Source organism: Pseudomonas sp. NFACC45 (assembly GCF_900113505.1).
GTDB lineage: Bacteria > Pseudomonadota > Gammaproteobacteria > Pseudomonadales > Pseudomonadaceae > Aquipseudomonas > Aquipseudomonas tehranensis.
On the sequence record NZ_FOPO01000007.1, the window covers coordinates 137,663 to 337,666 of the forward strand.

Annotated in this window: 159 protein-coding genes, 1 other RNA gene and 2 pseudogenes; 81 read left to right on the plus strand and 81 right to left on the minus strand. The window is 61.0% G+C overall.

From position 1 onward, the window contains the following. Positions 1-673: 673 nt before the first annotated feature. From BM132_RS14820 to BM132_RS14835, 4 genes are all read right to left on the minus strand, one after another. Positions 674-1,252, minus strand: coding sequence for a BON domain-containing protein (locus tag BM132_RS14820; RefSeq protein WP_047228807.1), 579 nt, complete (start codon positions 1,250-1,252; stop codon positions 674-676). Then, positions 1,249-1,842, minus strand: coding sequence for a phosphoheptose isomerase (locus BM132_RS14825; RefSeq protein WP_007928463.1), 594 nt, complete (start codon positions 1,840-1,842; stop codon positions 1,249-1,251). Before BM132_RS14825 ends, BM132_RS14820 begins: the two co-directional genes overlap by 4 nt. A 111-nt stretch (positions 1,843-1,953) precedes the next feature. Beyond that, the gene (locus BM132_RS14830) at positions 1,954-2,316 is read right to left on the minus strand and encodes a YraN family protein (RefSeq protein ID WP_092393809.1); all 363 of its coding nucleotides are present in this window, start codon (positions 2,314-2,316) and stop codon (positions 1,954-1,956) included. Further along, positions 2,316-4,127 carry a penicillin-binding protein activator gene (locus BM132_RS14835; protein ID WP_092456256.1) on the minus strand — a complete coding sequence of 604 codons (1,812 nt, stop codon included), beginning with the start codon at positions 4,125-4,127 and terminating at the stop codon, positions 2,316-2,318. Before BM132_RS14835 ends, BM132_RS14830 begins: the two co-directional genes overlap by 1 nt. Positions 4,128-4,427: 300 nt before the next feature. Here BM132_RS14835 and rsmI point away from each other — a divergent pair, with 300 nt between their 5' ends. The 18 genes from rsmI to lpxC all read left to right on the plus strand — a co-directional run bounded on the left by rsmI (position 4,428) and on the right by lpxC (position 23,905). Beyond that, complete coding sequence (gene rsmI, locus BM132_RS14840; protein ID WP_092456259.1) at positions 4,428-5,333, plus strand: 16S rRNA (cytidine(1402)-2'-O)-methyltransferase; 906 nt, start codon at positions 4,428-4,430, stop codon at positions 5,331-5,333. Positions 5,334-5,407: 74 nt separating this feature from the next. Beyond that, an RNA gene (gene rnpB / locus BM132_RS14845) (RNase P RNA component class A) lies at positions 5,408-5,761 on the plus strand. Positions 5,762-6,069: 308 nt separating this feature from the next. Continuing rightward, positions 6,070-6,525, plus strand: a complete 456-nt coding sequence (gene mraZ, locus BM132_RS14850; RefSeq protein WP_003205355.1) for a division/cell wall cluster transcriptional repressor MraZ — start codon at positions 6,070-6,072, stop codon at positions 6,523-6,525. After that, positions 6,522-7,469: a 16S rRNA (cytosine(1402)-N(4))-methyltransferase RsmH gene (gene rsmH / locus BM132_RS14855; RefSeq protein ID WP_371264129.1), complete on the plus strand. Its 948-nt coding sequence runs from the start codon at positions 6,522-6,524 to the stop codon at positions 7,467-7,469. The genes mraZ and rsmH overlap by 4 nt, the downstream gene beginning before the upstream one ends. Next, positions 7,466-7,759, plus strand: coding sequence for a cell division protein FtsL (ftsL, locus tag BM132_RS14860; RefSeq protein ID WP_047228812.1), 294 nt, complete (start codon positions 7,466-7,468; stop codon positions 7,757-7,759). Before rsmH ends, ftsL begins: the two co-directional genes overlap by 4 nt. After that, the gene (locus tag BM132_RS14865; protein WP_177193299.1) at positions 7,759-9,498 is read left to right on the plus strand and encodes a peptidoglycan D,D-transpeptidase FtsI family protein; all 1,740 of its coding nucleotides are present in this window, start codon (positions 7,759-7,761) and stop codon (positions 9,496-9,498) included. Before ftsL ends, BM132_RS14865 begins: the two co-directional genes overlap by 1 nt. After that, entirely contained in the window at positions 9,498-10,961 is a 1,464-nt protein-coding gene (locus BM132_RS14870) for a UDP-N-acetylmuramoyl-L-alanyl-D-glutamate--2,6-diaminopimelate ligase (protein WP_092393797.1), read from the plus strand. Before BM132_RS14865 ends, BM132_RS14870 begins: the two co-directional genes overlap by 1 nt. Beyond that, entirely contained in the window at positions 10,954-12,321 is a 1,368-nt protein-coding gene (gene murF / locus BM132_RS14875) for a UDP-N-acetylmuramoyl-tripeptide--D-alanyl-D-alanine ligase (protein WP_092393793.1), read from the plus strand. Before BM132_RS14870 ends, murF begins: the two co-directional genes overlap by 8 nt. Continuing rightward, positions 12,321-13,403: a phospho-N-acetylmuramoyl-pentapeptide-transferase gene (mraY, locus tag BM132_RS14880; RefSeq protein ID WP_047228816.1), complete on the plus strand. Its 1,083-nt coding sequence runs from the start codon at positions 12,321-12,323 to the stop codon at positions 13,401-13,403. Before murF ends, mraY begins: the two co-directional genes overlap by 1 nt. Before the next feature lie 5 nt (positions 13,404-13,408). Beyond that, on the plus strand, positions 13,409-14,755 hold the full coding sequence (murD, locus tag BM132_RS14885; protein WP_092456262.1) for a UDP-N-acetylmuramoyl-L-alanine--D-glutamate ligase: 1,347 nt from the start codon (positions 13,409-13,411) through the stop codon (positions 14,753-14,755). Beyond that, positions 14,752-15,969 carry a putative lipid II flippase FtsW gene (gene ftsW / locus BM132_RS14890; RefSeq protein ID WP_047228818.1) on the plus strand — a complete coding sequence of 406 codons (1,218 nt, stop codon included), beginning with the start codon at positions 14,752-14,754 and terminating at the stop codon, positions 15,967-15,969. The genes murD and ftsW overlap by 4 nt, the downstream gene beginning before the upstream one ends. Continuing rightward, a complete protein-coding gene (murG, locus tag BM132_RS14895; protein ID WP_092456265.1) occupies positions 15,959-17,029 on the plus strand; it encodes an undecaprenyldiphospho-muramoylpentapeptide beta-N-acetylglucosaminyltransferase in 1,071 nt (356 codons plus the stop codon). Before ftsW ends, murG begins: the two co-directional genes overlap by 11 nt. Continuing rightward, positions 17,022-18,482 (plus strand): UDP-N-acetylmuramate--L-alanine ligase, encoded by a 1,461-nt coding sequence (gene murC, locus BM132_RS14900; protein WP_092393785.1) that lies wholly within the window; start codon positions 17,022-17,024, stop codon positions 18,480-18,482. The genes murG and murC overlap by 8 nt, the downstream gene beginning before the upstream one ends. After that, positions 18,479-19,444 (plus strand): D-alanine--D-alanine ligase, encoded by a 966-nt coding sequence (locus tag BM132_RS14905; protein WP_076383613.1) that lies wholly within the window; start codon positions 18,479-18,481, stop codon positions 19,442-19,444. Before murC ends, BM132_RS14905 begins: the two co-directional genes overlap by 4 nt. A 2-nt stretch (positions 19,445-19,446) precedes the next feature. Continuing rightward, positions 19,447-20,313, plus strand: a complete 867-nt coding sequence (locus tag BM132_RS14910) for a cell division protein FtsQ/DivIB (protein WP_047228822.1) — start codon at positions 19,447-19,449, stop codon at positions 20,311-20,313. 14 nt (positions 20,314-20,327) lie between these two features. Next, positions 20,328-21,587, plus strand: coding sequence for a cell division protein FtsA (gene ftsA, locus BM132_RS14915; protein ID WP_076383614.1), 1,260 nt, complete (start codon positions 20,328-20,330; stop codon positions 21,585-21,587). A 100-nt stretch (positions 21,588-21,687) separates the two neighbouring features. Then, on the plus strand, positions 21,688-22,881 hold the full coding sequence (gene ftsZ / locus BM132_RS14920) for a cell division protein FtsZ (protein ID WP_047228824.1): 1,194 nt from the start codon (positions 21,688-21,690) through the stop codon (positions 22,879-22,881). 112 nt (positions 22,882-22,993) lie between these two features. Next, entirely contained in the window at positions 22,994-23,905 is a 912-nt protein-coding gene (gene lpxC / locus BM132_RS14925; protein ID WP_030139673.1) for a UDP-3-O-acyl-N-acetylglucosamine deacetylase, read from the plus strand. A gap of 274 nt (positions 23,906-24,179) precedes the next feature. On the opposite strand, the gene BM132_RS14930 is transcribed toward lpxC, so the two are convergent. The 5 genes from BM132_RS14930 to BM132_RS14950 all read right to left on the minus strand — a co-directional run bounded on the left by BM132_RS14930 (position 24,180) and on the right by BM132_RS14950 (position 32,231). After that, on the minus strand, positions 24,180-25,676 hold the full coding sequence (locus tag BM132_RS14930; RefSeq protein ID WP_092456530.1) for a sensor domain-containing diguanylate cyclase: 1,497 nt from the start codon (positions 25,674-25,676) through the stop codon (positions 24,180-24,182). Between the two features lie 245 nt (positions 25,677-25,921). Beyond that, positions 25,922-27,250, minus strand: a complete 1,329-nt coding sequence (locus BM132_RS14935; RefSeq protein ID WP_371264133.1) for a heavy metal sensor histidine kinase — start codon at positions 27,248-27,250, stop codon at positions 25,922-25,924. A 35-nt stretch (positions 27,251-27,285) separates the two neighbouring features. Next, positions 27,286-27,957, minus strand: a complete 672-nt coding sequence (locus tag BM132_RS14940; RefSeq protein WP_092393782.1) for a heavy metal response regulator transcription factor — start codon at positions 27,955-27,957, stop codon at positions 27,286-27,288. Positions 27,958-27,966: 9 nt separating this feature from the next. Then, positions 27,967-31,077 carry a multidrug efflux RND transporter permease subunit gene (locus BM132_RS14945; RefSeq protein ID WP_092456269.1) on the minus strand — a complete coding sequence of 1,037 codons (3,111 nt, stop codon included), beginning with the start codon at positions 31,075-31,077 and terminating at the stop codon, positions 27,967-27,969. Next, positions 31,074-32,231 (minus strand): efflux RND transporter periplasmic adaptor subunit, encoded by a 1,158-nt coding sequence (locus BM132_RS14950; RefSeq protein ID WP_092456272.1) that lies wholly within the window; start codon positions 32,229-32,231, stop codon positions 31,074-31,076. Before BM132_RS14950 ends, BM132_RS14945 begins: the two co-directional genes overlap by 4 nt. A gap of 236 nt (positions 32,232-32,467) precedes the next feature. On the opposite strand from BM132_RS14950, the gene BM132_RS14955 reads away from it, so the two are divergent. After that, positions 32,468-32,722, plus strand: a complete 255-nt coding sequence (locus tag BM132_RS14955; protein ID WP_092456275.1) for a hypothetical protein — start codon at positions 32,468-32,470, stop codon at positions 32,720-32,722. Between the two features lie 27 nt (positions 32,723-32,749). Here BM132_RS14955 and BM132_RS14960 read toward each other — a convergent pair whose 3' ends face one another. Further along, positions 32,750-33,718: a LysR family transcriptional regulator gene (locus BM132_RS14960; protein ID WP_092456278.1), complete on the minus strand. Its 969-nt coding sequence runs from the start codon at positions 33,716-33,718 to the stop codon at positions 32,750-32,752. Positions 33,719-34,036: 318 nt separating this feature from the next. Between BM132_RS14960 and BM132_RS14965 the strand changes: the two genes are divergently transcribed. The 4 genes from BM132_RS14965 to BM132_RS14980 are packed head-to-tail and all read left to right on the plus strand — an operon-like array spanning position 34,037 to position 38,887. Next, a complete protein-coding gene (locus tag BM132_RS14965; protein ID WP_256244265.1) occupies positions 34,037-35,626 on the plus strand; it encodes an efflux transporter outer membrane subunit in 1,590 nt (529 codons plus the stop codon). 10 nt (positions 35,627-35,636) lie between these two features. Continuing rightward, positions 35,637-37,829 carry an FUSC family protein gene (locus tag BM132_RS14970; protein WP_092456281.1) on the plus strand — a complete coding sequence of 731 codons (2,193 nt, stop codon included), beginning with the start codon at positions 35,637-35,639 and terminating at the stop codon, positions 37,827-37,829. Then, complete coding sequence (locus BM132_RS14975) at positions 37,819-38,019, plus strand: DUF1656 domain-containing protein (protein WP_024617598.1); 201 nt, start codon at positions 37,819-37,821, stop codon at positions 38,017-38,019. Before BM132_RS14970 ends, BM132_RS14975 begins: the two co-directional genes overlap by 11 nt. Before the next feature lie 10 nt (positions 38,020-38,029). Then, a complete protein-coding gene (locus BM132_RS14980; RefSeq protein ID WP_092456284.1) occupies positions 38,030-38,887 on the plus strand; it encodes an efflux RND transporter periplasmic adaptor subunit in 858 nt (285 codons plus the stop codon). A 153-nt stretch (positions 38,888-39,040) separates the two neighbouring features. Here BM132_RS14980 and BM132_RS14985 read toward each other — a convergent pair whose 3' ends face one another. Both BM132_RS14985 and BM132_RS14990 read right to left on the minus strand, forming a co-directional pair. Next, positions 39,041-39,865: an SDR family oxidoreductase gene (locus BM132_RS14985; RefSeq protein WP_092393761.1), complete on the minus strand. Its 825-nt coding sequence runs from the start codon at positions 39,863-39,865 to the stop codon at positions 39,041-39,043. 30 nt (positions 39,866-39,895) lie between these two features. Next, positions 39,896-40,360 (minus strand): multidrug transporter, encoded by a 465-nt coding sequence (locus BM132_RS14990; protein WP_092393758.1) that lies wholly within the window; start codon positions 40,358-40,360, stop codon positions 39,896-39,898. Between the two features lie 173 nt (positions 40,361-40,533). Here BM132_RS14990 and BM132_RS14995 point away from each other — a divergent pair, with 173 nt between their 5' ends. After that, positions 40,534-43,251: an RHS repeat domain-containing protein gene (locus BM132_RS14995; RefSeq protein ID WP_092456287.1), complete on the plus strand. Its 2,718-nt coding sequence runs from the start codon at positions 40,534-40,536 to the stop codon at positions 43,249-43,251. A 75-nt stretch (positions 43,252-43,326) separates the two neighbouring features. On the opposite strand, the gene BM132_RS15000 is transcribed toward BM132_RS14995, so the two are convergent. From BM132_RS15000 to BM132_RS15055, 12 genes are all read right to left on the minus strand, one after another. After that, on the minus strand, positions 43,327-44,778 hold the full coding sequence (locus BM132_RS15000; protein WP_092393749.1) for a mannose-1-phosphate guanylyltransferase/mannose-6-phosphate isomerase: 1,452 nt from the start codon (positions 44,776-44,778) through the stop codon (positions 43,327-43,329). Between the two features lie 233 nt (positions 44,779-45,011). Further along, complete coding sequence (locus BM132_RS15005; RefSeq protein WP_092393746.1) at positions 45,012-45,677, minus strand: alginate O-acetyltransferase AlgF; 666 nt, start codon at positions 45,675-45,677, stop codon at positions 45,012-45,014. Positions 45,678-45,691: 14 nt separating this feature from the next. After that, on the minus strand, positions 45,692-46,867 hold the full coding sequence (locus BM132_RS15010) for an alginate O-acetyltransferase (RefSeq protein ID WP_092456290.1): 1,176 nt from the start codon (positions 46,865-46,867) through the stop codon (positions 45,692-45,694). A gap of 11 nt (positions 46,868-46,878) precedes the next feature. Further along, entirely contained in the window at positions 46,879-48,444 is a 1,566-nt protein-coding gene (locus BM132_RS15015; RefSeq protein ID WP_092393740.1) for an MBOAT family O-acyltransferase, read from the minus strand. Between the two features lie 220 nt (positions 48,445-48,664). Continuing rightward, a complete protein-coding gene (locus BM132_RS15020) occupies positions 48,665-49,789 on the minus strand; it encodes a mannuronate-specific alginate lyase (RefSeq protein ID WP_092456535.1) in 1,125 nt (374 codons plus the stop codon). Between the two features lie 23 nt (positions 49,790-49,812). After that, positions 49,813-51,264 (minus strand): alginate O-acetyltransferase, encoded by a 1,452-nt coding sequence (locus BM132_RS15025; protein WP_092456293.1) that lies wholly within the window; start codon positions 51,262-51,264, stop codon positions 49,813-49,815. Positions 51,265-51,275: 11 nt separating this feature from the next. Beyond that, a complete protein-coding gene (algG, locus tag BM132_RS15030) occupies positions 51,276-52,868 on the minus strand; it encodes a mannuronan 5-epimerase AlgG (RefSeq protein ID WP_092456296.1) in 1,593 nt (530 codons plus the stop codon). Between the two features lie 26 nt (positions 52,869-52,894). Next, on the minus strand, positions 52,895-54,379 hold the full coding sequence (locus BM132_RS15035; protein ID WP_092394885.1) for an alginate export family protein: 1,485 nt from the start codon (positions 54,377-54,379) through the stop codon (positions 52,895-52,897). A gap of 5 nt (positions 54,380-54,384) precedes the next feature. Next, positions 54,385-55,893 carry an alginate biosynthesis TPR repeat lipoprotein AlgK gene (gene algK, locus BM132_RS15040; RefSeq protein WP_092456300.1) on the minus strand — a complete coding sequence of 503 codons (1,509 nt, stop codon included), beginning with the start codon at positions 55,891-55,893 and terminating at the stop codon, positions 54,385-54,387. A 9-nt stretch (positions 55,894-55,902) separates the two neighbouring features. Further along, positions 55,903-57,072, minus strand: coding sequence for an alginate biosynthesis protein Alg44 (locus BM132_RS15045; RefSeq protein WP_092393728.1), 1,170 nt, complete (start codon positions 57,070-57,072; stop codon positions 55,903-55,905). Between the two features lie 35 nt (positions 57,073-57,107). After that, the gene (alg8, locus tag BM132_RS15050; protein ID WP_371264131.1) at positions 57,108-58,589 is read right to left on the minus strand and encodes a mannuronan synthase; all 1,482 of its coding nucleotides are present in this window, start codon (positions 58,587-58,589) and stop codon (positions 57,108-57,110) included. A 101-nt stretch (positions 58,590-58,690) separates the two neighbouring features. Then, a complete protein-coding gene (locus BM132_RS15055; protein WP_092456306.1) occupies positions 58,691-60,007 on the minus strand; it encodes a nucleotide sugar dehydrogenase in 1,317 nt (438 codons plus the stop codon). A 473-nt stretch (positions 60,008-60,480) separates the two neighbouring features. On the opposite strand from BM132_RS15055, the gene BM132_RS15060 reads away from it, so the two are divergent. Then, positions 60,481-60,669, plus strand: coding sequence for a hypothetical protein (locus BM132_RS15060; protein ID WP_092456309.1), 189 nt, complete (start codon positions 60,481-60,483; stop codon positions 60,667-60,669). Positions 60,670-60,819: 150 nt separating this feature from the next. On the opposite strand, the gene yaaA is transcribed toward BM132_RS15060, so the two are convergent. Next, positions 60,820-61,599: a peroxide stress protein YaaA gene (yaaA, locus tag BM132_RS15065; protein ID WP_092393716.1), complete on the minus strand. Its 780-nt coding sequence runs from the start codon at positions 61,597-61,599 to the stop codon at positions 60,820-60,822. Between the two features lie 346 nt (positions 61,600-61,945). Between yaaA and BM132_RS15070 the strand changes: the two genes are divergently transcribed. From BM132_RS15070 to BM132_RS15095, 6 genes are all read left to right on the plus strand, one after another. Further along, positions 61,946-63,070, plus strand: coding sequence for a polysaccharide deacetylase family protein (locus BM132_RS15070; protein WP_092456312.1), 1,125 nt, complete (start codon positions 61,946-61,948; stop codon positions 63,068-63,070). A 335-nt stretch (positions 63,071-63,405) separates the two neighbouring features. Continuing rightward, complete coding sequence (locus BM132_RS15075; RefSeq protein ID WP_047228849.1) at positions 63,406-64,800, plus strand: PhoH family protein; 1,395 nt, start codon at positions 63,406-63,408, stop codon at positions 64,798-64,800. Between the two features lie 247 nt (positions 64,801-65,047). After that, the gene (moaC, locus tag BM132_RS15080) at positions 65,048-65,521 is read left to right on the plus strand and encodes a cyclic pyranopterin monophosphate synthase MoaC (RefSeq protein WP_092456315.1); all 474 of its coding nucleotides are present in this window, start codon (positions 65,048-65,050) and stop codon (positions 65,519-65,521) included. Next, positions 65,518-65,760, plus strand: coding sequence for a MoaD/ThiS family protein (locus BM132_RS15085; RefSeq protein ID WP_092456318.1), 243 nt, complete (start codon positions 65,518-65,520; stop codon positions 65,758-65,760). Before moaC ends, BM132_RS15085 begins: the two co-directional genes overlap by 4 nt. A 3-nt stretch (positions 65,761-65,763) precedes the next feature. Beyond that, a complete protein-coding gene (gene moaE / locus BM132_RS15090; protein ID WP_092456321.1) occupies positions 65,764-66,216 on the plus strand; it encodes a molybdopterin synthase catalytic subunit MoaE in 453 nt (150 codons plus the stop codon). Between the two features lie 273 nt (positions 66,217-66,489). After that, a complete protein-coding gene (locus tag BM132_RS15095) occupies positions 66,490-67,266 on the plus strand; it encodes an ABC transporter substrate-binding protein (RefSeq protein ID WP_092456324.1) in 777 nt (258 codons plus the stop codon). 130 nt (positions 67,267-67,396) lie between these two features. Here BM132_RS15095 and BM132_RS15100 read toward each other — a convergent pair whose 3' ends face one another. The 5 genes from BM132_RS15100 to BM132_RS15120 form a co-directional block, all read right to left on the minus strand. Beyond that, positions 67,397-68,023 (minus strand): helix-turn-helix transcriptional regulator, encoded by a 627-nt coding sequence (locus BM132_RS15100; RefSeq protein WP_092393701.1) that lies wholly within the window; start codon positions 68,021-68,023, stop codon positions 67,397-67,399. Between the two features lie 88 nt (positions 68,024-68,111). Further along, positions 68,112-69,239: an NAD(P)/FAD-dependent oxidoreductase gene (locus BM132_RS15105; RefSeq protein ID WP_092456327.1), complete on the minus strand. Its 1,128-nt coding sequence runs from the start codon at positions 69,237-69,239 to the stop codon at positions 68,112-68,114. Between the two features lie 145 nt (positions 69,240-69,384). Next, positions 69,385-70,332: an ornithine cyclodeaminase family protein gene (locus BM132_RS15110; protein WP_092456329.1), complete on the minus strand. Its 948-nt coding sequence runs from the start codon at positions 70,330-70,332 to the stop codon at positions 69,385-69,387. Positions 70,333-70,457: 125 nt separating this feature from the next. Beyond that, positions 70,458-71,921, minus strand: a complete 1,464-nt coding sequence (gene rhlB / locus BM132_RS15115; RefSeq protein WP_092456332.1) for an ATP-dependent RNA helicase RhlB — start codon at positions 71,919-71,921, stop codon at positions 70,458-70,460. Positions 71,922-72,020: 99 nt separating this feature from the next. Beyond that, positions 72,021-72,677, minus strand: a complete 657-nt coding sequence (locus BM132_RS15120) for an alpha/beta hydrolase (RefSeq protein WP_092456335.1) — start codon at positions 72,675-72,677, stop codon at positions 72,021-72,023. Between the two features lie 472 nt (positions 72,678-73,149). On the opposite strand from BM132_RS15120, the gene BM132_RS15125 reads away from it, so the two are divergent. The 4 genes from BM132_RS15125 to BM132_RS15140 all read left to right on the plus strand — a co-directional run bounded on the left by BM132_RS15125 (position 73,150) and on the right by BM132_RS15140 (position 77,314). Next, complete coding sequence (locus BM132_RS15125) at positions 73,150-74,181, plus strand: amino acid ABC transporter substrate-binding protein (protein ID WP_092393685.1); 1,032 nt, start codon at positions 73,150-73,152, stop codon at positions 74,179-74,181. A gap of 65 nt (positions 74,182-74,246) precedes the next feature. Next, a complete protein-coding gene (locus BM132_RS15130; RefSeq protein WP_047228860.1) occupies positions 74,247-75,428 on the plus strand; it encodes an amino acid ABC transporter permease in 1,182 nt (393 codons plus the stop codon). A 12-nt stretch (positions 75,429-75,440) separates the two neighbouring features. Next, a complete protein-coding gene (locus BM132_RS15135) occupies positions 75,441-76,538 on the plus strand; it encodes an amino acid ABC transporter permease (protein WP_092393681.1) in 1,098 nt (365 codons plus the stop codon). 11 nt (positions 76,539-76,549) lie between these two features. Continuing rightward, on the plus strand, positions 76,550-77,314 hold the full coding sequence (locus BM132_RS15140; RefSeq protein WP_047228862.1) for an amino acid ABC transporter ATP-binding protein: 765 nt from the start codon (positions 76,550-76,552) through the stop codon (positions 77,312-77,314). Between the two features lie 58 nt (positions 77,315-77,372). Here BM132_RS15140 and BM132_RS15145 read toward each other — a convergent pair whose 3' ends face one another. Then, the gene (locus BM132_RS15145) at positions 77,373-77,861 is read right to left on the minus strand and encodes a type II toxin-antitoxin system MqsA family antitoxin (RefSeq protein ID WP_092393678.1); all 489 of its coding nucleotides are present in this window, start codon (positions 77,859-77,861) and stop codon (positions 77,373-77,375) included. Beyond that, positions 77,858-78,169: a type II toxin-antitoxin system MqsR family toxin gene (locus tag BM132_RS15150; protein ID WP_092456338.1), complete on the minus strand. Its 312-nt coding sequence runs from the start codon at positions 78,167-78,169 to the stop codon at positions 77,858-77,860. The genes BM132_RS15145 and BM132_RS15150 overlap by 4 nt, the downstream gene beginning before the upstream one ends. Positions 78,170-78,321: 152 nt before the next feature. Between BM132_RS15150 and BM132_RS28950 the strand changes: the two are divergent. The 5 genes and pseudogenes from BM132_RS28950 to BM132_RS15170 all read left to right on the plus strand — a co-directional run. Continuing rightward, positions 78,322-78,507, plus strand: a pseudogene (locus BM132_RS28950) (GntR family transcriptional regulator); the annotation flags it as partial. A 14-nt stretch (positions 78,508-78,521) separates the two neighbouring features. Then, entirely contained in the window at positions 78,522-79,826 is a 1,305-nt protein-coding gene (locus BM132_RS15155; protein WP_092456341.1) for a CynX/NimT family MFS transporter, read from the plus strand. Between the two features lie 85 nt (positions 79,827-79,911). Next, the gene (locus BM132_RS15160; protein ID WP_047228866.1) at positions 79,912-80,382 is read left to right on the plus strand and encodes a nuclear transport factor 2 family protein; all 471 of its coding nucleotides are present in this window, start codon (positions 79,912-79,914) and stop codon (positions 80,380-80,382) included. Between the two features lie 41 nt (positions 80,383-80,423). After that, positions 80,424-80,747 (plus strand): GIY-YIG nuclease family protein, encoded by a 324-nt coding sequence (locus BM132_RS15165; RefSeq protein ID WP_092456343.1) that lies wholly within the window; start codon positions 80,424-80,426, stop codon positions 80,745-80,747. 79 nt (positions 80,748-80,826) lie between these two features. Next, positions 80,827-81,759, plus strand: a complete 933-nt coding sequence (locus BM132_RS15170; RefSeq protein ID WP_092393663.1) for a glutathione S-transferase family protein — start codon at positions 80,827-80,829, stop codon at positions 81,757-81,759. Between the two features lie 86 nt (positions 81,760-81,845). Here the strand turns inward: BM132_RS15170 and BM132_RS15175 are convergent, their stop codons facing one another. The 3 genes from BM132_RS15175 to yejK all read right to left on the minus strand — a co-directional run bounded on the left by BM132_RS15175 (position 81,846) and on the right by yejK (position 83,661). After that, positions 81,846-82,121 carry a hypothetical protein gene (locus tag BM132_RS15175; RefSeq protein WP_092456346.1) on the minus strand — a complete coding sequence of 92 codons (276 nt, stop codon included), beginning with the start codon at positions 82,119-82,121 and terminating at the stop codon, positions 81,846-81,848. A gap of 179 nt (positions 82,122-82,300) precedes the next feature. Then, positions 82,301-82,657 (minus strand): glutaredoxin family protein, encoded by a 357-nt coding sequence (locus BM132_RS15180; protein ID WP_092456349.1) that lies wholly within the window; start codon positions 82,655-82,657, stop codon positions 82,301-82,303. After that, complete coding sequence (gene yejK / locus BM132_RS15185; protein ID WP_092393654.1) at positions 82,657-83,661, minus strand: nucleoid-associated protein YejK; 1,005 nt, start codon at positions 83,659-83,661, stop codon at positions 82,657-82,659. Before yejK ends, BM132_RS15180 begins: the two co-directional genes overlap by 1 nt. Positions 83,662-84,056: 395 nt before the next feature. On the opposite strand from yejK, the gene BM132_RS15190 reads away from it, so the two are divergent. Further along, complete coding sequence (locus BM132_RS15190) at positions 84,057-84,338, plus strand: HU family DNA-binding protein (protein WP_092393651.1); 282 nt, start codon at positions 84,057-84,059, stop codon at positions 84,336-84,338. A 264-nt stretch (positions 84,339-84,602) separates the two neighbouring features. Here the strand turns inward: BM132_RS15190 and rlmF are convergent, their stop codons facing one another. From rlmF to BM132_RS15220, 5 genes are all read right to left on the minus strand, one after another. Continuing rightward, a complete protein-coding gene (rlmF, locus tag BM132_RS15195) occupies positions 84,603-85,628 on the minus strand; it encodes a 23S rRNA (adenine(1618)-N(6))-methyltransferase RlmF (protein ID WP_092456351.1) in 1,026 nt (341 codons plus the stop codon). 264 nt (positions 85,629-85,892) lie between these two features. Then, complete coding sequence (locus tag BM132_RS15205) at positions 85,893-88,739, minus strand: valine--tRNA ligase (RefSeq protein WP_092393645.1); 2,847 nt, start codon at positions 88,737-88,739, stop codon at positions 85,893-85,895. A 243-nt stretch (positions 88,740-88,982) separates the two neighbouring features. Beyond that, positions 88,983-89,348 (minus strand): DNA polymerase III subunit chi, encoded by a 366-nt coding sequence (locus tag BM132_RS15210; protein WP_092456357.1) that lies wholly within the window; start codon positions 89,346-89,348, stop codon positions 88,983-88,985. Positions 89,349-89,355: 7 nt separating this feature from the next. Continuing rightward, the gene (locus tag BM132_RS15215) at positions 89,356-89,784 is read right to left on the minus strand and encodes a DNA polymerase III subunit chi (protein ID WP_047228876.1); all 429 of its coding nucleotides are present in this window, start codon (positions 89,782-89,784) and stop codon (positions 89,356-89,358) included. A gap of 60 nt (positions 89,785-89,844) precedes the next feature. Further along, positions 89,845-91,335, minus strand: coding sequence for a leucyl aminopeptidase (locus BM132_RS15220; RefSeq protein ID WP_092456360.1), 1,491 nt, complete (start codon positions 91,333-91,335; stop codon positions 89,845-89,847). 314 nt (positions 91,336-91,649) lie between these two features. On the opposite strand from BM132_RS15220, the gene lptF reads away from it, so the two are divergent. The 8 genes from lptF to pdxJ all read left to right on the plus strand — a co-directional run bounded on the left by lptF (position 91,650) and on the right by pdxJ (position 100,199). After that, complete coding sequence (lptF, locus tag BM132_RS15225) at positions 91,650-92,771, plus strand: LPS export ABC transporter permease LptF (protein ID WP_092393636.1); 1,122 nt, start codon at positions 91,650-91,652, stop codon at positions 92,769-92,771. After that, complete coding sequence (lptG, locus tag BM132_RS15230) at positions 92,764-93,825, plus strand: LPS export ABC transporter permease LptG (RefSeq protein ID WP_092393633.1); 1,062 nt, start codon at positions 92,764-92,766, stop codon at positions 93,823-93,825. The genes lptF and lptG overlap by 8 nt, the downstream gene beginning before the upstream one ends. Before the next feature lie 292 nt (positions 93,826-94,117). Next, entirely contained in the window at positions 94,118-95,917 is a 1,800-nt protein-coding gene (gene lepA / locus BM132_RS15235; RefSeq protein WP_058544099.1) for a translation elongation factor 4, read from the plus strand. A 5-nt stretch (positions 95,918-95,922) separates the two neighbouring features. After that, a complete protein-coding gene (lepB, locus tag BM132_RS15240) occupies positions 95,923-96,777 on the plus strand; it encodes a signal peptidase I (RefSeq protein ID WP_092456362.1) in 855 nt (284 codons plus the stop codon). Positions 96,778-96,961: 184 nt separating this feature from the next. Next, positions 96,962-97,651 carry a ribonuclease III gene (rnc, locus tag BM132_RS15245; RefSeq protein WP_047228882.1) on the plus strand — a complete coding sequence of 230 codons (690 nt, stop codon included), beginning with the start codon at positions 96,962-96,964 and terminating at the stop codon, positions 97,649-97,651. After that, on the plus strand, positions 97,644-98,546 hold the full coding sequence (gene era / locus BM132_RS15250; protein WP_047228883.1) for a GTPase Era: 903 nt from the start codon (positions 97,644-97,646) through the stop codon (positions 98,544-98,546). The genes rnc and era overlap by 8 nt, the downstream gene beginning before the upstream one ends. 170 nt (positions 98,547-98,716) lie before the next feature. Next, positions 98,717-99,406, plus strand: coding sequence for a DNA repair protein RecO (recO, locus tag BM132_RS15255; RefSeq protein WP_076383636.1), 690 nt, complete (start codon positions 98,717-98,719; stop codon positions 99,404-99,406). A gap of 49 nt (positions 99,407-99,455) precedes the next feature. After that, positions 99,456-100,199 (plus strand): pyridoxine 5'-phosphate synthase, encoded by a 744-nt coding sequence (gene pdxJ, locus BM132_RS15260; RefSeq protein ID WP_092456365.1) that lies wholly within the window; start codon positions 99,456-99,458, stop codon positions 100,197-100,199. 183 nt (positions 100,200-100,382) lie between these two features. Here the strand turns inward: pdxJ and mltF are convergent, their stop codons facing one another. Continuing rightward, the gene (gene mltF / locus BM132_RS15265) at positions 100,383-101,843 is read right to left on the minus strand and encodes a membrane-bound lytic murein transglycosylase MltF (RefSeq protein WP_092393621.1); all 1,461 of its coding nucleotides are present in this window, start codon (positions 101,841-101,843) and stop codon (positions 100,383-100,385) included. Between the two features lie 286 nt (positions 101,844-102,129). On the opposite strand from mltF, the gene purL reads away from it, so the two are divergent. Further along, entirely contained in the window at positions 102,130-106,026 is a 3,897-nt protein-coding gene (gene purL, locus BM132_RS15270) for a phosphoribosylformylglycinamidine synthase (RefSeq protein WP_092456368.1), read from the plus strand. A gap of 4 nt (positions 106,027-106,030) precedes the next feature. Continuing rightward, positions 106,031-106,342: a YqfO family protein gene (locus tag BM132_RS15275; RefSeq protein ID WP_092456371.1), complete on the plus strand. Its 312-nt coding sequence runs from the start codon at positions 106,031-106,033 to the stop codon at positions 106,340-106,342. A 237-nt stretch (positions 106,343-106,579) separates the two neighbouring features. On the opposite strand, the gene nagE is transcribed toward BM132_RS15275, so the two are convergent. From nagE to BM132_RS15300, 5 genes are read right to left on the minus strand one after another with little or no spacing between them, the layout of a single operon-like run. Continuing rightward, complete coding sequence (gene nagE, locus BM132_RS15280; protein ID WP_092456374.1) at positions 106,580-108,295, minus strand: N-acetylglucosamine-specific PTS transporter subunit IIBC; 1,716 nt, start codon at positions 108,293-108,295, stop codon at positions 106,580-106,582. Between the two features lie 33 nt (positions 108,296-108,328). Beyond that, complete coding sequence (ptsP, locus tag BM132_RS15285) at positions 108,329-110,842, minus strand: phosphoenolpyruvate--protein phosphotransferase (RefSeq protein WP_092456377.1); 2,514 nt, start codon at positions 110,840-110,842, stop codon at positions 108,329-108,331. A gap of 42 nt (positions 110,843-110,884) precedes the next feature. Beyond that, on the minus strand, positions 110,885-111,907 hold the full coding sequence (locus BM132_RS15290) for an SIS domain-containing protein (RefSeq protein ID WP_092456380.1): 1,023 nt from the start codon (positions 111,905-111,907) through the stop codon (positions 110,885-110,887). After that, the gene (gene nagA, locus BM132_RS15295; RefSeq protein ID WP_092456383.1) at positions 111,888-112,994 is read right to left on the minus strand and encodes an N-acetylglucosamine-6-phosphate deacetylase; all 1,107 of its coding nucleotides are present in this window, start codon (positions 112,992-112,994) and stop codon (positions 111,888-111,890) included. Before nagA ends, BM132_RS15290 begins: the two co-directional genes overlap by 20 nt. A gap of 17 nt (positions 112,995-113,011) precedes the next feature. After that, positions 113,012-113,743, minus strand: a complete 732-nt coding sequence (locus tag BM132_RS15300; RefSeq protein ID WP_092393602.1) for a GntR family transcriptional regulator — start codon at positions 113,741-113,743, stop codon at positions 113,012-113,014. A 679-nt stretch (positions 113,744-114,422) separates the two neighbouring features. On the opposite strand from BM132_RS15300, the gene BM132_RS15305 reads away from it, so the two are divergent. Then, positions 114,423-114,875, plus strand: coding sequence for a hypothetical protein (locus BM132_RS15305; RefSeq protein ID WP_092456386.1), 453 nt, complete (start codon positions 114,423-114,425; stop codon positions 114,873-114,875). A gap of 385 nt (positions 114,876-115,260) precedes the next feature. Next, positions 115,261-115,620, plus strand: a complete 360-nt coding sequence (locus BM132_RS15310) for a DUF6124 family protein (protein WP_092456389.1) — start codon at positions 115,261-115,263, stop codon at positions 115,618-115,620. 235 nt (positions 115,621-115,855) lie between these two features. Here BM132_RS15310 and BM132_RS15315 read toward each other — a convergent pair whose 3' ends face one another. Further along, positions 115,856-116,362, minus strand: a complete 507-nt coding sequence (locus BM132_RS15315; protein WP_092456392.1) for a L,D-transpeptidase family protein — start codon at positions 116,360-116,362, stop codon at positions 115,856-115,858. Between the two features lie 40 nt (positions 116,363-116,402). Further along, positions 116,403-116,954: an NUDIX hydrolase gene (locus BM132_RS15320; RefSeq protein ID WP_092456395.1), complete on the minus strand. Its 552-nt coding sequence runs from the start codon at positions 116,952-116,954 to the stop codon at positions 116,403-116,405. Positions 116,955-117,100: 146 nt separating this feature from the next. On the opposite strand from BM132_RS15320, the gene BM132_RS15325 reads away from it, so the two are divergent. From BM132_RS15325 to BM132_RS15335, 3 genes are read left to right on the plus strand one after another with little or no spacing between them, the layout of a single operon-like run. After that, positions 117,101-117,700, plus strand: a complete 600-nt coding sequence (locus tag BM132_RS15325) for a CoA pyrophosphatase (RefSeq protein ID WP_092393590.1) — start codon at positions 117,101-117,103, stop codon at positions 117,698-117,700. A 16-nt stretch (positions 117,701-117,716) separates the two neighbouring features. Then, positions 117,717-118,241, plus strand: coding sequence for a gamma carbonic anhydrase family protein (locus tag BM132_RS15330; protein WP_092456398.1), 525 nt, complete (start codon positions 117,717-117,719; stop codon positions 118,239-118,241). Continuing rightward, complete coding sequence (locus BM132_RS15335; protein ID WP_092456401.1) at positions 118,238-118,447, plus strand: DUF1289 domain-containing protein; 210 nt, start codon at positions 118,238-118,240, stop codon at positions 118,445-118,447. The genes BM132_RS15330 and BM132_RS15335 overlap by 4 nt, the downstream gene beginning before the upstream one ends. 186 nt (positions 118,448-118,633) lie before the next feature. Here the strand turns inward: BM132_RS15335 and BM132_RS15340 are convergent, their stop codons facing one another. Both BM132_RS15340 and BM132_RS15345 read right to left on the minus strand, forming a co-directional pair. Beyond that, positions 118,634-119,302: a Pr6Pr family membrane protein gene (locus BM132_RS15340; protein WP_092456404.1), complete on the minus strand. Its 669-nt coding sequence runs from the start codon at positions 119,300-119,302 to the stop codon at positions 118,634-118,636. A 3-nt stretch (positions 119,303-119,305) separates the two neighbouring features. Beyond that, on the minus strand, positions 119,306-119,536 hold the full coding sequence (locus BM132_RS15345) for a VF530 family protein (RefSeq protein WP_047228895.1): 231 nt from the start codon (positions 119,534-119,536) through the stop codon (positions 119,306-119,308). Positions 119,537-119,794: 258 nt separating this feature from the next. Between BM132_RS15345 and BM132_RS15350 the strand changes: the two genes are divergently transcribed. Both BM132_RS15350 and BM132_RS15355 read left to right on the plus strand, forming a co-directional pair. Further along, positions 119,795-121,177, plus strand: coding sequence for a carbohydrate porin (locus BM132_RS15350; RefSeq protein WP_092456408.1), 1,383 nt, complete (start codon positions 119,795-119,797; stop codon positions 121,175-121,177). 217 nt (positions 121,178-121,394) lie between these two features. Further along, positions 121,395-123,809, plus strand: coding sequence for a glucose/quinate/shikimate family membrane-bound PQQ-dependent dehydrogenase (locus BM132_RS15355; RefSeq protein WP_092456411.1), 2,415 nt, complete (start codon positions 121,395-121,397; stop codon positions 123,807-123,809). Positions 123,810-124,078: 269 nt separating this feature from the next. Here BM132_RS15355 and purT read toward each other — a convergent pair whose 3' ends face one another. The 4 genes from purT to BM132_RS15375 form a co-directional block, all read right to left on the minus strand. Continuing rightward, positions 124,079-125,260, minus strand: coding sequence for a formate-dependent phosphoribosylglycinamide formyltransferase (gene purT, locus BM132_RS15360; RefSeq protein ID WP_092456414.1), 1,182 nt, complete (start codon positions 125,258-125,260; stop codon positions 124,079-124,081). Between the two features lie 102 nt (positions 125,261-125,362). Further along, on the minus strand, positions 125,363-125,830 hold the full coding sequence (locus tag BM132_RS15365) for a preQ0 transporter (RefSeq protein ID WP_092393567.1): 468 nt from the start codon (positions 125,828-125,830) through the stop codon (positions 125,363-125,365). Between the two features lie 216 nt (positions 125,831-126,046). Beyond that, positions 126,047-126,832: a siderophore-interacting protein gene (locus tag BM132_RS15370; RefSeq protein WP_092456416.1), complete on the minus strand. Its 786-nt coding sequence runs from the start codon at positions 126,830-126,832 to the stop codon at positions 126,047-126,049. Beyond that, positions 126,829-127,392, minus strand: a complete 564-nt coding sequence (locus BM132_RS15375) for a PadR family transcriptional regulator (RefSeq protein ID WP_092456419.1) — start codon at positions 127,390-127,392, stop codon at positions 126,829-126,831. Before BM132_RS15375 ends, BM132_RS15370 begins: the two co-directional genes overlap by 4 nt. Positions 127,393-127,822: 430 nt before the next feature. Here BM132_RS15375 and BM132_RS15380 point away from each other — a divergent pair, with 430 nt between their 5' ends. From BM132_RS15380 to BM132_RS15400, 5 genes are all read left to right on the plus strand, one after another. After that, the gene (locus BM132_RS15380; protein WP_092393557.1) at positions 127,823-128,311 is read left to right on the plus strand and encodes a CS1 type fimbrial major subunit; all 489 of its coding nucleotides are present in this window, start codon (positions 127,823-127,825) and stop codon (positions 128,309-128,311) included. Positions 128,312-128,425: 114 nt separating this feature from the next. Continuing rightward, positions 128,426-130,948, plus strand: a complete 2,523-nt coding sequence (locus BM132_RS15385) for a TcfC E-set like domain-containing protein (RefSeq protein ID WP_092456422.1) — start codon at positions 128,426-128,428, stop codon at positions 130,946-130,948. Positions 130,949-131,053: 105 nt separating this feature from the next. Continuing rightward, positions 131,054-131,797 carry a molecular chaperone gene (locus BM132_RS15390; protein WP_177218179.1) on the plus strand — a complete coding sequence of 248 codons (744 nt, stop codon included), beginning with the start codon at positions 131,054-131,056 and terminating at the stop codon, positions 131,795-131,797. Between the two features lie 28 nt (positions 131,798-131,825). Further along, positions 131,826-132,308, plus strand: a complete 483-nt coding sequence (locus BM132_RS15395; protein ID WP_092456538.1) for a CS1 type fimbrial major subunit — start codon at positions 131,826-131,828, stop codon at positions 132,306-132,308. Positions 132,309-132,335: 27 nt separating this feature from the next. Beyond that, positions 132,336-133,604, plus strand: coding sequence for a hypothetical protein (locus tag BM132_RS15400; protein WP_371264132.1), 1,269 nt, complete (start codon positions 132,336-132,338; stop codon positions 133,602-133,604). 141 nt (positions 133,605-133,745) lie between these two features. Here the strand turns inward: BM132_RS15400 and BM132_RS15405 are convergent, their stop codons facing one another. Continuing rightward, positions 133,746-136,853 carry a transglycosylase domain-containing protein gene (locus BM132_RS15405; protein WP_092456427.1) on the minus strand — a complete coding sequence of 1,036 codons (3,108 nt, stop codon included), beginning with the start codon at positions 136,851-136,853 and terminating at the stop codon, positions 133,746-133,748. Between the two features lie 244 nt (positions 136,854-137,097). After that, positions 137,098-137,556, minus strand: coding sequence for an REP-associated tyrosine transposase (locus tag BM132_RS15410; protein WP_092456430.1), 459 nt, complete (start codon positions 137,554-137,556; stop codon positions 137,098-137,100). A 604-nt stretch (positions 137,557-138,160) separates the two neighbouring features. Here BM132_RS15410 and BM132_RS15415 point away from each other — a divergent pair. Continuing rightward, positions 138,161-139,582: an amino acid permease gene (locus tag BM132_RS15415; RefSeq protein ID WP_047230406.1), complete on the plus strand. Its 1,422-nt coding sequence runs from the start codon at positions 138,161-138,163 to the stop codon at positions 139,580-139,582. A gap of 108 nt (positions 139,583-139,690) precedes the next feature. On the opposite strand, the gene BM132_RS15420 is transcribed toward BM132_RS15415, so the two are convergent. From BM132_RS15420 to BM132_RS15445, 6 genes are all read right to left on the minus strand, one after another. Continuing rightward, positions 139,691-141,310, minus strand: coding sequence for an FMN-binding glutamate synthase family protein (locus BM132_RS15420; RefSeq protein ID WP_092456433.1), 1,620 nt, complete (start codon positions 141,308-141,310; stop codon positions 139,691-139,693). A gap of 262 nt (positions 141,311-141,572) precedes the next feature. Next, positions 141,573-142,979, minus strand: coding sequence for an ATP-binding protein (locus BM132_RS15425; protein ID WP_092456436.1), 1,407 nt, complete (start codon positions 142,977-142,979; stop codon positions 141,573-141,575). Beyond that, the gene (locus BM132_RS15430) at positions 142,972-144,777 is read right to left on the minus strand and encodes a DAHL domain-containing protein (RefSeq protein WP_092456439.1); all 1,806 of its coding nucleotides are present in this window, start codon (positions 144,775-144,777) and stop codon (positions 142,972-142,974) included. The genes BM132_RS15425 and BM132_RS15430 overlap by 8 nt, the downstream gene beginning before the upstream one ends. Next, complete coding sequence (locus BM132_RS15435) at positions 144,774-145,733, minus strand: cytochrome-c peroxidase (RefSeq protein ID WP_092456442.1); 960 nt, start codon at positions 145,731-145,733, stop codon at positions 144,774-144,776. The genes BM132_RS15430 and BM132_RS15435 overlap by 4 nt, the downstream gene beginning before the upstream one ends. 45 nt (positions 145,734-145,778) lie before the next feature. Continuing rightward, complete coding sequence (locus BM132_RS15440) at positions 145,779-147,653, minus strand: putative bifunctional diguanylate cyclase/phosphodiesterase (protein WP_092456445.1); 1,875 nt, start codon at positions 147,651-147,653, stop codon at positions 145,779-145,781. Between the two features lie 11 nt (positions 147,654-147,664). Continuing rightward, positions 147,665-149,941 carry a GGDEF/EAL domain-containing response regulator gene (locus BM132_RS15445; protein ID WP_092456448.1) on the minus strand — a complete coding sequence of 759 codons (2,277 nt, stop codon included), beginning with the start codon at positions 149,939-149,941 and terminating at the stop codon, positions 147,665-147,667. 229 nt (positions 149,942-150,170) lie between these two features. On the opposite strand from BM132_RS15445, the gene BM132_RS15450 reads away from it, so the two are divergent. From BM132_RS15450 to BM132_RS15465, 4 genes are all read left to right on the plus strand, one after another. Beyond that, positions 150,171-151,535: a response regulator c-di-GMP phosphodiesterase, NosR family gene (locus BM132_RS15450; RefSeq protein WP_092393514.1), complete on the plus strand. Its 1,365-nt coding sequence runs from the start codon at positions 150,171-150,173 to the stop codon at positions 151,533-151,535. 201 nt (positions 151,536-151,736) lie between these two features. Further along, the gene (locus BM132_RS15455; protein ID WP_092456451.1) at positions 151,737-152,153 is read left to right on the plus strand and encodes an NUDIX hydrolase; all 417 of its coding nucleotides are present in this window, start codon (positions 151,737-151,739) and stop codon (positions 152,151-152,153) included. 24 nt (positions 152,154-152,177) lie between these two features. Further along, positions 152,178-152,816 carry a LysE family translocator gene (locus BM132_RS15460; RefSeq protein WP_092456453.1) on the plus strand — a complete coding sequence of 213 codons (639 nt, stop codon included), beginning with the start codon at positions 152,178-152,180 and terminating at the stop codon, positions 152,814-152,816. Positions 152,817-152,818: 2 nt separating this feature from the next. Then, a complete protein-coding gene (locus BM132_RS15465) occupies positions 152,819-153,364 on the plus strand; it encodes a GNAT family N-acetyltransferase (protein WP_092456455.1) in 546 nt (181 codons plus the stop codon). A 4-nt stretch (positions 153,365-153,368) separates the two neighbouring features. Here BM132_RS15465 and BM132_RS15470 read toward each other — a convergent pair whose 3' ends face one another. Continuing rightward, complete coding sequence (locus tag BM132_RS15470; RefSeq protein WP_143092354.1) at positions 153,369-154,616, minus strand: hypothetical protein; 1,248 nt, start codon at positions 154,614-154,616, stop codon at positions 153,369-153,371. Between the two features lie 147 nt (positions 154,617-154,763). Further along, positions 154,764-155,681 (minus strand): transcriptional regulator MetR, encoded by a 918-nt coding sequence (gene metR / locus BM132_RS15475; RefSeq protein ID WP_092456541.1) that lies wholly within the window; start codon positions 155,679-155,681, stop codon positions 154,764-154,766. A gap of 107 nt (positions 155,682-155,788) precedes the next feature. Here metR and metE point away from each other — a divergent pair, with 107 nt between their 5' ends. Both metE and BM132_RS15485 read left to right on the plus strand, forming a co-directional pair. Next, positions 155,789-158,101 carry a 5-methyltetrahydropteroyltriglutamate--homocysteine S-methyltransferase gene (metE, locus tag BM132_RS15480; RefSeq protein ID WP_092456461.1) on the plus strand — a complete coding sequence of 771 codons (2,313 nt, stop codon included), beginning with the start codon at positions 155,789-155,791 and terminating at the stop codon, positions 158,099-158,101. Positions 158,102-158,330: 229 nt separating this feature from the next. Continuing rightward, entirely contained in the window at positions 158,331-159,350 is a 1,020-nt protein-coding gene (locus BM132_RS15485; RefSeq protein ID WP_092456464.1) for an alpha/beta fold hydrolase, read from the plus strand. Between the two features lie 126 nt (positions 159,351-159,476). Here BM132_RS15485 and BM132_RS15490 read toward each other — a convergent pair whose 3' ends face one another. Further along, positions 159,477-160,358: a LysR substrate-binding domain-containing protein gene (locus tag BM132_RS15490; RefSeq protein ID WP_092456467.1), complete on the minus strand. Its 882-nt coding sequence runs from the start codon at positions 160,356-160,358 to the stop codon at positions 159,477-159,479. A gap of 115 nt (positions 160,359-160,473) precedes the next feature. Between BM132_RS15490 and BM132_RS15495 the strand changes: the two genes are divergently transcribed. Both BM132_RS15495 and BM132_RS15500 read left to right on the plus strand, forming a co-directional pair. Then, entirely contained in the window at positions 160,474-162,111 is a 1,638-nt protein-coding gene (locus BM132_RS15495) for a 5-guanidino-2-oxopentanoate decarboxylase (protein WP_092456470.1), read from the plus strand. Beyond that, the gene (locus BM132_RS15500; protein WP_092456473.1) at positions 162,108-163,556 is read left to right on the plus strand and encodes an aldehyde dehydrogenase family protein; all 1,449 of its coding nucleotides are present in this window, start codon (positions 162,108-162,110) and stop codon (positions 163,554-163,556) included. Before BM132_RS15495 ends, BM132_RS15500 begins: the two co-directional genes overlap by 4 nt. 153 nt (positions 163,557-163,709) lie before the next feature. On the opposite strand, the gene BM132_RS15505 is transcribed toward BM132_RS15500, so the two are convergent. Continuing rightward, complete coding sequence (locus BM132_RS15505; protein ID WP_092393487.1) at positions 163,710-164,639, minus strand: AraC family transcriptional regulator; 930 nt, start codon at positions 164,637-164,639, stop codon at positions 163,710-163,712. Between the two features lie 326 nt (positions 164,640-164,965). On the opposite strand from BM132_RS15505, the gene BM132_RS15510 reads away from it, so the two are divergent. Both BM132_RS15510 and BM132_RS15515 read left to right on the plus strand, forming a co-directional pair. Beyond that, positions 164,966-165,319, plus strand: a complete 354-nt coding sequence (locus BM132_RS15510; protein WP_092393484.1) for a putative quinol monooxygenase — start codon at positions 164,966-164,968, stop codon at positions 165,317-165,319. 41 nt (positions 165,320-165,360) lie between these two features. Then, the gene (locus tag BM132_RS15515) at positions 165,361-165,606 is read left to right on the plus strand and encodes a hypothetical protein (RefSeq protein ID WP_092393481.1); all 246 of its coding nucleotides are present in this window, start codon (positions 165,361-165,363) and stop codon (positions 165,604-165,606) included. A 127-nt stretch (positions 165,607-165,733) separates the two neighbouring features. Here the strand turns inward: BM132_RS15515 and BM132_RS15520 are convergent, their stop codons facing one another. The 7 genes from BM132_RS15520 to BM132_RS15550 all read right to left on the minus strand — a co-directional run bounded on the left by BM132_RS15520 (position 165,734) and on the right by BM132_RS15550 (position 174,224). Further along, a complete protein-coding gene (locus tag BM132_RS15520) occupies positions 165,734-166,354 on the minus strand; it encodes a flavin reductase family protein (protein WP_092393478.1) in 621 nt (206 codons plus the stop codon). A 339-nt stretch (positions 166,355-166,693) separates the two neighbouring features. Beyond that, a complete protein-coding gene (locus tag BM132_RS15525; protein ID WP_092456476.1) occupies positions 166,694-167,065 on the minus strand; it encodes a heme utilization protein in 372 nt (123 codons plus the stop codon). Between the two features lie 302 nt (positions 167,066-167,367). Next, positions 167,368-168,687, minus strand: coding sequence for an MFS transporter (locus tag BM132_RS15530; protein WP_092456479.1), 1,320 nt, complete (start codon positions 168,685-168,687; stop codon positions 167,368-167,370). A gap of 298 nt (positions 168,688-168,985) precedes the next feature. Further along, entirely contained in the window at positions 168,986-170,134 is a 1,149-nt protein-coding gene (locus BM132_RS15535; RefSeq protein WP_092456482.1) for a CfaE/CblD family pilus tip adhesin, read from the minus strand. Beyond that, positions 170,131-172,818 (minus strand): TcfC E-set like domain-containing protein, encoded by a 2,688-nt coding sequence (locus tag BM132_RS15540; RefSeq protein WP_092456486.1) that lies wholly within the window; start codon positions 172,816-172,818, stop codon positions 170,131-170,133. The genes BM132_RS15535 and BM132_RS15540 overlap by 4 nt, the downstream gene beginning before the upstream one ends. A gap of 65 nt (positions 172,819-172,883) precedes the next feature. Then, on the minus strand, positions 172,884-173,381 hold the full coding sequence (locus BM132_RS15545) for a CS1 type fimbrial major subunit (protein ID WP_092393466.1): 498 nt from the start codon (positions 173,379-173,381) through the stop codon (positions 172,884-172,886). Between the two features lie 87 nt (positions 173,382-173,468). Next, positions 173,469-174,224: a fimbrial protein TcfA gene (locus BM132_RS15550; protein ID WP_092456489.1), complete on the minus strand. Its 756-nt coding sequence runs from the start codon at positions 174,222-174,224 to the stop codon at positions 173,469-173,471. A 334-nt stretch (positions 174,225-174,558) separates the two neighbouring features. On the opposite strand from BM132_RS15550, the gene BM132_RS15555 reads away from it, so the two are divergent. Further along, positions 174,559-174,888, plus strand: coding sequence for a hypothetical protein (locus BM132_RS15555; protein WP_143092355.1), 330 nt, complete (start codon positions 174,559-174,561; stop codon positions 174,886-174,888). Positions 174,889-175,006: 118 nt separating this feature from the next. Here the strand turns inward: BM132_RS15555 and BM132_RS15560 are convergent, their stop codons facing one another. The 6 genes from BM132_RS15560 to BM132_RS15585 all read right to left on the minus strand — a co-directional run bounded on the left by BM132_RS15560 (position 175,007) and on the right by BM132_RS15585 (position 190,228). Further along, on the minus strand, positions 175,007-176,347 hold the full coding sequence (locus tag BM132_RS15560; RefSeq protein WP_092456495.1) for a sigma-54-dependent transcriptional regulator: 1,341 nt from the start codon (positions 176,345-176,347) through the stop codon (positions 175,007-175,009). After that, positions 176,340-178,106: an ATP-binding protein gene (locus BM132_RS15565; protein WP_092456498.1), complete on the minus strand. Its 1,767-nt coding sequence runs from the start codon at positions 178,104-178,106 to the stop codon at positions 176,340-176,342. Before BM132_RS15565 ends, BM132_RS15560 begins: the two co-directional genes overlap by 8 nt. Before the next feature lie 78 nt (positions 178,107-178,184). Then, entirely contained in the window at positions 178,185-180,998 is a 2,814-nt protein-coding gene (locus BM132_RS15570) for an RHS repeat-associated core domain-containing protein (RefSeq protein ID WP_092456501.1), read from the minus strand. Positions 180,999-181,143: 145 nt separating this feature from the next. After that, positions 181,144-183,876 (minus strand): RHS repeat domain-containing protein, encoded by a 2,733-nt coding sequence (locus BM132_RS15575; protein ID WP_092456504.1) that lies wholly within the window; start codon positions 183,874-183,876, stop codon positions 181,144-181,146. Between the two features lie 34 nt (positions 183,877-183,910). Then, positions 183,911-188,392: a SpvB/TcaC N-terminal domain-containing protein gene (locus tag BM132_RS15580; RefSeq protein WP_092456507.1), complete on the minus strand. Its 4,482-nt coding sequence runs from the start codon at positions 188,390-188,392 to the stop codon at positions 183,911-183,913. A 312-nt stretch (positions 188,393-188,704) separates the two neighbouring features. Further along, on the minus strand, positions 188,705-190,228 hold the full coding sequence (locus BM132_RS15585; RefSeq protein ID WP_047227110.1) for a fumarate hydratase: 1,524 nt from the start codon (positions 190,226-190,228) through the stop codon (positions 188,705-188,707). 526 nt (positions 190,229-190,754) lie between these two features. Here BM132_RS15585 and BM132_RS15590 point away from each other — a divergent pair. From BM132_RS15590 to BM132_RS15600, 3 genes are read left to right on the plus strand one after another with little or no spacing between them, the layout of a single operon-like run. Next, positions 190,755-191,861 carry a GGDEF domain-containing protein gene (locus BM132_RS15590; RefSeq protein ID WP_092456544.1) on the plus strand — a complete coding sequence of 369 codons (1,107 nt, stop codon included), beginning with the start codon at positions 190,755-190,757 and terminating at the stop codon, positions 191,859-191,861. Further along, entirely contained in the window at positions 191,854-192,789 is a 936-nt protein-coding gene (locus BM132_RS15595; protein ID WP_092456510.1) for an iron-sulfur-binding ferredoxin reductase, read from the plus strand. The genes BM132_RS15590 and BM132_RS15595 overlap by 8 nt, the downstream gene beginning before the upstream one ends. Positions 192,790-192,817: 28 nt before the next feature. Continuing rightward, positions 192,818-193,567, plus strand: a complete 750-nt coding sequence (locus tag BM132_RS15600) for an enoyl-CoA hydratase-related protein (protein WP_092456513.1) — start codon at positions 192,818-192,820, stop codon at positions 193,565-193,567. Between the two features lie 344 nt (positions 193,568-193,911). On the opposite strand, the gene pyk is transcribed toward BM132_RS15600, so the two are convergent. Continuing rightward, complete coding sequence (gene pyk, locus BM132_RS15605; protein WP_092393429.1) at positions 193,912-195,363, minus strand: pyruvate kinase; 1,452 nt, start codon at positions 195,361-195,363, stop codon at positions 193,912-193,914. Between the two features lie 375 nt (positions 195,364-195,738). Between pyk and BM132_RS15615 the strand changes: the two genes are divergently transcribed. Continuing rightward, the gene (locus BM132_RS15615) at positions 195,739-196,113 is read left to right on the plus strand and encodes a tetratricopeptide repeat protein (RefSeq protein ID WP_092393426.1); all 375 of its coding nucleotides are present in this window, start codon (positions 195,739-195,741) and stop codon (positions 196,111-196,113) included. A 292-nt stretch (positions 196,114-196,405) separates the two neighbouring features. Then, positions 196,406-196,765 carry a PilZ domain-containing protein gene (locus tag BM132_RS15620; protein ID WP_092393423.1) on the plus strand — a complete coding sequence of 120 codons (360 nt, stop codon included), beginning with the start codon at positions 196,406-196,408 and terminating at the stop codon, positions 196,763-196,765. Between the two features lie 190 nt (positions 196,766-196,955). Here BM132_RS15620 and BM132_RS15625 read toward each other — a convergent pair whose 3' ends face one another. After that, positions 196,956-197,294, minus strand: a complete 339-nt coding sequence (locus BM132_RS15625) for a DUF6124 family protein (RefSeq protein WP_092456520.1) — start codon at positions 197,292-197,294, stop codon at positions 196,956-196,958. 473 nt (positions 197,295-197,767) lie between these two features. On the opposite strand from BM132_RS15625, the pseudogene BM132_RS28475 reads away from it, so the two are divergent. Continuing rightward, positions 197,768-200,004, plus strand: a pseudogene (locus tag BM132_RS28475) (hypothetical protein); the annotation flags it as partial.

Genomic DNA, 200,004 nt, shown 5'->3' on the forward strand with positions numbered 1-200,004 from the left:
GAGCAAGAGCAAGAGCAAGAGCAAGAGCAAGAGCAAGAGCAAGAGCGGGGTAGATGCCGTGATCTTAGCTGCACCACCGTTATCGCGAACAGGCTCGCCCCCCCATGGATTTGTGGGTGTTTACAGTATTTGCGAGCGACATAAAAACCTGTGGGAGCGAGCCTGCTCGCGATGACGCCGGCACATCCAACATCACTGCAAACTGCCCCTCCGCTTTCGCGAGCAAGCCCGCTCCCACAGGAGAAACGCGTTCGCTCCCGAGCAGGCCGGCTGTCAGGCCGCCTCGCTTTTGATTTTGATCTTGAGCGCCCCGTTAACCACGCTGGCCGAACGCAGGCATTGCGTAGTGGGCACCTCGGCATGGATGCCGAGGTAGCCGCGCTGGGCCATGGATGGCCCTTCGCGGCGGGCCCACGGAGCAATGCCGGAGTGAGGGCATGCCGAGCCTTAGCGAGGCACCTAGTGGTGGGGCATGAGCGTTTTGCTTACTTTTCGCCGGGCCGCGCAGGCTTCTCAAAAGTGAGCCGCTGTAAGAGCGGAACCGTCAGTGGCCGTTACCACAGCAACGGATATACACACCAACCATAAACAAAGCATAAAAAAACGGCACTTCCTCATCAGAAGAAGCGCCGTTCTTTCCAGCCGCATGCAGCATCAAGAACTGCGAGTAGCCTCAGTCGATGTACTCAAACAACTTAACGATTTTCTGCACCCCGGAAACCCCTTGCACCAAGTTGGTCGCCTGCGCAGCCTCCTGCTTGGTCAACAGCCCCAGCAGATAAACGATGCCATTCTCGGTTACAACCTTGATGCGCGAGCCGGGAATGCTGGCGTCGGTCAGCATCTGCGTCTTGATCTTGGTGGTCAGCCAGGCATCGTTCTGACGCGCCAGCAGCGAGGAAGGTGGCAGGACCTGCAGTTCGTTATGCACGGTCTTGACCCGCTGCACGGCGCTTGCAGCCTGCTCGGCCTTGGCCTTGAGGTCCGCGCGTGGGGTTTGGCCGGCCAGCAGCACGACACCGTTGAAGCTGGTGACGACGATATGCGAATTGTTGTCCAGGTCCGGGTCGGCCTTGGCGATGTTCACGCCGGCCTTGGTTTCGATCAGTGAATCGTCGATCTTGCTGCCGAAGGTGCGGGTGCCGCGGTCGTCTTCAATCGGCTTTTCCCGGCTGGCGTTAACCACCGATGTGCAGCCGCTGATGCCGAGGCACAGGGTCAGGGCCAGAAGGCCTAGGCGATTAGGGGTCATTCTTCACTCCCGAACAGTTGGCTGTCGATCAAGTCGCAAAGACAATGAATCGCCAGCAGATGGACTTCCTGAATGCGTGCAGTGACATTGGCCGGTACGCGAATCTCGACGTCCTCAGGCAACAGCAGTGACGCCATGCCGCCGCCATCGCGACCGGTCAATGCTACGACAATCATTTCGCGATCATGTGCGGCCTGGATCGCCTGAATAATATTGGCCGAGTTGCCGCTGGTGGAAATCGCCAGCAACACATCGCCGGGCTGGCCCAGGGCGCGGATCTGTTTGGAGAACACTTCGTTGTAGCTGTAGTCATTGGCGATCGAGGTGATCGTCGAGCTGTCGGTGGTCAATGCAATGGCCGGCAGGCTGGGGCGCTCGCGCTCGAAGCGGTTGAGCAGCTCCGATGAAAAATGCTGGGCATCGCCGGCAGAACCGCCATTGCCGCACGAAAGCATTTTGCCTTCGTTGAGCAGGGCGTTGACCATCACTTGGCTGGCTTGCTCGATGTGCGGTGCAAGTACGTCCATCGCCTGTTGCTTGGTGTCGATACTGGCCTGAAAAAGCTGGCGAATTCGCGATTGCATGTCCATCTGTGTGACCTTAAGTAGCGCGGCTTATCGGCACAAGCATGTGCGGCGCGCAAAGCAAAGAGCAAAAATTGGGTGAAGGTGTCCGGCTCGGCTCGTCATGGGTGTTGACGTTCAACTGTCGAAGGCATTCTGCAACCAGTTCAACTGATCGGCGTTGCTGTCGATGGCAACCACGTCGAAGCGGCAGGGATGATCGGCCCAGCGAGACTCGATTTGCAGGAAGTACTGCGCGGCGAAAACCAGCTTCTGGCGCTTGCGTGCATCGATGCTGTCGAGCGCGCCACCCCATTGAGTATTTTTTCTGTAGCGGACTTCGACGAATACTACTGTATCGCCATCAAGCATGACCAGATCAAGCTCGCCACGTTTACACAGCCAGTTTTGCGCCAGCAGCCGCAGGCCTTGTTGCTGAAGATGCGCGAGAGCCTGGCTCTCGGCATCCCGTCCGCTTTGCTGGCGTGATCGGTCAGGCATCAGCGCTGAGTGTCCGGCAGGCGCTGCACCTGACCGTTGACGAATTCGGCCCACGGCAGTTGACGTTGCACGCGCTGGGACGGCGACACTGCCAGGCTGCCCGAAAGACCTTCGATGCGGGTGTCTGGCAATGTTTTCAGCTGACCCAAGCGCGGAGCCAGACGATAGGCATCTGCCCCCATCGCGTACAGCCGACCCAGGCTACCACCGGCCTGGGGCCACTGGGCGGTGACCTGCTTGCGCAGCGGGTCGTTGGCATCGAGCAGCCACGGGGTTTCGCAGAAGCGCACGCCGCTCATGTCGTTGTACTGATTCTGGTCGCCACTGGCGCTGAACACATGCGAGGTGGCGTACACAGGCACGTCGCCGGCGTACTGGAAGTTCAGGGTCGGCTTGATCTGCTGGGCCTGTTGTGGTGTCGAGGCCAGGAACAGGAACTCGATGTCCTGACGGCGGGACGGCTGGGCCGCGACGGCGGTGTCGACTGTGCTTTGCAGGCGCTTGGCGCGACCTTCGCTCTGGCGCAGATGGAACATGTCGGCGATCTGCTGGGCCAGTTGTACGGGCTGATCGATGCGTTCGACAGCGATGATGGTGCCGCCATTGGCCTGCCAGTCCTCGCTGAAGGCTTTTAGGACGCGATCGCCCCATTCACCTTTTGGCACCATGACGGCGGCACGATGCAGACCGTCTGTACGGGCGCGACGCGACACTTCACGGGCTTCGTCTTCTGCGGCCAGGCCAAACTGGAACAGCTGTGCCGGGCCTTGCTCACCTTCGCTGTAATTGAGCGCGAGGGTCGTGATCGGCAGTTGCGGGCGGGTGCTGAGTTGCTTGACCAAGGGTTTTTCCAGCGGGCCGACCACCAGTTGCACGCCGTCGGCCTGTGCCTTGCGATAGAAATCATCCAGGGAGGTCAGGCGCGAGCTGTCATAAAACTGAATGCTTGGTGGGTTTTGCCCGGCCTGTTGGGCCTGATAGTGGGCAGCCATGAAACCTTCGCGCAGAGCTCTGGCGACGGAGGACAGCGGGCCATCCTGAGGCAGCAGCAAGGCGATCTTGCTCAGGGGCTGGCTCGCCAGTTCCTTGAGCTTGATCAGCGGCGTCGGCAGCTGGAGGGCGGCCGGGTGCTTGGGGTTCTGCTCGCGCCAGCTGTCGATAGCCGCCTGTTGCTGTTCCAGCGTACCGGCGGTTTTCACAGCCAGAGCCAAACTCAGCCAGCCCCCAAGATCGTCGGTGCTGGTCGGTTGCAGTTGATCGGTGGGCAGCGAGGCGATCAACGACCAGATCGCCTCGTGGTTTTTCGCCGCCGCTTCGTTTTCAAGCAGGGGCGCAATGAAGATCCGTTCCTTGGCGGCTGCCAGGGTCTGGCCGTCGGCCTCGAGGGCGCGGGCGTGGACGGTGCCGGTGCGGACCTGCTGCTCCACCGGTAGCTCGCTCAGGTGCTGCAGGCTCGGGTGGCTCAGGGCGCTCAGCGCTGCTTTGGGCTGGTTGCGCGTCATTGCCAGTTCGGCCGCCAGGGTGCTGGCGAAAATCTGCTGGCCGGGCTTGAGTTGCTCCATCGGCACCTGTTGCAGGATCTGCGCGGACTGACCGGCATTGCCCTGGCGGTAGGCCAGGTCTGCTGCGCTCAGGCGCAACAGGGCGGCTTGTTCCGGGGTTTTGCTTTGGGTGGCCTGTTCGAGCAGCTGCTCGATACTGGCATCCGGGGTCCGTGGAAGTTCGCCAAGGCTGGAGGAGGGCGAGCTGGCGCAGGCCGCCAGAAGGGCAGCGAGGCAGAGGGCGGAGAGCAGCCGCAGGCAAGCGATCATGTAAATGTTCCTGATACGAGATCAAATTAGCGTCGAATTGTACCCAAGCACTGGCCGGGGCGCGATGTTAGTGGCGTGAATCGATCAATTTAGGTATTTCAAAGAGTGCGGAGCAACACAAAAGACGGGTATTGACCTTCTGTGGCGAGGGAGCTTGCTCCCGCTGGGCTCTGTAGGAGCTGGCGCAGCCTGCGATTTTTTGATCTTTCGCTGGGGATTCAAGTGTCTGGGGAAAGATCGCAGCCTCGCTTCGCTCGTCAGCTCCTACCTGCGCAGCCGAGACGGCCGCTACACGCTACAATGGCGCTTTTTACCGATCATGAGGTGTGCGCTTTGACTGCTCCAGGTGCTTTGAATTCCGCTGCCGGCTCGCTTTATGTGGTGGCGACGCCCATCGGCAACCTGGACGATATCAGTGCCCGGGCGCTGAAAATCCTGCAGGAGGTCGCGCTCATTGCGGCCGAAGATACGCGCCACTCTCAACGCTTGTTGCAACATTTCGGCATTTCAACTCCGTTGGCGGCCTGTCATGAGCACAACGAGCGGGAAGAAGGCAGTCGTTTTATCACTCGCCTGTTGGCGGGCGATAACGTTGCGCTGATTTCCGACGCGGGTACACCGCTGATTTCCGACCCTGGCTATCACCTGGTACGCCAGGCTCGGGCGGCCGGCATCAATGTAGTGCCGGTGCCAGGGGCGTGCGCCTTGATCGCTGCCCTTTCGGCGGCGGGCCTGCCGTCGGACCGTTTCATTTTCGAAGGTTTTTTGCCCGCCAAGGCGGTGGGGCGACGGGCGCGCCTGGAGTCTATAAAGGAGGAGCCGCGTACGTTGATCTTTTATGAGGCGCCGCACCGCATCCTTGAATGCCTGCAAGACATGGAACTGGTGTTTGGTCCAGAGCGTCCGGCGCTGCTCGCCAGGGAGCTGACCAAAACCTTCGAAACTCTCAAGGGGTTGCCGTTGGCGCAGTTGCGCGCCTTCGTCGAAAGCGATAGCAACCAGCAGCGCGGTGAATGCGTTGTGCTGGTGGCGGGCTGGGCGGCGCCGGACAGTGAAGAGACCGTCAGCAGTGAAGCGATGCGCATCCTGGACCTGCTGCTCGAGGAGGTGCCCCTCAAGCGCGCCGCCGCCCTTGCGGCGCAGATTACCGGCGAGCGTAAGAACGTGCTGTATCAGGTCGCGCTGGAAAAACAGAAGGACCAGTGAAACCGGGGGGCGGGGCTGGCCAAGGGCTTTTAGCGCTTGTTCTTCGGGCGCTCTGCCGTTAACCTTCGCGGCGGAGAGTCGATCGGACAGTCGCTGCCCTCTATGAAAATTAGGGGGGGGAGGAAAGTCCGGGCTCCATAGGGCGAAGTGCCAGGTAATGCCTGGGAGGCGTGAGCCTACGGAAAGTGCCACAGAAAATAACCGCCTAAGCGCTTCGGCGCCGGTAAGGGTGAAAAGGTGCGGTAAGAGCGCACCGCACGGCTGGCAACAGTTCGTGGCTAGGTAAACCCCACTTGGAGCAAGACCAAATAGGGTCCCAAGGCGTGGCCCGCGCTGGGACCGGGTAGGTTGCTAAAGATGTCCAGTGATGGCCATCGTAGACGAATGACTGTTCAAGACAGAACCCGGCTTACAGATCGACTCTCCACCTTTTCCCCTCCTGCCAGAATCGCTGGCAGACGCAATTGCTAAGACCAAAAAAATCTTACTCTTAACAAATCACTTTAACTTTAGAGCGCAGCTTCCTGTGTTCGCTGAAGTTGTGGCGAAAAATCCTACGTCAGATTCCCATCGTCCCTCCAGATACGCTCCTAAATCTCCGATCTATAAGGCTTTTCCTTCAATCCGCGCCTTGACGGTGCGGTAGGCGCATTCCTATAGTGTGCGCAAGTGGCGGAAAGTGGCATGAAGTGGGTTTTTTGAGCGTAAAACGCAAAATTTTTGGAGAAACGCTGACGTGTTTCGCGGAGCTAACGCTATCAGTCTCGATGCAAAGGGCCGTCTCGCCATGCCGAGCCGGTACCGTGACGAGCTCGTTTCGCGTAGTTCCGGGCAGTTAATCGTCACGATCGACGCCGTTGACCCATGTTTGTGTGTCTACCCTCTTGATGAGTGGGAGATCATCGAAACCAAACTGCGCGCACTGCCTTCGCTGCGTGAAGAGAACCGCCGCCTGCAACGCTTGCTGATCGGTAACGCCGTCGATCTTGAACTCGACGGCAGCGGTCGTTTCCTGGTTCCGCCGCGCCTGCGCGAGTACGCCAAGCTGGACAAGCGCGCGATGCTGGTGGGCCAACTGAACAAGTTCCAGCTGTGGGACGAAGATGCCTGGAATGCGGTCTCTGCCGCTGACCTGGCTGCTATTCAACAACCGGGCGCCATGCCTGATGAACTGCGTGATTTGATCCTGTGACTATTGATAGCGGCTTTAACCACATCACCGTACTGCTTGACGAAGCCGTCGAGGCTCTCGCCGTACGTGCTGATGGCTGCTATCTGGATGGCACGTTCGGGCGTGGCGGGCATAGCCGGCTGATTCTCAGCAAGCTCGGCCCGGACGGCCGGCTGCTGGGGTTCGACAAGGATCCTCAAGCGATTGCCACCGGGCAAGCGCTAGCGGCCGAAGACGGCCGCTTTGTCGTTGTGCAGCGCAGCTTTGCGGAGCTGGGCTCAGAAGTGGCCCAGCGTGGCCTGGCCGGCAAGGTCAGTGGCGTCCTGCTCGACCTGGGGGTGTCTTCGCCGCAGTTGGACGACCCGGAGCGTGGCTTCAGTTTCCTCAATGATGGCCCGCTGGACATGCGCATGGATCCGTCCCGCGGCATCAGCGCCGCCGAATTCGTCAATACTGCCCCGGTGGAAGAAATCGCCCGTGTTTTCAAGGAATACGGCGAAGAGCGTTTTTCCGGCCGCATGGCCCGCGCCGTGGTCGAGCGTCGCGACACCAAACCATTCGAGCGTACCGGCGACCTGGCCGAAGTGCTGAAAGTCGCCAACCCGGCATGGGAAAAGGGCAAGAACCCGGCTACCCGTGCTTTCCAGGGTTTGCGCATCCACGTCAATAATGAATTGGGCGATCTGGAGGCCGGCCTTGAGGCGGCACTTGAAGCACTCGAGGTCGGCGGGCGACTGGTGGTGATCAGCTTCCATTCCCTGGAAGACCGAATCGTCAAACTGTTCATGCGCAAGCTCACCAAGGGTGAGGCCGATAACCTGCCGCGCAACCTGCCGGTGCGCTTCGAAGCCTTCGTGCCGAAAATCAAGATCCACGGCAAGGCCCAGTTCGCCTCCGAGGCCGAACTCAAGGCAAACCCGCGTGCCCGTAGCGCCGTCATGCGTGTTGCGGAGAAGTTGCGGTGAGCAAGCTCTTCGCCAAGCCCCTGCCCGGCGGCAGCTTTTTCATGCTGCTGCTGTTTATCGGCGTGCTCGTGTCGGCCATTGCCGTGTCCTACAGCGCGCACTGGAACCGGCAGTTGCTCAACACCCTTTACAGCGAACTGAGCGTGCGCGACAAGGCCCAGGCCGAGTGGGGCCGGTTGATCCTGGAACAGAGCACCTGGACTGCCCATAGCCGTATCGAAGTGCTGGCGACCGAGCAGTTGAAGATGCGCATTCCTGGCGCTGCCGAAGTACAGATGGTGGCGCCATGATGAAGCTCGAAGGGGCACTCTTTCCGTGGCGCTTCCGTCTGGTTCTGGGCCTGCTCGGGATCATGGTGGCGGCGATCGTCTGGCGCATCATCGATCTGCAAGTGGTCGACCGTGACTTCCTCAAAGAGCAGGGCGATGCCCGTAGCCTGCGGCACATCCCGATCCCGGCTCACCGCGGTCTGATTACCGACCGCAATGGCGAGCCGTTGGCCGTGAGCACCCCGGTGACCACCTTGTGGGCAAACGCCAAGGAAATGCAGCAGGCCAAGGAAAAGTGGCCAGCTCTGGCCGCTGCCCTTGGACAGGACCCCAAGGCCTTGGCCGAGCGGCTCGAAGCACAGGCCAATAAAGAATTCATTTATCTGGTGCGCGGGTTGACGCCCGAGCAGGGTCAAAGCGTGCTCGATCTGAAAGTGCCGGGCGTCTATGGCATCGAAGAGTTTCGGCGTTTCTATCCGGCCGGTGAGGTGACCGCCCATATGGTCGGTTTCACCGACATTGATGACCGGGGGCGAGAAGGGGTCGAACTGGCCTATGACGAGTGGCTTGCCGGAGTGCCCGGCAAGCGTCAGGTCATCAAGGATCGGCGTGGCAGGCTGATCAAGGATGTCCAGGTCACCAAAAACGCCAAGGCCGGTAAGCCCTTGGCGTTGTCCATTGACCTGCGTCTGCAATACCTGGCCAACCGGGAGCTGCGCAATGCGATCGTGGAGAACGGCGCCAAAGCCGGCAGCCTGGTGATCATGGACGTCAAGACTGGCGAGATCCTGGCGATGGTCAACCAGCCGACCTACAACCCGAACAACCGTCGCAACCTGCAGCCGGCGATGATGCGCAACCGCGCAATGATCGACGTGTTCGAGCCGGGTTCGACCATGAAAGCCATCTCCATGGCCGCCGCGCTGGAAACCGGGCGCTGGAAGCCGGGCGATACCGTTGAGGTGTACCCGGGCAGTTTGCAGATCGGCAAGTACACCATTCGTGACGTGTCCAAGACCGAGGGACCAGTGCTTGACCTCACGGGCATTCTGATCAACTCCAGTAACGTGGGCATGAGCAAGATTGCCTTCGATATCGGCGGTGAGGCGATCTATCGTCTGGCCCAGAAAATCGGCCTCGGCCAGGATACCGGCCTGGGCTTTCCGGGCGAGCGGGTCGGCAATCTGCCGAACTACCGCGAGTGGCGCAAGGCCGAGACGGCAACCTTGTCGTACGGCTACGGTGTTTCCGTGACGGCGATCCAGCTGGTTCATGCCTTTTCGGCACTGGCCAACAACGGCCGAATCGCACCGCTGACCCTGATCAAAACCGACAAGGCGCCGCAGACCACCCAGGTGATTCCTGAAGACGTCGCCAAGACTATGCAGGGCATGCTGCAACAGGTGATCGAGGCCCCGCGTGGCGTCTATCGCGCCCAGGTGCCTGCGTATCATGTCGCCGGCAAGTCGGGTACGGCCCGCAAAACCTCCGCAGGCGTCAAGGGTTACGCGGAGAACTCCTATCGTTCGCTGTTCGCCGGTTTCGGACCGATGAGTGACCCGCGCTACGCCGTCGTGGTGGTCATCGACGAACCGAGCAAGGCCGGCTACTTCGGGGGGCTGGTTTCGGCACCGGTGTTCAGCAAAGTGATGTCCGGCACCCTGCGCTTGATGAATATCACCCCGGATAACCTGCCGCCGACCCAGCAGGCCAATACCGCACCGGTCGTACCCTTGAAAGCCGAAGGAGGGCGTGGCTGATGTCCCTGAGCCTGAACAAGATTTTTGCCCATGCCGGCCACGATCTGCTGATTCGCGAATTGGCCCTGGACAGCCGCCACGTGCGCGCCGGGGATCTGTTTCTGGCCGTACCGGGGGCCCGGTTCGACGGACGCGCCCACATCGCCGACGCCTTGAAGCGCGGTGCGGCTGCCGTGGCTTATGAAGTCGACGGCGCGACCGTTCTGCCCATTACCGACGTGCCATTGATTCCGGTCAAGGGGCTGGCGGCCCAACTGTCGACCATCGCCGGACGTTTTTATGGCGATCCAAGCCGTCACCTGAACCTGATTGGTGTGACGGGCACCAACGGCAAGACCAGCGTCACCCAACTGGTGGCCCAGGCCCTGGATCTGCTGGGTCAGCATTGCGGCATCGTCGGCACCTTGGGTAACGGTTTCCATGGTGCACTGGAGAGTGGCCTGCACACCACGCCGAACCCGATTGCCGTGCAGGCAACCCTGGCCGACCTGAAAAAGGCCGGAGCCAAGGCCGTGGCGATGGAAGTCTCTTCCCATGGCCTGGATCAGGGCCGCGTGACGGCCCTGGCGTTTGACGTCGCCGTATTGACCAACCTGTCGCGCGATCACCTGGATTACCACGGCACCATGCAGGCGTACGGCGAAGCAAAAGCCAGGCTGTTTGCCTGGAATGACTTGAAGTGCCGGGTCCTCAACCTTGACGACGCGTTTGGCCGGCAATTGGCCGCCGATAAGCACGAGTCCCGGCTGATCACCTATAGCCTGGAAGATGCCAGCGCCTACCTTTATATACGCCAGGCGCAATTCAATGACGAAGGCGTGCGCGCCACCCTGGTTACGCCTCAAGGCGAGCACCACCTGCGCAGTACCTTGCTCGGTCGTTTCAACCTGAGCAATGTGTTGGCGGCCATTGGCGCCTTGCTTGGCCTGGACTACGCACTGGATGAAATCCTCAAGGTCCTGCCCAAACTCGAAGGACCTGCCGGGCGTATGCAACGGCTGGGCGGCGGAACGCAACCGTTGGTGGTGGTCGATTACGCCCATACCCCGGATGCGCTGGAAAAAGTCCTGATGGCCCTGCGGCCTCACGCCAAGGGCAAGTTGCTGTGCCTGTTCGGCTGCGGTGGCGATCGTGATCGCGGCAAGCGTCCGCTGATGGCCGAAGTGGTCGAGCGCTTGGCCGATGGTGTCGTGGTCACCGACGACAATCCGCGCACCGAAGACCCATTGCAGATTTTCGACGACATCCGCGCCGGCTTCTCGAACGTGGACAACGTCACCTTCGTGGCCGGTCGCGGCCAGGCGATTGCCCAGTTGATCGCCGGTGCGTCGGCGGACGACGTCATCGTCCTGGCCGGTAAAGGCCATGAGGACTACCAGGAAATCAATGGCGAACGCCATGCTTTCTCCGATCTGGTGGAAGCCGATCACGCCCTGACTGCGTGGGAGGTGGCCCATGCTTAAGGCGCTGAAACTCAGCGAGCTGACCAACACCCTGAATGCGCGCCTCATCGCCGCGGACGCCAGCTTCGACGGCGTGAGCATCGACAGCCGGGCCATTGCTCCGGGGCAGTTGTTCGTCGCCCTGGCCGGACCGCGTTTCGACGGCCACGATTACTTGAACGAAGTCGCCGCCAAAGGGGCGGTCGCGGCACTGGTCGAGCGGGAAGTGACCAACAGTACGCTGGCGCAGTTGCTGGTCGCTGACACCCGTCAGGCCTTAGGCCAGTTGGGCGCGCTGAACCGCACGGCGTTTGATAAGCCGGTCGCAGCCATCACCGGCTCCAGCGGCAAGACCACCGTCAAGGAAATGCTGGCAAGCATCCTGCGCACGCGCGGCCCGGTGCTGGCGACCCGTGGCAACCTGAACAATGACCTCGGCGTGCCGCTGACCTTGCTGGAGCTGGCGCCGGAACACAGTGCCGCCGTTATCGAGTTGGGTGCTTCGCGGCTCGGTGAAATTGCCTATACCGTAGCCATGACCAAGCCCCTCGTCGCTGTGCTCAACAACGCCGGGACCGCCCACGTCGGCGAGTTCGGTGGCCCGGACAAAATCGTTGAGGCCAAGGGCGAGATTCTCGAAGGGCTGGATGCCGATGGCGTCGCCGTGCTGAATCTCGACGACAAGGCCTTCGAAACCTGGAAGACCCGGGCGGCTGGGCGCAAGGTGCTGACGTTCGCTTTGAGCAATCTGGCGGCGAATTTCTACGCCAGCGATCTGGACCGCGATGCTCGCGGCTGCCCGGCCTTCAATCTGCACAGCCCCGACGGTGCAGAGCGGGTCCAGTTGAACCTGCTTGGCACCCATAACGTCGCCAACGCCCTGGCCGCTGCAGCCGCGGCCCATGCTTTGGGCGTGTCGTTGCCGGGCATCGTGGCCGGCTTGAACGCGGTGCAACCGGTCAAGGGGCGTTCCGTTGCGCAATTGGCCAGCAACGGCATGCGCGTGATCGACGACACCTATAACGCCAACCCGACGTCCATGTGTGCTGCGGTGGATATCCTCGCCGGTTTCCCCGGCCGTACCGTGCTGGTGCTGGGGGATATCGGCGAGTTGGGCGAATGGGCGCAACAGGGGCATCACGATGTCGGCGCCTATGCGCGTGGCAAGGTCGATGCGCTGTATGCCGTCGGCCCGATGATGGCCCATGCGGTCGCCGCGTTTGGCGAGCACGCACAGCATTTCACCACTCAGGCCGAGCTGATTCAGGCCCTGAGCGCCGAGCAGGACCCGAACACCACCTTATTGATCAAGGGCTCACGCAGTGCCGCGATGGAAAACATCGTCGCGGCGCTGTGCGGTTCCCGTATGGAGAAACATTAATGCTGCTGCTGCTAGCGGAGTACCTGCAACAGTTCCACAAAGGCTTCGCGGTCTTCCAGTACCTGACCCTGCGCGGGATCCTGGGTGTGTTGACCGCGTTGTCGTTGTCGCTGTTCCTGGGCCCGTGGATGATCCGCACCTTGCAGAACCTGCAAATCGGCCAGTCGGTCCGTAACGACGGCCCGCAGTCGCACCTGTCCAAATCCGGTACCCCGACCATGGGCGGCGCGCTGATCCTGTCGTCCATCGGCATCAGTACCGTGCTTTGGGCCGACCTGGCAAACCGGTATGTGTGGGTGGTGTTGCTGGTGACCCTGTTGTTCGGCGCCATCGGCTGGGTCGACGACTACCGCAAGGTCATCGAGAAGAATTCCCGGGGGCTGCCGAGCCGCTGGAAATACTTCTGGCAGTCGGTATTCGGCCTCGGCGCGGCGATCTTCCTTTATATGACCGCGGCCTCGCCGGTGGAAACCACCCTGATCCTGCCAATGCTCAAGGACTACAGCATCCCGCTGGGCGCAGGCTTCATCGTATTGACCTACCTGGTCATCGTCGGGTCGAGCAACGCGGTCAACCTGACTGATGGCCTCGATGGCCTGGCGATCATGCCGACCGTGATGGTGGGCGGCGCGCTGGGGATCTTCTGCTACCTGTCGGGTAACGTGAAATTCGCCGAATACCTGCTGATCCCTTATGTGCCGGGGGCGGGCGAGCTGATCGTGTTCTGCGGTGCGCTGATCGGTGCCGGCCTGGGTTTCCTGTGGTTCAACACCTACCCGGCGCAGGTCTTCATGGGCGATGTCGGCGCGCTGGCGCTGGGCGCGGCCCTGGGCACCATCGCCGTCATCGTTCGCCAGGAAATCGTCCTGTTCATCATGGGCGGTGTGTTCGTGATGGAGACCCTGTCAGTCGTCATTCAGGTTGCTTCCTTTAAATTGACCGGCCGCCGGGTATTTCGCATGGCGCCGATCCACCACCACTTTGAACTCAAGGGCTGGCCCGAGCCGCGTGTGATTGTCCGTTTCTGGATCATCACCGTGATTCTGGTCCTGGTCGGCCTTGCCACCCTGAAGCTGAGGTAGAACGAGTGTCCCTGATCGCTTCTGACCACTTCCGCATCGTTGTCGGCCTCGGCAAGAGCGGCATGTCCCTGGTTCGCTTCCTGGCGAACCGGGGCGTGTCGTTTGCCGTGGCCGATACGCGGGAAAATCCACCTGAGCTGGCCACGTTGCGTCGTGACTACCCACAGGTGGACGTGCGTTGTGGCGAGCTGGATGTCGAGTTCCTGTGCCGCGCCGACGAGCTCTACGTGAGCCCCGGCCTTGCTTTGGCAACCCCGGCCTTGCAGGCCGCCGCCGCCCGTGGCGTGAAGTTGTCCGGTGACATCGAGCTGTTCGCCCGTCACGCCAAGGCGCCGATCATCGCCATCAGCGGCTCCAACGCAAAAAGCACCGTCACCACCCTGGTGGGTGAAATGGCTGCGGCGGCCGGTAAGCGGGTTGCCGTGGGTGGCAACCTGGGAACCCCGGCGCTGGATCTGCTCAGTGATGACGTCGAGCTGTATGTGATGGAACTGTCGAGTTTCCAGCTCGAAACCACCGACCACCTGGGCGCTGAAGTGGCAACCGTGCTCAACATCAGCGAAGACCACATGGACCGCTACAGCGGCCTGCCGGCCTATCACCTGGCCAAGCACCGGATCTTCCGCGGTGCCCGGCAAGTGGTGTTCAACCGCCAGGACGCGCTCACTCGGCCTTTGCTGGGCGAGGGACTGCCGTGCTGGTCGTTTGGCTTGGGTGTTCCGGATTTCAAAGGCTTTGGCCTGCGCGAGGAACATGGCGAGAAATACCTGGCTTTCGAATTCCAGAATCTGATGCCGGTGCGTGAGCTGAAGATTCGCGGTGCCCACAACCAGGCCAATGCCCTGGCGGCGCTGGCCCTGGGACATGCGGTCGGTTTGCCGTTCGACGCCATGCTGTCGGCCCTGCGTACGTTTGCCGGGCTCGAACACCGCTGCCAGTGGGTGCGCGAGCTTGACGGGGTGGCCTGGTACAACGATTCCAAGGCCACCAACGTGGGTGCTGCGCTGGCTGCCATCGAAGGTCTGGGCGCGGACATCGAAGGCAAGCTTGTGCTGATCGCCGGCGGCGACGGCAAGGGTGCCAACTTCAAGGACCTGCGCGATCCGGTGGCGGCCAACTGCCGTGCCGTGGTGCTGTTGGGTCGTGACCGCGAATTGATCGCCCAGGCCCTCGGCGACGGCGTGCCGCTGGTTCGCGTCGCTTCGCTGGACGAAGCGGTGCAGCAATGCCGCGCCCTCGCACAGCCCGGCGATGCCGTGCTGTTGTCGCCGGCCTGCGCCAGTTTCGACATGTTCAAGAACTACGAAGAGCGCGGGCAGTTGTTCGCCCGGGCCGTGGAGGGCTTGGCATGAACCTGATGAACATCATCAAGCCATACCCGTCCCCGCTGATCACCGGGCGCGGCATCGACCTGGATTTCCCGATGCTCGTCGGTTGTCTGGCGCTGCTGGGCCTGGGCCTGGTGATGATCACTTCCGCGTCGTCGGAAGTGGCTGCCGTGCAATCGGGCAACACCCTTTATCACATGATTCGTCACCTGATTTACCTGGTGATCGGTTTGGTCGCGTGCATTGTCACCATGATGGTGCCGATCGCCACCTGGCAACGCCTGGGCTGGATGATGTTGCTCGGTGCCTTTGGCCTGTTGGTGATGGTGCTGTTGCCGGGCATCGGTCGCGAGGTCAACGGTTCGATGCGCTGGATCGGCTTCAGCTTCTTCAACGTACAGCCTTCGGAAATCGCCAAGGTCTTCGTGGTGATCTATCTCGCCGGGTATCTGGTGCGTCGCCAGAAAGAAGTGCGCGAGAGCTGGATGGGCTTTTTCAAGCCGTTCATTGTGTTGCTGCCGATGGCCGGCCTGCTGCTGATGGAGCCGGATTTCGGCGCCACGGTGGTGATGATGGGGGCTGCGGCGGCGATGTTGTTCCTCGGCGGTGTCGGGCTGTTTCGCTTCACCCTGATGGTGGCGCTGGCGGTCGGCGCGGTGACGGTGCTGGTGCAAGCGCAACCCTACCGGATGGCGCGTCTGATCACTTTTACCGACCCGTGGGCCGACCAGTTCGGTTCCGGTTATCAATTGACCCAGGCCCTGATCGCCTTCGGTCGCGGCGAATGGCTGGGTGTAGGCCTGGGCAACAGCGTGCAGAAGCAGTTCTACCTGCCCGAAGCCCACACCGACTTCGTGTTTTCGGTATTGGCCGAGGAGCTGGGCGTGGTCGGTTCGCTGCTCACCGTCGGATTGTTCGTCTTCGTCTGCGTGCGCGGCATGTACATCGGTTTGTGGGCCGAGCGGGCCAAGCAGTATTTCGCCGCCTACGTGGCGTATGGCTTGTCGTTCCTGTGGATCGGCCAGTTCCTGATCAACATCGGCGTGAACGTCGGCCTGTTGCCAACCAAAGGCCTGACGCTGCCGTTCCTCAGTTACGGCGGCAGTTCCCTGGTGATTTGCTGTGCCTGTCTGGGCTTGTTGCTGCGCATCGAATGGGAGAGTCGAACCCACCTGGGCAGCGAAGAGATGGAATTCCAGGAGAGCGACTTCGCCGAGGAGCCGACTCATGGGCGCTAATGTGCTGATCATGGCCGGCGGAACCGGTGGGCATGTATTCCCGGCGCTGGCCTGTGCCCGGGAGTTCCAGGCGCGCGGTTACACCGTGCACTGGCTGGGTACGCCACGGGGCATCGAGAACGAGCTGGTGCCCGCCGCCGGCCTGGAGCTGCACCGGATCAACGCCAGCGGCCTGCGGGGCAAAGGCAGGTTGTCGCTGCTCAAGGCGCCGCTGATGCTGCTCAAGTCGATCTGGCAGGCCCGGGCGATCATCCGTCGGTTGCGGCCGGTATGCGTGGTGGGCTTTGGTGGTTATGTGACCGGTCCTGGCGGTGTCGCGGCAAAACTGGCCGGTGTGCCGGTCATCGTTCACGAGCAGAACGCCGTGGCCGGTACCGCCAATCGGTTACTGGTGCCGTTGGCCGCTCGAGTCTGTGAAGCCTTTCCCGACACCTTTACCCTGTCGGGCAGCCGGCGTACCACCGGTAACCCGGTGCGCACCGAGCTGTTCCTCGATACGCCGCGCCCGGCCCTGGCCGGACGCAAGGCGCGTTTGCTGATCCTGGGTGGAAGCCTGGGGGCGGAGCCGTTGAACAAATTGCTGCCCGAAGCCTTGTCGCAGGTCGCTCCCGAACTGCGGCCCGAGGTGTTTCACCAGGCCGGCAAAAACCACGATGAAGTGACCGCCGAGCGCTACCGCGCCGCCGGCGTCGAGGCGCAAGTGCAGCCTTTCATCAAAGACATGGCCCAAGCCTATGGCTGGGCCGACCTGGTGGTCTGCCGCGCAGGCGCGTTGACCATCAGCGAACTGGCTGCCGCCGGTCTGCCCTCGATGCTGGTGCCTTTGCCCCACGCCATCGACGACCACCAGACCCGCAACGCCGATTATTTGGCCCGTGAAGGCGCTGCCTTCCTGATGCCGCAAAGAACGACTGGTGCCGCGGATCTTGCCGCGCGCCTGACAGAGGTTTTGATGCAACCGCAAACAATCGAAGACATGGCCCGCGCCGCCCGTCGCCTGGCCAAACCCGACGCCACGGCCCAAGTGGTCGATACCTGCCTGGAGGTGGCCCATGGTTGAGAATCGCAAAGCCATGCCGCAACCGGAAATGCGCCGTATCCGCCGCATCCATTTCGTCGGTATCGGCGGCGTGGGCATGTGCGGGATCGCCGAAGTGTTGCTGAACCTGGGCTATGAAGTCTCCGGTTCCGACCTGAAAGCCTCGCCGGTCACCGAGCGCCTGGAATCCTTTGGCGCGCAGATTTTCATCGGCCACCGTTCCGAGAACGCCGCCAACGCGGATGTGCTGGTGGTCTCCAGCGCCGTGAACACCTCCAACCCGGAAGTCGCCACCGCCCTGGAGCGGCGCATTCCCGTGGTGCCGCGGGCCGAGATGCTGGCCGAACTGATGCGTTATCGCCACGGCATCGCCGTTGCCGGTACCCATGGCAAGACCACCACCACCAGCCTGATCGCCTCGGTGTTCGCTGCCGGTGGTCTGGACCCGACCTTCGTGATCGGCGGTCGCCTCAATGCCGCGGGCACCAATGCCCAGCTGGGCACCAGCCGTTACCTGATCGCCGAAGCCGACGAGAGCGATGCGAGCTTCTTGCACCTGCAGCCGCTGGTGGCCGTGGTCACCAACATCGACGCCGACCACATGGCGACCTACGACGGTGACTTCAACAAGCTGAAAAAAACCTTCGTCGAGTTCCTCCACAACCTGCCGTTCTACGGTTTGGCAGTGGTGTGCCTGGACGACCCGGTGGTGCGCGAGATCCTGCCGCTGATCAAGCGTCCGACCGTGACCTACGGTTTCGGCGAAGACGTCGACGTGCGCGCCATCAACGTGCGCCAGCAGGGCATGCAGACGTTCTTCACCGTGCTGCGTCCTGATCGCGAACCGCTGGATGTGTCGGTGAACATGCCCGGCAACCACAACGTGCTCAATGCGCTGGCCACCATTTGCATTGCCACCGATGAAGGCGTCAGTGACGAAGCCATTGTCCAGGGCCTGTCCGGGTTCCAGGGCGTGGGACGACGTTTCCAGGTCTACGGCGAACTGCCGGTGGACGGCGGTAACGTGATGCTGGTGGACGATTACGGCCACCACCCGACCGAAGTCGCGGCGGTGATCAAGGCCGTGCGCGGTGGCTGGCCGGAGCGGCGCCTGGTGATGGTTTACCAGCCGCACCGCTACAGCCGTACCCGCGACCTGTACGACGATTTCGTCCAGGTGCTGGCCGACGCCAACGTGTTGCTGTTGATGGAAGTCTATCCGGCCGGCGAGGAGCCGATCCCGGGGGCCGACAGCCGTCAGCTGTGCCACAGCATCCGCCAACGCGGTCAGTTGGACCCGATCTACATCGAGCGCGGCGTGGACCTCGCACCGCTGGTCAAACCGCTGCTGCGCGCTGGCGACATCCTGCTGTGCCAAGGCGCCGGTGACATCGGTGGCCTGGCCCCGAAACTGTTGAAAAGTCCGTTATTCGCCGGAGCAATCGTGGCCTCCAGCGAGGGGAAACTGAAATGACTGCTGCTTACGCCAACCTGGTTTCGACCCTGGACCCGAAAGCCTTCGGCCGCGTCGCCGTGCTGTTCGGCGGCAAGAGCGCCGAACGCGAAGTGTCCCTCAAGTCTGGCAACGCCGTGCTGCAAGCCCTGCAAAGCGCCGGTGTCGACGCATTCGGCATCGACGTGGGCGACGATTTCCTGCAGCGCCTGCTGAACGAAAAAATCGACCGTGCGTTCATCATTCTCCATGGCCGTGGCGGTGAAGACGGCAGCATGCAAGGTCTGCTCGAGTGCCTGGGCATCCCCTACACCGGCAGCGGCATCCTGGCGTCTGCCTTGGCGATGGACAAACTGCGCACCAAGCAGGTCTGGCACAGCCTCGGCATTCCCACACCCCGCCACGCCGTGCTGGCGTCCGAGGCCGATTGTATTTCGGCGGCCACGGAACTGGGCTTCCCTTTGATCGTCAAACCGGCCCATGAAGGTTCAAGTATCGGCATGGCGAAAGTGACTTCGCTGCCTGAGTTGACCGCGGCATGGAAAGACGCCAGTTCCTACGATTCGCAAGTGTTGGTCGAGCAGTGGATCACCGGTCCCGAGTTCACCATTGCCACCCTGCGTGACCAGGTGTTGCCCCCGATTGCCCTGGGCACGCCGCACACGTTCTACGACTACGACGCCAAGTATGTGGCCAATGACACCCAGTACCGCATTCCATGCGGGCTGGACAGCGCCAAGGAAAAACAACTGATGGACCTCACGGCCAAGGCTTGTGAGGCGCTGGGTATTGCCGGTTGGGGACGGGCGGACGTGATGCAGGACGCCGACGGGCAGTTCTGGTTCCTGGAAGTCAACACCGCCCCAGGCATGACCGATCACAGCCTGGTACCGATGGCGGCCCGTGCCGCCGGCCTGGATTTCCAGCAACTGGTGCTGTCGATCCTGGCCGCCAGTGTCGGCTCTCAAGAGCCAAGAGGTTAAGCATGCAAGGCGCATCGCTTCGTCATCAGCCATCCGCACCCGGTCGCAAGCCGGTGCCGCGGGGTGCCAGCCGAATGGTGGCCAAAGAGCCGATGTCGGCGCGCCTGCCGAAAGCCAATTTTGGTTTTCTCAAGAGCCTGTTCTGGCCGGTGTTGCTGGTGGCGTTGGGGTTCGGTACGTACGAAGGGGCTCAGCGGCTGCTGCCTTACGCGGACCGGCCGATCGCCCGGATCAATGTGCAGGGCGACCTGAGCTACATCAGTCAGCAAGCCGTGCAGCAGCGGATCGCCCCATTCGTGGCGTCGAGCTTCTTCACCATCGACCTGGCGGGTATGCGCAAGGAACTGGAGCAGATGCCCTGGATCGCCCATGCCGAAGTACGGCGGGTATGGCCTGACCAGGTTTCTATTCGCCTGGAAGAACAACTGCCCGTGGCCCGCTGGGGTGACGAGTCGCTGTTGAACAACCAGGGCCAGGCGTTCACGCCGCGGGAACTGGCCAACTACGAACATTTGCCACAACTGTTCGGGCCTCAGCGGGCCCAGCAGAAAGTCATGCAGCAGTACCAGGTGTTGAGTCAGATGTTGCGGCCGCTGGGCTTCTCCATCGCGCGCCTGGAGTTGCGTGAGCGCGGCAGCTGGTTCCTGACCACTGGCGCGGGCAGCTCGGGGCCGGGCATCGAGCTGCTGCTCGGGCGCGGCAACCAGGTGGAAAAGATGCGCCGCTTCATTGCCATCTATGACAAGACGCTCAAAGACCAGATTACGAACATCGCGCGCATCGATCTGCGCTACGCCAACGGCCTGGCTGTTGGCTGGCGGGAACCTGTAGCGCCCACGACGGCTGAACCCGCCGTCGCGAAGAATTAAGAGAGGCAGGACCCATGGCAAACGTGCAAAGCGGAAAAATGATCGTCGGTCTGGATATCGGCACTTCCAAGGTGGTTGCGCTGGTAGGCGAGGTCGCGGACGACGGCACGCTGGTCATCGTCGGGATCGGTACCCACCCGTCCCGTGGCTTGAAAAAAGGCGTGGTGGTGAACATCGAGTCCACCGTGCAATCGATCCAGCGCGCCATTGAAGAAGCGCAGCTGATGGCCGGTTGCCGGATCCACTCGGCGTTCGTCGGCGTGGCGGGCAATCACATCCGTAGCCTGAACTCCCACGGCATCGTGGCGATTCGTGACCGTGAAGTCAGCTCCGCTGACCTTGAGCGTGTGCTCGACGCGGCGCAGGCCGTGGCGATCCCGGCCGACCAGCGTGTGCTTCACACCCTGCCGCAGGACTACGTGATCGATAACCAGGAAGGCGTGCGTGAGCCCCTGGGCATGTCCGGCGTGCGTCTGGAAGCCAAGGTCCACGTGGTGACCTGCGCCGTGAACGCTGCGCAGAACATCGAGAAATGCGTGCGCCGTTGCGGCCTGGAAATCGACGACATCATCCTCGAGCAACTGGCCTCGGCCTACTCGGTGCTGACCGACGACGAGAAGGAACTGGGCGTGTGCCTGGTGGACATCGGCGGCGGCACCACTGACATCGCAATCTTCACCGAAGGCGCGATCCGCCACACGGCAGTGATCCCGATTGCCGGTGACCAGGTCACCAACGACATCGCCATGGCCTTGCGCACGCCGACCCAGTACGCCGAAGAAATCAAGATCCGCTACGCCTGCGCCCTGGCGAAACTGGCCGGTGCCGGTGAAACCATCAAAGTGCCAAGCGTTGGCGAACGTCCTCCGCGCGAGTTGTCCCGCCAGGCTTTGGCCGAAGTGGTCGAGCCGCGTTACGACGAGCTGTTCACGCTGATCCAGGCGGAGCTGCGTCGCAGTGGCTACGAAGACCTGATCCCGGCCGGCATCGTGCTGACCGGTGGTACGTCGAAGATGGAAGGCGCGGTCGAACTGGCCGAAGAGATTTTCCACATGCCGGTGCGCCTGGGCGTGCCCCATGGCGTCAAGGGCCTGGATGACGTGGTGCGCAACCCGATTTACTCCACTGGCGTGGGCCTGTTGATGTACGGCCTGCAGAAGCAGTCCGACGGGGTTTCGTTCTCGGGCATCGGCAGCCGCGACAGCTACAACAGCGACGAGCCGAAGGCGCCGCTTTTCGAGCGGCTGCAGGCTTGGGTGAAGGGCAATTTTTAGCAACAGGTTTAAAGCTTCAAGCGACGAGCCTCTGGCTCGGCACTGGAAGATGCAACAAACGCAGTAGGCGAAAAAACTAGAGAATGAAAGGAGAGGGAAAATGTTCGAACTCGTAGACAACATCCCCGCTAGCCCGGTTATCAAGGTAATCGGTGTCGGCGGTGGCGGCGGCAACGCTGTCAACCACATGGTCAAGAGCAACATCGAAGGCGTCGAATTCATTTGCGCCAACACTGATGCTCAAGCGCTGAAAAACATCGGCGCGCGAACCATCCTTCAACTGGGTACCGGCGTGACCAAGGGTCTGGGTGCCGGCGCGAATCCCGAGGTTGGCCGTCAGGCTGCCCTGGAAGACCGCGAGCGCATCGCTGAAGTCCTGGCTGGCACCAACATGGTGTTCATCACCACTGGCATGGGCGGCGGTACCGGTACCGGTGCGGCGCCGATCATCGCCGAAGTCGCCAAGGAAATGGGCATCCTCACCGTTGCGGTGGTGACCCGTCCATTCCCGTTCGAAGGCCGCAAGCGCATGCAGATTGCCGATGAGGGCATCCGCGCGCTGAGCGAAAGCGTCGACTCGTTGATCACCATTCCCAACGAGAAGCTGCTGACCATCCTGGGTAAGGACGCAAGCCTGCTGTCGGCTTTCGCCAAGGCCGATGACGTACTGGCCGGTGCCGTTCGCGGTATCTCCGACATCATCAAGCGTCCGGGTATGATCAACGTCGACTTCGCTGACGTACGCACCGTGATGTCCGAAATGGGCATGGCGATGATGGGCACTGGCTGCGCCAGCGGTCCGAACCGTGCTCGCGAAGCCACCGAAGCGGCCATCCGCAACCCGTTGCTCGAAGACGTCAACCTGCAGGGCGCCCGTGGCATCCTGGTGAACATCACCGCCGGTCCGGACCTGTCCCTGGGCGAGTACTCCGACGTGGGTAGCATCATCGAAGCGTTCGCTTCCGACCACGCCATGGTCAAGGTCGGCACCGTGATCGATCCGGACATGCGTGACGAACTGCACGTGACCGTGGTTGCCACCGGCCTGGGCGCGAAAATCGAGAAGCCGATGAAGGTGATCGACAACACCGTTCAGACCTCCCTGGCATCGCAGCCGCAGCAACAAGCGGCCGCTCGTCAGGAACAACCCGCGGTGAACTACCGTGACCTGGACCGTCCGACCGTCATGCGCAATCAGGCTCAGGCCGGTGCTGCGACTGCCGCGAAGATGAATCCGCAAGACGATCTGGATTACCTGGACATCCCGGCATTCCTGCGTCGTCAGGCCGATTGATGAAATGTATCAGGGGGATACGGGTGATTGGTGTTCAGCAAAGGTCTGGTCTGCTATTATCGCCAGCCTTTGTTGATACCAGTTCGCAATTTGCGCTGAAGCGGCCCATGCCATGATTAAACAACGCACCCTGAAGAATATTATCCGTGCCACAGGTGTCGGCTTGCACTCCGGCGAGAAGGTCTACCTGACCCTCAAGCCCGCGCCTGTCGATACTGGCATCGTGTTTTGTCGTGCCGACCTCGACCCTGTGGTGCAGATCCCTGCTCGCGCGGAAAACGTTGGTGAAACCACTATGTCGACCACACTGGTCAACGGTGACACCAAAGTGGATACGGTGGAGCATTTGCTCTCGGCCATGGCTGGCCTGGGCATCGATAACGCCTACGTCGAGCTCTCCGCGTCCGAAGTCCCGATCATGGATGGCAGTGCCGGACCCTTCGTATTCCTGATTCAATCGGCTGGCCTGGAAGAGCAGGACGCAGCCAAGAAGTTCATCCGTATCCTGCGGGAAGTGACAGTGGAAGACGGCGACAAGCGCGCCACTTTCGTCCCTTTCGAAGGTTTCAAGGTGAGCTTCGAGATCGATTTCGATCACCCGGTTTTCCGTGACCGCACCCAGAGTGCAAGCGTGGATTTTTCCAGTACTTCGTTCGTAAAAGAAGTCAGCCGCGCCCGTACCTTTGGTTTCATGAGTGACATCGAGTACCTGCGCAAGCACAACCTCGCACTCGGTGGCAGTGTTGAAAACGCGATCGTGGTCGATTCCGATGGTGTGTTGAACGAAGACGGCCTTCGTTATGAAGACGAATTCGTCAAACACAAGATTCTCGATGCAATCGGCGACCTCTACCTGCTGGGCAATAGCCTGATTGGTGAGTTCAAGGGCTTCAAGTCCGGCCACGCGCTGAACAACCAGCTGCTGCGCAAGTTGATTGAGCAGAAAGATGCTTGGGAAGTCGTGACGTTCGAAGACGCCAGCACCGCACCAATCTCTTACATGCGCCCTGTAGCGGCCGTGTAAGCCAAAAACCTCTCTAGTTTTTAAAGGCTGCCTTCGGGTGGCCTTTTTTTATGGCCGGGTGTTTCTGCGGGGGTGATGGAGCACTGTTAGATTGGAGGGACATGGGGACTTGTGGCGAGGGGATTTATCCCCGCTGGGCTGCGAAGCAGTCCTACCCACTGCAACTCGGTGCGCCAGGCTGATTGAGTCGTCTGCATTGGGGCTGCTTCAGCCCAGCGGGGATAAATCCCCTCGCCACAGAGAGCAATATGTCCACAGCCTTGGGGCGCTGGTGTCACATCGCGCAAACCACACGATTGCGCCCACTGGCCTTGGCCTGGTACAGCGCCTTGTCGGCGGCGAACATGAGTTGTTCGAGTTCGCCATACGGCCCTTGGGTCCAGGTGGCGATGCCGATGCTAACGGTCATGGGCGCTGCGCCGGGAATGAAAGGCGGCAATTGCTCCACCGCTTCGCGAATGTTCTGGGCCATGGTAAAGGCTCCGGCGGTGGTGGTTTCCGGCAGTACCACCGAAAACTCCTCACCGCCATAGCGCGCTGCCAGGTCGGCCGGTCGACGGACATGCCGGCCGATCAGATGCGCCAGGGTGCGCAAGGCCTCGTCACCGCTTGGGTGGCCGTGGCGATCGTTGAATGCCTTGAAGTGATCGGCATCGATCATCATGACTGACAGCGGTTGGCCCGAGCGCTGGGCCCGCAGCCATTCCCGTTGCAGCGTTTCGTCCAGGGTCCGGCGGTTGGCCAGGCCCGTCAGCGAGTCGACGGACGCCAGTTGCGCCAGTTCCCGTTCAGCGTGGTGGCGCCGCCTCAGTTCATGACGCAGCAGCCAGGTGAGCCAGAGCAAGCCGATGCACAATGCTCCTGTAGCACCGCTGACCAGCAGCGCCGTGCGTTTCCAGGAGGCGAAGACTTCATCGGAGGAGAGCGCCACTACCACGATCAAAGGCAGGTCGCCCACTTGGGAAAAGGTGTACAGGCGCGGCTTCTGGTCCTGACCGGATACGCTGGTGAAGCTGCCGTTGCCTTCGCGCAGGATGCGCATGAAGTTCGGGCGGTTGCTGAAATCCTTGCCAATCAGGTCCTCGGCCAGGGGCGGCTCCTGGGCCAACAGGAAGCCGTCGCTGCTGACCAGATTGACTGTGCCGCCATGACCGATGTTCAGGCTCTTGAACAATTGGTTGAAGTAATTCAAGCGCATCGCGGCTTCCGCCACGCCCACGAACTCCCCGTGTTCGTCGTTCACTCGGTAGCTGAAACTGATGCGCCAGTCCTGCGCGGCACTTCTGGAGCGAAACGGGCGACTGATCATCATGCCCGGGCTCGGGTTCTGGACATGGGACTGGAAATATTCCCGGTCGGCATAGTTGCCCTTTCGTGGCTCAATCGAGGCGGAGTCGGCGACTACATCGCCGCGCTTGTCGAGCAGCAGGATGTCGCCTTTATAGGGGGCGGCGGTGGCACGGTCGAAGAGGGCCAAGTGGCGAATCGTCGGCGAAACATCTTTCAGGTCGTCGCGTTGGGTGGCGGCGACCAAACCTTGTAGCGACAGATCGTAGAGCTCCACGTTGCGCAGCACGTCGGCATCAATCAGTTGCACGATATTGGTCGCCGAACGTGTCGCGGCCTGTTGGGCGGCGGCGTATTCGCGGATCAGCAGGAAGGTCACGATGCTCAGGATGGCAATGACAACCAACGAACTGGCCAGTACCAGTACCCGTTCCGAGCGTATCGAAAACGGGGTGTTGCCGGGTGTCGCACTGCTCGCGCTCATGGTTCCGATGTCTGCATTTGTCATTTGGCTGGGATCCGTCCCAAAGGGTTGCATAACCGGCAATGCACCAGATGCTGGCCTTTTGCTGATTGTGCTTGGATCGGTGAGAGCGGGCAATCAGTGTTCGCGCAATAACGCGTGAGCGCTGCCGAAGGCTGAGATCTTTTTACTTTGCTACATTTGGCTTTCATCCAGCATTCAATCGCTTGGAGTTCATCCCATTACGATCTAAACAGCGTGGGGTTTCAGGCCGGCAAGCGGATCCCGAAGGTATTCACGCCTCGGTCACTGTGCACGAAGACATCCCCACCGTGCATCAGCGCAATCGCCTTGACGATGGCCAGCCCCAACCCGTGGTTGGCGCCACTGTTGCTGCGGGAGGCATCTACCCGGTAGAACCGTTCGAACAGGCGCGGCAGGTGTTCATCGGCAATCGGTTCGCCGGGGTTGGTGACGGCGAGGGTGATCTGGTCGCCCAAGACCTCGATGCGCACATTGATCACTTGCCCCGGGGCGGTGTGGCGCACCGCGTTGCTCAGCAGGTTGATCAGTGCGCGGCGCAGGTGGGCGATCTCGATGTTGGCCTGGGCGTCACCGTCGACCCTGACTTGGACCTGGGCGTCTTCGAGGATGAAGTCCAGGTAGTCGAGGGTGGTCGCCACTTCGCCGGCCAGGGAGGTGCTGGTGAGCTTGGTGGCTTTGCTGCCCTGGTCGGCGCTGGCGAGGAACAGCATGTCGTTGATGATCGAGCGCAGTCGCTCCAGCTCTTCGAGATTCGATTGCAGCACCTCGAAGTAATGCTCGGCCGAGCGCCCACGGGTCAGCGCCACCTGGGTCTGGCCGATCAGGTTGGTCAGGGGCGAGCGCAGCTCATGGGCGACGTCGGCGTTGAACGACTCCAGTCGCGAGTACGCCTGTTCGACCCGGTCGAGGGTGGCGTTGAAGGACCTGACGAATTGACTGAGCTCCGGCGCCAAGGGTGACATCTGCAAGCGCCCGGACAAGCGCGGTGGTGTCAGGCGTCTGGCCTCATCGGACAGCTTGATCAGCGGCTTGAGGCCGATACGTGCCACCCAGTAGCCCAGCAATGAGGCCAGGACCACCCCGACAATCGCCAGGCTCACCAGCGCCACCAGCAAATGGTGTTGGGTCTGATAGAACGTCTGGGTGTCGATGCCGATCATGAAGCGCAGGGGCGGACGCTGGTCCTTGGCCGGGAACTGGCTCACGAGCACTTTCATCGGGTATGGCTGCGCCGCCAGTTTCAGGTCGCGCTTGCCCAGCGAACCTTCGGCGAAGGCACGAATCTGTGGATCGGGGTTGCCATATTCAAAGCGTGGATCGCCACTGACGATCCAGAATCGGATGCGTTTGTCTTCCTCTCCCAGCAGGCGCAACTTGTTATTGATCTTCACCCAGTGCTCGGGTGTGCCGTAGCGACCGACCGTGGACTCGAGCACGCTGTAGCGCGCATCGAGTTCAGCTTCCGGCAACAGGCCCAGGCCCTTGTCGACTTGCTGGTACAAGGCCCCGCCGATCAACAGGAACACCAAGGCCGCCACCAGCGTGAACATGCCGCTCAGGCGCAGGGCGATACTGTCGGGCAAAGTCACTCTCTGCTCTCCAGCACATAACCCATTCCACGAATCGTGTGCAGCAGTTTTTCTTCGAACGGCCCGTCGAGCTTGGCCCGCAAGCGTTTGATGGCCACTTCCACCACGTTGGCGTCGCTGTCGAAGTTGATGTCCCAGACCATTTCGGCAATGGCGGTTTTCGACAGTATTTCGCCTTGGCGGCGCGCCAGGACGCTGAGCAGCGAGAACTCCTTGGCCGTCAGGTCCAGGCGTTGGCCGGCGCGGGTGGCCTTGCGGCTGATCAGGTCGATCCACAGGTCAGCGATGCTGACCTGCACCGGTTCATGACTGCCGCTGCGGCGGGTCAGGGCTTGCAGGCGGGCTACCAGTTCCAGGAAGGAGAACGGCTTGCCCAGGTAATCATCGGCGCCGTCACGCAAGCCCTTGATGCGGTCTTCGACCCGTTCACGGGCGGTGAGCATGATCACCGGGGTCTGCTTGCGGGCGCGCAGAGCCCGCAGCACGCCGAAGCCGTCCAGGCCTGGCAGCATGACGTCCAGCACGATCACCGCGTAATCGCTTTCCAGCGCCAGGTGCAGCCCCTCGACGCCGTTCGGCGCCACATCCACGGTGTAGCCCTGTTCGGTCAGGCCGCGATGCAGATAGTCCGCGGTTTTTTCTTCGTCTTCGATGATCAGAACGCGCATGGCCCCGCCTCAGTCTGTGGTCGCCAGCGTCGTCGGCGCAGGTCCGGGCTGCTGGACGGGCCGATGAAACAGTCGCTCGAGCCATAAGTATATGACCGGTGTGGTGAACAGCGTCAGCGCCTGGCTCACCAGCAGGCCGCCGACCACTGCAATGCCCAGCGGTTGGCGCAATTCTGCGCCGGGGCCGGAGCCGAGCATCAGCGGCAGGGCACCGAGCAGAGCGGCCAGGGTGGTCATGATGATCGGGCGAAACCGGGTCAGGCACGCCTGGAAAATCGCTTCCTGGGGCGTCAAACCACCCTTGCGCTGGGCGTCGAGGGCGAAGTCGATCATCAGGATGCCGTTTTTCTTGACGATGCCGATCAGCAGCACCAACCCGATCAGCGCCATGATCGAAAAATCCTGGCCCAGCAACCACAGCATGACCAGCGCGCCGAGGCCGGCCGAGGGCAGGGTGGAGATGATCGTCAACGGGTGTATGAAACTCTCGTAGAGCACGCCGAGGATGATGTACACCGCCAACAGCGCGGCGAGAATCAGCCATGGCTGGCTGGTCAGGGAGCTTTGGAACGCTTGGGCCGCGCCCTGGAAGTTACCGGTGATGGAGGCCGGCATGCCGATCTCGTTCTTGGCCTGGTCGAGCATGCGCACTGCATCGCCCAGCGCCACGCCAGGCGCCAGGTTGAACGACAGGTTGGCCGCCGGAAACATACCGTCGTGGGCAATGGACAGTGGGCCGTTGGTCGGCGCATCGAAGCGGGCCAGGGCCGAGAGCGGGACCATCTCACCACTGAGCGGCGAGCGCAGGTAGAAATAGGCCAGGCTCTCGGCCTTGCCACGTTGCGCGGTGTCGAGCTCCAGGATCACGTTGTATTGATTGGTTTCAGTCTGGAATTCGTTGATCTGCCGCTGACCGAAGGCGTCGTACAGGGCCTGGTCGACATCGCTGGCAGTGAGGCCAAAGCGCGCCGCCGCGCTGCGGTCGATGTTGATGTGGGTGATGCTGCCGCCCAGTTGCAGGTCGTTGGAGATGTCCCGGAACGCGGGGTTGCCGCGCAGCCTGTCGGTGAGTTTTTGGGTCCAGGTGTTGAGGGTAGGCCCGTCGTTGCTCTTGAGCACGTATTGATACTGGGCGCGGCTCGGACCGGAGCTGAGGTTGATGTCCTGCCCGGCCCTCAGGTAGAGCACCACGCCGGGGATACCCAACAGTTTGGGGCGGATCCTGTCGATGAATCCACTGGCCGACACGTCGCGCTCGCCCCGGGGCTTGAGAGCGATCCAGAAGCGGCCGTTGGCGATGGTCTGGTTGTTGCCGGAGACGCCGACGGAGTGGGAGAAGGTTTGCACCGCCGGGTCGGCGGCGACGATTTCGGCCAGGGCCTTGTGCTTGGCGACCATGTCCGGGAATGACACATCGGCGGCCGCTTCGCTGGTGCCCAGCACCAGGCCGTTGTCCTGGACCGGAAAAAAGCCCTTGGGAATGAATACATAGCCGGCGACCGCCATTGCCAGGGTCAGGCCGAACACGCCGATCATCAATTTCTGATGGGCCAGGGCCCGACGAAGGCCTCGTTCATACCAGCCCAGCAAGTGTTCGCCGAAGCCTGGCCCGGCCTGAGCATGATGTGTCGGGGCGCGCATGAACAAGGCCGCCAGGGTCGGCGCCAGGGTCAGGGACACCACCACCGAAATCAGGATGGTCGACGTCGCGGTCAAGGCAAACTCCTTGAACAGTCGCCCGACCACGCCCCCCATGAACAGCAGCGGAATGAACGCCGCCACCAGCGAAAAGCTGATGGAGATCACCGTGAAGCCGATCTCGCCCGCGCCCTTGATCGCCGCCTCACGCATGCCTTCGCCGGCTTCCAGATGTCGGTGGATGTTCTCCACCACCACAATGGCATCGTCCACCACGAACCCCACCGAGATGACGATCGCCACCAGGGTCAGGTTGTTCAGGCTAAAGCCCATCACGTACATCAGGGCGAAACTGGCGATCAGCGACACACCGAGCACCGCCGAGACAATCAGAGTTGCCGAAAGCTGGCGCAGGAACAATGCCATCACCGCCACCACCAGCAGCACCGCGATCAGCAAGGTGATTTCCACTTCATGCAACGAGGCGCGGATGGTCTGGGTCCGGTCGATCATCACTTTGACCTGCACCGCGGCGGGCAGCATGGCTTCAAGGGTGGGCAAGGCTGCCTGGATGCGGTCGACTGTCTCGACGATGTTCGCCCCCGGTTGCCGGAAGATGACCAGGTTGACCCCCGGCTCGCCGTCGGACCAGGCCTGGACGTAGGCGTTTTCCGAACCATTGACGACTGTAGCGATGTCCTTGAGGTGAACCGGCGCCCCGTCCCTGTAGGACACGATCAATTCACGGTATTGCTCAGGGGTGAACAACTGATCATTGGTGGCGAGGGTCGAAATACTCGACTCGCCGTACAAGGCGCCCTTGGCCAGATTGAGGCTGGCTTGCTGCAGCGCCACGCGGATGTCCGCCAGGGTCAGGCCGATGGCGGCGAGCCGGTCGGCCGAGGCCTGGACCCGGATCGCCGGGCGTTGCTGGCCGGTAATGTAGATTTGCCCTACACCGTCGATCTGGCTGATCTGACGGGCGAGCAGAGTCTCGACGTAATCGCTCAGGTCGGTGCCGGGCATCAGGCTGGAACTGATGCTGAGGATCAACACCGGGCTGTCGGCCGGATTGACTTTGCGCCAGGTGGGCAGGTTCGGCATGTCATTGGGCAATTTGCCTGCGGCGGTGTTGATGGCCGCCTGTACCTCCTGGGCGGCGGTGTCGATGCTTTTGTCGAGGCTGAATTGCAGGGTGAGGTTGGTCGAGCCCAGCGCGCTGCTGGAGGTCATCTGGGTGATGCCAGGGATGGCGCTGAATTGCACTTCCAGCGGGGTGGCCACCGATGAAGCCATGGTCTCGGGACTGGCACCGGGCAACTGGGCGTTGACCTGGATCGTCGGGAACTCCGCTTCCGGCAATGGCGCAACAGGCAGGCGAGGAAAGGCGATCAACCCCAGCAGCACCAAGGCGAACGTCAGCAGCACCGTGGCGATGGGGTGATCGATGCACCACGCCGAAACCGAACCGCGGCCCTTCATGGTTTTGGCTCCGACACACTGGCCTGGGCCACGGGGTCACCGAGCACCTGGATGCGGGTGCCGGGCTTGAGCCGTGACTGACCGTCGCTCACCAGTTGATCGCCCGCGCTCACCCCTTTGATGATGTGCAGGTCACTGTCCTGGTACACCATCACCACCGGTACGCTCTCGACCTGGTTACCCTTGATCCGGTACACGAAAGGTTGCTCCAGGCCGCGCTGAACCACGGTCGGTGGAACCACCAGGGCGTCCTTGTCGAGGGCGGTCTGGATTTTCAATGTCACCAACTGCCCTGGCCATAGCCGTTGCGCGGCGTTGCTGAATTCAGCCTTGGCCCGCAGGGTGCCGGTGTTGGCGTTGATCTGGTTGTCGATCAGGCTCAGGCGGCCCTCGCCGAGCATTTCACCCGAGCTACCATCGGCGCCTGTGTAGGCCTGGACCAGCGCTTGCTCGGGGGCGGCCATCAACCGTTGCAAGGTGGGCAGCATTTGTTGGGGCAAGGCAAACTCCACCGCGATCGGGTCGATCTGGGTCACGGTGAACAGGCCGTCGGTGTCGCTGGCGCGCAGGAAGTTGCCTTCGTCCACGTTGCGAATGCCGACGCGACCGGTCACCGGGGAGCGGATTCGGGTGTAGGACAACTGCACCTGGGCGGCATCGATGGCCGCCTGATTGCCCTGGGCGGTGGCCTTGAGCTGGTTGACCAGTGCCTGTTGCTGGTCGTAGGTCTGCTTCGATACGCCGTCGTCGACACTGAGCAATTTGTAGCGCTTGAGATTGATCTGGGCGACCGCCAGTTGTGCCTGACTTTCCCCGAGCTGGGCCCTGGCCTGGTCGAGGCTGGCGCGGATCGAGCGGTCGTCGATGGTGGCCAGCAGGTCACCCTGCTTGACCTGTTGCCCTTCCTTGACCAGCAGTCGGGTGAGGATGCCGTCGATCTGCGGGCGGATCACCACGCTGTGCAGTGACAACACCGTGCCGATGCCACTGGCAAAACGCGGCACATCCTTTTGCACCACGCTGACCACCCTCACCGGAACGGCCACGGGCGCGCCGGGTTTGGCGGTGACGGGCTTGATGACATACCAGAGGGCGACAGCCGCCAGGACGACCAGGAGCGCGACGAGCAAGACGGTTTTTTTCTGGATGTGCATGGAGGTGGGAGGCCGGTTCAGGACAGAGGGATTTTTATCTTTCTTATATAGCGTTGCGAGGTGGTCAGGAAGGTGACGCCTAACTGACGGGCTTGTCAGTTTTGTCCCGACTTACTGTCAGACGAGTGTAGGGCCGATTGAATCCGCCCTGCGCGCGCCGGTATCGGGCGGGTATACTGCCGACTTTCGCGGCTCGCTCTCCGGGCCCGACTTGCACGCATTACCCGGAGCTTTACATGACTTCCCCAACACCTTTGCCCGCGGACGAACACCCGAACGGCGAACAGGCCGACCGGCCCGACAGCGATGCTTCCAGCGGCGAGAGCGTCAACGCGATCCCGACTTTCAAGTTCCCGTTCAAGCCGGGTGAGCTGGCCGCGGCCAAAGGGGCCGGGCAGCAGCCTTGGTACAAGAACGGCGCCAAGAACGGTCACACCAAAACCCCTGGCGCCGCGCCGCCCGGCACGCGTCGCTCGATGGGCAAGCGCTGATATCGCCCTTGGAGCACGGGCGCGAAATCAGTTCGTGACCCGTGCGCCGGCCAGACTGCCACTCAACTCATAGGCCGTCAGCTCGGCCTGGTGCGCCGCGAGGATTTCCGGCAGCGAACCGCGCAGGTACTCGACCCAGGTCTTGATCTTCGCATCCAGGTACTGTCGCGAAGGATAGATGGCGTAGAGGTTCAGTTCCTGGGAGCGGTAGTTGGGCATGACCCGCACCAGCGTGCCATTGCGCAAGCCCTCAATGGCGGCATACACCGGCAACACGCCCACGCCCATGCCACTGGTGATCGCGGTTTTCATGGCATCGGCGGAGTTCACCAGGAACGGTGAGTTGCTGATGGTGACCATCTCTTGGCCTTCGGGGCCGTCAAATACCCATTTCTCCAGCGGAATGACCGGGCTGACCAGGCGCAGGCAGGCGTGGTTGAGCAGGTCACCGGGTGTTTGCGGGCAGCCGCTGGCTTTCACGTAGGCAGGTGATGCGCAGACGATGCTGTAGGTGATCCCCAGGCGTTGGGAAACGAAGCCCGAATCCGGCAACTCGCTGGCGAGCACGATGGAGACGTCGTAGCCTTCGTCCAGGATATCCGGCACCCGGTTGGCCAGGGTCAGGTCGAAGGTCACGTCGGGATGGGTTTTACGATAGCGGGCGATGGCATCGATCACGAAATGCTGGCCGATGCCGGTCATGGTATGGACCTTCAACTGCCCGGCAGGACGTGCGTGAGCATCGCTGGCCTCGGCTTCAGCCTCCTCGACATACGCCAGGATCTGCTCGCAACGCAGCAGATAGCGTTTGCCGGCCTCGGTCAGGGCGATGCGGCGGGTGGTGCGGTTGAGCAGGCGGGTTTGCAGATGGGCTTCCAGATTGGAAACCGCACGCGAAACGTTGGCGGTCGTGGTATCGAGCTGTTGGGCGGCGGCGGTGAAGCTGCCCGCTTCGGCCACACAGCTGAACGCGCGCATGTTTTGCAAAGTGTCCATGAAGGGCTCTCTTGGGAGGTGGCAAATTGTGACACGAAGTTACAGTGCGGCGGACCCCGACTAATGGATTATCGCAGTAACGGTAACAAAGATTCGCAGAAAGGTCGGCTTATCGCCGTTCGGTGGGGTGCCTAGAATTGCGGCCAATCCAGGATCGCTGATTGCTGTGGGAGCGAGCCTGCTCGCGATGGCGGCATCACATTCCCCTCAATGTGTCTGCCTGGACGCTATCGCGAGCAGGCTCGCTCCCACAGGTGCGTCACCGGGCATTCAGCCTCACCACTCTTCACGCCTCCCCAACTCAGGAATTTTGCGCAAGTGCCGCGTTGCATCAGCAGAGAGCTGAAGACTCTCAGTGTTTGGCTTTTAACGTTCACCATCAGCGGTTGCATCGGCACGGGAGGGATTGCGCCGCAAGGCCAGGCATTGTCGGCCAATCAACTGGCCACCGATGAAGCGATCCGCGAGGCTGCCCGCGATGCTCACTGGCCCACCCGCCAGTGGTGGAATGCCTATGGCGACCGGCAACTGGATCGCTGGATCGAGCTGGCCGTGCAGGGCAGCCCGAGCCTGGCCCTGGCCGCCGCCCGCGTGCGCCAGGCCAAGGCCATGGCCGGTGTCGTCGAGGCTGCCGAGTCGCTACAGATCAATGGTCAGGCGACTCTCAAGCGCCACAACTGGCCCTCCGATCAGTTCTATGGCCCTGGCGAGTTGGCCGACACCACCACTTGGGACAATAACGCCGGCCTGGGCTTGAGCTATGCCCTGGACCTGTGGGGCCGCGAGCGCAACGCCAGTGAGCGGGCCGTCGACCTGGCTCATGTCAGCGTGGCCGAGGCGCGGCAGGCGCAGTTGGAGTTACAGAACAACATCGTGCGCGCCTATATCCAGTTCGCGTTGCACTACGCCCAGCGCGATATCGTCGTGGCGACCCTCCATCAACAGGAGCAGATTCTCGAACTGGCGCAAAAGCGTCTGGACGGCGGCATCGGCACCCATTTCGAAGTCAGCCAGGCCCAGGCGCCGTTGCCCGAGACCCATCGGCAACTCGACGCCCTCGACGAAGCCATTGCCTTGAGCCGCAATCAATTGGCGGCGCTGGCGGGCAAAGGGCCAGGCGAAGGGGCGCGGCTGCAGCGCCCGACCCTGGCGCTCGGTGCGCCCTTGAAGCTGCCGTCGGCATTGCCCGCCGAACTGCTCGGCCAGCGTCCGGACGTGGTGGCCGGGCGTTGGCAAGTGGCTGCTCAGGCGCGGGGTATCGATGTCGCGCGTGCCGGGTTTTATCCCAATGTCGACCTGCTGGGCAGTATCGGCTACATGGCGACCGGTGGCGGGACGCTGGAATTCTTGACTGGCAAGAAGCTCACCTACAGCGTCGGACCGGCCATCACGCTGCCGATTTTCGATGGCGGGCGCCTGCGTTCACAGTTGGGGGAGGCGGCGGCCGGTTATGACATTGCCGTGGCCCACTACAACCAGACGCTGGTCGATGCGCTCAAGAGTATTTCCGATCAGTTGATCCGCCGCGAGTCCATGGACAAGCAGCACGTCTTCGCCGCTGAGTCGGTGGCCGCCGCCCAACGCACCTACGACATCGCGATGGTTGCGTTCCAGCGCGGGCTCACTGACTACCTCAACGTGCTCAACGCCCAAAGCCTGTTGTTCAAGCAGCAACAGGTGCAACAGCAAGTGGAGGCGGCGCGTCTGACGGCCCATGCCGACCTGGTGACGGCGTTGGGAGGTGGGCTGGACTCTGTAGGAGCTGTCGAGTGCAACGAGGCTGCGATCTTTCCCCAGACACTTGAGTCCCAAACGAAAAGATCAAAAGATCGTAGCCTTCGACAGCTCCTACGCAGCGCCTACAAGGCGCAACCCAAGCGCAAGCAAGCTCCCTCGCCACGATGCTGAGTTTTTTCCTGTGAAGTCTTTACTCGCCCCCGCACACTGGCTCTACCGCCTCGAATGGCGCCGTGGTTTCTTTGAATGGGCTCGCAGCGATGGGGTGACCTGGGTCTATATCTTCAAAGTCTTGTTCGCTGCGTTTCTGACGTTGTGGCTGGCGATGCGCCTGGAGCTGCCGCAACCGCGCACGGCCATGATCACGGTGTTTATCGTCATGCAGCCCCAGAGCGGCCAGGTGTTCGCCAAGAGTTTCTATCGCTTGCTTGGCACTCTGGCGGGCTCGGCGGTGATGGTGGCGCTGATTGCCTTGTTCGCCCAGAACACCGAACTGTTTCTGGGCAGCCTGGCGATCTGGGTTGGCGTCTGTTCAGCGGGTGCGGCGCGTTATCGCAACTTCAGGGCCTATGGTTTTGTACTGGCCGGCTACACCGCGGCCATGATTGGTCTGCCGGCCCTGGCTCACCCGGAAGGCGCGTTCATGGCGGCAGTGTGGCGTGTGCTGGAAATTTCCCTGGGGATTCTCTGCGCCACCCTGATCAGCGCCGCGATCCTGCCGCAAACCGCCAGCGCCGCCATGCGCAACGCCCTGTACCAACGCTTTGGCGTGTTTGCCCTGTTCGTCACCGATGGCTTGCGGGGGCGCAGCAAACGTGAGGCATTCGAGGCGCATAACGTGGGCTTCATTGCCGAAGCCGTGGGCCTGGAAAGTCTGCGCAGTGTGACGGTGTTCGAAGACCCGCACATGCGTCGGCGCAACGGTCGGCTCAGCCGCTTGAACAGCGAATTCATGGGCATCACCACCCGCTTCAACGCCTTGCACCAGTTGCTCGAGCGTTTGCGCAGCCGCCGGGCCGAACAGGTCGTGAACGCCATCAAACCGGGTTTGCAAACGTTGGCCGAGTTGCTGGACGGGTTTAGCGCCCGCGCCCTGACCGATAAAGATGCTGCGCGCCTGGCGGCGCAGTTGGCTACCTACAAGGCCGATTTGCCGGCGCAAGTGCGCAGGCTGCGTGGGGTGTTCGAAGAAACAGATCCGAGCGAAGCAGAGCGGCTGGATTTCCACACCGCCTACGAGCTGCTGTATCGCTTCGTCGATGACTTGCACGGCTACGCCCAGACCCATGCGTCGCTAGCCGATCATCGCCACGAACGCGAGCAATGGGATGAGCCTTTCATGCCGCAGACCAACGGTCTGGCGGCTGCGGCGTCGGGGTTTCGGGCAGCGTTCATCCTGCTGGTGCTGGGCAGCTATTGGGTCGCCACGGCCTGGCCGAGTGGCGCGACCATGACGATGATTGCCGCCGCTACGGTGGGCTTGTCGGCCGCCACGCCCAACCCCAAACGCATGGCGTTCCAGATGGCGTGTGGCACGCTGTTCGGGGCCTTGATCGGTTTCGTCGAGATGTTTTTCATCTTCCCGCTGATCGACGGCTTCCCCTTGCTCTGCGTGATGTTGGCACCGGTGATCATGTTGGGCTCGTTTCTCAGCTCGCGACCGCAATACGCTGGGGTCGGGCTGGGGCTGCTGATCTTTTTCTGCACCGGTTCGGTGCCCGACAACCTGACGGTCTACAACCCCTACACCTTCATCAACGACTACCTCGCGATGATCCTTGGCATGTTGGTATGCGCCGCTGCCGGGGCAATCATCCTGCCGCCCAACAGTCGCTGGTTGTGGCGCCGGCTCGAACAAGACCTGCGCGAGCAGGTGGTGTTTGCTATCAGCGGCCGGCTCAAGGGGCTGGCGTCGGGCTTTGAAAGTCGCACCCGGGATCTGCTGCATCAGGCTTATGGACTGGCCGCGGGGCAGCCTCGGGTACAGCGCGATCTGTTGCGCTGGATGTTTGTGGTACTGGAGATTGGCCATGCAATTATCGAATTGCGCAAAGAACAGGCGATCTTGCCCGTACATCCGGCCTATGCCCCAAGCCAGCCATGGCGCCAGGCGATCCGCGTAATGGGGCGGGCGCTGGTGCGGCTGTTCCGCCAGCCCGGCCAGAGCAATCTGGAGCGCGCCCTGTTGGCGGTCGACCATGCCATCAGCCGCGTACAGGCCAGTGACGAACCCTTCGCCCCGCACTTCGACACCTCGGCCCTGCGCCGGGTGAAAAGCTACCTGCATTTCATCCGTACCTCGCTTTTGGACCGGCAATCGCCATTGACGGCCTACGCCAGGCCGCTGCCCCAGGAACCCGCACATGCCTCGTGAAATCGCCTTCCATGGCGTGTACATGCCCACCATGACCCTGATGTTTTTTATCGCCGCCGCCCTGGCCTGGGCCCTGGATCGTTTTCTGTCGGGGTTGGACCTGTACCGCTTCTTCTGGCACCCGGCGCTGCTGCGCCTGAGTCTGTTTACCTGCCTGTTTGGCGCGCTGGCGCTGACGGTCTACCGTTGAGATCAATGCGATGAAAAAGTTTTTCAGCCTGCTTGCGACGCTGTTGGTGCTAGCCCTTGCCCTGTGGATCGGCCGGGTGTTGTGGGTGCATTACATGAACACGCCGTGGACCCGAGATGGACGGGTACGCGCCGATATCATCAACGTCGCTGCCGACGTCAGTGGCGAGGTGGTCGAGGTGCCGGTGCGTGATAACCAGTTGGTAAAAAAGGGCGACCTGCTGATGCGTATCGACCCTGAGCATTACCGCATTGCGGTGAAACAGGCTCGCTCGTTGGTGGCCTCGCGCAAGGCGACCTGGGAAATGCGCAAGGTCAACGCCCATCGGCGTGCCGACCTGGACAGCCTGGTGGTCTCCCGGGAAAACCGTGACGACGCCAGTAACATTGCCGACTCGGCCCTGGCCGATTACCAGCACGCCCAGGCGCAACTGGAGGCGGCCGAGCTGAACCTCTCGCGTACCCAAGTTCGCGCGGCGGTGGACGGTTATGTCACCAACCTCAACGTGCATCGGGGTGACTACGCGCGCATCGGCGAGGCGAAGATGGCTGTGGTGGACATGCATTCGTTCTGGGTCTACGGCTATTTCGAAGAAACCAAATTGCCCAAGGTGCGGGTCGGTGATTCGGCGCAGTTGCAGTTGATGAGCGGTGAGGTGCTCAAGGGGCATGTGCAAAGCATCTCTCGGGGCATCTACGACCGGGACAACCCGGCAAGCCGCGAGCTGATCGCCGACGTCAACCCGACCTTCAACTGGGTTCGCCTGGCCCAGCGGGTGCCGGTGCGGATCCATATCGACGAAGTGCCGGACGGCGTGCTGCTGGCGGCGGGGATGACCTGTACGGTGGTGGTCGAACCGCAGGGTTAGCACATTATTTGTGGAAGGGGGTAGACGCACATTCAGCACCAAGCCCCTGTGGGAGCGGTGGGTATGAGTTCCATGTTCGCCCCAAATCCCTGTGGCGAGGGGATTAACCATATCCCCGGTCCAAACAAGGTAAGGCCTGCTATCCTCCAGCCCTTACAGCGAACCACCCAACCCAAACCGCTTCCTCAAGCCTTTTTCCAGCAATGCTTTGGGCAGCAAACCGGCCATCAACGGCAACGCCCGGCTGCCATTGCCCAAGCGCAGCAGGCGCGGGGGCTTGGGTTGCTGCACGGCCTTGAGCAGGCCTGCGGCAAAATCGCTCGCCGGGGTCGGGTTGTCCTGGGATGCTTTGGCGCGGCTGCGGATGCCGTCGCGCAGAGGCCACCAGGGTGACTGTTCGCTGATCAGTTGCTCGGCTTCATGGCCGGCATTTTTGGCGAAACTGGAGGCGATCGCCCCAGGCTGGACTTCCATTACGCGGATGCCGAACGGCGCCAGTTCCATGCGCAGCGCATCGCTCAAGGCATGCACCGCCGCCTTTGAGGCGCAATAGGCGCCGGCAAATGGCGTCACCAGCACGCCGGATACGCTGCCGATGTTCACCACCAATCCCTTGGCCCGGCGCAGCACCGGGAACAGTGCGCGGGTTACCCCGACGATGGCGAACACATTGGTTTCGAACTGGCGCTGCATGGCCGGCACACCACCGTCCAACAATGGACCCATGGCGCCGTAACCGGCATTGTTGATCAGCACATCGAGGCCGCCGTGTTGCTGGTTGATGCGTTCGCTCAACTGCTCCAAGGCCTGGCCGTCATTGACGTCCAGTTGTACAGCGGTGAACCCGGCCGCACTGAGCAGCGCCACGTCCTCATCCTTGCGAGCACTGGCCCATACTTGATAGCCGGCGGCCTTGAAGGCATCGGCGAGGGCGCGGCCGATGCCGCTGGAACATCCGGTAATCAACGCAACGGGCATGGCCATTCCTTATGCAAACAATGAGAGGGATCAGTTGGAGAAGCTGCCTTGCAATCGTTCGGCGCGAAACTCCAGGGTTTGTGGACGATATCCGGGACGCAGCGGCGGCAAGGGCAGGCAGTCCTGCCAGTCAGCGCCGGGCTGCAACTCGCCTGGGCCTCGATAACGCGGTGCGGTGTACTGATTGTCGGCCAGGTTGATGGTGTCGCCGGGTGCATAAGCCGCGATCCGCCAGCGCAGTTCGATCAGCGGTACATCGTTGCCATTGGTCATGTTCAGCAACAGCGGACGGTCGGCCGGGCAGCGGTCGGGGGCGTAGCTGACGCGCAGATCCAGGCGCGCCAGTTGCCGGGTTTCGCGACTGTCCTCCCAGATTACCCACGCGGCCACCAGTCCCAGACCGACGAACGCCGCCAGGGACACCGGCAACGCCTTGGCCGGATAGCGCAGCAGCAGGATGAGCCAGGTGATGACCAGCAAGACGCCGATAAGCATGGTTGAAGCCTCCGTTACCGTCACACCATCCTACCGGAGGGGGCGGGCCGTGGATATTCATCCGTCTCGGGCCGTCGGTCGCCGCTGTCATATCTGACAGTAGGCAAGGGTTGTCTGCCCTTGTTAGATGCCGGTTACGAGGCAGCGGTGCTACGACCAAGAGGTCTGATTAGATGGGTATGGATCAGAGAACCCCGAGGCTGATGGCCTTTGACCCAAGGAATTTACCGGTTCGCTCGGTCGACTATTGGCGCAACGTCGAGAACGGACCCACGCAAGAGCGTGTCACTCGCAGCCTTTTCGATGCCGCCGGTCGTTTGGCAAAACAGTGGGATCCTCGATTGTGGTGTTTGCAACAAGACGATCAGTCGGCGCCGGCCAACCTTACGACGGTTTATTCGCTGTCCGCTGCCGCGCTGCGTACCGATAGCGTCGATGCGGGATTGCAGATCGATCTGCCTGGGCTCGCCGGCGAGGGTTTGCGGGCGTGGGACGGTCGGGGCACGCATCGCGAGGTGGGCTACGACGACCTGCTCCGTCCCGTGGTGGTGCTCGAACAAGGCGCCGGGCAACCGCGTCGGTGCATGGAGCGCTTGAAGTACGGTTCCCCGGGCCGGGGCGATCGCGACCATAACCAGTACGGGCAGTTGATCCGCCACGATGACCCAGCAGGTAGCGTGCAGATGGAGTCCTTTGCCCTCACCGCGCAGAACCTTGTCCAGAACCGTCGCTTCATCCTTGATGCCGTCGCTCCCGACTGGCCGGAGTCGGAAGCCGAGCGTGAAACATTGCTCGAACCCGGCGAGGGCGCCCGGTCAACCTGGTGTCTTGGCCCCCAGGGCGACGTGCTGGAGCAAATGGATGCCCTGGGCAATCGACAACGCAAAAGGCTGACCCTCGATGGCCGGTTGCGTGAAACTCACTTGTTATTAAACGGGCAGGACACATGGCAGCCGCTGGTCAGCGATATTCGTTACAACGCCGACGGGCAAATAGCGCAGGAAACGGCCGGGAACGGTGTGCAGACCCTGCTTGAATACAGCCCCGACGACGGCCGGTTGATGGAACGCCACGCCAGGCGCGCCGATCAGGTGCTGCAAGACCTGTTCTACACCTATGACCCCATGGGTAACGTGCTGAGCATCGAGGACAAGGCCCTGCCGGTGCGCTACTTCGCCAATCAGCGTGTCGAGCCCGCCAGCCGTTTCAGCTACGACAGTCTCTACCAATTGCTCGAAGCCAGCGGCTGGGAGGCGGGCGCTGCCCATCAGGGACCGGAGTCCGTTGGCCGCCTCGACCCGGCGGCGGTGAGCAACTACCGGCAGACCTACCGCTACGATGAGAGCGGCAACCTGCTGGAACTGACCCATGTCGGCGCTCAGAATCATGGCCGCCAGTTGCAAGCGGCCCGCTACAGCAATCGTTGTTTGCCGTACCGCAACGGCGTGCCTCCAACTGAAGATGACATCTGCGCCGCGTTCGATGCGCGGGGCAATTGTCTGGAACAGGACGAGGGGCGTTTCCTGGCTTGGGATCTGCGCAACCAGTTGAGTTCGGTCACCCCCATCGAACGCGCCTCAAGGCTTAACGACGGTGAGATTTATGTCTATGACGGTAGCGGCCAGCGCGTGCGCAAATTGCGCACGCTGCAAACCGGTGCCCGAACGCTGGTCGCCGAGGTGCGTTATTTGCCAGGTCTGGAACTGCGCGCTGACAGCGGCACCGCAGAGTCCCTCCAGGTCATCACCGCCCTGGGCGGGCTCAACAGCGTTCGAATATTGCACTGGGAAAGCGTGCCACCTTCAGGGGCAAACGACCTCTATCGATACAGTTTTACCGACCACTTGGGTTCGACCAGCCTGGAGCTTGCCCAGGACGGGCGAATCATCAGCCGCGAGCACTTCTATCCTTTCGGCGAGACCGCGTACCTGGCGGGACCTGATGGGGTGGAGGTCAGTTACAAGACGGTTCGTTACTCGGGCAAGGAGCGGGACGCAACGGGGTTGTATTACTACGGCTATCGGTACTACATGCCCGGCCTGCAGCGCTGGCTTAATCCGGACCCTGCGGGAGGTATCGATGGGCTGAACCTGTACGCGATGGTGAGCAATAACCCGCTGACTTTCCGGGACGCGGACGGGCTTAACAAGACTGGAAAGTACGAAATTGATGTAGGCGTGAAGAATCGATTGAAGCTCACAGCGGCGGCGCTGACGAGCAGGGTGGGCGTGTTCAAGGAGGCCACGGGAAAGTACAGCGATGTGAACGACTTCAAAGTGGTGGAGGTCGGTGCATTCAATGACTATCTGGTGGGAGGCGATGAGGTCAAACAGAATCTGCAACGCTACAAGCAACGCTATAAAGCCCTCTCCAACGAAACCACGAGTTCGAAAGTCGTGGGACAACCTTCAAACTTCGGTCTGGGGGCCAGCATTTCCAGTTACATGTTGCGCAGTGCCAACGATGTATTCGTGGACGAGCCGATCGATTCGGACGCTTTGAACAGACACCCTGATTTCGTCGTTGAGCGGCGCTTTTTCGCGGTCATGAAAAAATCCGACAAGTTGAAACCGCCTGAGGAACGACAGATTTATGGTCTGGCCGAATTGAACGCGTTTACAACGAAGGGAAAAACGGAAGTGGATGTTGTGCAAGTGGTTGTCCACCCTGAAACCCAGGGTGACGGGGCCTTGAAAAAGGAGGCGTTGGCGCAGGCCAGCTCAGTGGCGCGGCTGCCGATGCTGAAGGGGGTGGGAACATTCTTGACGGTGCATGCCATCAAGGCCATTTCCAAGGGGGCGGATATCCGGAAAATCAGAACGGACGCGGTCAATCCGCGCTCGGCCAGGATTGCCGAAAAATTTGATGCCAAGCGAGTGGTCAATCAATAAAAAAGCCCCCACCCAACCCACTGCGGATAGGGGACGCAGTGGGCTGGACGGGGGCTTCTTTTTTTCTACCGAGCGTTACTGCGCGATGGTTTTCACCGACACGCCACGTTCGATCGGAGTAGAGCGACCGTAGATGTCTTCGAAGCGCTCAATGTCGTCTTCGCCCAGGTAGCTGCCGGACTGCACTTCGATGATTTCCAGCGGGATCTTGCCCGGGTTACGCAGACGATGAACCGAGGCGATCGGAATGTAGGTCGACTGGTTCTCGCAGAGCAGGAACACGTTCTCATCGCAGGTCACTTCGGCGGTGCCGCTGACCACGATCCAGTGTTCGGCGCGGTGGTGGTGCATTTGCAGCGACAGGCACGCACCCGGCTTGACCGAGATGTGCTTGACCTGGAAACGACCGCCCATGTCCACCGAATCATAGGAACCCCACGGACGATAGACCTCGCAATGGTTCTGGGTTTCGGTGCGGCCCTGGGCGTTGAGGGTGTTGACCATTTGCTTGACGCCTTGGACCTTGTCCTTGTGGGCGATCATCATGGCGTCCTTGGTTTCGACCACCACAATGTTGTCCAGGCCGATCACCGACACCAGCTTGCCGTTGCCATGGATCATGCAGTTACGGCTGTCCTGGACGACGACGTCGCCCTTGGTGACGTTGCCGTTGGCGTCCTTGGGGTTGACTTCCCACAGCGACGACCAGCAGCCGACATCGCTCCAGCCGGCCGACAGTGGCACCACGCAGGCGCGCTGGGTCTTTTCCATGACGGCGTAGTCGATGGAATTGTCCGGGCAGCAGGCGAAGGTGGCTTCGTCGAAGGTGATGGTGTCGGGGGTCTGCTCGCTGCGCTCCAGGGTCAGCAGGCAGGTGTCGTAGATGTCCGGATCGTGCTTTTTCAGCTCTTCGAGGAAACGGCTGGCGCGGAACAGGAACATGCCGCTGTTCCAGAAGTAACCGCCGGCTTCGACGAACTCGGTGGCGCGCTTGACGTCGGGTTTTTCGACGAAGTGCGAAACGCGGCTCACCCCTTCAGGCAGCAGGGCATCGTTGGTCGACTTGATGTAGCCATAACCGGTTTCCGGTTTGGTGGCCGGTACGCCGAACAGCACCATTTCGCCACGCTCGGCGGCCACGGTGGCCAGGGCCAATGCGCGTTGCAGGGCCTTCTGGTCTTCCAGCACGTGGTCGGCCGGCAGGACCAGCATCAGCTCGTCGCGACCTTCATTGACCAGCATCATTGCGGTCAGCGCCACGGCCGGCGCGGTGTTGCGTCCGAACGGTTCCATCAGAATGCGCTGGGCTTCCAGCTTGCGGTTGGTCAACTGCTCGTTGACGATGAACCGGTGGTCTTTGTTGCAAACCACGATCGGGGTGTCCATGCCTTCGAACACCAGGCGCTCGAGGGTTTGCTGGAACAGGGTGTGTTCGCCGGTCAGGGCCAGGAACTGTTTAGGGAATTGCTTGCGCGAAAGCGGCCAAAGACGTGAGCCGCTACCACCTGACAAGATCACCGGAATCATGTTTGTTACTCCTACAAATCGAAATGGTTTTTAGAGCTACTGCGTTCTGTCGTTTCACTCTCTTGTTGTTGTTCCGTACCTGAGTGACTGACCTTTGCTGTAGGAGCTGACGAGTGCAGCGAGGCTGCGATCTTTGCGCTAACACTTGAATCCCAAGCGAAAGATCAAGATCAAAAGATCGCAGCCTGCGGCAGCTCCTACACAAATAGGCGTTCAGCCCTCAGGTGAATTGATCAGCGGGTCGACACTGGGCGTTTTACCCACACTGGCGACAGGCTGCTGCCCGAACCGGTGACGTACAGTACGGCCGCTTCGCCGCGTTCCAGGGCCACGGGCTTGAGATCGCCGACTTTCTTGTCGCCGTCGAACAGCGCCAGGCTCACTTTCACCGGGTTGATTTCACGCTCGCCACGGCCCTTGGCTGCCACGGTCTTGACCACTTCGGTCTTGCCATCGGCGGTCTTGAGGGTCAGCGGCTTGTCGCTGAGGTTCTGTACGCGTACCAGGGACTTCTGCTTGTTCTTGAACGGCGGTTCTTCAATCAACTGAGGCTGGCCGCTGGCGTTGTTGACCAGGGTGTAATAGTGATCGGGGGCCAGTTTTACCGGGACGGTCTGACTGCCGACCTTGGCGCTGTAGTCGCCGCCGGGCATGAAGCTGAAGTCAGTGCTGGCCAGTGGTGCTACGTCGCTCAGGTTGGTGCTGCCGACGGTGGCGCTGACTTCGGCATTGCTGGCGTTGTAGATCCGCACGAAGCTCGAACCTTTTGGCGCAACCGGACCGTACAGGGCCGAGTCACCGGCAAAGGCCGACAGGGAAAGGGCGCTCATGCTGGCAACCAGGGCAACGGCCTTGAGGGAGCGAGCGGCGAGACGGCGAGGAGTTGTAGTGAAAGTCATGGTGGACCTCTCTTTCAGTTTTGCGCCCGGTCGGGCGTCTCGGATGGGGTGTTGGCAGCGACGTTCTGTTGGCGTGCGCCGGCTTGTTTGAGTTCTGCGACCCACTGCGGGTCGGCGTCACCGATTTCGTTGTTCACAGGCAGATAACGTTCAGGAAACTCCCAGATCAGCACCTGTGGCGGGCTGTTCTTGAAGGCGTCGCTCTTGAGGTAGCTGAGCATCGGCAGAATCGGGCCATGGCCGTCTTCGGCGTAGTTCACGACGTCGCTGTTGAGGGCCTGCTTGAGGGCGCCGACGAAGTTCCAGTTGGGGTTGGCGCTGTAACTGGTGCCGATCAGCGCCACGGGCACCTGGGCATCGGCAAACAGCGCGTCGCCTTCGGCCGGCTGGTCGTCGGCTTCACGGGTGGTGCGTTTGACCAGCGGCTCCTGGGCTGGCATCAGGTTTTCGAACAGCGGGTCCAGGGGCAGGAACTGACGCAGGTCGCCCTTATGAGTGATTTTTTCCGCAATCTCGGTGACGAAGCGTTGTGGCTCGCCGTTGAGTGGGGTGCGCTCGGCAATCGTCTTCGCCAGCTTCTCGGCGGCGACCTGCGCGCCTTCCGGGGTCCAGTGGGTGTCGGTGCGCAGGAACACTTGCTGGCCGCTTTGCTTGGCCTGTTGCATCGGGCCGAGCAGGTCAGGTGCCAGGATCTTGTCTGCCGCCACACGGGCATGGAAATCCTGGTAGAGGTTGGCGTGAATGCTCGAAGGCTTCACTTCACCCAAGTGCTCCGGATACAACCGCACCTTGGCCGGCACGATGGCCATGACCAGGGTGATGCCCTGTTCCTTGAGCTTCTGGCGCACGCCTTCGACCAGCGCGTAGTTGCCTTGCAGGTTCTGTTCTTCGTTGACGATCGGGTTGAACTCTTCGTCGCTGTACAGCCACTGGTCGCGGCCCAGGACCACGCCTTTGCGGCCCTCGTTGAACAGCTTGTAGTCCAATGCCGCCCAGATGTTGGTGCCCAGGCGCTTGATCGGGAACTCTTCGTCGTAGTGCGTCTCGACGGCTTTGCTCCAGCGACCGTTGAGCACGGTCGCGTCGGGGTTGGTGCTGAAGCCGAAGAAGCTGCGCACCGACCACAGGCCCAGGACCGTCAAGGTCAGCAAGAACAGTGCGATGTAGAAGATGCGTAATGAGCGGGTCATGTTCAGATCCCTCAGAACTGGAAGTAAAGGAACGGCGAGAAGCTTTGCGCCGAGAGTTTGAGAATCGAGGCAATGAACAACATCAGCACCAGGGCGCGCATTGCATAGCGTGACCAGTCCGCGGTCCAGTAGGCTGGTTGCACCTGGGCTTCGACGCCTACGGTGTAGCCCGGTTCATGAATGTTCGACGGGTTTTCACCCGGCACGGCTTTGATCAGCCCTGGTTGAGCTGTAGCCGGACCGTCGGCCTCGGTGTTCACTTCAGGTTTGGTCTTGACCGGTGGCTGATTGGTGTAGAGATCGCGCAGGCCGAAGAAGGCGAGGGTGGCGTAGGCCACCGCCAGCGTGGCGATTTGCAGACCGGTGAGGTTGGCGCGGGTCAGTTCCGACAGCGACCAGTCGCCGAAGCTGAACATGGCGCTGTACATGCGGCCGGCTACGTGCAGGTTCTCGGCACGGAAGATCACCCAGCCCATCACCACCAGCAGGAACGTCAGTGCCCAGCGGATCGGATTCAGAGCGCGTGGCGTGGTGTTGATGCCTACCGCTTTTTCGATGGCCAGCCACATACCGTGCCAGGCGCCCCAGATCACGTAGGTGATGTTCGCGCCGTGCCACAGACCACCGAGCAGCATGGTCAGGAACAGGTTGCGATAGGTCATCAACGTGCCTTTGCGATTGCCGCCCAGGGTGATGTAGAGGTAATCGCGCAGCCAGGTCGACAGGCTGATGTGCCAGCGCCGCCAGAACTCGGTGATCGACTGGCTGATGTAGGGCTGCTTGAAGTTTTCCATGAAACGGAAACCCATCATCAAGCCCAGGCCGATGGCCATGTCGCTGTAGCCGGAGAAGTCGAAGTACAGTTGTGCGGTGTAAGCCAGGGCGCCGAGCCAGGCATCGCCCGTGGTGGGGTTCTCCAGGGCAAAGCAATGGTCGGCCACCACCGCCAGGGTGTCGGCGATGAACACCTTCTTGATGAAACCCTGCATGAAGCGCGTGCAGCCTTCGGAGAACTTGTCCAGGGTGTGGGTGCGGTTGTTGAACTGATCGGCCAGGTCGCGGAAACGCAACACGGGGCCGGCGATCAGGTGCGGGAAGATCGCCACGAACGCTGCGAAGTCGATCAGGTTGTGGGTTGCCGGGGTATCACCGCGATACACGTCGATGATGTAGCTGATGGACTCGAAGATGTAGAACGAGATCCCGATCGGCAACAACACGTGCGTCAGGATGAACGGATTGAGACCGAAGCCGGTAATGATCGCATTGAGGCTGTCCACACCGAAGTTGGCGTACTTGAAATAGCCCAGGATGCACAGGTCCACGCCCACGCCGAGCAACAGCCAGCGCTGGGCCGGTTTGGTGCGCACGCCGGCGGCGCCGACTTTCAGGCCGATCCAGTAGTTCCACAGGGTGACGCCGGCGAACAACGCCAGGAAGTCCACGCGCCACCAGGCATAGAACACATAGCTGGCCAGCAATAACAGCAGGTTGCGATAGCGTTGCCCGCTCAAGTAGTACAAGCCGAGAAAGATCGGCAAGAACAGGAACAGGAACACGTTGGATGAAAATACCATCCCGATCTCTCCATGTTGAATCAACAGTCAAGGGCCAGAGCCCCCCCAAACCCCCCCATGAAAACCGGGGGGCATAACACAGTTCATGTCTGACACTGCCCTGTGGGAGCGGGCTTGCTCGCGAAGGCGGTTTATCAGTCGACATCATTGCTGGATGACAGACCGAATTCGCGAGCAAGCCCGCTCCCACAAGGTTCCCTGCCAGGCAGGGGTTACGGCATCAGCTACCTTTCTCACCTTTTTCCCATGAAGGGTCGTACACCTTGGTCAAGTCCCCGCCGAGGCGGAACGTCTTGAACGGCTGCATTTCATGCTTGCGCTCCAGCACATCCTCGGGGCAGGTGTAGAGGCTGCAGAACGGTTCGAGCCAGGCGAACTTGGAATCGACTTTCAGATCCTTCATGTCCTGTTCATCGCCGTTCTTGTCTTCGAAGATGTCCGGATCTTTCACCCCGGCCAGGACCTGGTCAGCCAGGCGCTTGAGGGCGCCGTTGTTTTCCTGGCGCAGGTCCACGCCGTTGACCTGAGCGAAACTGGCGATCATCGCCAGGGGCGGCAGGGCATAGTTGTGGTAGGACAGGGCGCGTTGCTTGCGCTTGAGTTCGTTGGGCAAGAAGCCCTCGGCGTCGACCTGGTTGACGCCGATCTTGTATTCCTTGACGGCCCAGTCGAACAGGTCGCGGCGGTTGGTCGCCACGGCGGTGGCCATCACCGACCAGGCGGCCCAGTAGGAGTGGTTGTTGATTTTTTTCAGCGGCAGGTTGTCCCAGTCGCTGACCACCTGATCGGCCATCTTGCTGAACCAGCCTTCGATCAGTTGTGCCTGCTCCTGATGATTGGCCAGTGGATGAGACTCGGAGAACTTCAGGCGAACATAGGCCGACGCCATGCTTCCCAAGGCCCATTTGCGCATGGACTTGCCGGTGTGGTTGAAGTCCTTGGACATCAGCGCATCGGCCTTGGCCCAGGCGGTCAGCCAGTTCAGGGTGCATTCCAGCTGCTCGGGGCGCCCGTCGCGCATGAATTGCATCACTTGTTTGCTGATGCCGCGTTCGATCTTGGTGATGTCGGCGGTGCTGTCACGGAAGGCTTTTTCCGATTGCGTGTTCAGGGTTGCACGGGCCTTGTCGGAGCCTTCGTACTTGCTGCGAAATTGCAGCGAGCCGGTGTAAGGCGTCGGTACCGATTCGCAGCGCTCGTCAGAGCTGCCCGTCTTGAATTTTTCAATGGGTGCGAAGTAACCCTGGGGCGGGCGTAGCGGGGCCGCGGCCTGCGTCGCGCCGGCGAATATCGCCAGGGTCAGCAGAGACGGCGCCAGCAGCGTTTTCAACGTTCGGGTGCGCATGGTTCTGGTCATGAGACGAGACCTCATTGTCCGATTTGAGCCGTTTGTTGCCCGGCTTGCGGAGATGCGTTGCGTTTGCAGACTTTCGCTTCGATTTGCTGTGGCTCGGCACCGGCTTCAGGTCCCTGGACTTCTACAGCCAGCAGGTTCTGGGAAGCCCAGTCCTCATCGGTACGCAATTGGAAGGCGAAACGTCCGTCGGTTTCGGAAGTGTCCGGTTTTTCGATCTTGATATCCTCGTGGCGCCCATTCATGTACCAGAGGGTGGCTTGCAGGGTTTTCACCGAGGTATCGGCGAAGCGGATATCGATCTGGTGGCTGCCGTTACGCAGGTCCATGTTCTTGCTGTTGACCATCAATTCGTTCTTGCCGGGCTTGAGCGCCGTTTTGCTGCTCATCAGCGCGGGCTTGCCTTCGCAACCATTGTTGTCCAGCAGCGCCATCATCTGGCGGTAGATGGTTTCCTGGTCCAGGCGATACAGCGGCGAGAACTCCCAGATGAGGATTTTCGGCGGGCTCTTCTGGAATTCTTCGCTGCCCAGATACTGGATCATCGCGCCTTCCAGACCGCCACCGGGGAAGGCGACGTTGAGGATGTCGGCGCCGATGGCTTCTTGCAGGAAGCCGGCGAAGTTGTAGTTTTTGCCGCTGTGGCTGGTGCCCACGAGGGTGATCTGCGGATCACCGGAATCGCCGAACAGATCGCCGCCGCCGGCTTCGCCTTTCGGCTCGGTGGTGAACTGGTCCATGTACTGGATCGCGTAGCTGGTGCCGCACAGCTGACCGGCCATGTTGTGCAGAGTGCCGGTCTTGCCCATGCGGCCGGACTTCTTGGTTTCGAATTCCTGCTTGGGGATGTCGGCGAAGGCCGGGATCTGCTTGACCTTCTCGGCCACGATCTTCGCCGTGCGCTGGGCGCCATAAGGGGTCCAGTGCTGGTCGCCACGGAAGTAGAAATCGTGGGCCGGCAGGGTGTCGGGCAGGTTTTCGTTGGTCAGCGGCGACAGGTCAGGCACCACATAACCCATCTGCGCGAAGCGCCCGAGCATGGTTTTGTAGTTGGTCAGGGCTTTGTCGAAGTCGTAGCTGGCCTTTTCCTGGGGGTTGAGTTTGTTGCGGTTCACCAGACCCCGGGTCGGTTGGTAGACGAGCACCAACTCAACGCCTTTTTTCTTGAAGGCATCGTGCAACTGTTGCATGCGCTTGTAGCCGGCCGGGGTGGTGTCGAATTCGGTACGCAGGTCTTCCTGGGTACGGAACAGCCAATCGCCCTGGGCCTGCACCAGCGTGGTGAAGTTCTGCTGATAGCGCGTGGTGTAGTTCTTCGCGTCATGGGCAGCAGGGCACAGGTTGCAGCACGGTTCGGCAGTAAACGTGGGGGCCGTGATTTCATCGGCGCGCGCGCCGCTGGTGGCGGCGAGAATGCCGGCAGTCAGGGCGGACAGGCCCAGAAGTTTGATCATCTGTGGGTTCATAAAGGTCATCCTCAGTCCCGCATTTCGGTCTGGCGTTCGACAGGGTCGATCAGCACGGCTTTCTGCTGGCGCACCAGCAGGTCGAGAATTTCATCCTGGCGCTCGCCCAGGATCCCCGAGAAGCTGATGCCGCTGGATTTGGTCGGCGCGAGCATGGACACGCGGTACAGCTCAACGCTCAACGGAGAGTCGATGGACAATGGGCCGCTGCCGTTGGCAGCCAGTTCGCCACCGACCACGATCAGCGAGACCTGGGCGTCGAACGGGTCGAGCTTGATGTCCCGGTCGGTGTCGGACAGGTCCTTGATGTGGCCGTAAAGGCCGGTCAGGCCGTTGGCCATGGAGACGTTTTCGTAAAGGCGGATGTTCACGCTGTTACGAATCCGGATGCCGTGGCGCCGGTTGCTGATCACTTTGTTGCCCCACAACAGGTTGTCACCACTCTCGTACAGCGTGATGCCGTCGGTGTGGTTCTTGTAGATCTCGTTGTAGGCGATCACGTTGTTCACGCTGTTACGGTCGATCACCAGGCCCGAGAGTTTGTTGTCGTAGCTGCGGTTGTTGAAAATGAAGCTGTCGTTGACCTCACGGGAAATGATGATCCCGTGCTTCTTCTTGGTCCCGTAGACAGTGTTGTCGGCGATGATCAGCCGATGGGAACGGTCGTGGGGGTCAATGCCGTAGACGATGTTGTCCTTGTAGGTGTTGCCCTTGACCACAAAGTCGTTGGTTTCGTAGCAGTAGAAGCCGTACCACATGTCCGAGAACTCGGAATCGATGATCCAGCCGGTCGGTTCCGGGCGCTTGAGGACCTTGGCCATGTTGGGCGTGTACTGGGAAATACTCACCCCGTATGACTTACTGTTGGCGTAGCCGAAGCTGGCCATTTTGGTATTGACGATGTAAGTCTCGGTGCCGCCCCAGGACAGCAGGAACGGACGGAATTCGTTGGCCGAGCGGAACGTGGCGGGGCCATTGTCCTTTTCGCGCCAGCCGGTGACCTTGGTGTCGCGGATGAACATCTTTCCATCGTTGACCAGGAACGAGCCGCCCTCTTGGGACAGGCGCAGTTCCTGGGTCTGTTGGTCGATTTCCAGGATGCCTTTTTCACCCACCACAATGGGGATCCTGGCCAGGAAGACACCCGGCGAGGTTTCCTTGAGGTACTGCTTGGGCACTTTCTTGGCCAGGTCCTTGAGGTTCATGTAGCCATCGTCGATGAAGATGGCCTGGGGGATGCCGTGCTGGCGCACCACCCACTCGGCCATCTTGTTGTCGCCGCCGATGAAGTCCTTCAAGGCGTTTTCCTGCATCATCCGGCGTACGCTGACCTTGCCGGGCTTGCTGCGCACGATCTTGGCCGCGGCCGCTTCGGCGGTGAAGCCTGTGAGGTCGGGCAGGGTCGGCGCCGCCAGTTCCAGCGGAGCGGTCGGCGCGCTGCTGACGGTGTAGGTCTTGGCTTGTTGCAGTTCCTTGACCACGTTGCCCGGTTTGACCACCGGTTCAACGTTGGCGAACGCCGACGAGCCGGCCAGCAGCATCGCTGCGGCCAACAGGCTGATCGAACCTTTCATCGCCTGGCTGTTCCTGAGGTAGCGGTTCATATCGGGCACTCCCATGGTCATTCGCATCAGAAGCGCCAGATCACGTCGACAAAGGCGCGATGCATGTATGAATCGACCTCTTTGCCGTAGGCGTCGCCAGGCTTGAACACACCGCCACGAAAGCGCACCAGCGCCGACGGCTCGTCGATGGACTGGCTCAGCGCCGCCGGCAGCAGGCCTTGCTTGAAGTACTTGGTGACCACCAGGTCGACTTCCTGGCCCAGGTCCTTGTTACCGTCGCGCAGTGGCAGGGACGAGGTGGACAGGATCGCGCCGGTCACATCGTCGGTGTTGTTTTGCACCGCGTTGATGCCGTTACTGCCCACCGGCTTGTTGCCGTCTACGCGCCAGAACTTGTGGTACACAAGGCTTGCGTCGTATTCGTCACGCAACTGCCAGGAACCGAACAGGCTGGCGCTCTGGGTGTTGGCCATTTCGCCACGGAAGGCTTCACCGAAACGGTGGACGCGCGAGCGGGTGCCGGTGTAGTTCGAGCGGTTGCTTTGCAGACCGTTCTGTTCGTAGTCCTCGCTGGCGCGGGCATAGGCCGCGCCGACTTGCCACTGCGGGTCCAGGCGCAGGCGGATACCCAGATCGGTGGCCCAGCCATCGACGTCGTCGCTGCGCTTGAGTTGGGCGGGGCGCGTGCCGTCGGCGTTGAGCGGGTTGACGGTGTCGCGATCGCCGGTCATGCCGGTGAGGCTGGCCCAGTAGTTGACGGTGTTGGTATTGCGCCAGTTGTAGGCGTCGCTATTGGCTTCCAGGCCCAGCCAGGACAGGTCACCGTTCTGGGTCTTGTCCAGGGAGTCGGTGGCTTCGCCCGGGGTCGGGTAATCGAGGCTGCCATTGTCGTGGGTGTGGTGGGCGCGGATCCCGGCCCACTGGCCTGGCATCCACTGGTAGCCCACGTCACCGTAGACGTGCAGGCGGTCCTTGTCGTCGGGCGCCAACTCCTTGAGGTCGGTGCGGTATTCGCTGAAACGCTCGGCAACACCCAGGTTGGCCCGCAACAAGGTGGTGTCGAAGGTCCAGTTCAGGGCTTCGATATTGGTGTCGCGCCATTGGCCGTCTTCGTTGCGCAGGCGCTGGCGACCGAACTTCAGCTGCTCGCCCGGGTAAGGGGTCAGGCCCCGATAGCCAATCCAGAACTCGCGCATGGCCAGGTAGTTCTTCTTGACTTCGCGATCACCGCTGTCGGTTTGCGCGGTTGCGTCATCGGACTGTTGCAGGGTGTCGGTCTCGATGGTGTCGGTAGACGTCACGGCCTGGGCCATGGCGTAGGCGCTCCAGGCACCGCGCTCACCGTAGATCCATGGACGCAGGTCCAGACCGATACCGTTGACGTCGCCGCCGCGCTGGGTGCCGAGGTCGCGATCGTCTTCGGACTGGGCGGTGATTTTCACGTCCAGGCCGAAGTTCTGGTCTTCAGTCAGGGCCGCCAGGGTCGGGCAGGACCACAGCAGGGCAAACGACAGGCCAATACCGGCCTGCACAAAAGGATTGAGCTTCAAAGGCTTCATAGAGGTTCCTCGCCGTCATCTTCTTTTAGGGCTTGCAGTTCCAGCGTATCGGGGCTCATGGCGCCGCGAATGGCCTGCTCTTGTTGTAGCAGGCGCTGGGCTTGTGCAAGCTGGTTCGGCGGTAATTGGGCTTCGAGGGTCTGGGCAAGCTCGATGGCTTGCGGGGTGTTCTGGACCTTGGCCAACTGACTGAACACATAAGCATTGACCGGGTCGGGCTTGGTGCCCTTGCCTTGGGAGAACAACTGGGCGATGGCGAAGTCAGCGCTGTTCTGGCCGTTGCGCGCGGCCTTGAGCAGATGGTCCAGGGCCTTTTGCGAGTACACCTGGCCCAGGTAACCACGGCGATAGATCTGGCCCAGGTAGTAATCGGCGGCCACTTCGCGGCCAACGGCTTTCTGGAAATGCGCTTCGGCGACCTTGGCGTCAGCCGGTACCCACTTGCCTTCGTAGTACAGCTTGCCCAGCAACAGATCGGCACGCGGCTGATCGGCGGCGCGGCCGTTTTCCAGGTACTGCATCATCTTGTCGACGTCACCCAACTCGGGGAAGTCGTAGAGAATCTGCGCCAGGCTGACCCAGGCAGCGGGATAGCCAGGGGCGATGCCTTCGAGCAACGACTGTGCGGTCTTTTCGTCGGTCTTGCCCAGGTTCGCATCGGCCAGGACGCGGGCGACGCTGTCCACGCGCTGGGCGGACACGGTGCCACTCTGATGACCGGCCTGCATTTGCTTGAGCAACTCGGCCTGCTGTTCAGGCTGGCCGCGTTTCTGATAGACCGTGGCCAGTTCGACGTAGCAGATGTCGGTGGTAGCCAATGCGGCCTTGCAGACTTTTTCCACTTCATCCAGATGCTGGTCGTAGGTGCCCTGGGTGCGATAGAGCAGAATCTGCGCCAGGCCCGCTTCCGGGTAACCGGCACTGCGCCATTGGCTGATCTGCTGCTGAGCGTTGACGTTCGGGAAGCTTTGAGGATATTGCAGGTACAGCATCGCCAGCGGGATGAGGGTGCCGCCCTGACCGTTGGCGAAGGCTTTCTTCAACAGGCCTTCGGCTTCGTGCTTTTCCGCTTCGCTGGAGCCGGGTTTGGCCACCAGCAGGCGGCCCAGGCGAGCCTGGGCCCGTGGCGAGATATCGGCCGCGGCGCGGTAAGTCGCCTCGGCTTTTTTCATCTGCTCGGGGTCTCGGCTGTCCACCTGGATGTCGGCCAGGCCGACCTGGGCTTCGCTGTAGCCCAGGTCTGCCAGTTGCTGATAGTTCTGCTGCGCCAGCGTGGTGTCACCGCGCTTGAGGGCCTCGTTGGCCAGGCGCTGGTCGGGCAGGCCCGCGCAGCCGGCCAGGCTCACGGCCAGCGCCAGCGCGCAGAAGGCACTTGTGTGGGAGCGAGCCTGCTCGCGATGCAGGCCGCTCGGTACACCAGGCACACCGCACTTATCCCATCGCGAGCAGGCTCGCTCCCACAGGGAATGCGGCGTTTTGTTTTTTTGTGGAGTCGTCACGGGCATGTCCTCGACTTAAATACCGACAGCCATGGCTTTGTCGATCAGCCAGTTCAGGTTCGGGCCACGGTCACTGGTGACTTCTACCGGCCGGCCAGCCAGCGAGCTGTCCAGGGGTTCGTCAGGCTGGATCAGTACACGGATATCGGACGACAGGTCGGCACTTTTCAGGCTGGTGCTGCTGACGATCTTGCCGGTACGGGTGGTGTCTTCGCCGGCAACCTGGAAGCTGACCGGGGTGCCTGGGCGCACGTCGCTGAACTGGCGATAGGAGAAGCGTGCTTCGACGTTGGCTTCGGTGCCCCGTGGGACCAGTTGGAAGATCACGTCACCCTTGCTGGCGTACTGACCGTCGGACACCAGTTGCTGGGCCACGATGCAGTCGCACGGCGAGGTCAGGGTGCCGGTCATTTGCTTGCCGAACAGTTCCTCGACCTTGGACGGTTGCAGCTGGTTGTCGTCCAGATGGCCCTTGAGCACATCGAGCATGCTGGTGCTGAACGTGGCCAACGGGGCACCTTTCGCGGCCACGCCGTCGGCCTGGACCAGGCTCTGCACGGTGCCGTCACGCGGCATGGTGATGGACGTGCCCGGTACGTTCACCAGGCCCGCCTGGGCGTGGCTGACGAAGTACATGCCGTACACCGACTTGAAGATGAAGCCGAACGCCGCCAGGCCGACGATAAAAATCGCCAGGCTGAAGGTCACGGCCCGCAGGCGACCCAGGGCGGTCATGCCACCGTTGTCATCCTTCTGCTTGCGCGCCTTGGTGAAGTTGTCGCGTTGCAACGTCGCCAGCACATCGCCGACGCCGACGATGTCGCCGGCCAGGTGCGAGGTGATGATGTGACGCAGCGTCGAGATGTCCCGAGGCTCCAGATTCTGGAACTGGCAGCCGGTGCGACCGGTCTGGCGGTCGTAGGAGCGAACCTGCAGTTCCACGTCCATGGCCAGGCCAAGGTTGTCGATCACGAATTGCAGGCGACCCTTGTACGCCTCGCCCACCTTGAGCGGCATCTGGCCGGCGTTGAAGCACAGGCCTCCGGCGGACAGGTCCAGGACCTTGACCTCCATGGGCGTACGGTCGGGACCGAAGAAACGCAACTTGGCCGGGATTTTCACTCGGGCGTGTTGGCGCTGGGCTTCGGATTCATGCACTACGTTGACATTCACGGCGGTGTTCATAGGGGCGATTTCCTAGTTAATTCAGGCGAGTTCGGTCAGACCATCATCAGCAGCACGGCAACAAACACGCTGCCGGCGGAGAAGGTCATGGTCCGAGACGACCAAGTGTTGAACCAACGTTGAAAGCTGGCGAGATCACGGGTCAGATGGGTGGGCTGGCGAGTCCAGGACTGTTGGTCGAGGCGGAAGAACACGTAGATCTTCACCAGCGCGCCAACGATCTGGTTGTAATAGAGAATCGCCGGGTAGGCCGGACCGATCCGGTGGCCGGAGCACGACAGCAACAGGGTCAAGAGCAACCGGGTGATGCCGATCCACAGCAGGTACACCAGGATGAATGCGGTGCCGTACTTGAAGCTGGCAATCAGTGCCACGGTCAGGCCCAGCAGCGAGGTCCACATCGACACGCGCTGGTCGAACAGCACCACCGAGGTGAACAGACCCAGACGCTTCATGCCCAGGCCCAGTGCCCGGGAGTTCTGCCGCAGGTTGTTGCCATACCAGCGGAACATCAGCTTGCGACTGGCCTTGATGAAGCTTTTTTCCGGCGGATGCTCGACGGTATTGATCGCCGCATCGGGTACGTAGAACGTGTCGTAGCCCAGACGCATCAGGCTGAACCAGCTCGACTTGTCGTCGCCGGTGAGAAACTTGAAGCGGCCCAGGCGCCAGTGTTGCAGCGAGTCGCTTTCCACGTCGGCGATGAAGTCCGGGTTGGTGACCACAGTGGCGCGGAACACCGACATGCGGCCGGTCATGGTCAGCACACGCTTGGACAGGGCCATGGAGCACATGTTGATGTGGCGCTGAGCGAAGCGCAGTTTGTGCCATTCGCTCATGATGTAGCCGCCGCGCACTTCGCAGAACTCGTTGGTGGTCAGGCCGCCGACGTTGCCGAACAGTTGGAACCACGGCACGGTCTTGCGCACCACGCCTTCGGCGAGCACGGTATCGCCATCGATCACCGCGACCACTGCACGGTCGTCCGGCAAGTGGCGGGAGATGGCGCGGAAACCGAAGGCCAGGCCGTCACGCTTGCCGGTGCCAGGGATGCGCACGAAGTCCAGCTTGACGCGCTCTGGCGGGTTCATGCGCGCCCAAAGGCTCTTGACCAGCAATTCGTCGGACATCTCCACGATGGAGCAGACCACGGTAGTGGGCAGCCCGCAGTCGATGGCCTCGCGAATCACCGAGCTGTAGACCTGGGCGGTGGTCAGCGCGTCGATCCGGAAGCTGGTGACCATCAGGTACACGTGGGACGGATCCGCCGCCTTGCCCAGCTTGCGTACCTTGCGGCGCAGATGCGGGTAGACGATGTACAGGAAGATCATGCCGCGCACGAAATGCGTCGCTCCCATGGAGTAACGCCAGATGCCCACGGCGCCGATCAAGAAAATGAAATCCTTGGATTCGGAGTCGAACGTGGACGTGGGCAACGCCATGGCGATGCCCATCAATAAACTCAAGTAAAACAGCCAACCGGCGGCCTGAAGCAGGCCGTGCTTTAGCCTGTGCATAATCTGCATCCGTCTCTATCTCGGGCGGGCCTTGTGGGCGGCCCGATGGGTTAAGGCAGGCGAAAGGCCGGCCGGGGCGTTGCCCCGGCCGGCAAACAGACTTACCAGCAGATGCCTTCGGTCCGGCCACTCGGGTTGGTGGCCTTGGACATGAAGCCAACCAGGTCGATGACCTGCTTGCCTTCCGGTACGTTTTCGGTCAGCGCGCGGAACTTCTCGTCGCGGTTGCCCAGGATGATGATGTCGGAGCTGTCGATCACCGAGTCGAAGTCAGCGTTGAGCAAGGACGAGACGTGAGGGATCTTCGACTCGATGTAATCCTTGTTCGCACCGTGGACGCGGGCGTATTCGACGTTGCTGTCGTAGATCTTCAGGTCGAAACCCTTGCCGATCAGCATTTCCGCCAGTTCTACCAGTGGGCTTTCACGCAGGTCGTCGGTGCCGGCCTTGAAGCTCAGGCCCAGCAGGGCGACCTTGCGCTTGTCGTGGCTGGAAACGATGTCGAAGGCGTTCTGCACCTGGGATTCGTTGCTGCGCATCAGCGAATTGAGCAGCGGCGCTTCCACGTCCAGAGAGCTGGCGCGGTAGGTCAGGGCGCGAACGTCCTTTGGCAGGCACGAGCCGCCGAATGCAAAGCCTGGGCGCATGTAGTACTGGGACAGGTTCAGGGTCTTGTCCTGGCAGACCACGTCCATCACTTCACGACCATCGACGCCGACGGCCTTGGCGATGTTGCCGATCTCGTTGGCGAAGGTCACCTTGGTGGCGTGCCAGACGTTGCAGGTGTACTTGATCATCTCGGCGACAGCGATGTCCTTGCGGATGATCGGCGCATCGAGCTCTTCGTACAGCGATTGCAGAACGTCGCCGGAGGCTTTGTCGAACTCGCCGATGACGGTCATCGGTGGCAGGTCGTAGTCCTTGATCGCGGTGCTTTCACGCAGGAACTCAGGGTTGACCGCGACGCCGAAATCGACACCGGCCTTTTTGCCGGAGCAGTCTTCCAGAATCGGGATGACCACATTCGCCACGGTGCCTGGCAGTACGGTGCTGCGAACCACGATGGTGTGGCGGGTGGTCTTGTCGCGCAGGACAAAACCGATCTCGCGGCACACCGCTTCGATGTAGTTGAGTTCCAGATCGCCGTTCTTCTTGCTCGGTGTACCGACGCAAATCATCGACAGGTCAGTATCACGAATCGCTTCGGCGAAGTTGGTGGTTCCGCGCAGACGGCCTGTTTCGATACCTTGTGCCAACAGCTCGCCCAGACCGGGTTCAACGATCGGCGATTTACCGGCGTTGATCATGTCGATTTTGTCTTTGGCGACATCTACGCCAACGACATCATGGCCCCGTGCAGACAGGCAACCGGCACATACTGCACCGACGTAACCCAAACCAAATATGCTAATGCGCATCGCATTTACCTCTGTTTTTCACGCCATTAAATGGCCGGAGTTAATAGTGTTCAGCGGTCATAGTGCACTCGGAAGTGTGGAATGCAGGCGCCACAGTGCCGTGTGCAGGCATACTTAAGTTCCGAGTGTCTAAATAAGTGCACTCAAGTTGTGCGCAATGCGGCCTAGTTGTTATGACCTGCCCTGTTATGCAGCCAGTCCTCGTATTCGGGAACGCTCGTGCAAAGGTCCTTCACCTCTGATCCCTGGCAAAAAGCCCACAAAATCAGAAGCTTGTGTGCTCGGGTGAGCACGTTATAGGGGCGCAGCCTTGGCCTTGTAGGGGATAGTAATGGTGCGTTATCTCCTGTCCTTTATAAGATGGATCCAAATAGGCGACCGTTTCACTAAATTGCCATGACAACTTGGTTACTTGGATCGACGGCCTATGTAAGTCTTCTCTTACACGCTCCGTGAGAATCGTTACGGGTGGTATGAGCCGTGCAATTTCACATAGTTCCGATCCGCTCATCGCGATTTTCGAAATTTTTCGAAATATTATGAAAGATGGCACTGACCTCATGATGATGGCACTTGCCATTTTGACCTTTGATAACGGGGAGTTAAGGGGGGGAGATATTTTTGTGCCACTACCGAATAAAAAATTTGGTGCCACTACGTAAAAAACTGACAGATGTCGAGTGAAACAAAAGTTAGCGAGGGGAGGGGGCGATTTATTGGCGTCATGGAACTGACGAGGTGGGCGGGAAAGTTAGATGACGTGTTCGGGTTTGATCAAGGCCCCTGATCAAGGGGCCATATAAGGATGTGCTTTATTCGGGGGCATGGTCACGCAGGAACACCAGTTTGTCCGCGCTCGATTGTTGGGCATTGAAACGGTAGCCCTGGGCATCGAACTGCTTGAGTGCTGCCGGATCGTTGATGCGTTCCTGAATCACGAAACGGCTCATCAGGCCACGGGCCTTCTTGGCGTAGAAACTGATGATTTTGTACTGGCCGTTCTTCAGGTCCTTGAACTCGGTATCAATGACTCGCGCTTTGAGCACGCTGCGTTTGACCGCCGAGAAGTATTCATTGGAGGCCAGGTTCAACAGTATGTCGTCACCCTGGTCGGCCAACGCTTCGTTAAGCCACTCACTGATACGCGGGCCCCAGAACGCATAAAGGTCCTTGCCTCTGGCATTGGCCAGCTTGGTGCCCATCTCCAGGCGATAGGGTTGCATCAGGTCCAAAGGGCGCAGCAGGCCATAAAGACCGGAGAGCATGCGCAGATGCTCCTGGGCATAGTCGAAATCGGCTTCGGCAAAGCTTTGTGCATCGAGGCCGGTGTACACATCACCCTTGAAAGCCAGCAGAGCCTGTTTGGCATTGGCCGGAGTAAACGCCGGGGTCCAACTACCGAACCGTGCGGCATTGAGGCCGCCGATCTTGTCGGAAACGTGCATCAGCTCACTGATTTGCGCCGGAGAAAGTTCGCGCAATTGCTCGATCAACGCCTGGGAGTGATCCAGGTATTGCGGCTGGGTAAAACGCTCGGTGGCCGGCGCAGTTTCGTAATCGAGGGTCTTGGCGGGGGAAATCACCATCAGCATGCAATCGTCTCCTTCAAAGGTGCGGCGATTCTAGGGGGTTGTCCGGGTGGACTCCAGCTATTGGGGTGATAGGTGATCGGTGGGCGGGATTATGCTGGAGTTCATAGGAGGTGCCCCTGTCCTGTGGCGAGGGGATTTATCCCCGCTGGGCTGCGAAGCAGCCTCAAGGCTGACGGCTCGGTCATGAGGTTGATTGCAATCCTTTCATTAGGGGGCTGCTGCGCAGCCCAGCGGGGATAAATCCCCTCGCCACAAAAGCACCCTCGCCACAACGGCTTCCCCGCCGCGTTGGGTTTGGCTAGATCAGCTATGATGCCGCGCGGGTTTCGTTATGGAGACATCCCTTTTGCGCATCGTCCTTCTATTGTCGGCCTGGTTCCTGAGTTTTGCGGCCACTGCCGCACCCAACGACATCGCCACTCTGGACCGCAGCACCTGGCCGGAGCAGCTCACCAGCCCGACGCTGTTCGACGTGGCCTCGCGAGCCGAGATCCTGATGTTCGCCCGGGTCCTGCTGGACACCGATGCCATGGACGAAATCGCCCTCAAGCAGCACCTGGGGCTGCGCACAATCAATATGGCGGCGATCGACACCCTGCGCGCGCGGTTGTGGCAGCGACTGCTGAGCAACTACAACTTCGCCCAGCAAAGCTGCGATCAGGACGCTTCGTTCTGTTTTCTGGTGGAAGACCTGGCGACGTTGCGCGAAGAGGCGGGCAGGCTCACGCTCGATGAAAACTCCTATTACATCAAGTGGGCTGAGCCGAGCCGGATCTTCCACACTCAATACCTGGACGAGCTGTTGCGCAAGGCCGCGTTGTTTCCGCAGACCAGCAGCGAAATCGCGCGTTTCGGCGATTACGAACGCAACGGTGATGATCTGAATGACCGGCTGTTCCTGCTGACCTTCGACAGCGCGGCCAACATCACGCCGGACAATACCCCGTGGCTGACTGAATACCTGCGCAAGTCGAACATGAACGGCACTTTCTTCGTGCTGGGCAAGGACATCCAGGCGCGGCTTGCCGAGCGCTCGGTCAACCACCTCCAGGCCTTGTATTCGGGGCAATGCGTCGGTGTCCAGGGTTGGGAGTTCCGCTCCCACAGCCATTGGCAGGACTGGCAGGACTCAGTGCGGCGCAGCGTCGATCTGGTCAAGGGCAAGCTGCCGGAAAACTACGTGCCGCTGTTCCGCCCGCCCCAGGGCCAGCGTCGTGGCGATGCCGGCGCATTTTTCCGCAACCAGGGCCTGCAAGTGGCGCTCTGGGATATCGATCCCCAGGATAGCGCCGGCCGGCTCAACCCCGAGCAAAGCGCCCAGCGCACACTGACCCTAATGCTGTTGTGGCGCCGCGGCGTGATCAATTTCAACGTCAAGCAGGATGCGCTGAAAACGGCACTACCCTGGCTCATTACGCAAACGGCGCAAAGCGGGATCGGCTGGGAAGATTGTCGGGTCGCGTTTCGCTGATTTGGCCAAAGGCCCGGAAACACGGGGGGAAGAGGAGAATTCGGCGCACTTTCATGACGACCGGACTTCCGACTTTAACGGCGCAACGCCACAACGCCAAGGGTTATTCGTCACTCTGAAAAATAAACTTCAAAAAAGCGTCAAAGTGCTTTTTCCTGTCATGTGTTTTGGAGTATCAAGAAGTCAGACCGCCGAAACCTGCAACACAGGTGGCGTCTTCCAAGACCCAGTTGTGTGCAGTTCACCTCAAGCCTTGCGGGTGAATTCGGTGGCTACCTCGAGGCGCAGCACTGTCACGGTATTGCGTCGAATGGCCCCCACAAAGGTGACCGAGTATGGATGACCACGGACGTAGCCCTTCCTCCAACCAGCCAATCCTGTATGTACTCGATACCAACGTATTGATCCACGATCCAAACGCACTCCTGAACTTCGAAGAACACCATGTTGCCATCCCGATGACCGTGCTCGAGGAGCTGGACAAGCTCAAGAGCGGGCATCACAGCGTCGCCGCCGAATGCCGGCAGGCGATCCGCCTGATCGACAAGACCCTGGGAGACGCCTCGCCCGAGGACGTTGAACTGGGGGTGCCGATCCAGCGTGGCAAAAGTGGTCCCAAGGGCCTGCTCTCGATCCTGATGAGCAAGCGCACCGAACCCAACCTGGTGCTGCCCGAACACCTGAACGACAACATCATCATCAACCAGTTGATCGACCTGCACGCGCGTAACCAGGATCAGGCCGTGGTGCTGGTGACCAAAGACATCAACATGCGCCTCAAGGCCCGCGCCTGCGGGATCGCGGCGGAGGACTACAGCACCGACCAGTTGGTCGACGATGTATCACTGCTGCCCAACGGTTATCACACCATGACCGGCTCCTTCTGGGACCGGGTGAGCAAGGTCGAGACCCGTCAGGACCATGGTCGCACCTGGCATCAGGTGCAGTTGATCGACAATCTGCCGGCGGTGCACATCAATGAGTTCATCATCGACGAGCAGGGTTTCGTCGGCTGGATCAAGGAAATCCAGGTCGACAAGCTGCTGATTCTCGATCTGCACCAGGAACCCCTGCTGCATCAGGAGGCCTGGGGCCTCAAGCCGAGGGATATCTACCAGAGCCTGGCCCTGTTTGCCTTGCTCGACCCGGATATCCACCTGGTCAACCTGTCCGGCGCCGCCGGTTCCGGCAAGACCATCCTGGCCCTGGCCGCCGCCATCGAACAGACCATGGTCAGCAAGCGCTACCGGCGCATCATCGCCACCCGTAGCGTGCAGGGTCTGGACCAGGAAATCGGCTTTTTGCCCGGCACCGAAGCGGAAAAAATGGAGCCTTGGCTGGGCGCTATCACCGATAACCTCGAAGCCTTGCACATGGATGACGAAAGCACCCATGGCAGCGTCGATTACATCCTCAGCAAAGTGCCGTTGCAGTTCAAATCCCTCAACTACATTCGCGGCCGCAGCTTCCAGCAGAGCCTGATCCTGATCGACGAATGCCAGAACCTCACCCCGCACCAGATGAAAACCATCATCACCCGTGCCGGCGCCGGTTCCAAAGTGGTGTGCCTGGGCAACCTGGCACAGATCGACACCCCTTACCTGTCCGCGACCAGTTCCGGGCTGACCTACCTGACCGAACGCTTCAAAGACTTCCCCAACGGGGTCCACATCACTCTGCAGGGCGTACCGCGCTCGATCCTGGCCGAATACGCCGAATCTCACCTGTAACCCCACCCAAACCGGGCGATCTCAACATCGCCCGGTTTTTTTGTGCTTACAACGTCCGTAGGAGCTGTCGAGTGCAACGAGGCTGCGATCTTTCCCCAAACAATTGAGTCGAAAGTGAAAGACCAAGATCAAAAGATCGCAGCCTTCGGCAGCTCCTACAGGGGGCCTGTGTGCGGGTGCGACAATCAAGCGTGCCGGAATCTGACTCACGGGTTTACAATCGATGCTCCCGATCAGGAGTAACCCCGTGCTGACTCATCTCGATTCCCAAGGTCGCGCTAACATGGTCGACGTGACCGACAAGGCCGTGACGTTCCGTGAAGCCACGGCCGAGGCCTTTGTGCGCATGCTGCCCGAAACGCTGCGGATGATCGTCAGCGGTGGTCATCCCAAAGGCGATGTGTTCGCCGTTGCGCGGATTGCCGGAATTCAGGCGGCGAAAAAAACCAGTGATCTGATTCCGCTCTGCCATCCGCTGATGCTCACCAGCGTCAAGGTCGAGCTCAATGCCGAAGGCGAGGACCGGGTGCGCATCGTTGCCCGTTGCAAACTGTCGGGGCAGACCGGGGTGGAGATGGAGGCGCTCACCGCCGCCAGCGTTGCCGCGTTGACGATCTATGACATGTGCAAAGCCGTGGATCGGGGCATGACCATCGAAGGCGTGCGGGTGCTGGAGAAACTCGGCGGCAAGAGCGGCCACTTCCAGGCGGATGCGTCATGAACATTACCGTGAAGTTCTTTGCGCGTTATCGCGAAGCGTTGGGCGTTGACTCGCAGAGGGTCGAGGGCGATTTCTCCACGGTGGACGACGTTCGAGCACTGTTGGCCGCGCGTGAAGGTTTCGACGTGTTGAAAGAGCAAAACCTGATGTGCGCCCGCAACGAAGACCTGTGCCAGCTCGACGAGCCACTGGTCGATGGTGACGAAGTGGCATTCTTTCCCACCGTGACCGGAGGCTGAGCCATGGCGATTCGTGTGCAAGCCGATCCGTTCGACCCGGGCGTCGAAGTCAACGCGATGCACGCAGCCAATGTCGGCGTGGGAGCGGTGGTGAGTTTTGTCGGCTACGTGCGTGACTTCAATGACGGCCTCGATGTGTCGGGGATGTTCCTGGAGCATTACCCAGGCATGACGGAAAAAGCCTTGGGCAAGATCGCCGTCGAGGCCGAGCAGCGTTGGCCGTTGCTCAAGCTGGAGGTGTTGCACCGCATCGGCGCCCTGGAACCGGGCGAACCGATCGTCTTCGTGGCGGCCGCCAGTGCCCATCGCCAGGCGGCATTCGACGCCTGCGCCTTTGTCATGGACTACCTCAAGACCCGCGCGCCGTTCTGGAAAAAGGAAAACACCGCTGATGGTCCGCGCTGGGTCGAAGGGCGCGACAGTGATCATGCCGCGGCGGATCGCTGGAAGCGGTAGATCGCCTGTTAGTCATCTGGAGGCTGTGAATCCGCCTTCGCGAGCAAGCCCGCTCCCACAGTGGTTCTTTGTTGTGCACAACATGTGTGTCCGACGCAGGCCCCTGTGGGAGCGAGCCTGCTCGCGATTAGGTCCTCAGCCGCACATCAAATTCCGCTGCCTGACTGATTGACGATATGTACATTAAAGTCCAGTATGGATTTATAAGTACACAAAAGTCCGTCGCTTCACCTTTCTCTGCCAAAACCAACAACAACCCGCGCGAGATCGATCATGAAAAAACTCCCCCTCATCACCGGCCTGGCCTTGAGCCTGCTGGCCTCCAGCAGCCTGTTTGCCGCCGAAAAAACTTTGCGCATCGGCATCGAAGCGGCTTATCCGCCGTTTGCTTCCAAGACCTCCGAAGGAAAGATCGAGGGGTTTGACTATGACATTGGCAATGCGCTATGCGCGCAGATGAAGGTCAAGTGTCAGTGGATCGAGAGCGAGTTTGACGGACTGATTCCGTCGCTCAAGGTGAAAAAAATCGACATGGCGCTGTCGTCCATGACGATCACCGAAGAGCGCAAGAAGTCGGTGGATTTTACCCACAAGTACTACTTCACCTCGTCGCGGCTGGTCATGAAGGAAGGCGCGGCGGTCGATGACCAGTACGCCAGTCTCAAAGGCAAGACCGTGGGTGTGCAGCGAGCGACTACCACCGACCGCTTCGCCACGGAAGTCTTCGAACCCAAGGGCGTGACAGTCAAGCGCTACAGCAACAACGAAGAAATCTACATGGACCTGGCGTCAGGTCGGCTGGACGCAATATTCGCCGACACCATCCCGCTGGAAGATTTCCTGTCGATGCCCCGGGGCAAGGGCTACGCGTTTGTCGGCCCGGAGCTCAAGGACCCGAAATACGTCGGTGAGGGCGCGGGTATCGCGGTGCGTAAGGGCAATACCGAGCTGGTGGCGGACTTGAACAAGGCCATCGACGGGATTCGGGCCAATGGTGAGTATCAGAAAATCCAGGCCAAGTATTTCAAGTCGGATATCTACGGCGACTGATTGATCGCCATCGCGAGCAGGCTCGCTCCCACAAGAGATTTGCGTCGGACACAGTTTTTGTGTTCAACGAGATCCACTGTGGGAGCGAGCCTGCTCGCGATGAGGCCAGCCAGGCCAGGCAATACAAATCTTAGCCCTTCAACTCTTTCAAATGCTTGTAAACCGTCGCTCGTCCCATGTTCAGCACATTGGCCACATAGTTGGAGGCGCTCTTGCCTTTGAAGGCGCCTTCGGCATGCAGCGCCAGCACCAGTTCGCGTTTATGGTCGCGGGTCAGCAGGTTCAGGCTCAACTGACGCTCGCGCATCCAAGCGTGGAGGAAGGTGTTGATCCGTTCCTGCCAGTCATCGCGAAACAGTGAGTCCGGCTGCGGGATCAGCTTGCCCGGCGACAGGAACAGATCCAGCGCGGCCTTGGCATTCTCGAACAGCGAAATATTCAGATTGATGCACAGCACCGCCAGCGGGCGCCCCCCTGCATCGCGCAGCACGCTGCTGAGGCTGCGGATTTTCTGCCCGTCCCAATTGAGTTTTTCGTAAGGCCCGATGTTCCGTTCGCTGATCTCTTCGCTGAGCATGTCCTCCAGGGACGAGTCATCCCCTATTACGCGCTTGGACAGGTTGTTGGCGATGTAATCGACTTTCTGCGTACGCAGGTCGTGCAGCACCACTTCGGCGTGAGGGTAGAACAGCGTGGCGATGGCGTCGGCGATGGTACGGAAATTATCCAGTGTCGGATCAGGTAGCGGGGCGTTCATGACAGGGCTCCAGGCAGCGTCAGCGCCCCGTGAAGCGGGGGCGCGCAGAAGTGTGCCGCAATCGTGGCGATGCGTCACCTGAGCGGGTTCAACCCAGGCGTGCCGGCGACAGCAGGGTGGTGCTCAGGCCGAAACGGGTCAGGGTCTCGGGCAATGGCTCGCCGCGCACCAGGGCCGCGCTGGCCTGACCCATGGCCGGGGACGTCTGGATGCCGTAGCCGCCCTGGGCCGCAACCCAGAACAACCCCGGTACCTGGGGATCGAAACCGGACAAGAGGTCGCCGTCGTGGACGAAGCTGCGCAACCCGGCCCAGGTGCGGGTCGGACGGCGGATGGTCAGGGTGGTGGCTTCTTCGATCTGGTAGATGCCCATGGCAATGTCCAGTTCTTCAGGCTGCACGTCGTGAGGTTCCACCGGATCGGCATTTGCCGGCGAGCCGAGGAACATGCCGGCGTCGGGCTTCATGTAGAACGACTCGTCGAGGCTCACCAGCATCGGCCAGTCATGAATGTCCACGCCCTCGGGGCCGGCAAAAATGAATGCCGCCCGCCGCTTGGGTTGCAGGCCCAACTTGCGTGCGCCTGCCATTTCGGCAATCTGATCGGCCCAGGCGCCGGCCGCGTTGATCACTACTGGCGCGCTGAAGGTCTGGCCAGCGGTTGCCACCTGCCACATCCCCTGATCGTCGCGGCTCAGGCCCAGCACTTCTGTGTCGGTGTGCACCTGACCGCCGTTGCGGCGGATACCGCGCAGGTAGCCTTGGTGCAGCGCGTCGGTGTCGATGTCACAAGCCGTGGGGTCGTAGATTGCACCGTGCACCTTGTCCGGTCGCAGGATCGGCAGTCGCACACAGGCCTCTTCGGCGCTGAGCAGTTGCATTTGCGGCACCGTGGCCTTGGCGCTGAGGTACTGGTTGTTCAGCTCGGCCGGGTCGCCGGTGAAATCCACGGTCATTTCGCCCCGTGGGGTGAGCAGCGGGTGTTCGCAGAAACCGGCCGGCGGCGTATCGAAAAAGTCACGGCTGGCCTGGGTCAGTGCCCGCACCTGGGGCGTGCCATAGGCCGCGGTGTACAGCGCCGCTGAACGCCCGGTGGAGTGATAACCCGGATGGGATTCGCGCTCGAGCACAATGACCCGACCATGGGGCGCCAGCCAGTAGCCGGTGGAAGCACCGGCGATGCCACCGCCGATGATGATGAAGTCTGCTGAGGTCATGAAGCTCTCCTGTGGAGCGCGGTGCCGGGAGTTAGTACAACCCTGTGGGAGCGAGCCTGCTCGCGATGCGGTGTGTCAGACACATATATTTATTTGATACACCACATCGCGAGCAGGCTCGCTCCCACAAGGGAAATTGGCTGTGTCAGTTGTGAAGCTGATAAAGCGCATTCGCCAGCGCAACGTCTTCCAACCCCAGGCCGATGGAGCGGAAGAACACATGGCGTGCATAGTTGGGACGCGCCACGTGTTCGCTGAGCAGTTCAGGCAGATCCCCAGCCAGGCGTGACGCGTCCCAGCCGTGCTGTTCAGCGGCAATCAGCATTTCACCGGCCGATCCTGGAGTGGTCTGACGATAGTCACAGAACACGTCCATGTCGTTGAGGCTCTGGGGTGGCACTTCGTGGGCGCGCGGAGCATTGGTGCTGATGGAGGTAATCAGCGTCGGCTTGCTCAGTGTCTGCGGGTCGAGCACTGCCTTGGCGGACGAGGTGCAGAGCATCACCACATCGGCGTCGTGCAGCGCCGCTTCAAGGCTGGCAGCGATTTGCAGGCGCGAATCCAGCTCTGTGAGCGAAGCAAGCTCTTGCGCCGATTTATTTTGCAGGCTGGGGGAATAGAGGCTGATGCTTTGCCAGTCACGCAGGCCCTTGACGTATTGCACATGAGCCTTTGCCACTGCGCCGCTGCCGATGACTGCCAAGCGCCGGGCCTGGAATGGGGCGAGGGCATCCACGGCGACGGCAGTGGTGGCTGCGGTGCGGGCGGTCGTCAGTTCGGCAGCATCGCACAGCAGCAGTGGCTGGCCGGTCTGCATCGACATCAGCAAGGTCCAGGCTGTCACCACTGGACCTTGCTCGCGCACGATATACGGTGAGGTCTTGACCCCGTAGACCTGCTCTTCAGCCAGCACGCCCAGGTAGTTGATGAAATCCCCGGCGCCTTGGGGAAACTCCACAAGTTGCTGGGGCGGTTGGACGGCCTGTCCGGCGGCAAGGTCGTGGAACAGCTTGCGTAAAATCTGCGGTACGTCGACTTGGCCGAGAAGCTCTCGGGCCTGGGCTTGGTTCATCACATACGGCGCGCTGGGCATCGGGACTCCGGAGTGCTTGATGTAAACTATTTTGTCTATTATGGACTTTTAGTTTGATCGAGCAATATGCCGGTCAAAAAAAAACGCAGCCACCCAGGGCTGCGCTTTTTGGCTGGTCGCGTCGGTTAAGGCCGCTTGCGCTCAACCGGACGAAGCAGGTGGGTCGGCGGGGTTTCGCAACTGATCTTTTTCCCTAGCAGCGCCTCGATGGACGGTAACTGGTAGGAATCGTCTTCGCCGGCAAAGCTGATGGACACGCCCTCGGCCCCTGCGCGACCTGTGCGCCCGATCCGGTGCACATAGTCATCCGGCACTTCCGGCAGGGTGAAGTTGATCACGTGGCTGATCCCGTCGATATGAATCCCGCGGCCGGCCACATCGGTGGCCACCAGCACACGGATCTTGCCTTCGCGAAAGCCTTCCAGCGTCTTGATGCGCTTGTGTTGCGGCACGTCACCCGACAACTGGGCGGCGTTGACGCCATCGCGCACCAGGCGCTCCTCGATACGGCGTACTTCGTCCTTGCGGTTGGCGAACACCATCACCCGCTCCCAACCGTTGTCGTTGACCAGGTTGTAGAGCAGCTTGTACTTATCGGCGCCGGCCACAGCGTAGATGTGCTGCTCGACGTTTTCGCTGGCGACGTTCAGCGCCTCGATCTCGACGATGGACGGGTCGGTGGTCCATTGCTTGGCCAGGTTCATCACGTCTTCGGTGAACGTGGCGGAAAACAGCAACGTCTGGCGTTCGCTTTTCGGCGGGGTCTGACGAATGATCTGGCGCACCTGTGGAATGAAGCCCATGTCGAGCATGCGGTCGGCTTCGTCCAGCACCATCACCTCGACCATGTCCAGGTGCACATCGCCGCGCTGGTTGAAGTCCAGCAGACGTCCTGGCGTTGCCACCAGAATGTCGCAGTGGCGGGCTTCGAGATGCTTGAGTTGCTTGTCGAAGTCCATGCCGCCGACGAACGTCATCACGTTCAGTCCGGTGTACTTGGTCAGGTCGGCGGCGTCCTTGGCGATCTGCACCACCAGTTCGCGGGTCGGGGCGATGATCAGCGCCCGTGGCTCGCCCATGTAGCGTTCTTTGGGCGGCGGGGTCTGCAGCAACTGGGTGATGATGGAAATCAGGAACGCAGCGGTCTTGCCGGTGCCGGTCTGGGCACGACCGATGGCATCTTTACCGGCGAGGGTGAACCCCAGCACCTGCGCCTGGATCGGCGTGCAGTACGGGAAGCCCAGGTCCTGAATGGCATGCATCAGTTCAGGGGCGAGTTTGAAATCATGGAAGCGGGTCTTGCCTTCCTGGGGTTCTACGACGAAATCCTCGAGCTTCCAGGCAACGGCCGGCGGTTTTGGGGCGCGCTCGCGGCGTGGCTTGGGGGCATCGTTGCGTGTCTGTTCCGGCGGAGGGGCAACAGGCGCGGTGGCCGCGTCTTTTTCTGTGTTCGCAACAGGCGTTGCTCGCCGCGGTTTTTTTTGCACCTCGGTACGGCTCGGGCTGTGGGCAGGTGCGCTGGAGCCAGGCACGAGCTGCTCGGCCTCGCTTTTACCGAACATCTTCTTGAGTGCTTTGAGCACGGTCATCTCATCGATTGGTTAAGGAATGTACGCCGGCCAGTGTAATGCAAGAAACGGGCGCGGCGTAGTGTGATCGTCAAGGGCTTGACATGTCCTTGCGCCCGCTTAGCGCAGCCGCTCGCTCAGCCAGGTGCCGATGTCGCGAATCTCCTCGGGTAACACTTCATGGCCCATTGGGTATTCTTGCCATGTCACGGTGACACCATGCTGTTTCAAATACTCTTTTGCGGTCCGCCCCATGGGGTTGAGTACCACTTCGTCGTACTGGCCGTGTAGCGCCAATACCGGAATGCGCTGCTGGCTGGCCGACAATTGCAGTTCTTCGCTGAAAGTCGGTGCATAAGTGGACAGCGCGACTACGCCCCCCAATGGACCCTGCCATTCCACGAATGCGGTGTGATAGACCACCGCGCCGCCCTGGGAAAAACCTGCGAGGAAAATCCGCGAGGCGTCTATTCCACGGGCTCGCTGGGCTTCTATCAGGTCCATGACCCGCTGCGCCGACACTTCCAGTTGCTGCTCGTCGATGGCCCGAGCGGGGCTCAGGGCGCGGATGTCGTACCAACTGGGCATGGCGTAGCCGCCGTTGATGGTCACCGGCTGGGTTGGCGCTTGAGGCAGAACGAAACGTGTCGTGAGCAGGCTTTGCTGCAGCATTTCGGCCACCGGCAGGAAGTCGTAACGATCGGCGCCCAGGCCGTGGAGCCAGATGACGCACGCGTCGGCGGTGCCGCTGGGCTCGAGAATCAAGGGGTCGGTCATGGTGTGCTCCAGATCTGTGCGGGCGCGCTCATTCAGTGCGTTATTACAGTGCGGGCCCGGTGCCTCAGTTAATTAGATGTCGCAATGTTAAAAGTTTTTGTCTTGACGTGTCACATAAGGGCCAAGCGCAGCGGTGTGGTACGGCGTTTGCTTTGAGGTAGCTTGAGTGATGATTCTTACGCTGCGCGGTAACACTATCAGCTTGACGCGACGCATGGGATATCAGAAATCCGGTGATGGATGTTCGCCAATAGCCGCTACGGGCTTCGCGAACGTGAAGGGCTACAGCCCGTTCGGCCGATTGGTGAGAGATGAGTAGGCGCCCTGTTTAAGGGCATTCTCATTATTAGACTCATAGCGAAGGTCCAGACGTCGGTTGACCCTAAAAAAAGCCAACAAGGGTCGGCAATGCCCCATAAGGGTGCGACAGGGCTCGAGCTCCGACACAACAAGAGCAAAACTGGAGGTTTGAATGAAGTTACTGAAATCCACCCTGGCCGTCGTGACTGCAGCAGCAGTGCTCGGCGTCAGCGGGTTCGCTCAGGCGGGTGCAACCCTGGATGCCGTACAGAAGAAAGGCTTTGTGCAATGTGGCGTGAGTGATGGTTTGCCGGGTTTCTCGGTCCCAGATGCCAAGGGCGTGATTCTGGGCATTGACGCGGACTTCTGCCGTGCCGTTGCTGCTGCCGTGTTTGGCGATGCGACCAAGGTGAAGTTCAGCCAGTTGAACGCCAAGGAGCGCTTCACCGCGCTGCAGTCCGGCGAAATCGACATCCTTTCGCGCAACACCACCATGACCAGTTCCCGTGATGCGGGCATGGGCCTGAAATTTCCAGGCTTCATTACCTATTACGACGGCATCGGCTTCCTGGTAAACAACAAGCTGGGCGTCAAGAGCGCCAAGGAACTGGACGGTGCAACCATCTGCATCCAGGCCGGTACCACCACCGAGCTGAACGTTTCCGACTACTTCCGTGGCAACGGCCTCAAATACACCCCGATCACCTTCGACACCTCCGATGAAAGCGCCAAGTCGCTGGAATCCGGTCGTTGCGACGTGCTGACCTCCGACAAGTCCCAGCTGTTCGCCCAGCGCAGCAAGCTGGCCGCGCCGAAGGACTACGTAGTTCTGCCGGAAACCATTTCCAAGGAACCACTGGGTCCGGTCGTGCGTAACGGCGACGACGAGTGGCTGGCCGTTGTGCGCTGGACTGGCTACGCCATGCTCAACGCCGAAGAAGCCGGCATCACTTCCAAGAACGTTGAAGCTGAAGCCAAGTCCACCAAGAACCCGGACGTCGCCCGTATGCTCGGCGCGGATGGTGAATATGGTAAGGACCTCAAGCTGCCGAAAGACTGGGTTGTCCAGATCGTCAAGCAAGTCGGCAACTATGGTGAAGTGTTCGAGAAGAACCTGGGCAAAGGCACCCCGCTGGAAATCGACCGCGGCCTGAACGCGCTGTGGACCAACGGCGGCATTCAATACGCACCACCAGTGCGCTGATGGTTCTATCACCCGGTGGGCCAACCACCGGGTGATGTTCTGTTCCATTCTTTGCGGGGCACTTCATGCAAAATTCAATCGGCGCACCTAAGCAGAGGCTTAGCCTCAGCGATCCACGCGTGCGTGCCTGGGTATTTCAGATCGTCACCATTGTGGCGGTGGTTTCACTGGGCTGGTTTCTGTTCGACAACACGCAAACCAACCTTGAGCACCGGGGCATCACCTCCGGCTTCAGCTTTCTGGAGCGCAGTGCCGGGTTCGGCATCGCTCAAACCCTGATCGACTACACCGAAGCGGACAGCTATGCCCGCGTCTTTGTCATCGGGTTGCTCAACACTCTGCTGGTGACGTTCATCGGCGTAATCCTGGCGACGATTCTCGGTTTCATTGTCGGCGTGGCCCGACTGTCGAAAAACTGGATCATCGCCAAAGTGGCAACGGTGTATGTGGAGGTTTTCCGAAACATCCCGCCACTGCTGCAGATCCTGTTCTGGTACTTCGCGGTGTTCCTGACCATGCCGGGGCCGCGCGCCGCTCATAACTTCGGCGACACCTTCTTTGTCAGCAGCCGGGGCCTGAACATGCCGGCCGCACTGGTGGCGGACGGGTTCTGGCCATTCGTGATCAGCGTCGTGCTGGCCATCGTCGCCATCGTGCTGATGACCCGCTGGGCCAACAAGCGCTTTGAAGCCACGGGCGAGCCGTTCCATAAATTCTGGGTCGGCCTGGCGTTGTTCCTGGTGATCCCGGCGCTGTGCGCCCTGGTCTTCGGCGCGCCAGTACACTGGGAGATGCCGGAACTCAAGGGCTTCAACTTCGTTGGTGGCTGGGTGCTGATTCCCGAGTTGCTGGCATTGACTTTGGCACTGACGGTGTACACCGCGGCGTTCATCGCCGAAATCGTGCGTTCGGGCATCAAGTCGGTCAGCCACGGCCAGACCGAAGCCGCCCACTCCCTGGGCCTGCGCAACGGTCCGACCCTGCGCAAAGTGATTATCCCGCAAGCCCTGCGCGTGATCATCCCGCCGCTGACCAGCCAATACCTGAACCTGGCGAAGAACTCCTCGCTGGCGGCCGGTATCGGTTATCCGGAAATGGTTTCGCTGTTTGCCGGTACGGTGCTGAACCAGACCGGGCAGGCGATCGAAGTGATTGCGATCACCATGAGCGTGTACCTGGCGATCAGTATCAGCATTTCCCTGCTGATGAACTGGTACAACAAGCGCATTGCGCTGATCGAGCGGTGAGGAAAAACGCGCATGACATCCCATACTTTCAAGCCTGACATGCCCCCACCGAGCAGTAGCATCGGTGTCGTGGCATGGATGCGCGCGAACATGTTCTCCAGCTGGCTCAACACCTTGCTGACGTTGTTTGCGTTCTACCTGATTTACCTGGTCGTTCCACCGATCCTCAGTTGGGCGATCCTTGATGCCAACTGGGTCGGCACCACACAGGCTGACTGCACCAAGGAGGGCGCCTGCTGGGTGTTCATCCAGCAGCGCTTTGGCCAGTTCATGTATGGCTACTATCCGACGGGACTGCGCTGGCGCGTGGACCTGACCGTGTGGTTGGCGGTCATTGGTGTGGCTCCGCTGTTCATCTCGCGCTTCCCGCGCAAAGCGGTCTACGGCCTGAGCTTCCTGGTGCTGTATCCGATCATCGCCTGGTGCCTGTTGCACGGTGGCGTGTTCGGCCTGGCCACCGTGTCGACCAGCCAATGGGGCGGCCTGATGCTAACCCTGGTCATCGCCACCGTCGGTATTGCCGGGGCTTTGCCGCTTGGCATCGTGCTGGCGTTGGGGCGGCGCTCCAACATGCCGGCGATCCGTGTGGTCTGCGTGACCTTCATCGAGTTCTGGCGCGGCGTGCCATTGATCACGGTGCTGTTCATGTCTTCGGTGATGCTGCCGCTGTTCCTGCCTGAAGGCATGAACTTCGACAAGCTGCTGCGGGCACTGATCGGCGTGATCCTGTTCCAGTCGGCGTATGTGGCTGAAGTGGTGCGTGGCGGCTTGCAAGCGATTCCCAAGGGACAGTATGAAGCGGCCGCGGCGATGGGCCTGGGTTACTGGCGCAGCATGGGGCTGGTGATTTTGCCGCAAGCCCTGAAGATGGTGATCCCGGGTATCGTCAACACTTTCATTGCGTTGTTCAAGGACACTAGCCTGGTGATCATCATCGGCCTGTTCGACCTGCTCAACAGCGTGAAACAAGCCGCCGCCGACCCGAAATGGCTGGGCATGGCCACCGAAGGCTATGTGTTCGCTGCCCTGGTGTTCTGGATTTTCTGTTTTGGTATGTCCCGCTATTCCATGCATTTGGAACGCAAGCTGGACACTGGCCACAAGCGTTAGGAGCGTAGTTTATGAGTGAAGCGATCAAACAGCCTGTGAGCCCTGAAGGCATTATTCAGATGCAGGGCGTAAACAAGTGGTACGGCCAGTTCCACGTGTTGAAAGACATCAACCTGAACGTCCAGCAGGGCGAGCGTATCGTGTTGTGCGGCCCGTCGGGTTCCGGCAAGTCCACCACCATCCGCTGCCTCAACCGCCTGGAAGAACACCAGCAGGGCCGCATCGTGGTCGATGGCGTGGAACTGACCAACGACCTCAAGCAGATCGAAGCGATCCGCCGTGAAGTCGGCATGGTGTTCCAGCACTTCAACCTGTTCCCGCACTTGACCATCCTGCAGAACTGCACCCTGGCGCCGATGTGGGTGCGCAAGATGCCCAAGCGCAAGGCCGAGGAAATCGCCATGCATTATCTGGAGCGCGTACGCATTCCAGAGCAGGCGCACAAATACCCTGGCCAGCTCTCGGGTGGTCAGCAGCAGCGTGTGGCCATCGCCCGTGCCCTGTGCATGAAACCGAAAATCATGCTGTTCGACGAACCGACTTCGGCACTCGACCCGGAAATGGTGAAAGAGGTTCTGGACACTATGATCGGCCTGGCCGAAGACGGTATGACCATGCTCTGCGTGACCCACGAAATGGGCTTTGCCCGCACCGTGGCCAACCGTGTGATCTTCATGGACAAGGGTGAAATCGTCGAACAGGCCGCGCCGAACGACTTCTTCGACAACCCGCAGAACGACCGCACCAAGCTGTTCCTGAGCCAGATTCTGCATTGATCCGGCCTTAGGCATTGAAATAGACCCGGACTTGTCCGGGTTTATTTTTTCCTGGTATTCAGGGTGTCAGAACGGTTTCCTGTTCCGGATGACGGGTAGCCAACAACTGCTTCAAATCGGTGCCCTCGCTCAGTGCGAGTACCTCCGCCATCAGATGGGGGTGGCGGTCGAGCAGACGCATCAGCGTGAACAGTGGTTGCGGTGGGGTGATTTCGCCACGCTCGTAACGGGAAAAGGCGTTGTGTCCGCCGCCAGACAGCAGCTTCACCGCTTCTTTCTGCGTGAGGTGCAGTTTGCGGCGGATGCGTTTCATCTCCGCCCCCATCGCCTGGGCGCAATCTTCGAGCAACTGATCGCTCACGCGGGAATAACGTTGCGCGCTATCGGTGTCGTGATCAAATTCGATTTCACCACAAACCCGGCACTCCCACCCGGCGATGTCGTGCACCTGCCGTGCTACCTGCTTGTAGTCGATGGTAAAGCTGCGGCCCTCAAAGTGTTGCATGGCGTCTTGAGTGCCGCAGTTGACACATTGCTGCGTTTTCATTGGTCTTTCTCCTTGAAGGAGACTACCGGGTGCCCACCGCCAGGGCGGTAGGTCACCTTGATGTAAATCTCCCGATCCTGAAATGTTGTGTGATAAACGTCCTGCCAGACTCGATGATCGGCGTAGGTTGTCATCGATTTGTGCAACATCCTGTACTCCAGCGAGGCAATGATTCGCAGCATCCGGGCAGTGCTTAGCGACATTTTTCGAGCGCCTTGCTGAGCGCTCATAGTAAATGCCTTGCTCCCCAGCCTGAGGACTTCGGCCTTGACCACTGCCAGGTCGTAGTGAGGTGTGCTCTTTTCCATAGAACTGTATGCCTTGTCCTTAAAATTACCCTCAAAGGGTAATTTTGACTAATCGAAAATTTCGTTCCTTTTCCCTCACATTGACCTTAGGCGGTTGCCGTCCTACAAGAAGCTGACTAACCTGTCAGAAAAATCAACCTGTGCTGCCGACCCCTGCGCTCAGCGAACGCTATCGCTGCTTCTCCAGCGTCAACGGTGCGCAGTTGCGCCAGAGCTTCAACCTTCGTTGCGCGTCATCCACCTGTGTTCGAGCTGCACATCGAATCCTCGGCGCTTTCCAACAACAGTCCAGGCAGTGGGCCAAGGCCCTCTGTCGACAGTTGATCAATGAACCCTGAACCAGAGCTTTTCCATGTCCCGCGATACGCTTGACCGCAGCACTCCGACGACGCCCAAACGCGCCGCAGAGCTTGAAGAACTGTTGATCGACGCCGAGGCCGATGACGAACAGGCCCAGCAACCCCAACCCGTGTTGCGCAGGCCCTGGCTGTTGTTGCTCGGATTGATCCTGGTTGCACTGAACCTGCGTCCGGCGCTGTCGAGCATGGCCCCGTTGCTTAGCGAAGTTTCAAGAAGCCTTGGTTTGTCGGCTGCCCAAGCCGGCTTGCTGACTACGCTGCCCGTGCTTTGCCTGGGCCTGTTCGCACCGCTGGCGCCGGTGCTGGCGAGGCGCTTTGGCGCCGAGCGCGTGGTGCTGGGGATCTTGCTGGCTCTGGCCGGCGGGATCATCTTGCGCAGTTCTTTCGGTCAGGTAGGCCTGTTTGCTGGCAGCATCCTGGCCGGTGCGAGCATTGGTGTGATCGGTGTGCTGTTGCCGGGCATCGTCAAGCGTGACTTCGCCAAACACGCCGGCGCCATGACCGGCGTCTACACCATGGCGCTGTGCCTGGGTGCGGCAATGGCGGCCGGGGCCACGGTGCCGTTGAGCGAGCATCTGGATCACAGTTGGGCGATGGGCCTGGGTTTCTGGGTGGTGCCGGCGCTGCTGGCCGCGGTGTTCTGGCTGCCGCAAGTGGGCCCGAAACACGGTGCGCATCAGGTGGCGTATCGGGTTCGTGGTTTGCTGCGTGATCCGTTGGCCTGGCAGGTGACGTTGTACATGGGGCTGCAGTCGTCACTGGCCTACATCGTGTTCGGGTGGCTGCCGTCGATCCTCATTGGCCGTGGCCTGACGCCGACCCACGCCGGGCTGGTGTTGTCCGGCTCGGTCATTGTGCAACTGATCAGTTCCCTGGCCGCGCCCTGGCTGGCGACCCGGGGCAAGGATCAGCGCCTGGCCATTGTGATTGTCATGCTCATGACCCTCGGCGGGCTGTTCGGGTGCCTTTATGCGCCTATCGATGGCTTGTGGGGCTGGGCGATCCTGCTGGGGTTGGGGCAGGGCGCCACGTTCAGTCTGGCACTGACGCTGATCGTGCTGCGTTCGCGGGACGCCCATGTGGCCGCGAACCTTTCCAGCATGGCCCAAGGGTTTGGCTACACATTGGCGTCCATGGGGCCGTTCGCGGTCGGAGTGGTCCACGACTGGACCGGCGGCTGGAGTGCCCTGGGTTGGATCTTCGGCGTGATTGGCCTGGGCGCGATCATTGCGGGCATCGGGGCCGGCCGGGCGCTATACGTTGGGGTCAGCAGCGAAAGAGTCAGCGATCTTCGCTGATGCTATTTTCGTGGCGAATGACGATAGTGTTCCTCACCAGAGCAGATTATCGTGCAGCTCTACTGAAGATTTCCGGAGCTTGTTCATGAGTGATGCCCACAACGCTTTGATCACCCGCTTCTACCAGGCCTTCCAGCGCCTGGATGCCGACGCCATGAGCGCCTGCTACACCGACGACGTGGTGTTCAGCGACCCGGCATTCGGCGAACTGCGCGGGCGTGATGCCGGCGACATGTGGCGCATGCTTACCACTCGGGCCAAGGATTTTTCCCTGACCTTCGATAACGTGCGCAGCGATGAGCGTACCGGCGGCGCCCACTGGGTGGCGACTTACCTGTTCAGCCAGACCGGCAACACCGTGGTCAATGACATTCAGGCGCGATTCGTGTTTCGCGACGGCAAGATTTGCGAGCACCATGACAGCTTTGATCTGTGGCGCTGGTCTCGCCAGGCGCTGGGCACCAAGGGCCTGCTGCTGGGCTGGACGCCTCTGGTGCGCAATGCCGTCAGGGCCCAGGCCCTCAAGGGGCTGCGGGCGTTCCAGGCCAGTCGCTGATAAGATCGCGGCTTGTTTCCTAGACACCTGCTGAACATCCTGTGACGACCGCCAAGCCATCTTCCGACCTGCCAGGGCACGCTGCAGCCGAACCGGGCAAACCCTGGTTCGTCTACCTGGTGAGGGCCGCCAACGGATCGCTGTACTGCGGCATCAGTGATGACCCGGTGCGACGTTTCGCCAAGCATCAAAGCGGCAAAGGCGCGCGTTTTTTTCTTTCCAGCCCGGCGGTGGCGCTGGTGTATACCGAAGCCTGCCGCGACAAGGGCGAAGCGTTGCGCCAGGAACGCTTGATCAAAAAACTCAGGAAAAGCGCCAAGGAATGCCTGGTGGCGAGTGCATCGTTGCTCCATCAACCCCGCTGATACGTCTTCATCAGGAGGGTAGGCTGTCTGACCCTGGCACGCTAAGCTGCTGAACTTCCTCCCTGCAATGGCGAACCTCATGTCAGAGTTGATTCTTCATCATTACCCGACGTCTCCCTTCGCGGAGAAAGCCCGTTTGTTGCTGGGTTTCAAGGGGCTGTCCTGGCGTTCGGTGCATATCCCGCCGATGATGCCCAAGCCCGACTTGACGGCACTGACGGGTGGCTACCGCAAAACCCCGGTGCTGCAGATCGGCGCTGATGTTTATTGCGACACGGCGCTGATCGCCCGCCGACTGGAACAGGAAAAAGCCTCGCCGGCGCTGTTTCCCGAAGGCCGGGAGATGATTGCAGCGTCTTTTGCCGCATGGGCCGATTCGGTGGTGTTCCAGCATGCGGTGAGCCTGGTGTTCCAGCCTGAGTCGGTGGCGGTGCGTTTCGCCAAGCTAGCGCCCGAAGCGATCAAGGCATTCATCGCCGACCGCGCCGGGCTGTTCAGCGGCGGCACGAGCACACGCTTGTCCGCCGAACAGGCCAAGCATCAATGGCCAACGATCATGGCGCGCCTGGAGCAACAATTGCAGCGCGAGGAAGGAGACTTTTTGCTGGGTGATCCCTCGATTGCCGACTTCGCCATGGCTCACCCGCTGTGGTTTCTCAAAGGCACGCCGGTGACTTCGCCGCTGGTAGACGCCTACCCGGCGATTTCGGCATGGCTGGCGCGAGTGCTGGGTTTCGGCCATGGTGCGCCGAATCAGATGAGTTCCGAAGAGGCCCTGGAAGTCGCCCGCAACGCGACGCCGGCAGCGCTGCCGGAGGAGTCGTTCGAAGAGCCGAACGGGTTTGCATTGGGGCAGCGTGTGACCATCGCGGCGACCGATTATGGCGTCGATCCGGTGGCCGGGGAGTTGCTGTTTGCCGGTCGCGAAGAGCTGATCCTGCGTCGCGAAGACGCGCTTGGCGGGGTGGTGCATGTGCACTTTCCGCGGCTGGGTTTTCAATTATCAACTTGATAAGAGGGTCAGACGCTCGATTAAAGTCGATCTGTCGCCCGGAGCAGGCAATTCCGGGCGTTTACTCCAGAAGAGAACACCCGATATTACAGCTCGCAGAGAACCAGGTGTGGCGCATTGGGAGGAATAAGGCCTTGCAGGTCGAAGATCGTTGTGGCGCGGCTGATTGCATCGCTCGTGCTGCTCCCGTTGAAAACGGTGGTGGTCTGTATCACGGTTTGGTTCGGTGGCAGGAAGAGTTGGCAGGTGTATTGCGCGGCAGAGGCGGAACCGGCGTAGATCGCAATGAAAGACAACACCAGGGCGCGTTGGATGATTTGTATAACGCGGTTTCGGGCTGGGTAGCACTGTATCGAGCTCATTTTATATGCTCCGTCTGTTCCGGCGTTCTCGCAAGAGGTTCGGCTCAGCGATGGATTCGGCTGAGGGGCATATATAAAAATGAACGCTATTTCAGGCATTGATACTGTAGGAGTTGACAGTCCCGATCAACGGGCGCTTACCGTCTACCCAGGGCTTGCGCGCGATGAGGCCATCAGAACTATAAAGCGGACAACGCCTTGAGAATGTTCTCTGGTTCATACCCACGAATCAACGTGCCATTGACCTCCAGGATCGGAATCCCCCGCCCACCCAGCGCCTCATAGGCCTTGCGCGCCTGGGCATCCTTCTCGATATCGAACTCGCGAAACGGCACGCCTTTTTCATCCAGGAACCGCCGTGTGGCCTTGCAGTAACCGCACCAGTCGGTGGCATACAGCACGACCCGGGCATCGGCCCGGATCTGTTCAGGCAGCATTTGCGAGGGGTTGAACACCCGTTCGATTTTTCCCCAGTTCTGGTACGCCACAATCACCAGAACAATCAGCAGGAATTTCTTGAGTACCTTCCCAAGCATCAATTGCGGCGCTTGAGCTGATCGGTCAGCGCCGTGGGCAGGCCCTTGATGATCAGCGTGCCGGCTTCTTCGTCATATTCGATCTTGGAGCCCAGCAGGTGGGCTTCGAAGCTGATGGACAAGCCTTCGGCGCGGCCGGTGAAGCGGCGGAACTGGTTGAGGGTACGTTTATCCGCTGGAATCTCCGGCGACAGGCCATAGTCCTTGTTGCGGATGTGGTCGTAGAAGGCTTTCGGGCGATCTTCGTCGATCAGTTCGGACAGTTCTTCCAGGCCCATCGGCTCGCCGAGCTTGGCCTGGCTGCTGGCGTAATCCACCAGGGTCTTGGTTTTCTCCCGGGCGTCGTCTTCGGGCAGGTCTTCGCTTTCGACGAAGTCACTGAAGGCCTTGAGCAGGGTACGGGTTTCGCCGGGGCCGTCGACGCCTTCCTGGCAGCCGATGAAGTCGCGGAAATACTCCGAGACCTTCTTGCCGTTCTTACCTTTGATGAACGAGATGTACTGCCTGGACTGTTTGTTGTTCTGCCATTCCGACACATTGATCCGCGCTGCCAGGTGCAGTTGGCCCAGATCAAGGTGACGGGACGGGGTCACGTCCAGCTCGTCGGTGACCGCCACGCCTTCGCTGTGGTGCAGCAGGGCGATCGCCAGGTAATCGGTCATGCCCTGTTGATAATGGGCAAACAGCACGTGGCCGCCCACCGACAGGTTGGACTCTTCCATCAGCTTTTGCAGGTGCTCCACCGCCACGCGACTGAATGCGGTGAAATCCTTGCCACCCTCGAGATACTCCTTCAGCCAGCCGCTGAACGGGTGCGCCCCGGACTCGGCATGGAAGAAACCCCAGGCCTTGCCTTGTTTGGCGTTGTAGCTCTCATTGAGGTCGGCGAGCATGTTCTCGATGGCTGTGGACTCGCTCAGCTCGGAGTCACGGGCATGGAGCACGGCGGGCGTGCCGTCGGGTTTTTTGTCGATCAGGTGGACGATGCAATGACGGATCGGCATGGATTTCTCGGCTGATGGAAGAGAGGAGGGCGCGCTCCCCCCAAAAGGCCCAGTGTACCGCAATCACTGGTTTTGGAACCCTGCAAAGCCCCTTTCAGACCCGTCCGACACGCCATATGCATTTTTTTACCGTTTTAGCGCAAGAAAGCTGACCAAATGGGTAGCTAGAGGCGGATATTTCACAGGCGTTGTGCTAGTTTTGCCCGGTCTTACGCGAAGTCACTGCGTTAAGCGTGCATTCAGCATTTGTCAGGTCGAACCAAACCCGGTTTTCGGCATCTATTACCCCGATCCGTCGTGGTGATTACCGAGGGTGTCTGATCCTCTGAGATCGGGCTCGATGGCTGACACTGCACTCTGCAATCCATATGAATTTGATAGGGAAGGAACACTACATGGCTCTTACTAAAGACCAACTGATCGCTGACATCGCTGAAGCTATCGACGCGCCAAAAACCACTGCGCGTAACGCTTTGGACCAACTGGGTCAGATCGTTGCCGATCAGCTGGAAAATGGCGGCGAAATCACCTTGCCAGGCATCGGCAAGCTGAAAGTCACCGAGCGTCCTGCCCGCACTGGCCGCAACCCTTCGACTGGCGCAGCCATCGAAATCGCTGCCAAGAAAGTTGTTAAGTTCGTGCCAGCCAAAGCGCTGAACGACGGCATCAACAAGTAAGATCGCGTTCAAAAGAAAACCGTGCGGCGGAGTGATCCGGGCACGGTTTTTTGTTGCCCTGAATAAAGTGGCCTGTGGCGAGGGGATAAGTCCCTCATGGTGCGGCTTTTGTGGCGAGGGAGCTTGCTCCCGCTGGGTTGCGCAGCGACCCTAAAAGCAGGCTGAACGTGGTCTGCCTGATTCACCGAAGTGTCAGACCTTGGGGCTGCTGCGCAGCCCAGCGGGAGCAAGCTCTCTCGCCACAGGAGTGAGCGCTATACCGATTCAGTCCTTGCGGGCCCAGCGTGCCTGGCGCCAGGCCTGCTGCTGCGCTTGATCCTGAAAGGTCCAGGCCACGAAACGGCTCTGCTTCTGCCCCTGGGACATTTCCACGACCTGGCTGTGTAGCGCCCCGGCCTTTTTCAAGGCAGTTTGAATAGCCGGCAGGTTCGACGCCTTTGACACCAACGTGCTGAACCACAGCACTTGGCTGGCCAATTGCGCGCTTTCACGGATCAACTGCGTCACAAACCGGGCTTCTCCGCCCTCGCACCAGAGCTCCGCGGCCTGACCGCCGAAGTTCAGCACGGGCAGCTTGCGCTTCGGGTCGGCCTTGCCCAGGGCGCGCCATTTGCGCTGGCTGCCCTTGGTGGCTTCCTCCAGGGAGGCGTGGAAGGGCGGGTTGCACATTGTCAGGTCGAACCGTTCGGTCTCTTCCAGCAAACCCAGCAGGATCTGATTGCGGTTGGCCTGCTGGCGCAACTGGATGACTTTGTTCAATCCGTTGGACTGGACAATGGCTTTGGCCGAGGCAATGGCCGTCGGATCGATCTCCGAACCCAGAAAATGCCAGCGGTAATCACTGTAGCCGATCAGCGGGTACACGCAGTTGGCACCCGTGCCGATGTCCAGCACCTTCACTGCCGCACCCCGAGGGATCTCGCCATCGTTATGACTGGCGAGCAAATCGGCGAGGAAGTGCACATAGTCCGCGCGACCAGGTACCGGAGGACATAGGTAGTCGGCCGGAATGTCCCAATGGGCGATGCCGTAGAAGGACTTGAGCAGTGCCCGATTGAACACCCGCACCGCATCGGGGCTGGCGAAGTCGATGCTTTCCTTGCCGTACGGGTTGATGATCACGAACTCGGCCAATTCAGGGGTGGACTTGATCAACGCCGGGAAGTCGTAGCGGCCCTGGTGGCGGTTGCGTGGATGCAGGCTGGCCTTCTCCCGCGGCGCCACGGCTTTGGCCTCGGTGGCGGGTTTGGGCTTCTGGCGTGCAGGTCTGGGTGAACGGGGGGCAGTCATGGGCGAGTCGATTCGGGGAGGGTTCAAAAAAGTGGCGGGTATTGTCCCACATCCGGCTCCTGCGAACCCAACTGCAACGATCGGCGCGATCTACTGTGGGAGCGAGCCTGCTCGCGATAGCGGTGGGTCAGCTTGCACCAATGTTGAATGTACCGCCGTCATCGCGAGCAGGCTCGCTCTCACAGGGGGCAAGCGTGTTCACTAGAAAGTACCAGGCATAAAAAAGGAGGCCCATCCGGACCTCCTTTTTCACTGCAATCCCCGTTACAGGCTGGAGATCCGTGCATGTTGCTCGGCCAGCTTGCCCAAGGCCTGTTCAGCCTCGGCCAGTTTGGCGCGTTCCTTCTCGATGACTTCAGCCGGCGCCTTGTCCACGAAACCGGCGTTGGATAGTTTGCCGCCGACGCGCTGGACTTCGCCCTTCAAACGCAGGATTTCCTTGTCCAGGCGCGCCAGTTCGGCAGCCTTGTCGATCAGGCCGGCCATCGGCACCAGCACTTCCATCTCGCCGACCAGGGCGGTGGCGGACAGCGGCGCTTCTTCGCCAGCGGCCAGGACGGTCACCGATTCGAGCTTGGCCAGTTTCTTGAGCAGCGCTTCGTTCTCGTGGAGGCGGCGCAGGTCTTCGGTGCCGGCATTGTTCAGGAACAGGTTCAGCGGTTTGCCCGGGCCGATGTTCATTTCGGCGCGGATGTTACGCAGGCCCAGCATGAAGGTCTTGAGCCATTCGATGTCGTCTTCGGCTGCCGGATCGATGCGGGTTTCGTTGGCCACCGGCCACGGTTGCAGCATGATCGTCTTGCCTTGGGCGCCTGCCAGCGGTGCGACGCGCTGCCAGATTTCCTCGGTGATGAACGGCATGAACGGATGCGCCAGGCGCAGTGCCACTTCCAGCACCCGCACCAGGGTACGGCGGGTGCCGCGCTGGCGTTCGACCGGGGCGTTTTCGTCCCACAGCACAGGTTTGGACAGTTCCAGGTACCAGTCGCAATACTGGTTCCAGATGAACTCATACAACGCTTGTGCCGCCAGGTCGAAACGGAACTGATCGAGCTGGCGGGTCACTTCGGCTTCGGTGCGTTGCAGCTGGGAAATAATCCAGCGATCAGCCAGCGTCAGCTCAAAGGCTTCGCCGTTCTGGCCGCAGTCTTCGCCCTTGTCCAGCACGTAGCGCGCGGCGTTCCAGATCTTGTTGCAGAAGTTGCGATACCCCTCGACGCGGCCCATGTCGAACTTGATGTCACGACCGGTGGACGCCAACGAGCAGAAGGTGAAGCGCAGGGCGTCGGTGCCGTAGCTGGCGATGCCGTCGGCGAACTCTTCGCGGGTGGCCTTCTCGATCTTCTTCGCCAGTTTTGGCTGCATCAGGCCCGAAGTGCGTTTGTGCACCAGGGTTTCCAGATCGATGCCGTCGATGATGTCCAGCGGGTCCAGGACGTTGCCCTTGGACTTGGACATCTTCTGGCCCTGGCCATCGCGTACCAGACCGTGCACATAGACGGTCTTGAACGGGACTTGTGGCGTGCCGTCTTCGTTTTTCACCAGGTGCATGGTCAGCATGATCATCCGGGCGACCCAGAAGAAAATGATGTCGAAGCCGGTGACCAGTACGTCGGTGGAGTGGAATTTCTTCAGGAACTCGGTCTGCTGCGGCCAGCCCAAGGTGGAGAAGGTCCACAGGCCCGAGCTGAACCAGGTATCGAGTACGTCGTTGTCCTGCTGCAAGGCAACGTCCGGGCCGAGGTTGTGCTTGGCGCGGACTTCGGCTTCATCGCGGCCGACATAGACCTTGCCCGACTCGTCGTACCAGGCCGGGATGCGATGGCCCCACCACAGTTGGCGGCTGATGCACCAGTCCTGGATGTCACGCATCCACGAGAAGTACATGTTTTCGTATTGCTTGGGGACGAACTGGATGCGGCCATCTTCTACCGCAGCGATCGCAGGTTCGGCCAGCGGTTTGGTGGACACGTACCACTGATCGGTCAGCCACGGCTCGATGATGGTGCCGGAGCGGTCGCCTTTCGGCACTTTAAGGCCGTGATCATCAACGCTGACCAGCAGGCCGGCCGCGTCGAACGCCGCGACGATCTGCTTGCGCGCTTCGAAGCGGTCCAGGCCGGCGTATTCGGCCGGGATCTGGCCGTCGACAGTTTCGTTCAACGTGCCGTCGAGGTTGAACACTTGGGCCGCCGGCAACACGTTGGCGTTCTTGTCGAAGATGTTCAGCAGCGGCAGGTTGTGGCGCTTGCCGACTTCGTAGTCGTTGAAATCGTGGGCCGGGGTGATTTTCACGCAGCCGGTGCCGAATTCGGGGTCGCAGTAGTCATCACCGATGATCGGGATACGACGACCGACCAAGGGCAGTTCGACGAACTTGCCGATCAGGGCCTGATAGCGTTCATCGTTCGGGTTCACCGCCACGGCGGCATCGCCGAGCATGGTTTCCGGGCGCGTGGTGGCGACGATCAGGTAGTCCTTGCCTTCAGCGGTGGTTGCGCCGTCGGCCAGTGGGTATTTGAGGTTCCACAGGAAACCTTTCTCGTCGTGGTTTTCCACTTCGAGGTCGGAAATGGCGGTGTGCAGCTTGGTGTCCCAGTTGACCAGGCGCTTGCCGCGATAGATCAGGCCGTCTTCATGCAGGCGCACGAAGGCTTCTTTCACCGCTTCCGAGAGACCGTCGTCCATGGTGAAACGCTCGCGGCTCCAGTCCACGGACGAGCCCAGGCGGCGAATCTGGCGGCTGATGTTGCCACCGGACTCGTCTTTCCATTCCCAGACTTTCTCGAGGAATTTCTCGCGGCCCAGGTCATGGCGGTTCTGACCCTGGGCTTCGAGGCGACGTTCCACCAGCATCTGCGTGGCGATGCCCGCGTGGTCGGTGCCCGGCTGCCAAAGGGTGTTGCGGCCTTGCATACGGCGGAAACGGATCAGGGCATCCATGATCGCGTTGTTGAAACCGTGGCCCATGTGCAGGCTGCCGGTGACGTTCGGCGGCGGGATCATGATGGTGTAGGAATCGCCCGCGCCTTGCGGAGCGAAATAATTCTCGGACTCCCAGGTGTTGTACCAGGAAGTTTCAATGGCGTGCGGCTGGTAGGTCTTATCCATGCGCGGCGGGACCCTATTGGCATTTATTCAGGAAAAGCTGGGAAGTATAGCGGGCGGGGGAGATGCAAGCCACACGCAGCGAGCTGGAAGCGAGCAGTGATACCGATAGTTTGTGAACAGAGTTGAACAATGTGGGAGCGGGCTTGCTCGCGAAAGCGGTGTGTCAGGTATGCATGTGCCAGCTGACACACCGCTTTCGCGAGCAAGCCCGCTCCCACAGGGTTATTCGGTGGGTAGAACGGGTTACTCGTACTGACTCAGCAACCGCTCCATCCGCGCATCCAGCCGGCGCTTGATCTCGGTCTCGATGTGCGGAGCGAAGTCGTCGATGACGTCTTGCATGATCAATTGCGCGGCGGCGCGCAGTTCGCTTTCCAGGTGCAACAGGGCATCGGGGCCTTTGGCCTCGGTCTTGGGCGCTGGCTTGGGTTCGGGCTGGCCGGTGATCGGCTCGAACAGCAATGGAATCTGCTCGTCATGCTCGGGCTCGTGCTCCACCGTATCGGTCAACAGCGGTGGTTGCAGGTTGTCGTCGCCGAGCAGTTGGCGGATCGACTCGAGGTCGTCCAGCAGGTGCGTGGGCTTTTGTGGCGGTTTTGGAGTGTCCATCGTGGGCTCAGAGTCGCTGTAAACGGTGGTCTTGCAGAGGATAGCCCTGTTCGCGGTAGAAACGGAAACTCTCCCGCGCGGCTTGCCGGATGCCCGGGTCTTCCACCACCACTTCCGCCACGCGGGCGAAGCGCTGGGCAAAAGGTGGCACTTTCAGGTCAAGGTTGACCAGCAAGTCCTGGTGCTGACCGCAGTCATCCCCCAGCCCGAGCACGATCAATCCTTCGGGTTCGTTTTCGGCCGGGCCATGGGGCACGAAGCTTTCGCCCTTGAAGGCCCACAGGCGTGCATCGAGGTCATCGCGCTGGGCGGCATCGCTGCAATGCAGGTAGATGCGGTGGCCCATGCGCCAGGCCTTTTCGGTGAGCTTGCAGGCGAAATCCAGCCGCGCCGACGGATCGGCGCTGGGCAGGATGTAGAAATCGACTTTGGTCATTGCAGTTCCTGAGCCGCCATTGGCGCCGCCCGAAGGCGACGTCAACGCCGGTCATCGGTGTCAGGCCTTGGCGCGGTCCAGCAGGTACTGGGTCAGCAGGGGAACCGGGCGGCCGGTGGCGCCCTTGTCCTTGCCGCCGCTGGTCCAGGCTGTGCCGGCGATGTCCAGGTGCGCCCAGTTCAGGTTCTTGGTGAAGCGCGACAGGAAGCACGCCGCCGTGATCGTCCCGGCTTTCGGGCCGCCGATGTTGGCGATGTCGGCGAATGGGCTGTCCAGTTGCTCCTGGTATTCGTCGAACAGTGGTAACTGCCAGGCGCGGTCGTCGGCTTGCTGGCCGGCGCTGAGCAGTTGGCCGATCAGTTCGTCGTTGTTGCCCAGCAGACCCGAGGTGTGGGCGCCGAGGGCGACGACGCAGGCGCCGGTCAGGGTGGCGATGTCGATCACCGCTTGCGGCTTGAAGCGCTCGGAGTAGGTGAGGGCGTCACACAGCACCAGGCGGCCTTCGGCGTCGGTGTTGAGGATTTCCACGGTCTGGCCGCTCATGGTGGTGACGATGTCGCCCGGCCGCGAGGCGGTGCCGCTGGGCATGTTCTCGGCGCAGGCCAGGATGCACACCAGGTTGATCGGCAATTGCAGTTCGAGCACGGCGCGCAGGGTGCCGAACACGCTCGCGGCGCCGCCCATGTCGTACTTCATTTCATCCATGCCGGCGCCCGGCTTGAGGCTGATGCCGCCGGTGTCGAAGGTGATGCCCTTGCCGACCAGTGCGTACGGCTTCTCGGACTTCTTGCCACCGTTGTATTGCATGACGATCAGGCGTGGCGGCTGTGCGCTGCCCTGGCCGACGGAGTAGAACGAGCCCATGCCCAGGTCTTTGATTTTCTTCTCGTCGAAGACTTCGACTTTAAGGCCCTTGAATTCCTTGCCCAACGCCTTGGCCTGTTCACCCATGAATGTCGGGTGGCAGATGTTCGGTGGCAGGTTGCCCAGGTCGCGGGTGAAGGCCATGCCATTGGCAATCGCCGTGGCGTGGGTGACGGCGCGCTGGACTTCAGCCTGGGCGGCCTTGATGGTCAGCAGGGTGATTTTTTTCAGGGCGCGAGGTTCGGCTTTCTGGCTCTTGAACTGGTCGAACTGGTATTCGCCGTCCACCAGGGTTTCAGCCAGCAGGCGGTTTTTGCCGTAGCTGTCGCGACCCTTGACCACCAACTCGTCCAGCGCCAGGACGGCATCAGTGCCGCCCAGAGCCTTGAGGGTGCCCAGCACGCCGGCGATGATTTTACGGAACGGACGGTCTCCCAGCTCGGCGTCCTTGCCCACGCCCACCAGCAGCACGCGCTCGGCCTTGAGATTGGGCAGGTTGTGCAGCAACAGGCTCTGGCCGACTTTGCCAGCCAGGTCGCCGCGCTTGAGCACGGCGCTGATGGCGCCGCCGCACAGGGCGTCGAGTTGGGTGGCGACGACGCCGAGCTTGCGGCCTTCACCGACGGCAACCACCAGCGTGGCGGTTTTCAACGTTTCTGGGCTGACGCTTTTTACAACCAGTTCCATGTGCGGATCCCTGAATGAATGGTCAAGATGCCAGGCGCCGACACAATGGCGCGCTGAGCGAGCTTCTTCTATATAAGAGAAGCGCCGGTGCGTGCCGGCGACAAAGGCCGCAGTTTGAACCCCGGCGCCGGGGCCTGACAACCCTCGGCAACGCTAACTTTGCGGCTTTAAGCACCGGTTTAAAGCGTGCGCAGTGACAGGCGCCCCCAATCACAGGATAATGCGGCTCTTTTTTCGGCGGTTCGCCTTGGTGGGCCGGCTCGATACGTTTGCTTGTTTGGCCGCCTTAGCCTGACAACCTTGGAGTGTCTGGTTTGATCGTCTTTCGTTATCTATCCCGCGAAGTTCTGCTGACCCTGAGCGCCGTGAGCGCCGTGCTGCTGGTCATCATCATGAGCGGGCGTTTCATCAAGTACCTCGCCCAGGCGGCTTCCGGCGCGCTGGATCCGGGCTCGCTGTTCCTGATCATGGGGTTCCGCCTGCCGGGCTTTTTGCAACTGATCCTGCCGCTGGGGTTGTTCCTGGGCATTCTGCTGGCCTATGGTCGCTTGTACCTGGACAGCGAGATGACCGTGCTGTCGGCCACCGGCATGAGCCAGCAACGCCTGTTTCGCATGACCCTCTTCCCGGCCACTCTGGTGGCGCTGGTTGTGGCCTGGCTGAGCCTTAGCCTGGCGCCCCAGGGAGCCAACCAGTTCCAGATGCTGATCAACCAGCAGGACGCCCTGACCGAGTTCGATACCCTGGTGCCCGGGCGCTTCCAGGCTCTGCGCGACGGGACTCGCGTCACCTATACCGAAGAACTCTCGGAAGACCGGGTCGACCTGGGCGGCGTCTTCATTACGCAAAAAAACGTGTCTTCCGACACCAAGAAAGACCGCGGCATTTCCGTGCTGGTGGCTGAGAAGGGGCGCCAGGAAATCAACCCCGACGGCAACCGCTACCTGATCCTGGAAAACGGCTACCGCTACGACGGCAAGCCGGGGCAAGCCGATTACCGGGCCATCAAGTACGACACCTATGGTGTGTTGCTGCCCAAGCCCGAGGTCAGCGACGAAGTCACCGACCGCGATGCCATGCCCACCGCAAGTTTGCTGGGCAACGACGACATCCGGGCGCGCACTGAATTGCAATGGCGCCTTTCGCTGCCGCTGCTGGTATTCATCGTGACCCTCATGGCGGTCCCGCTGGCGCGAGTCAATCCGCGCCAGGGCCGTTTCCTCAAGCTGCTACCGGCGATTCTTCTGTATATGGCTTACCTGACCATTCTGATTTCCGCCCGTAGCGCGCTGGAGAAAGGCAAGATCCCGCCCGCGCTGGGCCTTTGGTGGGTGCATTCGATCTTCCTGGCGATTGGCCTTGGGTTGCTTTACTGGGAGCCACTGCGCCTGAAGCTGGCCAGTCGTCGCAGCGCGCTGGAGGTGGCCCGTGGTTAAACTCGATCGGTACATCGGCAGCAGTGTGTTCATGGCGATTCTCGCGGTGCTGGGGATCATTCTTGGCCTGGCGACCCTGTTCGCCTTCATCGATGAAATGGGTGACGTCAGCGACACCTATACCTTGATGGACGTGCTGAGCTACGTGCTGCTGACCGCCCCGCGGCGGCTCTACGACATGTTGCCGATGGCAGCGCTGATCGGTTGCCTGATCGGCCTGGGCAGCCTGGCGAGTAACAGCGAGCTGACCATCATGCGCGCCGCCGGTGTTTCCGTTGGTCGGATCGTCTGGGCTGTGATGAAACCGATGCTGGTACTGATGCTGGTGGGTTTGCTGGTCGGCGAATACGTTGCCCCGGCCACTGAAAACACCGCCCAGGCCAATCGTTCCCTGGCCCAGGGTGGCGGCGACGCACAAAGCGCCAAGCACGGCCTGTGGCACCGCCAGGGCGACGAGTTCATCCACATCAACTCGGTCCAGCCCAACGGTGTCCTGTACGGCGTGACCCGTTACCGCTTCGACGACCAGCGGCACATGCTGTCGTCGAGCTTCGCCAAGCGCGCCAGGTTTGTTGAAGATCACTGGCAACTGAGTGATGTCACCACCACCTTGTTCCATGACAAACGCACCGAGGTGGTCGCCGCCCCGCAAGAGCGCTGGGACGTGGCGCTGAGCCCGCAGTTGCTGAGCACCGTGGTGATGGCGCCGGATTCCCTGTCGATTACCGGCTTGTGGGGGTATATCCACTATCTGGCGGATCAGGGCTTGAACAACGGCCGCTACTGGTTGGCTTTTTGGGTCAAGGTGTTGCAGCCGCTGGTCACCGCAGCCCTGGTGCTGATGGCCATTTCCTTCATCTTCGGCCCGCTGCGTTCGGTGACCCTTGGTCAGCGAGTGTTTACCGGCGTGCTGGTGGGCTTTACCTTCCGTATTGCCCAGGACTTGCTGGGGCCGTCCAGCCTGGTATTCGGTTTCTCGCCGCTGTTTGCGGTGCTGGTGCCGGCTGGTGTCTGTGCGTTGGCCGGGTTCTGGCTGCTGCGCCGGGCGGGTTGACCCAGATTTCCTATGGTGAGCGGGCTCCTGTGGCGAGGGAGCTTGCTCCCGTTGGCCGTGTTGTAGGAGCTGTCGAGTGCAACGAGGCTGCGATCTTTCCTCAAGCACTTGAGTCTCAAGAGAACATTCAAAGATCGCAGCCTTCGGCAGCTCCTACAGAGCCCGGCGGGAGCAAGCTCCCTCGCCACACGTGCTCATCGATAGGCGAACGTGACGCTTGCACGGTCTATCAGGTACAATTCCCGGCTATTTTTCGGCGGGCCATGCCTGCAGCCTTTTTGAGTGTTGATCCGTGAGTGATTTGAGTCATATCCGCAATTTCTCCATCATCGCCCACATTGACCATGGCAAGTCGACGCTGGCTGATCGCTTCATCCAGATGTGCGGCGGCCTGGCCGAGCGTGAAATGGAAGCCCAGGTCCTGGATTCCATGGATCTGGAGCGTGAGCGCGGGATCACCATCAAGGCCCACAGCGTTACGCTCTACTACAAGGCCCGCGACGGCATTACCTATCAGTTGAATTTCATCGATACCCCGGGCCACGTCGACTTCACCTATGAAGTCAGCCGGTCGCTGGCGGCCTGTGAAGGTGCATTGCTGGTGGTCGATGCCGGCCAGGGCGTCGAGGCGCAGTCGGTTGCCAACTGCTACACGGCCATCGAGCAGGGTCTGGAAGTCATGCCGGTGCTGAACAAGATCGACCTGCCCCAGGCCGATCCGGACCGCGTGAAGGAAGAAATCGAGAAAATCATCGGCATCGATGCCACCGACGCGGTCACTTGCAGCGCCAAGACCGGCCTGGGCGTGGACGAAGTGCTCGAGCGCCTGGTGACCACCATTCCCGCGCCGACCGGCAACATCGAAGATCCGCTGCAAGCGTTGATCATCGATTCCTGGTTCGACAACTACTTGGGCGTTGTCTCTCTGGTTCGCGTGCGCCACGGCCGCGTCAAGAAGGGTGACAAGATCCTGGTCAAATCCACCGGCAAGATCCACCTGGTGGACAGCGTCGGTGTATTCAACCCGAAACACACCGCCACCGTCGACCTGAAGGCCGGTGAAGTGGGCTTCATCATCGCCGGCATCAAGGACATTCACGGTGCGCCGGTCGGTGACACCCTGACCTTGAGCTCCACCCCCGACGTCGATGTGCTGCCCGGCTTCAAGCGTATCCAGCCCCAGGTCTACGCCGGCCTGTTCCCGGTCAGCTCCGACGACTTCGAGGATTTCCGCGAAGCCCTGCAAAAGCTGACCCTGAACGACTCATCCCTGCAATACACGCCGGAAAGCTCCGATGCGCTGGGCTTCGGCTTCCGTTGCGGGTTCCTCGGCATGCTGCACATGGAGATCATCCAGGAGCGCCTGGAGCGCGAGTACGACCTGGACCTGATCACCACGGCGCCGACGGTGATTTTCGAGCTGCTGCTCAAGAACGGCGAAACCCTCTACGTCGACAACCCGTCCAAGCTGCCGGACCTGTCGGCCATCGAGGACATGCGCGAGCCGATCGTGCGGGCCAACATCCTTGTGCCTCAAGAGCACCTGGGTAACGTCATTACCCTGTGCATCGAGAAACGTGGCGTACAACACGACATGCTGTTCCTCGGCACCCAGGTCCAGGTGACCTACGACCTGCCGATGAACGAAGTGGTGCTGGACTTCTTCGATCGCCTGAAATCCACCAGTCGCGGCTATGCTTCGCTGGACTATCATTTCGATCGTTACCAATCGGCTAATCTGGTGAAGCTGGATGTGCTGATCAACGGTGAGAAGGTCGATGCCCTGGCATTGATCGTGCACCGTGACAACGCGCACTACAAAGGTCGTGCATTGACCGAGAAGATGAAGGAACTGATTCCGCGGCAGATGTTCGATGTGGCAATCCAGGCCGCCATTGGTGGGCAGATTGTGGCGCGTACAACCGTCAAGGCGCTCAGAAAGAACGTATTGGCCAAATGCTATGGCGGCGACGTCAGCCGTAAGCGCAAGCTGTTGGAAAAGCAGAAGGCCGGTAAAAAACGCATGAAGCAGGTCGGTAACGTGGAAATTCCACAGGAAGCCTTCCTTGCGGTGCTCAGGTTGGATAGTTAGGTCCTATGTCGCTAAATTTCCCGCTGTTGCTGGTTATCGCCGTGTTCGTCTGCGGCCTGTTGGCGTTGCTTGATTTGTTGTTCCTGGCGCCGCGGCGCCGGGCTGCCATCGCCTCCTATCAGGGCAGCGTCAGCCAGCCTGATGGGGTGGTGGTCGAAAAACTCAACAAGGAACCGCTGCTGGTCGAATACGGCAAGTCGTTCTTTCCGGTGTTGTTCATCGTACTGGTGCTGCGCTCGTTCCTGGTGGAACCGTTCCAGATCCCGTCCGGCTCGATGAAACCGACCCTGGATGTGGGCGATTTCATCCTGGTGAACAAGTTCTCCTACGGGATCCGCTTGCCGGTGATCGACAAGAAGGTCATCGAAATCGGTGACCCGCAACGCGGCGATGTCATGGTGTTCCGCTTTCCAAGCGATCCGAGCGTCAACTACATCAAGCGTGTGGTCGGCTTGCCGGGAGACAAGATTCGCTACAGCGCCGACAAGCGCCTGTTCGTCAATGGCGAGCCAGTGGCCGAGCAATTGATCGGTTCCGAGCCGGGCACGCTGGGCAGCGCTGAGCTCTACCAGGAAAAACTCGGCGAGGCCGAACACCTGATCCGCAAGGAAATGAGCCGCTACCGCGCCGCGCCGGACCGTTCGTGGACGGTGCCGGCCGGGCACTATTTCATGATGGGCGACAACCGCGACAACTCCAACGACAGCCGGTACTGGGATGATCCGAACATTCCCAAGGACATGCTGGGCATGGTCCCCGACCGTAATATCGTCGGCAAGGCCTTTGCGGTCTGGATGAGCTGGCCGGAACCCAAACTCAGTCACCTGCCGAATTTCTCGCGGGTTGGCCTGATCAAGTAATCACACACGGCGCTGTTGAACACAGCGCCGAATGCATTTCTGGAGCCTGTACAAGGTTGCCCGAAGGCATGAAGCCAACGATAGTCAGGACGTCATTTTTGAACACAGCGTTAATTGTCCCAAGCCAACGGCGCTTCGCGGCCGTGGTGGTGGAATCCAGCCACGAACTCAGCGTGGGTAAACCGTGAGCGTTTCTCTAAGCCGTCTCGAGCGTCAGCTCGGCTACACTTTCAAGGATCAGGAGCTGATGCTTCTGGCGCTCACTCACCGCAGTTTTGCCGGGCGCAACAACGAACGCCTGGAATTCCTGGGTGATGCCATCCTCAACTTCGTGGCTGGCGAGGCGTTGTTCGAACGCTTCCCGCTGGCTCGGGAAGGCCAGTTGTCGCGTTTGCGCGCGCGCCTGGTCAAAGGTGAGACCCTGGCCGTGCTGGCCCGCGGTTTCGACCTGGGTGAGTACCTGCGCCTGGGCTCCGGTGAATTGAAGAGCGGCGGTTTCCGTCGTGAGTCGATTCTGGCCGATGCCCTGGAAGCGCTGATTGGCGCGATCTACCTGGACGCCGGCATGGAAATGGCGCGCGAGCGCGTGCTGGCCTGGCTGACCTCCGAGATCGACAGCCTGACGCTGGTGGACACCAACAAGGACCCGAAAACCCGTTTGCAGGAATTCCTGCAGTCGCGCAGTTGCGAGTTGCCGCGTTACGAAGTGGTGGATATCCAGGGCGAGCCGCATTGCCGAACCTTCTTCGTCGAATGCGAAGTGGTCTTATTGAATGAAAAAAGCCGGGGTCAGGGTGTGAGTCGTCGTATTGCCGAACAGGTAGCGGCCGCCGCAGCACTGATAGCCCTGGGCGTGGAGAATGGCAATGACTGATACAACCGTCACCCGCTGCGGCTATGTCGCCATTGTCGGTCGGCCGAACGTGGGCAAGTCCACGCTGCTCAATCACATTCTGGGCCAGAAGCTGGCGATCACTTCGCGCAAGCCCCAGACCACCCGCCACAACATGCTGGGTATCAAGACCGAAGGCGCCGTCCAGGCGATCTACGTCGATACTCCCGGCATGCACAAGGGCGGCGAAAAAGCGCTGAACCGCTACATGAACAAGACCGCTTCGGCGGCGCTGAAAGACGTCGACGTGGTGATTTTCGTGGTCGATCGCACCAAGTGGACCGAAGAAGACCAGATGGTTCTCGAACGTGTCCAGTACGTGACCGGTCCGCTGATCGTGGCACTGAACAAGACCGACCGCATCGAAGACAAGGCTGAGCTGATGCCGCACCTGAGCTGGTTGCAGGAGCAGTTGCCGAACGCTCAGATCATGCCCATCTCGGCCCAGCATGGTCACAACCTCGATGCGCTGGAGCGGGTGATCGCCGAGCACCTGCCGGAAAACGATCACTTCTTCCCCGAAGACCAGATCACGGACCGCAGCAGCCGCTTCCTGGCCGCCGAACTGGTGCGCGAGAAAATCATGCGCCAACTGGGCGCTGAGCTGCCGTACCAGATCACCGTGGAAATCGAAGAGTTCAAGCAGCAGGGCAAGACCCTGCACATCCATGCGCTGATCCTCGTCGAACGCGACGGCCAGAAAAAAATCATCATTGGCGACAAGGGCGAGCGTATCAAGCGCATCGGCACCGAGGCGCGCAAAGACATGGAGCTGCTGTTCGACTCCAAGATCATGCTCAACCTGTGGGTCAAGGTGAAGGGCGGTTGGTCCGACGATGAGCGGGCGCTGCGGTCGTTGGGTTACGGCGACCTGTAACCCTTTACTTGAGTACATGAATTCCATTGTGGGAGCGAGCCTCCTCGCGATAGCGGTCTGTCAGTCAACATCTCTGTTGAATATCAGTCCCTCATCGCGAGCAGGCTCGCTCCCACAGTGGTTTGTGGTCGTCAGTAAAACTGCGTTTACTCATTGAGAGCTGCGATTCCATGCCACCAACCCAACCCACCGCCCAACCCGCCTACGTCCTGCACTCGCGTGCCTACCGCGAAAGCAGCGCCCTGGTGGACTTCCTCACGCCCCAGGGGCGGTTGCGGGCGGTGTTGCGTGGGGCCCGGGGCAAGGCCGGGACGCTGGCCCGGCCGTTCGTGCCGCTGGAGGTCGAATTCCGGGGGCGGGGCGAGTTGAAGAATGTCGGGCGCATGGAAAGCAACGGTGTGGCGGCCTGGCTTAATGGCGAGGCGTTGTTCAGCGGCCTGTATCTCAATGAGCTGCTGATCCGCTTGCTGCCCGCCGAAGACCCCCATCCCGCAGTGTTCGATCACTATGCCGCCACGCTATTGGCCCTGGCCGAAGGTCGTCCTCTGGAACCGCTGTTGCGTTCCTTCGAATGGCGGCTACTGGACGATCTGGGCTACGGCTTCGCCCTGAACACCGACCTGCATGGCGAGCCCATCGCTGCGGATGGTCTGTATCGCCTGCAGGTGGATGCAGGCCTGGAACAGGTCTACCTGCTGCAACCCGGGTTATTCAATGGCACCGAACTTCTGGCCATGGCCGAGGCCGACTGGAGCGCGCCGGGCGCGCTCTCGGCGGCCAAGCGTCTGATGCGCCAGGCTTTGGCGGTTCATTTGGGTGGTCGGCCGCTGGTCAGTCGCGAGCTGTTTCGCAAGCCTTGATCAACCCGTATGCTGTGGGCTGACTATTTGTCCATTCAGGAGTCTTTTCGTGAGCACCAGCAATCGCATTCTTCTCGGCGTGAACATCGACCATGTTGCCACCCTGCGCCAGGCCCGCGGTACGCGCTACCCGGATCCGGTCAAGGCCGCACTGGACGCCGAAGAGGCGGGCGCCGATGGCATCACCGTGCATTTGCGTGAAGACCGTCGCCACATCCAGGAGCGCGACGTACTGCTGCTCAAGGATGTGCTGCAAACCCGCATGAACTTCGAAATGGGCGTGACCGAAGAAATGATGGCGTTCGCTGAGCACATTCGCCCGGCGCACATTTGCCTGGTGCCCGAGACGCGTCAGGAATTGACCACCGAAGGCGGTTTGGACGTGGCAGGGCAGGAGGCGCGGATCAGCCTGGCGGTGGAGCGACTATCAAAAACCGGCGCTGAAGTGTCGCTGTTCATCGACGCCGACGAGCGGCAGATCGCAGCCGCCAAGCGTGTCGGCGCGCCGGCCATCGAATTGCACACCGGCCGTTACGCCGATGCCGAAACGCCCACGGACGTGGCCGATGAGTTGCAGCGAGTGGCCGATGGCGTCGCCTTCGGCCTGGCCCAGGGCCTGATCGTCAACGCCGGCCATGGCTTGCATTACCACAACGTCGAAGCCGTCGCGGCGATCAAGGGCATCAACGAACTGAACATCGGCCATGCACTGGTGGCCCATGCGCTGTTTGTCGGGTTCAAGTCGGCGGTTGCTGAAATGAAAGCGCTGATCCTGGCTGCCGCCAAACCCTGAGCCGCTACAAATTCCAATGGTGGCAAGGAGATTCAGCGAAACTGGACCTTGTAGGAGCTGGCGAAGCCTGCGATCTTTTGATCTTGTTCTTTCGTTCTAGACCCGATTGACCATCGAAAGATCGCAGCCTCATTCCACTCGGCAGCTCCTACAGGGGTGAGCAGTGCGGGATTGTTTCTGGCGTCAGAGCGGCGGGGTTTCCGGATTCGGCTTGCTCTTGTCGACACCCGGCACGTGCAGGTTGCCCTCGGCCACCTGGTCGCCTTCGAGCTGTGGCTGTGTGACCCAGGTCAGGATGTCGTAGTAGCGACGGATGTTCGCCACGAAATGCACCGGTTCACCGCCCCGGGCGTAGCCGTAGCGGGTTTTGCTGTACCACTTCTTCTGGGAAAGGCGCGGCAGGATCTTCTTCACATCCAGCCACTTGTTCGGATTCAACCCTTCCTTGGCCGCCAGTTTGCGAGCGTCATCCAGGTGACCGCCACCCACGTTATAGGCGGCGAGGGCGAACCAGGTGCGGTCCGGCTCCTCGATGCTCTCGTCCAGTTGTTCCTTTATATAAGCCAGGTACTTGGCGCCACCCATGATGCTCTGCTTGGGGTCCAGGCGATTGGATACACCCATGGCCTGAGCGGTGTTCTGGGTCAGCATCATCAGGCCGCGCACACCGGTCTTGGACGTGACCGTCGGCTGCCACAGTGATTCCTGGTAACCGATGGCCGCCAACAGGCGCCAGTCGACTTTTTCAGCCTTGGCGTAACTCTTGAAATGCTTCTCGTACTTGGGCAGACGCTGCTGCAAATGCTGGGCGAAGGTGTAGGCGCCGACATAACCCAGAACATCAACGTGCCCGTAGTAGCGGTCCTTCAGGCGTTGCAGGGTGCCATTCTTCTGCACTTTGTCCAGGTAGGCGTTGATTTCGTTGAGCAGGCTGTTGTCTTCGCCGGGGGCCACGGCCCAGCTCTGGTCGCTGGCATCGCCCAGGTCGAAAGCGACCCGCACGTTGGGGAAGTAAACCTGGTTCATTGCCACTTCGTTGGAATCCACCAGCGTCAGGTCGATCTGACCTTCATCCACCATGCGCAGCAGGTCGACGACTTCTACCGCGTCGGATTCTTCGTACTCAATGCCGGGATATTTCTGTTTCAACTGCGCCAATTGTTCGGCGTGGGTGCTGCCCTTGAGCACCATGATCTTCTTGCCCGCCAGGGCGGCCGGGTCGGTGGGGCGCGACTGGCCGTTGCGGTAGATGATTTGTGGGGTAACTTCGAGGTAAGAGTGGGAAAACCGCACCTGGCTCTTGCGTTTTTCGCTGCTGACCAGGCCGGCGGCGGCCAATACCGGGCCGTTGGGCTTGCCCAACTGGGTGAAAAGGTCATCGAGGTTGTCGGCGGTCTCGATTTTCAGCTCCACCCCCAAATCGTCGGCGAAACGCTTCACCAGCTCGTATTCGAAGCCGGTTTCACCGTTGCGATCCTGGAAGTAGGTGGCAGGGCTGTTTCGGGTAACCACCCGCAGCACGCCATCCTCCTTCACGCGCTCCAGTGTGTTGGGTTTCTCAACACAACCACTGAGCACCAGGAAGAGTCCGGTTGCGATCAGCCACTTGGCGTATCGCGGACGCAAAGCCGTTGGGGAAAACATCTGCGCAGTATACGCAAACGGCCCCGACCGCCATATCTCGACAGCAGAAGGCCAGTCTGCTAGCGGTTGCAAAACATGTCCGCAACACAAGCGGGCCGGGGTGTGCCGTGTTTTGCCTCGATGAAAAATATCTCGGTACGACCGTGCAAACGGGGGCCGGGAGAGCTGTTCCAGTAAAGACCGACATTCGGCCAGCATCGTACGTGCCGTTTCGGGTGCCGTCGCCAGCGGTTTAGGCTAGAATGCACGGCCTCAAAGCACACCCCTTCCCGAGGCTGTCCCGAAGATGTTGATCCTGCGCGGCGCTCCTGCCCTTTCTGCCTTTCGCCACAGCAAACTCCTTGAGCAACTGAGCCAGAAGGTCCCGGCTGTCAGTGGCTTGTATGCTGAATTCGCTCACTTCGCCGAAGTCACCGGCGGTTTGACCGGCGACGAACAGCAGGTGCTCGCGCGCCTTCTGAAGTACGGTCCCAGTGTTCCCGTCCAGGAGCCGACCGGTCGTCTGTTCCTGGTGCTGCCACGGTTCGGCACCATTTCGCCATGGTCGAGCAAGGCCAGCGACATCGCCCGCAACTGCGGCCTGGCGAAAATCCAGCGCCTGGAGCGCGGCATTGCCTTTTATGTTGCCGGTGAGTTCAGCGAGGCCGAGGCCCAACTGATCGCCGAGGGCCTGCATGACCGCATGACCCAGATCGTCCTGGGCAACCTGGAGCAGGCCGCGGGCCTGTTCAGCCATGCCGAGCCAAAACCGCTGACCGCCATCGATGTGCTGGGCGGCGGCCGTGCCGCACTGGAAAAAGCCAACGCCGAACTGGGTCTGGCCCTGGCCGAAGACGAGATCGATTACCTGGTCAACGCCTTCCAGGGCTTGAAGCGCAACCCCCACGACATCGAACTGATGATGTTCGCCCAGGCCAACTCCGAGCACTGCCGGCACAAGATCTTCAACGCCAGTTGGGACATTGACGGCCAGAGCCAGGAAAAAAGCCTGTTCGGCATGATCAAGAACACCTATCAGATGCACAACGAAGGTGTACTGTCGGCCTACAAGGACAACGCCGCGGTGATCGTCGGCAACGTCGCTGGACGTTTCTACCCGAACCCTGAGACCCGCCAGTATGGTGCGGTCCAGGAGCCGGTGCACATCCTGATGAAGGTCGAGACCCACAACCACCCGACCGCCATTGCCCCGTTCCCGGGCGCGTCCACCGGTTCCGGTGGCGAGATTCGCGACGAAGGCGCCACCGGTCGCGGCGCCAAGCCCAAAGCCGGCCTGACCGGTTTCACCGTGTCGAACCTGCAGATCCCGGGCTTCGAACAGCCGTGGGAAAAGCCGTATGGCAAGCCCGAGCGCATCGTCAACGCCCTGGACATCATGATCGAAGGTCCTCTTGGGGGCGCAGCGTTCAACAACGAATTCGGCCGTCCGGCCCTGACCGGTTACTTCCGTACCTTCGAGCAATCCATCACCACCCCTCGCGGTGAAGAAGTGCGCGGCTACCACAAGCCGATCATGCTTGCCGGCGGCATGGGCAACATCCGCGCCGAACACGTGCAGAAAGGCGAAATCCTGGTTGGCTCCAAGCTGATCGTCCTCGGCGGCCCGGCCATGCTGATCGGCCTGGGTGGCGGCGCGGCTTCCTCCATGGCCACCGGCACCAGTTCGGCGGACCTGGACTTCGCTTCGGTCCAGCGGGAAAACCCGGAAATGGAACGCCGTTGCCAGGAAGTCATCGACCGTTGCTGGCAGCTGGGTGAACACAACCCCATCAGCTTCATCCATGACGTCGGCGCGGGCGGCCTGTCCAACGCTTTCCCGGAGCTGGTCAACGACGGTGGCCGTGGTGGCCGCTTCGAACTGCGCAACATTCCGAACGACGAGCCGGGCATGGCCCCGCACGAAATCTGGAGCAACGAATCCCAGGAACGTTACGTCCTGGCGGTCGGCCCGGCCGACTTCGAGCGTTTCCAGGCCATTTGCGAACGCGAGCGCTGCCCGTTCGCCGTGGTCGGCGAAGCCACCGCCGAGCCGCAACTGACCGTCACCGACAGCCACTTCGGCAACAGCCCGGTGGACATGCCACTGGAAGTGCTGCTGGGCAAGGCCCCGCGCATGCACCGTTCGGCGGTTCGTGAAGCCGAGCTGGGCGATGACTTCGATCCGTCCACCCTGGACATCGCCGACTCCATCGAGCGCGTCCTGCATCACCCGGCCGTGGCGAGCAAAAGCTTCCTGATCACCATCGGCGACCGCACCATCACCGGCCTCGTGGCCCGTGATCAGATGGTCGGCCCGTGGCAGGTGCCGGTGGCTGACGTGGCCGTGACCGCCACCAGCTTCGACGTCTACACCGGCGAAGCCATGGCCATGGGTGAGCGCACGCCGCTGGCGCTGCTGGACGCTCCGGCGTCGGGCCGCATGGCGATTGGCGAGACCCTGACCAACATCGCGGCCTCGCGTATCGGCAAGATCTCCGACATCAAGCTGTCGGCCAACTGGATGTCCGCCGCCGGTCACCCGGGTGAAGACGCCCGCCTGTACGACACCGTCAAGGCCGTCGGCATGGAGCTGTGCCCGGAGCTGGGCATCACCATTCCGGTGGGCAAGGACTCCATGTCCATGGCCACGCGCTGGAACGACGAAGGCGTGGACAAGAGCGTGACCTCGCCGCTGTCGCTGATCGTGACTGGTTTTGCTCCAGTTACCGACATCCGCCAGACCCTGACCCCGCAACTGCGCATGGACAAGGGCACCACCGATCTGATCCTGATTGACCTGGGCCGTGGCCAGAACCGTATGGGCGCCTCGATCCTCGCCCAGGTGCACGGCAAGCTCGGTTCGCAAGCGCCGGACGTCGATGAGGCCGAAGACCTGAAAGCGTTCTTCGCCGTCATCCAGGGCCTCAACGCTGACGGTCACCTGCTGGCCTACCACGACCGTTCCGACGGCGGTTTGCTGACCACTGTGGTGGAAATGGCTTTCGCCGGCCATTGCGGCCTGAGCCTGACCCTCGACAGCGTTGCCGAATCCACGGCTGAAATCCCGGCCATCCTGTTCAACGAAGAACTGGGTGCGGTGATCCAGGTTCGCCAGGATGCCACCCCGGACATCCTCGCCCAGTTCAGCGCAGCTGGCCTGGCCGACTGCGTCTCGGTGATCGGCCAGCCGATCAACAACGCCCACATCAACATCACCTTCAACGGCGACACCGTCTTCGAAGGCCAGCGTCGCCTGTTGCAGCGCCAGTGGGCGGAAACCAGCTACCAGATCCAGCGCCTGCGCGACAATGCCGACTGCGCCGAGCAGGAATTCGACGCACTGCTGGAAGAAGATAACCCAGGCCTGAGCGCCAAGCTCAGCTACGACGTCAACCACGACGTGGCCGCGCCTTACATCAAGAAAGGCATTCGCCCACAAGTGGCGGTACTGCGTGAGCAGGGCGTCAACGGCCAGGTGGAAATGGCCGCGGCGTTCGACCGTGCCGGCTTCAACGCGATCGACGTGCACATGAGCGATATCCTGGCCGGCCGTGTCGACTTGAACGACTTCAAGGGCATGGTCGCGTGTGGCGGTTTCTCCTACGGCGACGTGCTGGGGGCCGGTGAAGGCTGGGCCAAGTCGGCACTGTTCAACAGCCGCGCCCGCGACGCGTTCCAGGGCTTCTTCGAACGCACCGACAGTTTCACCCTCGGCGTGTGCAACGGTTGCCAGATGATGTCCAACCTGCATGAACTGATCCCGGGCAGCGAGTTCTGGCCGCACTTCGTGCGCAACCGTTCCGAGCAGTTCGAAGCGCGCGTGGCGATGGTCCAGGTGCAGGAGTCGAACTCGATTTTCCTGCAGGGCATGGCCGGTTCGCGTATGCCGATCGCCATCGCCCACGGCGAAGGCCATGCCGAATTCGAAAGCGAAGAAGCCTTGCTCGAAGCCGATTTGTCCGGTTGCGTGTCGCTGCGGTTTGTCGACAACCACGGCAAGGTCACCGAAACCTACCCGGCTAACCCGAACGGCTCGCCGCGCGGGATCACCGGCCTGACCAGCCGCGACGGCCGCGTCACGATCATGATGCCGCACCCGGAACGCGTATTCCGCGCGGTGCAGAACTCGTGGCGTTCGGACGACTGGAACGAAGACGCGCCATGGATGCGCATGTTCCGCAACGCGCGCGTCTGGGTGAACTAAGGCGGTGTACAAGCTCTGCTTCTTCGTCCCGGCCAGCCATGTGGACGTGGTCAAAAGCGCCGTATTTGCTGCCGGCGGCGGGCGAATCGGCGACTATGACCACTGCGCCTGGCAAGTGTTGGGCCTGGGCCAGTTCCGCCCCTTGGACGGCAGCCAGCCGTTCATTGGCGAGGTGGGTCAGGTCGAGCAGGTCGAGGAGTGGAAAGTGGAGCTTGTCGTTGCCGATGAGCTGATTCGTGGAGTGGTGGACGCGCTGAAACAGAGCCATCCCTACGAAACGCCGGCGTATGAAGTGTGGCGGTTGGAGGATTTTTGATCCTCTGGCCGCTGAAATGAAAAACCCGCTGATTGAATCAGCGGGTTTTTTATTGGGCGGGGATAAAGCCTATTCCCTATATATACAAAACTCCTGTGGCGAGGGGATTTATCCCCGCTGGGCTGCGCAGCAGCCCCCAAGCAGACAGACTCAATTTACCTGACACACCGAAGCGCCGGGTTTTAGGGCTGCTGCGCAGCCCAGCGGGGATAAATCCCCTCGCCACAGAGATTGGGGCTAGGCTTTTACATCCGCCTGACGGCTCAGCACCATCCGCTCCAACGCCTGCCACAACCCCGGCGCTTTCTCCCCTAGCAACAGGTGCCAAACACCGCCTTCCAGCGGGCTGACCCCCTGGCACCCCAGCGCCCTGAGTCCGCTTTCCGACAACCCTTTGCCATCGGCCAGGCGCACGCGCAACCGGCTCATCGCCACGCAATCGAGTTGCAACACATTGCCACCGCCCCCCAGCGCATCCAGCCACTGTTGCGCTTCGGTCCCGGACACGCTGGTCGCTGTGACCGGTTCAACCACCGTGGCCACGGGCGCAGCGGCAGGGCGGTCGGAGGAGGGCAGGGCCAGGCGGATTTCATCGGCGATGCTGTCGGCCATCGGGCCCACCACCACCTGCAAACTTCCGCCATTGCCTGGACGCACCACGGCCATGGCGCCCAGGGCCTTGAGCTGCGTATCGGACGCCTTGTTGCGATCCACCATGTCCAACCGCAGGCGCGTGGTGCAGGCGCCGACGGTGATCAGGTTATCGGCGCCGCCGAGTGCTTCGATATAGGCTTCGGCCCGTTGGTTCTGGGCGATGACCGGTTTCTCGCCCGCTGGCACTTCTTCACGCCCTGGGGTCTTCAGGTCGAAGCGGCGGATGCAGAAGTCGAACACCGTGTAATAGATCACCGCATAGACCAGCCCGACCGGCACCACCAGCCAGCCGTTATTCGACTTGCCCCAGCCGAGCACCATGTCGATGAAGCCGCCGGAGAAGGTAAAACCCAGGCGGATGTTCAGCCAATCGGTGATCGCCATCGACAGCCCGGTGAGCAAGGCATGCAACAGGAACAGCAGCGGCGCGAGGAACATGAAGGCGAATTCTACCGGCTCGGTGACCCCTGTGAGGAACGAGGTCAGGGCCATGGATAGCAGAATCCCGCCCATGACTTTGCGCCGCTGGGGCAGGGCATTACGGTACATCGCCAGGCACGCGGCGGGCAGGCCGAAGAGCATCACCGGGAACATGCCGGTCATGAACTGGCCGCCATTCGGGTCGCCGGCAAAGTAGCGGGTCAGGTCGCCGGTGACCACCGCACCGGTGGCGGGGTCGGTGAAGCTGCCGAAGATGAACCAGGCCATATTATTGAGGATGTGATGCAGGCCGGTGACGATCAGCAGCCGGTTGAACACGCCGAATACGAAAGCACCGAGACTGCCACTTTCCATCAGCAAGGCACCGAAACTGTTGATGCCCTGCTGAATCGGCGGCCAGATCAGGCCAAACACCACCCCCAGGCCCACGGCGCTGAAGCCGGTGACAATCGGCACGAAACGCCGTCCGCCAAAGAACGCCAGGTATTCGGGCAACTTGATGTCTTTGAAACGGTTGTACAGCGCGCCGGCCAACAAGCCACTGATGATCCCGGCGAGCATGCCCATGTTGATGCTGGCATCGAGCACCTTCAAGGTGGCGATCATCACCAGATAGCCGATGGCCCCGGCCAACCCCGCCGTCCCGTTGTTGTCCCGGGCGAAGCCCACGGCGATGCCGATGGCGAAGATCATCGGCAGGTTGGCAAAAATCGCCTGGCCGGCATCGTGGATGATGGCGATGTTCAATAGATCGGTGTCGCCCAGGCGCAGCAGCAAGCCGGCGATGGGCAGGATCGCGATGGGCAGCATCAATGCCCGGCCGAGGCGTTGCAGCCCTTCGATGAAATGCTGGTACATGGCGTCTCTCCCTTTATTGTTCTTCGACGTAGCTCAGCCCAGGGGCCAGTGTTGATGACAGGCCTGGCGCACGGCGGCGGCACTGCCCAGGTTCAGCAATTCGGCGCTGAGGCGGGCGCACTGGGCGGCGTCGAGGTGACGCACGCGGTCCTTGATTGCGCCGATTTGCGGCGGGCTGACCGACAGTTCGCGGACCCCCAGCCCGATCAGCACCGGCGTCGCCAGCGGATCGGAGGCCAGGGCACCGCACACGCCGACCCAACGGCCATGCTTCGCTGCGCCGGCGCAGGTCTGGGCGATCAGCCGCAGCAGCGCCGGGTGCAGGGCATCGACCCGGGCGGCGAGGCCGGCGTGGTCGCGGTCCATGGCCAGGGTGTATTGCGACAGGTCGTTGGTGCCGATGGACAGAAAGTCCGCGTGCTCAGCCAGTTGTTCGGCCAGCAACGCGGCGGCCGGCACTTCGATCATCACCCCCAATTGTGGGCGCTCGCTCAGGCCCAGTTCGGCGCCGATGGCATCAAGGCGTTGGCGGATGTGCAGCAGCTCGTCGACCTCGGTGACCATGGGCAACAGGATCCGGCAGCGGCTCAACGGACGGGTTTGCAGCAAGGCCCGCAGTTGCTGATCCAGCAGCTGCGGCCGTACCTGGGCCAGGCGAATGCCGCGCAGGCCCAGCACCGGGTTGGCCTCGGTCGGCAGCGGCAGGTAATCGAGCTGCTTATCGCCGCCCACGTCGATGGTGCGGATGATCACCGGCTTGTCGCCCATGGCGTGGAGCACGGCTTCATAGACCTGGCGTTGTTCCTCTTCGTCGGGTGCGGTGTGGCGGTCGACGAACAGAAATTCGGTACGCAGCAAACCAACGCCGTCGGCACCGTTCGCCAAGGCCTGGGCTGCTTCGCCGCTGGAGGCGACGTTGGCCGCCACTTCCACGGCTACGTCATCGAGGGTGCGGGCCGGTGTGTGGGCGAGGGTTTGTTGCTCGGCGCGTCGGCTGGTTTGTCGGGCTTGTTCCTGATGCACTTGGGCCAGGCGCTCGGCCGTGGGCGTGAGTTCGAGGCGGCCACCATCGGCGTCCAGCACCACCATTTGACCCGGAGCCTGGGCAAGCAGCGCATCACCCAGCGCCACCAGGCACGGCAGGCCTTTGCCTCGGGCCAGGATCGCCACGTGGGAGGTTGCGCCGCCCTCGGCCATGCACACCCCGGCCACGCCTTGGACGCTGAGTTGCAGCAGATCCGACGGGGTCAGTTCCTCGGCGGCGACGATGGCGCCCGCCGCGACGTCGAATTGCCAGGCCTCACCCAGCAACACCCGCAGGACCCGTTGGCGCAGGTCGCGCAAATCGTTGGCGCGCTCGGCCAGCAGCGTGCTGCCCAGCTGTTGCAGCACTTGGCATTGCGCCTCGATGGAGCGGTTCCAGGCGTGGGTCGCGGCACTGCCTTGTTCGATAAAAAGGTGGGCGGCATCCAGCAACACTGGATCTTCCAGCAGTGCCAGATGAGCGCTGAAGATCGCTTCTTCGTCGCGGTGGCGTCGGGCCTTGGCGTTTTCCAGGGTGAGGTGGATTTCGCCACTGACCTGCGCCAAGGCACTGTCCAGGCGTTGTCGCTGCTCTTCGGCGTCATGGCCGCCCGCGTCCTGGGGCAATTGAATGCCATCGAGCCGAACCAGCGGCCCGGTCACCAGGCCGGGGGCGGCACACACGCCCTGGAGCACACCGGCTTCGGCAATACCGCGTTGCGGTTTGATGGCCGGCGCCACGGCCTGGGCTTCTTCCGCCAGGGCTGTGGATAAAGTCGCCAGCAAGGCTCGCAGCGCCGCCTCGGCATCGCTGCCCCGGCAACTGACGCGCACTTGCGCCTGTTCGGTAATGGCCAGGCCCATCATCCCTATCACGCTGTCGCAGGGTGCCGACTTGCCTTGGAAATGCAGGCGCGAGCGGCTCTTGAAGCCTTGGGCGGTCTGGCGGATCAGCGCCGCCGGTCGGGCATGCAGGCCGCCGCGGTGGGCGATGCGGATCTGACCGAAGACTTCGCTGCCGGTGGCCTGGTCATCGTCTTGAGTTTCGCCGGGAGCCTTGGCGAGAATATGCAGCAGCGGTTCGCCGACCTTCACTCCCTTGAGGGTGATGGGCCGCGCCTGGAAGTGTTCGCCATTGGTAATGACCAATAGGCTGACCAGGCTCTTGCAGCGCAGGGCCACTTTATCCACGTCATACCGCAGTAGCGGCTGGCCATTGCTGACCCGCGTGCCTTCCTTGACCAGCATGGAAAACCCGTCGCCCTGCAGCTCGACCGTGTCCAGGCCCAAATGCAGCAGCAGTTCGGCGCCGTTGTCCGCCCGTAGGGTCACGGCGTGGCCGGTGCGGGCGACGTGAATCACTTCGCCGTCGCAAGGCGCGTAGAGGGTGTCGTTCAGCGGGTCGATGGCGATCCCGTCGCCCATGGCGCCGCTGGCGAACACCGCGTCCGGGACATTGGCGAGGGTGAGCACCGGGCCGCTGAGCGGGGCGCTGAGGGTCAGCTCTTTATTATTGTTGGGCATGGGGCGCTCTCATCAGACTCTCTATAAAAGAAAACCGTTGGTTCAGTGCGTACGGGTGACCTTGCTCAGATACCGTGGTTGGTCCGGGTCTAAACCTCGGGCCACGGCCAGGCTCGCGGCCATCCCATAAAAGCTCTGGATCGCCAGGATCGGGTCGAGGGACGGGTGTTCGGCGCGGGTCAGCGTCAGGTCGCGTTCGGCAATGTCATCCGGCGCCGCCAGCAGGACCCGGGCACCGCGCTGGCGCATGTCCGCGGCCAGGCTCAACACGCCAGCCTGCTCGGCACCGCGCGGGGCGAATACCAGCAGCGGGTAGTGTTCATCGATCAGCGCCATCGGCCCATGACGAACCTCGGCGCTGCTGAAGGCTTCGGCCTGGATTGCCGAGGTTTCCTTGAACTTGAGTGCCGCTTCCTGGGCGATGGCGAACCCGGCACCACGGCCGATCACCATCAGCCGCTGGCAATCGCGCAGGGCCTCGACGGCGACGCGCCAATCCTGGCGGGCGGCCTCGCGCAAACCTTCGGGCAGGGCGCTGCCGGCTTCCAGCAACTGGGCGTCGTCCTTCCAGTGGGCCACCAGTCGCGCGCTGGCGCTGAGGGTGGCGATGAAACTCTTGGTCGCGGCGACACTGCTTTCGACGCCGGCACACAGCGGCACGCTGAATTCACACGCCGCTTCCAGAGGCGAATCGGAGGCGTTGACCAGGGCCACGCTCAAGGCGCCGCGCTTGCGCAACAGGCGCAGGCTGTTCACCAGGTCCGGGCTCTGTCCCGACTGGGAAAACCCGAACGCCACCTGGCCGCTGACCTTCAGCGGTGCTTGTTGCATGGTCACCACCGACATCGGCAACGAGGCCACCGGGATGCCCAGTTGTTGCATGGTCAGGTAGGCGAAGTAGCTGGCGGCATGGTCGGAACTGCCGCGGGCGACGGTCATCGCCACTTGCGGTGGCTGACGACGCAGGCGTCCGGCGACTTCCTCAAGGGTCGGGTCCAGTTGCTGCAACTGGCGTTCGACGGCTTCCCACGAGGCGAGGGCCTCCTCAAGCATTTTTGAAGTCAATGGCTTCTCCTTCGACCATCACGTCGGTCAGGGTCAGGGAACGGTCAAGGCGCACGCAGTCGGCCCAGGCGCCGGGATGCAAGCGGCCACGCTCGGGCAGGCCGAGGTAATCGGCGGGAAATTGCGACAGGCGCTGGGAGGCTTCGGCCAGGGGCAGGCCGATTTTCACCAGGTTGCGCAGAGCCTGGTCCATGGTCAGGGTGCTGCCGGCCAGGGTGCCATCGGCCAGGCGCACGCCACCCAGGCACTTGGTCACGGTGTGGCTGCCCAGCTTGTATTCACCGTCGGGCATGCCGGCGGCGGCGGTGGAGTCGGTGACGCAGTACAGGCACGGGATCGCCCGCAGAGCCACGCGCATGGCGCCGGGGTGCACGTGGAGCAAGTCCGGGATCAGTTCGGCGTACTGGGCGTGGGCCAGCGCCGCGCCGACGATGCCCGGCTCGCGGTGATGCAGCGGGCTCATGGCGTTATACAAATGCGTGAAACTGCTGACCCCGGCGGCCAACGCTGCGACGCCTTCTTCGTAACTGCCCAGGGTATGGCCGATCTGCATACGCACGCCTCGGGCGCTGAGGGCGCGGATCAATGCATCGTGACCGGCGATTTCCGGGGCGATGGTAATCACCCGGATCGGCGCCAGGGCCAGGTAGCTCTCCACCTCTGCCAGCAGTGCGGTGTGGGCGAAATTCGGTTGCGCGCCGAGTTTGCCGGGATTGATGTAAGGACCTTCCAAGTGCACACCCAAGACCCGGGCGCTGCCATTCGTGCGCTGTTCACAGAACTCGCCGAGGGCCTTGAGCACGCTGGCGATCTCTTCGCTGGGCGCGGTCATGGTCGTGGCCAGCAGCGCGGTCGTGCCGAAACGCACATGGGTGCGGGTGATGGTTTCGAACGCCGAGGCGCCTTGCATGATGTCCTTGCCGCCACCGCCGTGGACGTGCAGGTCGATGAAACCGGGCAGCAGGTAGGGCAGGTCATTGCTGGCCGGATCACAGGGCTGGCCTTCGATGGACACGACTTTGCCGTGCGCATGGATCAGGCGACCGCGAACCCAGCCATTGGCGGTGAGGATGTTGTCTTCGGACATGGGGACTCTCTGATCGTCTAGCGCCGCAGTTCTGCGACAAAGTCGTAGTAGTCATTGCGGCAATAGGTGTCGGTGACTTCGATGGGGGTGTTGTCTTCCAGGTAGCCGACCCGGGTCATCAGCAACATCGCGGTGCCGGGGGCAATGCCCACCAGGGCGGCGAACTCGTCCGAGGCGTTGATCGCCTGGATGTGTTGCAGGGCGCGCACCACCGGCTTGCCGATGCTGTCGAGAAATGCGTAGAGCGAATCGCCGACCGCTTGTGGCTTGGGAATGATCGAGGCGGGCAGGGTGCTCATCTCGATGGCCATGACCGTGTCATCGGCTTTGCGCAGGCGCTTGAGCCGCGCGACCTTGTCGGTGGGCGACAGGCCCAGGCGGATCAATTCTTCGTGGGTTGGCGGGGTGATGTCCCGTTCCAGCCATTGGGACCCGGGCACAAACCCCTTGAGCCGCAGCATCTCGCTGAAGCCACTGAGGCGTGACAGCGGCTGTTCCAGGCGCGGGGTAATGAACGTCCCCGAACCCTGGTTGCGGCGGATCAATCCTTGTTCGAACAACACTTCCAAGGCCTTGCGCGCGGTCACCCGGGAAATGCCCAGTTGCTCGCTCAAGCTGCGCTCAGACGGCATCGCCTGCTCGGCTTTCCACTGGCCGGCATGAATCGCCGTCTCCAAGTTACGTGCCAGCTGCAGGTACAGCGGCGTGGGCTGGGTGTCGTCGGGGCGCAGGGCCAGGATGTCGTTCATGTCGGTGTCCGATGCGGTTGTTGAGTTGTTTGTCGCCCGGTAAGTGAGGTGGAAGCTAATACCACTTGAATACCATGTCAACGCCGCTTGGCCTGGGTTTAGAGGGGCTATTGGAGAGTTTTGGTGGGGTGGGATTGAAGTGGTATTAGAGGGTGGAGGTTCGAAAGCAAAGATCGCAGCCTGCGACAACGACCGCTGGGTGAACTGGTATTCATCTGTAGGCAATTTCTGACGTTGCGATTTTTTGATTTTATTTTTCGATGCTGACGGGCGGTCGTCCGAACCTACTAAGGCTACCGAGCTGTCGTGGCGAGGGAGCTTGCTCCCGCTGGGGCGCAAAGCGGCCCCAAAACCTGACAACCCGGTGTGTCAGGCAAATTGAGTTAACTACCTTGGGTCTGCTGCGCAGCCCAGCGGGAATGGTGTCTTGTGGCGAGGGGATTTATCCCCGCTGGGCTGCGAAGCGGCCCTAAAACCTGACAGCGCGGTGTGTCAGGAAAATTGAGTTGACTGCCTTGGGTCTGCTGCGCAGCCCAGCGGGGATAAATCCCCTCGCCACAGAAATTGCGGTCTGTCAGACGCACCGAAGTTTCCGACATGTTTTTAGGGTTGTCCTTAAAAAGTGGTGGTTTTAGCCTTTTGATTTGCTGTCCTTTTTTAAAATTTCTTGGGAGTACAAATGGAGAAGCCAGCTAACAGATCAAGTCTCCTATTTGCTCTAGAGACGTTAGTTAAAAGCCCATTAAAGCAGGCAGATGACGCCGCGCTTGTGAGTGCAGCCAAGGCTGTCTGGTATTCAAATTCGGACCTGATGAGTGTCGCTCAGGCTTTTCTAAGTCGGCACACTGATGAGGTCGAGGTTCGTCGCGCAGGGTATTTGCTCGAGCGATTCACCCGTTTTTCATGCGTAACCGATAGCCGCGTGTCGGAAGTCTTCAAGGCGCTTGAGCTATTCTGGCGTTCGACACCTAAGCACGAAGTGACTTCACAAGCCGCTGTTACGCTTCGCAGTCGTCGTGATGAACTCGCCCTCTCGTGGGGGGTGAGTGAAGGTCTTGGTTTGAAGGTACAGGTCCTCATGCCTTTTCAGACTCGGCATTATGAGGCTGAGCAGCGGGCTGCGTTTGTTTGAGTCCAAATGTTGTGATCGAAACCCGGCTTAGGCCGGGTTTTTTGTTGTATGAATGATCCTCATGCGGCGGCTGGTCTGTCAGACGCACCGAAGTTTCCGACATGTTTTTAGGGTTGTCCCTCGGAAGGGTGGACTCTAGCCTTTGGGTGTCGCTGCCAATTCAGCGACCGGATTTGACCGTCCGAACTCACAAGGAGCATCAGCATCCCAAGACCTAGCTCAGGCGTTTTTCCTTCGTCTGAGGTATCGTGTCGCGGCGGCTGTGCGCGGGACGTCTTCGGGCGTGCCGGGTTTTCCTGTGATCCGGTCGGTCAACCCGTGTACAGCTGCCACTTTTTTGTTTGACCGCGGAATTGTGGTGGCTCCAATGCCACAGGAGCTGCACATGATCAAAGAAACCCCCAACCCTCCAAAACCCGCCTCCACGTTCCCCTACGGCGACTATGCCCCCGACAAGCTGAAAGAAGCGGCCGACCGCGCGATGGACCATTACCTCAAGCCTGAAGACAGCGCATCAGAAGCCAAACCACCGGCGCAGTTGTTCACTGTGGTGGACAGCGTCGATACCGAAGCGCTGTTGGCCAACCTCAGCGAAACCCTTGCTTCAGCCAACGCAATGCTCAGCGACCTTGCCTTCGGCCTGGAAGGCTCGCGGCGGCATGTGGCGTTGGGGGTGGCGCAGATGATTGAGTTGGGGGCTTTGTTGGCGAACAAGGCCTTGGACCGGGTTGAGCTTCGGGCCTGATGCAGTAAGTGCCGGCCTCATCGCGAGCAGGCTCGCTCCCACAGTGGATTTGTGTCGTTCACAAATATACCCATCGACATCAAGCCCCTGTGGCGAGGGGATTTATCCCCGTTGGGCTGCGAAGCGGCCCCAAAACCTGACGGCGCGGTGTGTCAGGCAAATTGAGTTGGCTGCCTTGGGGCTGCTGCGCAGCCCAGCGGGGATAAATCCCCTCGCCACAGGAGCTGCTTCGGGGCTACGGGCGAATCTCGATCATCGTCCCATCCGGCACCAGGTTCCAAACCTCGCGCATATCCACATTGCGCATGGCAATACAACCATCAGTCCAGTCCAAGGTGTGGAACAACTGCTCAGGGTTTTCTTCGGAATCAGGGGTGCCATGGATCATGATCATGCCCCCTGGCTCCACGCCTTCGCGGCGGGCGCGGGCGGCGTCGCTGATGTTGGGGTAGGAAATGTGCATCGACAGGTAGAAGCGGTCGCTGGTCTTGCGCCAGTCCAGCCAGTAGAAACCTTCAGGGGTGCGCTTGTCGCCCTCTATGAGCTTGGGGCCTTTTTTGGCGCCCTTGCCCAATGAAATGCGATAAGTCTTCAGTGGTTTGCCGTCGTTGATCAATTGCAATTGATGGGCGGACTTGAGCACCAGCACTTTTTCGATGGTCTTGCCGTTGTAGGTTCCCACCGCAGAAGCCTGGGACACCGCAGCGAACGACAAGCAGAACAGGACAAGCAACCAACGCATTGAAACGATATCCCTAGAGGTGTCGCGGCTATATGGGTTGTTAGGTATTGGCAGGCTGGGCCAGCGGCGGGATCGATTCGGATCGCACAGGGTAGTCCTCGGTTCGCCGGTCAGCATAGAAGTATTCTAGGGTACGGCCCACGGTGCGAAAAGCCAGCTCGTCCCAGGGAATCTCCGCTTCGTCGAACAGTTTCACTTCCAGGCTCTCGGGCCCGGCGGCGAAATCCTCGTCCACCAGTTCGGCGCGGAAGAATACATGCACCTGGCTGATATGCGGAACATCGATCAGCGTATAAATGCTCAGGTTGCGCACGCGGGCGCAGGCTTCTTCGGCGGTTTCGCGCACGGCCGCCTGCTCGACGGTTTCGCCGTTCTCCATGAAGCCGGCCGGCAATGTCCAGTAACCGCGCCGCGGCTCGATGGCCCGCCGGCACAGCAGCACTTTGCTGCCCCAGGTGGGCACGCAACCGGCCACGATATTGGGGTTCTGGTAGTGGATGGTGTGGCAGGTATCGCAGACAAAGCGCAGGCGCGAGTCGCCTTCGGGGATACGCTGGGTTACCGGGTTACCGCACTGGCTGCAGAATTTCATGCTTGGGTTCCTGAATGCTGCGCCTATCTTGGCGTCTGCGGGCGGCTGTCGGCAAGTTGTCGTTTCGCGACACGTCGCAGTGCGGGGGTTGGGCGGCTTGCCTGATTGGTGCATGATGCAAGGTAGCGAATAAATCGAGAAGTCTCATGCTGGACGAGCTACTGCATCGAGTAAGCAACCATACCCCACGTGATCTGGAGACTGACCGACGTTTCCCTGAAGCGGCGGTGCTGGTGCCCATTACCCGCAGTGACGAGCCGGAACTGGTCCTGACCTTGCGCGCCAGCGGGCTTTCGACCCATGGCGGCGAAGTGGCATTCCCCGGCGGGCGACGCGACCCGGAAGACCCGGACCTGATCTTCACCGCCTTGCGCGAAGCCGAAGAAGAAATCGGCCTGCCCCCCGGCCTGGTGGAAGTGATCGGCCCCCTCAGCCCCTTGATCTCGCTGCACGGCATCAAGGTCACGCCCTACGTGGGAGTGATCCCGGATTTCGTCGAATACCAGGCCAACGATGCCGAGATCGCCGCGGTGTTCAGCGTACCGCTGGAGTTCTTTCGCAAGGACCCGCGCGAACACACGCACCGCATCGATTACCAGGGCCACAGTTGGTACGTGCCCAGCTATCGTTTTGGCGAGTACAAGATCTGGGGCCTGACGGCGATCATGGTCGTCGAGTTGGTCAACCTGTTGTACGACGCCGGCATTGACTTGCACACACCCCCCAAGACGTTCATCAATACCTGAATCCCCGAGGATCCTCATGAAATACCGCCTGGGTGATGCCCGTGTCGAAACCCACCCACAGAGCTGGGTCGCCCCCAACGCCACATTGGTGGGCAAGGTCCGCCTCGAAGAAGGCGCCAATGTCTGGTTCAACGCGGTGCTGCGTGGCGATAACGAACTGATCCTGATCGGCAAAAACAGTAACGTGCAGGACGGCACGGTGATGCACACCGACATGGGCTTCCCGCTGACCATCGGCACCGGCGTGACCATTGGCCATAACGCCATGCTTCACGGTTGCACGGTGGGGGACTACAGCCTTATCGGCATCAATGCGGTGATCCTCAACGGCGCGAAGATCGGCAAAAACTGCATCATCGGCGCCAACTCGCTGATCGGCGAAGGCAAGGAGATCCCCGACGGTTCGCTGGTGATGGGCTCACCCGGCAAGGTTGTGCGGGAATTGACCGAAGCGCAGAAGAAGATGCTCGAGGCCAGCGCGGCGCACTATGTTCACAACGCGCAGCGCTACGCCCGTGATCTGGCCGAGCAAGAGCAATGAACACGCCCGAACGCCCGGTTCCGTCGCCCTGCGTGAACATCTGCGCCCTGGACGATGACGACATCTGCACCGGCTGCCAGCGCACCGTGGCGGAAATCACCCGTTGGAGCCGGATGGACAACGACGAACGACGCGGGGTTCTGGCGTTGTGTCATGAACGGGCCAAGGCCAGTGGGTTGGTGTGGATGTTGCCAGTGAGGCGGTAATGCTCATCTGGGAACACAAAACTCCTGCGGCGAGGGAGCTTGCTCCCGCTGGGCTCTGTAGGAGCTGGCGAAGCCTGCGATCTTTTGATCTTGATCTTTCGCTTGGATTCTTGGCAGTAGAAAGATCGCAGCCTCGTTGCACTCGACAGCTCCTACAGGGTGCAGCCCAGCGGGAGCAAGGGCATCTCAAAAGGCTGTAGCCGATCGGCGTCCAGCCCACCGATCCAACCCCACAACCCCCAGCGCAACCCCGACAAACCCCGCCAATATCCCTGCGGCATTGACGAACACCTGTGGATAACCCAGGTCCGCCACGTCGATGAAAGGGTAGGGGTACGCCGCCAGCAATTCCCCTCGCAGCAGGAGCCAGGCGAAGTACACCACTGGGTAAATCATCCACAGCCCGATGTGCTGCATGCGCAAGGTGCCCTTGGGCACGCAGAACCACCAGTAGGTCATGAACAGCAACGGCATCACGTCGTGTAGCAATTCGTCGGCCACGAACTGCCAGCCTGCGGGTTGCCACAGGTGTCGCAGCAGCAGGTTGTAGGCCAGGCCGACCAGGGCGATGCTCACGGTAATGCCGCTGCTGACCGCCGGCTGCAAGAACCAGCACCGGGCCGCCGATTCTCGATGGATCAGTTCCCAGGTCAGCACCACGGCCACCAGGGTGTTGGTCAGCACCGTGAAGAAACTGAGAAAGTTCACCAGGCCGCCGAGCAAGCTCGCGCCCAGCTCCCAGCGACCGAGCAGAATCAGGTACAACTGGATGCTCAACCCGGCCCAGCCCAACAGGGCCGCCACCGACACGAAGCACTGTCGCAGCGCGGGGCGCCGACGGATCTCAATGTCCACGGCTCAGACCGGTCGTTTGGTGCGCATCAGCTTGATGTACAGGCGCTCGACTTTCTCCCGCGCCCACGGCGTCTTGCGCAAAAAGGTCAGGCTCGACTTGATGCTCGGGTCGCTCTTGAAGCAACGAATGTCGATGCGCTCGGCCAGACCCGACCATTCGTAGTGCTGCACCAGGGCGTTGAGGATCTGCTCCAGCGTCACGCCGTGCAGCGGGTTGTTGTTGGATTCGGTCATGGGAGGCCTTCGCGCAAAGAGGTGTAAAGCCGCGCACCTTAGCCGAGGTGCCCGCGTGGTGGAAGTATCACTCAAACGCTGCCTGTTTGTTTCGCGGCCCTACTGTTACCGAATCCGAAATGATTCATGTCAGTAAAAGGCCTTTCTCTATTTGTAACAGGACATTATCCTTGCGCCGCCTGCTGAAACGCTTCTCCTGCCGTGCCAAAGCCCCCGGCGTTCAGTGAATCCCCTAAAAAGATCAAGAATTCCTTCTCTATGTTCGATGTTCAGACTCTGCAAGACAGCGCTGTCCGGCACCGTATTGCCGCCCGAAATACCCTTCACCTGATGGCCGGTCTCGGCGCCTTGGGCATTGCTATCGGCGCTCAGGCCGCTCCTGCGTTCGATAGCGACTCACTCTGGATGCTGGGTGACTGGAACGGCACGCGAAGCGAACTCGCGAAAAAAGGCTACGACTTCAAGTTCGATTACACCGGCGAAATGGGCAGCAACCTGCACGGCGGCTACGACCATGACCGCACCGCTCGCTACAGCGACCAGTTCGCCTTCGGCACGCACCTGGACCTGCAGAAAATCCTTGGTTGGCACGCCGCCGAGTTTCAACTGACGGTGACCGAGCGCAGCGGCAATAACATCAGCAACGACCGGATCAACGACCCGCGCGTTGGCGGTTTCACTTCCGCCCAGGAAGTCTGGGGCCGTGGCCAGACCTGGCGGTTGACGCAGATGTGGTATCAGCAGGCTTTTTTCGATGACCGGCTCGATATCAAGGCCGGCCGTTTCGGGGAGGGCGAGGATTTCAACAGCTTTCCCTGCGACTTTCAGAACCTGGCGTTCTGCGGCTCGCAAGTGGGCAACTGGGTGGGCGGCATCTGGTACAACTGGCCGGTCAGCCAATGGGCGTTGCGGGTCAAGTATCACCTCACGCCTGAGCTGTACGCGCAGATCGGGGCTTATGAACAGAACCCGTCGAACCTGGAAACCGGCAATGGCTTCAAGCTCAGCGGCAGTGGCACCCAGGGCGCCGTAATACCGGTGGAACTGGTGTGGTCGCCCAGCCTCAACGGCCTGCCGGGCGAATACCGCGCCGGTTATTACTACAGCAGCGCCAATGCTACCGACGCTTACAAGGATCGCAACGGCCAGCCGGCCGCCCTGAGCGGTGAGGCGTATCGCAGCGCGTCGAGCAAGCATGGCGTGTGGCTGGGGGCGCAACAGCAATTGACCAGCGTTGCCAGTGACCATTCCCGCGGCCTGAGTGTGTTTGCCAACGCCACGCTGCACGACAAGAAAACCAACGCCATCGACAACTACGTCCAGGCCGGTCTCGTCTACAAAGGGCTGTTCGACGCCCGCGCCAGGGATGACATCGGTTTTGCCCTGGCCCGGGTTCACGTCAACCCGGCTTACCGCAAGAACGCCGAAGCCAGCAACCAGGCCCGCGCCGTTCAGGATTACGACAATCCGGCCTTTTTGCCACCCCAGGACACCGAGTACAGCGCCGAGTTGTATTACGGCGTGCATGTGACGAATTGGCTGACCGTGCGCCCGAACCTGCAGTACATCCGCCATCCAGGCGGCGTGGACAAGGTCGATGACGCGCTGATTGGCGGGATCAAGATCCAGTCGTCGTTCTAGTCAGAGCACAAGACCCTTGTGGGAGCGAGCCTGCTCGCGATAGCGATTTCACATCCAACATTGAAGTTGATTGTCTCGCTGCCATCGCGAGCAAGCCCGCTCCCACAGCAACCGCTTCACCCAATTGCCTTTTTCAACTGAACCATGCCCCCTCAAGATCGTCATCTACAGTGACTACTTGCGCGGGACTCCTTAAAACCTCACGGAGAATCACACTATGAGCACTGAGGGTGCTATGAGTCGAAGCCGTCTGCTACCGAGCCTGCTCGGCATTCTGCTTCTATTGATGGGCCTGGCCCTGTTGGCGGGGGGAATCAAGCTGAGCACGCTTGGCGGCTCGCTGTATTACCTGTTGGCCGGTATCGGCCTGGCGCTGACGGGCGTGCTGCTGATCATGGCCCGGCGCGCGGCCCTGGGCCTGTACGCGCTGGTGCTGTTCGCCAGTACGGTGTGGGCCTTGTGGGAAGTGGGCCTGGACTGGTGGCAACTGGTGCCGCGCCTGGCAATGCTGTTTGCCTTGGGCATCGTCATGTTGCTGCCGTGGTTCCGTCGCCCGCTGTTGACCGCCGACGCTTCGCCCATGGGCTCGCGTGCCTTGGGCGCCGCTGTAGTCATTGCCGGTATCACCGCGCTCGCCAGCCAGTTCACCAATCCGGGTGAAATCAAGGGTCAACTGGACCGCGACAGCGTGCCAGGCATGACCAACACCGCACCGGCGATGCCGGACGGCGACTGGAACTCCTACGGCCGCAGTGCCCATGGTGACCGTTATTCGCCCCTGGCGCAGATCACCCCCGAAAACGTCAGCAAGCTGGAACCGGCCTGGACCTATCGCACCGGCGACCTGCCAGGGCCGAACGACCCGGGTGAGACCACGGCGGAAAATACCCCGCTGAAGGTCAACGGCATGCTCTACGTGTGCACGCCTCACAGCCAGGTGATTGCACTGGAGCCTGAAACCGGCAAGGAAATCTGGCGCTTCGATCCGAAGCTTTCCACGCAGAAAGCGGAAAACTTCAAGGGCTGGGCCCACATGACCTGCCGCGGCGTGACCTATCACGATGACGCGGTGTACGCCTCGGCCGAGCAGAGCCCCACCGGCGCGGCCAGCACCACGCCGGCGAGCACCGTATGCCCGCGGCGGATCTTCCTGCCGACCGCCGACACGCGCCTGATCGCGCTGAACGCCGACACCGGCAAGATGTGTGAAGACTTCGGTGACAAAGGCCAGGTCGACCTGACCGCCAACATCGGCGGCTTCACGGCTGGCGGTTACTACTCCACCTCGCCACCGGCCGTGACCCAGAACCTGGTGGTGATCGGTGGCCACGTCACCGATAACGTCTCCACCGACGAGCCAAGTGGGGTCATCCGCGCCTATGACGTGCACACCGGCGAGCTGGTGTGGAACTGGGACAGCGGTAACCCGGACGACACCACGCCGATTGCCGAAGGCCAGGTCTACACCCGTAACTCGCCGAACATGTGGTCCATGTTCAGCGTCGATGAAAAACTCGGCATGCTCTACCTGCCGATGGGTAACCAGACGCCTGACCAGTTCGGTGGTTTCCGCACTCCGGAATCGGAGAAATACGCCGCCGGCCTGACCGCGCTGGACATCGCCACCGGCAAGGTGCGCTGGTACTTCCAGTTCACCCACCATGACCTGTGGGACATGGATGTGGGCGGGCAACCGACCCTGATGGATCTGAAAACCGCCGACGGCGTGAAGCCGGCTGTTCTGGCATCGACCAAGCAGGGCAGCATCTACGTGCTGGACCGCAGCAATGGTCAGCCGATCGTGCCGATCAAGGAGATCCCGGTGCCGCAAGGTGCGGTAGAGGGCGACTACACCTCACCGACCCAGCCGATGTCCGACCTGAACTTCGTGCCGCCGGTCCTTGAAGAACGTGACATGTGGGGCGTGACCCCGTTCGACCAGATGCTCTGCCGGATCGACTTCAAGTCGCTGCGCTACGAAGGCATGTTCACGCCGCCGTCGCTGCAAGGCTCGATCGTCTACCCGGGCAACTTCGGCGTGTTTGACTGGGGCGGTATTTCGGTTGACCCGGTGCGCCAGATCGCCTTCGTCAACCCGAGCTACATGGCGTTCAAGTCCAAACTCGTCCCGGCGGCGGAAGTGGCCGGCGGTCCGGGGCGCAAGAGCGAGACCGAGGGCGTGCAGCCGAACAAAGGCGCGCCGTATGGGGTGATCCTCGAAGCGCTGCTCTCGCCAATGGGCCTGCCTTGCCAGGCTCCGGCCTGGGGTTATGTGGCGGCCGTCGACCTGACCAACAACAAAACCCTGTGGATGCACAAGAACGGCACCGTGCGTGACAGCTCGCCGGTACCGATCCCGCTGAGCATGGGCGTACCGAGCCTGGGCGGCGCCTTCACCACCGCCAGCGGCCTGGCGTTCCTGAGCGGCACGCTCGACCAGTACCTGCGTGCCTATGACGTGAAAAACGGCAAGCAACTGTGGGAAGGCCGACTGCCCGCAGGCGCCCAGACCACACCGATGACCTACACCGGCAAGGACGGCAAGCAATACGTGCTGGTTGTCGCGGGTGGCCACGGCTCCCTGGGCACCAAGCAGGGTGACTATGTGATCGCTTACAAGCTGCCGGATTAAGCAAAACCGGCGCTCATGAAAAAGGCGACACCTTGGCGGGTGTCGCCTTTTTTTGTGCCGATTTACTCAGGTTGAGGCTGCCCCCGGCTTTTGTGGCGAGGGGATTTATCCCCGCTGGGCTGCGAAGCAGCCCCCCAAAGCAGTCACCTCAATCTTTCTGATCCACCGAGTTGTCAGGTTTTAGGGGCTGCTGCGCAGCCCAGCGGGGATAAATCCCCTCGCCACAGATAAATTCCCTCACCACAGGAGACTGTGTTTCGCCCCAGGCTTTACAACTCGATCTTCACCGCCTGGGAAGCCCGGGTCGCCTTGGCGCGGGCGGTTTCGATGGATTCGTCCCGTGCCAGGGCCACACCCAGGCGGCGCTGGCCGTTGACTTCCGGCTTGCCGAACAGGCGCAGGGCGGTGTCCGGTTCGCTCAGGGCAGCGCCGAGGTTGGCGAAAGCGGTCTGGGTCGACTGACCTTCCACCAGGATCACCGCCGAGGCCGATGGGCCGAATTGACGGATCAGCGGGATCGGCAGGCCGAGGATGGCGCGGGCATGCAGGGCGAACTGCGACAGGTCCTGGGAAATCAGCGTCACCAGGCCGGTGTCGTGTGGGCGCGGCGAGACTTCGCTGAACCACACCTGGTCACCCTTGATGAACAGCTCGACGCCAAACAGGCCGCGACCACCCAAGGCCTCGGTCACGGCTTTAGCCACGCGCTCGGATTCAGCCAGGGCCACCGGGCTCATGGCCTGGGGTTGCCAGGATTCCTGGTAGTCGCCCTTTTCCTGGCGGTGGCCGACCGGTGCGCAGAAGGTGGTGCCGCCAACATGGCGCACGGTAAGCAGGGTGATTTCGTAGTCGAAATCGATGAAGCCTTCGATGATCACCCGACCCTTGCCGGCACGGCCGCCTTCCTGGGCGTAGTCCCAGGCTTTCTGCACGTCATCGGCACTGCGCAGCAGGCTCTGGCCCTTGCCCGAGGAACTCATCACCGGCTTGACCACGCACGGGAAACCCAGGGTCTCGACGGCCTTGCGGTAGTCTTCCACGGTGTCGGCGAAGAAGTACGGCGAGGTCGGCAGACCCAACTCTTCGGCGGCCAGGCGCCGGATGCCTTCGCGGTTCATGGTCAGTTGCGCGGCGCGGGCGGTAGGGATCACGGTGAAGCCTTCAGCTTCCAGTTCCACCAGCGTGGCGGTGGCGATGGCTTCGATTTCCGGCACGATGAAGTGCGGCTTCTCGGCCTCGATCACCGCGCGCAGGGCCGCGCCATCGAGCATGTTGATCACATGGCTGCGATGGGCCACTTGCATGGCCGGCGCGTTGGCGTAGCGATCCACGGCAATCACTTCAACGCCCAGGCGCTGCAGTTCGATTACCACTTCCTTGCCCAGCTCACCGCTGCCACACAACAAAACACGGGTCGCGGTGGGCGACAATGGAGTTCCGATACGGGTCATCTGAAGGTCCTCAAACAGGAGCGGAGCATCGAGGGTCGCGCGCCGGGCGAGCTTCCCATGGGGAGAAAGCGCGGCATTTTACATGAACCGCAGGTTTTGGCTTCAGCCGACGACGGCCTGTTTGCGCAAACGCCAGGCCATGATCAGCCACACGGCCGTGACCCCGGCGAATTTCGAGACCAGCGCGGTGATCACCACGGCCGGTGTCAGGGCATCGATCATGCCGAAGAAAATGAAGGTGTCCAGGGGAATGCTCAGGGCCGAACTGATCCACAACCGGTCATGCAGCGGACGTTTGGTGATGGAGAACACCAGCCAGTCAATGCATTCGGATACCGCGAACGCCGTCGCGCTGGCCAGGGCAATGGTCGGGTCGGAGGTGACGTAGGACAACACCAGCGCCACCAGCATCGCCACGATGGCGCCGTGGCCGAATCGGGTTTGCACCATGTCCCGCAGAATGAACACCAGACCACCCCAGGCTGACCAGATGATGTCCAGGTGCGGCGCGGCGGAAAACGCGAAGTTGATCAGCACGACGCTGCTGATGTAGGCGATCAGGAAAAGCATGGATTGGGGTACCTGGGTGGCGAGGGAGCTTGCTCCCACTGGGCTCTGTAGGAGCTGGCGTAGCCTGCGATCTTTTGACTTTGATCTTTCGTTTGCGACTCAGTTGTCTGGGACAAGATCGCAGCCTCGTTGCACTCGACAGCTCCTACAGACGTATTTCAGCGAGGGCTTGGCGGCGTGTCAGAGGGTGAAGATACTTTAGCCGCCGCCAGTACCTCAATCCTCCTCGCTGCCTTCTGCCTTCCAATACCCCACCGCCTTGACGAAATCCTGATCCAGCCCTTTCTCCTCCAGCAACACCTTGCGGATCTGCCGCGATACCTTGCTCTCGGTGGCGACCCAGGCGTACAGCTTGCCGCCGGGCATTTCCAGCTGTTGCACGGTGGTCAGCAGGTTGTTCTGGCGGCCTTCGCGCAGCACCCAGATCACGTGTACTTGCGCGGGGCTGTGAAGGACTTGCTGCTCGGCGCCGTTTTCCACTTCCACCACCACCAGCGCCTGGCGGTTGGCCGTCAGGTTTTCCAGGCGACGGGCGATGGCGGGCAGGGCGGTTTCGTCACCGATCAGCAGGTAGTGGTCGAAAATGTCCGGGACAATCATCGAGCCCCTCGGCCCGGCGATGTTGAGGTATTGCCCGGGCGTCGCCTGGGTCGCCCAGGTCGCGGCGGGGCCATCGCCATGAAGCACAAAGTCGATGTCCAGCTCCAGCGCCTGCAGGTCATAACGGCGCGGGGTGTAGTCGCGCATTTGCGGCATCGGGCCCTGGTCCTTGCCAGCGCCGGGGGCGAAGTTTTCCAGGGCGGCATGTTCCTCGGCGTTCTGTGGGAACAGCAGCTTTACGTGATCGTCGCTGCCCAGGCTGGTGAACCCGGCCAGTTCCGGCCCGCCCAAGGTGATGCGGCGCATGCGTGGGGTCAGGTCCTGCACGCGCAACACTTGCAGACGGCGGCGCTTGATCTCGTGGCTGACACGGTGAATGGTGTTTTGATCGACTTCAGTCATTGGCTGGACTCCGAAACAGGTGGACGGTCGGGACCGTCGATAATGGCTTTGGCGGTGTCGTTGAGCAGGTCGCGAATCCGCAGGGTTTCTTCCGGGCTCCACCGGCCATGGTGTCTGTGCAGCGCATTGCGCAGGTTATACACCGCTTGGTGAATTTCCGGGGGGCGGTCTTGGCCGCGCAGGGAGCGCTTGCTCGCTTCAATGCGCATGCGTACCTCATTCAGCGCCGGGGCCTGGTCTTCAAGGAATAGACGTCCGGCGTCGGTCACGCTGTAGCGTTTTTTTCCACCTTCGGCGCTGCCGGCGATCAATGCGCCCATTTCCAGGAAGGTCAGCGTCGGATAGATCACGCCGGGGCTGGGGCTATAGGCGCCGTCGAACATGTTTTCGATACGGCGGATCAAATCGTAGCCGTGGCAAGGCTGTTCGCCAATCAGCGCCAATAACAGCAGCTTCAGGTCACCGGAGGCGAAGACGCGTGGTCCACGACTGCCACGCTCACGGCCCGCGGGGCGTTGTTTGAAACCGTCGTGCTCATCGTGTTTTCGGGGGACTGTCATATGCCTGCTCTCCGTTCTGCATAAGATAGAACTGAGATATATCTTTATCCGTAGATATATCTTTGACGCTCGATATATCTTGGAACTAAGATATATCTAAGTGGGGTTAGAATTGTTTTATAAAAGATAAGACCTTACCCGAATCCCTTGCCTGTACGGGCGGCAAAATAGGCAACTGTCTGAATTTGCAGTGTTCAGTCCAGGGTGCGGGTTGCACGTGTGGGTTGTTTCTTACATCCAAACTTCGTTTTTATATAAAACTGCGTATTTTTCGTTATTGCGCATGTCGGTTTTACTACGTGTCTTTGAGAATAGGCCTGCTTATTTTTAATTAAAGAGAGTTGATCATGCTCCGGCGTTGAGGTCCGGCCAGGCTGTAGTGGGGCTGAAACTTCAATCCTTCTCTTTATGCTATGAACAGGTGTCAAACATGCTCAAACAAATCGTATCCGGTACTGCTCTGGTCGCCGCAGCCCTGAGTTCCTCGCTGGCCTTCGCTCTGGACGATGCCCGCTCCTCTATTCATATCACCGCGACGATCCCCACCAAGCAGTTCCACGTACTGCCACGCAACCCTGACTTCGGTAAGGATGAAGTCATGAACTACAATCCGGTGACCAACACCTTGAGCACTTTGCGTCAGACCTTCGACGTGAAGAACACCGACGGTTCGGTCCACGCCTATCTGTTGGGTGGGCAGGCTTCGCTGACCAACGGTACGGACGCCATTCCGTTGCTGACCCGGTTCAACAACGTCACGCTGACCGAGTTCCCCCAGGAAGTGGTGTCTGACGCGGCATCCACTCCAGGAACCCAGGCCGACATGCTCATCATGGCCTCGACCGTGCCTCTGGAGAGCCAGGTCGGTCAATACACCGCCGACTTCACCGTCATCTTCGACGCGGTGCCTCGCCCGTAAACCCTTCACTGCCCGATCAGGCTTTTCTCCTCCTGCGGGCATGAACGCAGGTCGGCCGCCCGGCCGGCCTGTACCTGGAACGTCCCGTTAGCTTGCTGATATGAGAATCCGTTGATGTTTGCGATGACACCCATCGTGGGTGCGCTGGCGCTATTGTTGTGCGCCAGTGCATGGGCTGCGCCGACTGCCCCCGGTACGACGCCGAGAAGTCTGTTGTCCCAGGCCAAAGGGCTGCCGGAAGAATTTGAAGCGCACTTTTTCGATGTGCCTCTGGCGGTTCGCATGGAACTGGATCAACAGTACCTCGGCGAAGCCATGGTGGTGTTGACCCGTGATGATCGTATGACCTTGCTCGAATTCACCGACACCCAGGACAGCCCGATCCCGGCCGTTGAGCGGGAGCAATGGGAGCAATTGCTGAAACAGGGGCTTGCCCTGGGTGCCTGCGAGGCCAAATGCACGTCGGGACTGCTGGCGGTGCATTACAGTCTTGAACATTCACTGGTCTCGATCCTCACCGAAAAGGTCGAGCGCGGTACCGTGGAAAAGCGCTATTACGATCAGCCACAGGAGGGCAGCCTGGGCTTGATCCTCAATAATCAACTCAATCTCAACGGTGGTCAGGAACAGGACACGGGTGGGCGTTATGGCCTCAATGCCAGTTCCAGCATCGGCAACTGGACCCAGTCGTTCGACCTGCAACTGTCGCGCCTGGGCGGACCGGACGATAAGCTCTACCACGCCGTTCATGAGCTGCACACCCAGCGCGAGATGCAAGACAGTTTTTTGCGCCTGGGTTATTTCATGCCGGGCTCCGATGGCCTGAACCGTCAGATCCGTTCGTTTGGGGCCAACCCGGATACGGCGCTGGGGGTCATGTACGGCAGTTCCGATAGCCTGGTGATCAATAATCCCAAGCCCAGCGTGTACCCCATTTATGTCACCGCCAGTCGTCAGGCGGCGGTGGAGATCTACCGCAACGGCCTGTTGATCAATACCCAGGCCGTCAGCGCCGGCTTGCAGAGCCTGGATACCCGGCCATTGCCCGGCGGCATCTATGAAGTGGAAGTGCGGCTGATCGAAGACGGGCAGACCACCGCCACCTCTCAGGAGCTGGTCTACAAGCCCAACAACTGGCGCAGTGCGGATGATCGCTGGCGCTATAACCTGTTTGCCGGTCGCGAAACCAAACTGCTGAGCAACTGGGACGATCAGCCGTCGGGCTTTACGACTGCCGGGGTCGGTATCAATTACTTGTTGCACCCGCGAGTAGTGTGGGGGCTTTCCACGCGTCAGGTGCAGGACAAACTGCAGTACGGCAGCTCGGTGGACTGGACGCTGCCCAACAACACCAGCCTGTTTGCCAACGTTTACCAGACCGAGCAATACGGCACCGGCATGGACCTGCAGGCGCTGTACAGCTACGGTCTGGGCAGTGTGGTGGCCAGTCACAATCGCAGTTGGCTGGACACTCGCAACACCTATGAGATCCTCCCTGACGGCACCCGTATCCGCCAGCGCGACGTGTTTGTCGGGCAGACCAGCAACTCGTCGCTGTCGGTCACCCATCGACTGAGCAACAAGTCGTCGATCAACGGGCGGCTGTTCTATAGCGAAGGTAATATCCAGGGCACCGGTGTGGATCTGGGATGGACCCAGCGCAGCAAGCTTGGCGGCAGCGATGCCAACTGGCGGTGGTCGGTGTTCGACCGTCCGGGCACCTCCAGTACCGCCGATCGACGCAATCGCGGCGTGGACCTGAGCGTCAGCGTGGCCTTGGGCGGGCCGGGTGAGTATTGGTCGGGCAGCATTGGCACCCGCACCTCCCGTGATGGAACGCGGGACAACAATGGTTCGCTGACCTATCGCCGGGATCTGCAGGATCACGTGCTGCAAAGCGTGTCCGCCACGGTGCTGGCCGATACCTATGGCGTGGGCCTGTCCGGCCTCGCCAGTTTCGACACCGATACGGTGTACGGCGACGGTTTTATCCAGCGCTCTTCCTACAACGACAACCTCACCGGTGGCTTGAACCTCAGCAGCACGGTGGCCGTGGGTGGCCAGAAAATCGCCTTTACCGGCCTGCCCCAGAGTGGCGGTGCGGGCATGATCGTCGATGTGGAAACCGACCTGGACGATATCGTCCTGCTCGCCGACGACCTGACGGGTGGCAGTACCACCCTACGTCCGGGCCGTAACTTCGTGCCCATCACCGCCTATCAGAACAGCCTGCTGACCTTCGACTTCGACGGCGTGCATCCACCGGCGGCCAACATCGAGCCTTCACGCAGCCGCTATCACTTGAACAAAGGGGGCGTGGACTACCGCAAAGTCAGCGTGATGAGAAGCGTCACCGTGCTCGGTCGCCTGCTGGACGCGCAGGGTCAGCCGCTCAAGGGCCATCACGTGATCAACCATGCCAGCCGCGGGGTCAGCGAGGTGGACGGTTTCTTCTCCATGGAGATGAACGCCAGTTCGCCGACGCTTGAAGTGCGCTACGGCAATGACTTGCTCTGCCAGTTTCGCCTCGACCCGGATAACGCCAACAGCGAGGGCGATGTGTTGATGATCGGTGACTTGCGCTGCACGCCAGACACCCTGGCCGACCGCAACAACCCGATCGAGACGGCGGGTTGAACCTGATCCTGGCGCGCCGGCCAGCGTGGTGCGCCCTTCAATATTTCAAGCAGTGTTACGTGAAACGGTCGCCATCGACCGACTTCCATTCATGAGGTTTTGGTAATGAAGCGCTTATTGGTTCTGTGTGGTGTGTCGTTGTTTTCGCTGATGGCCCAGGCCGGGCCGCAAATTAATGTCGGGGTGGTTTACGACTATCTCGAAGGCGACAAGAGCACCTACATGAAACGCATCTTCAACGGCGGAACGTCCACCGCCTTCGTCAAGGTCGACATCCTGGAGATTCTTTACAACGACGACGGCAGCTATCTGGAAGTGCCGCTGCAGGATCAGGACGGTGTGCTCGCCAGGAATGGCCTGATGGCCAGCCCTGCGCGCCTGATCGTACCGGCCAACGGCATGCAGGGGACGCGTCTGCTGTTCATGGGGGACCGCAGCAAGGAGCGTTACTTCCGGGTTCGCTTCGTACCGGTGGTGCCAGAGGCCGAGGACGAGTTCGCGATCAGCGCCGAGGAGCGCGAGGATTATAAAAACGAACGCATCGCCGCCGGGGTGAAAGTGCTGGCCGGCTTCGGCACGGTGTTTTTTGTGCGGCCCAAGGACACCCGTTTCGAGACGGTCATTGATGACAGCGCCGGTCGCTACCTGCTGCGCAACAACGGCAACAGTGTGGTGGTGATCGATGAGTTCAAGGATTGCGCCGCGCAAAAAGACAACAATTGCCGGCCGACCACCAAGCACCACGTCATGGCCGGTCGCACCTTTTCGTTCGACAAGGAGCCTGGGCGTGAATACCGCTTCAGCCTGATCGAAGGCCGCGAAGAGAAAGCCGTCGAGATCAAAGGCTGACGGCATGCTGACGCCACAGGTAATCAATATGTTCAAGACACTGCTACACACCCTCGTGTTCACCGCGTTGACACTGCCGGGGTTTGCGGCATGGGCGGCCGTGGAGCGGGAAACGTTCGAACTCGTTGTCAGCATTCCGACCACCGAGTTCCACGTGTTGCCGGTCGACCCGCAACTGGTCGAGCGCGAACAGCCGATGCTGTTCAGCACCCTGACCTCCGGGCTCCTGCCGCTGCGGGCCAATTACGAAGTGAAGAACATCAACGGGGCCATTGGCGCCCGTCTGGGGCAAGAGGCTTACCTGTCCAATGGCCGTGAGCGTATCGACCTGCAGGTGAAGTTCAACAATGTCCAACTGGCCTTGGATTCGGCCCAGGTGGTCTCGGCCGCCGAGGCCCGGCCCGGTCGGCGTGTGGGGTTGGAAATCATCGCTATCAAGACCGATGAGGAGTATGCGCCTGGGGATTACTACGGCACGGTGCATATGGTCTTCGATGCCATCGCGCCGTAGGGCGGTTGTCGTTATTGGAGTGGGAAAATGAGTGGTTCAAGTCTTTTTGAGCGTGGTGTTGGGGTGTGCCGTACGACGGCGGTGCTGGCCTTGCTGTTCGCGGGCATGCCGACGGCCAGTGCCCTGACCCAGGAAATCAGTGCGATTTTCCGGCCCGACCCGGCGAAACCCATGGAGAACAAGTTCACCAACACCACGCCGGTGAGTGGATATTGCGCCCAGCTCCCAAGGGAGTGCGAAATTGCGGGTATGTTCAGTATCCGGATGCCCATTACCTTTGATTCATCCAAGGCGATTGAGGCCAATCACAGTGACTATCGGCAAGGCGCCACATTCAAAGTGCCTTCCGATTGGCGCCCGGTAACCGTGATCAATTCGGGCACGGGCGAAAGTGAAGTGGTTGAAATTCGAGTATCCGGTATCGGTTCACAATATCGACTCAGCGTCAGCCCCGTCGAGCTGGTGGGGGGAGGCAGTGTCTATGGGGCTCATGAAAAACTATGGGGTAGCGCTTGGGTGTATGCACCTGCACCGTGCCGTTACAGTGGTGTGGGGCTCTACAGCACGTACCAGTACGCTTTTTTCTGGAAGGCTCCGCAACAAGCCGCTTGTTCTAAACAGGCCAAGTACCGGGTGCCCGACATGAGGTACACCTATCTGGATTTCGCGTACGAACTGCGCACCCCCAACCCCTTGAAAATGTCGGCCGGTCATTACACCGGTACGTTGAGCTATAGCGTTGGGCCAGGGCAGGACTTCGACATGGGCGATGTCATGCTCCCGAACGACTCAGTGATCTCGCTCAATTTCAATCTTGAGGTTCAACACACGCTCAAAGTCGAAGTGCCTCCCGGCGGCAACAAGGTCGTGCTCGAACCCCAGGGCGGCTGGCAAGCCTGGCTGAACCAGGGGCAAAAACCGACGCGGTTGTTTCGTGACCAGACCTTTCATATCTCAGCCTCGTCGCGTTTCAAGATGGGCCTGCAATGCCAATTCGCCGGTTCGAGTGATAACACCTGCCTGCTCTGGGCACCCAGCTCCGGCCAACTGGTGCCGGTGAATATCAGCGTGACCTTGCCCAACGGCTTGACCGACGCTGCCGGCCAACCGGTCAACCGCCGCCGGCTCTATCTCGATGGCAGCGGCACCGAGTTGTTCCAGCCGGGGCATTACATCGACCGTCGGCCGGGGACGGTGCATTTTGAAGTCGCTCGCAACCAGGTGGAAGAAATGCTAGCCGGGGAGGCAAAGAACTACATGGGCAACGTGACGGTGATCTGGGATTCGGAGGTGTAGATGATCTTCTGTGGGAGCGAGCCTGCTCGCGATGACGGCCGCACAGTCAACATCACCGCCAACTGACCCACCGCCATCGCGAGCAAGCTTTGCTCCCACAGTTTGCTTTGTCCCCTCACTTTGCTAACACAGTGGGGTGATTCAATGGCCTGCCATCAACGGCTGGCACTGGGTATGGGTCCCCGGTTGCAAGTATGGTGAGAGGAACGGCGCCATGCCCTTGAGCACCTGGACCGGCAAGGCCGAGGTGAATTTGAAGTTCTGCGCCGATGCTCCCGGCACATAGGCGGTGAGGGTGCCGAAATGGCTGTCGCCAATGTAGAACACAAAAGTGGCGGTGCGGTTGATCGACTTGGAACTGATCACTCGCCCACCGGCGCCCACCGCTTCGATGCGGTTGTCGCCGGTACCGGTCTTGCCACCCATCGATAACGGTGTGCCGTCGGCCAGGGTGAAACTGCCGGCCACCCGTTTCGCGGTGCCGGCATCGACCACCTGGGACAACGCACTGCGCAAGGCTTGCGCCACTTCCACCGGCATCACTCGTTTGCCATTGTCCGGGTCGCTGATCAGCCGCGTTTCATAAGGGGTATTGACGGCGAAGTCGAGGCTGTCGACGCGTAGCGCCGGGAGCCGGATACCGTCGTTGAGGATGGTGCCCACCAGTTCCGCCAGGGCGGCGGGGCGGTCGCCGGAGCTGCCGATGGCGGTGGCCAGCGACGGCACCAGATGGTCGAACGGGTAGCCGACTTTCTGCCAGCGTTGGTGAATATCAAGGAAGGCCTCGACTTCCAGCATGGTGCGGATACGACTGTCCCGGGCGCTCTTGTGCCGGCTCTTGAACAGCCAGCTATAGACCTCCTGGCGTTCGAACCGGCTGGCTTTGACGATCTGGCTGAACTTGGCATCGGGATTGTTCAGCAGATAACCCACCAGCCACAGGTCCAGCGGATGGACTTTGGCGATAAAACCCTGGTCGGGCAGGTCATAGCGGCCCGGTCCGTAGTTGCTGTAAAGCCGTTCGAGGCGTTCGTCGGTGAGCTTTTCGGCGCTCTTGGCCGACTTGAGGTGCGAACGCACAAAGTGGTTGAAGCTTTCCTGGCTGTCGCCGGGAAAGAAGTAACGGTGCACGGCGGCCAGGCGGATGGCCGTGGGGCGCATCCCGTCGAGGAAGGTTTCCAGACGCTGGCCTGTGTCCTTTTTCTGGTACTTCTTCCAGAACTTGAGCAGGAAGGTGGTGCCTTCGCGGTCGGCAAACTGGGCCAGGTACTCTTGGCGGCGCGGATTTTTGTCGTCCTTGAGCAGCTCCGAACTGTTGTCGGGGCCCGCGTACGTGGCGTAGCGCACCAGATCACGCATCAGGCGAATGAATGGCAGGTTGATCGACTCGCGCAGGGCGTCGCGCAAGGTGGGATTACGGCCGTTATCTTCTTTACGGAAATTATTGAAGGTGTGCAGCCCGCCGCCGGTGAAAAACGCCTCGCCGGGGCTGGCTGAATAGGTACGATCCAGCGCCGCCTCAAGCATCGTCGGCAGGTTGCGATCGCTGTGCTGGATCAGGTAATCGACGGCCCAACGGGAGAGGCGGTCCTGCTCGGCGATCTCGGCTTTTTTCAATGTTGCCGGGGTTTCGTGGGCATAACGTTCGTGCAGTTCGGCGATGATCTGCAGGTAGGTGGTGAGCACTCTTAACTTGGCGGTGGAGCCCAGTTCCAGTTTGCTGCCTTCGTTGATATCGAAGGGTTGGTCGGTGCTGTCGGTCTGCACGCGCACACGCGAGCCGTCCGGAGTCAGCTCCAGCAGGGTGAAGCTGTAGCGCACCTGGGCGGTGCTGGTAGGCGTCAGAAGACGTTCGCCCATCAGGCCGATTTCGGCAGCGAACGCCGGGTCCGCCAAGCGCTTGAGGTAATCGGTGGCCTGGGTCTGCAAGTCGTTTTGCAAGGTGCTGGTGGCGGAGAGGTCCAGGCGATCGAGGTCATAAAATGAGCGGTTGAGCAGCGTGGCAAGACGACTGCGGGTGGCGCTGATGCCTTTGTTGATTTCGTTGGGCTGAATGGTGGGTTGCTGCACCCAGTCGCGATAACTGACCTTGCTTGCCAGGGTCGCCTCGGCCAGCGAGGCGTCAATCACGCCGTTCTGGGCCAACAGCCGGACGTGGCTGTCGGTCAGGCGCGCCAGCTCGTCACGGCCTCTGGACAGGTAATAGGAGGGGCGGCGCTGGGCGATCATCAACGACAGCATTTCCCGAAGGGCCAGGCCTTTTTCCGCGAGGCTGCCAGGATCTGTCGCGGTGCTGGACAAGCGTTCGTTGGCACGGTTGAAATCGGCGCCGTACCAGACCCGCAAACCTTCGGCCATGCCGTGGACTTCGCCATGCCCCGGTACGGCGGAGAGCGGCACGCTGTTGAGGTAATCACGGATGACTTTCTGCCGAGCCTCAAGGGTCTGTGGGCCGGCCTGATAGGCACGCACACTGGCGGAAATCATCTGGCGGATTTTCTCCGCCCCCGACCCGGTGAGGCCATCGGCGGAGTGGCGATATTTTTCCAGCTGCGTCGCCAGGGTACTGCCCCCAGCGGACTGCCCTGGCAAACTCAGGAATTTGGCCACCTGGGACCACGCCGCCATGCCGAAGCGCGGCCAGTCCACTGCCGGGTTGGCCTGGGGGTGCTTGGGGTCGAGCAAAAAGCGGTTCTCGATGAACAACAGGCTTTGCACCACCACGGGAGGGATGGCTTCGAAGCTGGCGTACAGTTGCTGCGGGTACTTGAACTGGTACAGCGGCGCGACGCGGCAATCGGTGATGGTCAGGCCGGCCTGGATCTTTTCCGCATAGGGGGCAAACAGGCCCTTGTCGACGTAATTCATCAAGGCCGGGGAGAAACGTGCCTGGGCCTGAATCACATAATCGCGCTTGAGCAACCGCGGCAGGAACTCACCCAGCGAGCTATAACCCAACCGCCGGTCGAACGGGCCTTCCCCAGGATAGACGATGGCATCGCTTGGCCCCGGTTGCACCGAATAGGTCAGAGACGCGGCGTACCGACTGATCTCCCGGGCCTGAAACCTGGACGTGCGCATTTCCTTGGCCACCGCCAGGCCGACCACCACCACGATAATCAACAGCAATAACCAGAACGCTCGCCAGCCATGTCCTGCCCGGCGTTTTTTTTGAGGTAAAGGTGCTTCTTCCATACGTTCAGTCGGGCCCACAGGTTTACTCGAATCGGTTTGCCATAACGCGCCCATAGTCGACTGATCCATTCACGCATTGATCGGGACTTGCTTGAAGCTTAGACGGTGGTGGCGCGGGCGGCGGGAAATTGTGGGTAAGCCAATGTCCAGGGCCGCGGCAACATTCCTCTGTGGCGAGGGGATTTATCCCCGCTCGACGGCGCAGCAGGCGCAAGATCATGAGGATCGAGAATGCTTCAGAAGGGCAGTTGCGCAGCCCCACGGGGATAAATCCCCTCGCCACAGGGGTATGGGGGCTTCAAAGCCATTCAGCGTCCCAGAGTGGGTAATCGCCTATTCGATCCACCAGCCCTGCACGAAGTGGATTGGCAATGATGTAGCGGGCGAAGGGCAACAGATCTTCGTTGTCGCGGATCGCACGGTCATGGAAGCCGCTTTGCCAGAGAGGACCAGAAGCGCCGGTCGCGCCGTTGACGCTATGGGTGCATCGGGCTTTTGTAGCGCCGATGACCCTGCTTAGTTGGTTATCGATGAGTTGCAGCAGCCAATGGAAATGATCCGGCATGACCACCCAGGCCAAGGACTTCACCTGGCCTGAATCATGAGCGCGTTTTAGTTCCGCGACCAACAGTCTTCCAACTTTCCAGTCCGCAAACACCGGGCGCCGTCGATGAATAACGGCGGTCACCAGATAGGCTCGTCCATGCTCCGAGTAACGTCCTCGACGCAAGCGATGGGAATTGGGGCGTGGATGCATTCCTTGCTTCCTTTGATAGAGAGGGGTGAGTGCAGCTTAGCCATGGCGCTGTCGTTTCGAAGCTGAAACGGCCGAGCGAATATTCCGAAACTTCTGTAGCTCCTGTGGCGAGGGGATTTAGCGAAACGTCGCACCGCCCCGCTCCACTGCGCAGCAGGCGCAAAAGGTCATGAGCATTGTCTGGGCGACTGAAGGTGCTTCTCAGAAGGGCTGCTGCGCAGCCCCGCGGGGATAAATCCCCTCGCCACAGGGGGCGGTGCAGGCCAAGAACCTTGCGCTAGAGCCCTCGGCATGTGCCCGGGCATGACGCTGCACCATCGCTGTGCAATACTCGGCGCCGTTTTACGAATTGGCTGTAATCCCAGGCAATACGTCTCCATAGGTGGGTGTATGGATGAGGTTTATCCCTGATTTTCCCTGGTTTTACAGTGAAACTCTCTGCCTCTGGCTTTTTATACTGCACGACCCGCTGATCCTGCGGCTTTTGTTCTACAGGACGGTCTGTCCACAAAACAGACCCGGTTTCGGCAAGGTGGCAGGCCTATCGGCTTGCGGCTTTGGAGACTCGGTGGTCAATCCAATAACAAAACGAGGTTGTATCCCTATGCCTGTCGGCAATCATCTGCCCCATGGCGAGACCGCTCAGGGTGGTCCGCTCAAACGTGAACTCGGCGAGCGGCATATCCGCCTGATGGCGCTCGGCGCTTGCATCGGTGTCGGGCTGTTCCTCGGCTCGGCCAAGGCCATCGAAATGGCCGGTCCGGCGATCATGCTGTCCTACATCATTGGCGGCTTGGCGATCCTGGTGATCATGCGCGCCCTCGGTGAGATGGCGGTGCACAACCCGGTGGCCGGTTCGTTCAGTCGCTATGCCCAGGATTACCTCGGGCCGCTGGCGGGCTTTCTGACCGGCTGGAATTACTGGTTCCTGTGGCTGGTCACCTGCGTGGCGGAAATCACCGCAGTGGCGGTGTACATGGGTATCTGGTTCCCCGACGTGCCGCGCTGGATCTGGGCCCTGGCGGCACTGATCAGCATGGGCTCGATCAATCTGATCGCGGTCAAGGCCTTCGGTGAGTTCGAGTTCTGGTTCGCCCTGATCAAGATCGTCACCATCATCGCCATGGTCATCGGCGGCGTCGGCATCATCGCCTTCGGGTTCGGCAACGATGGCGTGGCCCTGGGTATTTCCAACCTCTGGACGCACGGCGGTTTCATGCCCAACGGCGTGCAGGGTGTGTTGATGTCCCTGCAAATGGTGATGTTCGCCTACCTGGGCGTGGAGATGATCGGCCTGACCGCCGGTGAGGCGAAGAACCCGCAGAAAACCATCCCCAACGCCATTGGTTCGGTGTTCTGGCGGATCCTGCTGTTCTACGTCGGTGCGCTGTTCGTGATCCTGTCGATCTACCCCTGGAACGAGATCGGCACCCAGGGCAGCCCGTTCGTGATGACCTTCGAGCGCCTGGGGATCAAGACCGCCGCCGGCATCATCAACTTCGTGGTGATCACCGCGGCGCTGTCGTCCTGCAACGGCGGCATCTTCAGCACCGGGCGGATGCTCTACAGCCTGGCGCAGAATGGCCAGGCCCCGGCTGGTTTCGCCACCACCTCGGCCAACGGCGTGCCGCGCCGGGCATTGCTGCTGTCCATCGCCGCGCTGCTGCTGGGCGTGCTGCTCAACTACCTGGTGCCGGAAAAAGTCTTCGTCTGGGTGACCTCCATCGCCACCTTCGGTGCCATTTGGACCTGGGTGATGATCCTGTTGGCCCAATTGAAATTCCGTAAAAGCCTGAGCGCTTCGGAACGTGCGGCCCTGAAATACCGCATGTGGCTGTACCCGGTCAGTTCATACCTGGCGCTGGCATTCCTGGTGCTGGTGGTGGGCCTGATGGCCTACTTCCCGGACACCCGCGTGGCCCTCTACGTGGGCCCGGCTTTCCTGGTGCTGTTGACGGTGCTGTTTTATACCTTCAAGTTGCAGCCCACTGGTGATGTGCAGGGCTCGATGGATACCGCTTCATAAATTGCCGGCAATAAAACGAAAAGCCCCGGTCGGATGATCGGGGCTTTTTCTCAAGGGGATATCCCTCCTACCGTGGAGGATCCTGTCTCATGCCTGATGGTACTGCCGTCAAGCGGCGGCGACTTCCTGCGGCTCAAAACTGTCCGCCCGCGCCATCTGCCACATCCTCGAATAAAACTCCCCATTGACCTCACCTGTCAGCAATTCCCCCGGTTTCAAGAACACATGCAACTGGGAAAACAGCTTGATTTCAGTGGCGGACATGCGACGGACCAGATGTTTGGGTTGCAGTTGTGAAGGATGGTCGAGGCCGGCGGCGGCGAGCATTTCGGCCAGGGCCTTGAGGGTGTTGCGGTGGAAGTTGTAGACCCGCTGGGCCTTGTCCGGCACAACCAGGGCGCGCTGGCGCAGGGTGTCCTGGGTGGCGACGCCGGTAGGGCATTTGTTGGTATGACAGCTTTGGGACTGGATGCAGCCGATCGCGAACATGAAACCCCGCGCGGCGTTGGCCCAGTCGGCGCCGATGGCCAGGACGCTGGCGATGTCGAAGGCGCTGACGATTTTACCGCTGGCACCGAGTTTGATCTTGTCCCGCAGGTTCAGGCCCACCAGGGTGTTGTGGACGAACAGCAGACCCTCGCGCAACGGCACGCCAATGTGGTCGGTGAACTCCACTGGCGCTGCACCCGTGCCACCTTCCTTGCCGTCCACCACGATGAAGTCGGGCAGGATGCCGGTTTCCAGCATGGCCTTGGCGATGCCCATGAACTCCCAGGGGTGGCCCAGGCAGAACTTGAAGCCCACTGGTTTGCCACCGGACAGTTCGCGCAGTTGCTGGACGAACTGCATCAGTTCGATCGGTGTGGAGAAAGCACTGTGGCGTGACGGTGAAACGCAGTCCTCGCCCATGAGGATGCCACGGGTTTCGGCGATTTCCCGGGTGACCTTGTGCTTGGGCAGAATCCCGCCATGGCCGGGCTTGGCGCCCTGGCTCATCTTGATTTCAATCATCCGCACCTGCGGGTTCTGCGCTTGGGTGGCAAAGCGCTCCGGGTCGAAGCGACCTTCACGGGTGCGACAGCCGAAATAGCCGCTGCCCAGTTCCCAGGTCAGGTCGCCGCCGTGTTCGCGGTGATAAGGGCTGATGCTACCTTCGCCCGTGTCGTGGGCGAAATTGCCGAGCTTGGCGCCTTGGTTCAACGCCCGAATGGCGTTGGCGCTCAGGGAACCGAAGCTCATGGCGGAGATGTTGAACACCGACGCTGAATACGGTTGGGTGCATTGCGGTCCGCCAACCGTCACCCGAAAACCGCTGGGGTCGCTCAACGGAGCCGGGCGCATGGAATGACCGATGAATTCGAAACCGGTCTGATAAACATCGATCAGGGTGCCGAACGGTTTGTCGGCGCTTTCGTTCTTGGCCCGGGAGTACACCAGGGAACGCTGTGCGCGCGAGAAGGGCAGGGCGTCGCTGTCGGATTCGAGCAGGTACTGACGAATTTCCGGGCGGATACCTTCGACCAGATAGCGGATATTGCCCAGGATCGGGTAGTTGCGACGCACGGCATGGCGGTTCTGCAGCAGGTCGAACAGTCCCAGCAGACTCAGCAGCCCGGTCACCAGTGTAAATGGCCAGAGCCAGTCGTGTTGCAGAAACGGCAGGCTGGCGAGGGTGAAGATCACACAGCCAGCAAAAAAGGCGTAACGGCTCAACAGAGACAGGCTCATGCGGTTTCCTTGGGTTTGAGCTTTGGATGGGCAGCGGATCATTCTGCGCTGGCAGCGAAACGCCGGGCAACCTGTGGCGAGGGGATTTATCCCCGTTGGGCTGCGTAGCAGCCCTAAAACCCGCCCGCCAGTTTTGTCAGGCTGATTACCTGCAACTCTTTGGGGCCGCTTCGCGGCCCAACGGGGATAAATCCCCTCGCCACAGATAATCCCCTCGCCACAGGTAAATCCTTTTCCACAGAAAAAATGTGTATCGGGTATGTCAGACCGCCTGCTTCATCTGCCGCACCGGCAACTCCACGCGGAAGGTGGTACCCACGCCGACCTCGCTGCGCACTGTGATCTCGCCGTTGTGTTTTTTCACGATGCCGTAGGACAGTGAAAGTCCCAGTCCCGTGCCCTGGCCGACAGGTTTGGTGGTGAAGAACGGGTCGAAGATTTTTTGCAGGGTCTCAGGCGGCATGCCCGAGCCGTTGTCGGCGACTTCGATCCACACGGTGTCTTCTTCAACGCCGTTGCGCAGGGTGATGGTGCCACGCTCGGGACCGATGGCCTGGGCGGCGTTGACGATCAGGTTCATGATCACCTGGTTGATCTGCGACGGCAGGCATTCGACTTCCGGCAACGGGCTGTATTGCTTGACCACGTCGGCCTTGTACTTGATTTCATTGGCGACGATGTTCAGCGTCGAATCCAGGCCTTGTTGCAAATTGGCCATCTGCCATTCCTGGTTGGAGTCGACACGGGAGAAGTCCTTGAGGTCCTTGACGATCTGCCCGACCCGGCTGATGCCGTCCTTGGACTCTTTGATCAGCAGTGGGATGTCCTCGACGAGGAAGTCCAGCTCCACCTGCTCGCGCAGCTTTCTCAGGTTCACCACCAGTTCCGGCGAGGCGATGGCCTGCTCGGCACTGTCATAGGCCTGGAGCATTTCCTGAAGTTTGCCAAAGTAGCCATCCAGGGCGCCGAGGTTGGATGAAATGAAACCGATCGGGTTATTGATTTCGTGAGCGACCCCGGCGGCCAGTTGACCCAGCGAGGCGAGTTTTTCCGATTGGACCAGTTGGGTTTCCAGCAGCTTGCGTTCGTCGATTTCCATCTGCAGCAAAGAGCTGGCCTGTTTGAACGCCTGGGTCCGCTGCTCCACCAGCTCCTCGAGTTTGCTCATCTGCAATTGCGCGCGGGAAGTCATTTCCCACTTGGTGGTCAGGGTGTTGGCCATTTGCTGGACTTCGATGTTGTCGAAGGGTTTCTTCAGAATCAGCAACCGGTCATGGCCATTGAGGCGGTCCAGCAGTTCGTCCCAGGAATAGTCGGAGTAGGCGGTGCAGACCACCACTTGCAACAGTGGGTCGTGCTTCCAGAGTTCCTCGATGGTTTTGGCGCCATCCCAGCCCTCGGGCATGCGCATGTCGACAAAGGCCAATGCATAAGGGTGCTCCGTTGCGAGCGCTTGCAGCAGTTTGTTCAGACCTTCCTGGCCGCCGTAGGCCGAGTCGAGTTCGAATACGGTGCCGGCCGGTTTCGGTGCGTCGCCGAACAAGGCATTTTCCATGTCCAGCAAGTCGGTATTGACCTGATCCTGCGGCGTGAGAATCTTGCGGAAATCGTCATGGATGGCAGGTGTATCGTCGATCAACAAGATGCGGCGGTTGCTCAGATTATTCATGCTCACCTTCCGCGAGTTTCAAGGGCAGTTGCAACACGAACGTTGCTCCTGTGCCTGGCCCCTCACTGTGAGCGGTGAGGTGGCCGTTCATTTCAATGGCCGCCAGAGCGCAGCTGTGCAAGCCGAACCCGTGGCCCTCCTTACGGGTGGTAAAACCATGGGCGAAGATACGCGTCATGTTTTCCGCCGGGATGCCTTCGCCTTCATCCTTGACGCTGATCTGCAGGGTTTCATCATTGATGACCGTGGCCTTGAGGGTCATGTTCCGGGCGTGGTTGGAAACCCCCGCCATGGCGTATTTGGCGTTGCTGATCAGGTTGATCAGAATCAGCAGCAAGCGATGCTTATCGCCCATGATTCGGGGCACGTCACCGTATTCCTTGAGCACCGTCACGTGGTGGCGGGTGAGGGCGCCGGAGTTCATGCGCAGGGCGTCTTCAAGCAGTTCGCTGACCACCAGGGGCTCCACCAGGCTGTTGGCACCGGCATAGGACTGCTGGGTGGAGACGATATCCTTGATGTGATCCACGCTCTTGCTCAACTGCGCCAGCTCGTCGGTAAGGCCTTGCTGTTCGACCGCGATGGCTTCCACCAACTGGTTCAGATAGCCGGGCAACAGCTTGCCTTTTTCGTCTTCGGTGAGGAAGTGCCCCAGATCGTGGGGGTGTTCGTTGATCAGTTGCATCGCCTTGCCCAGCCCGAGGGCCTTGCTGCTGCGCAGTTTACGGCTGATCAGGTCGGCGGAGATGTTCACGCTGTTGAGTACGTTGCCGACGTTGTGCAGCACGTTGGTGGCGATTTCCGCCATGCCAGCCTGACGGGCGGTGTCCATCAGTTCGCTCTGGGTGTCCTTGAGTTGGCGGGTGCGTTCTTCGACCCGTAGCTCCAGCTCGTCGTTGGCGGTTTGCAGAGCGTTGTTGGCCCGTTGGGTTTCGGCGAAGCTGCGCATCAGTCGGATTGCCAGCCAGATCAGGATCAACACCAGAAGCGTGGCGAAAACCAGCAGAAGAATGTGGTTGCGCTGATACTTGGCGGCCGCTTTCTCTTGGTCTTTGTCCAGCAGGCTGGTGATGGTGTCCAGCCGACCGGCCACGGGAATGGCTTCGATTCCCTTCAATAAGTCATTGACCATGGGTTGTTCGCGCAGGATCAGCGCGATGTGCCTGCTCAGGATATCGACGGATTTTTGAAGTCCCTCCGGCAGGCGCTCCTTGTTGACGTCCAGCCGGTTCAGGCCCAGCAGCACTTCGGCGGCCTGCTCACGGGTGGTCAGATGGGCGAACTCCATGGCGCTGAGCAACAGGTCGTAGGTGTCGATGGCAACGTTTTGCAGTTGCAGTTTGTCGGCGTCCGAAAGTTGGCCGAACTGGGCCTGGATGTCATCTTCGGCGGTGGGCAGGAAGGCGAGGGAATTGCGCAGTACCGCATTGTGGGATTTGAATCTTTCCACCAAGCGGGTTTTTTCTTTCACCGCCTTGAGGTATTCGTCGCGCTCCTGTTCCCAGCTTGACGGTACGTGGCGAGCCGGATCCGACTCAATGGCGTCGAGGCGTTGCCAGAGCCGCGCCATCTCATTCAAGGGCGAGACCAGGGGATCGTAATTGTCGCTCAGGGCCATTCGGGACTTGAGGACTTCGTTGTCCCAGATGGCGTCCTGCTGCTTGAGCTGGCGGACCAGGTCCCGGGATTCAATGTACGAAGCGGCCTGCTGCGCGCCCGATTGGATGTACATGAACAGCAGGATCGAAGCCAGCAATAGACCGATGAACAACAGGCCGAGGCGACGGAGAACGGTCATAGAGGTTTGCCCTCCCATTCGCCGGTCAGGGTCTTGAGGAATTCGACGATCAGTTCCGTGTCGTTCTTCATGGGCTCACGGCCCAACTGGTACTTGAACATCACCTCCACGGCACGCTCCAGGGTCGGTGCAGAGCCGTCATGGAAGTACGGTGCGGTGACGGCGACGTTACGCAGGCTGGGCACCTTGAAAACCTGACGGTCGCTTTCGTCGCCCGTTACATTGAAACGCCCCTCGTCGGCGGAGCTGGGATTACCCCGATCCTGGAAATAGTCACCCATGACACCAAACTTCTGGAACATGTTGCCGCCGATATTCACACCCTGGTGGCAGGCGATACAGCCGTATTCCTTGAAGCGCTGGTAACCGAACTTTTCCCGGGGCGTCAGGATATCGGTATCGCCCAGCAGGTACTGGTCGAAACGTGAATTCGGGGTCAGCAGGGTGCGTTCGTAGTCGGCCAGGGCGCCCTGGATGTTGGCCTGGGTCACGCCGTCGGGGTAGGCATCGTCAAAACCCCGGGCGTAGTCCGGGTCCTGGCCGATGCGCTGGAGCAGCGTTTTCCAGGTACTGCCCATTTCCGCCGGGCTGGTCACGACGATGTGCACCTGTTCTTCCAGGGTGTCGACGCGCCCGTCCCAGAACTGATGAAAGTTCAGGCTGGCGTTGAACACCGTGGGGGTATTGAACTCCACCGGTTTACCGTCGAAGCCCAGGGAAAACTGTTTGTCGTCGGCGCCACCCTTGCCCAGGCGATGGCAACTGGCGCAGGACAGGGTGTTGTTGACCGACAGCCGCGGGTCGTTGAAAAGCCGCAGGCCCAACTGGACGCGTTTGGGGTCCAGGGTCGGAATGGGGGGCAGCGGTTTGAGTGGTTCATCCAACGGTTCGGCGTGAACGGTCACGCTCAATCCCACCAGCAGGCCGAGAGCCAGAATCAGTCCATGTGACGCCATGGGATGCTTTCCTTGAAACTTTTGGTTTATGGAACTCAGCTGTGTTCACGCAAACGGGGTGTGGCGTTGTTCCCACTCGCTCATCCACAGGGCAAAGGCTTGTGGTTCCACGGCCTTGCTGAAGTAATACCCCTGAGCTTCCTCGCACTGGTGAGCCTTGAGGAACTCCAGTTGCTCAAGGGTTTCCACGCCTTCGGCAATGATGTGCAAGTTCAGGCTCTTGCCCAGGCTGATGATGGTGCTCACCAGCTTTGCGTCATTACTGTCGATGCTCAGGTCGCCGACGAACGACTTATCGATCTTCAACACATCCACCGGAAATTTCTGCAGGTAGCTCAGGCTCGAATAGCCGGTGCCGAAATCGTCGATGGCCAGCCGTATCCCCAGGCGCTTGACGGCCTTGAGGATGGCGACGGTGGTGTCGACGTTCTGCATCAGCACGCTTTCGGTGATCTCCAGTTCTAACTGTGTCGGGTCGAGTCCGGTTTCCTTGAGGGTCCTGGCGATGCCTTCGACGAAACCGCGCTGGCGAAAATCGATGGTGGAGACGTTGACCGACAGGTAGAGCGGGCGCATGCCATCGGCTTGCCAGCGACAGGCCTGCTGGCAGGCTTCCTGGAGCACCCATTGGCTCAGCGGGACGATCAGGCCGCTGTCTTCGGCCACGGGGATGAAGTCCGACGGATAGATCAAGCCGATGTCAGGCCGGTTCCAGCGCACCAGCGCTTCGGCGCCGACCACTTTGCCGCTCCTCAGATCGATCTTGGGCTGGTAGTGCAGCACGAACTCCTTGCGTTGCAGGGCCAGACGCAGGCCCGATTCGATGGTTTGCTGCTGTCGCGCCCGACGGTTCATGTCTTCAGTGAAAAAGCGGTAGTCGTTGGGGCCGGTTTCCTTGACGTTGCGCATCGCCGTTTCGGCTTTTTTGATCAACGCCACGGCATCGAAACCGTCGGCCGGATACATGCTGATGCCAAGGCTTGCGGTGACGGTCAGGTCATGTCCGTCGATGGGGTGGGGCGTGTTGATGGCCGTCAACAGCTTGTCGGCCACGCCTTTGGTCTGTTGCGAGTCGGTGATGTCTCCCAGTATCACCACGAACTCATCGGAGCCGTAGCGAAACACCGAGTCGGATTCACGCACTACCGTTGCCAACGCCCGGGCCACCCGCTTGAGCATTTCGTCGCCCACCGGGTGCCCCAGTGCGTTATTGATACGCTTGAAACGGTCCATGCCGATGAACATCACCGCCAGTTGCCGGTCGTGGCGACGGCACTGCGCCATGGCCTGGGTCAGGCGATCACCGAGCAACATGCTGTTGGGTAACTCGGTGAGTACGTCGTATTGCAGCAAGTGGGAGACTTTCAGCAGCTCCTGGACCCGCTCCTCGATGGTGCGCTCCAGGCTGCGCATTTTTCTCGCCGCATCCTGGGCCAGTTGCCATTTCCAGGTCATGGCGCTGGCCATCTGGCGGATTTCCAGGGTGTCGAAGGGTTTCTTCAGGATCAGCAACTGATCGTCGAACTCGATGCGTTCGGACATGGTTTCCCAGGAGTAATCCGAAAACGCCGTGCACAGCGCGATTTGCAGCCGTGGGTCGGCCTCCCACAAACGCTCGATGGTTTGCAGGCCGTCCCAACCCGGCGGCATGCGCATGTCGGCGAACACCAGCGCATAGGGCTGGCCTTCGGCCTGGGCGCGCTTGACCAGCTCCAGCGCCTCTTCGCCCTGATAGGCCGAGTCGATCTGAAATTGCAGGCGGCTGACCTGAGGCGTGCCAAACAGCAGGCTTTCGGTGTCATCCAGCGAGTCGTCGCTGCCGGCGCCCGGGCTGAGGATCTTGCGAAAGTCCGAGTGGATCGCCGGCGTGTCGTCCACCACCAGGATTCGCCTGTTCGCAGGCACCGACATGGGATTCATCGATCGCTCTCCTATAGCTGGCTGGCAGGCCGAGTCCAATGGTCCGTCACGGGAACGATGGTGCCGGCCTTGAGCAATTCGGCGGCTTGGCCACTGTCGACCGCAGTGCTGAAGTAATGCCCCTGGGCCTGCATCGCCCCACCGCTGGACATCAGCGTGGTGCGTTGCTCCTGGGTCTCGACGCCTTCGGCAATGATCCCGATGCCCACATCCCGGGCGAAGTTGATGATCGCTCGCAGCGTCATCGCGTTTTCGGGGTCGGCGTTGGCGCTGTCGAGAAAGCGTTGGGCGAGCTTGAGATGGTTGACCCGGTAGGTCTTGAGGTAATCGAACGAGGAATACTCGGTGCCGAAATCATCGATGGCAATTTGTACGCCCAGTTCGCACAGACGGGGCAGCACGTCGTTATGGGTCCACTTGGTTTGCGCCAGGGTGGCCTCGGTGACGTCAAAGCGCAGATCCCAGGGGGCCAGTTCCCAGCGGGCAGTGGTGCGCAGCACGTCATAGATCAACTCGGGACCGGTCTTGAGTTGCGTCAGGCTCAGGTCGATGGCGATCACCGGGGGCGCCATGCCCTGGTCCCGCCACTGGCGCATCTGTTGACAGGCCTGGTCCAGCACCCAATGCCCCAGGCCAATGATGATCCCGGATTTCTCGGCGGCCGGCATGAACGACGCCGGCTCCAGCCAGCCTCGCTCAGGGTGGTTCCAGCGCACTTGCACACCCATGCCCAGGATTTTTCCGCTGCCCAGGTCGACCTCCGGCAGGTAGTGCAAATGCAGCTCGTTGTTCTCGATGGCTTGGCGCAGGTCATTGGCCAGGGCGACGCGGTCAGTGACTTCCTGGTTAATCTCCTCGTTATGGAAATGGTACTGGTTGCGGCCCTTTTCCTTGGACCGGTACAAGGCCATGTCGGACTGTGCCATCAGGCTGTCGGCGCTTTGGCTCTGGGAGGAATACAGGCTGATGCCGATGCTCACGGAGATCCGCACTTCGTTGCCGTCCAGAGAGTAGGGCGCCACCAGGGCATCGCGGATCTTGGCGGCCAGGGCGGCGCAATGGGTCGCTTCGTGGACATCCAGTTGCAGGATGGCGAACTCGTCGCCACCCAGGCGTGCTACCACGTCGTTTTCCCGGGTACAGCCCTTGATGCGTGCGGCGACCTCCTGCAGCAGCAGGTCGCCGATCGGGTGGCCCAGGGTGTCGTTGATCCGCTTGAAATGGTCCAGGTCCAGGTAAAACATCGCAAACGGTGCCGCCCCCCGGCGAGCCGCGGCAAAGGCTTGATGCAGACGCTCGATCATGGTGGCGCGGTTGGCCAGCCCGGTCAGGCCGTCAGTGCGGGCCAGCAAGGCGATTTTCTCCTCGGCCAGCTTGCGTTCGGTGATGTCGAGAATGATGCCTTCCACTTCCAGCAGCAGGCCCTGTTCGTTGCGCACCGGAATGTAGCGGTTTTCCACCCAGCGGAACGTACCGTCGCCCGTGCGCATGCGGAACTCGATGGACGCCCCCGCCGTGTCGCGGTTCAAGACGCGGACCATGGCATCGTCGATCTTGCCCTGGTCGTCGGGATGGATCAGCGTTTGCGCCCAGTCCGGCGAGTTGACCAGTTGCGCCGCGGCGTGGCCGAACTTGGTGATGTTGTGGGAAATGTACATCAGCGCGAACGGCGGCTCGCCACGTAGGCGATAGAGGATGGTCGGGCTGTTCTGCACGATGATGTTGGCGTCGGCCAGTTCCCGCGTGCGCTCCTGCACTGCGCGTTCGAGCATGTCCATTTTCAGCGCCGCGTCTTCGGTCATCTGCCATTTGACGGTCAGGGTACTGGCCATCTGGCGGATCTCGATGGCATCGAAGGGTTTTTTCAGGATGAGCAGGCGGTCGCCCAGTTCGAGGCGCTCGGCGATGTCTTCCCAGGAGTAATCCGAATAGGCGGTGCACAGCGCCACTTGCAGCTTGGGGTCGACGCGCCACAGCCGTTCAATGGTTTCAAGGCCGTCCCAGCCAGGGGGCATGCGCATGTCGATGAACGCCATGGCGTAGGGTTTGCCCTCGGCCAAGGCAGATTCCACCTTGTTCAGGGCTTCCATGCCCTGGAAGGCCGAATCGAGCACGAAACTCTGGCTGGCAACCGCCACAGGCGCGCCGAACAGGGCTGCTTCAGCGCTGCTCAGGCTGTCCTCGGGGGTAGCATGGGGGCTGAGGATCTTACGAAAATCCTCGTGGATCGTCGGAGTGTCATCGACGATCAGAATCCGCCGGTTGGCCCTTTCCGTCGGCAGGCTCATGGCCGTGCACCGTCGCGATGCTGACTGTTGAACCGTGGATACATCTGATATCCCTTCCGTTGGCATGAGTATTCTGGCCTGTACTTGGCCCTTCATGGTCTACAGCATAGCTGTCTCATTGGGATGCGCTCGGCCGGTCAAGGCAAAATCGTGTCTAAATTCACGCAATCTACTAGCCTCTAATTCGGGGGTAGGGTAGAACAGGTGTGGTTAACAGGAGGGGGGTCCAATGGAAGATCAATCGCAGGATGTACCGGTCAGGAAGCCGACGGTGCTGTTGGTCGATGACGAAGAGTCGATTCTCAATAGCCTGCGCCGGTTATTGCGCAGCCAGCCATATGAGATCCTGCTGGCCGACAGCGGCGCCAAGGCCCTGGAAATCCTCAAGGAGCGGCCGGTCGACCTGGTCATGACCGATGCCCGCATGCCCAACATGGACGGCGCCACGCTGCTGGCGCAGATTCGCAAGCTTTATCCGTCGACCTTGCGCATCCTGCTCACCGGTTATGCCGATGTGGAGATGATGACCAAGGCCATCAACGAGGGTCAGCTCTATCGCTACCTCAGCAAACCCTGGAACGATGAGGAACTGGTGCAGGCCCTGCGTCAGGCCTTGGCGCACCAGCACTCCGAAAGTGAGCGCCAGCGCCTCGAAGCGCTGAACCGCGAACAGAACGAACAACTGCGGATACTCAACACCACCCTGGAAAAACGTGTGGCGTCGCGCACCGCCGAGCTGCAGCAGACCGCCGACATGCTCGACCTGGCCTATGACGAGCTCAAGCGCAGCTATGTGACGGGCACCGAAGTGTTTTCGCTGATCGCCAACCTGCGTCTGCCCAAGGCCAAGCAGACCAACCGGCAGATCATCGAGCTGATCCGGGTCTACAGCAGGCTCCACTTTCTGGATGAGTCCACCGACCGCGACCTGACCATGGCCGCGGCGCTCTACAACATCGGCAAACTGAGCTGGACCGACAACATGATGGTCACGCCCGCCGACATGCTGCACCACACCGAGCTTGATCTCTACCGGGCCTATCCGAAGCAGAGCGAGTCGCTGCTGATGACCCTGGACCCGATGAAAGACGCCGCGCGCATCATCCTCCATCACCAGGAACGTTGGGACGGCAGTGGTTTTCCCGACCATCTGCGGGGCGAGGCCATTCCGTTCGGTTCGCGGCTGTTGAAACTGGCGGTGGACTTCATCGAATTGCAGCGCGGGTTGATCCTGGAGCGGCAGATGAACAGCGACGAAGCGTTGGTCTACATCCGTAAATACGCCGGCAAACTGTACGACCCGGGCATGGTGGAGGACTTCATCAAGGCGTGTGGTGAATACCTGGACGACGTGACCTTGTCGGATCCGACGGTGCAGGTCATGACCACCCGCGATCTGACGGCCGGCATGACCCTGGCCCGCAACCTCAACGCCGACAACGGCATGCTGTTGCTCAACGCCGGCAAGGTGCTGAGCGCGCCGCTGGTGGAAAAGCTCATCGCTTTCGAATCGATGGAGGGCGCGCGGTACAGCGTGTTCGTCAAAATTCCCGAGGAAGAAGATCCTTCGGTGCCGAAGCCGATGTTGGGGTGATGCAAATCTGACTGATAGTACAGTCAACCTGTGGGAGCGAGCCTGCTCGCGATGGCGGCATGTCAGCCAATATTGATGCAAGCTGAACCGACGCCATCGCGAGCAGGCTCGCTCCCACAGGGGGCTTGGAGTCAGGCTTTGCTCCTGTCGCTGCGCTCTGTAGTCTTGCGGGCAATTTTCTGCCCGAGGCTTTTATTCATCATGACCACTCGCATCATCCGCATCGCCGCCGCCCTGTTGATCGGACCGGACGGTCGGACCTTGCTGGTGCGCAAGCGTGGCACCCAGGCTTTCATGCAACCGGGCGGCAAGATCGAGGCCCATGAGCAGCCGGTCCAGGCCCTGGTCCGTGAGCTGGCCGAAGAGCTTGGGCTGACGATTGATCCGGCACAGGCCCGTTACCTGGGGGCGTTCAGCGCTCCGGCCGCCAACGAACCGGGTTTTGTCGTGCAGGCTGAAGTTTTTTTGCTGAGCATCGATGCGCCGGTTTCTCCCGCCGCCGAGATTGAAGAAGTGTGCTGGATCGACCCGGCCGGTGGCAGCGAGTTGCTGCTGGCGCCGTTGACAGGCGAGGTGATCCTGCCGTTTTATCGAGCCAGCCTTCTCGAGACGTGCTGACTCCAGACTCAAGGACTGACGCCCATGATTCCATTGCCGGACCTGCTGATTTTCGCCGCCGCCGCGTTGCTGATGGTACTCACGCCCGGCCCGAACATGATCTACCTGATTTCCCGTTCGATCTGCCAGGGCCGCAAGGCCGGCGTCACCTCCCTGCTGGGTGTGGTGGCGGGCTTCTTCGTGCACATGTTTGCCGCGGCGGCGGGGCTGACGGCGGTGTTCCTGGCGGTGCCCATGGCGTATGAATTATTGAAATGGGCCGGCGCGCTGTACCTGCTGTGGCTGGCCTGGCAGGCAGTCAAGCCCGGTGCGCGTTCACCGTTCCAGGCCCAGCAATTGCCGGCCGATTCGACGCGCAAGCTGATCACCATGGGGTTTCTCACCAGTGCCCTGAATCCAAAGATTGCAGTGTTTTACCTGTCGGTCTTCCCCCAGTTCATCAGCCCGGAACACGGTTCGTTGTTCACCCAGAGCATCATCCTGGGCCTGACCCAGATCAGCGTCAGTTTCAGCGTCAACCTGCTGATTGCCCTGTTCGCCGCCGGCATTGCCTCCTGGTTTGTCCATAACCCCACCTGGCTGGCGGCGCAGCGCTACTTCATGGGGTTTGTGCTCGGCGCGCTGGCGTTGCGCCTGATGCTTGAGCAACGCAGGACGGCGTGAGCATGTGGATCGAGCGGTTGGATGCCAATCATGCTTTGGCCTACCGCGAGCTGATGCTTGAAGCCTACGATCGCCATCCGCAGGCGTTCACTTCCAGTGTGCGGGAGCGGGCGCTGATGCCGTTGAGTTGGTGGGAAGGGCGGTTGACCGGCAAGCTCGATGTGGTGTTGGGTGCGTTCGAAGCCGGAACATTGGTCGGCATCGTTGGCCTTGCTTTCGAACCACGGGAAAAGGCCCGCCACAAGGCAACACTGTTTGGCATGTATGTGTCGGCCGAATTTCGTCAGCGCGGTTTGGGTTATGAGCTGGTGCAAGCGGCACTGGCCGAAGCGCAAAACCACCCTGCGCTGAAACTCATCCAGCTCACCGTTACCGCCGGCAATGAGGCGGCCTTCAAGTTGTACCAGCGCTGTGGCTTCATCCAGTTCGGGCTTGAACCTTTAGCGGTGCGGGTGGGTGAGGATTACTTCGACAAAATCCACATGTGGCGCCAGATATCGATGCCTGAGATCAAGGGCGAAGAGGTCGATTCGCCCCTGTCCCGATAGTCGCTCAAGGGTATTTGATCTCTGGCCGTGGACCGGTATAAACGGGCAGATCGGATTCCTCCGCAGGCGCGCTCATGCTTCCTGCTCCACTGTTCAATCGCACGATTCTTATGTTTCGTATGCCGAAATCGTTGCCGTTACTGCCATCCTGGTCGTTGTTTATATACATTCGGACCATCCCTCGCTCGGTGATGGTGAATACGATTGAAAACACGTACCAGACTCCGTCCTTGGGGACATGACGGGGAACGCCACGCCATTGCGGCATGCCGGTATCAGGGTAAAGGATCGGGTTGACCAGCCCTGGAATGTGGCTGCTGTCGGCAACATGGGTTCCTTCGAACGTGAATTGGTATTGTCCAGGGATGAAAAGCAAGTCTTGATAGAGGATGACCCCGGCGAAGCCGTATGGGGTGCCTTGGTCGGTGAAGTTGAAAAACGCGTTTACTGATTGATGGTTCATGACGTGCGGGCGGATAGATCCGGAACGAGCCGCCAGATAGGGAATCCAGCCGTTATAGGAGTCCGCCAGTGAAGTGTAGTGATCCTCCCATTCCACCGGTGCCGTGTTGATGACGATCGAACTCGTAGGGGACACATTGCTGTTGCCCAACTGATCGACTGTCCGGGCGCTCACCGGATGGGAGCCGTCGCCGATCTGCTGAAGGTCGGCGGTCGTCAACGTGTAAGTGATCGGGTTGGCAGGATGGACATAGGGGATTGTTTTACTCCAAGTCCCCACCGTCAGTGTCACCTCATCATATTCGCGTGGGTAGCTGCGGGTTAAAGTAAATGTGCCTGGCTGTGCCGGGCTGACGCTGGCCGGATGGCTGACCGTGACCCCGGATGGCGGGTAATGGAACAGCAGGCTCAGGACCGGGATCGAGTCATCGAAATTCCCGCTGGGCCGGGTCACTCGGTAAAACAGTGTATTGCCGCCGTTCACCAGCCAGCCCCATGGCAATTCCATCTCTATGCGGTCGTTCTCCTCGCCTACCTTGATCACCTTGATCACGGATGTCGGTTGGTCATTGACCCACAACTCCACGGAATCGCCGATGGCCAGTGGTTTAGAGAGTGTCATGAGCGGGTCAATCACCATGTACAGGCTGATGGACGGCGAGTGAATGATCAGGGGAATGCCGCCGTGGTAGGCCCCGGTCGGCAGCACGGGTGTCTTCCATCCTGGGATATACATGGGCAGCAGCTCAAGCGCTGCGTCGGCCTGCGGTGAGTTGCGAAGACTGTCCATCTTTTCTCCCCGGCTACGGTGCCTGAATTGACTCGGGACAGACATCATCAGAACGCGAAAGGAGAAAAGTGTCGCCTGTCAGATCTGACAGGTGAGTGTAATATCAAGACGAATGGTCATTTTGCACCGAGTGAAACACGCTGTGCTTCAGCGCACGGCACTGACGCCGTCGAGGGTCGAAAACGAAGTGTCCTTGGCCGTCAGCAAAAAGTCGCGCATGTACGGCGCATCGAGCATGTCGGTGCGCACGGCGGCATACAGCGTGGCGAACAAACCTTTCTCCCCCAGCCGTTTGGCCTTTACATAACCGCGCGAACTGTATTCATGCAGCGCCCAGTGGGGCATGCCGCAGACGCCACGACCGCTGGCTACCAGTTGCATCATCATCACCGTCAGTTCAGACGTGCGCACCTGGGCCGGCTCGATGTCGGCCGGTTCCAGGAAACGGGTGAAGATGTCCAGGCGATCGCGCTCCACCGGGTAGGTGATCAGGGTTTCGCTGACCAGGTCTTCGGGCACGATGTAGGGTTTGCCCGCCAGCCGGTGCTGGTTGGCCACGGCGAGCATCGCTTCGTAGGTGAACAGCGGCACGTAGGTGATGCCCGCCAGTTCCAGCGGGTCGGAGGTCACCACCAGGTCCAGGTCGCCCCGGGCCAGGGCCGGCAGCGGCGCGAAGGCGAAGCCCGAGGCCAGGTCCAGCTCGACTTCCGGCCAGGCATCGCGGAACTGGTCGATGGTGGGCATCAGCCACTGAAAGCAACTGTGGCACTCAATGGCCATGTGCAAACGCCCGGCGGTGCCACCGGCCAACCGACCGATGTCCCTCTCGGCGCTGCGCAACAACGGCAAGGTCGCGTCGGCCAGTTGCAGCAAGCGCAGGCCGGCGCTGGTGAAGCGCACCGGTTTGGTCTTGCGCACGAATAATTGCATGCCCAGGCGTTCTTCCAGTTCCTTGAACTGGTGGGAGAGCGCGGACTGGGTCAAATGCAGGCGTTCGGCGGCTTCGACCAGACTGTCGGCTTCGCGCAGGGCATGCAGGGTCTTGAGGTGGCGGATTTCAAGCACCGTAGGCTCCATGAGTAAAACTCGTGATCAACACGAAAAGGTTGAGTTTGTCTCATGTGGGGCTGGCTGTCGACAATGGCGCCATCTTTTACAGGAGGACACACACCATGGCCCTGGCCCACACCTTAGGTTTTCCCCGCATCGGCGCCGACCGCGAACTGAAAAAAGCCCTCGAAGCCTACTGGAAGGGCGACCTGGCAGCGGCCGCACTGCAAGCGGTGGGCCGTGAACTGCGGGCCCGGCACTGGCAACTGCAGAAAGATGCCGGCATCGACCTGCTGCCGGTCGGTGATTTCGCCTGGTACGACCAGGTGCTCAGCCACACGTTGACCCTGGGTGCCGTCCCGTCGCGATTCCACAACACCCTCGATGCCCAGGCCAAGCCGACCCTCGACACCCTGTTCGCCATGGCCCGAGGCGCCAGCGCGGCTTGCTGCGCTGCCGATCACGGGCAAGCGCAATACGCTCAGGAACTGACCAAGTGGTTCGACACCAACTACCACTACCTGGTCCCGGAGTTTTCCGCCGACCAGCGCTTCGCCCTGAGTTGGGAGCAACTGTTCGAGGAAGTGGACGAGGCCCATGCCTTGGGTCACCGGGTCAAACCGGTGATCATCGGGCCTTTGACCTATCTGTGGCTGGGCAAGGCCAAGGGCGAGGACTTCGACAAACTCGACCTGCTGGAGCGCCTGCTGCCGGTCTATGGTGAAATCCTCAATCGCCTCAAGGCCCAGGGCGTTGAGTGGGTGCAGATCGACGAGCCGATCCTCACCCTCGACCTGCCGCAGGCCTGGAAAAGTGCTTTCGAGCGGGCCTATCACATCCTTCAGTATTCGCCGCTGAAAAAACTGGTGGCGACCTATTTCAGTGGCCTGGAAGACAACCTCGGTCTGGCGGTGAGCCTGCCGGTGGACGGTTTGCACATCGACGCGGTGCGGGCGCCGGAACAACTGGGCCAGGTGCTCGATCGCCTGCCCACCTACAAGATCCTGTCGGTGGGGCTGGTCAATGGCCGCAATGTCTGGCGCTGTGAACTGGAACAGGCGCTGGCGCATTTGCAGCCGGCTCAGGAGCGGTTTGGCGACAACCTCTGGGTCAGCACCTCTTGCTCACTGTTGCACAGCCCGGTGGACCTGGAGCGTGAAGACCGACTGGACCCTGAACTCAAGAGCTGGCTGGCCTTTGCTGTGCAGAAGTGCGGGGAAGTGGCGGTACTGCGCGATGCGCTCAACGATCCACAGGCGCCCGGCGTGCAACACGCCTTGGCCGACAGCCGTGACGTGCATGCTCGTCGTGCCGACTCGACACGCATTCACAAGGCCGAGGTCCAGGCGCGCCTCGCCGCGATAGGACCCCAGGACAGCCAGCGGCATTCGCCGTTTGCCCAGCGCATGGCGCAGCAGCGCGCACGCCTGAAGTTACCGGCCTTTCCCACCACCACCATCGGCTCCTTCCCGCAGACTCCGGCGATTCGTCTGGCGCGCCAGGCCTACAAGCAAGGCAAGTTGTCGGCCAACGATTATCAGGACGCCATGCACACTGAGATCCGCCATGCCGTGCAGATCCAGGAACGCTTGGGCCTGGATGTGCTGGTACATGGCGAAGCCGAACGCAACGACATGGTGGAGTATTTCGCCGAGCAACTGGACGGCTATGCCTTCACCCGTTTCGGCTGGGTCCAGAGCTATGGTTCGCGTTGTGTGAAGCCGGCAATCATCTACGGCGACATCAGCCGGCCGAAAGCGATGACCGTCGACTGGATCCGCTACGCACAAAGCCTGACTGACAAGGTGATGAAGGGCATGCTCACCGGCCCCGTGACCATGCTGATGTGGTCGTTCCCGCGCGAGGACGTCTCGCGTCAGGTCCAGGCGCAACAGCTGGCCCTGGCCCTGCGTGACGAAGTGCTGGACCTGGAAAAGGCCGGGATCAAAATCGTGCAGATCGACGAGGCCGCATTCCGCGAAGGTTTGCCCCTGCGCCGTGGGCAATGGCAGGAGTATCTGGATTGGGCGGTGCAGGCGTTCCGCTTGAGCGCCTCGGGCGTGGGCGACGAAACCCAGATTCACACCCATATGTGCTACAGCGAGTTCAATGACGTGATCAAGGCCATCGCCGCCATGGACGCCGACGTCATCACCATTGAAACCTCGCGTTCGGACATGGAGTTGCTGGACGCGTTCGAAGCGTTCGACTACCCCAACGACATCGGCCCAGGTGTGTATGACATCCACTCGCCACGGGTGCCGGACACGGCGGAGATGGTCGCGTTGATGAGCAAGGCGGTGAAGCGGATTACGGCGGACCGACTGTGGGTCAACCCCGATTGCGGCTTGAAGACCCGGGCGTGGCCGGAAACAGAAGCCGCGCTGGTGAACATGGTGGCGGCGGCGCGGCAGTTGCGGAGTCAGTTGGCGTAAGAGCGACGTAGGAGCTGACGAGCGAAGCGAGGCTGCGATCTTTCCTCGGGCAATTGAGTCATGAGTGAAAAATCAACAAACCAAGATCAAAAGATCGTCCGAACGCGGCCCGAGCCTTCGGCAGCTCCTACGCAATCTTCATCAAACTGTCACGCAACTGTGGCAGCGCGCTTGAACAAACTTCATCAGACTCGCGCTCTACTGGGGTTCTGCGTTTTGGTGTTTCTTCATGCGTGTATTTATCTTCCTGGCCGCGTTGTTATTCGGCCTGCCGTCGATGGCGGCTTCTCGCTGTGATGTCAATGTTGCGACCCAACGGGTCGATCTGGATCAGGTCAGCCTGGCGTACCAGAGCATCGGTCGTGCCTCCGACCCGGCGTTGTTGCTGGTGATGGGCTTGGGCGGACAGTTGATCCATTGGCCGGACGAAGTGGTGGCGGCCCTCTGCGAGCAGGGTTTCCGGGTGATCCGCTACGACAACCGCGATGTGGGTTTGTCCGCCTGGCGCCAGGCGCCCGGCAGCGCCAACCTGGCCTTTGAAGCCTTGCGCTACAAGTTGGGCCTGCCCGTGGCTGCTCCCTACACTTTGACCGACATGGCCGACGACGGCTTGGGGTTGATGGATGCGTTGCAAGTGCAAAGCTTTCACGTGCTGGGGGTGAGCATGGGCGGGATGATCGCCCAGCACATGGCGGCCATGGCGCCGCAGCGGGTAGAGAGCCTGACCCTGATCATGACCAGCTCCGGCGCCGAGGGCCTGCCGGCACCGAGTGAAACGCTGGTGCAGCTGTTGTCCCGGCGCAGTGCGCCGAATCGTGAAGTGGCCCTGGAACAACAGGCCGATCTGCTGGCCGCCCTGGGCAGCCCGATGGTGGTGGATGATCGTCAGGCTCTGTTGCATCAGGCCGCCCAGGCCTATGACCGGGCCTTCAACCCCGAAGGCGTGCAGCGCCAGATCATGGCGATCATGGCTGAGCCGAGCCGGGTGGCGCTGCTCAATCAACTGCGCGTGCCGACCCTGGTGGTCCACGGCACCGCCGACCCGTTGTTGCCGGTGATGCATGGCGTGCACTTGGCGGCGCACATCCGCGGCAGCCGCCTGAAGCTGATACCGGGCCTGGCTCACCGGTTTCAAGACGCGTTCAAGGAACCGTTGCTGGGGGCAGTGTTGCCCTACTTGCAGCAGCATCGCGAAGACACCTCGCATTGGGCGCAGATCGAGCCGGTGCAGGTGCCGAATCTGCTGTAGGAGCTGGCGAAGCCTGCGATCTTTTGATCTTGATTTTTCTCTAGACTCCTTTGTCCAGAGGAAGATCGCAGCCTCGTTGCACTCGACAGCTCCTACACAGGTCCTAAAGTCTGGCTCTCAAGGCCCCTAGCGTGTCTGCGCCTGTTCCACCAACCAGCCCATCAGTTCCTGCAATTGCTCCGAAACCTGGGGCTTACGCGGGTACACCAAGTGATAGGCCAACCCGGTCCTGACCTTCAGTTCGAACGGCATCACCAGCCTTCCAGCGCTCAGGTCGTCGCCGATCAGCGACCAGTCGCCAATCGCCACGCCCGTGCCTTGGGAGGCCATGGACATCGCCAGGTCCAGGGTTTCGAAATGCTGGCCTTTGCTGACGTTGCTCAGTTGCACATCCGCTGCTTCCAGCCAGGCGTTCCAGTCGCGCTCGTCCGCGGTAGGGTGCAGCAGCAGATGGTGTTGCAGGTCGGCGGGTGTGCGCAGCGGCACCGGACCTTCAAGCAGTGGACGTGAACACACCGGGGTCAGTTGCTCATCGAACAGGTGCAGGCCCGCCAGCGATGCATCCGGCGGCGGCCCGTAGACCACCGCCGCGTCGAAGATTTCGCGCTGGAAATCCACGCCGTGGCGCACGGTAGTCGTCAACTCCACCGGTATGTCCGGCCGTTCCTTCTGCCATTGCAGCAAACGCGGCATCAGCCAGCGCAGCACGCAGGTCGGCGCCTTGAGTTGCACGCTCTGGCGTTTCTCGCCGATCTGCTCCACCGCTTCAGCGATCAGGCCGAACACCTGTTGCACCCGTGGCAACCACGCCTGCCCCTGCGGCGTCAGGCTCAGGCCCCGTGCCTGACGCAGGAACAGCGCATAACCCAAATGCTCCTCCAGCCCGGCGATCTGTCGACTCACCGCGCCCTGGGTGATGTGCAACTGTTCCGCCGCCCGGGTGAAGTTGCAGCATTGGGCGGTGATCAGAAACGTGTGCAGCGCCGGGAGCGGGGGAAGGCGTTTCATTGGGGATCGAGCCATGACGTGGGGACATGGCTAGTATGACTTTTTATCCATTGTTGCGGCTATGGCCTGGCCGTTCCAATAACGCCATTCCCCGAAAACAAGAAGGGCAGTGGCAATGGCGACGTGCGGCGAAGTATTGGTCAAGTTACTCGAAGGTTATGGCGTGGAGCAGGTGTTCGGGATTCCCGGCGTGCACACCGTCGAGTTGTATCGCGGGCTGGCCCGTTCCAGCATCCGCCATGTGACGCCGCGTCACGAACAGGGCGCAGGCTTCATGGCCGACGGTTATGCCCGCGTCAGCGGCAAGCCCGGTGTGTGCTTCATCATCACCGGCCCCGGCATGACCAACATCACCACCGCCATGGGCCAGGCCTACGCCGATTCGATCCCGATGCTGGTGATCTCCAGCGTGCAATCGCGCAGCCAGTTGGGCGGCGGGCGTGGCAAGTTGCATGAGCTGCCGAACCAGAGTGCGTTGGTGGCTGGCGTGGCGGCGTTTTCCCATACGCTGATGTCCACCGCCGAGTTGCCGGGGGTACTGGCTCGGGCTTTTGCCTTGTTCCAGGCCGGTCGCCCGCGGCCGGTACACATCGAAATTCCGTTGGACGTTCTGGTCGAAGAGGCCGATGCCTTACTCGCCACCACACCGGTGAACATCTGCCGTGCCGGTGCCGCGCCGAGTGCGGTGGCGCAGATGTCGGCCATGCTGGCTAAGGCGCAGCGGCCCTTGATTCTGGCCGGTGGCGGTGCCATCGACGCAGGCCGCGAACTGACCGAACTGGCTGAATGCCTCGGCGCCCCCGTGGCATTGACCATCAACGCCAAAGGCTTGTTGCCATCCCGTCATCCTCTGTTGATCGGCTCCACGCAAAGCCTGGTGGCCACCCGCGCGCTGGTGGCCGAGGCCGACGTGGTGCTGGCCATCGGCACCGAGCTGGCCGAGACCGACTACGACATCACCTTCGCCGGCGGCTTCGAGATCCCCGGTGCATTGCTGCGCATCGACATCGACCCGGACCAGACCGTGCGCAACTACCCGCCGCACCTGGCGCTGGTGGCCGATGCCCGCAGCGCCAGCCAGGCCTTGCTCAATGGGTTGAAGCAACAATCCCTGACCCGGCGCGACAGCGATTGGGGCCAGGTGCGTGCCGCGCGGTTACGGGCGGATCTGGACCGGGACTGGGACGTCGCGACCCGCGCGCAGACCTTGTTCATCGACACGGTTTTGCAGGCCTTGCCCGACGCGGTATTCGTCGGTGACTCCACGCAACCGGTGTACACCGGCAACCTGACCTTCAACCCGGAACATCCACGTCGCTGGTTCAATGCTTCCACCGGCTATGGCACCCTCGGCTATGCCTTGCCGGCGGCCATCGGCGCCTGGCTCGGCGGCGTCGACGCCGGTCACGGTCGTCCGCCGGTGGTGTGCCTGATCGGTGATGGCGGCTTGCAGTTCACCTTGCCGGAGCTGGCCAGCGCCGTGGAAGCAGGCGTGCCAGTGATCGTGCTGTTGTGGAATAACCAGGGTTACGAAGAGATCAAAAAATACATGGTCAACCGCGCCATTGAACCGGTGGGCGTGGACATCTACACCCCGGACTTCATTGGCGTGGCCAAGGCCCTGGGCTGCTTTGCACACGCGGTCGACGGCGTGGAGTCATTGCGCGCCGCGTTACTGGCGGCCCACAACCGCCAGGGCCCGACCCTGATCGAAATCGATCAGGCGCGCTGGATGATGGCGGTGGCCCAATGAATTTCCCCACCACCCAGGACGGCCTGTACATCAACGGCCAATGGTCATCGGGCGATCAGCATTTGCGGGTGATCAACCCGGTCACCGAGGCGCTGCTGACCACGGTCAATGGCGGCGATGAGCGTGCGGTCGATCAGGCCCTGAACGCGGCGACCCAGGCGTTGGCCCACTGGTCGAACACCACCGGCACCGAGCGCGGGGCGATTCTGCGCCGTATCGCCGCGGGTGTGCAGGCCGCGCGTGAGCGGTTGATGCACTTGCAATCGAGCAATAACGGCAAGCCCCTATTCGAAGCGGCCATCGATGTCGACGACGTGGTCGCCACCTTCGAGTACTACGCCGAACTGGCCGAAGGGCTGGACGCCCGGCAGGACAGCCCACTGGCATTGCCCAGCGAAGACTTCAGTGCCCGCCTGCGCCGCGAACCCTGCGGTGTGGTGGGATTGATCGTGCCGTGGAATTTTCCGATGGTCACCACCGCCTGGAAGCTCGCCCCGGCCTTGGCTGCCGGCTGTTGTGTGGTGCTCAAACCTTCGGAGGTCACACCGTTGCCGGAGCTGGAGCTGGCGTCGATCATCGGCGGCTGTGGCTTGCCGCCGGGTGTGTTCAACCTGATCTGTGGCACGGGCCTGGCGGTGGGTGCGCCGCTGGCGAGCGATCCGCGCGTGGCGAAGATTTCCTTTACCGGCAGCAATGCGGTGGGCGTGCAGGTGATGCAACGGGCGGCGGAAACGGTGAAGGGCGTTAGCCTGGAACTGGGTGGCAAGTCGTCGTTGCTGGTGCTGGCCGACGCTGATCTGGAGCTGGCGGTGGAACTGGCTTGTGGTGGCGGTTTCTTCAATGCCGGGCAAATGTGCTCGGCCACCAGTCGCGTGCTGGTTGCCGATGAGCTGGCCGATGAATTCCTGCAACGACTCAAGACTCGTGCCGAAGCGATTCGCGTGGCTGACCCGTTTGACCCTGACGTGGAGATGGGCGCGCTGGTCAACCAGGCGCAATACCAGCGGGTGCTCGGGCACATCGACCGGGGCCTGAGCGCCGGGGCGACGCTGGTGTGCGGCGGGCAACGCCCCGCGCATTTGCCGCGCGGCTATTTTCTACAGCCGACCGTTTTCACCGACGTGCCTGTGGACAGCGCGCTGTGGTGCGAAGAAATCTTCGGACCGGTGCTGTGTGTGCGCCGTTTCACCACCCTGGAGCAAGCGATTGCGCTGGCCAATGACAGCCGTTTTGGCCTGGTGGCCAGTGTCGTCAGTCGCGATACCGAAGTTGCCGAACAGGTGGCCAATGCATTGCAGGCGGGGTTGGTGTGGATCAACGCCCCCCAGGTGATCTTTCCCCAGGCGGCGTGGGGCGGTTACAAGCAGAGCAGCCTGGGCCGCGAGTTGGGGCCTTGGGGGCTGGCGGCATTTCAGGAGATCAAGCATGTGGTGCGCGCGGTTTGAATTCTAGAGGTGGGGTGTCTTTACTGGCCCCATCGCGAGCAGGCTCGCTCCCACAGTTGATCTGGGTGAACGGAGAGTTTGTGTTCAACACAGATCCCTTGTGGGAGCGAGCCTGCTCGCGATGGGGCCGGCACAGGCAATCCAAAAATCAGCTCAGACGGTCATCCGCAACCGCGCCAGATCCCGCAACGGCGGCGCGCCGAACAGGCGGCTGTACTCGCGGCTGAACTGCGAAGGGCTTTCATACCCCACCCGATACCCCGCCGCCGAGGCTTCCAGGCCTTCGGCCAGCATCAGTCGTCGGGCTTCCTGAAGGCGCAGTTGCTTCTGGTATTGCAGCGGGCTCATGGCCGTCATGGCCTTGAAGCGGTGATGCAGGGTCGAGACGCTGAGGTTCACTTCCCGGGCCAGGTCATCGATGCGCAACGGTTGCTCGAAATGGCCGTTGAGCCATTTGATCGCCTGGCTGATGCGATGGCTCTGACTGTTGGTGATGGCGATTTCGTACAGCCGATAGCCCTGAGGGCTGCGCAGCAGGCGGTACAGAATCTCCCGGCGCACCAAGGGCGCAAGCATGGCGATGTCTTTCGGGCTGTCCAGCAACCGCGTCAGGCGCAACACCGCGTCGAGCATCGGCGTGTCCAGCCGTTCTACATACAGGCCGCGACCGGTGGGGCGCGTTGGTACGCCCAGCGGGCCCGCGTCGGCGATCAGCGCGGTGATTTCCGCCGGATCGATGTCCAGGCGCAGGGCCAGGATCGGTTGATCGGGCGAAACGCTGGCGACGCAACCACTCAGGGGCATCGAGACCGAGACCACCAGGTAATGGAGCGGGTCGTAGTTGAACAACTCGTCGGCCAGGCGCACCTGTTTACTGCCCTGGGCCATGATGCACAGCGCCGGTCGCGCCAGCACCGGGGCGAATTGATGGGGTTGGCTGTGGCGCGACAGATTCAGCGAGTCGATGGCCGTGGCGTAGCTGCCATCTTCACAGGTATTGCGGGTGATGATCGACGCCAGTTCGGCGCGCTGTTGTTCCAGATGCGTGTCCAGCGGGACGTGGGCGTGGTCAAGCGGCGACATGCCGGAATCCTCGGGAAATGCGGAGCGATGAGCAGAGCTTATGTTTGTGCAAGTTGCAGTGGTAGCCACATCCTGTCGAAAGCTTGCCTGATCCTGCACGGCGCATCGAATCGCAGCGGCATAATGTGACCGAAACTTGCTTGAAACCTTTTGTTTCAACTTTCCCGAATCCTTGCGGATAGAGAACCGCTTGGGTCCCGCTCCCGCGCAGGATCGTGCAATGGGTCGGCAGGAATCGACTAACCAGGCTGGCGTCGTGGCGCTTAACCTTTGATCCTGTCGCAGCCTGTCCCGGGCTGCACAACGGATTACCTGGGAGGTTGAACATGTCTACACAGATCCCCGTCAGTCACATGGCCTTTGTGCGGGCCCGTTCCGGTTGCTCCAAGCCATTGGGTGCACGCCTGAGTACGCTGATTGCGCCTTCGCGCCAGGCGCCCGGATGCCTGCATTTTGCCTTGCAGCAATCGCAATGCGACGCTGATCTGTGGCTGGTGTCCGGGCTCTGGGTCAATCAACAGGCGATGGATGCTTATTTCAACTCCCCGGCCATGGCGATCTTCGCCGAACTGGTACAGGACCTGGTGGTGAGCAGCCTGGATTTCCACACCTTCCGGGAAGTGTCCGCCGCCCAGGCGACCGAAGGGGGCCTGGCGAAGGTACACAAACTGGCGGGTTGAAGGTTTAATGAGCGTCATTTTCCATCGCCAGGATGCGCAACATGGCACGTAAAGCCTTTGAAACCTTCGAAGCTGTTTCCGCCGTCGTACCCAAAGAGGGCGGCGGTTACTACGCGGCGATTGCCACCAAAGCCATTGGTGGTTCCGGTGCGCCGCGTTTCAACAAGGTGCTTGAAGAGCAGAGCTTCAAGACGGCCACCGAAGCTGATGACGCTGCTGCCGTGCAACTGACCCATCTCAAGGGTGTCGACGACGAGGGCGAGCTGATTTGGAACCTGCGAGATTAACGTTGTGGGAGCAAGGCTTGCCCGCGATGCTGTCACCTTGGTTCCAAAGACAGACCGCGTTGTCTTCATCGCGGGCAAGCCTTGCTCCCACAGATAATCGCTGTGTCACAGGGTTCGGTGTGCATCTCTATTGAGGACGATGCATCTTGAATAGCGCCTCGGGACCCAGCTGAAAATAATCCGCCGGCCCGCCGCCGCGCAAAATCGGCTCGGCGGCGGCGGTGTCGTATACCCCATCCTTCAATAACCATTTGGCGATATGCACGGCGACCACCTCGCCTAGGATCAGCCAACTGGGCACCAACACCTGGTCCGCACGCTGCAACTGGATGATCTGGGTGACCTTGCATTCGAAGGACACCGGGCTTTGCGCGACGCGTGGCACCTGAATCACCCGTGATGGCGCTGGCGTCAAACCGGCCAGTTCGAATTCATTGACCTTTGGCGCGACCATGGCGCAGCTCTGATTCATCTGCTCGGCCAACGGGCGTGTCGCCAGGTTCCAGGCGAATTCGCCGGTCTGTTCGATGTTGTTCAGGCTGTCTTTACGCCCGACGCTGCAGAAGCCGATGATCGGCGGAATGTAGTTGAAGGCGTTGAAAAAACTGTAGGGCGCCAGGTTCAGGTGCCCTTCGGCGTCCTGGGAGGAAATCCAGCCGATGGGGCGTGGGCCGACGATGGCGTTGAACGGGTCGTGGGGCAGGCCGTGGCCCTGGGCGGGTTCGTAGTAGTGGATGTCGTCGGGCATGAGGAGAGGGTCCTGGGGGATGGGTTTTGAGGATGTTGTGGATAGTGCAGGCGGCGCCTGTTTTTGTCAGCACCTGGCAAGCCTGCTCACTCATTTGCTCTTCAGGGTTCACGGAGCTTTCGTCTGCCACAGAATCCTGTGGGAGCGAGCCTGCTCGCGATGACGATGTGGCAGGCGACGTAGGGGTTGAATGTGCTGACCTCTTCGCGAGCAGGCTCGCTCCCACAATTTGTTCTTCAGTGACACCACTTTGGTGTTCGGCTTGAGGCTGACCGTTTTCTGTGGCTCAAAAACAACTAAGCCCGGCCGAAGCCGGGCTGTGAGAGAGCCTCGTTTGGATTAGCTGAGGGAGGCGGTGTTAGTGCGGTCAAAGCCGTCTTCAGCGACAGTGTTCGAGCCGGTGCGGTCGAAGCCGTCTTCAGCGACAGTGTTCGAGCCGGTGCGGTCGAAGCCGTCTTCAGCGATAGCGTTCGAGCCGGTGCGGTCGAAGCCGTCTTCAGCGATAGCGTTCGAGCCAGTGCGGTCGAAGCCGTCTTCAGCGATGGCGTTCGAGCCGGTGCGGTCAAAGCCGTCGGCGGCAACAGTGGCGGCGCCGGTACGGTCGTAGCCGTCAGCGGCAATGGCTGACTGGGTGCGGTCGAAGCCATCGGCGGCAAAGGTGTTGGCGGCCAGTACGGACAGGGTCAGGGCGAGGATCAGTTTGGTTTTCATGGTCGTTCTCCAAAGTGGTTGGCGTTGATCGCCTTAGGTGTGGAATTCATATTACGCCTGTTAATTTGATTAAAAAGCGCAAAAAAATGCTTAAATCAATCGTATTTATCGATGTGTTAAGGGATGTTATTGACCGGCGATAAACCTCATCACTGGCGTAGGGCAATAGCGTCTTGTTGAGGATGAGCATGCAGAGCAGGCATTAACCAGAGATTAATGTCGGATAAATCTTCAGACACACAGCACAAAAAAAGGGGCGAACCCGTTCAGGTTCGCCCCTTTCATGTGTGCGTGTCCGTCAATCAGTCGGTCAGGATCCGCGAATGCTTGCGAGTGTCTTTCATGGTGATGTAGACCAGCAGCGACACCGCGATACACGCCGTCACGTACCAGTAGTAGCCGGTTTCCATGCCGATGCTCTTGAACCACAAAGCGATGTATTCAGCGGTGCCGCCGAAGATCGATACGGTCAAGGCGTATGGCAGGCCGACGCCCAGGGCACGGATTTCGGTGGGGAACAGCTCGGCTTTCACCACAGCGTTGATCGAGGTGTAGCCACTGACGATGATCAGCGCGGCCATGATCAGGAAGAACGCGCCCCACCAGGTCTGGACGGTGTGCAGGGTGGTCAGGATCGGCACGGTGAACAGCGTCCCCAGGATGCCGAAGGCAATCAGGATCGGCCGCCGACCGACTTTATCTGACAAGCCGCCGATCACCGGTTGCAGGCACATGAACAGGAACAGTGTGGCGGCGGAAATGGTGGTGGAGTCGGAAATGCTCATGCCGACAGTGTTCACCAGGTATTTCTGCATGTAGGTGGTGTAGGTGTAGAACGCCAGGGTGCCGCCCATGGTCAGGCCGACCACCGTCAGCAATTCTTTTGGATGGCGCATCAAGGTGCGCATGGCGCTTTCCTTGGCTTTTTCCTTTTTGGTGAACGACTCGGTTTCTTCCATGCCGCGACGCAGGTACAACGCCACGATCGCGCACAGCGCGCCGATGGCGAACGGAATGCGCCAGCCCCAGGCATACAGCTCTTCGGTGGTGAGGAAGCGTTGCAACACGATCAGCACGCCCAGGGCAATGAGCTGGCCGGAGATCAGGGTCACGTACTGGAAGCTGGAGAAGAAGCCGCGACGCTCCTTGGTGGCCATCTCGCTCAGATAGGTTGCCGAGGTGCCGTATTCACCGCCCACCGACAGACCCTGAAGCAAACGGGCCACGACCAGCAGGATGGGCGCACCGACGCCGATGGTTTCATAGCCGGGGCTCAGGGCGATGATCAACGAACCGAAGCACATCAGGTACACCGAGGCCATCAGTGCCGCCTTGCGCCCGGCGCGGTCAGCGTACAGGCCCATCAGCCAGCCACCGATCGGGCGCATCAGAAAGCCCACGGCGAAGATCGCGGCGGTGTTGAGCAATTGGGCGGTGGTGTCGCCCTTGGGGAAGAAGACTTTGGCGAAGTACAACGAGAAAGCGGCGTAGACGTACCAGTCATACCACTCGACCATGTTGCCGATCGAACCGCTGAAAATCGACTTGATCCGGCTGGCTGTGGTTCTTTCACGGGCGGGCGCGGCAGCCGACCCGAGGGGAAGGGTATTGGAGTTATCCATTGAAGGATCCTTCGTTTAATTGTTTTTGTGGAGCGCGTGGGAACGCAGCCTGACAGGGCTATAGCAGGAGCTGTGCCAGATGGGAGAGGGCCGGACTAGAGGGGGTTTACTGCGCTGGATGAGCGGAAATCCGCTTGTTCTGACTGTGGGATGAGCGAAACTTCGCTCATTCAGAAAGGGATATTTGTCGATACTGGCCTCATCGCGAGCAGGCTCGCTCCCACAATGGTTTTGTGTACACAGATCCACTGTGGGAGCGAGCCTGCTCGCGATGGCGCCCATTCAGGCTCTAGAAAGCTCAGGGCGAAGTCGTCGAAGGCGTGAATTCCAGCTTCAACTCGCCGCGATACTGGCCGGTGTTCTTGTCGATCTGATTGAAGGGCGGTGTGTCCAGGGTAATCGGCCATGGCGTGCAGACCACCGGGAAGGGCACGTTGGGCAGGCGTACGGCGCGGATATCGGCATCATTGATGCCGGTATGGTTCACCGCTTGCCCTGACACATGCTGGGTCTCGCCGAGGTTGGCGGTGCGCGTGCGAACCCGGTATTCGATGCGGTTACGCTCGCCTGTGCCGCCGGAGGTGTGGTGCACGAAGAAACGGCCCTCCATGCCGGGCACCGGGTTTGTGCCGGTTACCCGGATTTCATAGCGCTGGCTGTTGGCGTTGTAACCATCGTAGAGGCAGGCATCGACGACGGTCTGGCCGGAGACGATACCGCCCGGTCCGGTGCTTAAAGGCCGGGTGCGCAGGTTCAGGTCCACTTGCGGGGTGCTGATGCCGTAGGCGGGCAGGTAGATCTGCATATTATTGTTGTCGGTGACGTCCAGTTTGAAGTCGACGGTGTAGGTATGGGCGGCCCCAATAGGCTGCGAGTAGAACCGCCTGAGCTTCATGACCAACTGCGCCGTCCAGATGCCACCGGAGGGCAATTTGGCGAATTCTGAACGAGGAATCCATAAGGTGGAGGCCGTGCCCGTCACCGAGACGTCGTCCACGCAAATGTCAGATGATGTTGAGGTCAGCATCCAGATGGTGTCCGCCCACACTCCACAGGGGCTGTTGAGCGGGTGTCTGCGCGTGATATTGCCTTTGACGGTCAACACCACGGAGAGTCGGCTGCGTTTTTCCGTGAAACGCAGCAGGATATCGGTGGTGCCGTACCTTCCTCCGGCGGTGGTCAGGCACTGGCCTGTCGCGGGATCGGTGTTGGACAGACAGACAAAATGCATTGTCCTATAGCTTGAATGTTCCACAGGCTGTTCGTGCCAGCCATGGGTCATCCGCCTCCAGATGTAATGATCGGCGGGAGGAGCCGAGCGGTCGAACTGGAGCATCTCGGATTGATAGTGGTTGCCGGGATGGATGTCCCCGAGCGCCGGCAGCGCAGCGAACGCGCCAATCAGTACGCCCAGGCGGCGAGCCCAACGGTGGAAGATCGAGTTCATGGCTGGTTTCTCTTGTCTGGCGATAACGCGGCGCTGCGGCGTGCCGTCCAGCGCCCCAATCGATCGGGGTCGTTCAGGTCTTTCGGCAATGCGTCCAGGGTGGTGCTGTGACAGGTGAGCGTGCCGACCCGGCGCAAGCTGCTGCGCGCAGCTGCTGACTGCACGGCGCAGGCATGCACCCCGTTCAGGTCAAGGGCGAACAACGGTTGCGGGTGTTTGTTGAGATCGACGACGAAGCTGCCGTCCTCGGCGGTTTCCATCATTGCCGCGTTGAGAATGGCCGCCTGTGCCAGCGGTTGTCCCTGGGCGTCCACCAAGCGGCCGACGTAGGTGTAGCTGATACTGGATTCGATATGTTGTACCGCCAGTTTGCCCGGTTGCAGGAACCAGTCGCGGCTGCCGTTACCCACATTCACCGAGCTCAGATTCTGGCGTGATGCATCGGCGTCGCTGATCCGGGTTTGAGAGGTCTGGAAACCGTTGACGGGAATCAGCCGCTTCTCGCCAAAGCCGATGCTGGTCGGGGCGCCGTAGCCGCCACTGACCTTGGCAGCAGCGCCGTTTGCATTTTCCATCGGTGCCGCGACGATGCCCACGGCGGCCCCCGGACCGGTGCCGCCCTGACCCGGGCCCCAGAAGAAACCCTCGCGTCCCAGGGCCAGGGAAGAGGAATGGTTGCCGCTCAAACCGGGCCGTGAGTGCTGCCGGTCCCCGCCGCGCTGTGACACGGCCAGGCTCGTCTCGCCCCAGTTTCGCTCGACCCGACCGGCCAGTTCGGCGTCCCAGCGGCCGAGGTCATCGTAACCGACGCCGGTGTTGACTTCGTTCCTGCCTTGTTCGCTGTCCCAGGCATTGGTTTGCGCCAGGCTGGTACGAATGCTGTCACTGGCGTGCTGCTCGCGACGCGCGTCCAGGCCGACACTGCGGTGACGGAAGCCGCCGGAGGTCGAACGCTCGTTATGTGACAGGCTAAGGCTCAGGTACAGGCCGTGCTCGGTCGGCCGGCTCCCGCTCTCATTGCGAAACGCGCCAACGCGGTGGATCAAATGGTATTGACCCAGGCTATGCCCGCGAGAAAAGCCCAATTGCAGGGTACGGGCCCAGGTCGCGGTCGTCAGTTCGTTTGTCAGGTCAGGTTCGCCAGGCAAGACGTTCCAGTAGTACGACGGATTCACCTGGGCATAGCGGTTATAGCTATAGCCGCCACTGACGGTGCCCCCGGCCAGCGGCATTGATGCGCTGGCGGTCAAAGACTCGTTGCAGCCACTTTGTTGGTAGGCGCGGCGGGTGTGTTCGCAGGACGGGCTGCGCAGCGAATAGCGGTACAGGTTCCAGGAAAGACCATGGTTGAACGTCAGTTGTTGGCTGTTGCCAGTCGCCCCGTCATTGCCCTTTAAAATGGCAGCCGACAGCGACCAACTGCTGGCGCCCAGCGTACCGGCCCAGTCCAGGCGGCTTTCGTTGTAGAACGCCGTGTCCAGCCAAGTGATCCCACTGGTGAGCGCCAGGTTATCGAGCAGCGGCACCCGCAGGCCGGTCTGGGCCACGGCGGCGGGGTCCTGTTCGTACAGGGAGTGCTCGGCCGTGCGCCCACCCTGCAGGAACCATTGCACGGTGTCATCCCCCAGGCCATTGCCGTCGGTGCGGCTGAAGGGCACGGTTTCAGTACGGGTCACCTGGCCGTTTTCGATCACCCGCAGGGTCACCGGATAGCTGCCGTTGGGAAAGGTCCGGGTGTCGACGTTCTGTACGCCGGCATCCAGGTAGGAGGTGGACAGCAACTCCGTACCGCGGAACGCATCGACGCGGGCGCGCTGGGTCAGGATCAGTGAAACGGGTGTGCCTTGCCCGACGACTTCGCGATTGAGATAGGCCAGGGTGGTGCCGACGCGGGCACCGTCGATACGGCCCAGCGGCAGCAGGCTGAAATTGAAGTTGCCGCCTTCGGCGCTGGACAGGTTACTCATGTCCATGCGGCCGGCTTGGGCATAATGTTCGCGGTCGAAGTCTTGCCGGTAATAGGCGTTATTGAACTCCAACTGACTGTTGCTGCCTCGTTTGCTCTGGTTGGCCTGATAGTTCCAGGTAAACCCTAAATGGCTGTCTTCGCCGAGCCCGAGCGCGCCGAGGCCGCTGGCACCCAGGGCGCGGTAGCTGTCGGACTGCGCAATGTTGATGTTCTGCCGATGGACCAAGGCATTTTGCGCCTCGCTCGGGGTGTGCAGTCGCAGCGCCGAAGCGTCGCTGGCCGGCAACCAGTCCTTGCGCAGGAGCACCTGCAGGCGGGCACCGGCTTCGTCGAGAATCACCGCCAGCGCTTCGGTTTCGAGGTAGCCGCAACTCGCCTCGCTGGTCAGGCCGTAGGAACAGGCCAACTGGCTGTTGCTGGGTAAGGGCTGCGACAGCAACGACGTCAGTTCCTGGGCGGAAGCCGATGCGCCTGCCTCGACCAGCAGGGCCGCGATTCGCCCGGGTTGCTGGAACTCGACCCGGCCGGGCCGCACCATGACCGGGTGCAGGCCGAGGTTACGGTTTAGCAGTTGGAGCTCGAGTTGTTCCACTTGACCCTCGACCAAGGCTTCGAAGCCGGCCGGCACCTGAGCCAGGGTGTCGGTCGCGGCCCAGGCGCCTTCGGCCAACGCCCATGCAAGGGAGATGGAGATAGCTGTGAAGTGGCGTTTCATACGTGGCCTTGATGCAGAAAAGGGGGTACGACGACGCCGTACCCCCTTGGGAGGAACGGTTGTGGTTACGGTTGCTGAGTCAGCACCAGGCTGACGATGCCTTCATAGCGGCCAGCGTTTGCGATAGCGCCAACGGTGGTTTGCTTGATCTCCAGCATCTGCTCGATCGAGCCGCTGGTAGGGTCGCCACCCGGGAACAGATCAGCAGCCGACAAGGCAACGCCAGTGGTGCTCAGCGCTCGGCCACCAAAGGTGACGGAAAGCGGAACGGCGGTGGAAGCCGGGTTGGTCATGTTGGCCAGGACGGGGCTGGTGATCAGCCTGATCGTCATGTCCTTATCGGTGTCATTGCTGAAAACCCGGGTGCCCAGACGCGTGGGCTGCAGACCCGCACCTGGCAGGTAATTCATTTCCATCGATGGCGGCAGGGCACTGCCATCGGATTGGAGCAACTCCAGCGTCGGATCGACATCGGCATAGACCAGGATGCTTTTCTCAACCGCCTGGACAGGCAACGAGGCCAGCGCGACCAGTGCCAACGGGGCGAATTTGAGCAGTTTCATGGGGTGTTTCCTCTTTTCTATGGGTGAACGGGGGCCCAGCCATGTGTAGGCACATGGCTTAGGTTGATAAGAGTTGTTTTGGGGGGGCTACGGCAGCACAGCGAGCGTGCGCGGTCGTTTGTCGTCACTGGTTACAAAGCGCATGAGCAGGTTGCCCTTGGCGCCGGCTGCCTGGACAGGAAGCGTGCTACCCGGATACAGACTGCGATTGATATCGTTCCAGATGCAGTCTTTTTCGCCCTTGGCGTCGGTACAGCTTCCGAGTTGCAATACACCGATGCGTACGTTGCCGTCATTGCGTAACGCGTCGCCGCTTTGTTGCAAACCGACGCTCATCTGACGGTCATCGGGGAGCAGGCGCACCAGCGCCCCCCAGATCAGGTTTACCCCGATTTTCGGTTGTATGCCTTCCGGGCCATCATCTTCCGTTGCCAGATCCTGGGGGGCGGCCACCGGCTCGAAATAGACCCGGTAAACGGTTTCCTCGCTGGGCATCGCCTGCGCGATAATCCGCACCGTGCGGCTGGCGCCGGGAGCGAGTACCGTGCGTTGCGGCGAAACGACGATACCCAGCGTATCGGCCGGAGACAGCGGGCTTTCGTGCTCATCCGGCGTGCCGGGGCGCTGAATCTGGACCACACTGACCTTGATGTACTGCACCTTGTCCGACTTGGAGTGCAGCTGGATCTGTCCAATACCGTCCTGTTCGACGCCGATGGTGCTGGTCATCGGATAGACCACCAGATTGGCGGCCGCCGGCGACGATAAGCCGAAGCCCAGCATCAGAAGCGCCAGCTTGCTCAAGGCAGCCCAACGCTTGGTAAACGTTTGATTCAAATCCATGTCAGACCTCAAGTAAAAGAGCTTAAAACTCAACGTTGTTCAACGCGTCTGGTGAAGCGCTCCAGCCTTCGATGATGGTCGGCGGCGATAGAGAAGAGTCTCACGACAAGAGGCGAGCTATATTTACGACACTTCCTTTTGTGCTACAGATGCTTCTCTGTTCCATGTAGGAAATTTCCAGAGTAGATTCCAGCCCTGACGCTCCGACACGCTTGCTCCCGTGACATGAGGCGATTTCCCGGGTGTACAGCGTCGGCACGGGCCATGGTGGTGACTCCTGTGAGGCAAAGATGATGGCTGTTTGTTTGAATTATTTTGGTGGGATAGTTACACCATGTCAATAGATTTGGTGGGATATATCCACGTTCGTTTGCGCGAGGAGATTGACCGTTGTGGTTTATCGTTGGCCGCGGCATCCCGTGCCGCGGGTGAATCCAGCCCGCAGCGTTTGAAAGAAGTGGTGTCGGGGCGGCAGAAATGCCCGGCCGATCTGGTGGCGAAGTTGGCGGTTATCGGCGTGGACGCGCAGTACGTCCTGGTCGGTGAGCGCGCTCAAATCGCCAAACCGCCATTGGCGCCTGATGAGGAAATGCTGCTGGAGGCCTACCGGGCAATGGATGTGGCCGGGAGGAAACGAACGCTTGCCGGCTTGATTTCTGGGTAGTGGGCGGCTTCATCGCGAGCAGGCTCGCTCCCACATTTCGATCTGTATACGCATCACCCCTGTGGGAGCGAGCCTGCTCGCGATGAGGCCAGTACCGTCACCCTAAAAAACGGCCCCTCTACAAAAACATCTCCCGACTCAACCCGTGCCGCTGCATCTTTTCGTTGAAGGTGCGACGCGGCAGCTGCAATTCCTCGAGCACTGCTTTCACATCGCCCTTGTGTCGCGTCAGGGCGGCGCGCAGGCATTGAGCTTCGAAGGCTTCCTGCCGGGCGGCGAGGGACTGGCCCGGCTCGGTGTCCAGGACCGGGGGTTGATCCAGTCCCAGCAGGTGACGCTCGGCGACGTTGGCCAGCTCACGCACATTGCCCGGCCAGTCGTGGCTGAGTAAGTGACTCAATTGCGGGCCGCTCAGTGGCACGGCGCAGCGGCCCAGGCGTTCGGTGGCGTGGTGGGTGAAATGTTCGAACAGCAGCGGGATGTCCTCGCGCCGTTCCCGCAGTGGCGGCAGGCGTAGCTCGGCGATGTTCAGACGATAGGCCAGGTCTTCGCGAAAGCGTCCGGCGCGGGCTTCATCGAGCAGATCGGGCTTGGTGGCGGCGATGATGCGCAGGTCCACATGGATGCTCTGGTTCGAGCCCAGGCGTTCGAGCTTCTGTTCCTGCAACACCCGTAGCAACTTGACCTGTTGGGCCAGGGGCATGCTCTCGATTTCATCGAGAAACAGCGTGCCGCCGTCGGCGTATTCGAGCTTGCCGATGCGCTTGCCCTGGGCGCCGGTAAAAGCACCGCTTTCATGGCCGAACAGTTCGGCCTCGAACAGCGGTTCGGGAATGGCCGCGCAGTTCAATGCCACGAAAGGTTTGGCCGCCCTGGGACCGAAGTCGTGCAGGCAACGGGCGACCAACTCTTTGCCGCTGCCGGTTTCGCCGCGGATCAACACGTTGACCGGCAGTGTCGCCAGGTCCAGCACCTGCCTGCGCAGATTTTGCAGCGCCCGTGACACCCCCAGCAATGTCCCGTCGAGCTTGTCCTTGACGTCGGCCTGCTCATGCAGACGACGGTTCTCCAGCACCAGCGTGCGCTTGTCCAACGCCCGGCGCAGGCTGCCGAGCAGGGTTTCGGGGGTGAAGGGCTTTTCCAGGAAATCGTAGGCGCCGTCGCGCATGGCTTCCACGGCCATTGGCACGTCGCCGTGGCCGGTCAACAGGATCACCGGCAGGTCCGGGTCGCGTCGCTGCACTTCGGCCAACAGCTCCAGGCCGCTGAGCCCGGGCATGCGCACATCGCTGACGATCACCCCTGGAAAGTTGCCTGGCAATTGCGCCAGGCACTCTTCGGCGCGACTGAACAACTGCACTTCGAAACCCGACAGGCTCAACCATTGCTCCACGGCGCTGCGGATGCTGGCCTCGTCGTCGACGACAATGACCTTTTTCAATGTGCAAGGGTTAAGCATGCAACTGCGCCTCCTGATCGATCGGCAAGGTCACGCAGAACTGCGCGCCGTTTTCATGGTTGTCGGCTGTCAGTCGTCCACCCGATTCATGAATGATTGCAAAGGAAACCGCCAGGCCCAAGCCCAGGCCATCGCCCACCGCCTTGGTGGTGAAGAATGGGTCGAACACCTGGCTCAGGTGTTCCTCGGCAATCCCGGTGCCGCTGTCACTGACTGTCAGGCGCCACAACTGCTCATCGGCTTCAAGGCGCACTTCCAGGCGTTTGAGCGGCTGGTCGGCCATGGCGTCGAGGGCGTTGCGCAGCAGGTTGATCAGTACCTGTTCAAGACGGATGGCGTCGCCACGCACCCACGCCGGGCGGGTCAGGTGCAGCACCGTACTGACCTGTTCGTCGCGCAGGCGTGTGTCCAGCAGTTGCAGGGCCTGATCCACCACCTCCGCCAGGTCGAGACGTTCGCGCAGGCCGCTGGGGCTTTTGCGGGCGAAGGTTTTCAGGTGGCCGGTGAGGGCGGCCATGCGGGTCAGCATGTCGTCCAGGGGTTTGATGGCTTTGTAGGCATCATCGACCCGGCCATGGTCCAGCAACAGGCGCAGGGTTGCCAGTTGCATGCGCTGGGCCGTCAGCGGTTGGTTGATTTCATGGGCCAGGGCCGCCGACATCTGTCCCAGGGCCGCGAGTTTGGCCGATTGCACCAGCCCGTCCTGGGCGGTGCGCAAATCCCGGGTGCGTTCTTCCACCAGCCGTTCGAGTTCTTCACGGCTGCGCTGGCGCAGCTTCGCCAGGCGCCAGCGCTGGTTGAGAAACAGCAGCAGAAACACCAGGGCCAGCCACAACCCGGCGGCGGCGAGCGCGGCGTTGCGACGGTCTTCGAAGGCGGTCTGCGGTCGGCGCAGCAAGTGCAAGGTCCAGCCTTCGGTGGTCAATGGCAGGGATTCCCACAGGTAATCCACGGGGCCGTCGGGGGCCTCGACCCGGGCCAGATGACTGTTGTCGTCAAAGCGCCGCAGCGGCTCAACGGCCAAGGGTTGCAGCGGTTGCTTGTCGTATTGGCGAGTGGCCTTGAGCTCGGTGTGATCGCTGTCGGTCAACGGCTGCAAATGGCGATAACGCCAGCCCTCTCGGTTGGCGATAAAAATGATGCCCCGGGCATCGCTGACCAGTAGCGTGTCGCTGCCCTGACGCCATTCGCGTTCCAGCTCGGGAAATTCCAGCTTCACCACCATCGCGCCGAGGAACTCATCGTTGTCGTTGGTCACGGCGCTGGACAGGAAGTAGCCCGGAATGCCACTGGTCACGCCCACCGCATAAAAGCGCCCGGTGCCCTGGGTCCGGGTCTGGAGGAAGTACGGCCGAAAGCCATAATTGTGCCCGACATAACTGCTGGGCAGGCGCCAGTTGCTGGCCGCGACGGCCAGGCCGGTGTGGTCGAGCAACTCCAATGTGGAAGATTTCGCGGCGCCGTTGATCTGTTCCAGTTTGCGATTCAGCGCGTTCTGTTGCGCGGTGCTGACCGGCCCCTTGAGGGCCGAGCGTAACTCGGGGTCCAGCGCCAGCACGGCGGGTAGGGCGCGGTAGCGTTCGATCAAGGTATGCAGGGAGTTGGCGTACAACGCCAGCTGCTGGTTCGCACGGCTGGCATCCTCCTCCAGAGCCTGGCGTTCGGCGTGGCGCACGGCCAGGGTGGCGGCAATGATGGCGCCCATGAGGATTAGCAAGGTATACAACGACAGACGCAAGGGACGAGGCATTGCCGGCATTGGACTGTTTCGAGGACTGGACAGGACAGGCACGATAGCACGCCGTCTGCCTGCCGTGATGCGCCCCGGCCCCAGAGGCTATCTGAGCATGCTTTGAGTCAATTTCAACTGGCCGATGGTCACCTCCATTCTCTTTCTCAAGGTTTGAGGTGTGTCACCGCTCGACGCTCCAAACATTTTACTGAGCGGCTGGTAAGTATTGATTGCGCCGGTTTCAGCCTGGGCAAACAGCGCATCAATGTAGTCCATCTGTGCGTTCAACACCTCGATCATGCCGTTGATGTGCGTATCCGCCCGGGCGATTTTGGCGTCGGTGAGTTCGTGACTGGCGGCGCCAATTTCATGAATGATCTCAATGGTTCCCAACACAGTGCCAATCACCGCACCTATTTCACTGGCGCCGAGGGTGCCTGTGGCTTTGAGCGCTATTTTGCTGCCCGTGCTGGTCACCTCTTTTCCCGCTTTCAAGACGCTTTTCTGCGTCGGCGCGCTCACGGCATGGGACAGATCCTTGGCTTTTGCCTTGGCGTAGTGAAAGAGGTCGAGATTTTTGTATTCGCCTTTCTTGACGATTTTGTCAGGGTCCAGCTTGCGGCTCTTGAAGTTGACCGCTGCGCTCAGACTCAGCCGTTCCAGCGCATAATCCAGGCCGATGCTTACCGCTTTGCCGGTGGCAAATCCCAGCGCGGCGCCTACGACGATACCGGGTGGCCCTGCGACGCTGCCCAGCGCCGCGGCGCCGATGCCCACGGCGACACCTGCTCCATAGCTGACGGCCTGGGCTCCGACATGAGCCCCGACGCGCACGGCGGCGGCCTGGGTGTGTGCCGATGCCGAGCGATGGCTGGCCAGTTGCTTTTGCGCCTCGCTGGCCCGGCGCGAAGTCAGCTTCATGATGTCGGTGAACTTCCGGATTTCCTTGTTCAGTCGGTTGCGCTTTTTCCACTGCTCCCAGTAGGCAGCGGTCTGCGCCTTCCTGGCATCCCGCTGCGCCGGCGTCTCTACGATCAACCCTTGGTCATCGGTAAACGTCATCGGGTTATTGGCGACAAAACCATATAGATTCAACCCATCCACATCACCCGCCGGGTCCGCGCCGACCCAACGCTGCAGCCACGGCGCGTAGTAGCGCGCACCGTAGTAATACAACCCGCTGGCCTCCATTTCCTTGCCGCAATAACGCAAGGTCTTGTAGTCGACTTCAATGCTGGAGCGGGCGGCGTGCCAGGCGGTGCCGCCAAAAGGGTAGTAGTGTTCACGGCTGATCAAACTGCCGTGGCGGTCCAGTTCCAGGGTGCTGGAACCCAGGTGATCGTCGAGGCTGTAGCGCAGTTGATCGGCTTCGATGCCGCTCGGCTGGCCCGCTTCCCAGTGCAGGCAGCGAACACTGCCGTGAGCCAACGAACAGGTGAGCACGTGCAGCTGTTCGCCGTGGTTGCTTGTGCGGATCTCAAGGCCTGGCAAATAGCGTGTCTGGCGGTGAGTGCTGGCGGTGGTGTGGGTCCTGCTGACCCGCTCGCCCTGGCTGTACAGATAGGTTTCGTCATCGTCCGACATCCCGTTGTCGCGTTTGAGCAGCGTGACCTTGCTGAGCTGGTCGCGGGCGTCCCACACCAGCGACTGTGCGCCGCGTTGCAGGTGCAGCGGGTTGCCATGGGCATCGAACAGCGCGTCGAAATCCGGTTCGGGGTCGCCTTCCGCCCAGCGCACGCCGCGGTTGCTGTGGGGGGCGATGCGCAGTGTCTGCGTGTGGTTGTTGCCTTCGCGAACATGCCGCAGTCGGGTCAGGTTGTTGCCGGTGTCGTAGTCATACAGTTGGGTGTAATTGAAGCGGTGTCCGGTGTCGATGGGCACGACCGGCTCGGGTAATCCCGGATGCAGGTGCGGTGTCTCGCCCTCCAGACCACTGGCGCTGATCAAACGGTAGAGCGAGTCGTAGGTGAAGTCGCGATGACCGTCCACGCGCTGGTTGGCAAAGTACAGGGGGGCGACGGTCAGGTCTTCGATGCGCAGCACATTGCCCATGGCGTCGTAGAAATACGCCAGGTTCTGGTGCAGGGCTTCACCGGTTTTTCCGGCCTTGAGGGTGCTCAACAGGTGGTTGGCCGGATCATAGGTCCAGCGACTGGTCAGGCCATTGGCGGTATCTTGCAGTTCGATCTGCCCAGCGGCGTTGTAGCGGGCGTCCAGCAGAATCGGTTGTGGCGCGTCATCGTCCCGAAGTTGCAGGTCCAGCTGTTTGAGCTGCCCGCAAATGTCCCGTCGCAAGAACCGCCGATGTCCACCGGCGTCGGTCTGGCTCACGGGGCTGCCGAGGGCGTCGAAGGTTTGCTCGCAGCTGTGGGGCAGGCCATCGGCAAAACGGCGCACCTGACGCAACGGATCGCCCGTCAGGGCGTAATTGTCCAGGCGCAAGGTGCCCGAGGGATCGCTCTGCTCAAGCAACTGACCGCGCAAGTTGTAATCGGCATTGGCCGTAGCGTCGGCGTAGATGAAGGTGTCCACACCGGCCTGGTCATTTTCCTCCATGGCCACCGGCCGCAGTTGAGGGTCATAGGCCATGCGCCAATGATTGCCGCGTTGATCCCAGCGCTGCCGGACTTCCCCTGCCAGGCCCGGCAATACCAGGCGCCATCCGGCATCGACGCTGTCGGTAAGCAATGGCATGGCGCTGAGGTTGCAGAGGGTGGCCTGGTTGGGTTTGGGAGCGTGGCCGAAAAGACGAGGGTCCCATTGCTCGACGAGGTGGCCGTTGGCGTTATGGCGTTGGCGAGCGATCAGGGCGGCGACGGGAGTCGAAGCCTGACTGCGCAAGTACACCACTTGCCGCGCGGGCAGACCACGGCAATCGACGGCGATGACGTTGGGAGTACGGTGATGGACGGTACTCATCGGTCGACGGCCTCCAGGGAATTCGTCGTTTCGATCCTGGCCTGAGGGGGCGCTTGCAAAGCAATATAGCAATGAAAGAACCGGGCGGAACCTGTCAGGTCTGACAGCGCAGGCGCCGATGCTGCGGGTGATGGCGACCGCCGTATTACCTCTTGGACGTCCCGCCCCTGGCTTGCTTGAGCAAGAATTGATTGTCCGTGGTGCTCATTTCTTTGTACCAGGCCATGCCTTTTTGCGCCCGAGCAATGTAGTCCAGCGTGATCAGGGTTTTTCGCTGCAGGACTGAATGGTGGATGGGCGCCAACGTTTCCGGTGTCGTCAGAGGGTTGACGTTCGGCAGCACATCGCCAGGGTATACGACAGATTTCCCCAGGCTTTTGAAGGCCGCTTCGGTGGCGCTCCAGCGACTCTCTACCGCGCTTTTCCACTCGGCGAGCAGGGTGTCGATCTTTTTGATTTTGACGGGGGTCAGTCCCATCTTGATGTCCTCGGCCTCTTGGGCGCGAGAGCTCAGGTTCAGCAGGTTCATCGCCGGGATAACCGAGCCGGTGACCCTGTTCAGGAAAAAACTGCTGAAATCCTGAACCGAAAAGGACAGCGGTTCGCTCTGTCCAAGCCCGATCCTGCGATCAATCGCCTCGACCGACATCGCGGATGTCTGCGGGATGAGAGGGCGCAGTACACGGGCAGTCGGGAGGCTGGCGTCGGCTAACGCAGCACCCACGTCGGCGCCTATATTTCCACCGACGAGGCCGCCCAGATAAGGGACCTCGTTGAGCTGAGGGGATACAGCGCCGAACACCTCGGCCCCCGCATAACCACCCAAAAAACCGACCACGGCACTGACGGATTCGCCGGCCAGGTTCTTCAGCATTTCCTTGCCGATGTTTGTCTTGTGGATGACATTGTCGATTTGCGCCAGGGCGGTGGCCGATTCCGTCCCCAGTTCTGCAATGAAATCCGAGTAGTTCATGATCTGCCACTCGGCTTTGGTGGTGCCCCTGTCATCCACATAGCGCAGTGGGTTGTTGCCCACGAACCCGTAGAGGTTCAACCCATCCACGTCCCCGGCCGGGTCGGCACTGATCCAGCGTTGCAGCCACGGCGCATAGTAGCGGGCGCCGTAGGCATACAGCCCGCTGACGTCCATTTCCTTGGCGCCATAGCGCAGCGTCTTGTAACTGACTTCCACCTCCGAGCGCGTGCTCATCCAGGCGGTCGCACCAAACGGATAGTAGCCTTCGTGGCTGATCAGCCGGGCTTGCTGATCGAACTCCATCAGGCTTGAGCTCAGATGATCCAGCAGGCTGTAGCGCAGTTGGTCGGCGGGCATGGGCGCCGGTTTACCGGCGACCCAGTGCAAACACCGCACGCTGCCGAGTCCGGCGTCCACGGTGATGACGTGCAGTTGCTCGCCAGTGTCGCGGGTGCGGATCTCCAGTCCCGGCAGATAGTGCACCGCGTGGAAGTGATGGGTGGTCGCGGTGTAAGTGTCGTGGCGCTTATAAACCCGCTGGCCCTGACTGTAGCGGTAGTGCTCTTGATCGTCGGCGCTAGCATCACGCTTGACCAGCGTCACCGATGACAGTTGATCGCGAGCGTTCCATTTCAGCTCCCGGCCGGGCTGCGGCAGCAGCAGGTTGCCGTGACGGTCGTACAGCTCATTGAATGACGGATCGGGGTCACCCGGTTCCCAGCGTATGCTCCGGTTGCTGTGTGGGTCGACGAACATCTGGCGGGTATGGCTGGCGCCTTCGCGCACATGGGTGAGTTTGATCAGGTTGCCGCCGTGATCATATTCGTAAGTCTGGAGATAGTTGCGCCGGTCATTGGGATCGGTCGGCTGCGGGAGGCCGGGCATGTCCGGGGGCGGGCCGTCGTCGTAACCACTGGCGCTGAGCAGACGGTACAGCGAGTCGTAGCTGAACCGGCGATGCCCATCGACCCGCTGGTTGGCGAAGTGGCTGGGCGTGAAGGCGTGGTCGAGGATGAGGGTGATGTTGCCCACCGGGTCATACGCATACTCGAAGTCTTGCAGGACCGTCTGATTGTTCAGTGCCTGTTGGCGTTGCAAGCGTCCATCGGCCGGGTCGTAGGTCCAGTGGTTGACGATGCCGTTGCTGAGCTGTTGTTCGATGATCTGCCCTGCGGCGTCATACCGAGCGTTTTGCAGCACAGGTAGCCATGGGGCCTGCTCATTGAGTTGTAACCGCGCCTGTTTGAGCTGTCCGGCCAGGTCGTAGTCGGCCTGTTGCCGGTGTTCCCCGGCATCGGTCTGCTCCAGGAGGTTGTCCAGCGGACCGTAGCGGTACTGGCTGACCGAGGTCATGCCGTCCTCAAAAGCCCGCGTTTCTCGTAGCAGGCGGCCGAGCAGGCTGTAGTTGTCCAGGCGCAGGGTTCCCGACGGATCGCTTTGTTCGAGCAACTGGCCGCGCAGGTTATGACCGGCGTCGGCCGTGGCGTCGGCGTAAGTGAAGGTGTCGACCTCGGCTGCGGCCTGGCTGTGTTCCTCCAGAACTATCGGACGCAACCGCTGGTCGTAGGCGATGCGCCAATGACTGGCGCGTTGATCCCAGCGGTGCAGGGATTCATCCGCCAGTCCAGGCAGCTCCAGGCGCCACCCGGCATCGACGCTGTCTGTGCGCAGCGGGTGGCCGGCAAGGTTGTAGAGGGTGTTCTGGTTGGGTTTGGGCGCGTGACCGAAAAGGCGCGGATCCCACTGTTCAACGAGGTGGCCAGCTGCGTTGTGGCGCTGGCGAGAGACCAGTGCGACGCTGGAAGACGTGGCCCGGCTGCGCAAATAACCGACATGTCGAGCGGGCAGGCCACGGCTATCGAAGACCACCAGGTCAGGCGTGCGGGAGTGCAGCGTAGTCATCGTCCGATGGCCTGTGCTGCAGCGGGCTGTCTGCTCATCTGTCCGATTCCGGCGTGGTGTCGTTGTAATCGTGCTCGCACAGGTACCACGGATGATGCACATGCCAGGCTTCATGCCCCTTGGCATTGACGACCTTGACCAGGCGCCCTGGCGGGTCGTAGAACTGCTGGTCGTGGTAGCCGTGCAGGCGCAGCGAGGCGTCGTTGACGTAGCGCCAGGCGTCGGCGAAATACGGCCGATAGACCCGCGTGACCAGCCCTTTGTTGTTGTACTCGACCCGTTCGCTGACGCGCCAGCGCGGGTCGGCCAGGTGCTGCAACGGTCGTCCGTTCTGTAGCGCCAGGGAGCCGTCCTCGGCCACGGCATAGGCCTCCCCGGGTTCGACCCGCTGCTTGGTTTGCAAGGTGCGGCCGAATCCGTCGAGGGCGCTGAAGGTGATGCGCACCTGTTGCAACGGATCGTCCGGGTAGCGATCGGCGCTCAGCACGACGCTGTGAACCGGCTCTCGGGCCGTGGCCTGGATCAGCGTCCACAACTGTTCTTCGGCGGCGGTGCGTTCGGCCAGCCGCGCCAGGTGAATGCGTGCCCAAGCGCGGACATGTCCGCTGGGCATCAAGTAACGGGCGCTGATCCACTCATTGCGCTGGGCAAGGGAGACTTGGGCGAGGTCAAGCGCGCCCATCCAGCTGAACTCGTCGGTGCGCACGGCACTGGCGATTCTGCCCAGGGTGGCTTCGGGGTGTTCGATGGCGTAAGCCGGCGACTGGTCGTCGGGTGGCACGTAGGTGTCGATGGCATCGAAGCCCGCCGGCAGGCCATTTTCGCTGCCGAAAAACGTAATGCCCAATGGCACACCGTCGGGGCCATACAGCGCTTGCTGCACGTTGTCGTTGGCGTCGATGATTTTCTGCGGCAACAGCGTGTGATAGTCGTATTCGATCTGGGTCGTGCAGCCGTCTGGCAGGGTAATGGCGGTGGTCATCAGGTGATAGGCATCGTACGTCAGCCTCGTAACGCCATGGCTTTGGGTTTCTTGCAGGGCGTCGATCTGGAAGAAACCGTCAAGCGATTGGTAGGTGGCAAAACCGCTCTTTTTCGACCAGAGGTTTTCGGCGGTATCTTCGTCCGGATCTTCAGGCAGAAACAGCGGCATGGGCTCAAAGCCGATTTCTTCCAGTTGCCCGCGGATGTCGAAGGGCGCTGGTACGGCGTCGTAGGCGTCCAGTGCCTGCTTGTCGAACTCGGCCGTCTCCAGCGGGCCGAGCAACGCCTGGAACGCTATATCGCCTTGGTCGTCACGCAGGTAGTTCTGTTCCTCAAGCGCAACCAATTGCCGTGCGGCTTGCCATTGCGGGGAGTCGTGATGTGCAAGGAAGGCTTCATAGCTGATCTGGCGAGGGTTGAGGCCTTGCGGCAGTTCGCCCTTGGGGCGTTGCAAAGCGTTGGCCCGACTGCGCCAGGCCAGGCCCAGGCGCTGACGCCAGCCGGTTTCGTCGAACAGGTGCAGGTGCGTGGCCCGGCTCTCGACAAGGTGGAACACCTGCTGTTGTTCATCATGGGCATCGAGCCACCAGGTGTTCTCGTCTTCATCGTCGAAGGGGGGCGGATCGAGCGGCGTAAGGCGTCGGGCGTAATGGACGATGAAGCCATGAATAAGCTGGCCGTAGAGATTCCATTTCAGATTGATGCCGTGCTGGCTTTGCGGGTCGTTGGTAAAACCGTCGTATTGATGGCTGAGCGTCTCCAGTTCCAGGACCAGCAGGCTTTTGTGATGCGGATGGGGCTGGCGCAGCAGATAGCGGTGTTGCGTCACGGTGTAGGGCCGGGCCGCATCGCCCGATTCGGCGGGATGGGTTTCTGTGCGCAACACCTGGCTACCCAAGGCATAAGCCATTTCCCGGGCGGTCTCGGGGTCGGGCACGATGATCTCGTCGGCCTCGTCGCCTTCATGGAAGCGGCTCAACAGCGCCGGGCCAAGCGGCACGGCGTCATCGTCGCCGTCGAAACAGTCCTTCAGAGGCTGGTTGACGGTTCGGCCGGTGTGGAACCAGGTTTTGACCAGGACCGGCGCGGTAAAGCCGCTTTGCGCTTCACCGTCGGGCAACTCACTGTCCACCTGGTACAACCGAGCGAAGCCCCGGAACTCACGGTGATAGCCGTCGTAGTCGCCTTCGAAATAGCGCAAGCGCTGGGTCAGGCAATTGCCGGTAATTTCATCCAGCTGTTGCTGACGTGCCAACAAGGGCAGGGCCATGGGCAGATAACAGGTCACTTGCTCGCCCTTCGCCCGGCGCTGTTGTTTTTCATCCAGCCAGTATTGCGCACTGCTGCGATAGGTCAGGGTGGTGCTGCAGCCCATGTTGTTGTTCGTCGCGTTGAGCAGATAGGGGCGCGCCGCGACGAAGTCATAGCGCCAATGCTTGGGCTTCATATCGGGTGACATGTGGGGCACGCTCAGCATCAGACTGGCGCAACCCAGCCCCTGCAGATCGGCCAGGGTGACCTGGCACAGATTGTCGTACCGCACGCCCGCCGGCCACGGCACCTTGACGGGAATTTGCTCAAGGCCATTGCCGCCGTGGTTGAAGTAGATATCGAAACAGTCGCTGTTAAGGTAGATCAGCGCGGGCGCCCCGGCCCCGTCCAGATCGGCGATCCGCACCCGGTCGGCGTCGAACTGGCCGTAGCTGAAGGGCAGGGCGCTCATGACAAACCCTTCGCCGAAACGCCCGTGACCCAGGTTCGGCCAGCACTTGATTTCATCGAAGCGAATCCGGCACAGCTCGGTGCTGTCGCTGCCCAGTAAATTGCCGAACAGCACCAGCTCACTGCGCGAGTCACTGAACAATGGCAGGGGGCTGTCCGGTTCATGGGGCACATTCACCCCCGGGGCGAACCCCTGCTCGCGCAGATTGGCGTACAGCCGAACGCTTTTGGGGCCGACCATGGCCAGGGAGCGCAAGCCGTCGCCGTTCAAATCCCCCAGTTGCGCGGCGGGGTGCAGGAATTCCGTTGGAAAACGATCGAAGGGGGTGAAGGTCGACCAACTGCGGTCCGGGTTGAGGGTATAGAAACCACTCATGCCGGGCTGGGCAATGACCCAGTTGAGACGGCCGCTGCCGGTCAGATCGGTCAGCACCTGCATCACGGCCGGGTTTTGGCTGGCGACCGGGATGCTGTCCAGGCGTGACCACGGGCCATAGCCGATGGCATCTTCATCGGAGCCGGCGCGCTCGGGTTCGCGGTAATACCAGGCATCGGTGTAGCGGCACAGGAACCCCGGCAGACCTTCGCCATACAGGTCCAAGCATTGGTATTGCCGGCCGGCTTCGAGGGCGGGCATGGTCTCCAGGTCGAAGAATTTTTCGGGTGCCAGGTTCAGGTCGAAGTCGGTGTACTGCAATTCGACGGGAGGGCTGTAGTCGACATCGCCTTCAGCGTCCCAATCCTGATAGTGGGCGGCCGTCAGTAGGCTGTAGCCCAGGGCGGTGGCGCTGTATTCCAGCACCAGCCGCCGGACCAGCGCAGGTTCAGTATCGGCCCCGGCGGGGAAGTGATGGAACATCAACACTTGATGACACAGGCGCCGCGTGCCGACCTCAAAACCGTATCGATAGCTGTGAAACGGGTCGCTGCGTAGCAGCCAGGGCGCCTCTTCGGGGGCTTGCCAGGAAGGTTGTTGCGCAAGATCGAGGGTACGTTGCCCGTAGTCGAACAGCAGGTGAAAGTGCCAGTTGCGCTGGGCCGGGTCGGCCTCTTCGAAACAATACAGGGTGTCGTTGGCGCTGGCGTTGCCATAGCACACCCGCCGTAGGTAGCGCTGGGCACGGTAGTCGTGGGGGCCGTCCGACGCGCCGGGGTCGGCCTGGTACTCATAATAGATGTGCTCGCCTGCCGGGCTGACTTCTTCGAGCAACAACCATTCGGCGATGCGCGGTGGTTTTGGGGGATCGGGCTCAGGTTCGGGTTCGGGTTCGGCTTCGGCTTCAGGCTCGGCAATGCGCGACGCGTCGGTTTTGCCGTAGCAATACAAATGGCCGTTGCTGCCCTGGACACGCCAGAACGCTGGCTGGCCGTCGGTGGGTGTCCACAGTTCATAAATATCGAAGCTGCTTTCGGTCCTGGGGTAATAACGCACCACCGAGCAAGTGGCACTGCCGGGGCCCGCCAGGGGGCGAATGAGCGGTTCGGCGTTGAGTTCGGGCCAGCGGTCAACCCCATCGGCGTCAACCATGACATCCTCATCGCCATAGTGCGGCACACCTCTGCTGGTTTTACGGGTGATGCTGGCGATGGAAAGCTGCATGCCGATGCCGAAGATGCCGTTGCCGCCCTGGCTGCTGTAATGCAGGGCCAGCGCCGGCGTCAGGTGACGGGCGGTGGAGAGGGGTAACGGCAGCTCAAAAGAACTTGCCCCGCGTGTGCCGACAGGGCCGAGGCTGTTGCCGAGGGTGGCGATAGAAGCACTGCCGGCGATGGTCGGGGTCACGATCTGGAGGGGCGTTTGTTCTGCCATCGGGATCATCTCTGTTAGCCGACGCCAGGGCGAATACCCGGCATGGCTTCAGGATGCCAAGAGATGGTCATTGGGTAACCTGTCAGATCTGACAGGTCGACGGGCCTGCCGATGAACGGCTGCGCGGTAGGAGCTGACGAGTGCAGCGAGGCTGCGATCTTTTGATCTTTCGCTTCAGACTCAATCAATAAGGCAAAGATCGCAGCCTCGTTGCACTCGACAGCTCCTACAGGTGGGGGGGCAAAACTGCGCAAAAAAAAAGGCCGGTGGGTTTGTCGCCCACCGGCCTTTTTTATGGCGTCAACCTGCGAGTTACTGCACTTCCACCGCCAGGCTGTCGCTGATTTTCTTCTGCCAGATCGCTGGACCTGTGATGTGTACCGACTCGCCTTTGCTATCGACCGCCACGGTCACCGGCATGTCCTTGACCTCGAACTCGTAGATCGCTTCCATCCCCAGTTCGGCGAACGCCAGGACCTTGGACTTTTTGATCGCCTGAGCCACCAGGTAAGCGGCGCCGCCGACGGCCATCAGGTAGACCGCCTTGTTGTCCCTGATCGCTTCGATGGCGGTCGGGCCGCGCTCGGATTTGCCGATCATGCCCAGCAGGCCGGTCTGCTCGAGGATCTGGCGGGTGAACTTGTCCATCCGCGTGGCGGTGGTCGGGCCGGCGGGGCCTACCACTTCGTCGCCTACCGGATCGACCGGGCCGACGTAGTAGATGAAGCGACCCTTGAGGTCCACTGGCAAGGTTTCACCCTTGTTCAGCATTTCGACCATGCGCTTGTGCGCCGCGTCGCGACCGGTGAGCATCTTGCCGTTGAGCAGGACGGTTTCGCCCGGCTTCCAGCTCTGCACGTCTTCAGGTGTCAGGGTGTCGAGGTTCACCCGGCGCGCCGACGGGCCGGCTTCCCAGACGATTTCCGGGTAGGCGTCCAGCGGTGGCGCTTCCAGCGACGCCGGGCCGGTGCCGTCCAGCACGAAGTGGGCGTGGCGGGTGGCGGCGCAGTTGGGGATCATGCACACCGGCAGGGAGGCGGCGTGGGTCGGGTAGTCCATGATCTTCACGTCGAGCACGGTGGTCAGGCCACCCAGGCCCTGGGCGCCGATGCCCAGTTGGTTGACCTTCTCGAACAGCTCCAGGCGCATCTCTTCGATGCGGTTCTGCGGGCCGCGGGCCTTGAGTTCGTGAATGTCGATGGATTCCATCAACACTTCCTTGGCCATGACTGCGGCTTTCTCGGCGGTGCCGCCGATGCCGATGCCGAGCATGCCCGGTGGACACCAGCCGGCGCCCATGGTCGGTACGGTTTTCAAGACCCAGTCGACGATGGAGTCGGATGGGTTGAGCATGGCCATCTTCGATTTGTTCTCGGAACCGCCACCCTTGGCCGCCACGTCCACTTCCACGGTGTTACCCGGGACGATGGAGTAATGGATGACGGCCGGGGTGTTGTCCTTGGTGTTTTTACGCGCACCTGCCGGGTCGGCGAGGATGGAGGCGCGCAGGACGTTTTCCGGCAGGTTGTAGGCGCGACGCACGCCCTCGTTGATCATGTCGTCCAGGCTCATGGTCGCGCCATCCCAACGCACGTCCATGCCCACGCGCACGAACACGGTCACGATGCCAGTGTCCTGGCAGATCGGCCGATGGCCGGTGGCGCACATGCGCGAGTTGATCAGGATCTGCGCCATGGAGTCACGGGCCGCCGGCGATTCTTCGCGCAGATAGGCCTCATGCATCGCCTGGATGAAATCCACGGGGTGGTAATAGGAAATGAACTGCAGGGCGTCGGCAACGCTCTGAATCAGGTCATCTTGCTTGATCACGGTCATGAGTCGCGCTCCTCTCTAAAGACGGGAACATTCAGTAAGGTACCGCCCGCTTGGGTGCATCGGTCGACGGACGGCACCTCTTAAGGCACGCCGGGCATGCTGGCGCGACGCTAAAAAGGCGCGGCAGTATATCGCAGGCAGGCACCCTGTGGGAGCGAGCTGCCTTTGTGGCGAGGGGATTTATCTGTGGCGAGGGGATTTATCCCCGCTGGGCTGCGCAGCAGTCCCATAACCAGGCAACTCGGTGTGTCAGGCCGATCTCGTTCGACTGTTTTGGGGTCGCTTCGCAGCCAAACGGGGATAAATCCCCTCGCCACAGATAAATTAAATCCCCTCGCCACAGATCAATCCCATCACCACAAGGTCCCTTTAGCATCAAACAACTGCGTCAATCTGGGCCATTGCTTTGACGCCATTTTTCTGCTCCAGAATTGAATGGTCATTTGCCCTGCACGCCACTAAAGTGGCGTCTGGCCTGTAGCGTAGGACGCCTCCTGTCAGTTCCTTTCCCATGGTGAGTCAACGATTGACCCATAACGCCATTCAACGTCTTTTGCTGAAACGCTTCGCCTTGGCGGCCGCGACTTACGCGCTGGCACTGGTGTTGTTGTGGTTGGCATATTTCAGTGGTCATTACCTCGATTCGTTGCGCGATGTCATCATCGGCAGCGTGTTGGTGGTGTTGTGCCAGGCAGGGCTGTTCGCGCTGTTTATCACCGACCGCAATCTGCGGTTCGCCGACCCCAGTCTTACGGAAATACAGGTACTGATCGGCCTGGGCTGGCAGACCTGGATGATGACGCATCTGGACCAGGCTCGCGGCGTGTTCCTGGTGTTCTATGTGCTGATCCTGCTGTTCGGCCTGTTCCACTTGTCCCGGCGGGCCTTTGTGCGCTGCGCGATGCTGGTGTTTTTCAGCTTCACCGCCATTACCCTCTGGGACGGTTACTTCTTCAGGCTTCCCGACCCCACGCTGGCCGCGTTGCAGGTGTGCGTGCTGTTTATCGTGCTGGTGTGGCTGGTGCTCTATGCCAGTTACGTACAGAACTCGCGCCAACGCATGCGTCAGCGGCGGTTTGCCTTGCAGGCGCATCAGGACACCCTGCGCGGCATGATGCGTCAGCTCGAAGATCTGGTGGCCACCGATGAACTGACCGGCTTGTTCAACCGCCGACACTTCCTGCGCCTGGCGTCCCGTGAGCTCAATACCCTCCGGCCCAGTGTTGCCCATGGCCTGGCCTTGATCGACCTCGACCATTTCAAACGCATCAATGACCTGCACGGCCACGCCGCCGGTGATCAGGTGCTTCAGGCATTCGCCGGCGTCGCCACGGCCTGCCTGCGCGAAGGTGACGTCCTGGCCCGTTACGGTGGCGAAGAGTTCGTCATGCTGCTGCCGGCCTGCGACCCCTCGCGGCTGACGGCCTGTTGCGAGCGGCTGCGGTTGGCATTTACTGAAGTCGAGTTGATCGGCTTGCAGGTCGGCTCCCTCAGCCTGTCAGTGGGCATGACAATGCTGGAGACGGGTGACGATCTGGACAACGCGTTGCAGCGTGCTGACCAAGCCTTGTACCGTGCCAAGCGAGACGGCCGCAATCGGTGCGCCGCCGCCTGGGAGAACGTCGATGCCTGAAGTAAAAGTCGCCGACCGGCAGTGGACGGTGGCGGCGGGCAGCAATCTGCTGGACACGTTGAATCAGGGCGGCGTGGCCGTACCCTACAGTTGTCGCGCCGGCAGCTGCCATGCGTGTCTGGTGCAGTGCGTGAACGGTGACGTGCGCGACAGTCGGCCCGATGCCTTGAGCCCCGCGCAGCGCCAGCAAGGCTGGCGGCTGGCGTGTCAGTGCCAGGTGATCGAGGATGTGCAGATCCACACCTTTGACCCGCAACGCGACGGCCGTGCCGCCCAGGTGACGGCAGCGGATTGGCTGAGTCCCGACGTGCTGCGCTTGCGCATTATTCCTGAGCGGGCGCTGCGTTATCGGGCGGGCCAGCACCTGGTGTTGTGGGCCGGTGATGTCGCCCGACCGTATTCCCTGGCGAGTCTGCCCGAAGAAGACCGCTTCCTGGAGTTTCACCTCGATTGCCGCGAGCCCGGCCAGTTCGTCGATGCGGCGCGACAGATGAAAGCGGGCGACCCGATTTTTCTCGGTGAGTTGCGCGGCGGTGCCCTGCATTACGATCCCGAGTGGCACGATAAGCCGCTCTGGCTACTGGCGGCCGGCACCGGCCTGGCACCGTTGTTCGGGCTTTTGCGCTCAGCCCTGCATCAGCATCACCAAGGCACGATTCGTCTTATTCACGTGGCCCATGATGCCGCCGGGCACTATCTGGCCAAACCCCTGGCAGCGCTGGCGGCCAAGCATCAACACCTCACCGTGGAGCTGCTGACCACGGCCGAGGCGCCGTCTGCGTTGGCGCAACTGCGGCTTGTTTCCCGGCAAACCCAGGCCTTACTCTGCGGCCATCCCGACCGGGTCGAGGCCTTTGCCAAGCGCCTCTACCTGGCTGGCCTGCCGCGTAATCAACTGCTGGCCGATGTCTTCCTGACCCGTGGTTGAGCGCTGATCTTCAGACGCGAGACCGACCATGACCGACACCCTGCTGCTTGAACGCGAACGCGGCCTGTTGACCCTGCGCCTCAATCGCCCGGAAAAGAAAAACGCCCTGACCCGGGCCATGTACAGCCAGTTGGCCCAAGCTTTGGCGATGGCTGACGTCGACCCGCAGATCAGCGCGGTGCTGATCTGCGGTTCCCATGACTGCTTCACCGCCGGCAACGATATCGTCGACTTTCTCGAACAGCCGCCGGCCGATCTCGACAACCCGGTATTCGAGTTCATGCTCAGCCTGCTCGATTGCCGCAAACCGGTGATCGCCGCGGTGGCCGGGCCGGCGGTGGGCATCGGCACCACGTTGCTGTTGCATTGTGACCTGGTCTACGTCAGCCGGGACGCGCGGCTGCGAATGCCGTTCGTCAGCCTGGGGTTGTGTCCGGAATTCGGCTCCAGCCTGATCCTGCCGAGGCTGCTCGGCCAGGCCAGGGCCGCGCAGTTGCTGCTGTTGGGCGAGGGCTTGAGCGGCGAACAGGCGGCAGCCTGGGGCATCGCCACCGAGGCGCTGGACAGTGGCGAGGCGGCGTTGGCCAAGGCGCGGGACGTGGCACTGAGTTTCGAATCGCTGCCGGCTGAAGCGGTGCGCATCAGCAAACAACTGATGAAGGCCCCGGACCGGGAACAACTGCGTGTCGTGATCGAAGAGGAGGGTAGGCTATTCACCCAGCGACTGCGCTCGCCCGAGGCGTTAGAGGCGTTGTCGGGGTTTATCAACCGGCACTAGTTTTGTAGTGCATGGGCTGGCGCAATCGCGAGCAGGCTCGCTCCCACAAGGAGTGGTGTTGAACACATTGGCCATGAACACCACAGATCCCTGTGGGAGCGGGCTTGCTCGCGAAGGCGTCGGCACATTCAACACGGGTGCAAGCTGATCCACCACTTTTCGCGAGCAGGCTCGCTCCCACAAAGGAGTGGTGTTGAACACATTAGCCATGAACACCACAGATCCCCTGTGGGAGCGAGCCTGCTCGCGATTGCGCCAGCCCAGGCAACACCTTTTTCAGGCGGCAAAACCCAAAAGCCCCGCCATTCACATGGCGGGGCTTTTGTTTTTCAGCGGCCGGTCATTCAGACCATCGGGTCGCCAACGTGCAGGATTTTCATCCCGTTGGTGCCGCCGATGGTGTGGTAGCTGTCGCCCTTGGTCAGGATGACCCAGTCGCCGGTTTGCACCACGCCGCGCTTGACCAGTTCGTCCACCGCAGCCTGGCTGACTTCGCCCGGTTGCAGGGCGGCCGGGTCGAACGGCACGGTGTAGACGCCACGGAACATGGCGGCGCGAGCCTGGGTTTCGCGGTGCGGGGAAAACGCGTAGATCGGCACCGAGGAGCGGATGCGCGACATGATCAGCGGCGTGTAGCCACTTTCGGTCAGGGCGATGATCGCCTTCACGCCCGGGAAGTGGTTGGCGGTGTACATCGTCGCCAGGGCGATGCTCTCGTCACAGCGCTCGAAGGTCTTGCCGATGCGGTGGCTGGAGGTCTTGCTGGTGGGGTGCTTTTCCGCACCGATGCAGATGCGTGCCATGGCCTGCACCGCTTCGAGCGGGTAGAGGCCGGCGGCGCTTTCGGCCGAGAGCATCACGGCGTCGGTGTAGTCGAGCACGGCGTTGGCTACGTCGGACACTTCGGCGCGGGTCGGCATCGGGTTCTGGATCATCGACTCCATCATCTGGGTCGCGACGATCACCGCTTTGTTGTGGCGGCGCGCGTGCAGAATGATCTTCTTCTGGATGCCCACCAGCTCGGCGTCGCCGATTTCCACGCCCAGGTCGCCACGGGCCACCATTACTGCGTCGGAGGCTTTGATCAGGCCATCCAGGGTTTCGTCGTCGGCCACGGCTTCGGCGCGTTCGATCTTGGCCACCAGCCAGGCGGTGCCGCCGGCTTCGTCACGCAGTTGACGGGCGTATTCCATATCAGCCGCGTCGCGGGGGAAGGACACGGCCAGGTAGTCGACTTCCATTTCTGCGGCCAGCTTGATGTCAGCCTTGTCTTTTTCAGTCAGGGCCGGGGCTGTCAGGCCGCCGCCGCGCCGGTTGATACCTTTGTGGTCCGACAGCGGGCCGCCGATGGTTACGGTGCAGTTCAGTTCGGTGGCGGTGGCGGTGTCGACGCGCATCACCACGCGACCGTCGTCGAGCAGCAGCTCGTCGCCCACGCCGCAATCCTTGACCAGGTCCGGGTAGTCGATACCGACCACTTGCTGGTTGCCTTCGGTCAGCGGGTGGCTGGTGGAGAAGGTGAAAGTGTCACCAATCTTCAACTCGATGCGCTTGTTGGCGAATTTGGCGATACGGATCTTCGGGCCTTGCAGGTCACCCAGCAGGGCGACAAAACGGCCATGCTTGGCAGCGAGGTCGCGTACCAGCTTGGCGCGAGCCTTGTGCTCTTCGGGGGTGCCGTGGGAGAAATTCAGACGGGCAACGTCCAGGCCAGCCAGAATCAGCTGTTCGAGAACTTCCGGCGAGTTACTGGCCGGGCCAAGGGTAGCGACGATTTTGGTGCGACGGACGGACATGCAAGACTCCTCAGGTTCAAGCGCCAGCGAAGGCTACTATGCTCTTTGGGTGTAGTCATTGTTCATGTGCACTACTTTTTCGTTTGTTTTTCGAAATGAACATTCTTGAAAATTTTTGCGCCTGCGCCAGGGCTCATCTATTCCCGTAGGAGCTGCCGAAGGCTGCGATCTTTTGATCTTGATCTTGATCTTGATCTTGATCTTGATCTTGATCTTGATCTTGATCTTGATCTTGATCTTTGGCTTGAAATTCAACTGGCTTCAGGAAAGATCGCAGCCTTCGGCAGCTCCTACAGAGGCGTGCGGCGATCATGGGATTTGTTTGAAGTTTTTCCCAACCAGGTCGATACAAAGCTCAAGACAGGAGAACCTCCCATGCGATTCGTGCTTTTTATTGCCCTGGCCCTGAGCATCACGGGCTGCACCCGTTGGTCGATGAACCATCATATGAACCTGGCCTACAAGGCCTACGAGCGGGGCAATTGCGAGCAGGTGATGCTCGAGCTGTCCAAGGTCGACCGCGCCAGCCGGGCCCGGCGCTACATGCAGCCGGAAGTCTCGATGATGCGTGGCCAGTGCCTGGAACGGCAGAAGCTGTTTGTCGATGCAGCGCAAACCTACCAGTTCCTCTTGACCCAATACCCTAACAGCGAATACGCCTTCCGCGCCCGTGCCCGCCTCGAAACCTTGCAGAGCCTGGGCCATTATCCGCTGCGCAGCGCCCCGGCGATCCGCCCCACCGCGTTCTGATACCGTCCGTCAAGGCAATGGCCAGGGGCAATCCCGGGCCATTTCTACCTTGTACCATGGCGCTTGATGAAACTGTCGCCCCGGACTGGCTGCCGCCAAACCCTGAGCTATATTTGTACAAATATGATTAGAGCCAGGTCTCTAATTTCAAGAGGCACCTGTGACCGGCAGAAGTAGGGCCAACGCGCTTGCAAGCGTCTGGCACCGGGATCGGGGAGAGCGGGCCCGTTCATGCCCGTTCCGAAGTATCCGGTAGCCCCTGTACGGGGTGGTTCAAAAAGCGATACAGGACATGTACAAAAAGAGGCGAATCGAGCGGCATCAATTGCCGTATTTCCTGCGTGTGTTCAACGGTATGAACGACAGGCCCATCGGTTTTTTGGGCAACGTCTCGGCAGATGGGCTGATGCTGATCAGCCATTTGCCGCTGATGGTCGGCGCGGACTTCAATCTGCACCTCAAGATCCCTGCCGATGAGGGACCGCAGTTGGACATCGAATTAAAGGCCAGTTGCCTCTGGTGTCATGAGGACGTGACCCCGCAGCATTTCGACGCCGGTTTCAGCCTCAAGTGGGCGCCGCCGGAATACGGGCAACTGGTGAGTGCGCTGCAGCAGTATTTCAGTTTTCATCCGTTGCCAGAGTCGGCTTGAGGCCATCTCTGCGAGAGAGCCAGGGCGCAACGCCTGGCTCTTGCGGGTGTACTCAATCCATTGTGGGAGCGGGCTTGCTCGCGAAGGCGTCGGCACATTCAGCATTGATGTCTGCTGACCCACCGTCATCGCGAGCGGGCTCGCTCCCACAGGTCCTTCATGATCTTGAGTCATTCAGTCGCCTGAGCCCTCAGCGCTGAACCTTCGCTTCGTTATCCAGCAACTTCTCCAGCAACAACACCCCCATCTCGCCCATCTGGTGAATTGCCAGGGCCAGGTTGCGCGGGGCGCCTTCCAGGTCTTCGGATAAATCCAGAATCAGCGTGCTCACTGAGCAGAAGGTTTCGTAGGTGTGCGCCAGCATGCCTTCGGGGTCGGCGTCGGGGGCGACGATGAAGTAATCCAGTTGTCTTGCGGGTTTTTCTGGGGTGTCGGGCTTGAGGTAGTGGTCCAGGGCTTTCTGGGCGGCTTTGTCGAGTTTTCTCGCGTCGAGGGGATTGTGCGGGGGATTTGGTGTGGCTTTGAACATTGGTGATCTTCCCTTCAATAGGTGCCTTGACCTCTTCGCGACTAAACGAAGGGTGGCGGCTGTACGCAGGTTAGTCGACCGGGGAAGTGTCACCAAAAACCGGCGCGCCGAAGCGCCCTGCGCACAGCCACCATAAGCACAGGAGTAGGGAGCCTGGCTGATGGAGGCGCAATGCACCTTGATGACATACCGCGGGCGACTAAACCCGATCGCTGGTTATCAGCGACACGAATCAAGTTACGGGGCAAGGCCAAGGTGCACAAGCCGGCGGATTCTGGCGGATCTGTAGTCCGTTGCGCAAGGCGCTGTAGTCAGTCAGGCATCTGCTTACGCCATGACCTGCCGCTCGTCGGCACTGTCGGACCTGACAGGTGTTTGAGTAGGCCAATTTATTATTAACTGACTCAAATAGGTGTATTGGTGAAGTTGCTGGAAATACACTTTTTTATTCTGACTAATTATTGAGTGATTGGATGATGGATGATGACTCTGCCGAGAAAAACGGAACAAACAAAGTGGATGGCGAGGAGGAAATAAACAACGCCAGTACCACTGGCTCCAAAGATATTTCTTTTCCTGAAGGTTTGACTGGGACTGTGTTTCTGGAAGCTGGGAGTGGGGCTGTATGGTCGAACTTTCAGGCGACGTATGAGTGGTCTGCAGATGGCAAGTCGTTTAAGTTGAATAATCCAAGTTACAGTGCGAACAATAATGGTCGTAGGAAAGGTAATGTCCGTATAAAATTAGTGTCGGCAGGCGATACGGATTACGTCGAGCTGACGAATGATGATGCCATTCAAGATGGGAAATGGCACCAGCTTAACAAGACTCCAATCGTGGCAGGGAATAGTAGGTTGGCAACGGTGTATTACAAATATACATATGATACGAGCGCCGGCGATCCTCATATCTATGCTAATGCAACGTATTCTTACACTTCGCCGCCGCCACCACCTCCACCTACACCATCTATTACAGGTCCATCGGGTGATATTCCTCACCAACCATACTTCGATGCTGTGGGTACCGGCGGTGTTTCTGGTGGCAGTATCCGGATTATGAATGTTGATAACGACGCAGTGATGGGGATAGCAAATATCGAGCCTGATGGGAGTTGGACGGCCAGGTGTCACATGGTAAGTATTGATAGTGCAACTTATCACGCTATCCAACAGGTCAATGCAGTCGATTCCGGTCACTCGAACCAAAAAACTGTTTCTAAAGTTAGAATGACTCTTGATGCGCCCAACTCGGGCTCAATAGTATCCAGTCGAGAAGCTATCTTCAGAGGCACCGGGTACCCTGGAACTTCTGTTGTGGTAGTTCGAATTCTCGACCAGTCTGATCATCTAACGAATACTGTTCAGGTGAAGCAAGATAAAACATGGGAGGCTCCACTCAAAGAGACTGTGCGCAGTGGACTTGTATCCGCTCAGGCTCAGTATCGATTTGAAAGTGGGCCCACCGACGTTACCTGGTGGAACACTTTCACGATTGTAGGGCCGCCAGATATTTCTGGGCCTACGACTGATCAGGAAATGAGCTTTACCGTCTCTGGAACAGGAGGAATGGCGGGAGCAACCAAAGTTGCAGTGAAAATTGATCTGAAAGGTACGCTGGTGGGTGATGGCCCCGTAGATGCGCACGGGGGCTGGAGCGCAGAGGTGCAAGTGCCGGCAGGACCGGTTTCTCTGGTGGCCGAGCAAACCTATCAAAATGTCACGTCGGGACTGAGCGCTGCTCGAGCCTTCAGAGTCCGCCCCCCCAAGCTGACCGCCGTCACCGTCACCACCCCGACCGACACTTCAGTGAAGTTCGAAGGCAGCGGCTACACCGGTGCAACCGTGCAGATCACGGTCGTCAGCGGCCCCAGCGTCACAGCGCCAGCCCCTGCGTCGGTGAATGGAGGCCGCTGGAACACAACCGCGACAAACTGGCCATTTGGCTCGTACAGCCTGAGGGCTATCCAGCGGTTTCCTGACGGCAACAATGGCTGGATTGATTCGCAGCCATACACATTCCCCGTCAACCTGATCCTTCCCGACCCGACCGATATCACCTACACAGCGGTCTACCGGCCCGTGTTCTCGGGTAAAGGTTTCAACGGTGCGACGGTGATGCTGTTTAACCCCGGTGGTGAGTCGAAGGCGGCCCCGGATGCCCGGGTGTCCTCCGGTCAATGGCAGAGCACGGCATCAGAGGTGTGGGGGCCGACATTCAAACGGGAAGTCCATATCAAGCAATATTTGAACGGGGTACCGTCGCCGGAATGGATCAAACTTGAGGTCACCATCCCACCTCAGGCACCCGTCATGGACGCGCCCGTGGAAAATGGCCTCTCGCCCAACCTCAGCGGCACCTGCTGGCCAGGGGCTGTGCTGACACTCACGTTCAGTGACAGCCCCACTGAACACCCCGTCAACAATGACAACGGCACTTGGAGATTCCGGCGCGACGAGCCGTTTGCACCGGAGATCACTCACACCGCGACCCTGATCCAGACCGCCGCCCAGCAACCCTCGCCGGAGGCGCAAAGGACATTCACGGTTGCCATGCCGATGCGCAAACCGGTGATCACACAGCCCACTCCCAATGCCGACGTCGGTCGCGTGCTGACCGTGCGCGGGCGTGACGGCATGGCCGAGGCGTCGATGCAGGTGCGTGATGCGCAATTCCAAACGGACCTGGGCGAGCCCAAAGTGCTGACCGC

Coding starts and splice junctions, on each gene's coding strand:
- BM132_RS15430 (WP_092456439.1), bottom strand. CDS start 144,777: ATGACCGTTCTCCGTCGCCTCGGCCTGTTGTTCATCGGTCTATTGCTG.
- BM132_RS15130 (WP_047228860.1), top strand. CDS start 74,247: ATGCAAAATTCAATCGGCGCACCTAAGCAGAGGCTTAGCCTCAGCGAT.
- BM132_RS15505 (WP_092393487.1), bottom strand. CDS start 164,639: ATGTCGCCGCTTGACCACGCCCACGTCCCGCTGGACACGCATCTGGAA.
- BM132_RS15490 (WP_092456467.1), bottom strand. CDS start 160,358: ATGAAACGCCTTCCCCCGCTCCCGGCGCTGCACACGTTTCTGATCACC.
- BM132_RS15380 (WP_092393557.1), top strand. CDS start 127,823: ATGCTCAAACAAATCGTATCCGGTACTGCTCTGGTCGCCGCAGCCCTG.
- mltF (WP_092393621.1), bottom strand. CDS start 101,843: ATGTTTTCCCCAACGGCTTTGCGTCCGCGATACGCCAAGTGGCTGATC.
- BM132_RS15135 (WP_092393681.1), top strand. CDS start 75,441: ATGACATCCCATACTTTCAAGCCTGACATGCCCCCACCGAGCAGTAGC.
- BM132_RS15125 (WP_092393685.1), top strand. CDS start 73,150: ATGAAGTTACTGAAATCCACCCTGGCCGTCGTGACTGCAGCAGCAGTG.
- BM132_RS15365 (WP_092393567.1), bottom strand. CDS start 125,830: ATGCTTTTCCTGATCGCCTACATCAGCAGCGTCGTGCTGATCAACTTC.
- BM132_RS15330 (WP_092456398.1), top strand. CDS start 117,717: ATGAAATACCGCCTGGGTGATGCCCGTGTCGAAACCCACCCACAGAGC.
- nagE (WP_092456374.1), bottom strand. CDS start 108,295: ATGTACCAGCATTTCATCGAAGGGCTGCAACGCCTCGGCCGGGCATTG.
- BM132_RS15495 (WP_092456470.1), top strand. CDS start 160,474: ATGGCGACGTGCGGCGAAGTATTGGTCAAGTTACTCGAAGGTTATGGC.
- BM132_RS15600 (WP_092456513.1), top strand. CDS start 192,818: ATGACCGACACCCTGCTGCTTGAACGCGAACGCGGCCTGTTGACCCTG.
- purT (WP_092456414.1), bottom strand. CDS start 125,260: ATGACCCGTATCGGAACTCCATTGTCGCCCACCGCGACCCGTGTTTTG.
- BM132_RS15175 (WP_092456346.1), bottom strand. CDS start 82,121: ATGAGCTCGATACAGTGCTACCCAGCCCGAAACCGCGTTATACAAATC.
- BM132_RS15450 (WP_092393514.1), top strand. CDS start 150,171: ATGGAAGATCAATCGCAGGATGTACCGGTCAGGAAGCCGACGGTGCTG.
- BM132_RS15055 (WP_092456306.1), bottom strand. CDS start 60,007: ATGCGCATTAGCATATTTGGTTTGGGTTACGTCGGTGCAGTATGTGCC.
- mraY (WP_047228816.1), top strand. CDS start 12,321: ATGCTGCTGCTGCTAGCGGAGTACCTGCAACAGTTCCACAAAGGCTTC.
- BM132_RS15145 (WP_092393678.1), bottom strand. CDS start 77,861: ATGAAAACGCAGCAATGTGTCAACTGCGGCACTCAAGACGCCATGCAA.
- BM132_RS15405 (WP_092456427.1), bottom strand. CDS start 136,853: ATGGGCGCGTTATGGCAAACCGATTCGAGTAAACCTGTGGGCCCGACT.
- BM132_RS15470 (WP_143092354.1), bottom strand. CDS start 154,616: ATGGACAGTCTTCGCAACTCACCGCAGGCCGACGCAGCGCTTGAGCTG.
- moaE (WP_092456321.1), top strand. CDS start 65,764: ATGGCGATTCGTGTGCAAGCCGATCCGTTCGACCCGGGCGTCGAAGTC.
- era (WP_047228883.1), top strand. CDS start 97,644: ATGACTGATACAACCGTCACCCGCTGCGGCTATGTCGCCATTGTCGGT.
- nagA (WP_092456383.1), bottom strand. CDS start 112,994: ATGTCCGAAGACAACATCCTCACCGCCAATGGCTGGGTTCGCGGTCGC.
- BM132_RS15445 (WP_092456448.1), bottom strand. CDS start 149,941: ATGAGCCTGCCGACGGAAAGGGCCAACCGGCGGATTCTGATCGTCGAT.
- BM132_RS15400 (WP_371264132.1), top strand. CDS start 132,336: ATGAGTGGTTCAAGTCTTTTTGAGCGTGGTGTTGGGGTGTGCCGTACG.
- BM132_RS15005 (WP_092393746.1), bottom strand. CDS start 45,677: ATGACTTTCACTACAACTCCTCGCCGTCTCGCCGCTCGCTCCCTCAAG.
- BM132_RS15560 (WP_092456495.1), bottom strand. CDS start 176,347: ATGCTTAACCCTTGCACATTGAAAAAGGTCATTGTCGTCGACGACGAG.
- BM132_RS15345 (WP_047228895.1), bottom strand. CDS start 119,536: ATGACCGAATCCAACAACAACCCGCTGCACGGCGTGACGCTGGAGCAG.
- BM132_RS14820 (WP_047228807.1), bottom strand. CDS start 1,252: ATGACCCCTAATCGCCTAGGCCTTCTGGCCCTGACCCTGTGCCTCGGC.
- recO (WP_076383636.1), top strand. CDS start 98,717: ATGCCACCAACCCAACCCACCGCCCAACCCGCCTACGTCCTGCACTCG.
- BM132_RS14830 (WP_092393809.1), bottom strand. CDS start 2,316: ATGCCTGACCGATCACGCCAGCAAAGCGGACGGGATGCCGAGAGCCAG.
- rlmF (WP_092456351.1), bottom strand. CDS start 85,628: ATGACTGCCCCCCGTTCACCCAGACCTGCACGCCAGAAGCCCAAACCC.
- murF (WP_092393793.1), top strand. CDS start 10,954: ATGCTTAAGGCGCTGAAACTCAGCGAGCTGACCAACACCCTGAATGCG.
- BM132_RS15620 (WP_092393423.1), top strand. CDS start 196,406: ATGTACAAAAAGAGGCGAATCGAGCGGCATCAATTGCCGTATTTCCTG.
- purL (WP_092456368.1), top strand. CDS start 102,130: ATGTTGATCCTGCGCGGCGCTCCTGCCCTTTCTGCCTTTCGCCACAGC.
- BM132_RS14825 (WP_007928463.1), bottom strand. CDS start 1,842: ATGGACATGCAATCGCGAATTCGCCAGCTTTTTCAGGCCAGTATCGAC.
- BM132_RS15440 (WP_092456445.1), bottom strand. CDS start 147,653: ATGAATCCCATGTCGGTGCCTGCGAACAGGCGAATCCTGGTGGTGGAC.
- BM132_RS15110 (WP_092456329.1), bottom strand. CDS start 70,332: ATGCCCAGCGCGCCGTATGTGATGAACCAAGCCCAGGCCCGAGAGCTT.
- BM132_RS15335 (WP_092456401.1), top strand. CDS start 118,238: ATGAACACGCCCGAACGCCCGGTTCCGTCGCCCTGCGTGAACATCTGC.
- lpxC (WP_030139673.1), top strand. CDS start 22,994: ATGATTAAACAACGCACCCTGAAGAATATTATCCGTGCCACAGGTGTC.
- BM132_RS15310 (WP_092456389.1), top strand. CDS start 115,261: ATGATCAAAGAAACCCCCAACCCTCCAAAACCCGCCTCCACGTTCCCC.
- BM132_RS15485 (WP_092456464.1), top strand. CDS start 158,331: ATGCGTGTATTTATCTTCCTGGCCGCGTTGTTATTCGGCCTGCCGTCG.
- BM132_RS15565 (WP_092456498.1), bottom strand. CDS start 178,106: ATGCCGGCAATGCCTCGTCCCTTGCGTCTGTCGTTGTATACCTTGCTA.
- BM132_RS15350 (WP_092456408.1), top strand. CDS start 119,795: ATGTTCGATGTTCAGACTCTGCAAGACAGCGCTGTCCGGCACCGTATT.
- BM132_RS15395 (WP_092456538.1), top strand. CDS start 131,826: ATGTTCAAGACACTGCTACACACCCTCGTGTTCACCGCGTTGACACTG.
- BM132_RS15095 (WP_092456324.1), top strand. CDS start 66,490: ATGAAAAAACTCCCCCTCATCACCGGCCTGGCCTTGAGCCTGCTGGCC.
- lepB (WP_092456362.1), top strand. CDS start 95,923: ATGTCGCTAAATTTCCCGCTGTTGCTGGTTATCGCCGTGTTCGTCTGC.
- ftsW (WP_047228818.1), top strand. CDS start 14,752: ATGAACCTGATGAACATCATCAAGCCATACCCGTCCCCGCTGATCACC.
- BM132_RS15120 (WP_092456335.1), bottom strand. CDS start 72,677: ATGACCGACCCCTTGATTCTCGAGCCCAGCGGCACCGCCGACGCGTGC.
- BM132_RS15085 (WP_092456318.1), top strand. CDS start 65,518: ATGAACATTACCGTGAAGTTCTTTGCGCGTTATCGCGAAGCGTTGGGC.
- BM132_RS14985 (WP_092393761.1), bottom strand. CDS start 39,865: ATGCCCGTTGCGTTGATTACCGGATGTTCCAGCGGCATCGGCCGCGCC.
- BM132_RS15545 (WP_092393466.1), bottom strand. CDS start 173,381: ATGAAACTGCTCAAATTCGCCCCGTTGGCACTGGTCGCGCTGGCCTCG.
- BM132_RS15370 (WP_092456416.1), bottom strand. CDS start 126,832: ATGACTGAAGTCGATCAAAACACCATTCACCGTGTCAGCCACGAGATC.
- BM132_RS15585 (WP_047227110.1), bottom strand. CDS start 190,228: ATGACCGTGATCAAGCAAGATGACCTGATTCAGAGCGTTGCCGACGCC.
- murG (WP_092456265.1), top strand. CDS start 15,959: ATGGGCGCTAATGTGCTGATCATGGCCGGCGGAACCGGTGGGCATGTA.
- BM132_RS15575 (WP_092456504.1), bottom strand. CDS start 183,876: ATGACTACGCTGCACTCCCGCACGCCTGACCTGGTGGTCTTCGATAGC.
- ftsA (WP_076383614.1), top strand. CDS start 20,328: ATGGCAAACGTGCAAAGCGGAAAAATGATCGTCGGTCTGGATATCGGC.
- BM132_RS15510 (WP_092393484.1), top strand. CDS start 164,966: ATGTCTACACAGATCCCCGTCAGTCACATGGCCTTTGTGCGGGCCCGT.
- BM132_RS15615 (WP_092393426.1), top strand. CDS start 195,739: ATGCGATTCGTGCTTTTTATTGCCCTGGCCCTGAGCATCACGGGCTGC.
- BM132_RS14995 (WP_092456287.1), top strand. CDS start 40,534: ATGGGTATGGATCAGAGAACCCCGAGGCTGATGGCCTTTGACCCAAGG.
- BM132_RS15190 (WP_092393651.1), top strand. CDS start 84,057: ATGGCTCTTACTAAAGACCAACTGATCGCTGACATCGCTGAAGCTATC.
- BM132_RS15020 (WP_092456535.1), bottom strand. CDS start 49,789: ATGCGCACCCGAACGTTGAAAACGCTGCTGGCGCCGTCTCTGCTGACC.
- BM132_RS15220 (WP_092456360.1), bottom strand. CDS start 91,335: ATGGAACTGGTTGTAAAAAGCGTCAGCCCAGAAACGTTGAAAACCGCC.
- BM132_RS15465 (WP_092456455.1), top strand. CDS start 152,819: ATGTGGATCGAGCGGTTGGATGCCAATCATGCTTTGGCCTACCGCGAG.
- BM132_RS15525 (WP_092456476.1), bottom strand. CDS start 167,065: ATGAAAACCAAACTGATCCTCGCCCTGACCCTGTCCGTACTGGCCGCC.
- BM132_RS15305 (WP_092456386.1), top strand. CDS start 114,423: ATGGAGAAGCCAGCTAACAGATCAAGTCTCCTATTTGCTCTAGAGACG.
- BM132_RS15215 (WP_047228876.1), bottom strand. CDS start 89,784: ATGACCAAAGTCGATTTCTACATCCTGCCCAGCGCCGATCCGTCGGCG.
- BM132_RS15625 (WP_092456520.1), bottom strand. CDS start 197,294: ATGTTCAAAGCCACACCAAATCCCCCGCACAATCCCCTCGACGCGAGA.
- BM132_RS14940 (WP_092393782.1), bottom strand. CDS start 27,957: ATGCGCGTTCTGATCATCGAAGACGAAGAAAAAACCGCGGACTATCTG.
- BM132_RS15460 (WP_092456453.1), top strand. CDS start 152,178: ATGATTCCATTGCCGGACCTGCTGATTTTCGCCGCCGCCGCGTTGCTG.
- BM132_RS15425 (WP_092456436.1), bottom strand. CDS start 142,979: ATGAATAATCTGAGCAACCGCCGCATCTTGTTGATCGACGATACACCT.
- murC (WP_092393785.1), top strand. CDS start 17,022: ATGGTTGAGAATCGCAAAGCCATGCCGCAACCGGAAATGCGCCGTATC.
- BM132_RS15060 (WP_092456309.1), top strand. CDS start 60,481: ATGAGCCGTGCAATTTCACATAGTTCCGATCCGCTCATCGCGATTTTC.
- BM132_RS14835 (WP_092456256.1), bottom strand. CDS start 4,127: ATGATCGCTTGCCTGCGGCTGCTCTCCGCCCTCTGCCTCGCTGCCCTT.
- BM132_RS14960 (WP_092456278.1), bottom strand. CDS start 33,718: ATGGACACTTTGCAAAACATGCGCGCGTTCAGCTGTGTGGCCGAAGCG.
- BM132_RS15595 (WP_092456510.1), top strand. CDS start 191,854: ATGCCTGAAGTAAAAGTCGCCGACCGGCAGTGGACGGTGGCGGCGGGC.
- BM132_RS15420 (WP_092456433.1), bottom strand. CDS start 141,310: ATGAGCCTGTCTCTGTTGAGCCGTTACGCCTTTTTTGCTGGCTGTGTG.
- BM132_RS15555 (WP_143092355.1), top strand. CDS start 174,559: ATGTCAATAGATTTGGTGGGATATATCCACGTTCGTTTGCGCGAGGAG.
- BM132_RS15410 (WP_092456430.1), bottom strand. CDS start 137,556: ATGCATCCACGCCCCAATTCCCATCGCTTGCGTCGAGGACGTTACTCG.
- BM132_RS14950 (WP_092456272.1), bottom strand. CDS start 32,231: ATGCACATCCAGAAAAAAACCGTCTTGCTCGTCGCGCTCCTGGTCGTC.
- BM132_RS15500 (WP_092456473.1), top strand. CDS start 162,108: ATGAATTTCCCCACCACCCAGGACGGCCTGTACATCAACGGCCAATGG.
- BM132_RS15415 (WP_047230406.1), top strand. CDS start 138,161: ATGCCTGTCGGCAATCATCTGCCCCATGGCGAGACCGCTCAGGGTGGT.
- BM132_RS15105 (WP_092456327.1), bottom strand. CDS start 69,239: ATGACCTCAGCAGACTTCATCATCATCGGCGGTGGCATCGCCGGTGCT.
- BM132_RS15155 (WP_092456341.1), top strand. CDS start 78,522: ATGTCCCGCGATACGCTTGACCGCAGCACTCCGACGACGCCCAAACGC.
- BM132_RS15210 (WP_092456357.1), bottom strand. CDS start 89,348: ATGGACACTCCAAAACCGCCACAAAAGCCCACGCACCTGCTGGACGAC.
- BM132_RS15100 (WP_092393701.1), bottom strand. CDS start 68,023: ATGAACGCCCCGCTACCTGATCCGACACTGGATAATTTCCGTACCATC.
- pyk (WP_092393429.1), bottom strand. CDS start 195,363: ATGTCCGTCCGTCGCACCAAAATCGTCGCTACCCTTGGCCCGGCCAGT.
- BM132_RS15025 (WP_092456293.1), bottom strand. CDS start 51,264: ATGAACCCACAGATGATCAAACTTCTGGGCCTGTCCGCCCTGACTGCC.
- rsmI (WP_092456259.1), top strand. CDS start 4,428: ATGGCGCTTTTTACCGATCATGAGGTGTGCGCTTTGACTGCTCCAGGT.
- BM132_RS15385 (WP_092456422.1), top strand. CDS start 128,426: ATGTTTGCGATGACACCCATCGTGGGTGCGCTGGCGCTATTGTTGTGC.
- BM132_RS15455 (WP_092456451.1), top strand. CDS start 151,737: ATGACCACTCGCATCATCCGCATCGCCGCCGCCCTGTTGATCGGACCG.
- BM132_RS15320 (WP_092456395.1), bottom strand. CDS start 116,954: ATGAAATTCTGCAGCCAGTGCGGTAACCCGGTAACCCAGCGTATCCCC.
- yaaA (WP_092393716.1), bottom strand. CDS start 61,599: ATGCTGATGGTGATTTCCCCCGCCAAGACCCTCGATTACGAAACTGCG.
- ptsP (WP_092456377.1), bottom strand. CDS start 110,842: ATGCCCAACAATAATAAAGAGCTGACCCTCAGCGCCCCGCTCAGCGGC.
- alg8 (WP_371264131.1), bottom strand. CDS start 58,589: ATGCACAGGCTAAAGCACGGCCTGCTTCAGGCCGCCGGTTGGCTGTTT.
- BM132_RS15140 (WP_047228862.1), top strand. CDS start 76,550: ATGAGTGAAGCGATCAAACAGCCTGTGAGCCCTGAAGGCATTATTCAG.
- BM132_RS15570 (WP_092456501.1), bottom strand. CDS start 180,998: ATGAGTACCGTCCATCACCGTACTCCCAACGTCATCGCCGTCGATTGC.
- yejK (WP_092393654.1), bottom strand. CDS start 83,661: ATGCCGATCCGTCATTGCATCGTCCACCTGATCGACAAAAAACCCGAC.
- BM132_RS14865 (WP_177193299.1), top strand. CDS start 7,759: ATGAAGCTCGAAGGGGCACTCTTTCCGTGGCGCTTCCGTCTGGTTCTG.
- BM132_RS15010 (WP_092456290.1), bottom strand. CDS start 46,867: ATGACCCGCTCATTACGCATCTTCTACATCGCACTGTTCTTGCTGACC.
- BM132_RS14955 (WP_092456275.1), top strand. CDS start 32,468: ATGACTTCCCCAACACCTTTGCCCGCGGACGAACACCCGAACGGCGAA.
- BM132_RS14905 (WP_076383613.1), top strand. CDS start 18,479: ATGACTGCTGCTTACGCCAACCTGGTTTCGACCCTGGACCCGAAAGCC.
- metE (WP_092456461.1), top strand. CDS start 155,789: ATGGCCCTGGCCCACACCTTAGGTTTTCCCCGCATCGGCGCCGACCGC.
- BM132_RS15550 (WP_092456489.1), bottom strand. CDS start 174,224: ATGGATTTGAATCAAACGTTTACCAAGCGTTGGGCTGCCTTGAGCAAG.
- BM132_RS14910 (WP_047228822.1), top strand. CDS start 19,447: ATGCAAGGCGCATCGCTTCGTCATCAGCCATCCGCACCCGGTCGCAAG.
- BM132_RS14945 (WP_092456269.1), bottom strand. CDS start 31,077: ATGAAGGGCCGCGGTTCGGTTTCGGCGTGGTGCATCGATCACCCCATC.
- BM132_RS15325 (WP_092393590.1), top strand. CDS start 117,101: ATGCTGGACGAGCTACTGCATCGAGTAAGCAACCATACCCCACGTGAT.
- BM132_RS15000 (WP_092393749.1), bottom strand. CDS start 44,778: ATGATTCCGGTGATCTTGTCAGGTGGTAGCGGCTCACGTCTTTGGCCG.
- BM132_RS15515 (WP_092393481.1), top strand. CDS start 165,361: ATGGCACGTAAAGCCTTTGAAACCTTCGAAGCTGTTTCCGCCGTCGTA.
- BM132_RS14990 (WP_092393758.1), bottom strand. CDS start 40,360: ATGCTTATCGGCGTCTTGCTGGTCATCACCTGGCTCATCCTGCTGCTG.
- BM132_RS15075 (WP_047228849.1), top strand. CDS start 63,406: ATGGATGACCACGGACGTAGCCCTTCCTCCAACCAGCCAATCCTGTAT.
- BM132_RS15540 (WP_092456486.1), bottom strand. CDS start 172,818: ATGAAACGCCACTTCACAGCTATCTCCATCTCCCTTGCATGGGCGTTG.
- BM132_RS15170 (WP_092393663.1), top strand. CDS start 80,827: ATGTCAGAGTTGATTCTTCATCATTACCCGACGTCTCCCTTCGCGGAG.
- BM132_RS15150 (WP_092456338.1), bottom strand. CDS start 78,169: ATGGAAAAGAGCACACCTCACTACGACCTGGCAGTGGTCAAGGCCGAA.
- BM132_RS15580 (WP_092456507.1), bottom strand. CDS start 188,392: ATGGCAGAACAAACGCCCCTCCAGATCGTGACCCCGACCATCGCCGGC.
- BM132_RS14930 (WP_092456530.1), bottom strand. CDS start 25,676: ATGAGCGCGAGCAGTGCGACACCCGGCAACACCCCGTTTTCGATACGC.
- BM132_RS14870 (WP_092393797.1), top strand. CDS start 9,498: ATGTCCCTGAGCCTGAACAAGATTTTTGCCCATGCCGGCCACGATCTG.
- BM132_RS15180 (WP_092456349.1), bottom strand. CDS start 82,657: ATGCTTGGGAAGGTACTCAAGAAATTCCTGCTGATTGTTCTGGTGATT.
- BM132_RS15300 (WP_092393602.1), bottom strand. CDS start 113,743: ATGAACGACATCCTGGCCCTGCGCCCCGACGACACCCAGCCCACGCCG.
- BM132_RS15355 (WP_092456411.1), top strand. CDS start 121,395: ATGAGCACTGAGGGTGCTATGAGTCGAAGCCGTCTGCTACCGAGCCTG.
- BM132_RS15045 (WP_092393728.1), bottom strand. CDS start 57,072: ATGAACACCGCCGTGAATGTCAACGTAGTGCATGAATCCGAAGCCCAG.
- BM132_RS15435 (WP_092456442.1), bottom strand. CDS start 145,733: ATGGCGTCACATGGACTGATTCTGGCTCTCGGCCTGCTGGTGGGATTG.
- BM132_RS15520 (WP_092393478.1), bottom strand. CDS start 166,354: ATGCCCGACGACATCCACTACTACGAACCCGCCCAGGGCCACGGCCTG.
- rhlB (WP_092456332.1), bottom strand. CDS start 71,921: ATGACCGTGCTCAAAGCACTCAAGAAGATGTTCGGTAAAAGCGAGGCC.
- BM132_RS15530 (WP_092456479.1), bottom strand. CDS start 168,687: ATGGATAACTCCAATACCCTTCCCCTCGGGTCGGCTGCCGCGCCCGCC.
- BM132_RS15205 (WP_092393645.1), bottom strand. CDS start 88,739: ATGGATAAGACCTACCAGCCGCACGCCATTGAAACTTCCTGGTACAAC.
- BM132_RS14980 (WP_092456284.1), top strand. CDS start 38,030: ATGAAAAAGTTTTTCAGCCTGCTTGCGACGCTGTTGGTGCTAGCCCTT.
- BM132_RS15375 (WP_092456419.1), bottom strand. CDS start 127,392: ATGACAGTCCCCCGAAAACACGATGAGCACGACGGTTTCAAACAACGC.
- ftsZ (WP_047228824.1), top strand. CDS start 21,688: ATGTTCGAACTCGTAGACAACATCCCCGCTAGCCCGGTTATCAAGGTA.
- BM132_RS15160 (WP_047228866.1), top strand. CDS start 79,912: ATGAGTGATGCCCACAACGCTTTGATCACCCGCTTCTACCAGGCCTTC.
- algK (WP_092456300.1), bottom strand. CDS start 55,893: ATGCCCGTGACGACTCCACAAAAAAACAAAACGCCGCATTCCCTGTGG.
- BM132_RS15015 (WP_092393740.1), bottom strand. CDS start 48,444: ATGGTATTTTCATCCAACGTGTTCCTGTTCCTGTTCTTGCCGATCTTT.
- BM132_RS14975 (WP_024617598.1), top strand. CDS start 37,819: ATGCCTCGTGAAATCGCCTTCCATGGCGTGTACATGCCCACCATGACC.
- BM132_RS14935 (WP_371264133.1), bottom strand. CDS start 27,250: ATGTTCACGCTGGTGGCGGCCTTGGTGTTCCTGTTGATCGGCGGGGCC.
- BM132_RS15390 (WP_177218179.1), top strand. CDS start 131,054: ATGAAGCGCTTATTGGTTCTGTGTGGTGTGTCGTTGTTTTCGCTGATG.
- BM132_RS15535 (WP_092456482.1), bottom strand. CDS start 170,134: ATGAACTCGATCTTCCACCGTTGGGCTCGCCGCCTGGGCGTACTGATT.
- BM132_RS15315 (WP_092456392.1), bottom strand. CDS start 116,362: ATGCGTTGGTTGCTTGTCCTGTTCTGCTTGTCGTTCGCTGCGGTGTCC.
- algG (WP_092456296.1), bottom strand. CDS start 52,868: ATGAACCGCTACCTCAGGAACAGCCAGGCGATGAAAGGTTCGATCAGC.